The organism is Flavobacterium sp. B167r (assembly GCF_056824315.1).
Map to the genome: position 1 here is coordinate 1,492,426 of NZ_CP124859.1, position 230,686 is coordinate 1,723,111.

General features: G+C 33.7%; 179 protein-coding genes, 1 tRNA gene and 2 riboswitches (2 of these 182 running past the window's edge). Of the genes, 102 read left to right on the forward strand and 78 right to left on the reverse strand.

Translation table 11 applies throughout. The features are described 5' to 3' along the window. The 5 genes from QLQ96_RS06820 to QLQ96_RS06840 form a co-directional block, all read right to left on the reverse strand. A protein-coding gene (locus QLQ96_RS06820; protein ID WP_482495766.1) for a glycoside hydrolase family 97 protein crosses the window boundary here: on the reverse strand, window positions 1–2,042 show its 5' portion. 73 nt of this gene lie to the left of the window's left edge; the window shows 2,042 of its 2,115 coding nt (coding positions 1–2,042); it begins with the start codon at window positions 2,040–2,042; its stop codon lies beyond the left edge, outside the window. 26 nt (window positions 2,043–2,068) lie between these two features. Then, window positions 2,069–4,372: a glycoside hydrolase family 65 protein gene (locus QLQ96_RS06825; protein ID WP_482495768.1), complete on the reverse strand. Its 2,304-nt coding sequence runs from the start codon at window positions 4,370–4,372 to the stop codon at window positions 2,069–2,071. A 180-nt stretch (window positions 4,373–4,552) separates the two neighbouring features. Then, window positions 4,553–5,209: a beta-phosphoglucomutase gene (gene pgmB, locus QLQ96_RS06830; protein WP_482495770.1), complete on the reverse strand. Its 657-nt coding sequence runs from the start codon at window positions 5,207–5,209 to the stop codon at window positions 4,553–4,555. Window positions 5,210–5,228: 19 nt separating this feature from the next. Continuing rightward, window positions 5,229–6,584 carry an MFS transporter gene (locus QLQ96_RS06835; RefSeq protein WP_482495771.1) on the reverse strand — a complete coding sequence of 452 codons (1,356 nt, stop codon included), beginning with the start codon at window positions 6,582–6,584 and terminating at the stop codon, window positions 5,229–5,231. 175 nt (window positions 6,585–6,759) lie between these two features. After that, window positions 6,760–7,791 carry a LacI family DNA-binding transcriptional regulator gene (locus QLQ96_RS06840; RefSeq protein WP_482495773.1) on the reverse strand — a complete coding sequence of 344 codons (1,032 nt, stop codon included), beginning with the start codon at window positions 7,789–7,791 and terminating at the stop codon, window positions 6,760–6,762. A gap of 236 nt (window positions 7,792–8,027) precedes the next feature. Between QLQ96_RS06840 and QLQ96_RS06845 the strand changes: the two genes are divergently transcribed. The 4 genes from QLQ96_RS06845 (at window position 8,028) to QLQ96_RS06860 (ending at window position 16,472) form a co-directional block, all read left to right on the forward strand. Next, the gene (locus tag QLQ96_RS06845; RefSeq protein WP_482495774.1) at window positions 8,028–11,009 is read left to right on the forward strand and encodes a SusC/RagA family TonB-linked outer membrane protein; all 2,982 of its coding nucleotides are present in this window, start codon (window positions 8,028–8,030) and stop codon (window positions 11,007–11,009) included. Window positions 11,010–11,045: 36 nt separating this feature from the next. After that, window positions 11,046–12,671 carry a RagB/SusD family nutrient uptake outer membrane protein gene (locus QLQ96_RS06850; RefSeq protein ID WP_482495776.1) on the forward strand — a complete coding sequence of 542 codons (1,626 nt, stop codon included), beginning with the start codon at window positions 11,046–11,048 and terminating at the stop codon, window positions 12,669–12,671. A gap of 25 nt (window positions 12,672–12,696) precedes the next feature. Continuing rightward, window positions 12,697–13,512: a SusE domain-containing protein gene (locus QLQ96_RS06855; RefSeq protein ID WP_482495778.1), complete on the forward strand. Its 816-nt coding sequence runs from the start codon at window positions 12,697–12,699 to the stop codon at window positions 13,510–13,512. An 83-nt stretch (window positions 13,513–13,595) separates the two neighbouring features. After that, a complete protein-coding gene (locus QLQ96_RS06860; RefSeq protein ID WP_482495780.1) occupies window positions 13,596–16,472 on the forward strand; it encodes an alpha-amylase family glycosyl hydrolase in 2,877 nt (958 codons plus the stop codon). Window positions 16,473–16,608: 136 nt separating this feature from the next. Here QLQ96_RS06860 and QLQ96_RS06865 read toward each other — a convergent pair whose 3' ends face one another. The 3 genes from QLQ96_RS06865 to QLQ96_RS06875 form a co-directional block, all read right to left on the reverse strand. Beyond that, the gene (locus tag QLQ96_RS06865) at window positions 16,609–16,842 is read right to left on the reverse strand and encodes a DUF6814 family protein (RefSeq protein WP_306155707.1); all 234 of its coding nucleotides are present in this window, start codon (window positions 16,840–16,842) and stop codon (window positions 16,609–16,611) included. 13 nt (window positions 16,843–16,855) lie between these two features. Then, the gene (locus tag QLQ96_RS06870) at window positions 16,856–18,349 is read right to left on the reverse strand and encodes an MFS transporter (protein WP_482495782.1); all 1,494 of its coding nucleotides are present in this window, start codon (window positions 18,347–18,349) and stop codon (window positions 16,856–16,858) included. Between the two features lie 391 nt (window positions 18,350–18,740). Next, a tRNA-Phe gene (locus tag QLQ96_RS06875) sits at window positions 18,741–18,813 on the reverse strand. A 99-nt stretch (window positions 18,814–18,912) separates the two neighbouring features. On the opposite strand from QLQ96_RS06875, the gene QLQ96_RS06880 reads away from it, so the two are divergent. The 6 genes from QLQ96_RS06880 (at window position 18,913) to QLQ96_RS06905 (ending at window position 25,869) form a co-directional block, all read left to right on the forward strand. Then, window positions 18,913–19,647, forward strand: a complete 735-nt coding sequence (locus QLQ96_RS06880) for a type III pantothenate kinase (protein ID WP_482495784.1) — start codon at window positions 18,913–18,915, stop codon at window positions 19,645–19,647. Continuing rightward, window positions 19,640–20,869, forward strand: coding sequence for a BamG family beta-barrel-assembly machinery protein (gene bamG, locus QLQ96_RS06885; protein WP_482495786.1), 1,230 nt, complete (start codon window positions 19,640–19,642; stop codon window positions 20,867–20,869). Before QLQ96_RS06880 ends, bamG begins: the two co-directional genes overlap by 8 nt. Before the next feature lie 53 nt (window positions 20,870–20,922). Then, window positions 20,923–21,480, forward strand: coding sequence for an LPS export ABC transporter periplasmic protein LptC (gene lptC, locus QLQ96_RS06890; protein WP_482495788.1), 558 nt, complete (start codon window positions 20,923–20,925; stop codon window positions 21,478–21,480). Between the two features lie 201 nt (window positions 21,481–21,681). Then, window positions 21,682–22,938 carry a hemolysin family protein gene (locus QLQ96_RS06895; RefSeq protein ID WP_482495790.1) on the forward strand — a complete coding sequence of 419 codons (1,257 nt, stop codon included), beginning with the start codon at window positions 21,682–21,684 and terminating at the stop codon, window positions 22,936–22,938. A 107-nt stretch (window positions 22,939–23,045) separates the two neighbouring features. Then, window positions 23,046–25,145, forward strand: coding sequence for a peptidylprolyl isomerase (locus tag QLQ96_RS06900; protein ID WP_482495792.1), 2,100 nt, complete (start codon window positions 23,046–23,048; stop codon window positions 25,143–25,145). 373 nt (window positions 25,146–25,518) lie between these two features. After that, window positions 25,519–25,869, forward strand: a complete 351-nt coding sequence (locus QLQ96_RS06905; protein WP_482495794.1) for a hypothetical protein — start codon at window positions 25,519–25,521, stop codon at window positions 25,867–25,869. Window positions 25,870–25,889: 20 nt separating this feature from the next. Here QLQ96_RS06905 and QLQ96_RS06910 read toward each other — a convergent pair whose 3' ends face one another. Together QLQ96_RS06910 and QLQ96_RS06915 are read right to left on the reverse strand one after the other, a co-directional pair. Further along, entirely contained in the window at window positions 25,890–26,798 is a 909-nt protein-coding gene (locus QLQ96_RS06910) for a GYDIA family GHMP kinase (protein WP_482495796.1), read from the reverse strand. 80 nt (window positions 26,799–26,878) lie between these two features. Further along, a complete protein-coding gene (locus QLQ96_RS06915; protein WP_482495798.1) occupies window positions 26,879–28,192 on the reverse strand; it encodes a hydroxymethylglutaryl-CoA reductase, degradative in 1,314 nt (437 codons plus the stop codon). A 180-nt stretch (window positions 28,193–28,372) separates the two neighbouring features. On the opposite strand from QLQ96_RS06915, the gene QLQ96_RS06920 reads away from it, so the two are divergent. From QLQ96_RS06920 to QLQ96_RS06945, 6 genes are all read left to right on the forward strand, one after another. Further along, window positions 28,373–30,544, forward strand: a complete 2,172-nt coding sequence (locus QLQ96_RS06920; RefSeq protein WP_482495800.1) for a S9 family peptidase — start codon at window positions 28,373–28,375, stop codon at window positions 30,542–30,544. A 35-nt stretch (window positions 30,545–30,579) separates the two neighbouring features. Then, window positions 30,580–32,256 carry a peptide MFS transporter gene (locus QLQ96_RS06925; RefSeq protein ID WP_482495802.1) on the forward strand — a complete coding sequence of 559 codons (1,677 nt, stop codon included), beginning with the start codon at window positions 30,580–30,582 and terminating at the stop codon, window positions 32,254–32,256. Further along, on the forward strand, window positions 32,257–33,741 hold the full coding sequence (locus tag QLQ96_RS06930) for a peptide MFS transporter (protein WP_482495803.1): 1,485 nt from the start codon (window positions 32,257–32,259) through the stop codon (window positions 33,739–33,741). Between the two features lie 46 nt (window positions 33,742–33,787). Continuing rightward, entirely contained in the window at window positions 33,788–34,255 is a 468-nt protein-coding gene (locus tag QLQ96_RS06935) for a thioredoxin family protein (protein ID WP_482495805.1), read from the forward strand. Window positions 34,256–34,467: 212 nt separating this feature from the next. Further along, window positions 34,468–34,917 carry a thioredoxin family protein gene (locus QLQ96_RS06940; protein ID WP_482495807.1) on the forward strand — a complete coding sequence of 150 codons (450 nt, stop codon included), beginning with the start codon at window positions 34,468–34,470 and terminating at the stop codon, window positions 34,915–34,917. Between the two features lie 257 nt (window positions 34,918–35,174). Continuing rightward, complete coding sequence (locus QLQ96_RS06945; RefSeq protein WP_482495808.1) at window positions 35,175–35,624, forward strand: thioredoxin family protein; 450 nt, start codon at window positions 35,175–35,177, stop codon at window positions 35,622–35,624. 4 nt (window positions 35,625–35,628) lie between these two features. On the opposite strand, the gene QLQ96_RS06950 is transcribed toward QLQ96_RS06945, so the two are convergent. From QLQ96_RS06950 to surE, 5 genes are all read right to left on the reverse strand, one after another. Continuing rightward, window positions 35,629–37,653, reverse strand: coding sequence for a ComEC/Rec2 family competence protein (locus QLQ96_RS06950; RefSeq protein WP_482495810.1), 2,025 nt, complete (start codon window positions 37,651–37,653; stop codon window positions 35,629–35,631). 51 nt (window positions 37,654–37,704) lie between these two features. Then, window positions 37,705–38,202: a C40 family peptidase gene (locus tag QLQ96_RS06955; RefSeq protein WP_482495812.1), complete on the reverse strand. Its 498-nt coding sequence runs from the start codon at window positions 38,200–38,202 to the stop codon at window positions 37,705–37,707. A gap of 9 nt (window positions 38,203–38,211) precedes the next feature. Further along, window positions 38,212–39,327, reverse strand: coding sequence for a lipid-A-disaccharide synthase (lpxB, locus tag QLQ96_RS06960; RefSeq protein WP_482495814.1), 1,116 nt, complete (start codon window positions 39,325–39,327; stop codon window positions 38,212–38,214). 66 nt (window positions 39,328–39,393) lie between these two features. Beyond that, entirely contained in the window at window positions 39,394–39,663 is a 270-nt protein-coding gene (locus tag QLQ96_RS06965) for a hypothetical protein (protein ID WP_482495816.1), read from the reverse strand. Then, window positions 39,656–40,435 (reverse strand): 5'/3'-nucleotidase SurE, encoded by a 780-nt coding sequence (gene surE / locus QLQ96_RS06970; RefSeq protein WP_482495818.1) that lies wholly within the window; start codon window positions 40,433–40,435, stop codon window positions 39,656–39,658. The genes QLQ96_RS06965 and surE overlap by 8 nt, the downstream gene beginning before the upstream one ends. A gap of 213 nt (window positions 40,436–40,648) precedes the next feature. Between surE and QLQ96_RS06975 the strand changes: the two genes are divergently transcribed. Continuing rightward, window positions 40,649–42,832 (forward strand): carboxy terminal-processing peptidase, encoded by a 2,184-nt coding sequence (locus tag QLQ96_RS06975; protein ID WP_482495819.1) that lies wholly within the window; start codon window positions 40,649–40,651, stop codon window positions 42,830–42,832. A gap of 92 nt (window positions 42,833–42,924) precedes the next feature. Further along, complete coding sequence (locus tag QLQ96_RS06980; RefSeq protein ID WP_482495821.1) at window positions 42,925–43,716, forward strand: DNA/RNA non-specific endonuclease; 792 nt, start codon at window positions 42,925–42,927, stop codon at window positions 43,714–43,716. On the opposite strand, the gene rpe is transcribed toward QLQ96_RS06980, so the two are convergent. The 9 genes from rpe to QLQ96_RS07025 all read right to left on the reverse strand — a co-directional run bounded on the left by rpe (window position 43,693) and on the right by QLQ96_RS07025 (window position 55,761). After that, entirely contained in the window at window positions 43,693–44,355 is a 663-nt protein-coding gene (gene rpe / locus QLQ96_RS06985) for a ribulose-phosphate 3-epimerase (protein ID WP_482495822.1), read from the reverse strand. The genes QLQ96_RS06980 and rpe overlap by 24 nt on opposite strands. 376 nt (window positions 44,356–44,731) lie before the next feature. Next, entirely contained in the window at window positions 44,732–45,595 is an 864-nt protein-coding gene (locus QLQ96_RS06990) for a sigma-70 family RNA polymerase sigma factor (protein ID WP_007804760.1), read from the reverse strand. A 164-nt stretch (window positions 45,596–45,759) separates the two neighbouring features. Then, window positions 45,760–47,490: a hypothetical protein gene (locus QLQ96_RS06995; protein WP_482495824.1), complete on the reverse strand. Its 1,731-nt coding sequence runs from the start codon at window positions 47,488–47,490 to the stop codon at window positions 45,760–45,762. Continuing rightward, window positions 47,478–48,653, reverse strand: coding sequence for a DUF4249 domain-containing protein (locus tag QLQ96_RS07000; RefSeq protein WP_482495826.1), 1,176 nt, complete (start codon window positions 48,651–48,653; stop codon window positions 47,478–47,480). Before QLQ96_RS07000 ends, QLQ96_RS06995 begins: the two co-directional genes overlap by 13 nt. Before the next feature lie 56 nt (window positions 48,654–48,709). Beyond that, window positions 48,710–49,906, reverse strand: coding sequence for a DUF4249 domain-containing protein (locus QLQ96_RS07005; protein ID WP_482495828.1), 1,197 nt, complete (start codon window positions 49,904–49,906; stop codon window positions 48,710–48,712). A 56-nt stretch (window positions 49,907–49,962) separates the two neighbouring features. Then, window positions 49,963–51,150: a DUF4249 domain-containing protein gene (locus QLQ96_RS07010; RefSeq protein WP_482495830.1), complete on the reverse strand. Its 1,188-nt coding sequence runs from the start codon at window positions 51,148–51,150 to the stop codon at window positions 49,963–49,965. A 7-nt stretch (window positions 51,151–51,157) separates the two neighbouring features. Beyond that, entirely contained in the window at window positions 51,158–53,938 is a 2,781-nt protein-coding gene (locus QLQ96_RS07015) for a TonB-dependent receptor (protein WP_482495832.1), read from the reverse strand. 5 nt (window positions 53,939–53,943) lie between these two features. Next, on the reverse strand, window positions 53,944–54,690 hold the full coding sequence (locus QLQ96_RS07020) for a hypothetical protein (protein WP_482495834.1): 747 nt from the start codon (window positions 54,688–54,690) through the stop codon (window positions 53,944–53,946). A 300-nt stretch (window positions 54,691–54,990) separates the two neighbouring features. Then, the gene (locus QLQ96_RS07025; protein WP_482495836.1) at window positions 54,991–55,761 is read right to left on the reverse strand and encodes a hypothetical protein; all 771 of its coding nucleotides are present in this window, start codon (window positions 55,759–55,761) and stop codon (window positions 54,991–54,993) included. A gap of 350 nt (window positions 55,762–56,111) precedes the next feature. On the opposite strand from QLQ96_RS07025, the gene QLQ96_RS07030 reads away from it, so the two are divergent. Beyond that, entirely contained in the window at window positions 56,112–56,714 is a 603-nt protein-coding gene (locus tag QLQ96_RS07030) for a CDP-alcohol phosphatidyltransferase family protein (RefSeq protein WP_482495838.1), read from the forward strand. Window positions 56,715–56,836: 122 nt separating this feature from the next. On the opposite strand, the gene QLQ96_RS07035 is transcribed toward QLQ96_RS07030, so the two are convergent. The 4 genes from QLQ96_RS07035 to QLQ96_RS07050 form a co-directional block, all read right to left on the reverse strand. Beyond that, complete coding sequence (locus QLQ96_RS07035) at window positions 56,837–58,972, reverse strand: polyribonucleotide nucleotidyltransferase (RefSeq protein ID WP_482495840.1); 2,136 nt, start codon at window positions 58,970–58,972, stop codon at window positions 56,837–56,839. 169 nt (window positions 58,973–59,141) lie between these two features. After that, window positions 59,142–59,408, reverse strand: coding sequence for a 30S ribosomal protein S15 (gene rpsO, locus QLQ96_RS07040; RefSeq protein WP_089057420.1), 267 nt, complete (start codon window positions 59,406–59,408; stop codon window positions 59,142–59,144). A gap of 173 nt (window positions 59,409–59,581) precedes the next feature. Beyond that, a complete protein-coding gene (locus QLQ96_RS07045; protein WP_482495842.1) occupies window positions 59,582–60,277 on the reverse strand; it encodes a toxin-antitoxin system YwqK family antitoxin in 696 nt (231 codons plus the stop codon). Window positions 60,278–60,310: 33 nt separating this feature from the next. Then, entirely contained in the window at window positions 60,311–60,766 is a 456-nt protein-coding gene (locus tag QLQ96_RS07050) for a GAF domain-containing protein (protein WP_482495844.1), read from the reverse strand. 72 nt (window positions 60,767–60,838) lie between these two features. On the opposite strand from QLQ96_RS07050, the gene xrtF reads away from it, so the two are divergent. The 6 genes from xrtF to QLQ96_RS07080 all read left to right on the forward strand — a co-directional run bounded on the left by xrtF (window position 60,839) and on the right by QLQ96_RS07080 (window position 65,580). After that, window positions 60,839–61,375 (forward strand): exosortase family protein XrtF, encoded by a 537-nt coding sequence (gene xrtF, locus QLQ96_RS07055; RefSeq protein WP_482495846.1) that lies wholly within the window; start codon window positions 60,839–60,841, stop codon window positions 61,373–61,375. Further along, window positions 61,365–61,811 carry an exosortase F system-associated membrane protein gene (locus QLQ96_RS07060; protein ID WP_482495848.1) on the forward strand — a complete coding sequence of 149 codons (447 nt, stop codon included), beginning with the start codon at window positions 61,365–61,367 and terminating at the stop codon, window positions 61,809–61,811. The genes xrtF and QLQ96_RS07060 overlap by 11 nt, the downstream gene beginning before the upstream one ends. A gap of 47 nt (window positions 61,812–61,858) precedes the next feature. Continuing rightward, window positions 61,859–62,257, forward strand: a complete 399-nt coding sequence (locus QLQ96_RS07065) for an HYC_CC_PP family protein (RefSeq protein ID WP_482495850.1) — start codon at window positions 61,859–61,861, stop codon at window positions 62,255–62,257. A 119-nt stretch (window positions 62,258–62,376) separates the two neighbouring features. Then, window positions 62,377–64,383: a TonB-dependent receptor plug domain-containing protein gene (locus tag QLQ96_RS07070; RefSeq protein WP_482495852.1), complete on the forward strand. Its 2,007-nt coding sequence runs from the start codon at window positions 62,377–62,379 to the stop codon at window positions 64,381–64,383. A gap of 38 nt (window positions 64,384–64,421) precedes the next feature. Then, the gene (locus QLQ96_RS07075; protein ID WP_482495853.1) at window positions 64,422–64,763 is read left to right on the forward strand and encodes a heavy-metal-associated domain-containing protein; all 342 of its coding nucleotides are present in this window, start codon (window positions 64,422–64,424) and stop codon (window positions 64,761–64,763) included. A gap of 133 nt (window positions 64,764–64,896) precedes the next feature. After that, window positions 64,897–65,580, forward strand: a complete 684-nt coding sequence (locus QLQ96_RS07080; RefSeq protein WP_482495855.1) for a DedA family protein — start codon at window positions 64,897–64,899, stop codon at window positions 65,578–65,580. Window positions 65,581–65,761: 181 nt separating this feature from the next. Here the strand turns inward: QLQ96_RS07080 and rodA are convergent, their stop codons facing one another. The 6 genes from rodA to purH all read right to left on the reverse strand — a co-directional run bounded on the left by rodA (window position 65,762) and on the right by purH (window position 73,036). Beyond that, window positions 65,762–66,997, reverse strand: coding sequence for a rod shape-determining protein RodA (rodA, locus tag QLQ96_RS07085; protein ID WP_482495857.1), 1,236 nt, complete (start codon window positions 66,995–66,997; stop codon window positions 65,762–65,764). A gap of 16 nt (window positions 66,998–67,013) precedes the next feature. Beyond that, window positions 67,014–68,987: a penicillin-binding protein 2 gene (gene mrdA / locus QLQ96_RS07090; protein WP_482495859.1), complete on the reverse strand. Its 1,974-nt coding sequence runs from the start codon at window positions 68,985–68,987 to the stop codon at window positions 67,014–67,016. Continuing rightward, on the reverse strand, window positions 68,984–69,490 hold the full coding sequence (locus tag QLQ96_RS07095) for a rod shape-determining protein MreD (RefSeq protein ID WP_482495861.1): 507 nt from the start codon (window positions 69,488–69,490) through the stop codon (window positions 68,984–68,986). The genes mrdA and QLQ96_RS07095 overlap by 4 nt, the downstream gene beginning before the upstream one ends. Beyond that, window positions 69,483–70,313 (reverse strand): rod shape-determining protein MreC, encoded by an 831-nt coding sequence (gene mreC, locus QLQ96_RS07100; RefSeq protein ID WP_482495862.1) that lies wholly within the window; start codon window positions 70,311–70,313, stop codon window positions 69,483–69,485. The genes QLQ96_RS07095 and mreC overlap by 8 nt, the downstream gene beginning before the upstream one ends. 111 nt (window positions 70,314–70,424) lie before the next feature. Next, a complete protein-coding gene (locus QLQ96_RS07105) occupies window positions 70,425–71,453 on the reverse strand; it encodes a rod shape-determining protein (RefSeq protein ID WP_008466528.1) in 1,029 nt (342 codons plus the stop codon). A gap of 56 nt (window positions 71,454–71,509) precedes the next feature. Next, window positions 71,510–73,036 carry a bifunctional phosphoribosylaminoimidazolecarboxamide formyltransferase/IMP cyclohydrolase gene (gene purH, locus QLQ96_RS07110; protein WP_113677351.1) on the reverse strand — a complete coding sequence of 509 codons (1,527 nt, stop codon included), beginning with the start codon at window positions 73,034–73,036 and terminating at the stop codon, window positions 71,510–71,512. A 165-nt stretch (window positions 73,037–73,201) separates the two neighbouring features. Here purH and QLQ96_RS07115 point away from each other — a divergent pair, with 165 nt between their 5' ends. Together QLQ96_RS07115 and QLQ96_RS07120 are read left to right on the forward strand one after the other, a co-directional pair. Beyond that, on the forward strand, window positions 73,202–74,449 hold the full coding sequence (locus tag QLQ96_RS07115; RefSeq protein ID WP_482495865.1) for an ABC transporter permease: 1,248 nt from the start codon (window positions 73,202–73,204) through the stop codon (window positions 74,447–74,449). An 89-nt stretch (window positions 74,450–74,538) separates the two neighbouring features. Beyond that, window positions 74,539–75,426 carry a cupin-like domain-containing protein gene (locus QLQ96_RS07120; RefSeq protein ID WP_482495866.1) on the forward strand — a complete coding sequence of 296 codons (888 nt, stop codon included), beginning with the start codon at window positions 74,539–74,541 and terminating at the stop codon, window positions 75,424–75,426. A gap of 218 nt (window positions 75,427–75,644) precedes the next feature. On the opposite strand, the gene accD is transcribed toward QLQ96_RS07120, so the two are convergent. The 3 genes from accD to tamL all read right to left on the reverse strand — a co-directional run bounded on the left by accD (window position 75,645) and on the right by tamL (window position 80,269). Further along, the gene (gene accD, locus QLQ96_RS07125; RefSeq protein ID WP_026728501.1) at window positions 75,645–76,499 is read right to left on the reverse strand and encodes an acetyl-CoA carboxylase, carboxyltransferase subunit beta; all 855 of its coding nucleotides are present in this window, start codon (window positions 76,497–76,499) and stop codon (window positions 75,645–75,647) included. A gap of 86 nt (window positions 76,500–76,585) precedes the next feature. Continuing rightward, window positions 76,586–77,653, reverse strand: a complete 1,068-nt coding sequence (fbaA, locus tag QLQ96_RS07130) for a class II fructose-bisphosphate aldolase (protein ID WP_482495868.1) — start codon at window positions 77,651–77,653, stop codon at window positions 76,586–76,588. A gap of 60 nt (window positions 77,654–77,713) precedes the next feature. Then, window positions 77,714–80,269: a translocation and assembly module lipoprotein TamL gene (tamL, locus tag QLQ96_RS07135; RefSeq protein WP_482495870.1), complete on the reverse strand. Its 2,556-nt coding sequence runs from the start codon at window positions 80,267–80,269 to the stop codon at window positions 77,714–77,716. Window positions 80,270–80,306: 37 nt separating this feature from the next. On the opposite strand from tamL, the gene QLQ96_RS07140 reads away from it, so the two are divergent. Continuing rightward, a complete protein-coding gene (locus QLQ96_RS07140; protein WP_482495872.1) occupies window positions 80,307–81,035 on the forward strand; it encodes a TrmH family RNA methyltransferase in 729 nt (242 codons plus the stop codon). Window positions 81,036–81,044: 9 nt separating this feature from the next. On the opposite strand, the gene porT is transcribed toward QLQ96_RS07140, so the two are convergent. The 4 genes from porT to QLQ96_RS07160 all read right to left on the reverse strand — a co-directional run bounded on the left by porT (window position 81,045) and on the right by QLQ96_RS07160 (window position 83,905). Next, complete coding sequence (gene porT / locus QLQ96_RS07145; protein ID WP_482495874.1) at window positions 81,045–81,755, reverse strand: type IX secretion/gliding motility protein PorT/SprT; 711 nt, start codon at window positions 81,753–81,755, stop codon at window positions 81,045–81,047. A gap of 1 nt (window position 81,756) precedes the next feature. Further along, window positions 81,757–82,488: a bifunctional demethylmenaquinone methyltransferase/2-methoxy-6-polyprenyl-1,4-benzoquinol methylase UbiE gene (ubiE, locus tag QLQ96_RS07150; protein ID WP_482495876.1), complete on the reverse strand. Its 732-nt coding sequence runs from the start codon at window positions 82,486–82,488 to the stop codon at window positions 81,757–81,759. A 579-nt stretch (window positions 82,489–83,067) separates the two neighbouring features. Further along, window positions 83,068–83,550 (reverse strand): dihydrofolate reductase, encoded by a 483-nt coding sequence (locus QLQ96_RS07155; protein WP_482495878.1) that lies wholly within the window; start codon window positions 83,548–83,550, stop codon window positions 83,068–83,070. 10 nt (window positions 83,551–83,560) lie between these two features. Next, the gene (locus tag QLQ96_RS07160; RefSeq protein WP_482495879.1) at window positions 83,561–83,905 is read right to left on the reverse strand and encodes a 2TM domain-containing protein; all 345 of its coding nucleotides are present in this window, start codon (window positions 83,903–83,905) and stop codon (window positions 83,561–83,563) included. A gap of 239 nt (window positions 83,906–84,144) precedes the next feature. On the opposite strand from QLQ96_RS07160, the gene QLQ96_RS07165 reads away from it, so the two are divergent. Then, window positions 84,145–84,441 (forward strand): isoamylase early set domain-containing protein, encoded by a 297-nt coding sequence (locus QLQ96_RS07165; protein WP_482495881.1) that lies wholly within the window; start codon window positions 84,145–84,147, stop codon window positions 84,439–84,441. A gap of 37 nt (window positions 84,442–84,478) precedes the next feature. On the opposite strand, the gene QLQ96_RS07170 is transcribed toward QLQ96_RS07165, so the two are convergent. From QLQ96_RS07170 to QLQ96_RS07185, 4 genes are all read right to left on the reverse strand, one after another. Beyond that, the gene (locus QLQ96_RS07170) at window positions 84,479–85,330 is read right to left on the reverse strand and encodes a thymidylate synthase (RefSeq protein ID WP_379700797.1); all 852 of its coding nucleotides are present in this window, start codon (window positions 85,328–85,330) and stop codon (window positions 84,479–84,481) included. Window positions 85,331–85,425: 95 nt separating this feature from the next. Further along, window positions 85,426–86,049 (reverse strand): bifunctional nuclease family protein, encoded by a 624-nt coding sequence (locus tag QLQ96_RS07175; protein WP_482495883.1) that lies wholly within the window; start codon window positions 86,047–86,049, stop codon window positions 85,426–85,428. Window positions 86,050–86,214: 165 nt separating this feature from the next. Then, window positions 86,215–87,183: an electron transfer flavoprotein subunit alpha/FixB family protein gene (locus tag QLQ96_RS07180; RefSeq protein WP_482495885.1), complete on the reverse strand. Its 969-nt coding sequence runs from the start codon at window positions 87,181–87,183 to the stop codon at window positions 86,215–86,217. 141 nt (window positions 87,184–87,324) lie between these two features. Beyond that, window positions 87,325–88,071: an electron transfer flavoprotein subunit beta/FixA family protein gene (locus QLQ96_RS07185; protein ID WP_281634704.1), complete on the reverse strand. Its 747-nt coding sequence runs from the start codon at window positions 88,069–88,071 to the stop codon at window positions 87,325–87,327. Window positions 88,072–88,572: 501 nt separating this feature from the next. On the opposite strand from QLQ96_RS07185, the gene QLQ96_RS07190 reads away from it, so the two are divergent. The 5 genes from QLQ96_RS07190 (at window position 88,573) to QLQ96_RS07210 (ending at window position 96,230) form a co-directional block, all read left to right on the forward strand. Beyond that, entirely contained in the window at window positions 88,573–89,550 is a 978-nt protein-coding gene (locus QLQ96_RS07190; RefSeq protein ID WP_482495887.1) for a pyruvate dehydrogenase complex E1 component subunit beta, read from the forward strand. Window positions 89,551–89,619: 69 nt separating this feature from the next. Then, window positions 89,620–92,121 carry a DUF5686 family protein gene (locus QLQ96_RS07195; protein ID WP_482495889.1) on the forward strand — a complete coding sequence of 834 codons (2,502 nt, stop codon included), beginning with the start codon at window positions 89,620–89,622 and terminating at the stop codon, window positions 92,119–92,121. A gap of 211 nt (window positions 92,122–92,332) precedes the next feature. Next, entirely contained in the window at window positions 92,333–92,932 is a 600-nt protein-coding gene (locus tag QLQ96_RS07200; protein WP_482496922.1) for a DNA-3-methyladenine glycosylase family protein, read from the forward strand. Between the two features lie 111 nt (window positions 92,933–93,043). Then, complete coding sequence (locus QLQ96_RS07205; RefSeq protein ID WP_379700791.1) at window positions 93,044–93,574, forward strand: inorganic diphosphatase; 531 nt, start codon at window positions 93,044–93,046, stop codon at window positions 93,572–93,574. Between the two features lie 112 nt (window positions 93,575–93,686). Next, the gene (locus QLQ96_RS07210) at window positions 93,687–96,230 is read left to right on the forward strand and encodes a sodium-translocating pyrophosphatase (protein WP_482495891.1); all 2,544 of its coding nucleotides are present in this window, start codon (window positions 93,687–93,689) and stop codon (window positions 96,228–96,230) included. A 104-nt stretch (window positions 96,231–96,334) separates the two neighbouring features. On the opposite strand, the gene QLQ96_RS07215 is transcribed toward QLQ96_RS07210, so the two are convergent. Continuing rightward, the gene (locus QLQ96_RS07215; protein ID WP_482495893.1) at window positions 96,335–96,949 is read right to left on the reverse strand and encodes a deoxynucleoside kinase; all 615 of its coding nucleotides are present in this window, start codon (window positions 96,947–96,949) and stop codon (window positions 96,335–96,337) included. Beyond that, the gene (locus tag QLQ96_RS07220) at window positions 96,949–97,764 is read right to left on the reverse strand and encodes a hypothetical protein (protein WP_482495895.1); all 816 of its coding nucleotides are present in this window, start codon (window positions 97,762–97,764) and stop codon (window positions 96,949–96,951) included. The genes QLQ96_RS07215 and QLQ96_RS07220 overlap by 1 nt, the downstream gene beginning before the upstream one ends. Window positions 97,765–97,977: 213 nt before the next feature. Here QLQ96_RS07220 and QLQ96_RS07225 point away from each other — a divergent pair, with 213 nt between their 5' ends. The 4 genes from QLQ96_RS07225 (at window position 97,978) to QLQ96_RS07240 (ending at window position 103,910) form a co-directional block, all read left to right on the forward strand. Beyond that, a complete protein-coding gene (locus tag QLQ96_RS07225) occupies window positions 97,978–98,862 on the forward strand; it encodes a GLPGLI family protein (protein WP_482495897.1) in 885 nt (294 codons plus the stop codon). 36 nt (window positions 98,863–98,898) lie between these two features. Next, on the forward strand, window positions 98,899–101,586 hold the full coding sequence (locus QLQ96_RS07230) for a carboxypeptidase-like regulatory domain-containing protein (protein WP_482495898.1): 2,688 nt from the start codon (window positions 98,899–98,901) through the stop codon (window positions 101,584–101,586). Window positions 101,587–101,678: 92 nt separating this feature from the next. Beyond that, window positions 101,679–102,011 carry a hypothetical protein gene (locus QLQ96_RS07235; protein ID WP_482495899.1) on the forward strand — a complete coding sequence of 111 codons (333 nt, stop codon included), beginning with the start codon at window positions 101,679–101,681 and terminating at the stop codon, window positions 102,009–102,011. Between the two features lie 150 nt (window positions 102,012–102,161). After that, the gene (locus QLQ96_RS07240) at window positions 102,162–103,910 is read left to right on the forward strand and encodes a hypothetical protein (RefSeq protein WP_482495901.1); all 1,749 of its coding nucleotides are present in this window, start codon (window positions 102,162–102,164) and stop codon (window positions 103,908–103,910) included. Window positions 103,911–104,018: 108 nt separating this feature from the next. Here QLQ96_RS07240 and metK read toward each other — a convergent pair whose 3' ends face one another. Then, complete coding sequence (metK, locus tag QLQ96_RS07245) at window positions 104,019–105,269, reverse strand: methionine adenosyltransferase (RefSeq protein WP_482495903.1); 1,251 nt, start codon at window positions 105,267–105,269, stop codon at window positions 104,019–104,021. A 552-nt stretch (window positions 105,270–105,821) separates the two neighbouring features. Here metK and QLQ96_RS07250 point away from each other — a divergent pair. From QLQ96_RS07250 to QLQ96_RS07305, 12 genes are all read left to right on the forward strand, one after another. Continuing rightward, complete coding sequence (locus QLQ96_RS07250) at window positions 105,822–108,668, forward strand: TonB-dependent receptor plug domain-containing protein (RefSeq protein WP_482495905.1); 2,847 nt, start codon at window positions 105,822–105,824, stop codon at window positions 108,666–108,668. A 336-nt stretch (window positions 108,669–109,004) separates the two neighbouring features. Beyond that, complete coding sequence (locus QLQ96_RS07255) at window positions 109,005–109,190, forward strand: hypothetical protein (RefSeq protein ID WP_482495907.1); 186 nt, start codon at window positions 109,005–109,007, stop codon at window positions 109,188–109,190. Window positions 109,191–109,265: 75 nt separating this feature from the next. Beyond that, window positions 109,266–110,570 (forward strand): O-acetylhomoserine aminocarboxypropyltransferase/cysteine synthase family protein, encoded by a 1,305-nt coding sequence (locus QLQ96_RS07260; RefSeq protein ID WP_482495909.1) that lies wholly within the window; start codon window positions 109,266–109,268, stop codon window positions 110,568–110,570. A gap of 206 nt (window positions 110,571–110,776) precedes the next feature. Further along, window positions 110,777–111,865: a homoserine dehydrogenase family protein gene (locus QLQ96_RS07265; protein WP_482495910.1), complete on the forward strand. Its 1,089-nt coding sequence runs from the start codon at window positions 110,777–110,779 to the stop codon at window positions 111,863–111,865. A 642-nt stretch (window positions 111,866–112,507) separates the two neighbouring features. Next, window positions 112,508–112,705 carry a hypothetical protein gene (locus QLQ96_RS07270; RefSeq protein WP_482495912.1) on the forward strand — a complete coding sequence of 66 codons (198 nt, stop codon included), beginning with the start codon at window positions 112,508–112,510 and terminating at the stop codon, window positions 112,703–112,705. A 187-nt stretch (window positions 112,706–112,892) separates the two neighbouring features. Beyond that, window positions 112,893–113,000: riboswitch (SAM riboswitch) on the forward strand. A gap of 78 nt (window positions 113,001–113,078) precedes the next feature. Then, the gene (locus QLQ96_RS07275; RefSeq protein ID WP_482495914.1) at window positions 113,079–114,062 is read left to right on the forward strand and encodes an alpha/beta fold hydrolase; all 984 of its coding nucleotides are present in this window, start codon (window positions 113,079–113,081) and stop codon (window positions 114,060–114,062) included. 1 nt (window position 114,063) lies between these two features. Beyond that, a complete protein-coding gene (gene thrA / locus QLQ96_RS07280; protein WP_482495916.1) occupies window positions 114,064–116,478 on the forward strand; it encodes a bifunctional aspartate kinase/homoserine dehydrogenase I in 2,415 nt (804 codons plus the stop codon). A gap of 67 nt (window positions 116,479–116,545) precedes the next feature. Then, window positions 116,546–116,875, forward strand: coding sequence for a hypothetical protein (locus tag QLQ96_RS07285; protein ID WP_482495918.1), 330 nt, complete (start codon window positions 116,546–116,548; stop codon window positions 116,873–116,875). Between the two features lie 70 nt (window positions 116,876–116,945). After that, window positions 116,946–117,104: a hypothetical protein gene (locus QLQ96_RS07290; protein ID WP_482495920.1), complete on the forward strand. Its 159-nt coding sequence runs from the start codon at window positions 116,946–116,948 to the stop codon at window positions 117,102–117,104. Window positions 117,105–117,119: 15 nt separating this feature from the next. After that, window positions 117,120–117,545, forward strand: coding sequence for an OsmC family protein (locus QLQ96_RS07295; RefSeq protein ID WP_091493828.1), 426 nt, complete (start codon window positions 117,120–117,122; stop codon window positions 117,543–117,545). 119 nt (window positions 117,546–117,664) lie between these two features. Further along, on the forward strand, window positions 117,665–118,837 hold the full coding sequence (locus QLQ96_RS07300; RefSeq protein WP_482495922.1) for a trans-sulfuration enzyme family protein: 1,173 nt from the start codon (window positions 117,665–117,667) through the stop codon (window positions 118,835–118,837). A 238-nt stretch (window positions 118,838–119,075) separates the two neighbouring features. After that, window positions 119,076–119,486 (forward strand): RrF2 family transcriptional regulator, encoded by a 411-nt coding sequence (locus tag QLQ96_RS07305; protein WP_193846572.1) that lies wholly within the window; start codon window positions 119,076–119,078, stop codon window positions 119,484–119,486. A 92-nt stretch (window positions 119,487–119,578) separates the two neighbouring features. Here the strand turns inward: QLQ96_RS07305 and QLQ96_RS07310 are convergent, their stop codons facing one another. Further along, window positions 119,579–120,361, reverse strand: a complete 783-nt coding sequence (locus QLQ96_RS07310; RefSeq protein ID WP_482495925.1) for a sulfite exporter TauE/SafE family protein — start codon at window positions 120,359–120,361, stop codon at window positions 119,579–119,581. Window positions 120,362–120,672: 311 nt separating this feature from the next. Between QLQ96_RS07310 and QLQ96_RS07315 the strand changes: the two genes are divergently transcribed. The 17 genes from QLQ96_RS07315 (at window position 120,673) to QLQ96_RS07395 (ending at window position 140,005) form a co-directional block, all read left to right on the forward strand. Further along, window positions 120,673–121,575: a sulfite exporter TauE/SafE family protein gene (locus tag QLQ96_RS07315; RefSeq protein ID WP_482495927.1), complete on the forward strand. Its 903-nt coding sequence runs from the start codon at window positions 120,673–120,675 to the stop codon at window positions 121,573–121,575. Window positions 121,576–121,601: 26 nt separating this feature from the next. Continuing rightward, a complete protein-coding gene (locus tag QLQ96_RS07320) occupies window positions 121,602–122,312 on the forward strand; it encodes a phosphoadenylyl-sulfate reductase (protein ID WP_482495929.1) in 711 nt (236 codons plus the stop codon). Window positions 122,313–122,415: 103 nt separating this feature from the next. After that, window positions 122,416–123,315 carry a sulfate adenylyltransferase subunit CysD gene (gene cysD / locus QLQ96_RS07325; RefSeq protein ID WP_057117574.1) on the forward strand — a complete coding sequence of 300 codons (900 nt, stop codon included), beginning with the start codon at window positions 122,416–122,418 and terminating at the stop codon, window positions 123,313–123,315. Between the two features lie 165 nt (window positions 123,316–123,480). Further along, window positions 123,481–124,725, forward strand: coding sequence for a sulfate adenylyltransferase subunit 1 (locus tag QLQ96_RS07330; protein WP_482496924.1), 1,245 nt, complete (start codon window positions 123,481–123,483; stop codon window positions 124,723–124,725). A 112-nt stretch (window positions 124,726–124,837) separates the two neighbouring features. Continuing rightward, the gene (locus QLQ96_RS07335) at window positions 124,838–126,928 is read left to right on the forward strand and encodes a nitrite reductase (RefSeq protein WP_482495931.1); all 2,091 of its coding nucleotides are present in this window, start codon (window positions 124,838–124,840) and stop codon (window positions 126,926–126,928) included. Further along, entirely contained in the window at window positions 126,921–127,730 is an 810-nt protein-coding gene (gene cobA, locus QLQ96_RS07340; RefSeq protein WP_482495933.1) for a uroporphyrinogen-III C-methyltransferase, read from the forward strand. Before QLQ96_RS07335 ends, cobA begins: the two co-directional genes overlap by 8 nt. A gap of 172 nt (window positions 127,731–127,902) precedes the next feature. Beyond that, window positions 127,903–128,484: a precorrin-2 dehydrogenase/sirohydrochlorin ferrochelatase family protein gene (locus QLQ96_RS07345; protein WP_482496926.1), complete on the forward strand. Its 582-nt coding sequence runs from the start codon at window positions 127,903–127,905 to the stop codon at window positions 128,482–128,484. Window positions 128,485–128,580: 96 nt separating this feature from the next. After that, window positions 128,581–129,633, forward strand: a complete 1,053-nt coding sequence (locus tag QLQ96_RS07350) for an NAD(P)/FAD-dependent oxidoreductase (protein WP_482495935.1) — start codon at window positions 128,581–128,583, stop codon at window positions 129,631–129,633. A 172-nt stretch (window positions 129,634–129,805) separates the two neighbouring features. Further along, complete coding sequence (locus QLQ96_RS07355) at window positions 129,806–130,033, forward strand: hypothetical protein (RefSeq protein ID WP_482495937.1); 228 nt, start codon at window positions 129,806–129,808, stop codon at window positions 130,031–130,033. Beyond that, a complete protein-coding gene (locus tag QLQ96_RS07360) occupies window positions 130,024–130,317 on the forward strand; it encodes a type II toxin-antitoxin system RelE/ParE family toxin (RefSeq protein WP_482495939.1) in 294 nt (97 codons plus the stop codon). The genes QLQ96_RS07355 and QLQ96_RS07360 overlap by 10 nt, the downstream gene beginning before the upstream one ends. Before the next feature lie 108 nt (window positions 130,318–130,425). Beyond that, window positions 130,426–130,543, forward strand: a riboswitch (SAM riboswitch). Between the two features lie 270 nt (window positions 130,544–130,813). Next, complete coding sequence (locus tag QLQ96_RS07365; protein ID WP_482495941.1) at window positions 130,814–131,818, forward strand: homocysteine S-methyltransferase family protein; 1,005 nt, start codon at window positions 130,814–130,816, stop codon at window positions 131,816–131,818. A 138-nt stretch (window positions 131,819–131,956) separates the two neighbouring features. Next, on the forward strand, window positions 131,957–132,217 hold the full coding sequence (locus QLQ96_RS07370) for a hypothetical protein (RefSeq protein WP_482495943.1): 261 nt from the start codon (window positions 131,957–131,959) through the stop codon (window positions 132,215–132,217). A gap of 338 nt (window positions 132,218–132,555) precedes the next feature. Further along, entirely contained in the window at window positions 132,556–135,282 is a 2,727-nt protein-coding gene (metH, locus tag QLQ96_RS07375; RefSeq protein WP_482496928.1) for a methionine synthase, read from the forward strand. An 81-nt stretch (window positions 135,283–135,363) separates the two neighbouring features. Further along, window positions 135,364–136,320: a methylenetetrahydrofolate reductase [NAD(P)H] gene (gene metF / locus QLQ96_RS07380; RefSeq protein ID WP_482496930.1), complete on the forward strand. Its 957-nt coding sequence runs from the start codon at window positions 135,364–135,366 to the stop codon at window positions 136,318–136,320. A 204-nt stretch (window positions 136,321–136,524) separates the two neighbouring features. After that, window positions 136,525–137,178, forward strand: coding sequence for a class I SAM-dependent methyltransferase (locus QLQ96_RS07385; protein ID WP_482495945.1), 654 nt, complete (start codon window positions 136,525–136,527; stop codon window positions 137,176–137,178). 123 nt (window positions 137,179–137,301) lie between these two features. Further along, entirely contained in the window at window positions 137,302–138,525 is a 1,224-nt protein-coding gene (locus QLQ96_RS07390) for a dicarboxylate/amino acid:cation symporter (RefSeq protein WP_482495947.1), read from the forward strand. A gap of 79 nt (window positions 138,526–138,604) precedes the next feature. After that, on the forward strand, window positions 138,605–140,005 hold the full coding sequence (locus QLQ96_RS07395) for a pyridoxal phosphate-dependent decarboxylase family protein (protein ID WP_482495949.1): 1,401 nt from the start codon (window positions 138,605–138,607) through the stop codon (window positions 140,003–140,005). A gap of 88 nt (window positions 140,006–140,093) precedes the next feature. Here the strand turns inward: QLQ96_RS07395 and QLQ96_RS07400 are convergent, their stop codons facing one another. Together QLQ96_RS07400 and gldA are read right to left on the reverse strand one after the other, a co-directional pair. Then, window positions 140,094–142,214, reverse strand: coding sequence for a TonB-dependent receptor domain-containing protein (locus tag QLQ96_RS07400; RefSeq protein WP_482495951.1), 2,121 nt, complete (start codon window positions 142,212–142,214; stop codon window positions 140,094–140,096). Between the two features lie 383 nt (window positions 142,215–142,597). Further along, window positions 142,598–143,494 carry a gliding motility-associated ABC transporter ATP-binding subunit GldA gene (gene gldA, locus QLQ96_RS07405; RefSeq protein ID WP_482495953.1) on the reverse strand — a complete coding sequence of 299 codons (897 nt, stop codon included), beginning with the start codon at window positions 143,492–143,494 and terminating at the stop codon, window positions 142,598–142,600. 148 nt (window positions 143,495–143,642) lie between these two features. Between gldA and QLQ96_RS07410 the strand changes: the two genes are divergently transcribed. Next, window positions 143,643–144,224 (forward strand): outer membrane beta-barrel protein, encoded by a 582-nt coding sequence (locus QLQ96_RS07410; protein ID WP_482495955.1) that lies wholly within the window; start codon window positions 143,643–143,645, stop codon window positions 144,222–144,224. 284 nt (window positions 144,225–144,508) lie between these two features. Here QLQ96_RS07410 and metE read toward each other — a convergent pair whose 3' ends face one another. Further along, the gene (metE, locus tag QLQ96_RS07415) at window positions 144,509–146,830 is read right to left on the reverse strand and encodes a 5-methyltetrahydropteroyltriglutamate--homocysteine S-methyltransferase (RefSeq protein WP_482495957.1); all 2,322 of its coding nucleotides are present in this window, start codon (window positions 146,828–146,830) and stop codon (window positions 144,509–144,511) included. A gap of 157 nt (window positions 146,831–146,987) precedes the next feature. Between metE and QLQ96_RS07420 the strand changes: the two genes are divergently transcribed. Together QLQ96_RS07420 and QLQ96_RS07425 are read left to right on the forward strand one after the other, a co-directional pair. Next, window positions 146,988–147,449, forward strand: a complete 462-nt coding sequence (locus QLQ96_RS07420) for an Lrp/AsnC family transcriptional regulator (RefSeq protein ID WP_012023598.1) — start codon at window positions 146,988–146,990, stop codon at window positions 147,447–147,449. A gap of 86 nt (window positions 147,450–147,535) precedes the next feature. Continuing rightward, a complete protein-coding gene (locus tag QLQ96_RS07425) occupies window positions 147,536–148,882 on the forward strand; it encodes a deoxyguanosinetriphosphate triphosphohydrolase (RefSeq protein WP_482495959.1) in 1,347 nt (448 codons plus the stop codon). A gap of 58 nt (window positions 148,883–148,940) precedes the next feature. On the opposite strand, the gene QLQ96_RS07430 is transcribed toward QLQ96_RS07425, so the two are convergent. From QLQ96_RS07430 to QLQ96_RS07445, 4 genes are read right to left on the reverse strand one after another with little or no spacing between them, the layout of a single operon-like run. Next, on the reverse strand, window positions 148,941–149,942 hold the full coding sequence (locus QLQ96_RS07430; RefSeq protein ID WP_482495961.1) for a DUF3078 domain-containing protein: 1,002 nt from the start codon (window positions 149,940–149,942) through the stop codon (window positions 148,941–148,943). A gap of 33 nt (window positions 149,943–149,975) precedes the next feature. Further along, the gene (locus QLQ96_RS07435) at window positions 149,976–151,763 is read right to left on the reverse strand and encodes a 1-deoxy-D-xylulose-5-phosphate synthase (protein WP_482495963.1); all 1,788 of its coding nucleotides are present in this window, start codon (window positions 151,761–151,763) and stop codon (window positions 149,976–149,978) included. A 49-nt stretch (window positions 151,764–151,812) separates the two neighbouring features. Beyond that, entirely contained in the window at window positions 151,813–152,454 is a 642-nt protein-coding gene (locus QLQ96_RS07440; RefSeq protein WP_482495965.1) for a hypothetical protein, read from the reverse strand. Beyond that, window positions 152,445–153,743, reverse strand: coding sequence for an energy transducer TonB (locus tag QLQ96_RS07445; protein WP_482495967.1), 1,299 nt, complete (start codon window positions 153,741–153,743; stop codon window positions 152,445–152,447). The genes QLQ96_RS07440 and QLQ96_RS07445 overlap by 10 nt, the downstream gene beginning before the upstream one ends. A gap of 60 nt (window positions 153,744–153,803) precedes the next feature. Here QLQ96_RS07445 and QLQ96_RS07450 point away from each other — a divergent pair, with 60 nt between their 5' ends. The 4 genes from QLQ96_RS07450 to pbpC all read left to right on the forward strand — a co-directional run bounded on the left by QLQ96_RS07450 (window position 153,804) and on the right by pbpC (window position 163,315). Further along, the gene (locus QLQ96_RS07450) at window positions 153,804–154,247 is read left to right on the forward strand and encodes a nucleoside deaminase (RefSeq protein WP_144337533.1); all 444 of its coding nucleotides are present in this window, start codon (window positions 153,804–153,806) and stop codon (window positions 154,245–154,247) included. 11 nt (window positions 154,248–154,258) lie between these two features. Continuing rightward, window positions 154,259–154,891, forward strand: a complete 633-nt coding sequence (locus tag QLQ96_RS07455) for a hypothetical protein (protein ID WP_482495969.1) — start codon at window positions 154,259–154,261, stop codon at window positions 154,889–154,891. Between the two features lie 174 nt (window positions 154,892–155,065). After that, the gene (locus QLQ96_RS07460; RefSeq protein ID WP_482495971.1) at window positions 155,066–160,753 is read left to right on the forward strand and encodes an alpha-2-macroglobulin family protein; all 5,688 of its coding nucleotides are present in this window, start codon (window positions 155,066–155,068) and stop codon (window positions 160,751–160,753) included. A 186-nt stretch (window positions 160,754–160,939) separates the two neighbouring features. Next, window positions 160,940–163,315 carry a penicillin-binding protein 1C gene (gene pbpC, locus QLQ96_RS07465; RefSeq protein ID WP_482495973.1) on the forward strand — a complete coding sequence of 792 codons (2,376 nt, stop codon included), beginning with the start codon at window positions 160,940–160,942 and terminating at the stop codon, window positions 163,313–163,315. Window positions 163,316–163,430: 115 nt separating this feature from the next. On the opposite strand, the gene QLQ96_RS07470 is transcribed toward pbpC, so the two are convergent. Together QLQ96_RS07470 and QLQ96_RS07475 are read right to left on the reverse strand one after the other, a co-directional pair. Then, the gene (locus tag QLQ96_RS07470; RefSeq protein ID WP_482495974.1) at window positions 163,431–164,975 is read right to left on the reverse strand and encodes an Rne/Rng family ribonuclease; all 1,545 of its coding nucleotides are present in this window, start codon (window positions 164,973–164,975) and stop codon (window positions 163,431–163,433) included. A gap of 383 nt (window positions 164,976–165,358) precedes the next feature. Further along, window positions 165,359–165,649 (reverse strand): HU family DNA-binding protein, encoded by a 291-nt coding sequence (locus QLQ96_RS07475; protein WP_007805026.1) that lies wholly within the window; start codon window positions 165,647–165,649, stop codon window positions 165,359–165,361. 140 nt (window positions 165,650–165,789) lie between these two features. Here QLQ96_RS07475 and mutY point away from each other — a divergent pair, with 140 nt between their 5' ends. The 5 genes from mutY to QLQ96_RS07500 all read left to right on the forward strand — a co-directional run bounded on the left by mutY (window position 165,790) and on the right by QLQ96_RS07500 (window position 171,058). After that, window positions 165,790–166,824 carry an A/G-specific adenine glycosylase gene (mutY, locus tag QLQ96_RS07480; RefSeq protein WP_482495977.1) on the forward strand — a complete coding sequence of 345 codons (1,035 nt, stop codon included), beginning with the start codon at window positions 165,790–165,792 and terminating at the stop codon, window positions 166,822–166,824. A 489-nt stretch (window positions 166,825–167,313) separates the two neighbouring features. Then, the gene (locus QLQ96_RS07485; RefSeq protein WP_482496932.1) at window positions 167,314–167,751 is read left to right on the forward strand and encodes a single-stranded DNA-binding protein; all 438 of its coding nucleotides are present in this window, start codon (window positions 167,314–167,316) and stop codon (window positions 167,749–167,751) included. Between the two features lie 26 nt (window positions 167,752–167,777). Beyond that, a complete protein-coding gene (locus QLQ96_RS07490; protein ID WP_379701541.1) occupies window positions 167,778–169,073 on the forward strand; it encodes a gliding motility-associated protein GldE in 1,296 nt (431 codons plus the stop codon). A gap of 1 nt (window position 169,074) precedes the next feature. Next, window positions 169,075–169,635: a gliding motility lipoprotein GldD gene (gene gldD, locus QLQ96_RS07495; protein WP_379701542.1), complete on the forward strand. Its 561-nt coding sequence runs from the start codon at window positions 169,075–169,077 to the stop codon at window positions 169,633–169,635. Between the two features lie 62 nt (window positions 169,636–169,697). Further along, window positions 169,698–171,058 (forward strand): IS3 family transposase gene (locus QLQ96_RS07500; RefSeq protein ID WP_482493167.1). Its coding sequence is split into 2 segments (ribosomal slippage): window positions 169,698–170,160 and window positions 170,160–171,058, totalling 1,362 coding nucleotides; the frame shifts between segments, so codons are not numbered across the junction. Between the two features lie 396 nt (window positions 171,059–171,454). Here the strand turns inward: QLQ96_RS07500 and QLQ96_RS07505 are convergent. Beyond that, on the reverse strand, window positions 171,455–171,832 hold the full coding sequence (locus tag QLQ96_RS07505; protein WP_379701543.1) for a heavy-metal-associated domain-containing protein: 378 nt from the start codon (window positions 171,830–171,832) through the stop codon (window positions 171,455–171,457). Window positions 171,833–171,934: 102 nt separating this feature from the next. On the opposite strand from QLQ96_RS07505, the gene QLQ96_RS07510 reads away from it, so the two are divergent. After that, the gene (locus QLQ96_RS07510) at window positions 171,935–172,801 is read left to right on the forward strand and encodes a DMT family transporter (protein ID WP_482495980.1); all 867 of its coding nucleotides are present in this window, start codon (window positions 171,935–171,937) and stop codon (window positions 172,799–172,801) included. Window positions 172,802–173,077: 276 nt separating this feature from the next. Here the strand turns inward: QLQ96_RS07510 and QLQ96_RS07515 are convergent, their stop codons facing one another. Together QLQ96_RS07515 and QLQ96_RS07520 are read right to left on the reverse strand one after the other, a co-directional pair. Continuing rightward, a complete protein-coding gene (locus QLQ96_RS07515) occupies window positions 173,078–175,126 on the reverse strand; it encodes a M16 family metallopeptidase (protein WP_482495982.1) in 2,049 nt (682 codons plus the stop codon). Between the two features lie 12 nt (window positions 175,127–175,138). Continuing rightward, window positions 175,139–176,461, reverse strand: coding sequence for a M16 family metallopeptidase (locus tag QLQ96_RS07520; RefSeq protein ID WP_482495983.1), 1,323 nt, complete (start codon window positions 176,459–176,461; stop codon window positions 175,139–175,141). Window positions 176,462–176,734: 273 nt separating this feature from the next. Here QLQ96_RS07520 and rplU point away from each other — a divergent pair, with 273 nt between their 5' ends. The 4 genes from rplU to QLQ96_RS07540 all read left to right on the forward strand — a co-directional run bounded on the left by rplU (window position 176,735) and on the right by QLQ96_RS07540 (window position 178,881). Then, complete coding sequence (gene rplU / locus QLQ96_RS07525; protein WP_482495985.1) at window positions 176,735–177,175, forward strand: 50S ribosomal protein L21; 441 nt, start codon at window positions 176,735–176,737, stop codon at window positions 177,173–177,175. A gap of 24 nt (window positions 177,176–177,199) precedes the next feature. Further along, window positions 177,200–177,460 (forward strand): 50S ribosomal protein L27, encoded by a 261-nt coding sequence (rpmA, locus tag QLQ96_RS07530; RefSeq protein WP_012023622.1) that lies wholly within the window; start codon window positions 177,200–177,202, stop codon window positions 177,458–177,460. Window positions 177,461–177,589: 129 nt separating this feature from the next. After that, entirely contained in the window at window positions 177,590–178,042 is a 453-nt protein-coding gene (locus QLQ96_RS07535; RefSeq protein WP_482495987.1) for a hypothetical protein, read from the forward strand. Beyond that, complete coding sequence (locus QLQ96_RS07540) at window positions 178,009–178,881, forward strand: hypothetical protein (protein WP_482495989.1); 873 nt, start codon at window positions 178,009–178,011, stop codon at window positions 178,879–178,881. Before QLQ96_RS07535 ends, QLQ96_RS07540 begins: the two co-directional genes overlap by 34 nt. A gap of 54 nt (window positions 178,882–178,935) precedes the next feature. Here QLQ96_RS07540 and QLQ96_RS07545 read toward each other — a convergent pair whose 3' ends face one another. Further along, the gene (locus QLQ96_RS07545; protein ID WP_482495990.1) at window positions 178,936–181,662 is read right to left on the reverse strand and encodes an AsmA family protein; all 2,727 of its coding nucleotides are present in this window, start codon (window positions 181,660–181,662) and stop codon (window positions 178,936–178,938) included. Window positions 181,663–181,719: 57 nt separating this feature from the next. Next, window positions 181,720–182,301, reverse strand: a complete 582-nt coding sequence (locus QLQ96_RS07550; RefSeq protein ID WP_142450307.1) for a MiaE family protein — start codon at window positions 182,299–182,301, stop codon at window positions 181,720–181,722. 114 nt (window positions 182,302–182,415) lie between these two features. Here QLQ96_RS07550 and QLQ96_RS07555 point away from each other — a divergent pair, with 114 nt between their 5' ends. After that, window positions 182,416–183,657, forward strand: coding sequence for a glycosyltransferase (locus QLQ96_RS07555; RefSeq protein ID WP_482495992.1), 1,242 nt, complete (start codon window positions 182,416–182,418; stop codon window positions 183,655–183,657). Between the two features lie 59 nt (window positions 183,658–183,716). Here the strand turns inward: QLQ96_RS07555 and QLQ96_RS07560 are convergent, their stop codons facing one another. The 9 genes from QLQ96_RS07560 to porU all read right to left on the reverse strand — a co-directional run bounded on the left by QLQ96_RS07560 (window position 183,717) and on the right by porU (window position 196,086). Then, window positions 183,717–184,526: a helix-turn-helix domain-containing protein gene (locus QLQ96_RS07560; RefSeq protein WP_482495994.1), complete on the reverse strand. Its 810-nt coding sequence runs from the start codon at window positions 184,524–184,526 to the stop codon at window positions 183,717–183,719. Between the two features lie 94 nt (window positions 184,527–184,620). After that, entirely contained in the window at window positions 184,621–185,151 is a 531-nt protein-coding gene (locus tag QLQ96_RS07565) for a carboxymuconolactone decarboxylase family protein (RefSeq protein WP_482495996.1), read from the reverse strand. A 540-nt stretch (window positions 185,152–185,691) separates the two neighbouring features. Then, the gene (locus QLQ96_RS07570; RefSeq protein WP_482496934.1) at window positions 185,692–187,395 is read right to left on the reverse strand and encodes a hydrolase/aminopeptidase; all 1,704 of its coding nucleotides are present in this window, start codon (window positions 187,393–187,395) and stop codon (window positions 185,692–185,694) included. 8 nt (window positions 187,396–187,403) lie between these two features. Next, window positions 187,404–187,538: a hypothetical protein gene (locus QLQ96_RS07575; RefSeq protein WP_482495998.1), complete on the reverse strand. Its 135-nt coding sequence runs from the start codon at window positions 187,536–187,538 to the stop codon at window positions 187,404–187,406. A 92-nt stretch (window positions 187,539–187,630) separates the two neighbouring features. Further along, on the reverse strand, window positions 187,631–189,271 hold the full coding sequence (locus tag QLQ96_RS07580) for a dihydrolipoamide acetyltransferase family protein (protein ID WP_482495999.1): 1,641 nt from the start codon (window positions 189,269–189,271) through the stop codon (window positions 187,631–187,633). Between the two features lie 4 nt (window positions 189,272–189,275). Then, window positions 189,276–190,274 carry a pyruvate dehydrogenase (acetyl-transferring) E1 component subunit alpha gene (pdhA, locus tag QLQ96_RS07585; protein ID WP_482496001.1) on the reverse strand — a complete coding sequence of 333 codons (999 nt, stop codon included), beginning with the start codon at window positions 190,272–190,274 and terminating at the stop codon, window positions 189,276–189,278. Between the two features lie 159 nt (window positions 190,275–190,433). Next, complete coding sequence (gene cdd / locus QLQ96_RS07590; protein WP_482496003.1) at window positions 190,434–190,916, reverse strand: cytidine deaminase; 483 nt, start codon at window positions 190,914–190,916, stop codon at window positions 190,434–190,436. A gap of 80 nt (window positions 190,917–190,996) precedes the next feature. Continuing rightward, window positions 190,997–192,202, reverse strand: coding sequence for a type IX secretion system outer membrane channel protein PorV (porV, locus tag QLQ96_RS07595; protein ID WP_482496005.1), 1,206 nt, complete (start codon window positions 192,200–192,202; stop codon window positions 190,997–190,999). Between the two features lie 47 nt (window positions 192,203–192,249). Further along, entirely contained in the window at window positions 192,250–196,086 is a 3,837-nt protein-coding gene (porU, locus tag QLQ96_RS07600) for a type IX secretion system sortase PorU (RefSeq protein ID WP_482496007.1), read from the reverse strand. A gap of 212 nt (window positions 196,087–196,298) precedes the next feature. Here porU and gldJ point away from each other — a divergent pair, with 212 nt between their 5' ends. Both gldJ and QLQ96_RS07610 read left to right on the forward strand, forming a co-directional pair. Then, window positions 196,299–197,984: a gliding motility lipoprotein GldJ gene (gene gldJ / locus QLQ96_RS07605; protein ID WP_482496936.1), complete on the forward strand. Its 1,686-nt coding sequence runs from the start codon at window positions 196,299–196,301 to the stop codon at window positions 197,982–197,984. 121 nt (window positions 197,985–198,105) lie between these two features. After that, window positions 198,106–199,392 carry a UDP-N-acetylmuramoyl-tripeptide--D-alanyl-D-alanine ligase gene (locus tag QLQ96_RS07610; protein WP_482496009.1) on the forward strand — a complete coding sequence of 429 codons (1,287 nt, stop codon included), beginning with the start codon at window positions 198,106–198,108 and terminating at the stop codon, window positions 199,390–199,392. Window positions 199,393–199,426: 34 nt separating this feature from the next. Here the strand turns inward: QLQ96_RS07610 and QLQ96_RS07615 are convergent, their stop codons facing one another. Further along, window positions 199,427–202,306, reverse strand: a complete 2,880-nt coding sequence (locus tag QLQ96_RS07615; RefSeq protein WP_482496011.1) for a helix-turn-helix and ligand-binding sensor domain-containing protein — start codon at window positions 202,304–202,306, stop codon at window positions 199,427–199,429. A 344-nt stretch (window positions 202,307–202,650) separates the two neighbouring features. Between QLQ96_RS07615 and QLQ96_RS07620 the strand changes: the two genes are divergently transcribed. From QLQ96_RS07620 to QLQ96_RS07680, 13 genes are all read left to right on the forward strand, one after another. Further along, window positions 202,651–205,881, forward strand: coding sequence for a SusC/RagA family TonB-linked outer membrane protein (locus tag QLQ96_RS07620; protein WP_482496013.1), 3,231 nt, complete (start codon window positions 202,651–202,653; stop codon window positions 205,879–205,881). 17 nt (window positions 205,882–205,898) lie between these two features. After that, window positions 205,899–207,608: a RagB/SusD family nutrient uptake outer membrane protein gene (locus QLQ96_RS07625; protein WP_482496015.1), complete on the forward strand. Its 1,710-nt coding sequence runs from the start codon at window positions 205,899–205,901 to the stop codon at window positions 207,606–207,608. Window positions 207,609–207,637: 29 nt separating this feature from the next. After that, a complete protein-coding gene (locus tag QLQ96_RS07630; protein WP_482496017.1) occupies window positions 207,638–208,432 on the forward strand; it encodes a hypothetical protein in 795 nt (264 codons plus the stop codon). Window positions 208,433–209,419: 987 nt separating this feature from the next. Next, a complete protein-coding gene (locus QLQ96_RS07635) occupies window positions 209,420–212,530 on the forward strand; it encodes a SusC/RagA family TonB-linked outer membrane protein (RefSeq protein ID WP_482496018.1) in 3,111 nt (1,036 codons plus the stop codon). A gap of 12 nt (window positions 212,531–212,542) precedes the next feature. Beyond that, window positions 212,543–214,051: a RagB/SusD family nutrient uptake outer membrane protein gene (locus QLQ96_RS07640; RefSeq protein ID WP_482496020.1), complete on the forward strand. Its 1,509-nt coding sequence runs from the start codon at window positions 212,543–212,545 to the stop codon at window positions 214,049–214,051. 28 nt (window positions 214,052–214,079) lie between these two features. Continuing rightward, window positions 214,080–214,958: a hypothetical protein gene (locus QLQ96_RS07645; protein ID WP_482496021.1), complete on the forward strand. Its 879-nt coding sequence runs from the start codon at window positions 214,080–214,082 to the stop codon at window positions 214,956–214,958. A gap of 144 nt (window positions 214,959–215,102) precedes the next feature. Then, window positions 215,103–216,557: a glycoside hydrolase family 30 protein gene (locus QLQ96_RS07650; RefSeq protein WP_482496023.1), complete on the forward strand. Its 1,455-nt coding sequence runs from the start codon at window positions 215,103–215,105 to the stop codon at window positions 216,555–216,557. Window positions 216,558–216,642: 85 nt separating this feature from the next. Beyond that, window positions 216,643–218,085, forward strand: a complete 1,443-nt coding sequence (locus tag QLQ96_RS07655; RefSeq protein ID WP_482496024.1) for a glycoside hydrolase family 30 protein — start codon at window positions 216,643–216,645, stop codon at window positions 218,083–218,085. 28 nt (window positions 218,086–218,113) lie between these two features. Continuing rightward, window positions 218,114–219,586 (forward strand): glycoside hydrolase family 30 protein, encoded by a 1,473-nt coding sequence (locus QLQ96_RS07660; protein ID WP_482496026.1) that lies wholly within the window; start codon window positions 218,114–218,116, stop codon window positions 219,584–219,586. Window positions 219,587–219,710: 124 nt separating this feature from the next. Further along, the gene (locus tag QLQ96_RS07665) at window positions 219,711–220,784 is read left to right on the forward strand and encodes a glycoside hydrolase family 16 protein (protein WP_482496028.1); all 1,074 of its coding nucleotides are present in this window, start codon (window positions 219,711–219,713) and stop codon (window positions 220,782–220,784) included. A gap of 72 nt (window positions 220,785–220,856) precedes the next feature. Then, complete coding sequence (locus tag QLQ96_RS07670; protein ID WP_482496029.1) at window positions 220,857–221,696, forward strand: endonuclease/exonuclease/phosphatase family protein; 840 nt, start codon at window positions 220,857–220,859, stop codon at window positions 221,694–221,696. A gap of 1 nt (window position 221,697) precedes the next feature. Continuing rightward, window positions 221,698–223,122 carry a glycoside hydrolase family 30 protein gene (locus QLQ96_RS07675; RefSeq protein WP_482496031.1) on the forward strand — a complete coding sequence of 475 codons (1,425 nt, stop codon included), beginning with the start codon at window positions 221,698–221,700 and terminating at the stop codon, window positions 223,120–223,122. Between the two features lie 11 nt (window positions 223,123–223,133). Next, entirely contained in the window at window positions 223,134–225,362 is a 2,229-nt protein-coding gene (locus QLQ96_RS07680; protein ID WP_482496032.1) for a glycoside hydrolase family 3 N-terminal domain-containing protein, read from the forward strand. A gap of 178 nt (window positions 225,363–225,540) precedes the next feature. On the opposite strand, the gene QLQ96_RS07685 is transcribed toward QLQ96_RS07680, so the two are convergent. Together QLQ96_RS07685 and QLQ96_RS07690 are read right to left on the reverse strand one after the other, a co-directional pair. Further along, window positions 225,541–227,562 (reverse strand): hypothetical protein, encoded by a 2,022-nt coding sequence (locus QLQ96_RS07685; RefSeq protein WP_482496033.1) that lies wholly within the window; start codon window positions 227,560–227,562, stop codon window positions 225,541–225,543. A 149-nt stretch (window positions 227,563–227,711) separates the two neighbouring features. Beyond that, the gene (locus QLQ96_RS07690; RefSeq protein ID WP_482496035.1) at window positions 227,712–227,969 is read right to left on the reverse strand and encodes a hypothetical protein; all 258 of its coding nucleotides are present in this window, start codon (window positions 227,967–227,969) and stop codon (window positions 227,712–227,714) included. Window positions 227,970–228,251: 282 nt separating this feature from the next. On the opposite strand from QLQ96_RS07690, the gene QLQ96_RS07695 reads away from it, so the two are divergent. Together QLQ96_RS07695 and QLQ96_RS07700 are read left to right on the forward strand one after the other, a co-directional pair. Beyond that, complete coding sequence (locus QLQ96_RS07695; protein WP_482496037.1) at window positions 228,252–229,007, forward strand: NUDIX hydrolase; 756 nt, start codon at window positions 228,252–228,254, stop codon at window positions 229,005–229,007. Window positions 229,008–229,030: 23 nt separating this feature from the next. Next, complete coding sequence (locus tag QLQ96_RS07700) at window positions 229,031–229,351, forward strand: MmcQ/YjbR family DNA-binding protein (protein WP_482496039.1); 321 nt, start codon at window positions 229,031–229,033, stop codon at window positions 229,349–229,351. Between the two features lie 5 nt (window positions 229,352–229,356). Here QLQ96_RS07700 and QLQ96_RS07705 read toward each other — a convergent pair whose 3' ends face one another. The 3 genes from QLQ96_RS07705 to QLQ96_RS07715 all read right to left on the reverse strand — a co-directional run. Further along, complete coding sequence (locus QLQ96_RS07705) at window positions 229,357–229,965, reverse strand: alpha-ketoglutarate-dependent dioxygenase AlkB family protein (protein WP_482496041.1); 609 nt, start codon at window positions 229,963–229,965, stop codon at window positions 229,357–229,359. Then, window positions 229,952–230,197 carry an Ada metal-binding domain-containing protein gene (locus QLQ96_RS07710; protein ID WP_482496043.1) on the reverse strand — a complete coding sequence of 82 codons (246 nt, stop codon included), beginning with the start codon at window positions 230,195–230,197 and terminating at the stop codon, window positions 229,952–229,954. The genes QLQ96_RS07705 and QLQ96_RS07710 overlap by 14 nt, the downstream gene beginning before the upstream one ends. A 147-nt stretch (window positions 230,198–230,344) precedes the next feature. Continuing rightward, on the reverse strand, window positions 230,345–230,686 hold the 3' end of the coding sequence (locus tag QLQ96_RS07715; protein WP_482496045.1) for a 2OG-Fe(II) oxygenase. 372 nt of this gene lie beyond the right edge of the window; 342 of the gene's 714 nt are visible here — the last part of the coding sequence; its start codon lies beyond the right edge, outside the window; the stop codon is at window positions 230,345–230,347.

Here is a 230,686-nt window from a genome sequence, read left to right on the forward strand (position 1 = left end):
GTTACAGCAATTTTATTGATTGTATAAGCTTGCGGATTTGTTTTGTAATGCGCATCTTTTGCATCAGCATAAATTGTTGCTGTATATTTTTTACCTTTTTCAAGGAAACTAAAATCGATGTTTGAAGTACGAGAAGTTTCTCCGTTTACGTTTCCAACGAACCAGTTGTTTGTTCCTTTTGCTTTACGGGCAACAGTGATAAAATCTCCAGGCTCAGCCTCGATATATTTACTTTCAGACCAATCTACAGCCACATCTTTAATGAATTGGAATGCATCCGGAAAACGGTTATAGTTTTCTGGAGTATCAGCAGCCATTTGTAATGGACTGTACATAGTAACATATAAAGCCAATTGGTTAGCAATTGTACTGTTTACATGCGATTTGTTCTCAGGATTCATTTTGCTGATATCCATTTCGAAGATTCCAGGCGTGTAATCCATTGGACCACCGATTAATCTTGTGAAAGGTAAAACAGTTACGTGATTTGGTTTAGAACCACCAAAAGCTTGGTATTCTGTTCCTCTTGCCGCTTCGTTTCCAATTAAGTTAGGATACGTTCTCGCAATTCCTGTTGGGCGAACTGCTTCGTGAGCGTTCACCATAATTTTGTAATCAGCCGCTTTTTCGATTGCATATTGGTAGTGATTTACAATCCATTGATCGTAATGATTTTCGCCACGAGGCAAAATATCACCAACGTAACCGCTTTTTACAGCATCGTATCCGTTGTCTTTCATGAATTTGTAAGCTGCATCCATGTGGCGCTCGTAGTTGCGTGTAGAACCAGAAGTTTCGTGGTGCATGATGATTTTTACACCTTTAGATTTTGCATATTCATGAAGACCTTTTACATCAAAATCTGGGTAAGGAGTCAAGAAATCGAATACATAATCTTTAGAATGTCCAAACCAGTCTTCCCAGCCTTCGTTCCATCCTTCAACTAAAACAGCATCGAAACCATTTGCAGCAGCGAAATCAATGTATTTTTTTACGTTAGCATTGTTTGCTCCGTGCGTTCCGTTTGGTTTTGCTTTCGCGAAATCTGTAACACCCAATTGAACTGTTGGATAATCGTTAGTATATGACCAAGAGCTTTTTCCTGTAATCATTTCCCACCAAACACCAACATATTTTACTGGTTTAATCCAAGATGTATCGTCAATTTTTGAAGGATCGTTTAAGTTGTAAGTCATTTTTGAAGCCAAGATTTCTCTAGCGTCATCGCTAACCATAATTGTTCTCCAAGGCGAATGACCCGGCGCCTGAATATAGCCTTTATCGCCTTTTGCATCTGGCGTTAACCAAGATTCGAAAACTAAGTTTTTGTCATCTAAATTCAAGTGCATACAAGAATAATCAATCAAAGCTGCTTCGTGCAAGTTGATGTAGATTCCATCAGCTGTTTTTAGCATCAAAGAAGTTTGAACTCCTGTTGGAGAAAAATTCTTTTGAGAAACGTTTGCCGTATACGCTTTTTGAGATAAACCTCTAATTTCAGATAATTTCGATTTTGTATAATCGTATTCCTGAGTATCATAATCTCCAGGGATCCAGAAAGCAGTGTGATCACCAGTCATTGCAAATTGAGATCTTTCTTCTTTGATTACAAAATAAGTAAGGTTTTTTTGGGTTGGAAATTCATATCTAAATCCAAGTCCGTCTTCGAATAAACGAAAACGAATTACGATTTGTCTGTCAGTTCCTTTTTGGTTTAAAGTAACTGCCAATTCGTTATAATGATTTCTGATTTGATCAACTTCTCCCCAAACTGGTTTCCAAGTTTCATCAAAAGTTGAAGTTTTTGTGTCAACAACAGTAAAGTCATTCAATAAAGATTTTTTGTCATCTTTTAATTCAAGACCTAATTTACTGGTTTTTACAACTTCTTTGTTTTTATATTTTAAATTATAAGTTGGAGTTCCATCGCTTTGAAGCGAAAATTCCATTACGAACTTTCCTTCGGGTGACTTTAATTGTTGCGCTTTTGCAATGGTGCTAACCGCAAACAAAACTAAACTTGCGAAAAATAAGTTTTTCATGTTTTTGAGTTTTAGTGTATTTTGATTTAATTAATTTGCTCTAATTTATTGGCAGTTATCGTTTTTCCGTTTACCACAATCGTTAAATCCTGATCACCATCTACAGTAAAAGTGGTTTCATTTTGACTTACAGATACAGTTAGAATTTGATGTCTGAAATTAATTTTAAACGAATAGGCTTCCCATTCTTTTGGAATTTTTGGAGAGAAATGAAGCTGGTCATTTTTCACACGCATTCCGCCAAAACCTTCCACGATACTCATCCAAGTTCCCGCCATTGATGTGATGTGACAACCTTCTTCCACTTCTTTATTATAATCATCCAAATCCAGACGAGAAGTTCTTAAATAGAAAGTATAAGCCATATCCATTTTATCTAAAAGAGCAGCCTGAATAGAATGTACGCAAGGCGAAAGTGAACTTTCGTGAACGGTAAATGATTCATAAAAATCGAAATTACGTTCTAATTCTTCTCTCGAAAAATGATCTTCAAAGAAATAAAAACACTGTAAAACGTCCGCTTGTTTAATATAAGGTGAACGTAAAACGCGATCCCAAGACCATTTTTGGTTGATTGGACGCTGTGATTTATCTAAATCTTTTACAGGAACTAAATCTTTGTCTAAGAAACCGTCTTGTTGTAAATAAATTCCAAGTTCTTTTGAAGTTGGAAAATACATATTATCGGCAACTTTTTTCCAATCCTGAATTTCATCCGCGGAAAGCGTAACTTTTTCTAAAACGCGTTTGTGATCTGCAGGATATTCTAGCGCCACTTTAGTAATTTGTTCCGAAGCAAAATCGATACACCATTTCGCAATATAATTCGTGTAGAAATTATTGTTAATGTTGTTTTCGTATTCGTTTGGACCTGTAACTCCCAAAATCACGTATTGATTTTTTTCTTTTGAAAAAGAAGCCCTTTGATGCCAAAAACGCGCAATTCCGATTAAAACTTCTAAACCTTTTTCGGGAATATAAGAGTAATCTCCCGTGTAACGGTAATAATTGTAAATCGCAAAAGCAATTGCTCCGTTTCTGTGAATTTCTTCGTGTGTGATTTCCCATTCGTTGTGACATTCTTCACCATTCATGGTTACCATTGGATATAAAGCTGCTCCGTTTTTGAAACCTAAATTATCTTTCGCGTTTTCAATCGCTTTGTCCAATTGATTGAAACGATATGTCAATAAATTTCTTGCAACCTGCTGATCTTTCGTCGCCATGTAAAACGGAATACAATACGCTTCAGTGTCCCAATATGTTGAACCGCCGTATTTTTCTCCGGTAAATCCTTTTGGACCGATATTTAATCGGCTGTCTTTTCCTGAATAGGTTTGGTTCAATTGGAAGATGTTGAAACGAATTCCTTGTTGTGCTTTAACATCTCCATCAATTGTAATATCTGACATTTCCCAGATTTTTGCCCAGGCATTTACTTGATTTTGGAACAAACTTTCATATCCTAAACCAACAGCAGATTTGATTACTTTTTCGGCTGCAGCCAAAGTATTTTCGTGATTTAAAGAAACCGTATATCCTCCAATTTTTTGAATAGATGAGGTTTGTCCTTTCGCGATAATAGTTCCGTACGTATATTGAACTCTCTCTGTAGTCGAGTCGATTGTTGACGGAGAAATATTTGCATTTTCCCCATTTGCCAAAATCGTATTGTGCATGAAAGTCGTAACTTTAAAATGCGTTTTGAAAGTCTGAGCCGTTACAAAAGCTTCGTTTGTTCCTTTTTTAACTTCTAGAGGTTCCCAGAATTTTTCTTCCCAGTTGGCATCTTCATTGGTTACACCGGCATCAATATAAGGTTTGTAAACGATTTTAGCATCTTTGTTTAAAGGCGTAATATCGTATTTGATGATTCCGGTTTCATCCAAATCTAAAGAAAGAAAACGACGAACATTTACTGCGATTTCGGTTCCGTTTTTAAGAATTGCTTCGAAAGAACGATTGTACCAACCTTCTTTCATATTCAATTCTCTGCGGAAATTTCTAACTTCGGTACAATTGTGTAAATCAAGGTTTTCTTCGTTGATTTCAATGTCAATTCCAATCCAGTTTGGAGCATTCAAAACTTTGGCGAAATATTTTGGATAACCGTTTTTCCACCAACCCACTTTTGTTTTGTCCGGATAATAAATTCCGGCGATGTAACTTCCCTGAAAAGTTTCGCCCGAATACGTTTCTTCAAAATTGGCACGTTGTCCCATAGCACCGTTCCCGATGCTGAAAAGACTTTCAGACGATTTTACTCTCTCTGCATCAAATCCTTCTTCTATGATGGACCAATTGTCTGGTTTTATATAATCTTGATTCATTTCTTTTAATTAGATAATGTGGCAATTAGGGCAATTAGATAATTTGATAATTATCTTTTAGATATTATTTTTTTGCTTTTGAATTGCTTGGTGTTTTACATTTTTTTTTAGTGACACAATTTGTTGAGTGATAATTAAATTATTCTCATTTTTTGAAAATTATCTAATTATCAAATTTTCTCATTGACTAATTAAGTCGTTAATAAAGCCTGGTGCGATTTGGGTAAAATCTTTAAAAATATGATCAGCTTCATGTAAAATTGTTTCCTCACCAATTCCAACACTTACCATTTCTGCAATATTTGCTGCCTGAATTCCGGCAACAGAATCTTCAAATACAATTGAATTTTTTGGATCAATGTTTAATAATTGAGCCGCTTTTAAGAAAACTTCAGGATCTGGTTTTGCATTGGTAACGTCGTTTCCGTCAACAATAACATCGAAGTAAGACAGAATTCCTGTTTTTTCTAAAATTGGTCTTGCATTTTTACTGGCAGAGCCCAATGCAATTCCCTGATTTAAATCTTTTAAAAGTTGTAGAATTTTAAAAACTCCTGGAAGAATCTCACTTTCATCCATATCAACCAAATAAGATAAATAATCTTCGTTTTTTTGAATTAGCCATTTGTCTTTGTCTTCCTGAGAAGCCTCAACATTGCCTAATCCAAGTATGATGTCTAAAGAACGAACGCGGCTAACGCCTTTTAAAAGTTCGTTGTCTTCGTGTGTAAAGTTTATATTTAATGACTGAGCGATTTTTTGCCAGGCCAAAAAGTGGTATTTAGCGGTATCAACGATCACGCCGTCCAGGTCGAATATAAATGCTTTCTTGTTCATTATAGGAGGGAATTCTGATTTATGATTTTTGAGTAAAGTCGTCTACATCTTTTACTTTGTAAACTAATGCAGCGGCAATTAAGAAACTTACACCGCTGGTAACCAGAGCGTAAATCGCATCACCATTGTAAAGGTATTTTACAATTGGACCGCCAATTAATGCGTTTACAATTTGCGGAATAACAACAAAGAAGTTGAAAATTCCCATGTAAACACCCATTTTTTTAGGCGTAATAGAACCGGCAAGAATTGCATACGGCATAGCCAAAATACTTGCCCAAGCAACTCCAATTAAAATCATAGGCAATACAACCCAGTCTTCATTTGGCATGAAATAAATCGAGATTAATCCGATTCCTCCAATGACTAAAGAGAGAGAATGTGTTGATTTTCTTCCGATTTTTTTAGCGATATAGGGCAAGAAAAATAAAGCAATGATAGCTGAAACTAAATTGTAAACTCCAAAAAGAATTCCGACCCAGTCACCAGCATCTTGATATTGCTGACTTGAAGTATCGCTAAGCGGTAATTTGTAAATGTGATGTGCGATGGCCGGAGTTGTAAAAACCCACATTCCGAATAATCCAAACCAAGAAAAAAATTGCACCCAGCTAAGCTGACGCATTGTGGTTGGCATTTTTGCAAAATCAGTAAAGATGTCTGTGATTTTTGATTTTTCCTCAGAATCAGAAATCACTTCATTTTGCGGATCTTCAAATTTTGCCAATTCTTCCGGCGTGTATTCTTTGGTTGTGAACAAGGTTACTAAGATAGAACCAATTAAAACTGCCGCGCCAATGATAAATGACAGCGTTAAATTTAAAGGAACACTTCCAGGAACAGTGCTGTTTGGGACGTGAAACCATTTTGTTAAAACATAAGGCAAAGCCGAACCAATTACGGCACCAAAACCAATTAATGAAGTTTGAATACTGAAACCAGCAGTACGCTGATCTGTTCTTAAATTATCACCAACAAGCGCGCGAAACGGCTCCATGGCAATGTTGAAAGAAGCATCCATAATCATTAACATTCCGGCTCCAACCCATAAGGCAGGTAAAATAGAAATGAAAATATTAGCCTGCGGCATTAAAATTAATCCCACCGAAGCTAAAATTGCACCGACTAAAAAGAAAGGTTTTCTTCTTCCGAATTTTCCCCAGGTTTTATCGCTGTAATGACCAATAATAGGCTGTACTATTAATCCCATAAGGGGAGCAATAATCCAGAACCACGAAAGTTCATGTACATCGGCACCAAAAATTTGAAGAATTCTGCTGGCATTTGCATTTTGAAGTGCAAACCCCATTTGTATCCCCAAGAAACCGAAACTCATGTTCCAAATTTCCCAGAAACTTAATTTACGCTTTTCCATTATCGTAATTTGAAAAATTATACGATAAGCGCTTTGCTTATCAAAACTTACTGTTTTTTCGAAGTAAAAGTAAAAGCCTTGATGGGTGTAAAAGTATTAATTATTTTTTTATATCTGCTAATAAAAAAGCCATAAAAATTAATTATGGCTTCAGAAAGGTTTGATTTTAAGAATTTTAGTCAGTAGATTCTCTTTTTATTAAGTGGGTTTCTATGACTTCTGTTGTGTAATTTTCGTTTTCTTCTTCGTCATCGTCGTGTTCAGCTTCTAATCTTTCAATCAGCATTTTGGCTGCTTTATTTCCCATTTTTTCACCGCTTTGACTTACCGTTGTAATGCTTGGAGTGGAATATTTTGAGATAATTCCGTCAGTAAAAGCAATTACAGCTAAATCTTCAGGAACTTTTAGTCCCATTTTTGAAGCCGTTTTGATAATTGTTACTGCAAAAAGTTCATTTACAGCAAAAACGGCGTCGAAAGCTCTCGCATGTAAAAGCTCAGAAATGGTAATTTCGCAGGTATCGACATCTTCAATTTTGATAATTAAATCTTCGTTGAAAGGAATTCCGTTGTCTAAAAGTGCTTTTTCGTAACCGTCAGTTCTCAATTTCCCGACACTTACATAATCTACAGTGGTTACTAAAGCGATTTTTGTTCTTCCGTTATCAATCAAACTCTGAACGGCTTCGTAAGCAGCAGCTTTATCATCAATTATAACTTTATCGCACAAAATATCGTTCGTAACGCGGTCGAACATTACAACCGGCATTCCCTGATTGATGACTTCTGTAATGTGGTGAAAATCACCTTTGTACTGGGTTTCCTTAGAAAGTGACATGATAAATCCGTCGATACTTCCGTTGGCTAGCATCTCCATATTCAAAACCTCTTTATCGAAAGAATCATCAGATAAACAAATGACAACACTATAGCCGTGTTCGTTCGCAAACTGCTCAATTCCGTTGATTACAGTCGAGAAAAAATAATGTACAATTTCCGGAATGATAATACCAATACTTTTGGTTTTTCGGTTTTTTAGACTAAGGGCAATATTGTTGGGTTTATAGTTGTAAAACTTGGCAAAAGCCTGAACTTTTAATCGGGTTTCTTCACCAATTTCAAGACTATTTCTGAGTGATTTTGAGACAGTTGATATTGATACGTCAAGTTCCTTTGCAATCTGTTTTAGGGTTATTTTTCGTTTCATGCTTTTATTTGAAAAAAATCTAATTATTAATAAAGGTATCTAATATTTTTAGAATTGATAATTTTTGACTGAAAAGATTACAAAATATAGAAAGTTTTCAACACTACCACGTTTTCGTAACGCATTATAATTTGCCTATCGTCGAGCATGTTAATAAATTCATAATTTTGAAATTCGAAGTAAAATTAAAAACTCAACTAACGTTCAAAAACTCAAAACTAATTTAAACAAAAAGTATGAAAACAATTTACAAAAAGTTGTTATTTTTATTCCTATTGTTGCCTTTTACAGTGTTGGCTCAGAGCACTTTAAAAGGGACTGTTGTTGACAAAACAACAGGTCAGCCAATACCTGGAGTAAATGTAAATGTACAAGGTGCTCCAAATGGTGCATCAACAGGATTTGATGGAAATTACCAGCTGTCAAATGTTAAAAACGGTAACAAAATTGTTGTTTCTTTTATTGGATATAAAACAGAAACAATTGAGTATACTGGTCAAAAGACACTTAACATTTCTTTAGAAGAAGATACTAATCAACTTAAAGAAGTTGTGGTGCAAGTTGGTTATGGTACTGTGAAGAAAAAAGATGCAACGGGATCTGTTTCTCAAATCGCAGCGAAAGATTTTAATAAAGGTATTAACGTTACTCCAGAAACATTAATCAGCGGGCGTATTGCCGGTGTTAATGTAGTTGGAGGCGGAGCTCCAGGAGCAAAAGCAGATATTAGAATTCGTGGAGGATCTTCTTTAAGCGCTTCTAATGAGCCGTTAATTGTTATTGATGGGCTTCCTATGAGTAATGCAGTTCCAAATGGTTCTACAAGTGTTTTGTCTACAATTGACCCTAGTGATATTGAATCATTTACTGTTTTAAAAGATGCATCTGCGGCGGCAATTTACGGTTCTCGTGCTGCAAATGGTGTAATTGTAATTACTACTAAAAAAGGAACAAAAGGCGGAGTAAAAGTAAACTTTAGTTCTCAAGTTGGTATTAATACTGTTGCAAATACAGTAGACGTTTTAAGTGCAGATCAATATCGCGCTCTTGTAAACGAAAAAGGTACAGCTGAACAGAAAGCTTTATTAGGTACAGCGAACACTAATTGGCAGGACGAAATTTTCCATACTGCTTTAACGACAAATAATAATATTTCTGTAAGCGGATCATTATTTAATAAACTTCCAGTACGTTTATCTGTTGGAAACGTTGATAATCCTGGAATTTTAAGAAACACTTCTTTTGAGAGAACTACTACATCGTTATCGTTGAATCCAGTTTTATTTGATAATCATTTAAAAATTGATATTACAGGAAACTTGGCTTTTGGAAAAAATCAATTTCAAGATGAAGGAGCAGCAATTAGTAGTGCTATTATATTTGATCCAACACAGCCAGTTTATCAAGCAGGTTCTCGATATGGAGGATATTTTGAATGGTTGGAGCCAAATGGAAACGTACCATTGCTACCAGCAAGAAACCCTGTAGCAAGATTAAATCAAGAAGATAGAAGAGCAACTTCTACAAGAAAATGGGGTAACATTAGATTAGATTATAAGTTTCATTTCTTCGAAGATTTGAGAATCGTTGCTGAGGCGGGAATCGACAAATTTGATAGTGATGGTTATAATGCAATAAGCACTGAAAGTATTTTAGGATATCAGCCTACTACATTTGACAAAGGTAACTGGACTAATTTAGGTGGATATACACATTATACAGACAATCGTCAGAACAAAAACTTAAATACTTACTTTAATTATACTAAAGATATTGGTAAGTTTAAAATTGACGCAACAGCTGGTTATAACTATCAGTTATTCCAGAGAGAAGGGTTTAATTCAGGAGATATCAAACAGCCAAACCCACCTGCTGATGTTACTACAGATCCAGATGTTAATTTGCAATCGTATTTCGGACGTGTTAATTTAGGATACGACAGTAGATATTTATTGACTGTAAATTACAGAAGAGACGGAACTTCACGTTTCTCTAAAGAAAATAGATGGGGTAATTTTGCTGGAGGTGCTTTTGCATGGAATTTAGCAGAAGAAGCTTTCTTAAAAGGTAATGAAACTTTATCTAGCTTAAAATTAAGAGTTGGATACGGAACTACTGGACAGCAAGATATTCCACCGGCATACGATTATTTAAGACGTGTAACTTTAGGAACAATTAATACGCAATATGTTTTTAACGGTGTTATCTACAAAACGGCAAGACCTGAAGGATATAATGAAGATATTAAGTGGGAAGATTTAGCTGAGATGAACGTTGGTGTAGATTTTGGATTCCTAAATGAAAGAATAACAGGTTCAGTTAATTATTTTGATAAAAAATCGAGTGATTTATTAGCAAATATCCCTGTTCCAGATGGCGCAAATATTAGAAATCAAGGTTATAGTAATATTGGTAGCGTAAGAACAAAAGGGATGGAATTCAGTCTTCAGTCTGACATTGTTAAAAATGATAAATTAACATGGAATGTTGCAGTTAATGCCACTTATATTGATCAAAAAATCTCTGATTTAGGGAATACTGTTTCAGGATTTCAAGGATATTTAACAGGAGATAATATTGCAGGAGGAACTGGAAATCAGGTGTTAATACATTCTGAAGGATATGCGCCAAATTCATTCTTTGTATTTGAACAATTATATGATGCAAACAAACGACCAATTCAAGGTGCTTATGCAGATAGAAATGGTGATGGAGCTATTACAGATGCAGATCGTTACAAATTTCATAAGCCAACAGCAGATTATACGTTCGGATTATTCTCTACTTTAAATTACAAGCAGTTCGATTTTACAATGAACTGGAGAGCTAGTTTAGGAAACTATATTTTTGATAACGTAAGCTCTGATAAAGGATATTTAGAGGCTGGTTTAAGAAGGCAGTCTGACTTAGCTAACATTAGCACAGATTATTACAACACTGGTTTTACTACTGAAAGTAACTCCAATGGAACGCAGCGTAACTACTCAAATTATTTTGTAAAAGATGCTTCTTTTATCAAGCTAGATAATATTGTGTTAGGGTATACTTTTAATAAAACATTACTTAAAGCAGCTTCTTTGAGATTTACAGCTGGAGTACAAAATGTTTTTGTTCTGACAAAATACAACGGACTAGATCCTGAAAAATTCAACGGAATAGATAATAACGTTTATCCAAGAGCTAGAACATTTCTAGTTGGAGTAAATGCAAATTTCTAATAGTACATTGAAAATTAAATTTTAAAAATAAATAAAATGAAAATATCATTTAAATATATATCTTATTTTCTCCTATTCATTTTAGGATTGAATATGACACTTACTTCATGTACGAGTGACTTAGATGTGAAGCCAACAGATGATGATGAGTTTCTTTCTGATGATTTTTTTAAAGATCCAGAATCTTACAAACAAGTATTGGCAAAATTATATGCTGGTTTGTATGTAGGAGGTAATGATGGTGATGGTGATGCTGCTGTTCCTTCTAAAAGTCCAGATATCGCTGGATTGGGTGGTGATTTCAGTAGTTATTTGCGATTGCTTTTTGTTACTCAGGAGTTTCCTACTGACGAAGCTATTGTTGCTTGGTCTGATGATGGTTTGCCTGCAATAAATGGACAAAAATGGAGTCCTAGTAATCAGTTTTTATACGGGATTTTTTCAAGAGCATTTTATGAAATTAGCGTTGCTAATGAGTTTTTGAGACAAACAACAGATGAAAAGCTAACTGAGCGTAATGTTGATGCGGCTACAAAAGCTGAAATCGTAAGATTTAGAGCAGAAGTTCGTTTCCTTAGAGCATTTTCGTATGTTAACTTAATGGATTTGTTTGGTAATGTGCCAATTACTACAGAGAAAGATCCAGTTGGTTTCTTTTATCCAGAACAAAAAACAAGAGCTGAAGTTTTTGCTTTTGTGGAATCAGAATTAAAAGACATCGATGCGACTTTAGCTCCTTCTGGTGCTAATGAATATGGAAGAGTTGATAAAATTGCAGCTAAATTTTTATTAGCACAAATTTATTTAAATTCTAAAGTGTATGTCGGAACTGAAAGATATAATGAAGTAGCTACAATATGTAACGAAATTGTAGGTTCTACCTATACTTTTGCAGATGTGCCTTATCGTTACCTGTTCTCTGCTAATAATGATAGAAATGGAGCTCAAAAAGAGTTTATCTTCCCAATTATTGGAGACGGTAACGCTATTAGAGCGACAGGAGGAGGTATGAGTTTTATTCTTCATGCTTCTATCGGAGGAAGTATGGTCGCTGCTGATCAAGGTATGAACGGAGGTTGGTCAGGAATTAGAACAAGACCAGAATTTGTTCAATTGTTTCCTGATGCAACAGCAACTTCTGATAAAAGAGGAACATTTTATACCACAGGACAAACTTTAGATATCGCTGATTATGGAGTGTTTACAAATGGGTATGCAGTTACAAAATTCACCAATATAAATTCTGATGGTTCAGCTGCTCAAAGAAATGATATTCCTGATACTGATTTTCCGATGTTTAGATTGTCAGATGTGTACTTGATGTATGCTGAGGCTACTCTAAGAGGGGCTACAGCTGGTAACATCGCAACGGCTTTAGAATATGTGAACAAAATTAGAGTGAGAGCTGGTGCTGGTGTTATTACAACTTCTGATTTAACTCTCGACTTTCTTCTTGACGAGAGAGCAAGAGAATTGTTTTGGGAATGCCACAGAAGAACTGATTTAATTCGTTTTGGAAAATTTACTGGAGGATCTAAAATCTGGCAATGGAAAGGTGGCGTTAAAAACGGAAGCGGTACGGATTCTTACAGAGATTTAATGCCAATTCCAGCAAAAACGATTCAAGCGAACCCAACTTTAAAACAAAATCCAGGATACTAACTAACCCTTATAAAAAGTAAATAAAATGAAAAATATATATAAAATTTTAATCGCATTCATTGGTGTATTAGCAGTGTCATGTAATGCTGATGATGTAGAAGACAGACCAGTAATTACACCAGAATCTGCACCGGTTTTGCTAAGCCCTCAAAATGATTTTAATATTGTCCTTTCAAAAGAAAATGAAAAAGAGATTGCAACAACAGTAATTTGGGATTATGCAAAATACGATGGTACAGCAACTGTTGTAAATTATACTATTGAGATTGCAAAAGCAGGAACAAAATTTGCAGCACCTGTTGCAGTTACGACAACAACAGAACGTTATAGAGCTTTAACTGTTGCAGAATTAAATTCAGCTTTAGTTAACGGAGGTTTTATTGAGAAAGAAGAGAACAGTGTTGATATTCGTATTAAAGCTACTGTAGGTACAGGAGCTGAGGCACAATATTCTAATTTCTATACTTTTAAAGCGACTCCTTATCATACACCATTAGCAACTTCACACTGGTTAGTTGGTGCTGCTACTCCTGGAGGATGGTCTTGGGATGGCGATGCAGAAACTGAATTTCCATTAGTTGTTGGTAAAACAGATGTATACCAAGTAACTATAGTTCTTAAAAACGGAGAAGCATTTAGAGAATTCTTAGAGAATAATTTCACAAGCAATGGTAACTGGGATGCAAGTCATAACTATACTTACTATACAGGATTAGGTTATACTATAGATGACGAGTTGGTAAATGCAGGTGATGGTGATAATAACTTTCAATATACTGGACCAACTGGATCAAGAGTTTTAACAATAGATAATGGAGCGAAAAAAATCACTTTAGATTAATTTTTTGTACATATAAATAGAGAAGGGCTGTCGTAAGACAGCCTTTTTTTAATCAAACTAACTAACCAATAAACCACGAGATTATGAAAAAAACATTCCTTTTTGTTTTCTTATTACTATCGATTACTATTTATGCTCAACAAATAACAGTATCACCAACTGTATTTCAGGTTAATGAGCAGATTACAATTACGGTTTCATTTACATCGAGTACCTGTAATACAATGGGAACCAATCCTGCAAAGGTCTATATGCATGCCGGTATAGGTGACGAAGCAAATCCTTGGCAAGTGGTCAAAGGAAATTGGGGTGTTGATGATGGTCTTGGACTAATGACTAAAAATGCAAATGGAACGTGGAGTATTACACTTACTCCAAGCATTTATTTTGGACTAACTTCAGGACAGCAATCTGCAGCAACAAAAATGGGAATTGTATTTAGAAGTGCAAATGGAAGCCAGACATTGAAATTGGCGCCATCATGTTCCGATTTTTTTCTTAATGTAGGATCTTTCCAAGTTACGCTGACTTCGCCAGCAGAAAATAGTACTTCCATCATTTCTTCTGGTGCAAGTTTTAATATTGCAGCAACAAATACAGGAGGAGTGGGCAGTTATACTTTAAAAGCCAACGGAATAACTATAAATACAAATGCTAGTACTTCAAGTTATTCGTATACGCATACTAATATTACCGAAAATCAAAATTATGAATTGATTGCAACTCAAGGGGCAACTACAATTTCGAAGAAATTCGCTGTGGTTATAAATCCAAACACGATTTCAGAAGTTATGCCTGCAGGTTTGGTTGATGGAATTAATTATAATCCAGCCGATTTTACAAAAGCAACTTTGGTCTTAGACGCACCATTAAAAGATTTCGTTTATGTAGCGGGGAATTTTAATAACTGGCAGCCAACATCGGCTTATGCTATGAAAAAAGATCCGTCTTCGGGGAAATTTTGGTTAGAAATAACGGGTTTGGTTTCGGGTGAAAATAATGCATATCAATATTGGGTTGTTGATGGAACTCCACTTGCAAATTCGCCAGCAATGGTAAAAACAGCAGATCCGTATTCAACTTTAGTTTTATCTCCCTATGATGATTCTTCGATTCCTGCTTCAAAATATCCAAATATGCCTGTTTATCCTGCGGGACAAAATTTTGAGGTTACAGTCTTGAAAACAGGGCAGACTCCTTACAATTGGCAGGTAACTAATTTTGAAAAACCTCAAAAAGAAAAATTAGTAGTTTATGAAGTTTTAGTTCGTGATTTTGATGCAGCAAGAAGCTATCAGAGTTTAATTGATCGAATAGATTATTTTAAAAATCTAAAAATTAATGCAATCGAATTAATGCCAGTAATGGAATTTGAAGGGAATGAAAGTTGGGGTTATAATACTTCCTTTCATATGGCTTTGGATAAGTTTTACGGAACTTCAGATAAATTAAAGGAACTTATTGATTTATGTCATCAAAACGGAATCGCTGTAATTCTAGATGTTGCTTTGAATCACGCTTTTGGAAGAAATCCAATGGTAAGAATGTGGATGAATGATCCTGATGGAGACGGTTTTGGATCACCAACAACGGAAAATCCATATTTTAATACCGTGGCAAAACATAGTTATAATGTAGGTGAAGACTTTAACCATCAATCACTAAAAACACAATATTATGTAAATCGAGTTATTAAACAATGGATCGAAGAATATAAAATTGATGGTTTCCGTTGGGATTTGACCAAAGGATTTACGCAATTATGTACGGCAGGTGATAATTCTTGTACCGATTCGTACCAACAAGATCGTGTAGATATTTTGAAGAAATATGCTGATTTTTCTTGGGCTATAGATCCAACGCATTATACCATTTTTGAACATTTAGGGACTGATGCAGAAGAAAAAGAATGGGCTAATTATAGAATAGCAGAAACGCCGAGTAAAGGTGTAATGATGTGGGGGAAAATGACAAATGAGTACAATCAATTGTCGATGGGATACGCTTCAGATAGCAATATTTTTAGAATGAATAGTGCAAACCGCGGATTTACAGGAAATCGTTTAATGGGTTATGCAGAAAGCCATGATGAAGAACGTTTAATGTATAAAAATATACAGTACGGAGCTTCAAATGGAAGTTACAATGTAAAAACATTAAATACGGCTTTATCTAGAATGTCTGCAATTGGTGCTGTTTCTTTATTGGTTCCTGGGCCTAAAATGATTTGGCATTTTGGTGAACTAGGCTGGGAGAATTCTATTTTTACTTGCAATAATAATTCGGTAAATACTGATTTTGATGCTGTAGGTGGTGACTGTAAATTAGATACAAAACCGCAGCCTCAATGGGTAAATAACTGGTTGGAAAATTCAAATCGGAATAAAATTTATAACGATTGGGCAAAAATGATCACGCTTAAAAAAAACGAACCAGTTTTTTTAGGAACAGCGACAATGGCGAATACAGCTACTTTGTTGGTAAATATTAAAATCACCAATAACAATTTAACTTCTGCTCAACTTAAAGATGTTGTCATTTTGGCAAATTTTGATACAGTTGCACAAAATATGATTCCAGAATTTCAATATACTGGTGCATGGTACAACTTAATGGATAATTCAACAATTAACGTTGCCGATGTAAATGCGCCAATAAATCTAGCTCCGGGAGAGTTTAGAATTTATGGTAATAAACAAGCAAATTTGGCAATTGAAGATTTTGAAAAAGGAAGCCAAGTTAATTTATATCCAAATCCTGTAGCCGATTATTTTACTTTAGGATTTACAACTTCAAAAGTAGAGATCTATTCAATCACAGGACAATTAGTAAAAACATTTAATACAAACGGAAATACAGATTATCAATTTTCAGTAAGTGGTTTAACTTCTGGATTGTATCTCGTAAAGGCGTTTGATGAGCATAATAAAGTACGCGTTGCGAAATTTATTAAAAATTAGGTTTGGTTAGTAATGAAAAGGGCTGTCTAGAAATGGACAGCCTTTTTTGGTTTAAGTAGTTTTGTAATTATAAGATATTTTGTTTTAATGTTTTAATGCCTTTGGGGCGGTTGAAGGCATTCTATAATTGTTTTATTTATTTTTTTCTTTTAGGATCGTTATATTCTCCGATTAAAGAATAATACCCAAATGTCCCTAATCCCATAACGATAAGCGGAGTAAGTATAAAAAGTATAATTGCACCAAATACCAAATCGTCTTGTTGGTCTGAAAGAAGTTTTGGCAAACCAAATTCAAACACGCAAAAATAGGCAGCAGCAGCGGCCAAAGCAATCCATAACGCACCTAAAACCTGTTTAATCGCATTCATTTTTTTGTAAATTTTAAAGGTGAGTAATTTTGTTTTTGTTGTCAATATAAATCATTCCAATAACAAAGCAGATTCCAGCAATAATTATAGGATACCATAGTCCTTCCAAATAAAAATCGGCTTTGCCTGCTGTTTTGGCGTGTGATACAAAGTAAGTAGAAATAGCAGGAAGCAATCCTCCAAAGATTCCATTCCCGACATGATAAGGCAGTGACATCGAAGTGTATCTGATTTTGGTTGGAAACATTTCAACTAAAAATGCCGCAATTGGACCGTAAACCATGGTTACAAATAATACTTGAATAAAAACCAGAAAAATTAAAGTCCATTTATCGTTAGAATTAATTAGAATAGAGACACTTGTTTGCACATCTTTTTTATCCATGTACGTTTTTTTCTCCATTATGGTTGTACCATCAGTATATTTTTTTTGAATCGTGGTAACAAAACTACCGTCAGCTTTATTTTCGGTTGTTTCTCTATAACTTTCAAAAATTTCTGTTTTTAGACTAATATTTGTTGTGTTGTACATTTCCTTATAAATAGATCTGTACGATAAAATAGCCAACAGCATTCCGAACATCATAATGTATTTGCGACCAATTTTGTCGCTCAGCCATCCAAAAACAATAAAAAATGGAGTTCCTATTAAAAGCGCAATTCCTAATAATTCATCTACTTGAGAAGAATCAATATTCATTACTGTTTTCATAAAACTCATTGCATAGAATTGTCCCGTATACCAAACAACACCTTGTCCCATTGTAGCTCCAAATAGCGCCAAAAGAACAAATTTTAAATTGTATCGGTTTCCAAAACTTTCCTTTAATGGGTTGGTGCTTGTAGTTCCTTCTTTTTTAGCTTTCGCGAAAACTGGAGATTCATCCATATTTTTTCTAATCAAATACGAAACACCAACCATAACAACAGAAACCCAAAAAGGTACACGCCATCCCCATAAATCAAAAGCTTCTGCAGAAAGTATGCTTTTTGTTGCCAGAATAACCATCAGAGATATAAATAAACCGACAGTAGCAGTAGTCTGAATCCAAGAAGTCCAATATCCTTTTTCTCCAGCAGGAGCATGTTCTGCAACATATGTAGCAGCTCCGCCGTATTCGCCTCCGAGAGCAAGTCCTTGAAGCAGACGTAAAATCAGAACTAATAAAGGAGCTAGAAAACCAATTGTTTCGTAACTCGGAATACATCCAATTAAGAAAGTAGAACCACCCATTAATAATAAGGTAGCCATAAAAGTATATTTGCGTCCAATAATATCTCCGAGTCTTCCGAAGAACAAAGCTCCAAATGGGCGAACTACAAATCCGGCAGCAAATGTGGCTAAAGTAGATAAAAATGCTGCAGTCGGATTATCGCTTGGAAAGAATTTAGTAGAAATAACGACAGCCAGACTGCCAAAAATGTAAAAATCATACCATTCAATCATGGTGCCCATAGAAGAGGCTGAAATTACTTTCCAAATTCCCTTAGTAGAAGTTTTGCTCATAAAACTGCTTTGTGATCTTGTTAGTGAATAAAATCTAAAAATACATTTTTACGAATATAGAAGATATTTTTTTATTCACTTAATACTTTTTTAACAAAAAGTATTTATTTATTGACCTCTATTTTTGAAGGAAAAAAGACTTAACTGGAAAGATTAAAGAAAAACGTAAAGATTGGCAAGTTTTAATGGATGTCTTTTTGTTTCTCGCAGATTTTACAGATTTAAACAGATTTTTTTTAAATTATTTTATTAAAAAATCTGCTCAAATCTTTTACCAAACTCAAAATCTGCACTATCTGCTAAATCTGCAAGAGAAATAAATTAAAAACCTTTGCGGTTAAACTAGAAAAGTATAAAAACAAAAAACCCGAATATTTCTATTCGGGTTTCGTGGTACCTCCAGGGATCGAACCAGGGACACATGGATTTTCAGTCCATTGCTCTACCATCTGAGCTAAGGTACCGTGCTTGTTGCGGGTGCAAATATATAATGATTTTTGGTTTGTGCAAAACATTTTTTAGAAAAAATCTATTCGTATCTTCGCAAAAGCAAAAAATGAAATATGATTTTAACGGTCGATGTTGGCAATACCAGAATTAAAGCATCTGTATTTGAGGATGATACTTCTCTGGAAAATTTTGTTTTTGATAAAAATGAAATCGAAAAAAAAATTCAAAATATTTTAAAAAAATATCCAAAATGCTCCGATTTGGCTATTGCATCAGTTGGAAATATCGAAAAACAATCCTTTTTAACTTTCGAAAATAGACTAAAAGTTCATTTTTTTACCCACGAAGATGTTTTTCCTTTCCATAATAAATATGCAACACCAAAAACTTTAGGAATAGACAGAATGATTTTAGCAGCTGGAGCGACACTTCAATTTCCAAAACAAAATCGTTTGGTTATTGATGCTGGAACTTGCATTACCTACGATTTCATCGACGAAAACGATAATTATTTAGGAGGAGCCATTTCTCCAGGCCTTCGTTTGCGATATGAATCTCTGCATAATTTTACAGCCAGACTGCCGTTATTAACCTTAGAAGAGCCCGATTCTTATGTAGGAAACTCAACGGCACAAGCCATACATTCTGGTGTTGTCAATGGTTTCGTCTATGAGATTGACGGTTTTATCGATGAATATCGCAAAGAGTTTTCAAATTTTATAATAATTTTAACGGGAGGCGATGCAGATTTTTTGGCTAAACGATTAAAAAATACCATATTTGCCAATTCAAATTTCCTTCTGGAGAGTTTGAGCCAAACATATCAATATAAAATCGACAATGATTAAAAAAGTAATACTAAGCGCTTGTTTGCTTATATCGTTCGTTTCATTCGCGCAACAAGGCACTGCTTCACCTTATTCTTTTTTCGGGATAGGAGATGTGAGATTCAAGGGAACACTTGAAAACAGATCTATGGCAGGAGTTGCAGTAGAACAAGATTCGATTCACTTAAATATAGAAAATCCGGCGAGTTACGCTAGTTTAATTCAGACAACTTTTACAGTTGGAGGAACATTCGCAACGTCTAATTTAAAAACAAGTGCTGCGTCAGAAAAAGCGCAACGCTCTACTTTTGATTATTTAGCAATAGGAATTCCGATGGGTAAATTTGGTGCCTCATTCGGTTTGATTCCTGTGAGTTCGGTAGGATATAAAATTCTTAATGACAATTCGGCTACAGAAGGTCAGACAAGTTCTCAGCTTGACGGAAAAGGGGGTATCAATAAAGTATATTTCGGTTTGTCATATAAAATAATGAAGGATTGGAATATTGGAGTAGATGCACAATATAATTTTGGAAAAATTACCACAACTAGCGTAGAGGCAGTTACTGGAGTTCAAAACGGAACAGCAGAAGTCAATGCTTCTGAACTTTCAGGGACAGCATTTAGTTTTGGTACAATGTATCAGAAAAAGATCTACAAAAAGACTAGTATATTCTCTAGTTTAAGTTACACTTTTGCTAGTAATTTGAATTCAGATAATACGAGAGTTATTTCTGTTCAAGGAGATGCTGATCCTTATGTAGTTCCAGCAGAATCGACAAAATTAAAACTTCCAAACAAATTGAGTATTGGTTTGGGTATTGGTGAAGCGAGAAAATGGCTTGTAGGAGCAAATATGACTTTTCAAGGAGATGGTCAGTTAGCAAATTATTATAACTCGGCACCAAATGTAAGCTACGAGAGCTATTCTAAATATGCTGTTGGAGGTTATTACCTTCCAAATTATGCATCTTTTACTAGTTACATGAGCAGAATTACCTACAGAGCTGGTTTGAAATACGAAAAAATTGGTCTGATTGTTAATAATGAATCAATTAAAGATATCGGAATGTCATTAGGAGCTGGAATTCCAATTCCAGGATCTTTTTCAAATTTAAATTTCGGAATTGAATTTGGTAAACGTGGTACAACAGCTGCAGATTTAGTTCAAGAGAATTATGTTAATTTCAGCGTGAGTTTCTCTTTCAATGATAAATGGTTTGTGAAGAGTAAATACCAATAAAAACAAATATTTTTATCTTTTAGAAGCTCATTACAATTTACTACATTTGGCAAATGAATTTACCAAAAAGATATAGTCTAATAGTTGTCACAGTTATTGCTGTGACAATGTTTTTTGGATGTGAAAGTAATTTTAAAGAAGTTCAGAAAATTAACTTCTCAGAATTTGTTCCTGCAAGTGATGCCGATACTGTAAACATTAAATACACAGATTCTGGGCGTATTACAGGAGTTTTAATAAGTCCGAAAATGCTAGATTATTCAAATCTTGATTTTCCTTTTACAGAATTCCCTAAAGGAATAGATGTTACTTTATATGATAAAAAGCAAAAACGCACCTTTATAAGAGGCAACTATGCGGTTTCATATAAAAATACGGGAATCATTGATTTGATTGGGAAAGTGAAAATTACTTCTGAAGACGGACAAATGTTAGAAACAGAACAGTTGTATTTCGATCAGAAAAACGAGTGGTTTTATACAGAACGAAAGTTCAAATTGACCGATAAAAAAGGAGTTTCCTACGGTCAGGGAATAGATTTTAGCAAAGATTTTAAAGTGATTAATTCGCAGCGAATTACCGGCGAAATTGAATCAGACGAAGAATTATAATATTATGGGTTATTTAAAATATACACAATACGTTTACATCCTTTTTGCAGTTTTCTTTATTTACGATGGTATTGTAAAACTAAATGAAGGCGATGAGAGTTATCCTTTCTATTTCGTTATAGCAGGAATGGCTATTTTTATGTTTTTCTTCAGGAGAAGATTTCTTAATAGGCATAATGACCGAAACAAAAAACAATAAAAATGGAAATTAGTATTATAATAATATGTTTAATACTAGCCGCCTTTTTTTCTGGGATGGAAATAGCTTTTACATCCGCCAATAAAATTTATCTTGAAATAGAAAAGAAACAAGACGATTTCTTGTCTCGAATCTTAACAAAACTAACCGAAAATCCATCCAAATTTATTGCTGCCATGCTTATTGGCAATAATGTAGCTTTGGTGATTTACGGTTTTTTTATGGGCGATCTGATTTTAGGTTGGATGGCTTATTTTGGCTTTGTCTTTTCAGATTGGTGGAATATCCTTATCCAAACACTTCTTGCAACATTTGTAGTCTTGCTGACTTCAGAATTTTTCCCGAAAGTGTTTTTTCAAATTTATGCCAATTCCTTAATTAAAATTCTAGCTCTTCCGGCTTATTTATTTTACCGATTATTTTATTATATCTCGACTTTCTTTATCTGGATTGCAGACTTTGTACTGAGTAATTTTTTTAAAACACAGGGAAATCAAATTCATTTGTTTAGCCGAATTGAACTCGGAAATTATATAACCGAACAAATGAGTACGGTGGAAGAAGATGAAGAGGTAGATTCTGAGATTCAAATTTTTCAAAATGCCTTAGAATTCTCAGCTGTTAAGGCGCGTGATATTATGACGCCTCGTACAGAAATTGTAGATATAGATTTATTTGATACAGTTGATGATCTTAAAGCATTATTTATAGAAACGGGATATTCTAAAATCATCATAAGCCAAAATTCATTAGACGATATAGTGGGTTATGTCCATTCTTTCGATTTATTTAAAAAACCATCTACTATAAAATCGGTTTTAATGACCGTCGAATTTGTTCCAGAAACAATTTTAATTAAAGACGTTTTGAATTTATTGATCAAAAAACGCAAAAATGTTGCAGTAGTTTTGGATGAATACGGAGGAACTTCAGGAATTATTACTATTGAAGATATTGTTGAAGAACTTTTTGGTGAAATTGAAGACGAGCACGATTTGGATGAAGAATTAATCGAAGAAGAAATTGGAGGTGGTAAATATTTGTTTTCAACTCGATTAGATGTTGAATATTTAAATGAGACTTATAAATTAATGATTCCAGAAGAAGATTCTTATGGTACGTTAGGAGGTTTTATTGTCAATCGTACAAAAGAAATCCCACAAAAAGGAGATAAAATTGTAATAGATAGGTTTCATTTTCGCATTGAAGAGGCGTCAAATAAGAAAATAGAACTAGTCAAAATGACAATTAAAGACTGATTTTTTAAATTAATAAAAAAAAATGTGTAAAATAAAACGCTAGTTGTATTGTTATTAACTAGATAATTGTATTTTCGCAAACTGAATATAAAATTAACGATAATAAAATGGCAGTTTTAGCAAAAATTAGACAGCGTTCCGCTTTATTGATAGGAGTTATTGCACTTGCATTATTTGCATTTATAATACAAGATCTATTTACAAGAGGAACATTTGGTCAAAGTTCAAAAGATGTAGGAAGCATCGATGGAAAAGATATTTCATTTGAAGACTTTAGAGTTAAAGTTAGTAATGTTGAAAAAAGTGGACAAGGTATAACTTCCACTGAAGCTGCAAACAGAGTTTGGGATCAAGAAGTTTCAATCGCTTTATTGTCATCACAATTTGATAAATTAGGATTGAGAGTTGGTGAAAAACACATTTTAGAGGTTTTGAAATCTGATCCAAATATTGGTAAAAACCCAATGTTCTTAAACGCAGCAGGAATTTTTGATGTTGTTAAGTTTAAAGATTATTTTAAATCAAACCCAGAAGCAGCACAATACATTGCTCAAAAAGAGAAAGATGCTGAATTGAACGCTAAGTTTCAAATCTATAATACTTTAATTAAATCAGGACTTTACACAACTGCTAGTGAAGGAAAATTAAAGTATGAAATGGAATCTAATAAAGTGAGTTTTGCTTATGCAGCAGCTCCTTATTCTTCTATTAAAGACAGTGAAGTTAAAGTCTCTGATGATGAGATCGTGGCTTACATGAAGAAAAACGAGAAAAAATTCAAAGCTGATGCAACTCGTGAAATCCAATACGTTTTAGTTGAAGATAAAGCTTCTAAAGAAGACGAGGCTGAAATTAAAGCTAAATTAACTGCTTTATTATCAGGAAGTGTTGTTTACAATGCAAAAACAGGTAAAAACGATTCATTGCCAGGATTTAAAAGTGCAACAAACATTGCTGAATTTGTAAATGCAAATTCTGATGTTCCTTACGATTCTACTTATGTTCCTAAAAATGCTTTACCAGCAGTTGATGCTGACAAATTATTCAGCTTACCAGCTGGAGCAATTTACGGACCATACGTTTATGGAAGATACTATGCAATCTCTAAATCTCTAGGATTTAAAGCTGGTGTTAATGCAAAAGCAAGTCATATCTTAATTGGTTATGAAGGATCTCAAACTCCAAATCCAAAAGAGAAAAGAACTAAAGAAGAAGCTAAAGCTAAAGCTGAAGAAATTTTAGCGCAAGTTCAAGCTAATCCAAATGGTTTTGCGATGTTGGCTTTTACAAGTTCTGATGATTCATCTGCACAACAAGGTGGTGATTTAGGGTATTTTGGGCCAAACCAAATGGTAAAAGCTTTCAATGATTTTGTATTCAGCAACGGAATTGGTAAAGTTGGTTTAGTTGAAACTCCTTTCGGATTTCACATTATCAAAATTACTGACAAACAAGACGGAATTCGTTTAGCTACAATCGCTCAAAAAATTGAGCCTTCTGAAGCTACTTCTGATAAAGTATTTACATTAGCAACTAAATTCGAAATGGATGCTGCTGATAAAGATTTCAACGCTGCAGCTAAAGAATTAGGTTTAAAAGTTGCTCAGCCAGTTAATGCAAAAGCGATGGATGAAGAGTTTGGACCAATAGGAAACCAACGTAACATTGTAAGATGGGCATTTGATAAAGAAACAAGTAAAGGAGATGTAAAACGTTTTGAAATTGCAAATATCGGACACGTTATTGCACAATATAAAGGTGAAAACAAATCTGGTCTAGTTTCTGTTGATATGGCAAGACCGTATGTTGAGCCAATCTTGAAAAACAAGAAAAAAGCTGAATTGTTAAAAGCAAAAATGCAAGGTTCAAGTATTGAAGCTATCGCTAAAGCAGCAGGAGTTGCTGTTCAGCAAGCTGTAGACGTAACACTTGATAATCCAGTATTACCAGGCGGAGTTGGGCAAGAACCGCAAGTTGTAGGTAACGCATTTGCTTTAGCGGCAAGCAAAATTTCTGCTCCAATTGAAGGAAATACAGGTGTTTATGTTGTTCAAAACGTTAAAACTGTAAAAGCTCCTGCAATTGCTAATCATGCTGCTTATGTAGAGAAAGTAAAAGCTCAAAGCGCTAATGATGCGGGTAGAGTATTACCAGCTTTGAAAAACAATGCTAAAATTGAAGATAATAGATTACAATTTAATTACTAATTAGAGAGTAATTCCTATAAAAAACCCGAAGCGCTTTTAGTGCTTCGGGTTTTTATTTTTTCTAATATTTAGAGCAATTGTGGTTTGTGTTTTTTTACTGTTAATTTTCTTATAGTATATAGAAATTATCGAAATTTAATTTAAAAAACTTGTGATTTTCAAATTATTACAGTTAATTTGCTCGTTTTTTACTTTAACATATTTTTGGTTTTTGCTTGAAATAGAAAATAAAGAAGAATACGAATCCAAAAACAAATACTTTAAAAAATCAATTATTTAAATGTTTTTTACTTTTAAATTTTTTAGAAAAAAGCAGAGAGTATATACCAAAATAGAAAGTCATATTTATGGTATTATTATCGAGCTTTTAAAAGTGGCCAGTACCGACATCAATGTTGATGAATTGGGTGGAAAGTATTATTTGAGTAACGAAGAACAACATTTTAAAGTTACTATTTTGAGTAATGATTATGTGATTAGGTTGACGAATACACATGATTCTGTTGCCGAAAAATACGATAAGCTTTTTGTAGAAGATGTTTTAAGAGCAGTAAAAGAAGAGAAACACCGCAGAATGGAAGTGGTCTATGATTCTATTACAAACAGTATCGAGAAGATGGCAGAACGCTTACATAATAGGCTTATTGAGTCAAATGAGCAAGAAAGTAAAGCTGTTCGTCGTTTGGAGACAAAGCACGTTAGAAGCAATAAAAAAGCTAACTAATGGTTTGTTGAAATATGATTTTATAAAATCATTTCGTCATAAGTCAAAATAGTCTCGTATCCTTTATTAAAGAAATATTCTTTCGGATTTTCTTTAGAAACTACCATAACAAAATCGCCGCCCCAAGCACCTAGACTTTTAATTACGCCATTAAAATCAGGAAAGATAGCTTCTTTTATGGTTTGCATCTCTAAGATTCTACTTAAATGAATTTCGTGCTTCTGAACTGCCAAGGCAAATTCTTTTAATGTTTTAGCATGAAGAATAGCATTTGTAATTTTGTTGTTTTCTGCAACACTATCTGCTAAACGGTTACTTTTGTGATTGTTGTAGGAGTAAATGGCAGATTTACTGTTTTGTTTTTTATTCAAATAAACAAAATAAATATGCTCTTTAAAGTCAGGATTAAATTCGACTTGTTGTACAAAATTATCTTTGATTCGATATAAAACTGGCGTATCGTTTTGTGCGCAAGCAATATCATAACCGCTTCCGCCAAAACTATTCTTCAATAAGGTAAAAGCATTGGTTTCTGTCCACTGCGCAATATTATTTATAAGAGTCGACGAAGTTCCTAATCCCCAGTTTTTTGGAAAACTCAAATGAGTGCTCACTTTATATCCTTTAGCGCTATCAATAAATTTTGGGTTTAATAGATAAGCGGCATTAAGAATATTAACCAAAGTTGATTTTACAGTGTCAATTTTAGGATCTGAACCTTTTATAACTTCATCAAAAGTAATGGTTTCTTCGAACCACAAATGATTATCATGATCATAACTTTTCCATTCAATTTGTTCGCTTTCTATTTTTTCAATTACCAAATCCTGACCAAATTTTGTAGGCAACGCAAATGCGTCTGCTCCGTCCAAAACGAGATATTCGCCCGCAATAAAAAGTTTTCCGTTACTGTAAAAGGTTGTTGACATACTTGTCTATATTATTATGTAAATTTCTAAATCCCAATATTTGAATTTGGAATTTAAAATATTGGATTTTACGGGATTGGTTATTTTCTTAAATTCTCAATAAATTCTACTACAGCACTGTGAGAAACTGCGGTTTTTTTGAAGTGCGTTTTAATTAAATGTCGCTCTTCATCTGTAGCTTCAAATTGATTGATAATGTTGTTAAGGTGCATTTTCATATGTCCTTCCTGAATTCCGGTTGTAGTTAATGAGCGTAATGCTGCGAAATTTTGTGCTAAACCGGCAACAGCTACAATTTCCATTAATTCTGGGGCAGAAGGTTTTTCTAAAATTTCTAAACACAATTTTACTAATGGATGTAAAGACGTTAAGCCACCAACGGTTCCAACAGCAAGCGGAATTTCAAGCCAAAAAGTAAAAATTCCATTTTCGATTTTGGCGTGAGATAAACTCGCATATTGGCCATTTCTAGCAGCATAAGCGTGAACGCCAGCTTCTACGGCTCTGAAATCATTTCCTGTTGCCAGAATTACGGCATCAACACCATTCATGATGCCTTTATTGTGAGTAACGGCTCTAAAAGGTTCTATTTCTGCGATTTGTACAGCTTGAACAAAACGTTCTGCAAATTCTTGAGGATTGGTAATATGTTTTTCTGCTAACTCTTCAATTGGACATGAAACTTCAGCTCTAACAAGACAGTGAGGGACATAGTTAGAAAGAATGCTCATTATAACTTCTAGGATTTCGCCATTTTTGCATAAGTCAGAGTTTTGAACTTCTTCTTTTAAGGTAGTAGCAAATTGCTCTAAACAAGAATTTATAAAATTGGCACCCATGCTATCTTTTGTTTCAAAAGTGGCATGAAGCTGATAATAATTTTCAAGCAGACTTCTTTTGTCTTTTAGTTTTATGTCCAGAATTCCTCCGCCACGCTGCTGCATGTTTTTGGTAATACTTTGTGTTTCAGAAAAAAACTTAGGTTTTATTTCGTCAAAAAAAGCTTTTAGTTTTTCTGAATCTCCATTATAAGTAAAATGAACTTGGCCAATTTTTTCGGTATCAATAATAGTTGCTTTAAATCCGCCTCTTGTAGACCAATATTTTGCTGCTTTAGAAGCTGCTGCAACAACAGAACTTTCTTCGATTGCCATCGGAATAGTTTTGTATTTTCCGTTGATCAAAAAGTTAGGAGCAACTCCAAGTGGGATGTAAAGGTTTGTAATGGTATTTTCTATAAATTCGTCATGAAGTTGTTGTAGCTTTTCGTCTGAATTCCAGTAATTTCTTATAATATTTTGCGCCTCTTCGGGATTTGAAAAATACTCATTTGCAATCCAGTTTATTTTTTCTTTTTTGGATAATTTAGAAAATCCAGCAACAGCGTTGTTCATTCTCAATATATTAAATAATAATGTTGCGGCAAAGATACTATTTTAAGAGTTTTGTTTGCAATGTATTTTAAAGATCAAAATACGCAATCGTTATTTTTTTTAACATTTAACACTTAAAATGTGTATTATGTTTATTTTTTTTATTAAAATTGGGCTCTTTTTATATTTAAAATAATTCTAATGAATACAAGTAAATTTACTGCAGTACTTTTATTTTTAACTGCGGTCGCTTTTGGACAGCAAAAAATAACTGTCGAAAATGTTTTTAGCGGAACTTTCCGGGCTAAAGGGATGGATGAGCTGCAATCGCTAAAAAATACAAATCAATATACGGTTTTAAATGTTGATATGGCGAGCAGAAGTATGCAGATTGATTTATATGATTTTGCAACGCTGAAAAAAGTATCGAATCTTATTGATACAAAAAACTACAAAGAACTTGCCGACGGAATTGACAGCTATACTTTTGATGCTTCTGAAAAAAAGATCTTAATTGCTTGTAATTCATCTAAAATATTCCGTCACTCTTTTACTGCAGATTATTTCCTTTATGATATTGCAGCAAAATCTCTGACTAAACTCGTTGATTTTCAAATTCAGGAGCCAACATTTTCACCTGACGGAACTAAAATTGCTTATGCGAAAGAAAATAACTTATATATTTATGATGTTGCTTCAAAAAACTCAACAGCAGTTACAACAGACGGAAAGAAAAATGCAGTTATAAACGGTATTACTGACTGGGTTTACGAAGAAGAATTTGCTTTTGTACGTGCATTTGACTGGAGTAAAGACAGCAAAAAACTAGCTTACATTCGTTTTGATGAAAGCCAAGTTCCAGAATTCTCTATGTCAATCTTTCACAAGGATTTATATCCAAAAATCGAAACTTTCAAATATCCTAAAGCTGGAGAAAAAAACTCTGTAGTTTCATTACATATTTATGATGCTGCTGGAAATACTTCTAAAAAAGTAGATTTAGGAAACTACAATGATTTCTACATTGCAAGAATGCAGTGGACAAATGATGCTAACGTGCTTTGTGCTCAAGTTTTAAACCGTCACCAAGATAATTTAGATTTATTGTTTGTTGATGGTAATACAGCTACTGCAAAAGTGGTTTTAAATGAAAAAGATAAAGCTTACGTAGATATTACAGATAATTTGACTTTCTTAAAAGATAACAGTTTTATCTGGACTAGCGAAAAAGACGGTTTTAATCATATTTATGTATATGATAAAAACGGAAAGCTTAAAAATCAGGTTACTAAAGGAAACTGGGAAGTGGTTTCTTACTACGGTTTTGACGAAAAAACAAAAACTATTTTCTACCAATCTACAGAAAATGGTTCTATTAACAGAGATCTTTACAGAATTGGTTTAGATGGAAAAAATAAAGCGCGTTTGTCTTCTAAAGTTGGAACAAGTGCGGCGACTTTTAGTCCAAATTTCCAATACTTTATTACTGCTTTCTCAAGTAACACACAGCCTACGACTTATACGTTAAATGAGGCTAAAACTGGAAAAGAAATTCAGGTTATTGAAAACAATCAAGCTCTTGCTGATAAATTAAAAGGCTATAACCTTCCTTCTAAAGAATACATTGTTTTAAAAACGGCAAAAGGGAACGAACTGAATGCTTGGATTTTAAAGCCAAAAGATTTTGATCCTTCAAAAAAATATCCTGTTTTCATGTTCCAATATTCTGGTCCAGGATCACAGCAAGTAAATAATCAATGGAACAATTCTAATGATTACTGGTTCCTTTCTTTAACACAGCAAGGTTATATCGTAGCTTGTGTTGACGGAAGAGGTACTGGTTACAAAGGGGCTGATTTTAAAAAAGTGACTCAGAAAGAATTAGGAAAATACGAAGTTGAAGATCAGATCGATGCAGCAAAAGTAATTGGTGCTTATCCTTATGTTGATGCTTCAAGAATTGGAATTTTCGGATGGAGCTACGGTGGATTTATGGCTTCTAACTGTATTTTCCAAGGAAATGACGTTTTCAAAATGGCAATTGCAGTTGCTCCAGTTACAAACTGGCGTTTTTATGACAGCGTTTACACAGAAAGATACATGCAGACTCCACAAGAAAATGCAAGCGGATACGATCAAAACTCTCCAATCAACCATGTTGACAAATTGAAAGGGAAGTTCTTATTGATTCATGGTTCTGGAGATGACAACGTTCATGTTCAAAACACAATGCAGATGATGGAAGCTTTAATTCAGGCAAATAAACAATTTGATTCTCAAATTTATCCAGATAAAGACCACGGTATTTATGGCGGAAACACTAGAATTCAGCTTTACAATAAAATGACCAACTTTATCAAAGAAAATTTATAATCTAAATATTTAAACCTAATTAAATAGACAATAATATGGGAGAAACTCAAGTAAAAACTGCGCATCCAAAAGGACTTTGGGTATTGTTTGGAACGGAGATGTGGGAGCGGTTCAATTTTTATGGAATGCGAGCTTTATTGACTTTATTTCTTGTAAATTCATTATTAATGAAAGAAGAGGAAGCATCATTAATTTATGGAGGTTTTCTTGGACTTTGTTATTTAACACCAATGTTAGGAGGTTTTGTTGCCGATCGTTATTTAGGAAACAGAAATTGTATTATTTTAGGAGGTTTGCTTATGGCGATTGGGCAAATGCTTTTGTTTACAAGCGGAAGTGTTTTTGAGTCTAATTTAGATCTGGCGAAAATCATAATGTACTCTGCACTTGGTGTAATTGTTTTTGGTAACGGATTCTTCAAACCAAATATTTCTAGTATGGTTGGAAGTTTGTATCCAAAACAAGAAAAAACAAAATTAGATAGTGCGTTTACTATTTTCTATATGGGTATCAACATCGGAGCTTTCTTAGGTCAGTCAATCTGTCCTTTATTGGGAGATGTTAAAGATGCAGGAGGAATTAGAGATATCCATGCTTTTAGATGGGGATTCATGGCAGCTTCTGTTGCAATGTTGTTAGGAACAATTCTTTTTTACTTCTTAAAAAATAAATATGTAGTTTCTCCAGAAGGGAAAGCATTAGGAGGACTTCCTTCTAAAAATGATGCTTCAGATTTTGAAGAAGGAGAAGCTCAAACAGCAAACTTTTCTACTAAAGCTTTGATAAGTGCAGTAGTTGCATTTGTCGTTTTAGGATTCTTTTTTCATTATGTTGTAGGGCAGAACTTGATTTATACTTTGATTTATTCAAGTGGTTTGGCTTTGGCAGGATTAATTATTTCTGATACTTCTTTGACTAAGATTGAAAGAGATAGAATTATCGTAATTTATATCGTTTCGTTCTTTATTATTTTCTTTTGGGCGGCATTTGAGCAGGCAGGTTCTTCTTTGACTTTCATTGCTGATAACCAAACAGACAGACATTTCTTCGGTTGGGCAATGCCACCGTCAATGGTTCAAATTTTTAATGGAATGTTTGTTGTGTTCTTGGCGGTTCCTTTTAGTGTTCTTTGGGATACTCTAAGGGCTAAAGGAAAAGAGCCGATTTCTCCAGTAAAATTAGCTGCAGGATTAGTAATAATTTCTTTAAGTTTCTTAATGATCGCAACTCAGGTTTCTTACATCGGAACTTCTGGACTTTTATTAGTTAAATGGCTTATTTTATTATATTTCTTAAATACATGTGCAGAGTTGTGTTTATCTCCAATTGGTTTGTCATTGGTTGGTAAATTATCGCCAAAGCGTTTTGCTTCATTATTATACGGAGTATTCTTTTTGTCTAATGCGTCAGGATATGCATTAGGAGGAACTTTAGGTTCTATCTTGCCAGCAACTGGCGATAAATTTGCAAAAGCAAAAGAACTTGGAATCGATTTACAAGCAGTTTTAGATAAAAAAATAACACTTTCAGCAGACCAATTGGCTTTGTTGGATCATCATCAAATTAGTGCGCAAAATCCAATTTTTGCAGGATTTGAAATCCATAATTTATATGAGTTTTTTATGGTTTTTGTTATCTTGACAGGTATTGCTGCAATTTTATTATTTGCTTTAACACCACTATTGAAAAAATTAATGCACGGTGTTAGATAAATGGAAAACAATATTACTTTAGAAGAAATTCAAAATTTTAAAGGCAAGTACCCAAAGCAATTATGGTACTTGTTTTTGGTTGAAATGTGGGAACGTTTTTGTTTCTACGGAATGAGAGGGGTTTTAGCTTTCTTTATGGTAGACCAATTAGGTTTATTAGAAGGAAAAGCAAATTTGCAATATGGAGCGATTCAGGCTTTTGTATATGCGTTTACCTTTATTGGCGGAATCTTTGCCGATAAAATTTTAGGTTTCAAGAAATCGCTTCTTTTTGGAGGAATTGTAATGATTCTGGGGAATTTGCTGATTGCAGCTTCACCGCATGATTTCTTTTACTACGGAATAACACTTTCTATTATCGGGACAGGTTTCTTTAAGCCAAACGTTTCTTCCATGGTTGGAGAACTGTATCACGAAAATGACGGACGTCGTGACGCAGGTTACGGATTGTTTTATGCAGGGATTAATATTGGAGGAATGCTTGGTGGTGCAATTCCTATTTATTTAGGAAAGAACTATTCTTGGAGTCTTTGCTTTCTTTCTGCGGCAATTGTTATGGTAATTGGAGTTATAACTTTTCTGCTAACCAAAAAGCATTTAGCGCCAATTGGTAACTCTCCATTAGAAAATCATGCGCCTAAAAAGCGTAATCTTTATGAAATAGCAGTTTATGTAGGTTCTTTTGTTGTAATTCCATTAGTTTACATAATGGTTATCAATTCTGATTTCACAGAATACTTTATGTATACTATGGGAATAGTAGCAGTAGGGTATTTTGCCTATGAATTGATAATGTTGAAGGATGGAAAACAACAGCGAAAACTTTTAGCAGCATTTGTATTTATTTTTGGATATTTTATGTTTATGGCAATTTCAGAACAATCAGGAGGCTCGTTGTCTTTGTTCGCAAAAGATAATTTATCTAACAAGATGTTGTTTTTTCATATTGATCCAAATGTGGTAAATAATAGTATTAACTCATTGTATGTTGTTATTTTCAGCCCGTTGGTTGGATTGTTATGGATATTAATGGCTAAGCGAAAAATTGAACCTAATACGGTTATTAAGTTTGGTTTGTCATTTGTTTTACTTGCTGCAGGTTTCTTTATTTTTTACAGTGCCAGATTTTTTGTAAATGCAGATGGATTAAGTTCTCTAGATGTTTTTGCTTTAGGATACCTTGTGTATACGCTTGGAGAATTGTGTATCGGTCCGATCGGAATGTCTGTAATCACAAAATTATCGCCTAAAAGATTGTTTGGAATGATGATGGGATTGTGGTTCTTGTCAAGTGCTTTTGGTCAGTTTGCGGCAGGAAAATTGGGAGCAGAAATATCTGATGCCAATACTGGCACTACATTAATGTCTAAACTTATCGCGTATACAGACGGATATTATCAATTAGCATTGTATTCTTTAATTGCTGGAGTTATTTTAATTGTTGCTACTCCACTAATCAGAAGGTTAATGCAAGAAGTTAAATAATCTTATTGTAATCAGTTTTTGCATAAATTTGCATAAAATTCCCATTATGAAAAAAATAGTACTTATTGCTTTGTTTTTAATCGGTGCTGCGAATCTTCAAGCACAAGAATTAAAATGGTATACAGATGTTAGAGAAGCGATTACCGCGAGTAATAAGGAGCAAAAGCCTATGCTGATGTTTTTTACGGGTAGTGATTGGTGTGGTTGGTGTATCCGTTTGCAAAATGAAGTTTTAAAGACTGCTGAGTTTAAAAAATGGGCAGCAGATAATGTAGTTTTAGTTGAATTGGATTATCCTAGAGCTGTTGCGCAGACTCCAGAGATTAAAAGCCAAAATAGCGAATTACAACAAGCTTTTGGAATTCAAGGTTTTCCAACTGTTTTCTTTACAAGTGCGGAAACCAAAGATGGAAGAGTTAATTTTAAAGGTCTCGGTAAAACTGGCTATGTGGCCGGCGGACCATCTGCTTGGTTAAATGTTGCGGAAGGAATAGTGCATCCGAAGAAATTGTAAATTTCGATATATAAATTAATTAAAAGCCTCTTACATTGTAAGAGGCTTTTTTGTTTCGTAGGAAAAACGCTTTATTTTTTTTAGCTGAATTGAGTATTTGGTATTTTATGTTTAGTAAAAAAACACATAATGTATTTTTTATGCCAATAAAAATTGGATAATTAAAATATAATGTTAATTTCGTCTTGCTAATCTAACCAAAACCAATTTATATGACTAAAAAATTACTTATCCTACTATTTTTTTTAGGTTCATTTATGACGCAAGCACAAGTAGCATGGAGAACAAACATGACAGATGCTATTGCTATAAGTAATGACCAGAAAAAACCAATGCTGATTTTATTCACTGCCTCAGGTGTACCAGAAAATCTTCAAAACGAAATCTTTAAAACACCCGATTTTGCTGTTTGGTCACGTGACAATGTGGTCTTAGTAAAATTGGATTTGTCTGATATGAATTCTTCAGATGGTGATCGTGAACAGAATTTGAAATTAAAAAATGCATTTGGGGTTCAAGATCTACCGGAAGTATGCTTTGCATTGGCATCGGTGAGAAAAAACAAAACAACATTTAGTGCTTTAGGAAAAATAGCCTACAAACCTGGTGGAGCAAAAGCTTGGATTGCAGAATCAAATGCAATTTTGCATCCATCAGAATAAACGATTTCATTCGACTTTTATTTTAATTTTTTTTAGTCCCCTTTCTGTTTTGCAGCAAGGGGATTTTTTTGTTCTAAAAATACATCAAGAATTGATGGTTTTTATTAGTGTTTGTTTCACATTTATTAAAAAAAGAACTATTTATTGCTAATTTGATTTTAATGGTTAAAAGTTGGTTTTTAATCTCTTAAAATCTTCATTGAATTCATTTTTTTGTATTATTTTAGTTTTATTAACATAACCATAACCCAAATTATATGCCTAAAAAATTACTTATCCTACTATTTCTTTTAAGTCCATTTTATATGAATTCACAAAATATAATATGGAAAACCGACATTAATGACGCAGTAGCCGCAAGTGTAGAACAGAGAAGACCATTGCTTATTTTATTTACCACCCAAGGGGTAAATTCTCAATTGCAAAATGAAATTTTTTCTACTCGTGATTTTGAAGATTGGTCTCGTAAAAATGTAATTTTGGTCAAGCTTGATATTTCAGACCCTTCTGTTTCTGACGCAGCTAAAGAGCAAAATTTAAGATTAAAAAATGCTTTTGGCATTGACGAGCTTCCGCAAGTATGTTTTTCTCAAGTTACTCAGAGAAAGGACAAAACAAATTTTAACAAACTTGGTCTTATTGGATACAACTCTTCGGGTGTAAAATCATGGATTTCTGAATCGAATTCAATTTTGAATCCAGAATAAAAAACTATAATCTATAATATCCCTTTTCTTTTGTTGAATGAAAAGGGATATTTTTTTTCAAACAGCTATTCTTCCAACACTTCTGAATTGAGTTTGAATTTGATCCATCAGCAATAACAATTTTTGGCTGTATATTTTGCAGTAATCTATCCAGATTTATTTTTGAGGTTTGAGTAAGGATTAAAATATCTGGTTTGACTTTTTCTGGAAAAATTTTAGTACTGTCAATTATTAGAATTTTGGTGTTTTTAAAATAAAGAACATTTTTAATTGTTTTGGTTTTAGCCAATTTAATGGAATTTCCTACGAGATATGAGTTTGTATTTCTGTTATTTTCAATAGTAGTATCTCTGGTAAAAAGCATAATACTTCTCCCAAAACGTTCAGAAATAAGCGTATTATTTCTTTCGTTATAAATAATTAATTCTTCTTCGTTTTCAGTTTTTATTTTAGTAAAAATAAAGGAAAGCTGAATCGTAATAATTGACACCAATACAAATGTCAACATATTAAAACTCGGTTTTTTAATCCAAATGATTGTGCCAATTATAAAGAACGAAAAGGCACATAAATGATATGAATTAAAGCTGATATCTCGAATGACAAATGAATCTACAGAAGCTACAGTATGAATCATGAGGTTTAGTAGATAAATACTTTTCTCAAAAATAAGTGTTATAAATAAAGGCGGACTGGTAAAAATAGCAATAATCATAACCACAATTCCGGCAATCATTATAAAGGATAAAACGGGAAGTATAATGATATTGGTCACAAAAAACAATCCAGGAAATTGATGGAAATAGTAGAGACATAATGGCAATGTGCCAATTTGTGCTGCAAAAGAAACCGTTAAAGCTTCCCAAATGTAAACGGTTAATTTATTCTTTGGTTTGTAAATGTTTTTTAAAATAGGCTGTAGCCAAAGAATGAAAAAAAGTGCGATATAACTTAATTGAAAACCAACATCAAATAAGAAATATGGCTCAAAAAGTAATATCAATAAAATGGAGACTAATAGAGTGTGGTAGACATTGCCATTTCTGCGCAAATGATTCCCAATTGCAAGAAATGAGAACATAACTACAGATCTCAAAACAGAAGGCGATAAACCTGAAATAATAGCAAAACCAGCCAATGAAATTAGAATACATGCTAGTTTAAAAAATGAACCTTTCTTTGTGTTTGGAATTGGTTTGAGAACAAAAGTAATAAACAGCATTATAAAGCCAACGTGAAGTCCTGAAACTGATAAAATATGCGTAGCCCCAGAATATTGGTAATCCTGAATAATATCTTGTGAAATCTCCTGTTGCTGGCCTAAAATTAATGCCAAAGCAACATTCATTTCAGGTTTGCTGAATTTTGATTTTTCAAGATTGGAAATTATCCTAGAATGCAATTTGGCACAGTAATACCAAATGTTCTTTTGAATCTCTTTGTTAACTAAAATCTCTTTTTTCTGGCAATAAATCTGTGCATAGATTTGTTTGTTGGCCAAATAGCTGCTGTAATCAAATTGATTTCGATTTTTACTTGGTTTATTTCGCTGTAGAATCGTTTCAATTTTGAGGCTGTTTCCTATAATAAGATGATTGCTACTACTATCTTTTTGAACATTTACAATTACTTTTCCAAAATAGATTTTCCCTGAAATTGCTTTTATATGTCCAATGTAACGATCGCTATAATCGTTGCTTTTTAATTTCTCTCTTAGGATTAAAGTGATAGATTGTTTTCCTTCAAATGCAGATCTGCAGTGCGTGTAATTGTCTTTTTGAAGGCTTTCTGTGTGACTAATGAGGGTAAAGGCTCCAATGCTGAAGGCTAAAACACAACTCAACATTCCGAATAGAATTGATTTTTTACTTCGTTGTAAACTCCAAATGAAAACTCCACAAAATGCGATAAAACTCAGCGAAAGCGAAAAAATAATTATCGGAATTGAAATATCAAGATTATACGAAGCTATTACGCCAAGTATAAATGAAATTGTAATTTTTACTAACGGAAACTCTAATACTTTCATGGGTTAAAAGTATTAAATATTTGTAAGAAAAATAATAAAAAAAAATATATTTTATGGAAGAACTCTATTTACCTGCTCAAAGGAGTTCTTGTAATAGGCTTCTTTCGTTGAAGAAATAATCACACCTTTTGAAGTAGAAGAATGAACAAACTTGATTTCGTCAGAATTAGCTTCTGTAATTAATCCGACGTGATTTATTTGTTTGCTTTTGTTGGTTTTAAAGAAAATTAAATCTCCTTTTTTAGCATCATTTAATGGAATAACTTTTCCAATTTTTGCCTGATCGTAAGAGCTTCTCGGAAGTTGGATGCTCTCACTTTGAAAAGTGGTATAAACAAGTCCAGAACAATCAAAACCGCTTTTTGTAGTTCCTCCTGCTTTATAGCGAACACCAATATTATCAGTCGCTTTTTCGATTAAAGTGTTAACCAAAGCTCTGTTTTCTTTTTTTGATTCGCTTTTTGTGCTGCTTTTTGAAACCGCTGTCGAAGTCGATTTACATGAAGTAAGCGCAATTGCTAAAAGCAGGAAAATTACAATTCTTTTCAAATCAGTTAATTATTTTTTTAAATCGGCAACAATGAGTTTTGCTGTGTTTTTACTCGCACCAACTCCGCCAAGTTTTTGTTCTAATATATCGTAATTATGTAGCACTTTATTGCGATAGTCTGGCTCTAATAATTTTTGAAGCTCTTCCTTAATTCGTTTTTTATTACAATCAGCCTGAATTAATTCGGTTACAACTTCCTGATCCATAATTAAATTTACAAGAGAAATGTATTTTAAAGTAATAATGCGTTTTGCAATTTGATAAGAAACTTCACTGCCTTTATAGCAAACCACTTCGGGAACTTTAAAAAGGGCTGTTTCAAGAGTTGCAGTTCCAGAAGTGACTAAAGCCGCTGTTGAAGAACGAAGCAAATCGTACGTTTTATTGGAAACGAATGCGATATTTTTGTTTTTTAGAAACTGCTGATAAAATTCATATTCCTGACTTGGAGCACCTGCAATTACAAATTCGTAATCTTGAAAATCATCAACAACACTCAGCATTACGCTCAGCATTTTTGTAATTTCCTGTTTGCGGCTTCCTGGAAGAACGGCAATAATTGGTTTTTCGCCTAAATTATGTTCTTTTCTAAATGAAGCTTCGTCAAAAGTTGGCTGATTTTGAATAGCATCAATCAAAGGATGTCCGACAAAATCTACAGGGAAATGATGTTTGTCTTCGTAAAAGCTTTTCTCGAAAGGCAAAATAACATACATCTTATCGACATCTTGTTTGATTGCCTTAATTCGGCTTTCTTTCCAAGCCCAAATTTGTGGAGAAATATAATAATGAGTTTTATAATTTAATTCTTTTGCCCATTTTGCAATTCGCATATTAAAACCAGGATAATCAATAAAAATAATCACATCTGGCTGAAACTCTAAGATGTCTTTTTTACAGATTTTAATATTGTTTAAAATCGTTTTTAAATTGAAAATCACTTCAATAAAGCCCATAAAAGCCAGATCGCGATAATGTTTTACTAAAGTTCCGCCTGCTTTTTGCATTAAGTCACCGCCCCAAAATCTAATTTCTGCTTCAGGATCTTCGATATATAATGCCTTCATTAAATTTGAACCGTGTAAATCTCCAGAGGCTTCACCTGCAATTATGTAATACTTCATGTTGGTTTTTTTGAAATGTGCTAATGTTATAATTCCGTAAAACGGGATGTTAGCAAAGATAAGATTTTAAACAATTAATGTCGAAATTGCCAATACAATCACGGCTAAAATTACGCCGCGAGCCATAAACTCCTTGTTTCTTTTTAAAAGAATAGTAAATACGGCAAGATCTAAAAGTGTTCCTAAAGTGATTATTTTTCCTAGATAGCCGTGTTCTCTAATAATTTGAAGTCCTGATGAAATGTCAAATGTTGTAAAAAAAGTGATGAACAGATAACTTCCTAAAAGAGCAGTAAAAATTCCGATTAAAAAACCGATTAGTATTTCTTTAGTCATTTAACTTCCAAGTATTAAGTTGTTGAATAGAATGGTGTGCGGTCAAGTCAAATTGTACTGGAACTACAGAAATATATCCGTTTGCCAAAGCCCATTCGTCGGTGTCTTCGCCTTTGTCTTCGTTTACAAATTTTCCGGCAAGCCAGTAATAATCTTTCCCGAAAGGGGTTTGTCTTTTGTCAAATTTCTGCGCGTAGTAGGCTTTCGCTTGACGACAAACTTTAATTCCTTTAATTTCAGATTCTTTTAATTTTGGGAAATTCACATTTAAAACCACTCCAAGAGGCAGTTTATTAGCTAAAGTTTCTAAAGTGATTTTTTTTACAAAAGATTTTATAGGTTCAAAATCGGCATTCCAATCAAAATCTAAAAGAGAAAATCCGATCGCTGGGATGCCCTCAATTCCAGCTTCTACTGCAGCACTCATAGTTCCAGAATAAATAACATTGATAGAAGAATTTGAACCGTGGTTTATTCCTGAAACGCATAAATCGGGTTTGCGTTTTAATATTTCGTTTACTGCCAGTTTTACACAGTCTACAGGAGTTCCAGAGCAACTGTATTCAGCAATGGCATCTCCGTCTTTAGAAATTTTATCTAGAAATAAGGTGTTATTAATTGTTATGGCGTGACCCATTGCACTTTGAGGCTTATCTGGAGCAACAACAATAACGTCTCCGATTGTTTCCATTACGCTGATTAAAGTTCGTATTCCTGGTGCTAAGATGCCATCATCGTTGGTTACTAATATTAAAGGTCTGTCGGTTTTCATTTTATGGATATTATGTGTAATTTTAACGCTTGTAAGATTTTAAAAACAAATAAAGTGACTGTTTATGCACGATAAGTCACAAATATTGCAAAATTTGTCAACTAAGGTAAAGAACTTTTTTGCGAATTAAACATTTTTATATCTTTAACAAAAAATTATCGTGACGTTAGCTTCCGTGGCATAGTTTTTAACGTAACTTAGATAAAAAAATTGATGAATGCTATTATAAAGTTTATGAAAAGAAATTATAAGATACTCATAGCCGTATTGTGCTTATCGCTTACATTATTTGCATTTAAGATGAATGCCGATAGGACAATCGACCCAGATCCGAACAGAGACAAGACACTTTTAGAATTACTAGCATTTGTTATTGAAAAAGGACATTACAGCCCATCAGAAATTAATGACGAGTTTTCTAAAGGTATTTTTAAAGATTATATTGAAGCATTAGACCCTTCAAAAAGATTCTTTTTACAGTCAGATATTGATGAATTTAAGCAGTATGAATTAATGCTTGACAATCAGTTTTTGGATAAAGATATTACGTTTTTTAATCTTACTTATACAAGATTGATGAAACGTATGGAAGAAAGCAAAAAACGTTACAAAACGATTTTAGCTCAGCCATTTAACTATAACGTAGATGAGACGTTTGATGCTGATTACGAGAAAATTCCGTATGCAAAAAACTTAGCGGAGATTAATGAAAGATGGAGAAAACAGATCAAATTATCTACTCTTTCTTCTTTAGTTACAAAACAAAAAATTGAAGAAGAAAAGAAGAAAAAAGATCCAGCTTACAAAGAGAAATCTTTTGAAACATTAGAAAAAGAAACACGCGAAAGCTCTTTAAAATCTCTAGATGATAACTTTAGCGTAATTAAAGATTTAAATAGAGAATACTGGTTTTCTGTGTATTTGAATTCTATTATGACTCGTTTTGATCCGCATACAAGTTATTTTGCACCAGAAGAAAAAGATCGTTTTGATGTAAACATTAGCGGTAAATTGGAAGGAATTGGAGCTCGTTTGACTAAGAAAAATGATTTTACTCAAATTGATGAATTAATTTCTGGAGGTCCAGCTTGGAAAGGAAAACAACTAGAAGCAGGAGATTTAATCTTGAAAGTTGCTCAAGGAAATGAAGAGCCTGTAGATGTTGTTGGAATGCGTTTGGATGACGTTGTGAAAAAAATTAAAGGTCACAAAGGAACTGAAGTAAAACTGACTGTTAAAAAAGTTGACGGTTCTATAAAAGTGATTTCAATCATTCGTGATATTGTAGAAATTGAAGAAACTTACGCTAAATCTAGTATTGTTGAGAAAGATGGTTTAAAATATGGAGTAATTTATCTTCCTAAATTTTATATCGATTTTGAAAATAAAGACGGACGTGACGCAGGAAAAGATATTGCTCGTGAAGTTGAAAGATTGAAAAAAGAAAACATTAACGGTATTGTTTTAGATGTACGCGATGATGGCGGAGGATCTCTTTCTACAGTTGTGGATATTGCTGGTTTATTTATCGAAGAAGGTCCAATTGTTCAGGTAAAATCTGCGGGTAAAAAGAAAGAAGTTTTATATGATAAAGATAAAAAAATCGAATGGGATGGTCCATTAGTTATCATGGTAAACAGTTTTTCGGCTTCGGCATCTGAAATTTTAGCAGCTGCAATTCAGGATTACAAACGTGGTGTAATTATCGGAAGCAAACAAACCTACGGTAAAGGAACTGTACAAAACGTATTAGATTTAAATCAGTTTGTGCGAAATGCAAACTATGGCGATCTTGGAGCATTGAAAATTACAGGACAGAAGTTTTATAGAATAAATGGAGGTTCTACTCAATTAGAAGGAGTTCATAGCGATGTTGTAATGCCAGATCGTTACGCTTACTTAAAAATGGGTGAGAGAGATATTGACAATGCAATGCCTTGGGATAAAATTGATCCAGCCGATTACAGCACTTGGACTTCTAATGAGAATTTTGCTAAAGCGATCAATAATAGTAAAAACAGAATTGCTCAAAATTCTCAATTTAAATTAATTGATGATAATGCAAAATGGATCGATGTTAAAAACAAAGAAAACGTATATAGCTTGAATATTAAAAGTTTTAAAGAAACTCAAGAGCAAGTTGAAAACGAAGGAAAAAAATACAAACCAATTTCAGATTACAAAAACAATTTGATTTTTAAATCACTTCCGTATGAAGAAGATGAAATGAAAGCAGATCCTTCTTTAAAAGAAAAAAGAGATACATGGCACCAAGCTTTATCTAAAGATGTTTATGTAGAAGAAGCTTTGAATGTATTAGATGATTTGCAAACTAAAGGTTTGGTGAAAAATACAGTTAATCCTAAAATGAAAAAGGATAAACTAGTGAAGTCTTAAGTTCGAATAGAATTTAATTTGTTAAAAAACGCTCTATAAATTTTGAATTTATGGAGCGTTTTTTTGTAAGTTTAACTTATAAAAATAGAATTATGAAAGCTTGTCTAGGTTTGATTTTAATGTGTTTTGCATTGTTTTCTTGTAAAAAAGAAAATGCAGAAATCAATGAAAAAGTAAATAACGCTGAAGCAGTTTCTTTTAAAGGAAATTCTTCTAGTGCAGATTCAGATTCTGTATATACGGTTGCTTATTTGCCAACTTCGACGACAAAACAAATTGTAAAACATCAATATTACACTTTATCTTATAATGAGAAGTTCGAGCAGGCAGAATGGGTGGCTTACGAATTGAAAAAGGAATATTTAAAAAATAATGATTTTAAAAGACCTTATTTTGTTGAAGATCCAAATGTCACGACAGGTTCTGCCGATTGGAGAAATTATAAAAATTCGGGTTATGACAAAGGGCATCTTTGTCCTGCAGGGGATATGGAGTTTAGCAAAGATGCTTATAACGACACCTTTTATACTTCAAATATTTCACCTCAGAAAAAAGAATTTAATGCTGGAATTTGGAATAGAATAGAGCAGAAGACTCGTTATTGGGCTGGAAAATACAATGATATTTATGTAGTAACTGGTGGAATTGCGAAAGAGGAAGACAAAAAAATAGGAACAGAAAAAGTTGCTGTTCCTAAGTTTTTTTATAAAATTATTTTAGCGAAAAACGGTAAAGAGCACAAAGCAATTGCTTTTTTGGTTCCAAACGAAAAAAGTGATAAATCGATCTATGATTTTGTTGTTCCAATTGAGACTTTAGAAAAAATGACTGGAATTGATTTCTTTCCGAATCTTAAAAATCTAAAAAGCAGTAAGGATTTTTAGATCTGCAATTGTTTCTGTCGGGTTTTCAGCTTTAAACACAAAGCTTCCAGCAACTAAAACGTCAGCACCAGCTTCTACTAATTGTTTTGCGTTTTTGCTTGTTACACCACCATCAATTTCGATTAGTGTTGAAGCGTTTTTACGCATAATTAAAGCTTTTAGTTTCTTTACTTTATCATAAGTGTTTTCGATGAATGATTGTCCTCCAAATCCAGGATTAACACTCATAATGCAAACTACGTCAATATCATTAATTACATCTTCTAGTAAGTCAACATTGGTATGCGGATTCATAGCTACGCCAGCTTTCATTCCTTCTGCTTTAATTGCTTGAAGTGTTCTGTGTAAGTGGGTGCAAGCTTCGTAATGTACGGTTAATCCATTTGCTCCTAAATCAGCGAAAGTTTTAATATATCGATCAGGATCGATAATCATTAAATGTACATCGATATATTTTTTTGCGTGTTTTGAAATGGCTTCTAAAACGGGCATTCCAAAAGAGATATTTGGAACAAAAACGCCATCCATAATATCGATATGAAACCAATCGGCTTGACTGTTATTGATCATTTCGACATCACGCTGTAAATTACCAAAATCTGCAGCTAATACAGAAGGAGCTATAAATGTATTTTTCATTGTAGTATGTTGTTTTCTTTACAAAGATAATTTTTTTTAACCGCAAAGAGCGCAAAGAAATACGCAAAGGCCGCAAGGTTTTTTATTCTATGTAATGTTTGTTGGTTATAAAGTTCGCAAAGCTTTGTGAACTTTATATTCAAACTAAGCTTTTTTATAATTGTAGCGTATTTTGCGTATTTCTTTGCGCTCTTTGCGGTAGAAAAGCTTTTTAGCTAAATAATAAAAATAAAAAACTCCGGTAATCAGCCGGAGTTTCAATCATCAATCAAAAAACGAACAGTCAATCAAACTGTTGTTTGCGGTACAAGGTTTCATGTTGCATGTTTCAAGTTACAAAAGCAACCTGAAACTTTAAACCTGAAACAAATATTATTTATCCTAAGTATGTTTTAAGGATTTTACTTCTAGAAGTGTGTTTCAATCGACGGATTGCTTTTTCTTTAATCTGACGAACACGCTCACGAGTTAGGTCGAAAGTCTCACCAATTTCTTCAAGAGTCATTGGGTGTTGGTCACCAAGTCCAAAATACAAACGAACAACATCAGCCTCTCTTGGAGTTAGTGTTTCTAAAGAACGTTCAATTTCAGTACGAAGAGATTCGTGAATTAATTCTCTATCTGGATTTGGAGACTCGCCAGAACGTAATACGTCATAAAGGTTAGAATCTTCTCCTTCAACAAGAGGAGCATCCATAGATAGGTGACGTCCAGAGTTTTTCATAGACTCTTTTACGTCGTTTACAGTCATGTCAAGTTCTTTTGCAATTTCCTCAGCAGAAGGCGGACGCTCGTTAGATTGCTCTAATAAAGCATACATTTTGTTGATTTTATTGATAGAACCAATTTTATTTAATGGTAAACGTACAATACGAGATTGTTCAGCTAAAGCTTGAAGAATCGATTGACGAATCCACCATACAGCGTAAGAAATGAATTTAAAACCACGAGTCTCATCAAAACGTTGAGCCGCTTTAATTAAACCTAAGTTTCCTTCATTAATTAAATCCGGAAGAGTTAATCCTTGATTTTGATATTGTTTAGCCACAGATACTACGAAACGTAGGTTGGCTTTTGTTAGTTTTTCTAAAGCTCTTTGATCACCAGCCTTTATTCTTTGTGCTAATTCTACCTCTTCATCAGCGGTAATTAGGTCAACTTTTCCAATTTCTTGTAGATATTTATCTAACGATGCAGTTTCACGATTAGTTACCTGCTTGGTGATTTTAAGTTGTCTCATGTTGTTGTCTCCCTATTTTTAAAGTGTACAAATAGTTATACGTAAAGAGTATCGAAAAAGTTACAATTTAATAAAAATATTTTTAAAATAATTCAAAAAAAACAAAAACCTGCCTTTATAGAGCAGGTTTTCTGTGTGTTATGATTTTTTGTGAAAGACTAAATTTAGTTTACATTAGTATTTTGGACTTCAATATTTTCTGTAATTGATACAGGAATGCCGTTTTTGGTAAATCCCTCCAATCTAATCTCAAAAGTTCCAGATAAATCTGAAGTGTAAAATGAAGTTTCAGAATCGTTGTTTAACTGAACATCAGGATTCCAAAGCAATTGATTTCTAAAATCCGGAATTCTGTCATTGTCAGAACCACTTTCATATTTTACTTTATTGTAAATCTTTTTAGGCTGTGGTCTTAAGACAGTTGGTTTTGCTATAAAAGTTCCTGTTTGAGTGCTTTTAAAGTCTTTATTGAAAGTTGTAAAACTAATTAACCCGTTAAAAGATCTTGGTCCAACAAAATATCGCCCTATTATAAGTTCGATTTTGTAGACATTTTTCATGCTGTATAATGTCAAGTCATTTGCATTTTCTACATATTCGCCATCTACAAGAACAAGTGCAGATTCAGGAAGTTGAGGAAAAACATTAGGGTCGGTTACGTGTAAATAAAGATTGTTGTCTTTTTGCTTCGAATAAATTTCTACTACAACCTCAGTTATAGTCTCTTTTAAGGTTTTAAAGCGAGCATAGTCGTCTAAAATATATTCTTTTGCAACAGGATAATAGAATGCATCAGATGTAGGAGTTTTTTCGATATTGTCTACTTTTTTGTAAAAATATGCGTTTTCAACTTGGTTAGAAACCGATCTTTCTACTAAACTCTCTTTAAATGTATAAGATAGACTTGTGTTTTTTTCGAATGATAATTTAGAATAATCGATTTCTGGGCCATTATTCACTACAAGACTATAGGCACTCGCTTTTTCGTCTATAATCTGTAAAATTATATTTGGTGTGTAAAATGTTTTTCCAATATTGAAAATAAAGTTTCCATACATATCGGTTTTGACAACTTGAAAAGCAAAAGATTTTCCTGGAATAGACAATCCAACAGAAACATTTGCAATTTTATCACTGCCGTTTTTTGCAGAAATTGTTCCAGAAATAATTTCACCTCTAAGTTCTGGTAAAATTATTTTGGGGTCTTGCTTTTGAATATCCAATGCCATTGGGTAAGATGGATTTGAAGCAAAAGCAACCGCTGAAATTTTATCTGTAGCAGGAATATTATCTAGTTTTCTAACTGAAAGAGAATAATTTCCGTTTTTAAAATCAACGTTAGCAGATTGAATTTTTAAATCAACTAATTCTCTGTTAGTAAACGTTTTTTTATTCAGATTAAGAGAAATATTTTCGTTTTTTAAATTTACCGAAGAGTTTGCTTTCGCACTGCTAATTAAAATCTTTTCTGCATTAGTTTTTTCATCCGTTTTATACGGATTAATAATGTTGATGTTCAATTGGAACAATTCAGAAATAGGCTTATTCAGCATCCAATTAGTGTATCCAACTAATTTATAACTTCCCGTTTTTATAGTGGTCGGAATAAAGTAATCTCCTTGTCCAACTCCATTTTCGAGTGCGATTTTAGTTTTAAAAACCGATTTTTGATTGTTGTCAACAATTTCAATATAGGCGATTTTGCTTATATTACTTGGTGTTTTATCAGACGATTTTAGGCAATAAACTTTGTATAATAAAGTTTCACCTGTAACAAATGATGTGGCATTAGAATGAACATATAGAGTTTCATCTAAAGAAATTGTCTGTTGTGCTCTGCTAAATTGTGTATTAATTAATACAAACAATAAAATGATGTGTTTTAGTCTATCCAAAATGGTGGTTTTATGTTAGATGAAAAAGAGGTACAGTCTCCGCATACAGCATCTACCATGATGTATTTTGGACCACTGTCTGATATGTAGGTGTTTAGGTTACGATTTATATTGTAAATCATTGTCTCTCCTTCACAATCGATTCCGCCAAAGCAAAATAGATATGGAATATCTTCGCATGTATTGAAATAAGGAATCGGCTTGTTTGGAAAAAAGTCGTTATAGTTAAAGAATATTCTTTGTTCTGAATAAGATGCGACATCAAAAAATCCAATGACTTTTGTTGACGAATCATTAATGCATCTTATATTTCCAGAAATCAGACCTGGCTGTTTTGGAGATAAAATGCTTTCTGAACTTGCTATATCTCTCAATGTCTTGTGAAAAGTGTAAGCCTCTACATTTTCTATATATTGTTTAACTAATATACTGTACCGGTGACCAATAATGTAATTATTTTCTTCAATAAATCGTATTGGTAAGTTTACGCGATCTTCTGCTTGATCATTAGTATTTACTAAAATAATATTTGTTGACTTATTATTAGAATAGCAAGTTTTTGTACTTGGATCGTTATTAATTAAATTAACAGTTTGTGGACCAGTTGTAATAATTTTTAATGATGACCATCTAGGCGCAACAACTTTATACGACTCTTCATATTCGTATCTATAATAGATTGAAGATCTTGTTGGATCATAACTATTAACATTAATCTGAACACCAGTTTCATTGTCTTTATTTACGGCAAGAGCAGGAACAACACTTTGAATTGGATTTACTGTTGTTAATGTTTGCTGACTTGACTGGTAAATTTTTCCGTCTTTAGTAGTGATTTCTAATGTGTATTTTACATCTGGAAGAGCCTCAAAAGCCTCCTGAGATTTATACACTCCCGAGCTTTCTACAAACAGATATTCATTTCTCTGATCATCTTTAACTATTACTTTAGCACCCGTTTCAACTGCTACATCTTCATCTTCGAATTTTGAAGTTTTAGTAATTTTTATTTCCTGATTTTGAAGTTCGTTTGTTAGTGTTGCTTCAACAACTATTATCTCTTCATAAGTGTTTGTTAAAAGCGGATATGTTTCTGTACAACCGCTAAAGACGATTGTAAGAAGCGTTACAAGGATTGTATTTTTTATTATCTGAAATTTCATGGCTTAAATATATTCATTGGATCTTGTTAATGACTTTTATTAAAAATCATTGTTATTTAATTATCTACCCAAAACGGAGGTTTTATACTCGATGCAATTGTTGTGCAATCTCCACATGGGGCGTCAACCCAATAGGTAAAGCCACCAGTTCCTGTTCCAGAATAATAGGCTATTTTTTCAAGAGATAAATCATCTGCATAATGTCCCCAATGCGAGCATGGATCAGGAACTAAATTTTCATCTGTTGAGTAGCAAAACTCTTGACATTCTACAATATAAGGCGGAGGAAATTTACCTGGAAATAAATCCGCATAATTAAAATAAATTCGTTCTGTCGATACTGAGCATACATCAAAATACCCTGAGATTTTACTGTCGCTATTAACAGCTCTTAAATTTCCCAATAAAAAACCTGGTTGAGTGGGAGAAACAATAGTGCCTCCTGAGGCTGCAGTTTTTTTTAAGGTATTATAATAATTATACGCTGCTTGACTTTCTACATATTGTCTAACCAAAATACTATATCTGTGTGTAATAATATAATCTTGGTCGTTAATAAAACGAATTAAATAATCTACACGATCTTCTTTTAGATTGTTTGTGCTTTGCAGCATTAATTCTACATTTTTTTTAGAACCATAGCAAGTTTTGGTATCTGGTGAATTCGGGACAAAAATTGGAGTATTTGTACTAGAAACCCATTCAATTTTTGTAGGCCTCCACTTTGGCGCAATAACTTTATAGGTTTCCTCATATTCATATCTGTAATAAGTTGATGTGTCGGTAGGATCAAAGCTATTTACACGGATGCCAACCCCATTTACACCATCTTTTTCTTCAATTGCTGCCACTACACTTTGTATAGGAGTTACAGTTGTAAGTGTTTCTGGAGATGATTCAAAAGATCTGCCGTCTTTGGTCTTAATATGTAACTGATATTTAACATTAGGCACTGCTTGAAATTCTATATCCGATACATATTTTTCAGAATCGTCGCTAAAATTATATTGATTGCCAGCATCATCAGTAATAAAAACTTCAGCCCCACTTTCTGAAAGGTAGCCTTCGTCTTCAAACTTAGCAGATTTGGTGAGTTTTATTTCCTGTTTTTTAAGCTCATTGGTTAGGTTGGCTTCAACTATAATTACTTCTTCAAATCTGTTTGTAACTAGCGGATATGCTTCTGTACAGCTATTAAAGAAAGCTGTAAGAAACGATAGCAGAATTATATTTTTTATTAAATGAAATTTCATTGCTTGGTAATTCTTTTTAAGTTGATTTAATCTTTTAAAAACTAGATAACTTTTATTTAATCTACCCAAAAAGGAGGCTTTATGTTAGATGCAATTTTTGTACAGTCTCCACAAGGAGCATCTACAAAAAATGTTTCAAGGTTGTTGATGCCATTTCCTGAATAATAGGTTATTACTCCGCGAGGAAGATCTTGCGTATAAGAACAACAGCGCGTGCAGGGAACAGGGTTAAAAGGGTATTCTGCATAACAAAATTGTGTGCAATCAACAGCATACGGAGGAGGGAATTTACCCGGAAATAAATCCTCATAGTTGAAATAAATCCGTTCCGTAGAAACAGAGCATACATCAAAATATCCTGTTATTTTACTGTCGCCATTAATCGCTCTTAAATTACCCAATAAAAGGCCAGGCTGAGTTGGAGAAGTAATAGTTCCTCCAGAGACAGCTGTTTTGTTTAGCGTGTTGTAATAACTATAAGCACCAAGACTTTCTACATATTGCTTAACCAAAATACTGTATCTGTGTGTAATGATATAATCTTGATCACTAATAAATCGGATCAAATAATCTACACGGTCTTCTTTTAGCTTGTTTGTATTTTGCAACATCAATCCGACACTTTTTTTAGAGCCATAGCAAGTCTTGATATCTGGTGAATTTGGGACAAAAACAGGAGATCCGCTACTTATGTCAAGCTTTGTTGGCAACCATTTTGGTGCAATGACTTTGTATGTTTCCTCATACTCATATCTGTAATAACTAGACGTAGCTGTGGGATCAAAGCTGTTTACACGAATGCCAACACCATTAATACCGTCTTTTTGTTCAATCGCAGCTACGACACTTTGCATAGGCGTGATAGTGGTAAGCGTTTCTGGCGCTGATGCAAATGACCTGCCGTCTTTAGTATTAATGTGTAATTGGTATTTGGTGTTTGGAACTGCCTGAAATTCTATATTCGAAACATACTTGCCAGCATCTTCACTAAAACTATATTTGTTATCAGCATCGTCGGTAATAAAAACCTCCGCTCCAGTTTCAGACTGATAATCTTCATCTTCAAACTTAGCAGATTTGGTCAATTTTATTTCCTGTTTTTTTAACTCATTAGTTAGGTTAGCTTCAACAATTAGCACATCTTCAAATCTATTAGTTATTAACGGATATGCTTCTGTGCAACTATTAAGAACAATAGCAGCCACAAGTACAATAAAAATCTTGTATAGACTGTAATTTTTCATTTTAGTGCTAAAATTTAAAATTATAAGTAATACTTGGTACTGGTATTGAGAAAATAGATGTTTTATATCCTTTTACTTTTCCACTTGGATCTGTTACGAAATAAATAGAATAAGGATTATTTCTTCCTAGAACATTGTAAATTGAAATATTCCAGAAACTATGCGCTAACTTTTTAATTTTATGATTTCCTTCAATGTTGATTCCAATATCTAAACGAATATAATCTGGAATTCTATAAGCATTTCTGTCACTATACAAAGTATATTCTGAATTTCCATATTGGAAAGTACCGATAGGATATGTTATAGGTCTTCCTGTTTGATATAAGAAGTTCGTTGATAAACTGTAACGTTTTGTAAATCTATAATTTAAAATTGCACTTAAATCATGAGGCTTATCAAAGTTAGCAGGGAAATATTCTCCGTTATTTACAATTTCTGAACTAAACTGGCTATCAAGTTTGATAAAGGTGCGAGAATACGTATATCCAACCCAACCGTTTAATCTTCCAGTTGATTTCTTTAGCAATAACTCAACTCCGTATGCTTTTCCTTCGCCTTGTAAAAGTTCAGTTTCCACATTTTGATTAAGTAATAATTGAGCACCAACTTTATAGTCTAGAATATTTTTAGATTTTTTGTAATATCCTTCTAAGCTTACTTCGTATTCTTCGTCTTTTAAAGTTTTAAATAATCCTAATGAAACTTGTTGAGCAGTTTGCGGTTTTACATTCGAATCAGATAATTTCCAAGTATCTGTTGGAGATTGAGTAACATTGCTTGATAATAAATGAATGTACTGGCGAGTTACATCATAACCTGCTTTTACAGAGAAATCTTCTGTAAGGAAATAACGTGCAGCAATACGAGGTTCCAATCCTCCGTAGGTTTGTATAACTTCATTATTTTTATAAGTCGTTGTTCCTGTTACTGTTTCGTCGCTTAATGGTAAACCTGGCGAATAAGTGTTTGCATTTCCAGGGCCTAATGCCATGTAATAAGAGTACCTTAATCCAAGATCAATGAGTAATTTATCATTGAATTTATAACTATCCGACAAATAAACGGCAGATTCTAATGCTTTTTCTTTTTCAACATCTGTAGAAATTAAGGTAGCTTCTGGTTTTGTAGGATGTTGGTATCCAGGTGAAATATTGTATAATTTACTTGCAACACCATAAGACAAAGTATGTTTTGGGTTTAGCTGGTAATTGAATTTTGCTTGTAATTGCGATTCGTTTACTTTGTAACCAAAATCAAATGAATTTATGTCATCAGTATCATAGTCAATATTGAATTTGTATTCACTATTTGTGAAAATGAAAGCCGCTTTACTTTTTTTGTTAAAAGTATGATCCCATTTAATAGAAGCTAATCTGTTGCTGTATTTGAAAATAGAATCAGAATCTAAGCTAAAACGGTCATGGCTGTAATATGCAGTCGCTTCTAAGTTGTTGTTTGCATTAATTGCATTATTATACTTTAAAATTCCATCATAAAATCCAGCTTGACTGTTTTTTAAATCTTCGTTGTCAAGTGCTTTTAAAATCCAGTCCGAATACGTTGCACGACCACCAACAATAATGCTCGATTTGTTTTTTTCTATTGGAACGCTAAGAGTAAGATTTGAAGTAATAGGGCCAATAGCACCTTCTCCAGAGAATTTTTCTTGGTTACCATTTTTTGTTGTGATATCAAAAACAGAAGATAATCTTCCTCCAAAATCTGCAGGAATACTTCCTTTGTAGATATCAGCTTTTTTTGTTGTGTATGGATTGATCGCAGAGAAGAATCCTAAAAAGTGTTGCGGATTATACAATACCGCATTGTCCATAAGGATTAAGTTTTGATCGTCTTTTCCGCCTCGAACGTTAAATCCGGCAGAACCTTCACCAGTAGTTTTAATACCCGGAAAAGTAGTAGCAACTTTAAGAATATCTCTTTCACCAAGAATTAAAGGAACATTTTTGATTCCTTCAATATCAATAGAAACTAAACCAGAAACAGTAGTTTCAGTAGTTTTTTGTCCTTTCTTTTTAATTACAACTTCATCAAGCTGATTTGATTTCTCATTAATATTAATATCAAACTGACCGTCATCATAAACCATTAAAGTTCTAACTACTTCTTTGTGGCTTAAAGATTTAATTTCAATAATATTAATACCTCTCGGAAGCTGCAATGTATAATTTCCATCAAGATCTGTAGAAGTGTTTATATTTTTATTGCGGATTTTAATGTAAATATTTGGCTCTGCCTTGCCAGTTTCTTCGTTTTTGACAGATCCTGAAACCGTAAAAGTTTTTCTAGTAGATTCTTTATTTTCTTTACCAATAAAGACAATTGCAGATTTTTTGTTCACCGTATAGCTGCTCAAAGAATCATATTGCTGATGAAATACAGGATTCTCACTGTCGTTATTATTTTGATTGGTTTCAACTGGCGCATCAGCAAAATAATTTGCTGGCAAAGTATCATGAATGGTGCTGTTTAAAGTAAAAATTACTTTGTTCTTTAGAATGATATAGTTTAAATCTGTTTTGCTTAATACTTTATTAAGTAAATCATCGACTTTTATATCAGTGTAAGTCCCAGAGATTAATCCTTTCTCAGCATTAACCCAAGTCGGATCAAAGTAAAATTTATATGAAGTTGCTTCTTCAATACGTTTAAGCGTATTAGCTAATGTCTCGTCTTTAAGGGTGATAGATAATTTCTCATTCGTATTTTGTGCAAAAGACAATTGAAAAGAGAAAACGATAAGTAAGGAGAGTAAAATTTTTTTCATTTGTCTTATTTGCTTGATATTGACTGAGAGTTAAAAGTGTATTTCATCAAATTTTTCATAAATTGATTTAAGTCGGAATTTTTTAATTCTCTATTCAATAAATAAAACCCATTGATTTGTTTTTTCTGATCTGGAAATAATTTAACAAGGTCGCTTTTACCCTTTATTGCATAAATTTTGCCTTTTAAATCAATAAAAAAGGAGTTGTTTTCTTTGAAAGTAAAATAAAGACTGCTTTCGTAAATTGTTTTTTGCATGTCTTTGTGATGTTTGGTATACAAAATTAACTCCGGAGCAATTTTACTTTCTTCGTAGTAACCTGTAGTAAATTCAGGAATGTCTTCGTTCTTTCTTTCTCTTTTGATAAAATTTTTATCTTGGATAGAAAACGAACTGACTTTGTTCTGAATTAGATTTATACCAATGTTTTCAGAACCTCCATCAGGATTTAAAACCAATATATCTCTATAGATGTCGTATTTAATTTTAACATCATAATAAGTTTGGTTTTCATAGGTGACTCTGCCTAATTCGTATTTATTTATTAAATACAAATGGATGTCATTTCCTAAAGTTCTGAATGAGTTTGTGTGTGGTACCCCATTGTTTATATCCAGATTACTTCTGCCTACAGTAGTATCAAACCAATTGTAAGTGTTGATGTCATTACTAGTTTGACTCTGGATCGGATGAATGTTTAAGAATAATTCAAATAAAATGAGAAAAACGATTTTTTTTTGGTAATTTTTCAAAGGATTTAATGGTTTTATTGGTTGTTTTGGAAGAATCCAAAAGTATAAAAAAAAGGTTACAAATAAAACGCTAATTTGTTAAATTGTGATAAAAAACTTATGGAGGCCTCTAAAAGGTATTGTAGAACTATTAAAATTTAGAATTTTTATTAAAATATTTGAAAAATGATTTTGAGATAATGAATTTTTGATTTTATATCAAAAACATCTATTTTGTAGGAATGGAAAAATAGAATGAAATGTATAGAAATTCAAAAACCCCAATTCAAATAAATGAATTAGGGTTTTCTAAGATTTCTTTCAAAAAAACAAATCGACCTGTGAATTTATCTTTTCTAGATAATAATCTATTTTCCGAATGGTTCGATTAAAGAAAAGATTTTGTTCCTTAATGCCAGACTGGTTTAAAGGAATTGAGTTAGTTATTTGTTGTTTAAAAAACTGAAGAACATTTTGGCAACTCTCATCATTATCAGTGATAAAATATCCAAGAAGTGTATAAGGAACAAACATCGTTAGTTTCTCTTCTGTTTCTATAAGCATATTGTTGTTCAATAATATCAGCTCATTGTAATAAATAGAAAACTTTTCAGTTGGCTCATTACATTTTGTTTTTATAAGATTTATAATTCTTTTTAGATCAGCACAAAGAGCATTTGCGCTTTTTAAATTTAAAAGGCCTGCTTCGTAAAAATATAAGATTTGTTGCAGACTGCTGTTTACGGTAGTATCGTTCCATACTTCATTTACAAAAGTATTCTCGTATGTTTTTTTTAATTTTTGCATGTATTCTGAAAAGGATTCATCTACTACAAAATTTTCGAAAGCAACTTTTTTCTGATTAGAATTTAAAAGATTAAGCCATACAAAAGCTTTGAATTTTGATAAAATTGTGCCATCCATAAAGTAAAACAGCGGAATATCTTTTGCTGAATAAAACAACGTTGCTTTCTTGTTTTTTATTAATGCCTCTATATTTTCAGAAGATGATTTGAAATAGTGAAGCATATCTTTTAAATCTCTAATCTCAATTGTTTTTTCGACAACTACTTTTTCTTTATTTGAAAACAAATTGTCTAACGAAATGTTGAAATGATCTGCCAATCGAACCGTTTCATCAATCGAAAACTTACTTTTTTGAGATATTCTCCGATGCGATGCATCATAACTAATTTCTAATACAGAAGCTATTTCCTCTATTAGGGAAGCTGATTTAACGATTTTGCTCCGAATTGATTTTAATAATAATTCCTGATATTTCATAATTTGCGATAATCGCAAATATAAGAATTTGTTTTATTAGTTATTGCAAATTGAAATGCGATATTTGCAATAGGTTTACCTAGTAATTATTAAAGAAAAATACTGTTTGTTTGGAATATTAATAATAAAAGGTCAGTGCCTTTTTTAAACTTGTAAAAATGAAAAGAGTTCCCTTATTGCTTATTGCTATTCGATTACTGTTGGGCTTTGTAATGATTTTAATCGCTAATAGTAATTTTGTCCATGTTAGAATGATTTTAGTTTCATTAATGATATTTGGATTATTGACCGATATTTTTGACGGTATCATTGCTCGAAAAGTTGGTGTCTCTTCAGAGAAATTGAGACGTATGGATAGTCAGGTTGATTTAGTTTTCTGGATTTGCGTAGGCTGGTGTGCGTGGTTGTTAAATCCTGAGATAATTTTGGAGCATAAATATGCTATTGTTTCAATTTTTGTTATGGAAGGTTTGACCTATGTTTTTAGTATTTTAAAGTTTGGAAAAGAAACCTGTACTCATGCTCTCTTATCTAAATTATGGGGAGTTACTTTATTAACAGCCTTTATTTCGATGATTGGTTTTGGTTATGCAGGAATTCCTTTTTTTCTTGCGGTATTTTTTGGAATAATAGGGCATATCGATGTTTACCTGATAATTTATTTTTTACCGAAATGGACACACGATGTTCCTAGTTCTTATCATGCTTATTTGATTCGAAATGGGAAATCAATTAAGAGACATAAATTGTTTAATGGATAAATGTAATTAATGAATTGCATCTTTAATTTATTATTGCTTTAATTTTTTAAAACGAAAAACCCCAATTCAAATAAATGAATTGGGGTTTTCTATGAATAAACCTTTAGTAAACTAAGATCTGATTACTCTTTTTTCTCCTCACGTGGAGGTCTTGGAATAAGTGCTTTTCTTGACACTTTTTCTTTTTTTGTTTTAGGATCAATGCCTAGGTATTTTACTTCAAATACATCGCCCATGTTTACAACATCGGTTACGTTTTCAGTACGTTCCCAAGCTAATTCAGATACGTGTAATAAAACTTCATTTCCTGGTGCAGAAGTATATTCTACTACAGCTCCAAAATCTAACATTTTAATTACTTTAACTTCGTAAGCTTCTCCCATTTGTGGTTTGAAAGTGATTGACTTAATTTTAGCCAATACCGCTTCAATTCCAGCAGGATCTGTACCTAAGATTTCGATAACACCTTGCTCGTCAACTTCGTTGATAACAATAGTTGTTCCAGTAGCTTTTTGTAATTCTTGAATTACTTTTCCACCAGGTCCAATTAATGCTCCAATAAAGTTTCCAGGAATAGTTCTTGTAATGATTTTTGGTGCGTGTGCTTTTACGTCAGCTCTTGGAGTTGCAATAGTTTCAGTTAATTTTCCTAAAATATGCAAACGTCCGTCACGAGCTTGAGATAAAGCTTGTTCCATAATGTCATAACGTAAACCATCAATTTTGATGTCCATTTGACAAGCAGTGATACCGTCAGCAGTTCCAGTTACTTTAAAGTCCATATCTCCTAAGTGATCTTCATCACCTAAAATATCAGACAATACAGCAAATTTCTCCCCGTCAGTAATCAATCCCATAGCAATACCAGAAACTGGTTTTACCATTTGAACTCCAGCATCCATCAAAGCCATTGTTCCAGCACAAACCGTTGCCATAGAAGAAGAACCGTTAGACTCTAAAACCTCAGAAACAACACGAATTGTATAAGGACAATCTGCAGGAATCATATTTTTTAATGCTCTTTGAGCTAAGTTACCGTGACCAACTTCTCTTCTTGAAGTTCCTCTTAATGGTTTTGCTTCACCAGTTGAGAAAGGAGGGAAGTTATAGTGTAAGTAGAATTTCTCTTCACCTTGTTCAGATGGAGAATCGATTTGGTTAGCTTCTCTAGAAGTTCCTAAAGTTACTGTAGCCAAAGCTTGAGTTTCTCCACGTGTAAATAAAGAAGATCCGTGAACTCTTGGTAAATAATCAGTTTCACACCAAATTGGTCTGATGTCTGTAGTTTTTCTACCATCTAAACGAACTCCTAATTCTAAAACTACATTACGAACAGCTTCTTTGTTTGTTTTGTAGAAATATTTAGAAACTAAATCACCATCAGCAGCTAATTCTTCTTCAGTAAATAAAGCTTTTACTTCTTCTTTTACTTCAGCAAATGCAGCACCTCTTTCGTGTTTAGCTGAACCAACTTTTGCAATAGCATAGATTTTATCGTATGCTGCAGCTTTTACTTTTTTGTAAATTTCTTCGTTTTCTTTCTCACCTTCGTAAGTACGAATTTCTTTTTTACCAAAAGCAGCTTGTAAACGTAATTGTGCTTGAATTTGAACTTTGATAGCCTCGTGAGCGAATTTAATAGCTTCGATCATTTCAGCTTCTGAAATTTCTTTCATCTCACCTTCAACCATCGCTACAGAATCCATAGAAGCTCCAATCATCATGTCGATGTCTGATTTTTCTAATTCTTCTCTGCTTGGATTGATAACCAATTTTCCGTCGATACGTGCAACACGTACTTCAGAAATTAAGTTATAAAACGGAATGTCTGAAACTGCTAATGCTGCAGAAGCTGCTAAACCTGCTAAAGCGTCTGGCATAACATTTTCGTCGTGAGACATTAACTGAATCATAACTTGTGTTTCAGCGTGGTAATCGTCTGGGAAAAGCGGACGCAATACACGGTCAACTAATCTCATTGTCAATACTTCGCTGTCGCTCGGACGTGCTTCTCTTTTAAAGAAACCTCCAGGGAAACGACCTGCTGCTGCGAATTTTTCGCGGTAATCTACCGTTAATGGTAAAAAATCAACCGCTGGGTTTGATGTGCGAGCTGAAACTGCTGTTGCAAGAATCATTGTGTCGCCCATTCTTACTACTACAGAACCATCAGCTTGTTTAGCTAAACGTCCTGTCTCGATTGTGATGCTTCTGCCATCACCTAAATCGATCTTTTCTACAAATAATTGTGGAATCATAAATTTTTTCCTTATTGATTATACAATGGGTTTTAGTTGTGTTGTAGTTGTTGTGTGTGTAGTTGTTGTTATCTAAAACCCAATGAAAAACCAAACTTTTTTTCTTGTAATATTATGCGTGTAATGTAAAAACAAAAAGAGGCACTTTCGCACCTCTTTTCTATATTGATTATTTTCTGATATTCAATACTTTGATAATCTCACGATATCTGTTGATCTCTTTCTTTTTCAAGTAATCCAACAATGATCTTCTTTTACCTACTAATAGTACAAGAGAACGCTCAGTGTTGTAATCGTGACGATTTTTTTTCAAGTGTTCAGTTAAGTGAGAAATTCTATAAGTGAACAATGCAATTTGACCTTCTGCGCTTCCAGTGTTTGTTGCGCCACCGTGTTGTGCGAAAATCTCTTCTTTCTTTTCTTTGCTTAAATACATTCCAATATTATTTAATGATTTTTATGTATGTCATACAACTTTTGTAAGACGGATGCAAAATTAGATTAAAAAAACAGAAAAATCAAAAAAAAATAAAAGAATCTAAAAATAAGGGCTAATAAATTTGTTTTTAATGATTTACACTCCTTATTTTTATCTTATTCCAGTCTGTTTTACTTTAACTTCTGTGCTTTTTTTCCAGATTGCTTTTCGCTTAAAGAAGAATAAGAGAATTTGATATTATTTGCATCAGTGCTTACGCCTGAAATTAAAACTCCATGATCATAATTTTCTACAAATGTGATTTTTCTAATAGCATCGCTTCCTTCCCAAACACCTTGTTTTAATCCGTCTTTTATAGTTCCTTTTTGTGTTACAAATTGATCTTTTTCCTCATAATCTCCATTTCCGTCAACTACGGTCTGACTTTTGTCTTCATCCCAACAGTTAAGAACTAAAGTTTGTGTTTTCTTGGTTTTCGGATCCCAAAGATTCTGTTTTTCACATTTTTTGCTTTGGTTTTCGTACCAATTAATCTCTTTTCCGTTTTTATGATCTTCAGAATAATTGACAACAGTTTGTTTTGCTCCGTTTTTATAATAGTAAATAAACTCACCGTCTTTTTTTAAAACATCGCGATCCAGAGTAGAGCCAGTCATTTTCTTTCTTCCGTTTTTGTAAAAATCTGTTACAACATAGCGTACACTTTTTTGAGAATAATTGGTAATTACTCTTGTATAAGCATGGTTCTCTGGTGTGCATTCACGATTTAAGGAGTCTAAAAAGATTTTTTTAGAAACCATACTAATTTGTGCAGACAGATGAACTGAAATTATCAGAAGTAAAAAGAGAAAGATGTTTCTTTTCATTCAGTGCTATTTTTTATCTTAAAAATAGTTCTTCTAGAATAATTTAGCAACTTCTTGATTTACAAATTCTAAAAATCTTTCGTCAGCTTCTGTAAAAGGATCAATAACATGGCTGTCAATATCAATCTGACCAATGTTTACTCCATTAACAAAAAGAGGTACCACAATTTCAGATTTTACAGTCAAACTGCAGGCAATGTAGTTGTCTTGTGCTTTAACATCTGGCACAACAAAATTAGCATTGCTTTCTGCTACCTGCCCGCAAATTCCTTTTCCAAACGGAATAACCGTATGATCTGTTTCTGCGCCAACGTAAGGCCCTAAATGTAAAGTTTTAGCGTCATGATTAGCAAAATAAAATCCAACCCAGTTGTAATACTCTACGTTTTCATTTAAAAGCTGGCATACTGCCAATAGTTTTTCGTCTCTATTTGTTTCATTACCAGCGATAATTTTGCTTATTTTTGGTTCTAATTCTTGAAATGTCATAATGTAAAAATTTTATACAAAAGTATTTAAAGCTAAATTCAAAAAATACATAAATTTGAAAAAAAAAATCTCTTGAAAAAATATTTAGTCCAGTTTAAACCATTTCTGATTTTCGTAAGCATCTTTTTCTTGACATATATTGTCCTTACTTTGCTTTACAAATTTTATTTGAACAGTTATCAAGCCGAAGATCTTGATGCTGTGACAATGTTGTCTGGAAGAAATTCAGAGCAATTGCTCAAATTATTAAATTATGATATTATAATTCAGAAAAGCTCACAAAATCCGTGGCAAGAGATTATCCTTAATGGTAGATTTATTGCGCGTATAACCGAGGGATGTAACGCTGTGAGCGTGATGATACTCTTTGTGTCGTTTGTTGCTGCTTTTTCGGCAAGTTTTAAAAAGACATTTTTATTTATAATCTTAGGTCTTCTATCTATTTATGTTTTGAATGTCATTAGAATTTCCCTTCTAATAGTGCTTGTATATAATTATCCTCAATATACCCGATTTCTGCATGGGACTTTTTTTCCTTTAATGATCTACGGATATGTTTTTATTTTATGGATTTTCTGGATCAATAGATTTTCAAAATATGCTAAATAAATTAAAAGAGAATAAATTTAAAATTATTACTGCAATTGTTGTGGTGATAGGCTTTGCTTTGATTAGATCATTTGAAAAAAAGCTTTTCTATGATCCCTTTTTGGGATATTTTAATGCCGATTTTCATTCAAGTCCTTATCCTGAAGTGCAAACTTTCAAACTTTTCTTTGGACTTTTTCTGCGTTATTTTTTAAATTCAGCATTATCTCTTTGGCTCATCTACGCCTTGTTTCAGGATCAAGATATTTTTAAATTTACCTTATTTATTTATGCCTTCTTTTTAGTTGCACTTTTAGTGGCATTTTATATTATACTCCATTTTTTTCCAGATGGTGGCTGGCTTCTTTTTTATGTAAGGAGATTTATAATTCAGCCTATTTTGGTGCTTTTATTTATTCCTGGATTTTATTATCAGCTTCAAAAAGCCAAAAAATAACATTTGTTTTAGTTTTTTATCGACAGTTTTTTGAATAGCTTTGCAACATGAATTTGAAAAAGTGCACGGGTCTATTTTTAGCGTTCCTTTTATTGGTTTCCAATATTGGGTTTGCTTTTGATGTGCACTATTGCGGAGGAGAAATCGCTTCAGTTTCTTTAAAAACTACAGCAGAGCCTGTTGTCGAAAAGAAATGCTGCGGTTCTAAAGAGAAAAAAAACTCTTGCTGCAAAGACAAAGTTGTTCATTTCGAAAAAAAATCAGATGATGCAACAATCAAATTCTTCTTTTTTCAATTTGCTTTCCCAGCACCTATACAAGATTACCAACCTCTTGTCTTTTTAGAAATTCCAAATTTTAAAAAGAAAGAAGTTCTTTCGTATTACGCTGATGCGAATGCGCCCCCCTTATTCAAATTATACCACCAGTATATTTTCTATTCCTGATTTTAATGTTAAGATGCACTGCAAGTCTTGATTAAGACTTTGTATTTACATTTTTGTTTGCTTTCGCTTTTCGCGGAAAGCAAGAATGTAACTCTATTTCAACATTAAAATCATTTTTTATGCAAAAAAATATAATGCTTTTTGTAGCGTTTTTGCTTTCTGTATCTGTGTTTTCGCAAGAAGATTTAGAAGAAGTGAAAATCACTAAGAAGCAAAAAGGAATTAAAAAATCCTATACGTTAACAGCCAATACTTCATTAATTACCAGTAAAGAACTGCTTAAAGCTGCATGTTGTAATTTGGCTGAAAGTTTTGAAACTAACCCATCAATTGATGTCAATTTTTCTGATGCCTTAACAGGGACTAAGCAAATCAAAATGCTTGGATTGACTAGTCCGTATTTAATGATTACGGAAGAAAATATTCCTTCTGTTCGTGGTGCTTCTCAAGCTTACGGATTGTCATTTACGCCGGGAACTTGGATCGAAAGTGTTCAGATTACCAAAGGAGCTGGGAGTGTTATAAATGGTTATGAAAGTATTTCGGGTCAAATTAACACAGAACTTTTAAAGCCTTTAAATGATATTCCGTTTTTCTTGAATGCTTATGGTTCAACCGATTCTCGTTTTGAATTAAATACCCATTTCAATAAAAAATTATCAGATAAATGGGCGACAAGTTTATTTGTTCACGGAAATGCGCGTGTAGCCAAAAATGATATGAACAATGATGGTTTTCTAGATAATCCGCTAGGTAAACAAATCAATGTTTTAAACCGTTACCAATATTACAATCCAGAAAGTGGTTTGGTTAGTTTTATCAATTTCAGATATATGAATGATAAAAAGCAAACTGGAGAAGTTGATTTTGATAAAGATCGCGATCGAGGAACAACCAATTATTGGGGTTCTGAAATTAATACAGAACGTTTTGATGTTTCTACTAAAATCGGATATGTATTTAAGGATATGCCGTATCAAAGCATCGGATTTCAAAATGCTTTTAATAGCCATAAACAAGATTCTTATTATGGTTTAAATCAATACGATATCAAACAAAATAGCTTTTATTCTAATTTGATTTTCAATTCTATTATCAGTAATACGATGCACAAGTTTACAACCGGTTTGAATTTTAGTTACGATCAATATCAAGAGTTTGTGAATGTTACTGATGTTAGCAGAATTGATAATTCGGTTGGTGCTTTCTTTGAATATACTTATGATAACACAGATAATTTTAGTTTGATTCTAGGAGGTAGAGTTGACAATCATAATCGATTGGGAGTTTTTGTTACGCCGAGATTGCACATAAGATATAATCCTTGGAAAAATGGAGTCATTCGTTTTTCTGCAGGAAGAGGAAAACGTTCAGCTAATATTTTTGCCGAGAATCAACAGCTTTTTGCTAGTTCTAGAACGTTCTCAATTTTAGATTCTAACGGTAAAGTATATGGTTTAAATCCTGAAATTGCATGGAATTATGGAGTGAGTTTTTCACAGAAATTTAAAATTTTCAATAAAAACGCCGATGCAGGTTTTGACTTTTACAGAACAGATTTCCAAAATCAAGCTGTTGTAGATCTAATGCAGAGTCCACAGCAAGTTTTGTTTTATGATTTGAAAGGAAGTTCTTTTGCAAATAGTCTTCAAGTTGAATTTAACTATGAGTTGATTCATAACTTAAATTTGAGAACAGCTTACAAGTATTATGACATTCAAACCGATTATTTAAGAGGAACATTCCAACGTCCGCTTCAGGCTAAACATCGTTTCTTAGGGAATTTAGAATATGAAACAGAGATGAATAATGACAAGCAATGGAGATTTGATTTTACTTATAATTGGTCAGGGAAACAGCAATTGCCTTATACGGCATCAAATCCAACAGAAGATCAATTTCCTGACTTTTCACCAGCTTATGCGGTTATGAATGCTCAAGTAACCCGTGTTTTTTCATCTGTTTTTGAAGTATATGTGGGAGGAGAGAATATTGGGAATTACAAACAGCAAAAAGCAATTTTAGGAGCAAATGATCCTTTTGGACCTAATTTTGATGCATCAATAGCATATGCTCCAATTTTTGGGCAAATGTATTATGCAGGATTAAGATTTAAAATTAAATAAAAAATAAAGAAATTTCATAACAATAAATATTTAGAAAAATGAATAAGATAGTTTTAATTGCAATGATGGTTTTTTTAGGGTTTTCAGCTCAGGCTCAAACTAAGAAAAACAAAAACTTAAAATATGCTACAGAAGTAAATGGGAATTGCGAGCAATGTAAGAAACGAATTGAAAAAGCTGCTTATGGAGTTCCTGGTGTAAAAACGGCAAGCTGGGATGTGAGTTCGCATCAGCTTTCGGTAATTTTAAACGAAGAGAAATGTTCTCCTTCAGATTTAAATAAAGCGATTGCAAAGGCAGGTCATGATACTAAGGAAGTTAAGGCTACAGATACAGATTATGACAATTTGCACAGCTGTTGTAAGTATGTAAGAGAATAATACTAAGAGAAGCCCAGACAGATAGTCTGGGCTTTTTTTAATAGTTAATTTATGTTTAAAATACCGTATTTTATTGTTGTTAAGGTAAATTATTGTTACTTTCACAAACTTATAGATAACCAATTTCCCTTTTATGAATAATTTTGAATGGACCCAGCTATTAAACCCTGAATTTTATATTACATTAAGTGTTGGAGGTTTTCAGATTGGGTTGTTTATTGTTCTGTTTATAGTTTTTGCTGAGACAGGACTTTTTGCAGGTTTTTTTCTGCCTGGAGATAGTTTACTGTTTTTGGCAGGTATTTACAGTCGTGATCTAATAGAAAATGTTGCCTATATTCCGAATGACTTTTTAAATGTGCTTTTGCTAGCAACATCGGTTGCGATAATGGGAGTTTTAGGTAACATGACCGGTTATTGGTTTGGTGCAAAAAGCGGTTATTATTTATTTAAAAAAGAAGATTCGTTCTGGTTTAAGAAAAAGTATCTGCTTCAATCAAAAGATTTCTTTGAAAAATACGGCGGAAAAGCAATTATTTATGCACGTTTTCTTCCAATTTTTAGAACATTCGCACCAATTGTTGCTGGAATCGTTTCAATGGACAAAAAGAAATTTATGTTTTATAATGTTTTAAGTTCTTTCCTTTGGTCGTTTATATTAATTTTTGCAGGACATTATTTATATGGAGTATTCAATGATAGTTTTGGTATAGATTTGAAACATCATATTGAATACATTATTATAATTATTGTTATCATCTCAACATTTCCAGTATTAGTAAAACTCTTAAAAAAGAGGCCAAACGAAAAAATATAATTAAAAAATAAAATCATAAAAAAATCCGAAGCCTAAAACTTCGGATTTTTTTACGATTTATATAAACCAATAGTATGTTTTAGTTTAAATCAAATGAATTTAAGATTTAATGCTATTGATTTTTTGTAAAGCACTCTATAAAGATTGGAATTTTAAAATTTGAATATCAACTTTTAAAAACCTACCATTCATTTACCTTATTTGCGTCCATTTTAAGGAATATAAATAATAAAATGGTAAATCCCCAAAGTCCGGAACCTCCATATGAAAAGAAGGGTAGAGGAACTCCAATTGTTGGGAAAATTCCAATTACCATCGCAATGTTTACAAAGACGTGTATAAACAGAATTCCGGCAACGCAATATCCGTAAACCCGGCTGAATTTTGTTTTTTGTCTTTCTGCCAAATAAATCACTCTAAGAAGTAAGCTTACAAAAAGTAAAATTACGACCAAAGAACCCGCAAACCCCCATTCTTCACCAACTGTTGTAAAGATGTAATCGGTATGCTGTTCAGGAACAAATCCTCCCTTGGTTTGCGTTCCTTCAAGGAAACCTTTTCCAAGCCATCCGCCAGATCCAATTGCAATTTCAGACTGGTTGGTATTATATCCAATACCTTTCATGTCTACAGTTTTACCTAGCAAAATATTAAAACGGTCTCTGTGGTGTTGTTTAAAAACGTTATCGAATACATAATCAACAGAAAAAACGAACCCAGAAATTAAAAGCAATAAAATACCACTCAAGATTATATTTCTATCAACCACTCTACCTTTGAAATGTATAATCGCTAATACAACAAATGCCATTATAATAACAACGTATGGTTCTAAAACTAAAGTAAGAACGAAAAGCACAATGGTTATAAATGCAGTCCATACATACCAAGAAGGTAAACCTTCTCTATACAAAACAAGGATGAATACACTATAGATTAAAGCGCTTCCTGGGTCTGGTTGTGGTAAAATAAGCATTACAGGTAATAGCATAATGGCCAATGCCTGAATCTGCCTGTTGGTTTCTTTTAAATTGATTTGCGTGTCGCTTAAATATTTAGCTAAAGCTAATGATGTAGCTGCTTTTGCAAATTCTGAAGGTTGTATAGTAAAGCTTCCTATAGCATACCAGCATCTCTGTCCAGCAATTGTTTTTCCAAAAAGAAATAATCCTGCAAGCGATAACAGTGATACTCCGAATATGATACTGGCATATTTTTCGTAAAATTTTCCATCGACAAAAAGAACAACAAATATCAACGGAATTGTACAGCCAATAAAAATTAGCTGTTTTTGATAAGTACCATCTGTTGATAATAAAGAAGACGAATAAATATTAAGCCAACCTAAAGTTACCAGCGCAATGTAGATAAAGACACTTATCCAATCGATATTATTTTTTACACTTTGATTTTTCATTTTGAAATAATCTTTCTTAGTTTTTCTTAGTTGTGTCTACTGCTGTTTTTTTAACTTCAGTTTTTGGCGCTGTCACGGTTGGCACTTTTGGTTTTACAATTTTTGCTTGTAAAACAGAATCTTTCGGAACAGACTCGATTGCACGTGCTGCAGACATGCCTCCTAACTTAGCATATTCAGATTCTAAACTTTTATTTAATACTCTTGTTTCTAAATCAGTTCTTGTGATTTTTTTTCTCAGGTATTTTTCAATCATCAAACTTGCGACTGGTCCAGCTACGGTTGCACCAAAACCTCCATTTTCAATCATAACTGCAATTGCAATTTTAGGATTATCTTTTGGAGCAAAAGCTACAAATATAGAGTGGTCTTTAAGCTGTGTTCTTTTTCCGTCAATCTTGGCAAAGTTTTCTGCAGTACCTGTTTTTCCGCAAATATCAATTCCTTCTACTCTAAGAGCGTAAGCCGTTCCTTTGTTGTAAACGTCAAATAATCCGCTGATGACAGGAGGGAAATACTTCTGGTCAACTGTTGTGACGTGTTTTGTTGTAAACTTTTGATCGATCTTCTCTCCTTCAATCTTTTTGATAATATGAGGAGTGTAGTAATAGCCTTGATTAGCTACTGTTGCCATCATATTGGCCAATTGGATAGGGGTCATTAAAACCTCTCCTTGACCAATCGCGTTAGATACAATTGCCGTACTTCTCCATCCGCCATTAGGATAAATTCTTTTGTATGTTTTAGATGTTGGGATGTTACCTCTTTTTCCAATTGGCAAATCATACCCCATGAATTGGCCTAAACCAAAACTCTTTATGTGATCACTCCAAACATCAACAGCTTTACCTGGATTAGCGTACTTATTAATAGTTAGCATGTAAGCTTGCGCAAAATAAGTGTTACAAGAATTGTAAATCCCGTTATGCAATTGATGCGGTCCAAAACCGTGACATTTCATAAAACGACCTCTACCATAACTAAAACCATGATGACACATAAAGGTAGTCTGCTCATTTATAACGCCTTCTTGTAATGCAACTAAACCAGTAAGGATTTTAAACGGAGAACCTGGAGGATATTCGGCCAAAAGTCCTCTGTCGTATAATGGTTTTGCAATAGAATCGTGATATAAAAGCGTATAGTTCTTGGATCTTTGACGTCCTACTAAAATTCCAGGATCATAAGAAGGGGCAGTAACCAATGCTAAAATCTCGCCCGTTTTAGGTTCAATTGCAACAATTCCACCTCGCTTATTAATCATCAATTCTTCGCCATATTTCTGAAGTTCAGCATCAATTGTTAAGTTGATATCTTCTCCAGCAACAGCAATAGTATCGTATTTTCCTTCTTTATAAGGGCCAATTTCTCTATTATATTTGTCTTTTTGAATGTATTTTACACCTTTTATTCCGCGTAAAATTTCTTCATAGCTTTGTTCTACACCTTGTTTTCCAATTAAATCTCCACTATTATAATATGGATTTCGTGCTATTAAACCCTCATCTGCCTGCGTAATGAAACCAAAAATATTTGCACCATAATCTACTTCGTAATCACGTAGAGATCTTTTCTGGAAATAAAAACCTTCATATTTTCTGATTTTTTCCTGAAAAGCGGCAAACTCATTTTTGTTCAATTGAGATAAGAAAACAGAAGGAAGTCTCGGACTATAAACTTTTGCTTTTTCAATGCGCTTATTATATTCTTCTGGAGTAATATTCAAAAGAGCACAAAACTCAGCAACATTTAAATCTTTTTTTATTTCTCTCGGAATAACCATGATATCGTAAGAGGCCTGATTTGCAACAAGAAGTTTTCCGTTACGATCATATATATAACCTCTTTCTGGGTAGTCGTAAGCCTTTTTTATCGCATTATTTTCAGATTTCAGTTTAAAAGAATCATCAATAATCTGCAGGTAAAAAATCCTAATCACTAGCAAAGACGCTGCAATAATAATTATAGTGGGCAGCAGGACTTTTCTCATCGTTTATTGGGCTTAATAAGATAAATTATTATTATTGAGGTGATTATAGTAAAGATAGAACTAAACAAGGTTCTGAGCAAAATGTCCCAGATGAATTTGAATTGAAAAGCTTCTAAAACAAATAATACTATATGATGCATTAAGACTGAAACTAGTATAAATGAAAATCGTTCTGGTGTTAAAGATTCGTTTAGCTTAATGGTTTGATATTCATAACTAAGACCAAAAGAGAATTTAAAAATATAAGGCCTGTAATATGCTAAAATTACACATGCAGTTGCATGTATACCTCCAGAATTACAAAACATATCCATTGTAAGTCCAAGTAAAAAACTAGAAAGAATTAATCCTGCTTTATTACTATTTACAGGGTATAGAATGATATACAAGATATACGGAAATGGACTTATATATCCTAAGAAATTCATATTGTTGAAAATAACAATCTGAACCGCCAGCAACATAATAAATCGAAAAATATTGACTAACAGAGCGCTATTCATTTTTTTCTTTGTTTTTGTTTTCTAAATTAATAAGTTCTTCTCTGTCTTTGCTTTTGATAATGTAAACGTGACCTAAGTTTGTCATGTCATTAAATAACTTAACTTTTATGACATAAAAACTTGTTTGTGTTTCTTTATAAATTGTTTCAACAGTTCCAATGTTGATTCCTTCGGGGAAAATTACAGATTGTCCTCCTGTGACAATTGTATCTCCTTTTCTAACTGATGCCAATCTCGGAACGTCTCTTAATTGTACAAATCCAGTGCTTTTTCCATCCCATGTCAAAGAACCAAAGTGATTTGATTTTTTTAACTTGGCATTAATTTGAGATTTCATGTTCAAAATACTCACAACTGTAGAATATCGAGGCGATGTGTCGTCTATAATACCCACAATTCCCAAACTGTTTATTACTCCCATATCTGGTTTTACACCTTCGTTTGATCCAGAATTTAAAGTAATAAAGTTTTCGTGCGTGTTGTATGTATTATGAATTACTTTTGATACAATAATGTCAGCAGGTTTTACACCTTTGATTGAATCAGGTAAAGGTAATTTTGTTGTGTCTTCTTTATTGAATAAAAGACTTTTTAATCTTGCGTTCTCAAGTACAAGTTCGTCGTTTTCAGCTCTTAAATTCAAATATTCATTAGCACGATTGATTTTTTCGTAAACACCGCCGCTTAAAAAATTAGCAGAACTGATTACTTTGCTTCTGTGGTAAGAATGAGATTGAATAGTGAGTCCTAACGAAATACCTAAAAGCAGCAAAAACAGCAATCGATTACTGTTTCTTATAAGGAAATTAAATATTTGCTGCATTTCTTGTCTGGTTATTTTGTTTCAGGATATGCTTTAAGGTTTCAAATTTTATTAAGGTCAAATAGTAAGAATCTGACCTTAATAAAAATATATTGTTTATTATTTTGAATCTTATTTAATTAAGATACTTTTAAATTTTGCAATGTTTTTAAGGGCCATTCCCGTACCACGTACAACAGCTCTTAACGGATCTTCAGCGATATAAACTGGTAAATCTGTTTTCTGAGAAATACGTTTGTCAAGACCTCTTAACATTGATCCTCCACCAGCTAAATAGATACCAGTATTGTAGATATCTGCTGCTAATTCTGGAGGAGTCTGAGATAATGTTTCCATTACCGCATCTTCAATACGTTGAATAGATTTGTCTAAAGCTTTTGCAATCTCACGGTAAGAAACATCTACTTGTTTTGGTTTACCAGTAAGCAAATCTCTACCTTGAACTGACATATCTTCTGGCGGTCCGTCTAAATCTTCGATAGCCGCTCCAATTTGAATTTTAATTTTCTCAGCAGTACTTTCTCCTACGAAAAGGTTGTGCTGTGTACGCATGTAATAAACGATGTCATTTGTGAAAACGTCACCTGCAATTTTAACAGATTTGTCACAAACAATTCCGCCTAATGCAATTACAGCAATTTCTGTTGTACCACCTCCGATATCGACAATCATGTTTCCTTTTGGTTGCATAATATCAATACCAATACCAATTGCAGCTGCCATTGGCTCATGAATTAAGTAAACTTCTTTTCCGTTTACTCTCTCACAAGATTCCTTCACCGCTCTCATCTCCACTTCAGTAATACCAGAAGGAATACATACAACCATACGTAAAGCTGGAGTAAACATTCTTTTTTTCAATGCAGGAATACTTTTAATGAACATATTGATCATTTTTTCCGAAGCATCAAAATCAGCAATTACACCATCTTTCAAAGGCCTTATAGTTTTGATGTTTTCATGTGTTTTACCTTGCATCATGTTGGCTTCTTTACCAACAGCAATGATTTTGCCTGATACTCTATCACGTGCAACGATAGATGGACTATCAATGACAACTTTATCATTATGAATGATTAAAGTGTTTGCGGTTCCAAGGTCTATCGCAATATCCTCGGTCATGAAATCAAAAAATCCCATAAGTTTTTTAGGGGTTTAAAATGTTATAAATTATTTATCGAACAAAGTTAAACAAATTAATGTTTAAAATGACGAGTTCCTGTAAATACCATTGCAAGATTATTTTCGTTGCAATAATTTATACTTAATTCGTCTTTAATAGAACCTCCTGGCTGAATTACAGCCGTTATTCCTGCTTTTTTAGCTAATTCTACACAATCCGGAAATGGGAAAAAAGCATCACTCGCCATCGAAGCTCCATTTAAATCAAATCCAAAAGCTTTTGCTTTGTCAACAGCTTGAATTAAAGCGTCAACTCTTGAAGTCTGACCTGTACCTGATGAAATCAATGTTCCGTTTTTAGCAAATACAATAGTGTTTGATTTTGTATTCTTGCAGATTTTTGAAGCAAAGATCAAATCTTCGATCTCTTGAGCAGTAGGTTCTGTAATTGTAACGGTTTTTAAATGCTCTTTATTATCCGTAATATTATTTCTGTCCTGAATTAACAAACCATTAAGACAAGTTCTTACTTGGCGAGATGGTAATTCAACTTCATTTTGAACTAAAATGATTCGGTTTTTCTTTTCTTGTAAAACTGTAACTGCTTCATCATCATATGCTGGAGCGATTACAACCTCGCAGAATAATTTGTTGATTTCCTGTGCAGTCTCTAAATCAATTTTTGTGTTAGAAATTAACACTCCGCCAAAAGCAGAAGTAGGATCACAAGCTAAAGCAGCTAAATAAGCCTCGCTGATTGTTTTTCTTGAAGCCAATCCGCAAGCATTGTTATGTTTTAAAATCGCAAACGTTGGTCCGTCAGTTTTAAACTCAGCAATTAAATTAACTGCCGCATCAACATCAAGCAAATTGTTGTATGATAATTCTTTTCCGTGAATTTTATTGAACATTGCGTCAAAATCTCCAAAGAAAAATCCTTTTTGGTGAGGGTTTTCACCGTATCTTAAAACTTGACCGTTTGCAATGCTTTCTTTGTAAATAGTCTCGTCTGTATTGAAATAATTAAAAATTGCTCCATCGTAGTGAGATGAAACGTGGAATGCTTTAGTAGCAAACAATCTTCTGTTTTCTAAAGTTGTTGCTCCATCTTGCTCTGTAATCAAATCTAAAAGTAAGCTGTACTCGTTAACTGAAGCAACAATTACAGTGTCTTTGAAATTTTTTGCACCAGCACGAATTAATGAAATACCACCGATGTCAATTTTCTCAATAATATCTTGTTCGCTTGCTCCAGAAGCAACTGTTTTTTCAAAAGGATATAAGTCAACAATTACTAAATCAATTTGCGGAATATCAAATTCCTTCATTTGCTGAACATCGCTTTCGTTATCTTGACGATTCAAGATTCCTCCAAAGATTTTTGGGTGTAAAGTTTTTACTCTTCCTCCAAGAATTTCAGGAAAAGAAGTAATATCTTCAACAGGAACTACTGGAATACCAAGGTTTTTGATGAAATCTTCAGTTCCTCCAGTTGAATAAAGTGTTACATTTTGTTCGTGTAATTTTCTAACAATTGGTTCTAATCCATCTTTAGAAAAAACAGAAATTAATGCCGATTGTATTTTTTTTGTTGTGCTCATTGTGTAGTTATGATTTTGAGACTGCAAAAGTAGTTTTTTTATATATTATATTAAAGAAAATTAGTGTAACAAAATGCTAAAAAAATCTACTGATGAGTAAGTTAACTTTTATTAGGTTATTGAATTTAAAATATTGAATTTTACTTTATTGAAAAATACAGAAATATGATCGTTTATCTAAGATTATTAAAAGAAAGTCTAAGCTTTGCAATCAATGCTTTGCGAAATAATAAATTGCGCACTTTATTGTCGCTTTTAGGCGTAACGATCGGTATTTTTTCAATCATCGCCGTTTTGGCAGCTGTTGACTCTTTAGATAAAAAAATCTCTAAAGATCTGAGTAGCTTGGATAAAAATACGATTTATTTAATGAAATTCAGTTTTGGGCCTTCAGAAATTCCGCAATGGAAGAGGGAACAATTTCCAAATGTTAAATATGATGAGTATGTCGCTTTAAAAAACTCCTTAAACAATACCGATCAAGTCGGATACCAGCTTTTTGTAAACAGAGAAAGTTTAAAATACGATTCTAAAACAGTAAGTGATGTAAATATTATTCCAGCGTCAAGCGAAATGGTCGATATTGACGGAGTGAGTTTTGATAAAGGAAGATTTTATAATGAATCTGAATCAAATTCTGGAACAGCAGTTATCGTACTTGGTTACGATATAGCTGATGGACTTTTTGGAACAAGTGATCCCATTGGAAAAAATATTCGTTTATACGGACAACGTTTTACCGTTATTGGTGTAATGGCTAAACAAGGTGCTGGTTTTTTTGGCGATAGCAACGATACTTCGGTTTATATTCCAGCTAATTTTTTAAGAAGAATGTACGGGGATAACGACGCTATGACGCCAGTAATTGTCTTAAAACCCGAAAAAGGGATTGACATGGAAGCTTACAAAGCAGAAGTTGCTCAAAAACTTCGATCAATTCGCGGGATGAAAGCAGGAGAAATGGACAATTTCTTTATTAATGTACTTTCTGGATTTACAGATTTTATCGATGGGATTTTAGGCCAGATGAATGTTGTGGGTTGGATCATCAGCGGATTTTCTCTTCTAGTTGGCGGTTTCGGAATCGCAAATATTATGTTTGTTTCGGTCAAAGAAAGAACCAATCTTATCGGAATTCAAAAATCATTAGGAGCAAAAAATAAATTTATCTTATTCCAATTTTTGTTTGAAGCTGTTATTCTTTCTCTTATTGGCGGAGTCATAGGTCTTCTTATGGTTTGGGGAATTGCTTTTGCTTTAACTAAATTGTTAGATTTTGAATTTGTATTAAGTTTAGGGAATATTATTTTAGGAACAGGTTTGGCAGCTTTTATTGGTTTAGTTTCTGGAATTTTGCCAGCGGTTTCGGCGGCAAATCTAGATCCAGTAGAAGCAATTCGAACCGGAATGTAATATTGTGTTTGTGTTATTTTACTGTAAATTTTGATGACTCGAAATAATTAGATATTTTTGATAGAACAAGAACTCAAACTATTAAACCAATGAGCTTTAACCTAAGATCTGTCGATACTGTTGAGTCTATTTCTAGAGAAGATTTCAAAAAGAATTATTTAGATAAGAGAAGGCCTTTAATCATAAAAGGGCTTACAAATGATTGGCCTGCAAAGCAGAAATGGTCAACGGAATATTTTAAGGAAATTGCGGGTGATATTGAAGTGAAATTGGTTGATAACTCAAAAGCTGATCCCAAAAAAGTAATCAATGCCTCGATTGCAAGCATGAAATTTGGCGAGTACTTAGATCTCATAAAAAGAGAACCAACGCAACTGCGTATTTTTTTCTTCAATCTTTTTAAACACAGACCAGAATTGGTTAATGATGTGAAAGTTCCAAAAGAATTAATGGGAGGCTTTATCGAAAGTATGCCTGCGATGTTTTTTGGAGGTTCTAAAGCGATTACTTTTTTACATTATGATATCGATTTGCCACATCTTTTTCATACTCATTTCGGAGGCAGAAAACATATTATATTATTTGATAATAAATGGAAGAAAAGACTCTACTGTCTTCCAAATACCACTTATGCACTAGAAGATTACGATGTTGCGAATCCTGATTTTGAAAAATTTCCTGCTCTAAAAGGTGTTGAAGGATATGAGGTTTTTTTAGAACACGGAGATACTTTATTTATGCCCACTGGTATGTGGCATTGGATGCGTTACATTGATGGTTCTTTTTCATTGACACTTCGTGCGTGGGATCAATCGGTATCTCGAAAAATAGCCAGTGTTTGGAGTTTATTTATGCATGGTGCCGTAGATAGTGCTATAAAAGTAGTTTTTAGAGAGCGTTACGCAATGTGGCGTGAAAAACGGGTTTTTAAAATAGCTGAAAAAGAATTAAAAAAGGATTTGAGAAAGGCAAGTTAAGAATAGAATTTTCACATGTCTTCCTGCAAGGTTTTGAAAACCTTGTAGGTTTAGCTTAAGGTTCTAATTAAGAAAAGGGTACATATTAAATTAACACCTACAAGGTTTTCAAAACCTTGCAGGAAAGCTTTAACTGTACTTACATAACTTATATGGTTTAAAACAAAAAATCCCAAGAAGCAATTTCTTGGGATTTTCTATTTTAAATAGTTTTAAAACTATCGTATGTCATTGTTTTGAATTAAATCGATGTATAAGTTGATCTTATCTTTCAATTCTTTTCTTGGCGTGATAAAGTCTAAGAAACCGTGCTCTAAAAGAAACTCAGCAGTTTGGAAACCTTCTGGCAAATCTTTTCCTGTAGTGTCACGTACAACACGCGGACCAGCAAAACCAATCAAAGCGCCTGGCTCAGAGATGTTGATGTCTCCTAACATTGCGTATGATGCAGTTGTTCCACCCGTTGTTGGGTCTGTACAAAGAGAGATGTAAGGTAATTTAGCTTCCGCTAATTGAGCCAATTTTACAGAAGTTTTTGCTAATTGCATTAAAGAATAAGCAGCTTCCATCATACGAGCTCCACCAGATTTAGAAATCATTACAAAAGGCAATTTGTTTTTGATAGCATGATCAATACCTCTAGCAATTTTCTCACCAACAACAGCTCCCATAGATCCACCAATAAAAGCGAAATCCATGCAGCAAATTACAAGTTCTCTTCCTTTAGATTTTCCTACTCCCGTACGAACAGCGTCTTTTAGGTGAGTTTTTTCCATTACGTCTTTCAAACGCTCTGCATATTTTTTTGTATCCACAAAATGCAAAGGATCTTTTGATGTCATGTTTTTATCTAACTCAACAAATTCGTTGTTGTCGAATAAAATTTCAAAATAGGTTGCGCTTCCAATTCGAACGTGAAAATCATCTTCAGGGCTTACGAATAGATTTCTCGCTAATTCGTCAGCATCAATAATTTTTCCAGTAGGAGATTTGTACCACAATCCTTTCGGAACGTCCATCTTGTCTTCTGTCGCGGTCGTAATTCCTTTTTCTTGTCTTTTAAACCAAGCCATTTTTTAAAATTTAAGATTTGAGATTTTAGACTTTAGATTTTAGATTCCAGAAAGAAATCTAAAATCTAAAATCAGAGATCTAAAAATTATAGTGTATTCACATTATTTAAGTCAGCAAAAGCTTGTTCAAGTCTTGCATTGAATGTTACTTCGCTTTCACGAACCCATCTTCTTGGGTCATAATATTTTTTGTTTGGAGAATCAGCACCTTCTGGGTTACCGATTTGTGATTTTAAATAGTCAAGATTTTTAACCATATAATCACGGATTCCTTCAGTGTAAGCAAATTGTAAATCTGTATCGATGTTCATTTTTATAACTCCGTAGCTAATTCCTTCTCTGATTTCTTCAAGTGTAGAACCTGAACCTCCGTGGAAAACGAAATCAACTGGATTGTGTCCTGTGTTGAATTTGTTTTGTACGAAATCTTGAGAATTTTTTAAGATTTTTGGAGTTAATTTTACGTTTCCTGGTTTGTAAACACCGTGAACGTTTCCAAAAGCAGCAGCAATTGTAAATTTAGGGCTCACTTTAGATAATTCTTCGTAAGCGTAAGCTACTTCTTCTGGTTGAGTATATAATTTTGAGCTATCAACATCAGAGTTGTCAACACCATCTTCTTCACCACCTGTAATACCAAGCTCGATTTCTAATGTCATACCCATTTTGCTCATTCTAGCTAAATATTCTTTACAGATCTCGATGTTTTCTTCGATTGGCTCCTCAGACAAATCGATCATGTGAGAACTGAATAATGGTTTTCCTGTTTCTGCGAAGTGTTTTTCAGAAGCATCTAATAAACCATCAATCCAAGGTAAAAGTTTTTTTGCGCAGTGGTCAGTGTGTAAGATTACAGTTGCACCGTAAGCTTCTGCCAAAGTGTGAATATGTTTTGCTCCTGCGATTCCTCCCGCGATTGCTGCTTTTTCACCTGCGTTTGATAATCCTTTTCCAGCGTTGAATTGTGCTCCACCGTTAGAAAATTGAATGATAACTGGCGCGTTTAGTTTTGCTGCAGTTTCAAGAACTCCATTAATTGTGCTTGATCCAGTAACGTTTACTGCTGGAAGAGCAAAACCCTTCTCTTTAGCATAATTAAAGATCTCTTGTACTTGATCTCCTGTAGCTACTCCTGGTTTAATGTTATGTGCCATTGTAATTTTTTTTATAGTTGTTTTTAGTTTTTAGGTTGCAAAAATAAGAATTAATTAGCATTAGAACGGATAATTTATACCAAAATTTAAAACCGAGTGCCCAAAATTGTATTCTTTAAACCATCGGTCTCCCTTCTCATGCGCCGGATTATAAGTCTTAAACCCTAAATCTAAACGAATAACAAAAAAACTCAAATCGTATCTTAAACCAAATCCTGTGCCTAAAGCAATTTCTTCTAAATCGTTTAAGTTGTCAAATTTTGCTTTCGGATCTATGACATTATCGAGTACATTCCAGATATTTCCGGCGTCTGCGAAGAGCGCTCCCTTCACATCTCCGAAAATTTTGAAACGAAATTCGGCACTTGCAGCAATTTTCATATTGGCCTCGTTAAAATCGTTTAAAGCATTTGTGCTTCCGGGACCAAGAGAGTATGGCTGCCACGCTCTGTTATCGTTGGAACCTCCGGCATAATAACTTCGTGAAAACGGAATGTAGTTTGAATTTCCAAACGGAACCGCAATCCCGAAGAAGCTTCTAACCGCTAAAACTTTTTCTTTTCCAAAATCCCAGTGTTTAATATAATCAAACTCTGTTTTAACGTATTCTGAATATTCTAGGTTGAAAATCTCATAATTTCCTCTTGAATTTTTTTGAAGATTTCCAATTTCAGAAACGAGAGACAATAAAGTTCCAGCTGATTCTATTTTTGTTCTGAATTGATAGAAATTATTATCTGCTAAATCTTTTTTTGTTGTTTTAGTAAAAGAAAAACTTGTTGCTAGAATAAAATCATTTTCAGTCAAACGAATTCGTCTTTCTTCAATACTTTCAACTTCTTGGTATTGAGGATTAGATGGTGTTAAACCAGTCTGTCCTGTTAAAACATCATTGGTAAATCCTGTTGTTCCTGTAGGTACAATTAAGTTTCCGTTTGTATCAACATTTGAAGCTTGTTGATTGTAATTTTGAGCAATTCCGTTCAAGTCATCATAAGAAGACGTATAAACATTAAAGTAATTGCCTGGATTTAAGTTGCGAACAAACTGTGCGTTTAATAATTCTAATTTTGCTGTGTTATGACGTTTTGGTGTCCAGTTGTATGAGATACCTCCTGTAAAGTTTTCTTTGTCCAAACCAATATTTCGCTGTTTCGAAAAACCAGAAGATATAGAAGTATACGGAATCATACTTTTCGGAATGATTTTCTCGGTTCCAAAAGGCAATAAAATTCTCGGAAAATTCAATTTCATATCCAAACCATATTCCGAAACGTTAAAGAAATTGTTGTTTGGATTGGCCATATCTCTTGACGATCCAATATTTAAACGAGCTGAAATTTCTAAAGTTTCTGCTCTGTTAAATACATTTCGAATCGTTTCAGAAATACTAGCTCCAATTCCAAAATCTTGGATGTTAGAATGCGTTAAATCAAGAGTGGCTCCAAAACTGTATTTTTTTCTCGGAGTCAGATAAACATTAGCAATAAGAGATTGGGCTGTCGAATCTCTTTTGTCTACTTCGTATTGAATAGAAGGATAGTTGAAAATCCTTAAATTATTTAAAGATCGAGAAGAAAGAGTAGTTCTGAAATCAGCAAAAGTGCTTCCTTTCGAAATGAAAATAGCATCGGTGATAGCACGCGGTCTGTATTTTAATCCTTTGTAACTGTATAGGTTGAAATTGTTGTAGCTTACACTATCTGTTGGTGTTTTCTTAGCATTAGCTGCAGAATAATCGGTATAAATATTTACATCGCTAATTTTATATAGTTTAAAAGGCTCTGTACGGCTTGAATCTCTTTCTTGAATATTATTGTTGTTAATAATTAAAGTAACATCGGCTTTTGCTTTTTTGCCAATGGTATCAATGTCAAAAGTTACGTATGTAGGCTGAAAATAATAAGCGCCGTGATTTCTGAAATATGTTGTAATACGGTTTTTTTCTTCTTCGAAATCTGTAGTTTTGTATTGATTTCCAGATTTTAATAAAGAAGGGTCGTTATTAGTTCTATATAACGAGTCTAATGCAGGAGTCATTATTTTGGTTCTAATAGTGTCCAGTTTATAAGCTGGTCCAGTGGTAATGTTGTAATTAATTTCGGCTCTCTTTTTTCCAACCGTATCAATAGTATAATCGGTCTGAACATTAAAATATCCATTATTGAAATAATAGTATTTTAAACGTAATAATGATTTTCTAGATTTTGAAGTGTCAATTATTACTGGAGGTTCGCCAGTGTTTTTTAGAAATTCATGAATTCCTTTATAATAAAAAGATTGCCCAAGACGATCTACTTGTTTTGCGGAAAAGATTTTAGACATGCGCTCATACTTTCCAGGATTGTTTTTAAATTTTGCCTGATAAGTAGAGTCTGGATTTAAATTGGCTAAATTGTATAAATTTAATCGAAGCTTATAACCTAATAATTTACCATTTGGTTTTTGGTACATCTGATTAGAAGCTGTTTCGTCGTTTGTTGCTTTTCCGTTAACAAGAATATTATTTTTAACAAGAAGGTTTTTTCCATCGGGAACTCTTTTTACGGCATTACAAGCGCAAATTAATGTTGCAATTAGAAGAAATGCTGTTATTTTTGTGGAATTATTTTTCAAGTGTTTTTTAATATTTAATTCAAAAGTACATTATTTTATGGTTAGTAAAAACCAAATAAAGCTTATCTCAGGTTTACATCAAAAAAAGCAACGTTTTGCCAATCAATTATTCTTTGCTGAAGGAGTAAAAGTAATTCAAGAATTGCTGCAATCCAATTTTGAATTAGAACATTTATACACCACATTGAATGATTTTGAAACGGTTCATGCTTCAAAACGAACTCTAATTAATGACCAAGAGCTAAAAAAAATAAGTGCTTTGTCGACTCCAAATTCTTGTTTGGCGGTTTTTAAAATTCCAGCCGAAAAGAAGATAATCGATTCGGGTTTAATTTTAGCGTTAGACGACATTAGAGATCCCGGAAATTTAGGAACTATTTTGCGTCTTTGCGATTGGTTTGGTATTAAGCAGATTATCTGTTCTAAAGAAACGGTAGATATTTTTAATCCGAAAGTGATACAAGCCACAATGGGTTCAATTACCAGAGTAAATGTAACCTATGTTGATTTAAAACTTTTTCTTGCTCAAACTAAACTGCCAGTTTTTGGGACTTTTATGGATGGTGAAAATATTTATCAATCCAAATTACCGCAGGAAGGAATCATTATCATGGGTAATGAAGCCAACGGAATTTCAGAAGAAATTGAAAAAATAGTAACCGACCGTCTCACAATTCCTAGATTTGGAGAGCTTCAAAAAACTGAAAGTTTAAATGTAGCTACTGCAACAGCAATTATTCTTAGTGAATTTAAACGAAATAGTTGAGATTTTGTTTTAATGAAAAGTGAAATTTATTAAAATCGCTCTAGATTTCATCGAATCGATATTTCCAGTCCAAGGGCTGTCTGGAGTTTTATCTCTAATAAGTTCATCTGTAATGCCGAACATTCCTCTAACAGAAGGAGAGAAAATAAAGTATTCAGTAAAAATATCAATTCCCAAACCTAACTCGTAAGCAGCTGTCCATTGTTTTACTCTAAATTTCTGCTCAAAGTTATCATCTTGAGATTTAGCATTGCTAGATAAATTTAAAGTTGTAGACATACCGCCGACTAAGTACGGGCGTATATTTCCTGTGCGCATGGCAGAAAATTTTAACAATAAAGGGAAGTGAATGTAAGTACTGTTTACTTCTCTTAGATAATCACTTTCCTTGTCGCTTATGCCAGGAAAAAAAAGATCCCGTTTAGTATAATACAAACCAGGCTCAAAACGCAAGTTAATATATTCCTGAAGCCTTAAGTCGGCTACAACGCCGACATTAAAGCCGGTAGTTTTTTTAACCTGAATATCTTGCTGTACAGGAGTTTTATAATCAAATTTAAAGTCAAAACTGTTGAAACCTAAGTAATAACCGAAATAAACTCGCTGTTTCTGCCAGTTTTCAAGATTAATGATAGGATCTTTGCTAAACATGTTTTTAGCAAATTGCGAATGTCCTTTTGTCGTTAAGACCAATAAAAATAAGATTACAATTTTTTTCATACTATTTTTTAGATGCAGAATAAATTGTTGCGACACCAAAAGTTTGAGGCATTGCCACAACATCTATAAACCCAATTTTTCTCAAAATATTGTTTAAGGCTTCTCCATGAGGAAAGGCAGCAGCAGATTCAGATAAATAACCGTAAGCGTCATTATCTTTAGAAAATAATTTTCCGATTAATGGAAGTATATTTTTGCTGTAAAAATTGTAGCCTTGTTTATAAGGAAATTTAGTTGGAACAGAAGTTTCTAATATAACAAACACTCCATTTGGTTTTAAAACTCGTAAGATTTCTGCAAAACCTTTTTCTAGATTTTCAAAATTCCTTACTCCAAAACCAACAGTAATTGCATCAAAGTAATTGTCTTCAAACGGCATATTTTCAGAATCCCCTAGAACTAGCTCGATAACATTAGAAAGGTTTTTTTCTTGAACTTTCTTTTTCCCAACTTCCAGCATTCCGGCAGAGATATCTAGGCCAATAATTTTTTCAGCGTTAGTCTTCGCCATCAAAATAGCTAAATCACCAGTTCCCGTTGCAATATCCAGAATAACTTTTGGTTTTTTGTCTGATACAATCTTTAATACTTTTTTGCGCCATTTAACATCAATTCCAAATGAAATTACACGGTTCAAATTATCGTAATTCCCAGAAATGGTATCAAACATTTGGGTTACTTGCTCTTTTTTACCTAGGGTAGAGTCTTTATACGGAGTTACTTTTTCAGACATTTTTTTTATTTAGGCAAATATAAACAATCTAGTTTAACTGTAATTGAGTTTTTTAATTTGTAAAATAAATGTTTTTAAAGGATTTATTTTTAAACAAATTAGAGAAATGTTTTAGCATCCCTAAATCTAGGTATTTTGGCAAAATCCCTAAAACACGGTATTGTCTAATAGTGCCATTATGAGCAACTTTGTCAAAGTAAAAATGATTAAAGTTTAATGATTGATAATGTCGCTATAACTCAAACAAATGATTGCTTTTTTTGCGCTGGTAATTTCATTTGTTCAAGAAGGAGTTTTGAAAGTATTGTTCTTTGGGGGGATATACTATAGTTAAGTGCAAAGTACGTTCTTAGGATTAAATTTGTTTTTGGAAATTTTAATTTTCTGCCTTTAATATCTTAGTGGTATTTGTTGTTAAAGGCGTTTTGAGATTTAGGTCTCAAGTAATAAAATGTTATTCAGTTTTACAAATATCACTGATATTTGTTATTTTTTTTAAACAAAATTTTCTCTTGAGCGATTTAGGCTTCAAAATCAATTATTTAAAAACATCCTCCCTAAAAAGAGGATGTTTTTTATTTATTTCCGAATGTAAGTTTCGTAAGTATAATCATAAAGATGTTTTTCGTCTTTATAATTTTCTTCAGACTCTACTAAAGTCCATTCGCTTTTATTGATTTTAGGAAAGAAAGCATCTGCATCAAAAGTGTGATGAACTTTCGTTAATTCAATAATATCTGTAAAAGGAAGAGCAAGATTATAAATTTCGCCTCCTCCTATAATGTAACTGTCATCATCCTCTGGACAAATTGCAATTGCTTTTTCAATACTATCTACAACAATACATCCTTCTGGTTTATAATTTTCTTGACGAGAAATTACAACATGAACGCGATTTGGTAATGGTTTTGGGAAACTTTCAAAAGTTTTTCTTCCCATAATAATATGATGGCCAGTAGTAAGCGATTTAAACCTTTTAAAATCATTTGGCAAATGCCATACTAATTCGTTGTTTTTTCCGAGTGCATTATTTTCGGCTGCGGCCGCTATCATTATAATCATGGTATGCTAACTAAATTTTATTTTCATTTTCTTCATTGATAGAAGATTCAAGCTGTGTGATTCTTTTTTGCTGTAAAGCAACTAAGCGGTCAACTTGTTCTCTTTCCCATTTTTTATTCATAAAACGGTCGGTTATATACACTTTTATAAAATGCAGAATGAAAAGGAAAAGCCAGATTGTAATACCCCAGATACACCAATTTTGAGTTGTGCCTTCTCCAAATCCAAAAAATTTATTGGCAACAAATAAAAATAAACTTCCAAGGAGGAAAAGAACAAAATGAAAATATAAGACCTTTTTTTGTCTTAATCGACGTCTAGCATATTCGTATTGTTCGTGTACTTCTTTTTCCATAAGATCAAAATGAGATTATAAAGTTAAAATTTATTTTCGAAAGACCATATTTTGGATTAGGAATATTTGCTTTTAAATCATATAAGAATTTGAAAAACAAAATTTTAACCACTCTAAATTACAAATAAAGCGAAAATGACATGCTGTTTTTGGCATTATCGCAAATCGGTTCTGGTGGTAGCTAGTGTTTCATCGAATTTAATTAATTTTAGATGTATAAATCTAAAAACGAAATAGTTATGTCTTTGAAAAAACAATTTGTGAAAACGAAACCAGTATGTAAAGTTACGTTTTCAATAGATGCTAAGGATGCAGATTCTGCTGCTGTTGTTGGAGATTTCAATAATTGGAACGCTGAAAAAGGGACTTTGAGTAAATTGAAAAATGGAACTTTTAAAGCAACTTATGACTTGGTTAAAGATGCTATATACGAATTTAAGTATCTGGTTGATGGAAATTATGTGAATGATCCAGAAGCCGATTCTTATAAATGGAATGATTTTGCTGGAAGTGAAAATAGTGTTTTAATTGTATAAAAAAATCCGCTTTAATTTTAAAGCGGATTTTTTGTTTTTATACAGCGACACTTCCTTTTATAGCAGGATGCGGATCATAGTCAACAAGAGTAAAATCACCATAATCAAAATCAAAAATGTTTTTAATCTCTGGATTTAAAATCATTTTTGGTAATGGTTTTGGTTCTCTCGAAAGTTGCAATTCTAATTGCTCAAAATGATTGTTATAGATATGTGCGTCACCAAAAGTGTGAATAAATTCACCTGGCTCTAAATCACAAACTTGTGCAATCATCATGGTAAGCAATGCATAAGAAGCAATATTAAAAGGAACTCCCAAAAAGATATCGGCACTTCGCTGATACAATTGGCAAGATAATTTTCCTTTTGTTTCGCCTTTTTCAGGATCTGGGCTTGCTACATAAAACTGAAAGAATGCATGGCATGGAGGCAATGCCGCTTTGTTATTGGCAACATTTTCTTCAAAAGACTTTTTAGTATCTGGCAAAACCGAAGGGTTCCAAGCCGAAACTAACATTCTTCTGCTATTCGGATTTGTTTTTAATTCTTTAATTAATTCAGAAATCTGGTCAATTTCTTCGCTATTCCAATTGCGCCATTGGTGTCCGTAAACGGGGCCTAAATCGCCATTAGAATCTGCCCATTCATCCCAGATTTTAACTCCATTTTCTTGAAGATATTTTACGTTTGTATCACCTTTTAAAAACCAAAGCAATTCGTAAATGATAGATTTTAAATGAAGTTTTTTAGTTGTAACCATTGGGAAACCTTCACTTAAATCAAAACGCATTTGGTAACCAAAAACACTTTTTGTTCCAGTTCCAGTTCGGTCTCCTTTTTGATTGCCGTTTTCTAAAACGTGTTTTACTAAATCTAAGTATTGTTTCATTGTTTTTTTTGCTTTAAGCTTTAGGCAATACGCTTTAAGCTTTGTTTTTGAGGTCTAGGCTTACGGCCTAAAGCTTATTGCCTATAGCGATATTTTTATCTTCTAGAGATTTCGTCTCTAATTTTTGCGGCTTTTTCGTAATCTTCTTGAGAAACAGCTTGGTCTAAAAGTTCGTTTAGTTCTTGCAAAGAATGTTTTGCATAAACTTCTCCAGATTGGTTGCTTTCTTCTTCGTGTCCGAAAGTTTCAGGGTTTGAAAGAACATCATCAATTTCCTGAGCTCCAGAATCTGTTTCAGTAGTATTCGATTTTAAATAAATACCAGCTTTATCTAAAATGTTTTTATAAGTAAAAATAGGAGCGTTGAATCTCAATGCCAAAGCAATTGCATCAGAAGTTCTTGCGTCGATAATTTCTTCAATTTTATCTCTTTCGCAGATTAAGCTTGAATAAAAAACGCCATCAACTAATTTATGAATGATAACTTGCTTAACAACGATATCAAATCTTTCAGCAAAATTTTTGAATAAATCGTGAGTTAAAGGACGTGGCGGTTTTATTTCTTTTTCTAAAGCAATAGCGATCGATTGGGCTTCAAAGGCGCCAATAACAATAGGTAATTTTCTTTCGCCATCGACTTCATTCAAAATTAAGGCATAAGCGCCATTTTGAGTTTGACTGTATGAAATTCCTTTGATGGATAATTTTACTAGACTCATATATGTTTGTAAAAAAGGCACTTAGCGCCTTATTTTAATACTGTTTTTGTTTGGAAAATAAAGCTGCAATTTTAATCAAAAAATATGGAACAAAAAAGCCGCCTATAAACAAAGATACAACATCTTGTTTTTAGGCGGCAATATTTTTAAAGAGAATTCTTTGTATTAAGAATGCTGAGCTTTGAAAGCTTTTAGTTTCTCTGTTAATTGTGGTATAATTTCAAAAGCATCTCCCACAACACCATAGTCAGCCACTTTAAAGAAAGGAGCTTCTGGATCGTTATTGATTACTACTTTTACTTTAGAAGAGTTGATACCCGCAATGTGCTGGATAGCTCCAGAAATACCAATTGCAATATATAAGTTTGTTGCTACTGGTTTTCCTGTTTGTCCAACGTGCTCGCTGTGAGGTCTCCATCCTAAATCTGAAACTGGTTTAGAACAAGCAGTTGCAGCGCCTAAAACTTCAGCTAGATTTTCAACTAATCCCCAGTTTTCTGGACCTTTCAATCCGCGTCCGCCAGAAACTACGATATCCGCGTCAGCGATAGAAACTTTTCCAGAAACTTTTTCTACAGATTCTACTTTTACTCCGAAGTCATTGTCTCCAACAGTTGGGTTGAAATCTTCGGCAGCAGCAGCTCCCGCGCTTTCAAAAAGACCGTAAGAGTTTTTAGCTAAACCAAGAACTTTTACATCTGTATCGATTTGAGTAATGTTGAAAGCTTTGTTTGAGAAAGCATTTCTTTTTACTTGAAATGGAGAAGTGCTAACTGGCAATCCAACTACATTTGAAGCAAAACCGGCTTCTAAACCTACTGCAACAAGTGGAGAAAGGTAGATGCTGTCTGTTGTAGAAGAAAGTAAAACTACTTTTGTTCCTTCTTTTTGAGCGGCTTGTTTGATAACATCAGCGTAAGCTTTTGCATTAAAACCGGCTAATTTGTCGTTGCTTACTTTTAGAACTTTATCAACTCCGTATTTGCCTAATTCGCTAACATCACTGATGTTTACAGTCAAAGCTGTAACCGTAGTTCCTAATGATTCTGCCACTTTCTTAGCGTAAGAAGCTAATTCGAAAGCAACTTTTTTAAATTTTCCTTCTGCAGATTCTGCATATATTAATATTGACATAATAACTTTAGATTTTAGATTTTAGATTTCAGATTTTTGAAGCTGAAATCTAAAATGATTATTGATTTTAGATTTGAAGTGAATCAAATGTTGATTTAGATTTAGTTGCGGTCTGCAATCTAAAATCTAAACTCTACAATCTTAAATCACTTTAGCCTCGTTGTGTAATAGATTGATTAACTCATCTAAATTATCTGCAGAAACTAATTTCACTGCCGATTTTGGAGCTGGTTTTTCAAATTTCACCGCTTTTGTATTTACAGCAGCATCAACTGGCTCAAGAATAGTAAGAGCTTTAGTTCTTGCTGTCATAATTCCTCTCATGTTCGGGATACGTAAATCTTTTTCTTCAACAAGACCTTTTTGACCTCCAATGATTAAAGGAAGAGTAGTGCTAACAGTTTCTTTTCCACCATCGATTTCACGAACCGCTTTTACGTTGTTTCCGTCAACCGTTAACGCTGTACAAGAGTTTAAGAAGTTAGAACCTAAAATTCCAGCAATCATTCCAGGAACCATTCCTCCGTTATAATCCAAAGATTCTTTACCAGCAATTACTAAATCGTAACCACCATTTTTAATTACTTCTGCTAATTGTTTAGCAACAAAAAATCCGTCAGTAGGATTTGCATTAACACGAATTGCTTCGTTTGCACCAATAGCCAAAGCTTTACGCAATGTTGGTTCAGTATCAGGACCTCCAACGTTTACAACCGTTACATTTGCTCCTTGTTGTTCTTGGAACCAGATAGCGCGTGTAAGACCAAATTCGTCGTTAGGGTTAATTACATATTGTACACCGTTAGTGTCAAATTCAGAGTCACCGTTGGTAAAGTTAATTTTTGAAGTAGTATCAGGCACATGGCTGATGCAAACTAGTATTTTCATAAGTATATATTTTGAATTTATAATATGCTTCTACAAATTTAGAATTTAATTTGGAATAATTATACTATGCATGCATAATATTTTTTAAAACTATTACGATTTCGAAGATTCTGTAGTTTGAAATGAATTTCATCGGAATCTAAAAAATAAAAAACAGCTATTTAATCTGATTATTAGGAATTTTGTAATAATCGATTTCTCGTAGCTAAATTGTTTTTGTATGATAAATACTAATTTTTTAATTTTTGCGTTTTAGTGAATGAATTTTGGAGAAACAAGAATTAAACAAATAGATAAAACTTTGTCTGAAAAAATATTTTAGCAGGATTAAGTGTGAAATACACGTTATTATATCGATTTCGTAAATATCACAATAAAGATTAAAAAGTTAAAATGGCAGAACAGATTAAAGTTCGTACGATTTTAAATTCAATTTATGCTTTTAAGTTATTTAAAATATTTATTTTTGCTCTTCAGAAAATTCAACATACAATATAAAATATGAGAACAATACAATTTAGAGAGGCCATTTGCGAAGCGATGAGTGAAGAAATGCGTCGCGATGAATCCATATATTTAATGGGAGAAGAGGTTGCAGAATACAACGGAGCTTACAAAGCTTCTAAAGGAATGCTTGCTGAGTTTGGTGAAAAAAGAGTAATCGATACTCCAATTGCTGAGCTTGGATTTTCAGGAATTGCAGTAGGTTCTGCAATGAACGGAAACCGCCCGATTGTAGAATATATGACATTCAACTTCTGTTTAGTTGGTATTGATCAAATTATTAATAACGCTGCTAAAATGCGTCAAATGACAGGAGGACAATTTAATGTGCCTATCGTTTTCCGCGGACCAACAGCTTCTGCTGGTCAATTAGGAGCTACTCACTCACAAGCTTTAGAAAACTGGTTTGCTAACACTCCAGGTCTTAAAGTTATCGTTCCTTCAACTCCTTACGATGCAAAAGGACTTTTAAAATCTGCAATTCGCGATAATGACCCTGTAATCTTCATGGAGTCTGAGCAAATGTACGGTGATAAAGGTGAAGTGCCAGATGGAGAATACACAATTCCAATTGGTGTTGCTGATATCAAACGAGAAGGAACAGATGTAACTATCGTTTCTTTCGGAAAAATTATCAAAGAAGCTTTTATCGCTGCTGATGAATTAGCAAAAGAAGGAATCTCTTGTGAGATTATCGATTTAAGAACAGTACGTCCATTGGATAAAGATGCTATTCTTGCTTCTGTTAAAAAAACAAACCGTTTAGTAATTCTTGAAGAAGCTTGGCCAGTTGCAAGTATTTCTTCTGAGATTACATATATCGTTCAAGAGCAAGCATTTGATTTTCTTGATGCGCCAATTCAACGTATTACAACTGCAGATACTCCTGCACCTTATTCTCCAGTATTGCTTAAAGACTGGTTGCCAAATGCAGGTGATGTAGTAAAAGCAGTTAAAAAAGTATTATACAAATAATACAAATACATAATACTCATAAAACTTCATCAGACAACATGGATTGGTGAAGTTTTTTTTTACTTTATAATGAACAAATTAACTCTACTTCTCTTATATATTGTATTTGCTTTTGCAAATGTTGCTACTGCACAAACTAAGGTGAGTGGAATTGTTTTGGACAAATCCAATCAGCCGATACCTTTTGCAAATGTGGTATTTAAAGGGTCAAATATCGGAATCGTTTCTAATGAAGACGGCCGTTTTTATTTAGAATCACCAAATACTTATACGGCACTAATTGTTACTTCAGCAGGATTTTCAGATAAAGAAGTTCCTTTAGAAAAATTAGTCAATTACAATTTCAAAATTGTTTTAGGCGAAGCTGAAGCTCTAAATGAAGTGGTGATTTTTACAGGTAAAACTTCTAAAAAGAACAATCCCGCATTGGATATTTTGAGAAAAATCTGGGAAAGAAAACGTAAAAACGGACTTTACCTGTTTAATCAATATCAAATGCAGAAGTATGAAAAAGTTGAATTTGACATGAATACTATTGACAGTGCATTCATGAAAAATAAACTTTTTAAAGGAATGGAGTTTATCTTTAATCATGTTGATACTTCGGATGTTACAGGAAAAACATATTTGCCAATTTTTATTAACGAATCGGTTTATGATGTTTACGGTGACAACAAATTAAAGAAAGTAAAAGAAAATATAACAGGAAATAAAATGTCTGGTTTTAATGGAAATCAGCAGATTTTATCTTTTGTAAAAGACCTTTATTCTGATTATAATATTTACGATAATCACCTTAAATTTTTTGATAAAAGTTTTACAAGCCCGCTTTCAAGAACAGGAATTGATGTTTACAATTATGTGTTGAAAGACAGCGCATTTGTAGATAAAAAATGGTGTTATAATATCGTTTTTTACCCAAGACGTAAAAATGAATTAACCTTTAAAGGAGATTTTTGGGTTAACGATACGACTTTCGCAATCAAAAAAATTAATATGGGCGTAACTAAAAGTGCCAATATTAACTGGGTAAAAGATATTTATATCGAACAAGAATTTGATGTAGAAAATGATTCTGTTTTCCTTTTGACGCGTGATTACATGATGTCTGATTTTGCTTTAAATAAAAAAGAAAAATCAAAAGGGGTTTATGGTAAGAGAACAACTTTATACCGCAATCATAAATTCAATATTCAGAAACCAGAGAAGTTTTATAAAGAAGAAGTCAATTTTATTGATAATGCCGTTTATGATCGACCGCCTGAATTCTGGGAAGAAAATCGTTTTGAAAAACTAAATAAAGACGAACAAGGTATTTATAAAATGCTCGATACACTGCAGACGGTCAAAAGATTTAAGCAGTTGTATAATTTGGTCTCAATTTTAGGAAGTGGTTATGTTGAATTTAAAAACTTTGATTACGGGCCAATTTTTTCAACTTTTGGATATAATGAAGTTGAAGGTTTAAGGCTAAGAGTAGGAGGAAGAACCTATTTTGGGCCGAATGATCCTTGGCGTATTCAAGCCTACACCGCTTACGGATTTGATGATAATAAATTCAAATATGGAGTTTCTGGAAAATGGATGGTGGACAAGAAAAACCGTGTCATTATCTCTGGAGGAAATAGGCGAGACATTGAGCAAATTGGAGCAAGTTTAACCACTACGAATGATGTTCTTGGAAGAAGTTTTGCCTCTTCTGCTTTGTTTACAACAGGTAGTAATGGAAAATTGACCAATATTAATCTGAGTAATGTTTCTGTTGAAATGGAAGCTAAAAAGAATTTTATTGTTTCTGCAGGACTTTCGTATCGAACATTAGAATCGGCTTCGAAGACATTTAGTTTAGATTATTATACAACTTTACCAACTGCTGCAAATCCTGCGGGCGTTGTTGAAAGTACGGTAAAACAATCTGAAGCAAATATCCAATTTGAATATATGCCTAACCGTAAAACTATTGGTTATGGTGTTGAAAGAGATTTAGTTGATAGTCCTTTTAGTCATTTCTTTGTAAATTTCAGTTATGGTTTAAAAGGTGTTTTGGACAGTGATTTTGCTTACGAAAAAATTCAAGTTTTCTACAGACAGCCCATTATTATTGGACCTTTAGGAAGAACAAATATTACACTTGAAACAGGAAAAACGTTTGGTACGATTCCGTTAGGATTAATGAGCGTAATTCCGGGTAATCAGACTTATTTTACTATTGAGAATACATTTAGTAATTTGAATTTCTACGAATTTGTTACAGATCAATATACTACTTTGCAGTGGAATCATGATTTTGGAGGAAGATTGTTTGCAAGAGTTCCATTTATGAGAAAATTGAATTGGAGAGAATTTATTGGAGTTAGAGCAGTCCACGGAACTATATCTGATGCCAATCGCGCTATCAATGCTTCTGGACTGCCTTATAACGCTCCTGAAAAAGTATACTATGAATATCATGCAGGAATTGGTAATATCTTCAAAGTTTTCAGAATAGATTTCTCTTGGAGAGGAAATTATTTAGATATGCCAGATGCTCATAAATTTGCAATAAAAGGATCTTTCGGATTCTATTTTTAAAAGTTGCAAAGGCTCAAAGTTACAAAGTCGCAAAGGTTTTAAATCTTTGCGACTTTTTTTTTGATATTTTATTTCACGCAGATTTTAATTTCGATTTAAATAAAAAAACCGCTTGAATCTGCAAAATCTTCGTGAAACAAAACTTTGCGGCTTCATGTCTTTGCGAGATTATTTTTTATTTACTTTTGAGATTGGACTTAAAAGCATCATCATGCAAGAAGCTATAGATTTTCTTTCATCTAAAAATCCAATATTTCTTGAAATTATAGAAAAGTATGGATTGCCTCCAATTCCAAGACGACCGCCTGGTTTTGAAACTTTAGTTTTGCTTATACTCGAACAGCAAGTTTCTATTGATTCGGCGAAAGCCACATTTTTAAAAATAAAAGCTTATAAAACATGTAATCCTGAAAACATGTCTATTTTGTCTGATGAACAGTTTAGAAATTTGGGAGTAAGCCGTCAGAAAACAAAATACATCAAAATTTTAGCGGAAGCGGTAATAAACAAAGAATTAGATATTGAAAGTTTAGCTTCAAAATCGGCAAAACAAGTTCGCGAAGAACTGATTAAATTAAAAGGAATCGGAAATTGGACGATCGATATTTATTTAATGTTCTGTCTGGAAGAGCCCGATTTGATTCCGCTTGGGGATATTGCTGTAGTCAATACCATCAAAGAATTGCTCAATATTCACGATAAACAAGAGATGGAAATCCATGCTGAACAATGGAGTCCATATCGTTCTTATGCCACTTATTTGCTCTGGCATTATTACTTAAAGAAAAGAAATAGAAAAATTACCTATTAAATGCTTGTTTTTTAAACTCTAATGCGAATAATTTAACCTTGTTTTTTATTGTAAAACTAGATTCTTTAGTTATTTTTGCAACCGAAATTATAGAAACAATAAAAAACGAAAATGACCGCAGACAAATTAACGACTTTCGATGTGTTAATCGAAATACCAAGAGGAAGCAGAAATAAATACGAGTACGATTTTGAAATTAAAAGAATGCGTTTTGATAGAATGTTATTCTCTTCAATGATGTACCCAGCAGATTACGGATTTATTCCAGAAACTTTAGCTTTAGATGGTGATCCTCTTGACGTATTAGTTTTGGTAAACGAGCCAACTTTCCCTGGATGTGTTATGGAAGTTAAGCCAATCGGTGTATTCCACATGGCAGATGATAAAGGACCAGATGAGAAAATTATCTGTGTACCAGTTTCAGATCCAATCTGGAATTCATTAAATGATCTTTCTGATATGAACCCTCACTTAGTAAAAGAAATTGAACACTTCTTCCAAGTTTACAAAGATCTTGAAAACAAGAAAGTAGATGTTGAAGGATGGGGAGACGTTAAAGAAGCTTACGACATTATCGCTGAGTGTACAAAACGTTTTGATGACATTGAAAATAAACCAGCAGGATTATTTAGCATTAAATAATTTTAGCCTTCATAATTTATAAAAAAAGCAATACTCCGTTAAGAGTATTGCTTTTTTGTTTAAATTCGTTTTAGTTAGATTGTTGACTATTAACCAAAACCATTAAAATATTATGAATGCATTTATGATTTACCTGCCGATTATTATGGCAGTTTTAGGATTACTTTTCATGGGAATAAAAAGGACTTGGGTTTTAAAACAAGATGCTGGAGACGGTAAGATGAAAGAGATTTCAGATTACATCTACGAAGGAGCCTTAGCCTTTCTAAAAGCCGAATATAAACTATTAACCATCTTCGTAATTATTGCCAGTTTAGCTTTGGCGGGAATTACATTTATTCCAGGAGTAAAAACACATTTATTAATCGTAATAGCATTTATTTTTGGTGCATTCTTTTCTGCTTTAGCAGGAAATATGGGAATGAAAATAGCAACTAAAACTAACGTTAGAACCACTCAAGCTGCACGTACAAGTTTACCGCAGGCTTTAAAAGTTTCTTTTGGAGGTGGAACAGTAATGGGACTTGGCGTCGCAGGTTTAGCTGTCTTAGGTTTAACCTCTTTTTTTATCATTTTCTTTAATCTTTTTTCTGATGGAGTTTGGAAAGACACAGACACGATGACTGTTGTTTTAGAAACTCTTGCAGGATTTTCATTAGGAGCAGAATCAATTGCTTTATTTGCTCGTGTTGGAGGTGGAATTTACACTAAAGCTGCCGATGTTGGTGCTGACTTAGTTGGAAAAGTAGAAGCTGGAATTCCAGAAGATGATCCTCGTAATCCGGCAACAATTGCCGATAATGTTGGAGATAACGTAGGAGACGTTGCCGGAATGGGAGCCGATTTGTTTGGTTCTTATGTAGCAACAGTTTTGGCTGCAATGGTTCTTGGAAATTATGTGATTAAAGATATGGGCGGAAGTATCAATGATGCTTTTGGCGGAATTGGTCCAATTTTACTTCCGATGGCAATTGCCGGTTTCGGAATCTTATTTTCTATTATTGGAACAACTTTAGTAAAAATAACAGATGACAATGCTAAAGAAGCTCAAGTTCAGAAAGCATTAAATATAGGAAACTGGGTTTCTATTGTTTTAACTGCTGTAGCTTGTTTCTTTTTAGTACAACATATGTTGCCAGAAACAATGCAGATGAGCTTTTTTGGTGAAGGTTCTAAAGCCATTTCATCAATGCGTGTTTTCTATGCAACATTGGTCGGATTAATTGTGGGTGGAGCAATTTCATCAGTAACAGAATATTATACAGGATTAGGGACAAAACCAGTTTTGGCAATTGTTCAAAAATCGTCTACGGGAGCGGGAACAAACGTAATTGCAGGTTTGGCAACAGGAATGATTTCTACTTTCCCGACCGTTTTATTATTTGCAATTGCAATCTGGGTTTCTTATGCTTTGGCAGGATTCTACGGTGTTGCTTTGGCAGCTTCTGCAATGATGGCAACAACAGCCATGCAATTAGCAATCGATGCTTTTGGACCAATTTCTGATAACGCGGGCGGAATTGCAGAAATGAGTGAATTGCCGAAAGAAGTTCGTACTAGAACTGATATTTTAGATTCAGTAGGAAATACAACAGCAGCAACAGGAAAAGGATTTGCAATTGCTTCTGCAGCTTTGACTTCGTTAGCTTTATTTGCAGCTTATGTAACCTTTACAGGAATTGACGGAATTAATATTTTTAAAGCGCCAGTTTTAGCAATGTTGTTTGTCGGCGGAATGATTCCAGTAGTTTTCTCTGCTTTAGCAATGAATTCTGTTGGAAAAGCAGCAATGGATATGGTGTACGAAGTTCGTCGCCAGTTCAAAGAAATTCCTGGAATTATGGAAGGAACTGGAAAACCAGAATATGGAAAATGTGTTGAAATTTCTACAAAAGCCGCTTTACGCGAAATGATGCTTCCAGGAATTTTAACGATTGGGTTTCCTATTTTGATAGTTCTTTTAGGAAAATTAGTTTATTCAGACAACAATCAGTTAATTGCTGAAATGCTAGGAGGATATATGGCTGGAGTTACGGTTTCTGGAGTTCTTTGGGCAGTGTTCCAAAATAATGCAGGAGGTGCTTGGGATAATGCTAAAAAATCTTTTGAAGCTGGAGTTATGATCAACGGAGAAATGACATACAAAGGTTCAGATGCGCATAAAGCTGCTGTAACAGGAGATACGGTTGGAGATCCATTTAAAGACACTTCTGGGCCTTCAATGAACATCTTAATTAAATTAACTTGCTTAATTGGATTAGTGGTTGCCCCAATTTTAGGAGAAGGACACGCTCCATCAGATATTGCAGGAAAAGCATCTTGCTGTGCTAAAACAGAAATGCATGCGGGAATGTCTAAATGTGGAGATATGTCTGGAATGACAAAAGAAGAATGTATTAAAATGTGTAAAGAAAAAGGCTGTTCTGAAGAAGAAACTGCTAAATGCCTGGCTCATTTTGATGCAACTGGAAAGTACCAAAAAACAGATTGTTTTGATACTTCTAAATATGAAAAAAAATCGGTAAAGGTTGAAGTTAAAAATATAAACGGCAAAACTACAGGAACTGTTACTAAAACAGAAAATGGTAAAACAACAACAGAAGTTTTTGAAGGAACCGAAGAAGAAGTTTTAGCGAAAGTTGAAGCAGCTAAATAACAGCTTTGTAAAAGTTTAAACTTTGATAAAGCTCTTAAAAGAAAAGCCTCTAAAAATTATTTTAGAGGCTTTTTTATTTCGTGTAAATTCGTGAAATCGGTGTCTTAAAACAATCCGTTTAGTTCGGCATCAATTTTATTAATGATGTTTCCTAAATCTTCAGGATTGTCAACAAAATTGATGTTGTCAACGTCAATGATTAATAATTTTCCTTTAGTATAAGTCTGAATCCAAGCTTCGTATCTTTCGTTCAAACGGCTTAAATATTCGATCGAAATGGAGTTTTCATACTCGCGTCCGCGTTTGTGAATTTGTCCTACTAAATTCGGAATTGAACTTCTCAAATAAATCAACAAATCTGGAGCTTTAACTAAAGACTCCATCAATTCAAACAAAGACGTGTAATTTTCAAAATCACGGCTTGTCATTAAACCCATTGCATACAAGTTGGGAGCAAAAATATGTGCATCTTCATAAATCGTTCTATCCTGAATGATTTTCTTTCCGCTTTCGCGAATTTGTTGCACTTGACGAAAACGGCTATTAAGGAAATAAATCTGAAGATTAAATGACCAGCGTTCCATTTGATGGTAAAAATCATCCAAGTAGGGATTATCAACTACATCTTCATAATGAGGTTCCCATTTGAAGTGTTTCGCTAATAATTTGGTCAGAGTGGTTTTTCCTGCGCCTATATTTCCTGCTATTGCTATGTGCATTACGGTGTTACGATTTTATAATTTGTGATATCTGTAACTGTAAAAATAGATAAAATTTGGTCTTTGTAATAGAAATTATCAAAGGTTTTTTGTAAAATTTTAATCTCAGAAATTACATCGGAATTAGATTTATTAATCCCTTTAAAATGTAATAAATTATCCTTACTAAAAAGATATTGCGAAGAATTGACTATCGCAATTTTATCAAAATCGGCTACTTTTCCTAATGAAGTTATCTTTCCAAAAATGTCGCAAGAGTACCAATTGTTTTTTTTATCAATCCAATAGAAAGCATTAAAATCGGTTTGATAATATTGAATCTGTTCAGTCAACGGAATTGAAACTGTTTTATATTCATTTCTTAAATAATCAAAAAGTCCAATTTGTTGATTTAACGCATTGTAAATCCATAACTGATTTTGTGTTGACATACCGATTGCGCTTACCACAATTGGAGTTGCATTTTGTGAAAAGTTAATTTCAGTCATTTTATTCAATTGATTATCCAATAAAACAACGCTATTGAAATCTTCATAAAACAAAACAATTTTTAACGGATTCTGAAGGTCAACTTTCGTGATTTTTCCTAAAGAAACATTCTTATATTCGAAAATTTCCTTCCCTTTAATTTTACTAAAAACGTTATTTGTAATTTGATAGGAATATCCAAAAGAATCATATCCTAAAAATTCGTCGGAAGTATTTTTATACTGTGAGATTAAAGTCGGGTTTATGCTCAAATCCTGAGCTGAAAGTGCATGAAAAGTGCAGAAAAGAAATAGGAAGAATAAATTTTTTTGCACGGTTCTATACATTGGAAATTGTTTTACAAGAGCACCAAATTACGAAAAACTCTTCTTAAAATTTCAATTTTAGTCCTTAAACCTTTTCTAAACCTAATAGTCTAAAAAATAGGCGGTTTTGTCTATGCCATAATACAATTAATATATTTAGTTTTTCGAATTTTAAAATAAATAATACATTTGAGTGTAAGTTTTATCGGATTTACCCACTTTAAAAAAAATAAAATGAAAAAGATATTTTTATATATGACTCTGATGCTTGTTTCTATGCAAATTCAAGCGCAAAAAGATTTTCAAGGAATGGCTGTTTATGAGTCAAAAACCCAAGCGCCAAAGTTTGAAGGAATGCGAGGAAACAGAGACATTACGCCAGAAATGCAGAAAAGTATGGAAGAGCGTATGAAAAAAATGCTTGAAAAGACATTCATTTTAAATTTCGATAAATCGGCATCTATTTATAAAGAAGAAGAAAAATTAGAAGCGCCAGGCCAACAGCAAGGAGGTTTCCGTATGATGTTTGGTTCTCTAACTGGAGGAGGCGGAACTTTTTATAAAGATGTAAAAACAAAAACCTATACCATCGATAAAGAATTTATGGGTAAAGAATTTCTTGTTGTCGATTCTCTTCCAAAATTAAACTGGAAATTAGAACAAGAAACTAAACAAATTGGCGGTTACAATTGTTATAAAGCAACAGCAGTAAAAGAGGCAAGCAAAACCGATTTTAGAAATTTTAGACCTAAAAAAGAGGACAAAAAGGAGGAAGAAAAAAAGACTTCGGGAGATACCAAAACCAATTTTGCTGACAATTTTGAAATGCCAAAAGAAATTACAGTAACAGCTTGGTACACACCAGAAATCCCTATTAATCAGGGTCCAGAAAATTATTGGAGCCTTCCAGGTTTAATTTTAGAAATTAACGATGGGACTACGACTATTTTATGTTCGAAAATTGTTTTGAATGCAAAAGATAAAGTAGAAATAAAACCTTCTAAAAAAGGAAAAGTAATTTCTCAGAAAGAATATGACGAAACGGTAATTAAAAAAATGGAAGAATTTAGAGAGATGAATCGCGGTCGTGCGGGCGGACCTCCTCCGATGGGAAGATAATTCGAAGCCTTTATATTTACTCTAAGTATTCTTTTAATGAACAAATTATATTTTTTCGTCGCCTTTTTAATCACTTCTTTTTCTTTTGCGCAAAGTATTCGTTTTGATGGTTTTATTCAGGACGAACAGAAAAATCCGTTGGAAATGGCTAATATCATGGCTATAAATAATGGCACAAAAGCAATGGATTCGTATGGAATTACCAATGACAAAGGAAAGTTTCAGCTCACTTTAAAACCCAATACCGCTTATACGATTAAAGTTAGTTATTTGGGAATGAAATCTAAAGAAATTTCAGTAGCTACAAAGTCTGAAAACATGGCTCAAAATATTGTTTTAGATGGCAGCGGAATCGAATTGGAAGGGGTAGAAATTGTTCGCGAAATGCCTGTTTCTATAAAAGGAGATACCATTGTTTATAATGCCGATTCTTTTAAATCTGGAACTGAGAGAAAATTGGAAGATGTCTTGAAAAAACTTCCTGGAGTTGAGGTAAATGCAGACGGAGAAATTGAAGTGGAAGGAAAAAAAGTCAGTAAATTAATGGTTGAAGGAAAAGATTTTTTTGACGGAGACACTAAATTAGGCGTTAAAAATATTCCCGCCGATGCTATTGATAAAATTCAGGTTTTACGAAATTACAATGAAGTAAGTGCACTAAAAGGTCTTGAAAACGATCAGGATAATGTAGCAATGAATATCAAATTAAAAGACGGAAAAAAGAACTTTTGGTTTGGCGATGTTACAGCAGGAATTGGCGTTGCAGAACTAGATAGCCGTTATATTATTAATCCGAAATTATTCTATTATAGTCCAAAATACAGTATTAATTTAATTACCAATTTTAATAATATTGGAGAATTGCCACTTACCGCGCAAGATTATTTTAAGTTCACGGGCGGATTTAAAAATATGATGAAAAAAGGAGGAAGCAATTTTAATGTTTCTTCCAATGATTTAGGAATTTCATTATTGCGAAATAATCGTGCAAAAGAAATCGAAACCAAATTTGGAGCAACAAACTTTGCCTATTCTGTCAATAAAGCCTGGAATATTAGCGGTTTCGGAATTCTTTCGACATCAAAAACAGACTTAGAAACAAAATCTCAAACTACGATTTTAGATTCTGGCGATCAGCAGAAACGTGAAGAAGAGACGCATCAAAAGAATAATTTAGGACTTTTTAAACTGAGTTCGACTTACAAACCAAATGATAAATTTCAGTTTGATTATGATATTTTGACCAAATTATCAAAGCAGAATGAAGATACAGATTTGCTTCGTGAATCGGTTGTAAATAATATTTCAGCAACAGAAACGATTTTAACTCAAAAGAAACAAGATCCAACTTCTATCAATCAAAATTTGAATTTGTATTATACGCAAAGCAGTAAAAATATTTTTGCCTTCGAAATGCAGCATTTATATCAAGACGAAAATCCGTTTTACAATGCCAATTTAAGAACACAGCCTTTTGATTTGTCTGGATATATTTCTGGCCAGAATAGAAATGATTTGAACCAAGATCGTTTTGTAAAAACCAATAAACTAGACGCCAAATTGGATTACTATTATATGGTAACGCCAAAAAGCAATATCAATATTACATTCGGAAATACATATTCGTATCAAAATTTTAATTCGCACATTTTCCAAATGTTAGATAACGGCAATAAAAACGATTTGAATGATGCCGAAAATAATAATGACGTAGATTATAGTTTTAATGATGCTTTTCTAGGTTTTCATTATAAAATTCTAACAGGAAAATTCACTTTTACGCCGGGAGTAAGTTTGCACACTTATCAAATGACAAACGGACAGTTGGGAACCGATTATTCTCAAAATTTCGTAAAAGTGCTTCCAGATTTCTTTGCTTTATATCAAATTAAAAAAGCGGAAACCTTGACTTATAATTTCTCTCTAACAAACGATTTTACCGATATTAATCAGTTGGCTTCAGGTTATGTTTTGTCAGATTATAGCAGTTTATTCCGCGGAAATCGATTCTTAGAAAATGCCACTTCACAAGTGCATTCGCTTCGTTACTTTAAATATAATATGTTCAATTTTGAGAACATTTTTGCCAACGCAACTTACACGAGAAAAGTAGACGCCATTAAAACAAAAGCCAATTTCGACGGAATTAACCAATCTTCTGTTCCTTATAATTCCAATTTAGCCGATGAAACTTTTAGCGGAATGGGAAATTACGGGCGTTCGTTTTTAAAGAATTACAAAGCTTCTGCAAATGCTAGTTTTAATTGGTCGAAATTTAATAATATTCAAAACGATCAATTGGCTACAACAGAAAGTTTTGTTCAGAGTTATACGATAAGGGCTTCGACAAATTATAAAAACCTTCCAAATATTGAGTTTGGATATAATTTGCTGGTTAACAAATACAGCGGATCAACTTTTTATACTGATAAGCCATTCGCAAGATTAGATTATTATTTTTTGGATAGTTTTTCTTTTGTTTCGGAATATGAATTCTATCATTATTATAACGGAGATAAAACGGTTGACAATGAATATGATTTCTTAAGCGCGAGTTTGGTTTATCAAAAAAAGAACAGCAAATGGGAATATAAAGTTTCGGCAACTAACCTGTTGAACACTAAATATCTTAACGATGATAGCTTTTCGCAATTCTCAACGCGAGTTTCTCAATACACAGTTCAACCGCGCTACATCATATTTTCAATGAAATACAATTTGTAGTATTTTTGGTGCCAATATTGTGGTTTTTGTGATTTGTTTAATGAAGAATCAAATATCTTTGCGCTATATTATTAATGACTAAAAACGTAATCATGCGCAATTTTATATGGAGTTTTTCACTTCTATTTGCCGGAATGTTTGTTTCTTTCTCTCAAACAAATGGCATTGAAAAAGGAACCTATTTATCTACAAATAAAGGAGAAAAGATTAAATTAAATTTATTAGATGATAATAAATATGAATTGGTTTTTTATTCTGGAGGTTACGAAATTAAAGGCGATTCGCTAGTTTTCATCAAAAGCAAAAAGACAGAAAATAAATTTGACCTTTCTTTTGTTAAAGATAAAAATGCAAAAAAAGTTAAGATTAAATTTTTGAATCCTTCCTATTATTCTTTTTATATCGGAACTCAAAAAGGTTCATAATCGGTTCAATATCAGAAAATTGCAGATATTAAAACGAAAGTTGATCCTGAATGGAAAACGAACGATTTAGATTTCGAAATAGATAAAGCGGATTTCCTTTATTTAGTTTACGAAGAGTATGGTGGGAAAAGCAATGTTAGCAAATATGCCTTGCCAAAAGATGTTTCAGAAGTAATAATTAATTATGATTTGACAGTTATAAGTGATTTAAATCTTATTGGATCTTTCGATAAAAGAACAAAAGAGTTGAAAATTTCTGATCAATATGGAAAAGATCCTTTAGTATTTGTAAACGAAAAAGAGGAGAAGCCGGCTAAAGTTTCTACGGTTGTTCCGATAGAAAATCAATCCATAACAAATTGGACTTATCCAGGAAAAGAGAATACTTTGATCAATGATGATTTTGGTTCTGGAGTTGTAGTAGATAGTGCAGTGGCAGTAGTTGATGATATTTCGCCAGCGTATACGAGATATGACTTTAAATTAAAAGTCGAAAATAATCTTAAAAAAGCAATAGAAGCTACAAAAGCGGCTAGTAATAAGTTCTTGGTAGTTATTGTTGACAGCAAAAATAAAACAGCAAAAGAAAGTTTTGATACTTTTATAAAAGAGCAGGAAACGCAGACAGGATATAATATGTATGATGCGTACAATGCTCAATACGACACTTACAATTATTATTTGGCTGGAGAAGATGATAAAAAATGGCTTAAAAATAATAAAATCAGTAGCGATCCTAGTGTAATTATTTTAAACGGGGAAGGAAACCAATTGGCTGTGGCAAAATCAGATTTGGCTACGCAACAATATCAGTTTGGGTATTATGGAGATTTTTATAGAAAACTTCAGAGAGCAAATGCATTCCTTTCGATAGATAATGTTTTAAAGAACAAAAAAGCTTCAGATGCAGATTTAATTACCGCTTTTAATAAAGCAGCTTTATTAGAAACATCTTATGATTATGATTCAGCAACGGATCCTAATTCGACTGAATTTGTAATTGCAAAAACATCTTTGGACCAAAAAGTAGTGGCTCAAGCTTGGAAAAAATTGATTGAAGCGCATCAAAAAGATAAAGCTGTAAATATGTATTTGGCAGAAACGATTATTAAAGAAATCAAAAACCAAGGGTTTACAAAACAGCTTTTTAATACAGACCGAATTTTAAACGATACAGATTTCTTAGCAATCGATTATTTGCTAAAACATTCAGAGGATATTGAAAGTAAGCGAGCTGATTTTAATAGTAAACAAGGAGAACTTCATATTGTTGGAAATGTAGTTTCTGAAATTTCAGATGCCTTACAGCAAAATCTGTATCTTTCTCAAGATGGAGCTTCTGGAGAAATTAATAAAGAAAAAGTCAATTCACTTTACAAAAGAATCATTGAATCCGGAAAAGGCAATTTTGATGTTTATAGAAATTATTTTTACTACTTAGCTCAAATTAAAGAAAATGATGGGTCCAATATAACTTTCTTAAAAGAGTTTAATATTTATTTTGACAAGACTTTAGCAGGAGGAAGCCCAATTGAGAGATTAGATGCTATTTTTTCAGGATTAGATTCTAGTTCAAGCTATTCTTATGATGGATGGAATTCGTTTAAAGACTATCATTCAAATCTTTGCAATAATGCAGCTTGGACGGTAGTAGAGAATCCTCAAAATATAAATTTTATTAAAGATGCCATCAAATGGTCTGAATATAGTTTAGTAGTAACCAAAAACAATCCTTATTATTTAGATACTTTGGCTCAATTATATTATAAAGATGGGCAAAAGCAAAAAGCAATTGAAACGCAGACTTTAGCAGTAAAATTTATCACTAGCGATGTTGATGAAGAAACAGGAAGCCAAATGAAAGAAGTTTTAGCTAAAATGCAAAACGGAACATATTAATAAAGAATTATAAGTATAAAATAAAAGCCGATTTCTAATTTAGAAATCGGCTTTTTATGTTTAACTAACTGAGATTCTAGTAATCTAAGTCAGTCTATAAATCTAAATTTACAATCCGAATGCAGCTTTTACTTGGTCAACAAAATCAAGTTTTTCCCATGTAAACAACTCAACAGTAACTGTTTTTTCGTTTCCGCCTGGAGCAGAGAAAGTTTTAGTTACAGTTTCTGGCTGACGTCCCATGTGTCCGTAAGCAGCAGTTTCGCTGTAGATTGGGTTTCTTAATTTCAAACGCTGCTCGATAAAGTAAGGACGCATATCAAAGATAGCTTCTACTTTTTTAGCGATTTCACCGTTAGTTAAGTTTACTTTAGAAGTTCCGTAAGTTTCAATGAAAATTCCCATTGGTTGAGCAACTCCAATTGCGTAAGAAACTTGAACTAAGATTTCGTCAGCAACACCAGCAGCAACTAAGTTTTTAGCGATATGACGAGTTGCATAAGCAGCACTTCTATCTACTTTACTTGGATCTTTTCCAGAGAATGCACCACCACCGTGAGCACCTTTTCCACCATAAGTATCAACAATGATTTTTCTTCCTGTTAAACCAGTATCTCCGTGAGGTCCTCCAATAACGAATTTTCCTGTTGGGTTAATGTGGTAGTTGATTTTATCGTTGAATAAATGAGCGTGCTCTGGGTTTTTAGCGATAATTCTTGGAATCAAGATTTCAACAACATCTTTTTTGATTTTAGCTAGCATTGAAGCTTCTTCATCAAAATCATCGTGTTGAGTTGAGATAACAATTGCATCAATACGAGTTGGTTTGTTATCGTCGCTGTATTCTAAAGTTACTTGAGATTTAGCATCTGGACGTAAATACGTGATTTCTTTGTTTTCACGTCTTAAAATAGCTAACTCTTGTAATAATTTATGAGATAAATCAAGAGCCAACGGCATGTAGTTTGCAGTTTCGTTTGTAGCGTAACCAAACATCATTCCTTGGTCTCCAGCACCTTGCTCTTCTGGCTTAGCTCTGTCAACACCTTGATTAATATCTGCAGATTGCTCATGAATAGCTGAAAGAATTCCGCAAGAATTTGCTTCAAACATATATTCACTTTTAGTATATCCAATTTTACGGATTACTTCACGAGCGATTTGCTGAACATCAAGGTAAGTATTCGATTTTACTTCACCTGCTAAAATCACCTGACCAGTTGTAACTAACGTTTCGCAAGCTACTTTTGAATCAGCGTCAAATGCCAAAAAGTTGTCAATTAATGCATCCGAAATTTGATCTGCAACTTTGTCTGGATGCCCTTCACTAACAGATTCTGACGTAAATAAATAAGCCATAATAATGTAATAATAATATATTAGTTTTTAAAAATTCAGCAGGGAAAGTAATTGCTAAAAAGGGCTAAAGGAGAGTTCCTGCTTTAGCATTTTTTACTGCCGAAATTAATCTTTCAGCATTCATAACAAAACCATTTCATTATGAAGAGGTTGCAATCAGTTCAAATTTTTCCTCTGTTTCGGGTGCAAAGGTATGAAACCATTTTGATTTGCAAATTAAAGTTCAACTTTTTTTATTATTTATAGTAGAAATTTAACAATAACATACTATTTTGATAGGGTAATGGAAAATATTTTGTTTTTTGTTTGGCTGATTCAAAAATAGTTCGCAATTTTGCCCCGTTAAAACAAAAGAAATAAATGAAATTTACAGTTTGCAATATGATGTCTTGTAAGATGCCGGAGTTCTCCGCAGAGACGCTATTGTAATTATTTTTTCAATAAAAATATAAATAGAACCTCTGCCAAACCGCAGAGGTTTTTTTTATGCTAAAATTGAAATCTCTAAGATTTTTTTAAACCAAAAAACTAATTAATCAGTAAAAAAAAGAAATGAAGAAAAATGTACTAATCGTTTTAGGTCTTGTGACTTTTTCAGGACTTTATGCTCAGGACAATAAAAAAGAGCAGGATAGTTTAAAAAACAACGAATTGTCTGAAGTTACTATTATTGGATCAAGAAGCAAAAACAGAGTAAAAACAGATGTGCCAGTTCCGGTTGATGTTTTTAACGTATCAGAAATAACAAAAGGAGCGCCGCAAACAAGTGTAACTCAAATTTTAAATTATGTTGCGCCGTCGTTTACCAGTAACCCAACATCTACGGCAGATGCAACAGACCACGTTGATCCCGCGCAATTAAGAGGATTAGGGCCAGATCAGGTTTTAATTTTAGTAAACGGAAAAAGAAGGCATAACAGTGCTTTGGTAAACATAAACGGATCGCCAGGAAGAGGATCTGTGGGAACCGATTTAAATGCAATTCCATCTTTTGCTATCGAAAGAATTGAAGTTTTAAGAGACGGAGCGGCCGCGCAATACGGTTCTGATGCAATTGCCGGAGTAATTAATATCGTATTGAAAAAGAATGCTAATTATTTGACTGGAGGAATTCAGTACGGAGCGAATCTGTCTTCAGGATCAAACAATTTTGAAGGCGGAGCAGACGGACAAACCGCTCAGATTGATTTAAATTACGGAACTTCATTAGGTAAGCCAGGAAGTTTCTTGAATGTGACAGGAACTGCCGTGACAAGACAAGCAACTAGTAGAGCGGGAATTAGAAGCAACGGTATTTTTAATGCTTACAATGCGGTTGAAAACAGAGCGGCGCAAGATGGTGTAGAAATTAACTCTTTGTTTAGCAATATTAATACAACTGCAAATTCAGCTCAGATTTTGTCTTCTTTGAAACAATATGCGCCGCAAGTGGGGTATTTTACAACGGCACAGCAAAGTGCTATTGCATCAGCATCTACAATTGGACAGATGCAGACGGCTTTAAATTTTGATGTAACGAATAATGAATTAGCATACAGAGGTCAGCAGAGAAGCGATTATAATATGAGTGTTGGACAGTCAGAATTGGCTTCTGGGCAAGTGTATTTTAATGCTAAATATCCTTTAAGCGAAATCACTTCTTTATATTCTTTTGGTGGAGTTTCTTATAGAAGCGGTAAATCGTATGCGTTCAACAGATTGCCAAATGGTTCTAATACTTTCACGCAAGTGTATGAAAACGGATTTTTACCAGAAATTGAATCAAAAATACTAGATGCTTCAGGAGCAGTTGGAGTAAACACGCAATTATTTGGTTTTGATACTGATTTGAGCACCAACTTAGGGACAAACTCCTTTAATTATGATGTAAATAATACTATCAATGCGACTTTAGGAACGAATTCTCCTTTTAGTTTTGATGCAGGAAAAGTGTCGTTTTTACAAAGTACGACCAATTTAGATTTTAGCAGAAAATATGATGTTCTTTCAGGATTAAACGTGGCTTTTGGAGGTGAATTTAGATATGAAAACTACCAAATTAAAGCAGGAGAAGAAGCTTCTTACGGATTGTATGATGTAAACGGAAATTTAGTTCCGGGAATTCTTCCAAGCAATTCGCCATTAATCGTAACAGACTTTTATGGAAACAAACGTGGAGCAGGAGCGCAAGGATTTTCTGGGTTTCAGCCTTCAGATGCAAAAGAAAAAGATAGAAAAAGTGGAGCGGCTTATATAGATTTAGAATTGAATGCTACAGAAAAATGGTTGGTAAATGGAGCAGCTCGTTATGAAAACTATTCAGATTTTGGAAATACAGTGACTTTCAAATTGGCTTCTCTTTTAAAATTAACAGACAACATTAATTGGAGAATTTCTGGGCAAACAGGTTTTAGAGCGCCTTCTTTACAGCAAAGATATTTTGAAGCAAGTTCAACTCAGTTTATAAACGGTGCTCCATATCAAGTTGGATATTTTACAAATGATTCGCAGGCAGCAAAAAGTATTGGAATTGAGAGTTTAAAACCAGAAAAATCAAAAAGCATCAGTACAGGATTTACATTCAAAATTCCTGAAGCTAACATAACCATTGCAACTGATGCTTATTTTACAAGAATCAACGACAGAATTGTATTGTCTGGGCAATATTCTAGACCAACAGATGCACAAATTGGCGCTGCAACTTCGCCAGAACAAGCAGAAGCATTGACTTTGTTTCAACAAGCATTTGACTTGAAAGGTGTAGAAAGAGCTTCGTTCTGGACAAACGGTATCGATTCTGAAACCAAAGGAATTGATTTGGTGATTTCTCAGAAATATGATGTCATTCAAGATTTCGTAATCAGAAATGATTTTGCATTTAGTTTTAACGAAACCAAAAGGGTTGGCGATTTGCATGTGCCAAAATCTATTGTTGATGCAGGAGGTGATCCTTATATTTATTCATTCTTCCCAGAATCAAGCCGAGTATATTTAGAAGAAGCAATTCCGAAATTGAAAGCTAATTTGATGACGACTTTCAGTATTAAAAAACTGGACATTTATTTAAGAAACAGTTATTTCGGAAAAGTAACAGATCCAGGAGCAACAGATGTTAATCTAGACGGATTTTCTTCTGTATACGAACATCCAGAATACAGCGCAAAATTGGTGACCGATTTGTCTTTAGGATATCAGATCAATGAGCATTTTAGAGCAACAATTGGAGTTAATAATATAGGAGATGTTTATCCAGACAGAAATAATCCTTCAACTCCGGCATTTACAAACACAACTCCAACTTTGTCTCCAGCGCCAAGTACAGATTTGACAAATGCGAATCAGTTTGCGTATTCAAGAGCGGTTTCTCAATTTGGATTGAACGGAAGATTTGGATTTGCTCGTTTGAGCTTTAAATTCTAATTAAAATAATTTCTTTCAAGTCTTTATTTAAAAGGCTTGAAAGAGATTTCAAAAAAATAAAACACAAAAAATTTGATTTTAATTTGGTGGTTTAAAAATATTTACTACTTTTACTCTATAGAAATAGTCGAGTTTAAAAAATAAGATTAATTAATACAAAAATGAAAGCAATAGCAAAAAGAAATATGATGTGTTGTAAGATGATGCAAATGTGCATCCCAACTTGCTGTTGCCAAAAGTGAAAGAGAAAATCTTTGTTATAGTTAAACTATAAGCCCTTTTGGTCGCCATCCGAAAGGGCTTTTTTATTTCCAAATCATTTAAAATTAAAAAATCATGAAAACATTAAATTCAATCGCAATAGAATATTTATTAAGAAACAATTCTCAAAATAACGACAATACATCTGAAGAAGTAAAAAGAGAAATTTCAAGAATAAACGCAGAACAGAATAAAAGTCAAAAATCATTACTGTTTCAAATGTATGAACTAGAGGAAGAAGCAGATGAATTTTTCGCTTAATCTAAATTCAATAGCAATTTCTAAAAGCAAACTACAATATATACGTATTAACAATATTAAAAAAACTAAGAAATCATGAGTACACAAAAATTTGCAACAAACGCATTACACGCAGGCCACGACGTTACTAAAAATTCAGGAACAAGAGCTGTGCCAATTTATCAGACATCATCATATGTATTTAACAGCGCAGATCATGCAGCCAATTTGTTTGGTCTTGCCGAAGCTGGATTTATTTACACAAGATTAAATAACCCAACAAACGATATTTTAGAACAACGTTTGGCAGCATTAGAAGGCGGAATTGGAGCTGTTGTTACGGCTTCTGGAGCATCGGCAATTTCTACAACATTATTAACTTTATTAAAAGCAGGAGATCACATCGTAGCTTCAAACAGTTTGTATGGAGGAACTTATAATCTTCTTAAAGTTACGTTGCCAAGATTAGGAATCACAACAACTTTTGTTGATCCTTCAAAACCTGAAAATTTTACTAAAGCAGCTAAAGAAAATACACGAGCTTTCTTTGTAGAATCTCTTGGAAATCCAAAATTAGATGTGCTCGATTTAAAAGCAATTTCGGCAGAAGCCAAAGCCTTCAAAGTGCCATTTATAGTAGATAATACAGTTGCGACACCTTATTTATTAAACCCAATTAAATATGGTGCCGATATTGTTATTCATTCCTTAACTAAATATATCGCAGGAAACGGAACTTCATTAGGAGGCGTTATCATTGATGCTGGAAACTTTGACTGGGCAAACGGAAAATTTCCTGAATTTACCGAGCCATCTGCAGGATACCACGGATTAGTATATCATGAAGCCTTAGGAAATGCAGCTTTTATAGCAAAAGCTCGTATTGAAGGTCTACGTGATTTTGGTGCTGCTTTGAGTCCATTTAATGCTTTTCAGATTATTCAAGGGCTAGAAACGCTTCCAATTCGAATTAAGAAACATAGTGAAAATGCTTTGGCTCTGGCCGAATGGTTAGAAAAACAAGAAGAGGTGGTTTGGGTAAATTATCCAGGCTTAAAATCTAGTAAATACAACGCTTTAGCGAAAGAATATTTGCCAGAAGGACAAAGTGGCGTTATCACTTTTGGATTAAAAGGAGGTTTTGACGCTGCGAAAAAAGTAGTAGACGATACCAAATTATTCTCTCTGTTAGCCAATATTGGTGATACAAAATCACTAATTATTCACCCAGCGAGTACTACGCACCAGCAATTAACAGATGAAGAGCAAGTAGAAACAGGAGTTTCTAAAGACTTAATTCGTTTGTCTGTAGGAATTGAAGATATTGAAGATTTGATTGCAGATCTGCAAACTGTTTTTGAGAGCGTTTCGCTTTCTCAATACAGCATCAATAAAAATTAGGTTTTTTTGTTTTTTGTTTGAAAAATTGCCTTTAGCGAGTGGTTTTGCTAAAGGTAATTTTTTATGAAAAGCATCATTATAAAAAATTGAACCATATAAGTTATATAAGTTCATTTAAATAAAGACGAATTTCTTTGCATATAAATTGTAACGCAAGGAATTAAATGAACTTATATAACTTATATGGTTAAAAAAAAACAGAAATTATGTCAAAGCTTAAAATAAACATTATCCTTTTCGGAATTGGAAATATCGGAAGTACTTTGATTAATCAAATTGTTGAAAGTCAGGAGTTTTTTCTTGAAAGTAAAAATGTTGATTTTCATTTTCCGATAATAACCAATTCGACGGTTGCTTTTTTTGAAAAAGAAGGCGTTGGCTATGCTTGGGAAACCAATTTTAGACAATTGGCAGTTCCTTTTAAAGTAGAAGATATTGTTGAATTTGCACAAGAAAATGAATTCGAAAACTTGATTGCCGTAGATGCAACAGCCAGCGATGAATTGGTGAAGCATTACAACACGTTAGTCAAAAACGGATTTAATATTGTGGCGGTAAATAAAAAAGCTAATACGCTTCCAATCAATTTATACAAAGAACTTCGAGCCGATCTTAAAAAGTACGACAAAGAGTTTTTGTATGAAACCTCAGTAGAAACAGGAATTCCGGTTTTGCAGACCTTAAGAGATTTGTATTATTCGGGCGAAAAGATCACGAAGATTCGAGGTGTTTTCTCTGATAATCTGAGTTATGTCTTTAATCGATTTTCATCGGAAGACATTTCGTTTTCATCTGTTTTAAAAGATGCAAGCCTTTTAGGCTTAATGAAATCGAATTTTAAAGAAGATCTTTCAGGAAACGATACAGCGAGAAAGCTTTTGATATTGGCTAGAGAAATAGGAAAAGATTTTGAGCTTTCAGACATTAAAATCAAATCTTTTATAACCGAAGAACATTTAGAAAGAAACGGAGTATTAAATAAAGAGGCTGTAGATAAAGCTTTTAAAATCACCAAAATTACTCAAGCCGAAAATCATGTGCTAAGATATGTTGGCGAGTTTGATGTAGAAAAAGGCACTTTAGAAGTTAAATTGATTTCGGAACCAGTAGATTCTCCAATCGGCCAATTAAAAGGATCTGACACCATTTTTGAAATTTTTACAAAATCTTATGCAAATGTTCCGCTTGTAATTCAGAGTGCTCCAGCATGTAAGCAGGCAATTTCGAGAGGAATTATAACCGATATTCTAAAAGTTGCCGAAAGAATTAGAAATAAAGAGACTGTTTTGTCTTAATTCTCTCAAAAATAGAAAAATATAACTGATGTTCTTTGATAAACTGATTTGTTAAGGAAGTTTAGAAAGCAAAAAGCACTGATTTCTTGATTGTTTTAGTCATATTTATCTTTCAATTTGTTTTGTAAGATGTTTTTTGTCGTTAAAAAACACAATTTTAACGATTTTTGTAATTAAATTCTTGAATTTTATTTGTGTAATAAGAAAAATATTTGCATATTTGTTATACCCAAAAACTACTAGAAATAAATGAACTTAAAAGTCAACAAAATGTTTTGTGCCATTTCGGTTAAGACCGAGGCGGGGGTGTCTATTGCTTAAAAAATTGTAAGAATACAATAATAATATAGTAAAAGCCTCCTAAGAAATATTAGGAGGCTTTTTAATTTAACAGAAATGCAGAATTTTAAAATACAATATAAATCACAGATGAATAAATCCTTACAGATAAACAAGATGTTTACTGTCGCGCTTATTTGCGCGTACGTCTGTTGATACTAAAAGCATAAATGAGTTTGAAAAACTTAAACCCTTTTGGTATCTAAAAATCCAAAAGGGTTTTTTTATTCCAGAAAATGATTTAACAAAAAGATAAAAGAGAAATAAAGATTATAAAACACAACTTAACTAAAACTTAATATCATGAGCAAATTGAACTACTTCGCAGAAAAAATTTCTAAATTGAAAAACAGAAGGACAAAAAATAGTAATCCGCCGCCAACAAATGAATTGGCTCACCCAAGCTTTGGAATTACAGAAGATAAAGGTAGTGCCAAAAAAGCACCAAACTCTTTATTGTTTTTGATGTATTCAAAAGAAAATGAAACGCTTTTTATCTAAAGAAAAGTATCATATATTAGGGTAAAACCTGCTTAATTTTACTGTGCATTTTTGTTCGGTAATTTTTTGCGTATAATAGTTTTTCTAGATTTAGTCTCAGAAATTTAACAAACACTTTTAGATAAAATTTGTTTGTTAGAGAAAATAGTAGTTAATTTGCACTCGTTAAGTTCAAACAAATATTGAAATGTTATAAAGAAAGGACGAGGGATTAGACCCGATGAAGCCTTAGCAACCCTTCGGTAAAACGAAGAAGGTGCTACATTCTACCATGCCAAACATGGAAAGATAACAACAAGATTTTTTCTAGTTAAACCTAGTTTTTTCTTTCTAATATTTCCATATACAAATCAATAATACAACAGATTTGAAATTGGAAAATATACCAAATCCCATTATAATTCAAGATTTTATCACAGAAAGTGGTGCATCTTATCATTCTATACCGTTAAATTTTACGCTTGCAGGACAGCCGTTGCACAGCGCGCCTATTGTTTTGGTTAATCATGCCTTAACAGGGAACTCACAGGTAACTGGCGAAAATGGCTGGTGGAATGACTTAATTGGCGAAGGTAAAACCATCGATACTGCTGTTTATACCGTTTTAGCCTTTGATATTCCTGGAAACGGAAGCGATTCTTTCTTAATCAATAATTATTTAGATTTTACTACCAGAGACATTGCAAGAATATTTATTGAAGGTGTAAAGGCTTTAAATATCGAAAGGCTTTTTGCCATTATCGGAGGTTCTGTCGGAGGTGGAATTGCTTGGGAAATTTTAGCTTTAGCGCCAAACATCACAGAAAATCTTATTCCGATTGCGAGCGATTGGAAATCTACCGACTGGCTTATTGCAAATTGCTTTTTGCAAGAGCAAATTTTAAACAATTCTTCAAAACCAATCGAAGATGCAAGAATTCATGCGATGCTTTGTTATCGTTCGCCAGAATCATTCAAACAAAAATTCCAGCGTACCATCAATCAAGATCTTTTGATTTTTAATATTGAAAGCTGGTTGGAGCATCACGGAAAAAAATTGCAGAAAAGATTTCAATTATCTTCTTATAAATTAATGAATCAGTTGCTTAAAACAATTGATATCACTAGGAATAGTGAAAGTTTTGAAGAATTAATGTCTAAAACAGAAGCATCAATTCATATTGTCGGAATCAATTCGGATTTGTTTTTTACAGCAAAAGAAAACGTAGAAACCTACGAAGAATTGAAGAAGTTCAAAGACAATGTTTTCTATAGCGAAATTGATTCGGTTCACGGACATGACGCTTTTTTAATCGAGTACAAACAATTAGATCATTTACTTGCCGACATTTTTAAGGCAGAAACAATAAAGAAATAAAATGAAAGTATTAAAATTTGGAGGTAAATCGTTAGCAAACGGAGAAGGACTTAATAAAGTTGTTTCTATCATTTCAGATAAAGTAAATCAAGGTGAAAAAATTGCCGTTGTGGTTTCTGCGCGCGGAAATGCGACAGACGAATTGGAATTTATCTTAAGCATCGCTGTTAAAAATGGCAGTTATAAAGAATTATTAGAGAATTTTAAAAAATATCAGATATCAGATTACCCGAAAGTTGATTTGTCAGAAGAATTTAACGTCTTAGATAAACTTTTTGAAGGTGTAAGCTTAATTGGAGATTACAGCAAAAAAATCAAAGATCAGATTTTATCGAAAGGAGAATTGCTTTCGGCTAAATTATTAACGGCTATTTTATTGGAAAAAGGAATTCCAGCAAACTTCGTTGATACGAGAGAGTTATTGAAAACCGATTCTAAATTTGGCGATGCACAGCCTTTGGAGCAGCTTTCAAAGAAAAATGTAGTCAATTATTTTAAAGAACATAACGGAGAAACGGTTAATATAGTTACAGGTTTCATTGGATCTAACAACAACAACGACACAACTACTTTAGGTAGAAATGGCAGTAACTATACCGCTTCGTTAATCGCAAATTATTTAAATGCTGAAGAATTGCAAAACTTCACGCACGTAGACGGAATTTACACTGCAAATCCTGATTTGGTTGCAGATGCTAAGAAAATCGAATATTTATCGTTTAATGAAGCAAATGAGCTGGCAAATTTCGGCGCAACGATTCTTCATGCCAAAACGATTATTCCTTTGTTGGAAAAGAATATTCCGTTACGAATTTTAAATACTTTCAATCACGAAAACCGTGGAACTTTAATCACTTCAGATTCTTCTAAAGAAGGAATTAAAACGCTTTCAGTTTTAGAAAACGTATCATTAGTAAATCTTGAAGGACGAGGATTACTTGGAAAATCAGGAGTTGATGCCCGAATTTTTAAAGTAATGGGCGATCATAATATCAGTGTGAGTATCATTTCGCAAGGTTCTTCAGAAAGAGGAATCGGACTTGTGGTTGCAACTGAAAAAGCGACGCTTGCAATGGTCGAATTAGAAAAAGAATTCGAAAATGACTTTTATTCTAAAGATGTTAATCAGATTACGGTAACAGATAATGTATCGGTAATTTCGATTATTGGTCAGGATTTGAGCACTTTCCATAAACCTTACACCGCCTTAATCAAAAATAAAATTGTTCCGATTTTGTTCAACAATACGGTTACGGGTAAAAACGTGAGTTTGGTTGTGAAGAAAGAAGAATTGAACAAAGCTTTAAATGTAATTCATGGCGAAATTTTCGGTGTTTCTAAAAAGATCAACATTGCAATTTTCGGCCACGGATTAGTTGGAGGAACTTTGATCAATCAGATTTTAGAGTCGGCTTCAGCGATTGAAAAACGTAAAGATGTTAAGCTAAATGTTTTCGCTATAGCGAATTCAAAAAAGCTCCTTTTGAATAAATATGGCGTTACTAACAGTTGGAAAAATGATATTCAAACAAAAGGCGAGGCTTACACAATAAAAGATATTATTGCTTATGCAAATGAACATCATTTAGAAAACTTAATCGCAATTGATAATACGGCAAGTGCGACTTTCGTCGAAAACTATATTCCGCTTATAGAGAACAGTTTTGACTTGATTTCTTCTAATAAAGTAGCGAATACATTGAGCTATGGTTTCTATAAAGAACTAAGAAGCGCTTTAGAAGAAAATCAAAAGAATTATTTATATGAAACCAATGTTGGTGCAGGTTTGCCGTTAATTGATACGATCAAATTACTGCATCTTTCAGGAGAAAATATCACTAAAATTAAAGGAGTTTTCTCAGGAACATTAAGTTATTTATTCAATAATTTCTCTGCGAAAGATGCGCCTTTCAGCGAAATCTTGCAAGAAGCAATTGATAACGGATATACAGAACCAGATCCGCGTGAGGATTTAGGTGGAAATGATGTTGGAAGAAAATTATTAATTTTAGCTAGAGAATTGGATTTGCAAAATGAATTTGAAGAAATCTCAATTCAGAATTTAATTCCAGAACACTTGCGTGAAGGAAGTGCGGCAGATTTCTTAACGAAATTGAAAGAATTCGATTCAATTTATGCGAAAATAAAAGCAGAACAACAGCCAAATCACGTTTTAAGATATATTGGTGAATTGTCTGGAGATTTGCAGAATGACAAGGGAAATTTAGAAGTAAAATTAGTTTCAGTTCCATCAGACACAGCGCTTGGCGGATTAAAAGGCTCTGATTCTTTCTTTGAAATTTACACAGAATCTTATGGAGATCGTCCGATTGTTATTCAAGGTGCCGGTGCGGGTTCTGCGGTAACAGCGAGAGGAGTTTTTGGAGATATTTTAAGATTGTCTGATAAAGGATAAACCTTATTGCAACAAATAAGAAGAAAGAAAAATCTTAACTTTGTGTTTTAATAATTAAATATAAAGTATGAAAAAGATTTTCATTTTGCTATTGTTTTCAAACATTTTGACTGCTCAAATTTCCAATGTTGTTAGAAATAAAGACAGTTACACACAGGAAGTTTTTCCTTATAAAGGTGTTAGAGCAATTCAGATAGATGAAGTAAGTTCTGTTGGAAATGAGGATAATGTATTTATTTTTCGAAAATTGAAAAAGAATGCAATTCCCGACAAAATGTATTTTCAAAGATTTACAAAAGTTAATGATAAATGGATTGTAAAATCTATTTTAGAAGTAAATCATAAATGGAATTATTTCGGCGTGGGGAAGCAGAAAAGCTTTTTGGGATTGCAATAAAGATAAAAGCGTTGATGGTCTTTTTATTTACGGACTTTATGATGCAGATTTTAAACAACAGTCGGTTCATTTGATTTTTTCGCAAAAAGACCAATTTTATACGATAGAATCTAATGTTTCAGATGATTTCAAAAAAGATAAATTTTCTGATAATTTTAAATCTTTAGATGAAGAATCTAAAAAACAGATTTTAGAATATTGGAATAAATTAGATAAAAAAGACAAATAACTAGGAATAAATACCATGAAAGTAACTTTAAACAGAGTAAACGACGCATTTCATTTTAAAGTAAAAAATGAACGCGGACACATAGTTGACGTTGACAGCAGAGCCGAATTTGGTGGAAGCGATTTAGGTGCTAGTCCAATGGAATTAGTATTAATGGGAGTTGCAGGATGCAGCGCTATCGATATGATTTCAATTTTGAAAAAACAGCGTCAGGAAATCACTTCTTTTAATGCTGAGGTTGAAGGTACGCGCGTACAAATCGAAGAAGCTAAACCTTTTAAAGAAATCGATGTGGTTTTCTATTTAGAAGGAGAAATTAATCCAGAAAAAGCAAAAAAAGCAGCGCAACTTTCTTTTGAAAAATACTGCTCAGTTGCCAAAACGGTTGAACCAACAGCAACAATTAGTTATAAAGTGGTTTTAAATAACGAAGCTTTATAATAATAAGAAAATTAGTCAATTAGGGAATTAGATAATTTCTCTAAACCGTTTGAATTTTAAATTTGGTTATAACTTGAAACGTTAAACTTGAAACTTCAAACAAAACAAAAAACAACACAATGAATACAGAAGAATTTGGCTTTGAAACACAAGCCATTAGAACACATTTAGAAAAAACACAATTTCAGGAACATTCAACACCTTTGTACTTATCTTCAAGTTTTGTATTTGAAGATGCGGAGGATATGAGAGCTTCATTTACAGAAGAAAAAGTCCGCAATATTTATTCTCGTTTCAGCAATCCAAATACAACCGAATTTGTTGACAAAGTTTGTGCAATGGAAGGTGCAGAAGCTGGTTATGCTTTTGCAACCGGAATGGCTGCAATCTATTCTACTTTTGCTGCATTACTAGAATCGGGAGATCATATTGTTTCGGCAGGAAGTGTTTTCGGATCAACTCATGCACTTTTCATGACGTATTTCCCAAAATGGAAAATTGAAACTTCTTATTTTGATATCAACAAGCCGGAAACAATTGAAAGTTTTATTCAACCAAATACTAAAATTCTTTATGCTGAAACGCCAACAAATCCTGGTGTAGATGTAATTGATTTAGAATTGTTGGGGCAAATTGCAAAAAAACACAATCTGATTTTAATAATCGATAACTGTTTTGCGACTCCATATATTCAGCAACCAATTAAATACGGAGCTCATATCGTGGTTCATTCAGCAACAAAATTAATGGACGGACAAGGTCGTGTTTTAGGCGGAGTTGCAGTTGGAGAAGCAGAATTAATTCGTAAAATATATTTATTTTCAAGAAATACGGGGCCTGCAATGTCACCATTTAATGCCTGGGTTTTGTCAAAAAGTTTAGAGACTTTGGCTGTTCGTGTAGATAAACATTGTGAGAATGCTTTAAAAGTGGCAGAATTTTTAGAAAGCCATCCGAATGTAAACAGTGTAAAATATCCGTTCTTGAAATCTCATCCAAAATATGAAATTGCTAAAAAACAAATGCGTTTAGGCGGTAACATTATTGCGATCGAAATCAAAGGCGGTCTTGAAGCAGGAAGGAAATTTTTGGATAAAATTAAACTTTGTTCTCTTTCGGCAAATATTGGCGATGTAAAAACGATTGTTACGCATCCAGCTTCTACAACGCACAGCAAATTATCTGAAGAAGATCAATTGGCAGTTGGAATCACGCAAGGTTTGGTTCGTGTTTCTGTTGGTTTAGAAACGGTAGAAGATGTAATCGCTGATTTAAAACAAGCACTTTCTTAAATAAATTGTAGATTTAAGATTAAAAAAATCTTATTTATAGACGATTTTTGACAGTTTTGGCTGTTTGAAATCGTCTTTTTTATTTGGCAGAAACACTTCATTTTTTAAATAAGATAGATTAAGTAGAATATTAACAATATTCTAATTTAAAAAGCATATTTTTGTTTCCTAATAAAATTAGATTATTGATTTACAATTAAATCTAAAATCAGCAATCTAAAATCTAAAATTATAATTAGTGCTTTCAAAGAAAACAAAATACGGAATTAAAGCTTTAACCTATTTAGCCAGAAGAGAAAATAACGATCCTGTACAAATAGCAGAAATTGCAAAAAGTGAACATATTTCGATAAAATTTTTAGAAAGTATTTTATTGCTTTTAAGAAATTCTGGTTTTCTTGGAGCAAAGAAAGGAAAAGGTGGCGGTTACTATCTGATAAAAGATCCGAAAGACATTAGTATGGCGAAAGTCTATCGAATTCTGGAAGGGCCAATCGCATTATTGCCTTGTGCAAGTCATAATTTCTACGAAAGATGTGATGATTGCGATGATGAAACTACCTGTGCTGCAAGACGTTTAATGACCGAAGTGAGAGATAATACACTTAAAATATTAGAAAGTAATTCTTTAGCAGATATAGCTTTTTAATTTTTAAACCATATAAGTAATATAAGGACATTTAATCAAGCTATACACAAAGCCTAAACTGAACTTATATTACTTATATGGTGAAAAAAGTTTTAAAATATCAATTTATAACCTGCTAAGAAAAGCATTACTGCAATTGCATTTCTAAGAAATTGATCTGGTACTTTACCGCTTAGCATACTTCCCATGTAGATTCCCGGAAGTGATCCCATTAATAACTGACCAAGTAATCCAATATCTAAATTCCCCATAGAAGCATGGCCAATTCCTGCAACAAGAGTTAATGGAACAGCGTGTGCAATTTCAGTTCCAACCAAACGAGGAGTCGGTAAAAGTGGATAAAGAAAAAATAAAGTTACAGTTCCCAATGCTCCGGCACCAATAGAAGTCAACGTTACCGTTGCTCCTAATAGAACGCCAATTGCAATAGTTAGCATATTTTGAGTTGTGCTTTCATTGTGAAATTTATCACCAGCATGTTTTTGAGAAAAATTTAAAAGTTTCTTTTTAAATATAATCGCTATTGAAGTAAACAATAAAGCCCAGCCTAAACTGAGTTTAATGACTTTATTGATAGTTTCGATATCTGTTTTGATGCTATTTAAAATCCATAGTGTTAGTAATGCTGCAGGAACACTTCCTAAAGTTAACCAGCCGGTAATTTTCCAGTTGATATTTCCTTTTTTGTTGTGTACAAATACTCCTCCGGCTTTGGTGAATGCTGCGTAAAGTAAATCGGTTCCTACTGCTTTTGTTGGGGGAATTCCGAAATATAATAAAATTGGAGTCATAAGAGAACCTCCTCCAACACCTGTTAACCCAACAATAAATCCAACTACTAAACCTGCTATTACAAGACCAATCTGAAAATCCATGAAAAAATATTTGCCGCTAAAATAATAACAATTTTATAATTATCCTATGGATTTGGTAGAGATTAAATGCGTATTTTTGTGAATCACAAAATTTGAGACTGTTGTTAAAATAATAGTAAGCAACATTTAATTTGTTAAAATAATCACTAATTCTTTTTTAAATGTCTTTTATCTTGGTTTATAAGATGATAGCTGATGCAAAAAAGTAAATATATTGTTTTGATATTTCGAAATATATAGTACTTTTGCAAAGTAATCTACTAAGCCGATAGGGTAATGGATTTTTGAGAATAAAAAACAATTCTTAAAATATGGAAAATGAGCTTAAATTAAACAATGCGATAGTAAAGTCTGATTCTTTATTAAAAGAAAGATTGTGGGTCGCAATACCAGTTGTTTTGTTGTTAGGTTTGGCAGTTACATTAATTTATAATCATCACGCCGAATTTACATGGGATGGTTTTGTTCAGGGATTTGATGAAAACCTTTTGGTGTTTTTCTTAATTGGTGTTTTTGCACAATTAGTAGACGGCGCTTTAGGAATGGGATATGGAGCAACTTCTACGTCATTTTTATTAGCTTATGGAGTTTCGCCAGTTTTGAGTAGTACGGCAGTTCACGTTTCAGAGATGTTTACAACTGGGGCATCGGCGCTTTCGCACCACCGCTTTGGTAACATTAATAAAAAATTGGTAAAGCATCTATTGATTCCTGGAGTTTTAGGGTCAATTACAGGAGCTTATTTATTATCTGATGTGATTGATGGAGACATTATTAAACCATTTATTGCGGTTTACATGATTATTCTTGCGGCTGTAATCATCAGAAAGGCTCTTAGAAAAAGTGTTGTAAAAAAGAAAACTAAAAAACTAGGCGTTTTAGCAGTGTTTGGAGGTTTTATGGATTCTGTTGGAGGAGGAGGCTGGGGCCCGATCGTAACTTCAACATTATTAGGAAGAGGAAGAAATCCGAAATATACAATAGGATCTGTGAATGCGGCTGAGTTTGCGATTTCGTTTGCAAGCGGAATTACGTTCATGCTTTTTGGCGGAATTCATGGTTGGCAGATCATTATCGGATTGATCTTAGGAGGAGTTATTTCAGCGCCAATTGCGGCTTATTTGGTAAATAAAATCAAAAGAAAACCAATGATGGTTGCGGTTGGAGTTCTAATTATATTATTGAGTTTAAAAACATTATCTAAATTATTGTAAAAGATAATTTTAGAAAGGAAAAGATTATGAGTGCGAGCATTGTACAAGAATTATTAGAAAAAACAAAGGATCTTTCGCTTGACGAAACCTTAGTTTTTTTAGCAAAAGAATTTCCGGGAAAAGTAATTTTTTCTACGTCTTTCGGGCAGGAGGATCAGGTAATTACTGATTTTATTGCAAAAAGTAACACCGATATTACCGTTTTTACTTTAGATACCGGAAGATTATTTCAGGAAACTTACGATGTTTTTCATAAAACATTAAAAAAATACAAAAGACCAATCGAAGTCTTTTTTCCAGAAGCAACTGCGGTTGAAAATTTATTAAAAGAAAAAGGTCCGAATAGTTTTTATGATTCGGTTGAAAATAGAAAAGAATGTTGTTTCATTCGAAAAGTGGTTCCGTTAAGAAAAGCTTTGGCAGGAAATTCAGTTTGGATTACGGGTTTAAGAGCAGAACAATCAGAAAACAGACAAGATTTACATTTGTTTGAATACGATGGAGGTTTCGAAATCATCAAATTCAATCCGTTACTAAAATGGACTTTAGAAGAAGTTGAAACCTATCTTTCTGAAAACAATGTTCCTCAAAATGCTTTACACAAACAAGGTTTCGTAAGTATTGGATGTGCGCCTTGTACGAGAGCAATTTTTCCAGGTGAAGATATCAGAGCCGGAAGATGGTGGTGGGAATCTAGTCATAAAGAATGTGGTTTGCATAGCGCGAAAAAAGAATAAAGAGAATAGAATAAAGAGTGGAGATTTTAGATAAAGGGGAAAAACTTGAAACTTTAAACCTGAAACAAAATTTTTACAAACAAAAATATCAAACAAAAACACAATGAGTTCAGTATTAAAAACAAACGCTTTAGAGAGTGAAGCGATATACATTTTCAGAGAAGTAATTTCACAGTTTGACAAACCGGTTTTACTTTTCTCAGGAGGAAAAGATTCTATTACATTGGTGCGTTTAGCGCAAAAAGCATTTTTCCCTGCTAAAATTCCGTTTCCTCTTTTGCACGTAGATACGGGACACAATTTCCCTGAAACAATTGCTTTCAGAGATAAATTGGTAGAAGAACTAGGTTTAGAATTGATCGTTCGTAATGTACAGGATGCTATTGATGAAGGAAAAGTAGTTGAAGAAACTGGAAAATATTCAAGCCGTAACAGCTTGCAGACTACAACACTTTTGGATGCAATTGAAGAATTCAAATTTGATGCTTGTATTGGTGGTGCGCGTCGTGATGAAGAAAAAGCAAGAGCGAAAGAACGTATTTTCTCTGTTCGTGATGATTTCGGACAATGGGACGAAAAAAATCAGAGACCTGAATTGTTTGATATCTTAAATGGAAAAATTGAAAATGGTCAAAACGTTCGTGTTTTCCCAATTTCAAACTGGACAGAATTAGATGTTTGGAGTTATATCGAAAAAGAACAAATCGAGATTCCATCAATCTATTTCTCACATAAAAGAAAAGTTTTTTTGAGAGACGGTTTAATCTGGTCGCATTCTCCTTTTGTGTACCAAGAAGAAGACGAACAAATCGAAGAAAGAATTGTTCGCTTCAGAACCGTTGGAGATATGAGTTGTACAGCCGCTGTTGAGTCTTATGCAGCAACAATCGAAGAAGTAGTTGGAGAAATTAGATCATCAACTATTTCTGAAAGAGGTGCCAGAATCGATGACAAACGTTCCGAAGCTGCAATGGAGAAAAGAAAACAACAAGGATACTTTTAATAATTATGAGTTATGAATTGTGAATTATGAATGCAATTCGGAACCTTTAAAAGTAAAAATCAAGAAAACAAAAACATACAGATTTAAATTTTAGTGAAAGCATTTCAGCAACTTGAAACCTGAAACTTGAAACAAAAAATTAAACCTGAAACAAAATATTACAGAATGGACGTTTTAAAAATAGCAACAGCAGGAAGTGTAGATGACGGAAAAAGTACTTTGATCGGGAGATTATTGTACGATACAAAATCATTGACTACAGATAAAATTGAAGCAATCGAAAAAAGCAGTAAACAAAAAGGATATGATTATTTGGATTTCTCTTTGGCAACTGACGGATTAGTAGCAGAAAGAGAGCAAGGAATCACGATTGACGTTGCACATATTTATTTTTCGACAGCAAAGAAAAGTTACATTATTGCCGATACTCCAGGGCACGTAGAATATACGAGAAACATGGTTACGGGAGCTTCGACTTCTCAGGTTTCTATCATTTTGATTGATGCTAGAAAAGGAGTTATTGAGCAAACGTATCGTCACTTTTTCATCAATAATTTATTGAGAGTAAAAGAAGTAATCGTTGCCATCAATAAAATGGATTTAGTTGATTATTCAGAAGAAGTTTTCAATAAAATTAAAGCCGATTTTCAGGCATTAAATGCAAAAAGTACTTTCAAAGAACAAAACGTAAGTTACATTCCGTTAAGTGCAATCAACGGTGGAAACGTAGTTGATAAGTCTGAAAACATGACTTGGTACGACGGACAAACAGTTTTGGAACATTTAGAAGGATTACATTCTCATGATGTTTACGAAGCAGGAAAAGCACGTTTCCCAGTTCAGACCGTTATTCGTCCAAAAACAGAAGAATACCACGATTTCAGAGGTTACGCTGGAAAATTATACGGAAACTCAATTAAAGTTGGAGATGCTGTAACGGTTCTTCCTTCTTTAACAGAATCAAAAGTTACTAAAATCCATTTCTTCGATAAAACATTTGATGAAGCTTCAGCAGGTTCTTCAGTGACAATCGAATTAGAAAACGATATCAATGTTACGAGAGGTGATATGATTGTAAAATCAGACGAACTTCCAAGAATTGAAAAAGACATTACAACGACAGTTTGCTGGATGGACAGCAAGAAATTGGTTCCAGGAACTAAATATTTAGTACAGCACAATACGAACAGAGTTTTAGCAAAAGTAGAAAGCATTAAAAACACTATTGCAACTGATTATTCAGGAACAACTCCAGCTTCGCAATTAGCGATTAATGAAATTGGAGAAGTAAGTATCAAATTAAGCAAGCCTTTATATTTCGACGCTTACAACGAAAACAAATCAAATGGAGCTTTTATCCTAATTGATACAGCAACGAACACAACAGCAGGAGTAGGGTTTATTAGGTAAAAACCTGCCGTAAGCTTTAAGCAATAGGCTTTAAGCTTTTTGCAAAATGTATAACAAGCTACGCGAGAAAGCCTAAAGCCTATTGCTTATAGCCTAAAGCATTAAAAAACAAATGGAAAGTTTTAGAACAGAAATAGAAAATCCGATAGTTCAAAAAGAGATTATCGAATTAGAAAAAAAGATTCACTTATTCCGTGGAGGAAAAATTGATGATGAGCGTTTTCGTAGCCTTCGTTTAGCGCGTGGTATCTACGGTCAGCGTCAGGAAGGCGTTCAGATGATTCGTATCAAATTGCCTTATGGTAAAGTTACCAGCGAGCAATTGAGAAGAATTACTGAAGTTTCGGATAAATATTCTACAGGACGTTTGCACATTACAACACGTCAGGATATTCAAATTCACTATGTGAGTTTAGATAGAACGCCTGAACTTTGGTCAGAATTGGCAAAAGACGATATTACTTTGCGTGAGGCTTGTGGAAATACTGTTAGAAATATTACAGGAAGCGAATTAGCTGGTGTAGATGTAAACGAACCATTCGACGTTTCGCCTTACGCACACGGACTTTTTCAATACTTATTGAGAAATCCAATCTGTCAGGAAATGGGACGTAAATTCAAAATTTCGTTCTCTTCTTCAGACGAAGATACTGCTTTAAGTTATTTACACGATTTAGGATTTATTCCGAAAATAAAAGACGGACAAAAAGGATTTAAAATTATGTTCGGCGGAGGTTTAGGATCTCAGCCAGCGCATGCCGAATTGCTTTCTGAGTTTGTTCCGGTTAACGAAATCATTCCGACAGCAGAAGGAATTATCAGAATTTTTGACCGTTACGGTGAACGTGCAAAAAGAATGAAAGCGCGTATGAAATTCTTAATCAAAGAAATGGGGAAAGATGTTTTCCTTGATTTAGTTGAAAAAGAGAAAAAAGCAATTGCTTTTGAAACATACGAAATCGACACAACAGCTTTTGATGGTCCAATTCCAGAACCAGTTTTAGAAGTGCCACAAGTTACAATTGAAGATACAAAAGCTTTTGAAGCTTGGAAAAAATCGAATGTAATTGCACAAAAACAAGCAGGATATTATGCTATCGGAATCAAAGTTTTATTAGGAGATTTTTATACTGATAAAGCGAGATTATTAGCCGATTTAATTAAAAATTACGCAACAAATGAATTACGTTTTTCATTGCGTCAAAATATTGTAATACGTCACATAAAAGAGGAAAATCTTCCTTTCTTTTATCAAGAATTAGCCAAATTGGACTTTGTTCATTTAGGATATAATTCTACCGTAGATATTACGGCATGTCCAGGAACCGATACTTGTAATTTGGGGATTGCAAGCAGTACTGGTATTGCCGAAGAACTAGAAAGAGTTATAAGCGCAGAATATCCTCAGTATTTAAACAACCGCGAGATTGAAATTAAAATTTCGGGCTGTATGAATGCTTGCGGACAACATAATATGTCTGCGATTGGTTTCCAAGGAATGTCTATTAACTCAGGAAAATTAGTAGCTCCGGCTTTACAAGTTTTATTGGGTGGAGGAAGATTAGGAAACGGAGAAGGACGTTTTGCTGATAAAGTAATCAAAATTCCAAGCCGTAGAGGACCAGAAGCTTTGCGCACAATCTTAAATGATTTTGACGCTAATGCGAATGGAGAAAAATTCCTAAACTATTATGATGCAAAAGGAGAGAAATATTTCTACGAAATCTTAAAACCATTATCTGATGTAACGAATCTAACAGAAGCTGATTTTGTGGATTGGGGTAACGCAGATAACTACGTAAAAGCAGTTGGAGTTGGAGAATGTGCTGGTGTTGTGATTGATTTGGTTGCTACTTTATTATTAGAAGCAAAAGACAAATTGACTTTCGCACAAGAATCTTTTGACGAAGGAAAAGTAGCAGATGCTATTTATCACGCTTACGCTGGATTTGTAAACGGAGCAAAAGCATTGTTATTGGCAGAAAACCAAAAAACAAACCACCACGCAGGAATCGTTGATTTGTTTGACACTGTTTTTATCGATACCAATAAAATTGATTTGAATTCAACTTTTAAAGACTTGGTTTATCAAATCAATAAAAATGAACCATCTGAAGCTTTCGCTAAAGATTACATCGCGCAAGCCATTGTTTTCTTTGATAAAATCGAAACATTCAGAGCACAAGAATTAGCAAATGCTTAATATAAAACCAAAAATAACTTTAGTCGGTGCAGGTCCGGGCGATCCCGAATTATTGACGCTAAAAGCTGTAAAAGCACTGGCTGAAGCTAATGTGGTTTTATACGACGCCTTGGCCAACGAAGAAATTCTGGATTACACGCCAAAAAATGCCATCAAGATTTTTGTTGGAAAAAGAGTTGGTAATCACGCTTATACGCAGGATCAAATTAATCAATTGATTGTTGATAATGCATTAACGTACGGAAATGTAGTGCGTTTAAAAGGCGGAGATCCTTTTATTTTTGGAAGAGGAAGTGAAGAAATAGAATTTGCTGAAAGTTTCGGAATTGAAACGATTGTTGTTCCAGGAATTTCATCTGTAGTGGCAGTTCCAGCAAGTCAGGGAATTTCGATTACAAAAAGAGGAGTTTCAGAAAGCTTTTGGGCGATTACCGGCACAACATCAGATAGAAAATTATCTTCAGATGTAGCTTTGGCAGCGCAATCTTCTGCAACAGTTGTAATCCTGATGGGAATGCACAAACTGCCTCAGATTATCGATTTGTTTCAAAAAGAAAACAAAGGAAATCTGCCAGTTGCCATCATCCAAAACGGAACAACAGCTGAAGAAAAAGTTGGCGTAGGAACAGTCGATTCGATTTTAGAAATTGTAAAAGAAAAAGAATTAGGTTCTCCAGCCATTATCGTTTTAGGTGAAGTGGTTCGCGAAAGCCATGAATTAAAGGGATTTTACGAAGAATTTTGTCAAAAAAAGGAGTTGGATAAAATGTTTCGTCAAAACCAATTCGTTGCTAAAAAATAAACGGTTTGATGATAAAGTTCCGAAGGAACGATTCATATTGTAGCGTCGGGTTTCAACCCGATGTACGCAAAGAATTCGCAAGATAAAATTCATCATATATGAAAAACATAGCCCAAGGTTTCAACCTTGGGAAACGTGAGATTCATTAAATTTGATGAAACAAAAGATTAAAATGGAACAAAACGAATTATATCCAATATTTCTGAAGCTTCACAATTTAAATGTATTGATTGTAGGCGGAGGAAATGTAGGTCTGGAAAAGCTTTCTTTCTTGTTGAAATCAAGTCCGAATGCAAATGTTGAGGTAGTAGCAAAAGAATTTCATTTAGAAATAAAAATTCTGGCAGAGAAACATCCTTCGATCAAATTGACAAAATCGAAGTTCAAGAAGAAAATGCTTAAAAAGCGCCACATGGTAATTGCTTGTACAGACAATCTTGAAGTCAATAAAAGAGTGTACGATTTGGCCAGAAAACGCTATTTGATTTGCAATATCGCCGATACGCCAGATTTATGCGATTATTATTTGGGCGGAATCGTAACGAAGGGAAATGTAAAAATTGCCATTTCAACCAACGGAAAATCGCCAACAACAGCCAAAAGGCTTCGGGAGTTTTTTGAAGAAGTAATTCCAGAAGATATCAATCAAATGGTTGAGAATTTGAATGAATACCGAAAGACGCTAAAAGGCAATTTTGAAGAAAAGGTTAAAAGAATGAATGAGATCACTTCTTCATTAAAAAATAAAGAGTAAAAAGTTTCGGGAAGAAATAAATGATAAAAATCATTGAAAGTACAAGGATTTATTCGTTTCTTTGCGTTATTAAGAATGATTATAAACAACAACATAATGATTAAAACAGATATACTTATAATTGGAGCAGGACCAACAGGTTTATTTGCCGTATTCGAGGCAGGATTATTGAAATTAAAATGTCATATCTTAGATGCTTTACCGCAAGCAGGAGGACAGCTTTCAGAATTATATCCTAAGAAGCCAATTTATGATATTCCTGGATTCCCAGAAGTTTTAGCTGGAGATCTAATCGACGGTTTGCAAGAGCAAATTAAGCAGTTTGAGCCAGGTTTTACTTTAGGAGAGCGTGCAGAAACAATCGAAAAACAAGAAGACGGAACTTTCATTGTAACGTCTAATAAAGGAACTAAATTCCACGCGCCAGTTATCGCAATCGCTGGAGGTTTAGGAAGTTTCGAGCCTCGTAAACCACTTATCGAAGATATCGAGTTTTATGAAGATAAAGGAGTAAAATACTTTATCAAAAATCCGGAGAAATTCAGAGATAAAAGAGTTGTTATTGCAGGAGGAGGAGATTCAGCATTAGACTGGTCAATTTTCTTGGCAAACGTAGCTTCAGAAGTAACTTTAATTCACCGTAGAAACGAATTTAGAGGAGCTTTAGATTCTGTAGAAAAAGTACAGGAATTAAAAACAGCTGGAAAAATCAAATTAGTAACTCCAGCAGAAGTTATCGGAATCAACGGTGCTGAGCATGTTGAGTCTTTAGATATCGAAGAAAACGGAGCGCACCGTAAAATCGAGTGTGACTATTTCATCCCTCTTTTCGGATTAACACCAAAATTAGGACCAATCGCAGACTGGGGATTAGAAATCGAGAAAAATGCCATTAAAGTAAACAATGCATTAGATTACCAGACAAACATTCCTGGAATCTTCGCTATTGGAGACGTAAATACATACCCTGGAAAATTAAAATTAATTCTTTGTGGTTTCCACGAAGCAACTTTAATGTGTCAGGCTGCTTACCAAATCATCAACCCAGGTAAAAAATACGTATTGAAATATACAACAGTATCTGGAGTAGACGGTTTCGACGGAACTCGTAAAGAAGCGCCAAAAGCGGTTGTGAAAGCGATAGTTTAATCGAAGGTTCTGAGGTTCTAAGGGACTAAGGCGCTAAGGTTTTTAAATATTGTAAAGCCCAAACTTTTAAAGTTTGGGCTTTTTTTAGTTTAGTCCCTTAGTCCCGAAGCTTCGGGATAGCATCTCAGAACCTAAAAAAAACGTATCTTTGTATTTGTAAATTTTGATTATCATGAATTTAGAAGCTAGAAAATATCAGTTCATTCAAGAGTTAGTTAAGGTAGAAGATGAGCGCATTTTAGAAAAACTCGAATTGGTTTTAAAAGCAAATCAAAACGATTGGTATGATGATTTGTCAAAATCTGAAAAAGAAGAAATCCAAATTGGATTAAATCAGGCTGAAAAAGGCGAATTTGTAAACCACGAAGATGTTATGAAAAGATTTTCGAAATGGCATTAAAATTTGTTTGGACAGCACAAGCTGTAAAAGGTTTTAATAAAGTTGTAGATTATCTTGAAGAAAAATGGACAAAGAAAGAGATCTTAAACTTGGAGAATAAAATTCAACAGGTAATAAATCAAATCAGCCTTAATCCAGAACAATTTCCAAAGTCCAATAAAAGCGAATCTCTGCACAAAGCAATTGTAGATAAAAATAATTACTTAGTTTATAGACTAAGAAAGGAATTTGACACCATTGAAATTATCAATTTTAGAGGTACGAAACAAAAACCGAAACACTAAGAATTTCAAACTTAGAACCTCAGAACCTTAGTCTCTTAGAAACTTTAAAAAACACTTGCAATTGTTCAGCTTATGTCTTTACTTTGCACTGTTCTTAAAATTTATTGTTCGTTATCACGAAAGGCGGAGGGATAGACCCGATGAAACCTTAGCAACCCTTTACTATAAAGAAGGTGCTAAATTCTACTTTTTACTGTAAAAACGCAGTATTTAAGATAGATAACACAAATACATTCTCGTATTTCTCAAAACTTTTCAAAACAACTTACAAATAATTTACTGAAAGCAATTTCGGTAAGGAGCGAATCATTGGCGCATTTTTGCAGTCAATAGTTCCCGCTTTCGCCTACATCTCTTCTCCCGATAGTTATCGGGATGCGAGGATACCGGCTCAATCGGGGCTAATGAGCCAGCAATAGTGCACTTTTGGAATTAATAGGAATAAAAACTTAGCATCTTAGAACCTTAGTGTCTTAGAATCTAAAAGAAAAAATATATGTCAATTACAATTCAAGAAGCAATAAAAAAAAATATCCTTGTTCTAGACGGAGCAATGGGAACAATGTTACAGCGTTACAATTTTTCAGAAGAAGATTTTCGTAGTGAGCGTTTCAAAGATTTTCCGCATCCGTTAAAAGGGAACAACGATTTATTATCTCTGACACAGCCACATGCCATTCGTGCAGTGCACGCTGCCTATTTTGATGCGGGTGCAGATATCGTAGAAACCAATACATTCTCTGGAACTACAATCGGTATGGCCGATTATTTCATGGAAGATTTGGTTTACGAATTGAACTACGAATCGGCTAAACTGGCAAGAGAAGTTGCGGATGAATTCACAGCTAAAAATCCAAATAAACCACGTTTTGTAGCCGGTTCAATAGGACCTACAAACCGTACGGCAAGCATGTCGCCAGACGTAAACGATCCGGGCTACAGAGCCGTAACTTTCGACGATTTACGAATTGCTTACAAACAACAAGTCGAAGCTTTAATGGACGGCGGTTGCGATTTACTTTTAGTAGAAACGATTTTCGATACTTTAAATGCAAAAGCAGCACTTTTCGCAATTGAAGAAGTAAAAGACGAACGTAATTTGGATATTCCAATTATGGTTTCAGGAACGATTACCGATGCTTCAGGAAGAACACTTTCTGGACAAACTGTTGAAGCGTTTTTGATTTCAGTTTCACATATTCCGTTATTGAGTGTTGGTTTCAATTGTGCTTTAGGAGCCGATTTGTTGAAGCCGTATTTAAAAACATTATCACAACATACACAGTTTAACATTTCGGCGCATCCAAATGCTGGACTGCCAAATGCTTTCGGACAATACGATGAAACGCCAGAGCAAACTCAGGCGTTAATCAAAGAATATTTAGAAGATAATTTAATCAACATAATTGGAGGTTGTTGTGGTACAACTCCAGATCATATTAGATTGATTGCTGAAATTGCGAAGGATTATAAGCCACGTGTTGCGCCGGTTTTAGTGTAACGTTTCCTACAAGGTTTTCCAAACCTTGTAGGTATAATTATGGCATACGATAATGCAAACCTACAAGGTTTTAAAAACCTTGCAGGTTGAAATAAGAAAAATTCCATAGGAAGAATTCAGAGATATATAATATTAAAAATGGATACAAAACACCTTGTCTATTCAGAAGATGGAGAAGTTTTTAAAGCTTTTTTAGATTCAAATTTGTATGATACCGCAAGTCCTTATTTGTATTGCGTTTCTGAATTAAAAAGTATAAAAAGTAAGATTGATAATAATGAAAAATTCAAAATAGAAAGTAATGGTGAAATGTACCTTATTACAACAAATGGAGAATTTAAGATATGGATTGAAAAGGTATTTCATGGAGGTTTCGAAGAACATGTTTTTGATGATTAAAAAAAGTGTTATGGCAAGAGCGTGATCTCTGCTGGCGCGAGCTTCAAGTTCGTGCCCGAAAAGGATTAAAAAATAAGTTGGAGCGTGAACGAGCGTGACGCTCGCGCAAGCAGAAGGAATTCGTTAAAAATAGAAATGAATTTGAACTCGGAAAACATAAAACGTCTTATGAAACCGAGTCTGCGTGAGGGATAGAAGTGAAAAGCCCGCAGACCAATGTAGTGATAACGGAATTGGTCGAGGACTTGTAACGGATAGCCCGACCCGGAGGGACACGCCCAAAATAATAAACGTAAATACCTACAAGGTTTTAAAAACCTTGCAGGAAAGAAATAAAAATAAAAAACTTAGAACCTAAGCACCTCAGAAGCTTAGCAACTTTAAAGAAAATGACTGAAAAAAGAAGAGACCTTGTATTAGCAGGATTAGAACCTTTGATTATTACGCCAGAAAGCGTTTTTGTAAACGTTGGAGAGCGTACGAATGTAACGGGTTCGCGAAAATTTCTGCGTTTAATCAAGGAAGAGAAATACGACGAGGCACTTGATATTGCAAGACAGCAGGTAGAAGGAGGAGCACAAATCATCGATATTAATATGGATGAGGGAATGTTGGATGGTGTAACTGCCATGACCAAATTCTTAAACTTAATTGCTGCAGAACCAGATATTTCGAGAGTGCCTATTATGATCGACAGTTCGAAATGGGAAATCATCGAAGCAGGTCTGAAAGTAGTACAAGGAAAAAGTGTTGTAAACTCGATTTCGTTAAAAGAAGGAGAAGAAGCTTTTATTCACCACGCTAAGCTAATTAAGCGTTACGGTGCGGCTGCTATTGTTATGGCTTTTGACGAAGTAGGTCAGGCCGATAATTATGATCGTCGTGTGGAAATTTGTGCGCGTTCGTATGATATTTTGGTAAACAAAGTAGGTTTTCCTCCACAGGATATTATTTTCGATTTGAATATTTTTCCGGTTGCAACAGGAATGGAAGAACACCGCCTGAATGCATTGGACTTTTTTAGAGGAACAAAATGGGTTCGCGAGAACTTGCCACACGCACATATTAGCGGTGGTGTAAGTAACGTTTCGTTTTCTTTTAGAGGAAACGACCACGTTCGTGAAGCGATGCACTCTGTTTTCTTATATCATGCAATTAAAAACGGAATGACGATGGGAATCGTAAATCCGGAGATGTTGACAATATATGATGATATTGAAAAAGATTTATTAGAACACGTTGAAGACGTAATTCTTGACAGACGCGACGATGCTACAGAACGACTTTTAGATTTTGCAGAAAATGTAAAAGGGGAAGTGAAAAGCGACGAAAAAGCGGTTCAGGAATGGCGTTTTGGAACTGTTCAAGAACGTATTACGCATTCATTGGTAAAAGGAATTGATGCTTTTATTGAAGAAGATGTTGAAGAAGCACGTTTGGCGGCAACAAAACCAATTGAAGTTATCGAAATCAATTTGATGACAGGAATGAACGTTGTTGGAGATTTATTCGGAAGCGGAAAAATGTTCTTGCCTCAGGTTGTGAAATCGGCTCGTGTAATGAAAAAAGCGGTTGCTTATTTATTGCCATTTATTGAAGCGAGCAAACAAGCGGGAGACAAATCTGGAAACGGAAAAATCTTGATGGCGACTGTAAAAGGCGACGTTCACGATATTGGAAAAAATATCGTTTCGGTAGTTTTGGCTTGTAACAATTACGAGATTGTAGATTTGGGTGTAATGGTTCCTCCGGAGAAAATCATTGCAGCGGCAATCGAACATGAAGTAGATATTATCGGATTAAGCGGACTGATCACTCCTTCGCTTGACGAAATGGTTTATTTGGCCAAAGAACTAGACAAACAAGGAATTAAAATCCCGATTATGATTGGTGGGGCAACGACTTCGCGCGCGCATACAGCCGTGAAAATTGCGCCTCAATACAGAGAAACTGTAATTCACGTAAACGACGCTTCGAGAGCCGTTACTGTTGCAGGAAATCTGTTAGATCATAACCGTAAAATATATGCAAGCGATATTCGTGCAGAATATGATGCTTTTAGAGAAACATTCTTAAATCGTTCGAGAGATAAAAATTTCCTGACGATTGAGGAGGCTCGTAAAAACAAAATGCAATTGGATTGGTCTGAATATACTCCGACTAAGCCTAAAAAGATAGGCGCTCAAATTGTCGAGGTTGAATTGGATGTTTTGGTTCCGTATATCGATTGGACGCCATTTTTTCAAACTTGGGAATTGTACGGAAAATATCCAGCGATTTTGACTGATGAGGTTGTGGGCGAACAAGCAACTTCTGTTTTCGCAGATGCTCAGGCGATGTTGAAAGTTATTCTGGAAGAGAAAAAACTAAAAGCAAAAGGTATTTTCGGAATTTTTCCTTGTAACCAAGTTGATGATGATGATATCGAATTACGCGATGAAAACGGAAAAGTGTTAGAGAAATTCTTAACGCTTCGTGTGCAGTCACAAAAAACGAAAGGCGCGCCAAACATCGCTTTAGCGGATTTTATTCTTCCAAAAGAAAGCGGAATCGAAGATTACATGGGAGCTTTCTGTGTAACAACAGGTTTTGGTGTAGATGAATGGGCTGCAGAATACGAAAAGAATTTAGACGATTATAACTCGATTATGGTTAAAGCGCTTGCAGATCGTTTTGCTGAGGCTTTCGCCGAATATCTTCACGAGAGAGTTCGTAAAGATTTCTGGGGTTACGACTCAGAAGAAGCGTTAACAAACGAAGAATTAATTAAAGAAAATTATAAAGGAATCCGTCCAGCACCAGGATATCCGGCTTGTCCAGATCACTTGGAAAAACCAACAATCTGGAAGCTTTTGAATGTAGCAGAAGAAATTGGAGTGACTTTGACAGAAAGTATGGCAATGTGGCCAGCTTCTTCGGTTTCAGGATATTATTTTGGAAACCCAAAAAGCCGATATTTCGGACTAGGAAAAATAAAAGAAGATCAGGTGACAGATTACGCAAAACGCCGAAATGTACCGCTTGATTACGCAATGAAATGGTTAAATCCTAATATAGCAGATTAAAATATTAGTCATAAAGTCAAAAGTCAAAAGTCCGAAAGGAGAGACTTTATGACTTTAGACTTTCAAACTTTAAGACTTATAATGAAAGTAACAGAACATATAGAAAACGCCAAAGGAAAAACATTATTCTCATTTGAAATTATTCCACCTCAAAAGGGGAAAAGCATTCAGGAATTATACGATAATATTGATCCGTTGATGGAGTTTAATCCGCCGTTTATTGATGTGACGACTTCTCGTGAGGAGTATATTTACATCGATCGCGGTAACGGACTTTTGGATAAAAAATTGACTCGTATGCGTCCTGGAACGCTTGGAATTTGCGCTTCTATAAAACACAAATACAATGTCGATACGGTACCGCATTTGCTTTGCGGCGGATTCACACAAGAAGAAACAGAATACATGTTGGTAGATTGTCAATATTTGGGAATCAACAATGTAATGGCGCTTCGTGGAGATGCAATGAAAGACGAACAATCTTTTGTTCCAAAAGCTGGTGGAAATCATTATGCAATTGATTTAGTTCGTCAAATCAACGACTTGAATTGCGGAAAATATCTGCATGAAGTAATGGATATCGACAACAAAGCTAATTTCTGTATTGGAGTTGCAGGTTATCCGGAGAAACATTTAGAATCTCCTTCGTTACAATCTGATTTAAAAAGATTAAAAGAAAAAGTAGATGCTGGTGCTGATTATGTGGTTACACAAATGTTTTTTGATAACTCAAAATATTTTGCTTTCGTAGAAAAAGCAAGAGAAATGGGAATTACAATTCCGATTATTCCTGGAATTAAACCAATTGCGGTTCAAAGACATTTACAAGTTTTGCCACAAATTTTCAGAATCGATTTACCGGAAGATTTAATTGATGCGGTTGATAAATGCAAAAACAACTCTGAAATCAAACAAGTCGGAATCGAGTGGGCTATTCAGCAATCTTTAGAATTAAAAGCAGCTGGAGTTCCGTTTTTACACTATTATTCAATGGGTAAATCTGAGAATATTCGTCAGATTGCTAGTCAGGTTTTTTAATAAATATTAAGCCTAATTTGTCATTCCGAGGAACGAGGAATCACACTCGTATATCTACAAAGATTGAAGATGCTTTGTGGAGTTTCTAGTGTGATTTCTCCTCCGTCGAAATGACAAAAAAAATGGAATTTGGAATTTGGATTTTCAAAATTTGGAATTTGAATTAAGATATTGTTTAATTTAGAAGTTTAAAATTTTCGTATTATGAAAAATGAAGAATTACAAGCCATCGCTTCTCAGTTAAAACATCCATCGGGAGAAAAAGGAATCGAAATGGGAAATATGATGAACGAAACGAACATCTATATGACCAAACATTCCATTCAAAATCTAAATATTTCGGCAGCAAATAAAATTCTGGAATTGGGTCACGGAAACGCAGGCCACGTAGAGTTTCTTTTCGAACAAGCAGAAAACCTAAAATATTACGGACTTGAAATGTCTGAATTGATGTTTCAGGAAGCGCGCCAGATTAATAGAAATTTTGTTTCTCAAAAACAGGCCTTTTTTTCACTTTATGACGGAAATAAAATTCCGTTTGAAGATGAATCTTTTGATAAAATATTCACAGTAAACACTATTTATTTTTGGCAGAAGCCAGAAGAATTGCTTTCAGAAATCTATAGAGTTTTAAAACCAAATGGAAATTTCTGTTTGACATTTGCTGAAGAAGATTTCATGAAAACGTTACCCTTTACTCAATTTGAATTTGAGCTTTACAGCACAGAAAAAGCACAGAAATTAATTGAGAAAACAGCTTTTCAAATTGTTTACACCGAAACTCAGACTGAAAAAGTAAAAAGCAAAACTGGAGAACTTGTTGACAGGGCTTTTACTACGATAGTTCTGGAGAAATAACTATTATATTGCCACAGATTAACACAGATTAAAAATTCTTTGAAATCATTTTTAATCTGTGGCAAAAAATAATTCATTAATTTTCTTTGTTTTTTTGTTTCTCATTGTTATTCCTTAAAATTTATGGAGTTAAAAAAAATCAATTTTTTACAAAGCTACAGCAGTATTTTACTGCTTCTTGGAGGTATTATTATCGGAAGTGTTTTTGGGTTGGTTTTCGGAGAAAAAGTTTTGGTTATAAAACCGCTTGGGGATATTTTCTTGAATTTACTTTTTACCGCAATTATTCCGTTGATTTTCTTTACGATTGGTTCATCGATTGCTAATTTGGAGCGGTCAGAAAAATTAGGAAAACTATTTGTTGTCATGATTTTGGTTTTTCTCACCACAATTCTAATTTCTGGAATCGTAATGATTTTAGCAGTTTATCTTTTTCCGATTCACCAAGATATTGCGATTGCAAAAGTTGCATTTGAAAAGATAGAATCAGGATCTGTTGGCGATCAGATTGCGAAATTGGTTACTACGAATGATTTCTTCGAATTATTGTCAAGAAAAAGCATGCTGGCTCTGATAATATTTTCATTTTTAATTGGTTTTGCAACGCTACAATCTGGAGAAAAAGGAAATACTTTTAAGGGTTTCCTAGATTCTGGAAATGAAGTCATGAAGCAATTGCTGAACATCATTATGAAATTTGCACCAATAGGTTTAGGAGCTTATTTTGCTTATCAGGTTGGTATTTTTGGCCCACAATTGTTTGGGGTTTATGCAAAACCGATGGCAGTTTACTATGCAGCCTGTATTTTCTATTTCTTCACGTTTTTCAGTTTATATGCGATTGTAGCTGGCGGAAAAAGGGCTTTTAAAGTTTTTTGGAGCAATAATATTACGCCTTCATTAACCGCAATAGGAACTTGCAGTAGTATTGCAACTATTCCAGCCAATTTGGATGCCGCACAAAAAATGGGAATTCCTGCACATGTTCGAAATCTGGTTATTCCGCTTGGAGCTCCATTACATAAAGACGGTTCGAGTATGTCTTCCATCTTAAAAATAACTTTTCTTTTTGCGATGTTTGGAAAAGATTTCACCGAACCTTCAACCATTCTTTTAGCATTAGGAATTACAGTAATCGTTTCAATTGTTGAAGGCGGAATTCCGAATGGCGGTTATATTGGAGAAGTTCTGGCGATTACGGTTTACGGTTTCCCCATGGAGCAAGCTTTGCCGGTTGCCATGATTTTAGGAACTTTGGTTGATCCAATTGCGACTTTGTTAAATGCCAATGGTGATGTAATTTCGTCAATGCTAGTTTCTAAATTTTCGGAGAAAACCAAGTGGTAAAATACTCTTTTTAAACACAATTTTTATAAATCTAATGATATCCGCGCAATCTGCGCAACATAACTAATACAACAAACTTATGAATTCAATATTACAAAAAGATCTTAATGATTTCGATAATATTTTAGAAAAAACAAAACAACAAGGAATTGATTTTCTGAATGATATCGGAAATATTCCAACTTCAAATACATATAGTATTGATCCAAAAACGGCTTTAAACGAATTTGGATTAGGTTCTATTGATGCTTTAAAAGAGTTTAATGAAAGATTAGCGCCTTTAATGGTTTCTTCATCAGGGCCAAGATATTGGGGATTTGTAACAGGCGGTTCAACTCCAGCTTCGATTGTAGGCGATTGGCTGGCGGCCGTTTACGATCAAAACACGCAGGCTGTAAAAGCGCAAGGTGGAGCATCGGCATTAATAGAATTTGAAACAATCCATTTGTTGTTGCAATTGTTAGATCTTCCGGATGCATTTTTAGGCGGATTCGTTACAGGCGCTACGATGTCAAACTTTACTTCTCTTGGTGTCGCCAGACAATGGTTTGGGAAGCAATTTGGAAAAGATTTTGCTAAAAACGGAATTTCAGAAACTGTTAATATTCTGACTGCAACACCGCATTCTTCTTCTGTAAAATGTTTATCACTTTTAGGAATTGGAAGCCAGAATTATACCACGGTAAAAACAATTGATGGTAATCGCGAAGCTATTGATATTGTCGATTTGGAAGAAAACATCAAGAAGTTAAACGGAAAACCTTTTATCTTAATTTCAAGTGCAGGAACTGTAAATACTGCCGATTTTGATGATTTTGAAGCCATTGCAGCATTGAAAGAAAAATACAATTTCTGGTGGCATATTGATGGAGCTTTTGGCGGATTTGCAGCGGTTTCAGATAAATACAATCATTTGGTAAAAGGCTGGGAAGGGGCGGACAGTATTACAATTGATTGTCATAAATGGATGAATGTGCCTTACGAAAGCGCTTTCTTTTTAATTAAAAAAGAGCATGGTAATCTTCAGATTGAGACATTTCAGAATTCTAATGCGCCATATTTAGGGAATGCCTTGGAGAATTTTAATTATTTGAATGTACTTCCTGAAAATTCACGTCGTTTACGTGCGCTACCTGCTTGGTTTTCGCTTAAAGCGTATGGAAAAGAAGGTTTTAGAGACATCATCGAGAGCAGTACAGCATTGGCTTTGCATTTTGGAAATGCTTTAATAGAAAATGATTTTGAGCTGTTGGCTCCAATCCGTTTAAATAATGTTTGCTTTACGCTGAAAGGAGAGCACAATCAGGAAAAAGTAAGTCAGTTTTTGTCTGCTTTGAATGATACAGGAAAAGTATTTATGACACCAACAGTTTATCAAAACAAAAAAGGAATTAGAGCTTCTTTTGTGAATTGGAGAACTACAGAAGATGATGTAAAACTTGTAATTGAGGAAATGCGAGAAATCCTTTCTAATATATAAGTTTATAAATGTAGAAGAGCCTGTTTGAAGGAACAGGCTCTTGACTAACACAAAAAAAAACAAAAACAAGGTATTTAAAGAACGAATTTTATATGCGGTATGTAAATGCAATTGTCGCGATACGATTGTCCAGATCATATCTTTTATCAATAGTAGTTTGCGCAATGGCAGATTTAATGTAGAAATTATTGGTATTGAAAATATCAGTAAAGTTGAACTTGAGGCTTCCTTTTTTAGCTAAAACTTGTTTAGAAATTCCGATGCTGAAATCGAAGAAACCATCTCTATGGTAAATTCCAAGATTAGATTTGGACTGATATTGTGCGTTCCCTTCTGCTTTTAAGGTTTCGGTTATGGTAAAAGAATTTTGAACACTTACATTAACTGTCATAATAGGAGCAATTGTAGTGCTGTTTAAAATGTCTCCCATAAATTTATTTTCAAAAACATTGAATAAAGTATTTACAGACCACCATTTATTTAACTCAGAAGTGTTGGTGATATTGATTCCGTAATTGTATGATTTGTCAACGTTTATTTGAGTTGTTACTGTTGTATTCGTGTCTGGATTATAGTTGTACACTTCCGTGAAAACGTCTTTTGTGCTATTGAAATAAAGAGAAGCCATAAAATTACTTTTCCAAGCGTAACCAATTTCCATCGCGTGCGTAATCTCTGGAATCAAGTTTGGATTTCCCTGCGAATAATTGAATGAATCGTCGTAAAAACGAAACGGATTCAAATCAAACTGGCTTGGTCTGTTGATTCTTTTGCTGTAAGAGGCATGCGCAGAATGATTGCTCGTGAATTCATATTTTAAAGAAAGACTCGGAAACCATTTCAAATAATCATCTTTATGCTTTTCATTTAAAGTTTTCTGATCAATGTTTATGGCAGTGTATTCGCTTCTTAAACCAGCCTGAATATTTAATTTTTCTAACTGATATTTGTAATTCGCGTAAGCCGCATAAATCTGTTCGTTGTATTCAAAATGATTGGTCGAATTAAAATCGATAAGCCATTCGTTGTTTTCGTAATATTCATAAACAGATGGATTATCATTGTTTTTAATACTGGCTTTAAAACCCCATTCAATAGATTGTTTTTCCTTAAACGGATTTACAAAATCGATTTTTCCTGTAAATACTTTTAATTGAGACGGAATATAGCCGCGACGGTCGTTTACAACAGTTGCATTTGCGGTATTATCGGCACTCTGAAACTGATTAGATCTAAACTTCGACGTTTCGTATTCAAAATCAAAAGCCATATTTTTTCCTTCATCATTAAATTTATGCGTACCAGAAAAAGCATATGTATAGTCATTCCATTTTTCTTTACTATCATTATAAGTCAAAGCATCAAAAATGGGTTGATTTGAAGTATTAAAAACCGTATTTGTTCCGTCCGCCATATTTTGGTAGCGTCCGATTTTAGCATCAACATAAACCTCTAAATTAGTTTTAGGCGAAACTTCATATTGCGTTCCAATTTTGAAATTATTAGAAGTCAGAGGTTCATCTGTAATGGAAGTTTGGTGATTTGTAGAAGCAATTTCCTGATGCGTAAGATCAGTATATTGAGTTTGGTTGAACTTTTTGTGCTCTTCTTCGCCACGGAAAGTATAGCTGTAATTTCCGAAAACGCCCCATTTATCTTTATTATAATTTAAATTGAAGCCAGAATTCGTTCTATTTTTTCGGCCTCTTCCGTAACTCGCAAAAGCAGTTCCTTTTAAACCTTCAGAATTTGGTTTTTTAAGAATGATATTGATAATTCCGGCTTTTCCGGCTGCATCATATTTAGAAGAAGGATTTGTAATTACTTCAATTTGTTTAATGTTTGATGAAGTTGTTGCTTTCAAATAATTAGCCAATTCTTTCTGAGAAAGCTGCGTCAATTTACCATTTATCATTACCGCAACACCTTGTTGTCCGCGAATTGACAGATCGCCATCTTGCGAAACCACAACGCCAGGAGCGCGCGATAAAACGTCAAGAGCGGTTCCGCCTTCAGAAACGATGCTGTTTTCTACATTAAAAACAAGACGATCTGATTTTTGAGTGTAAAGGACTTTCTTTTTGCTAATCACAATTTCATCTAAAGCATTTATAGTGGTTTCAACAATACTGTCTGTTTCTTTTTCTATTTGAGAATATCCATCATATACCGAAAAAGCGAGCATAAGAGAGGTTATAATTTTTTTCATGTTGTTTTAATTTGGCAAATTCTAAATCGAGATTTAGAATATAATAATCTTTGTAATTTTTAAAATCAGAATTTATTGCAATACAATTTGTTCTAATTTGTCTGAAAACTTTTTTCGAAAAATTATTACTTGATTTAAAACAACAGAAATAGGTTTTTTAAGTATAAGGAGGATACGTAACATATCGTGGCATTTAAAATTTTATTTGCCAAATATAATACTATTTATAACAAGTCTAAATAAAAATAATAAATATTTTTTTAAAGAAAACCTTATTCTGTTGATTTGCAGAGAAAAGAAGAACAAATAAAAATAAAAAAGCGGTTTGTTTTATTTAAAACAAACCGCTTTTCAAACTGAAAACTGTGACTCTAACTGAAGTCTTATTTAGTAATTTCTCTAAAAACAGCTTCTAGATTTTTATTCTTCTGATTCAATTGTAATGTTTTTAATCCATTTTCGTTGGCGAAGTCAAAAATAGCTGGGCGCATATCTTTATCTGTAACAAAAGTAAGTTCCCATGTCATGTCATGAGTATTTACGTACGAAGAAATATTTTCTATTTTCGCCAAAAGTTGTTCTTCCACTTTGTAATCGAACTCAACTTCAATAACTTGCTCTTTATCGGCAGTAACCAAATGGTCTAATTTATTGTCTGCAACGATTTGTCCTTTGTCAATAATTATGACACGATCGCAAATTGCTTCGACTTCCTGCATGATGTGCGTCGATAAAAAAACAGTTTTATTTTTTCCTGCATTTTTAATCACATTACGAATTTCCATTAACTGGTTAGGATCCAGTCCAGTAGTTGGTTCATCCAAAATTAACACTTCTGGATCATGAAGCAGAGCATTTGCCAATCCAACGCGTTGACGGTATCCTTTAGAAAGCTGGCTGATCTTTTTATGGCTTTCAGGTGTCAGTCCTGTCAGCTGAATTACTTCTTCAATTCTTGATTTTGGCACGCTATAAACGTCGGCATTAAATGCCAAATACTCACGGACATACAAATCCAAATACAGCGGATTGTGTTCTGGTAAATATCCGATAGAGCGCTGAACAGCTTTAGCCTCCGTCATGACATCGTGGCTGTTTACAAGGGCTGTACCTTCATCTGCCAATAAATACGTGGTCAAAATCTTCATTAAAGTAGATTTTCCAGCTCCGTTTGGACCTAAAAAACCAACAATTTCTCCTTTTTCAATCGAAAAAGAAATTGAATTTAATGCTTTTTGTGTTCCGTAACTTTTTGATATGTTGTTTACTACTATCGACATGTATTTTTTATTTGCTACAAAAGTAACTAGAAATAATGTCGATTGCTACATTTTAGTTTCTTAAGTATTTCTTAAAAAAAATATAAAACCCTTAATTCACGGCACTGTTATTGTTAAAGGAAACATAAATTTTAAATTAAAAGCCAAAATGAAAAAAATGTTAGTGGTAGCTGCTTTAGCTATCTGCAGTTTTGCAAACGCACAAAAAGGAACAATTTTAGTAGGTGGAAACATCGGATACTCTTCTGAAAAATCAGAATTCAGATTTAGTGAAGATAAAGAAAGCACATTTACTTTTTCTCCTAAAGTAGGTTACCAATTTCACGAAAACTGGACAGTTGGAGGTGAACTTTCTTTAAGCACATCTGATGTTGATAATTCAGATGTAAAACGTAAAGACAACAAATTTAGAACTGGAGGTTTTGTACGTTATACAAGACCATTAAGCCAAACTTTCTCTGTTTTTGCAGATATGGGAGTTGGTTTCCAAACAGAGAAGAACAAAATTTACACGAATGCAAATAATTACGTAAAGTATAAAGGAGACGGTGCTTATGTAGATGTAACTCCAGCACTTTTCATCAACATGCAAAAAGGTTTTGGTCTTAACTTCAGCATTGGTGGTTTAGGATACGAAACATTAAGCTTTGATGATAATGGAGAAGATTACAGCCATTTCTACTTTAATTTCGGTAAAACAATCAATATCGGAATTTCTAAAAACTTCTAATCTAGTTTTTATATTCAATTTCAGAAAGCGCTCCAATTGGAGCGCTTTTTTTATTAACTAAAGTTCTGATGAAAACTAAACTTGTAAATTAGCCCCGATAGGAGCGGTATCCTTTTCTGGCTTCTTTAGCCAGGAAAAGATATAGCGGATAGCGGGACTAGATTTGTTTTGAAAACCAATGTTGTTTGCTCCTAAAAATAAAACCAACAAAACGAAGCCGAACCGAATCATAACTAATATTCGGCCTCATTTGCTGGCATAAAAAACAAAAACTATTTAAGGTGTTAATTCACAGCGTTTTCTATAGTTGTTCGCATTTCTTGGGCTGCGGCAACCATTTCGATTAGCGCTTTTTTGGTTTCATCCCAATGACGCGTTTTTAAACCACAATCTGGATTTACCCATAATTGATCTACCGGAATTACATTGGAAGCTTTTTCTAACAAGCGAACCATTTCGGCACTCGAAGGCACTCGAGGCGAGTGAATATCGTAAACTCCAGGGCCGATTTCGTTTGGATATTTGAAGTTGGCAAAAGCATCTAAAAGTTCCATTTGCGAACGCGAACATTCGATTGTAATAACGTCGGCATCCATATCGGCAATGTTTTGAATGATATCGTTGAATTCGCTGTAACACATGTGCGTGTGAATTTGAGTGTCATCGTTAACTCCGCTGGCAGAAATTCGGAACGCTTTTACAGCCCACTCCAAATATTTTGCCCATTCTTCTTTTCTTAACGGAAGACCTTCGCGAATGGCAGGTTCATCAATCTGAATGATTTTAATTCCTGCTTTTTCTAAATCGATAACTTCGTCACGAATTGCCAAAGCGATTTGTGTACAAGTTTCAGAACGAGGCTGATCGTTACGCACAAATGACCATTGTAAAATCGTTACAGGACCTGTCAACATTCCTTTTACCCATTTTGGAGTTAAAGATTGTGCATATTGAGACCATTTTACTGTCATTGGATTTGGTCGAGAAACGTCTCCGTAAATAACTGGCGGTTTCACGCAACGGCTTCCGTAACTCTGAACCCAACCGTTTTTAGTGAAGGTAAATCCAGCTAATTGTTCTCCGAAATATTCCACCATATCGTTGCGTTCAAACTCTCCATGAACTAAAACGTCGATTCCAGTTTCTTCTTGAAAACGAATGGTTGCTTCTGTTTCTTTTTCGATTAAATCATTGTATTCTTGAGCCGTTAATTCTCCTTTTTTGAATTTTGCTCTCCAGCTTCTCACTTCGGTTGTTTGAGGGAAAGATCCAATTGTTGTGGTTGGGAATAATGGCAATTTTAAAGCTTCAATTTGGCTTTTTCGTCTAACGGCAAAAGCACTTTTTTGTTGATCATCTGAAGTTGTGATTCCTGCAACGCGAGCTTTTACTTCGTTATTATGAATTAATTTTGAAGTTTTACGATTTTCATTTGCCAGAACATTTTCTTTGTATTCAGCTGAGTTTTCAATATTCACTCCGTTAAAAGCAAATTGTTTTAAAAGCACAATTTCGTTGATTTTCTGTTTAGCAAAAGCCAGCCATTGTTTGATTTCTGGAGTCAGCGTCTCATCGTTTGTTTCCAAATCTAAATCGCATGGACTGTGAATTAAAGAGCAAGAAGGCGCAATTAAAATTCGGCTTTCGCCTAAAGCATCAGTTGCTTTTTTGATGATTTCTAAAGATTTTTTAAAGTCATTTTTCCAGATGTTTCTTCCGTCAACAACTCCAAGAGAAAGATTTACGTTTGAAGCCAGTTTTCCAGATTCTAAAATATCATCCAATTGAAGCGGACAACGAACTAAATCTAAATGGAAAGTATCAACTGGCAAAGCCAGCGCCGTTTCTAAATTTTCGCCAAAACAATCGAAGTAATTCGCTAAAACAATTTTAAGTTTTGGGAAACGTTTGTTGATTTCATTGTACACTTTCGTGAAAGCGCTTCTGTCTTTATCAGTTAAATTTAAAGCCAAGAAAGGTTCGTCAAACTGAATGTATTCGGTATTTTCGTCTTGTAATTTTTCAAGAATTTCGAAATAAACAGGAAGTAAAGCGTCAATAAGATCAATTCTATTAAAGCCTTCTTCTTTTTCTTTTCCTAATAATAAATACGAAACAGGACCAATTAAAACAGGTTTTGTCTTGATTCCGATAGCATTTGCTTCCTTAAATTCATTGATTATTTTTTCAGAAAACAATTCAAACTTTTGGTTTTTTGTGAATTCAGGAACAATATAATGGTAATTGGTATCGAACCATTTTGTCATTTCCATTGCAACAACATCTTGCCCGTCTTTTTGAGATCCTCTTGCCATTGCAAAATACAAATCCAGAGACGAATTGCTTTTTGCCAATTCATGGTAACGTTCCGGAATTGCGCCAAGAGTCAAAGTCAAATCTAAAACTTGATCATAAAAAGAAAAATCATTAGAAGGAATTAAATCAACTCCTGCTTCGGCTTGTAATTTCCAGTTTTTAAGACGGATTTCTTTTCCAGCATCTGTAAGTTCATCTGCAGAAATTTTTCCAGCCCAATAAAGTTCGCTGGCTTTTTTCAGTTCTCTGTTGCTGCCAATTCTTGGGTAACCTAAGTTGTTTGTTTTCATTTTTGATTCAGTGTTTTTTACTGAACAAATTTACATTCTTAGTTTTTATAACTTATATTTGAGGTTTATTTTAGTAAAATGTATTTTTAAAAATGTTTTTATAAGATTTTATTACTGTAATAATCTTTTAAATGAACTTTTAGCCGTAAAAAAAACTATGGAAAACTTAGATAAAACGGATCTATTGATCTTAAAATACCTCCAGGAAGATTGCAATATCAATACAAAAGACCTTGCAAGTAAATTATTTCTAACGGTAACTCCCGTTTATGAGCGAATAAAAAGGTTAGAGAGAGATGGTTACATTACGAAATATGTCGCACTTTTAGATAAGAAGAAAATGAATCGCGGCATGACGGTTTTTTGCAATGTGCGTTTAAAAGAACACGCCAAAAATGTCGGAAGCAATTTTGTGAAAGATATTGTCGCGCTTCCAGAAATTATAGAATGCTATAATATTGCTGGAGATTACGATTTCATGCTTAAAATATTGGTGCAAGATATGGCTAGTTATCAGGATTTTGTAATGAATAAGCTTTCAACAATCGAAAATATCGGAAATACGAACAGTATTTTTGTGATGGGAGAAATCAAACACAGCACCGCTTTAGAATTTTAAAGCAGAAGAAAATTTTAAAATAAAACGTATTTTTGAAGTCTCGATGAGCAATATAAAATCATCAATCTAATATCTAAAATTGAAAAATGAACTGGGAACAACTTTTATCATTAAAACGTCAGGGCGATACAAGCAAAAGATTACGTGTAGAACAAGATGATACGCGTTTAGGATTTGAAGTTGATTATGATCGAATTATATTTTCTGCGGCTTTTAGAAGTTTACAAGATAAGACACAAGTTATTCCGCTTTCTAAAACAGATTTCGTACACACGCGTTTAACGCATAGTTTAGAAGTTTCTGTTGTCGGACGTTCGCTTGGACGTTTGGTTGGGAAAAAGATTATTGAAAAATATCCTTACCTGAAAGAAATTCACGGTTATCATATGAATGATTTCGGTGCTATTGTGGCTGCGGCTTCATTGGCACACGATATTGGGAATCCGCCATTTGGCCATTCTGGAGAAAAAGCAATTGGCGAATATTTTTCTATCGGAAATGGTCAGAAATATAGAAACCAGCTCACAGATAAACAATGGCAAGATTTAATTGATTTTGAAGGAAATGCCAACGGATTTTCGGTGCTAACAGCGAGCCGCCCAGGAATTGAAGGCGGACTACGTATTTCGTATGCTACTTTGGGCGCTTTTATGAAATATCCGAAAGAAAGTCTTCCGAAAAGGCCAACTAATAATATCGCTGATAAAAAATATGGTTTCTTTCAAACGGATAAATTATTCTTTGAAGAAGTAGCCAAAGACATGGGAATGATTGCCAATAAATCTGGAGACGATATTGGTTTTGAAAGACATCCTTTGGCTTATTTAGTTGAAGCGGCTGATGATATTTGCTACACAATTATTGACTTTGAAGATGGGATCAATTTAGGTTTGGTGTCTGAAGATTTCGCTTTAGAATATTTAATTAATCTGGTAAAAGATAATATTGGAGTTTCAAAATACAAATCGTTAACTACAAAAGAAGATCGTATTAGTTATTTGAGAGCCTTGGCAATCGGAACTTTAATTAATGACGCAGTAAATGTTTTTGTTGAAAATGAAGAAGCAATTCTTGCTGGAAACTTTCCGTATGCTTTGACAGACAAAAGCAAATACAAGGCACAGATGGATGATATTATCAAATTAAGCGTTGAGAAAATTTACCAAAGCAGAGAAGTGATTGAAAAAGAAATCGTTGGCTATCAGATCATTCAAACGTTATTAGACAAATTCATAACAGCATATAATAATAAATTTGAAGGAATTGCCTCAAATTACGATAAACTGATTTTAAAAATGCTGCCAGAAAAACATCATTTAGACAAAACCAATTTATATGAGCGTTTATTGCATATCTGCCATTATGTTTCGCTCTTAACAGATGGAAATGCGCTTGAGTTGTATGAAATGATTCAGGGACAAAAAAAGCGTTAAATAAAAAAAGCTTCTTTCAGAATATTCTAAAAGAAGCTTTTTTTATAATTGTATTTTTTTATTTGAAAGAATAAACTAAACCAACACCAAGAACTTGTCTTAATTGCATTCTTGGTCCTTCTGTAATTTGAGTTTTTGTTCCTGTAGTTGGATCTAGAACATCTTTTTTGTTTTTAATGTCATCATCATAAATTAAGTGAACACCGATATTGGCTTTTACATAAGCGTTTACTACCAAGTCTAAACGGGTGTCATAATCAATATCCACATTTCCGAATCGGTTTAAATAATCGGTATATAAACTTAGCCTGTTTTCATAAAAAACATTTTTATAGATTTCGCTTTTGTTGTAGGCAGTCAAAAGTATACCAAATTCGGCTTTGACCTTTTGACCTTCTTCAATTAAAATTTGCTGTGTTGGATCTAAAGGATCTGTTGCATAAACGGCTTTTTTAACACCAAAAGAACCTTGGTTTGCCAAATCTTGATCTAATACCAATGTGGTTTTTAACGTAATTGGTGAGAAGTAAAACGTTCTGTTTTTTTCTTTATTTGAATTCTCTGCTCCGGCTCCTAAAAACACATATGCTGGTGCAAATGGTCTAGAAATAGGAACGTCGCGATTAGGGTAATTATAACCGTTGGTAAACTGAGTATTGAAATTGAACTTAGCAGAATAGTACCAATTTGAAGCCGTGTCTTTCCTAAAACCATAAGTCGAGTTGAATTGAATCGCATCATCAGTTTTTCTAGTTTCAGTCTCTTCTTGCTTGTTCAGACCATACTTCACAATAAGTTCATTAAACCATTTATTATTTCCTTTTAAATAAGTTCTAGAAAATTCTCCTTTAAATAAACCAGAAATAGAACTCGTTCCCCCAGCGCTCCAGTTTACAAAAGCAATTTGTGAAAGGTCAAAACCAAGTTGGTTTTTCTCTGTCCAGTTTGAAGGAGGTTTAGGTGCTTGATTTGGGCTTAGAGTTGTTTGTATAATCTGGGCAAAGTTATTAGAAGTACACAGAAGCAATAGCAGCAAAAGGGTAGAACGCAATAATTTCATTTTGGTAATTTTTGTTTTGGTGTCGCAAAATAATTATTTTGAACCGTTAGAAAAAAGATTTATTAAACTTTTAACGTCAATATTACACAATTGTTGCAGTTGATTTACTGTTCCGTGTTCAATAAATTCGTCTGGAACACCTAAAATTTCAATAGAATTTTTAAAATTATTCGATGCTGCAAACTCTAAAACTGCACTTCCGAAACCACCATTTTTAACCCCATCTTCGATTGTAATAATACGATCAAAAGTTAAAAAAACAGTGGTTAATGTGTTGATGTCTAGCGGTTTGATAAAACTAAAATTATAGTGGGCAATTTCATTAGAATGGATTGATTCTTTGAGTGCTTCTATAACATTATTTCCAATTGTTCCGGCCGACAGTACAGCAAGTTTCGTACCAGCTTTTAAGCATTTTGCTTTGCCTAAATTTATTTTTTCGTAATGTCCGAAATTTTCTACTTCCCAATTTGGGAGGACTCCGCGACCTCTTGGATATCGAATTGCGATTGGATGATCTATTCCTAATTGAACGGTGTACAAAATATTTTGAAGTTCAATTTCGTTTAGCGGAGCATAGATAATCATATTCGGAATCGAACGTAAATATGCAATGTCAAAAACACCGTGATGCGTTGCGCCATCTTCGCCAACTAAACCCGCTCTGTCAAGACAAAAAATAACAGGAAGATTTTGTAGCGCCACATCATGAATCACCTGATCGTATGCGCGCTGTAAAAAAGTCGAATAAATATTGCAATAGACAATCATTCCTTGAGTTGCCATTCCTGCAGCCAATGTTACGGCATGCTGTTCTGCAATTCCAACATCAAAGGCACGATCAGGCAATTCGTCCATCATAAATTTTAACGAACTTCCTGATGGCATTGCGGGAGTAATTCCGATTATTTTTTCATTCTTTTTGGCTAAATCTAAAATGGTTAAACCAAAAACATCTTGATATTTTGGAGGAAGATTTTCTTCCGATTTTAAATGAATTTCGCCAGTCGAAGCATCAAATTTTCCAGGCGCATGATATTTCACCTGATTCTCTTCAGCTTGCTGTAATCCTTTTCCTTTCGTAGTTACAATATGAAGAAATTTGGGACCTTTAATCTTTTTTAAACGATTTAATTCTTTGATTAATTTGGGAAGATCATGACCATCAATTGGACCTGAATAATCAAAATTTAAAGACTTAATGATGTTATTCTGGCGTGGATTTTTTCCGTTTTTAACCGAAGTAAGATATTTTTTTAAAGCGCCAACACTTGGGTCAATTCCGATGGCGTTATCATTTAGAATAACCAAAATATTAGCATCAGTAACTCCAGCGTGGTTCAGGCCTTCAAATGCCATTCCGCTTGCGATTGAGGCATCGCCGATTACAGCAATATGTTCTTTATCAAAATCACCTTTTAATTTAGAAGCAATCGCCATTCCTAAAGCGGCAGAAATAGAAGTAGAAGAATGCCCAACGCCAAAAGTATCGTAAATGCTTTCGCTTCTTTTAGGAAAACCAGAAATACCGTCGATTTGTCTGTTAGTATGAAAAGTTTCTCTTCTTTCAGTCAGTATTTTATGCCCGTAAGCTTGATGTCCAACATCCCAAACCAATAAATCATCAGGAGTATTAAAAACATAATGGAGGGCAATTGTAAGTTCTACAACGCCTAAACTGGCTCCCAAATGGCCTTCTTTTACAGAAACTATATCAATAATAAACTGTCGAAGTTCTTGGGCAACTTGAGTAAGCTGTTCTTCTTTTAAAAGACGTAAATCAGCAGGATTATATATGTTGGAAAGTAAATCGCTTTTCATTGTAAGGTAAAAAACAAATTTACGGTTTTAAATTTAATTTTTTCTCAGACTATTTTTTTAAAGAAATAGGCACAGAATATTGCATTCTGGTTTTTTTTCCGTTCGATTCGCCCGGTTGCCATTTAGGGCATAAATTTAGAATTCTAATAATTTCCTGTTCTAAAGGTTCTTCAACTGCTGGAGAACATTCAAGAAATGAAACAGAACCATTTTTTTCTACCGCAAATGCAAGTGTGAAATTGAGTTTCCAATAATTTACGCTTTCAGGTTTTTTATATTCTTTCATAAAAAAACTATGAAATTGATCTATACCGCCTGGGAATTCGGCGTTTGTATTTGAAAGAGGTTTTAAAGTTGGTAATTGCTCATCTTTTTTGACTTTATCTGATTTTAAAGATTTTTCCTCATTAACTACTTTAGTTGCTATTGGGGTTGTTTGCTTCAATTCAGTTTGCTCTGCTTTTGATAAATCTGGCGGTGCTTGATCTAATTTTTTCGGACTTATTGCATTTGTATCTAAAGCAACAGATTTTTCTGCGGAAGTATCCGTAACAACTTTATTATTAACTTCCTGTGGTTTGTTTTCTTTGTTTTGACAACTGAAAAAAGTTATTCCCACAACGAAATACAGCACTGCTAAAAACAGTTTGCAACACTTTTTGTGAGCAGTTATTTGATGTTTTATTTCCATTTTTCGAGTGCTATAGGGAAGCTGATTTTTTCTCTTGTTCTCTTTCCATTTTGTTCACCAGGAATCCATTTAGGGCACAGATTTAAAACGCGTGTTATTTCTGATTCTAATTGAGGATCAATATCTTTTGGAAATTGAAATGCTGTTAACGAACCATCTCTTTCTACTACGAATGACACATTTATAGGATTGCTTAAATGCTCAATTGTTTCATGCATTTTAAATTCTTCTGCAAAAAACTTATAAAAAGCATTTATTCCATTTGGATAATCTGCTTTTGTTTCGATTGCCCCTCCCATGTAAATAATAGAATCATCTTCTGCTACAGAATCTTGAACAACTTTTTTTTCACATAAAGGCTGATTTTCATTATCTGCCAGTTTCTCATTTTTTTTGACGAGATTAATTGCAACTATTTTTGAAAGCTTTCTGTTTTTTCTTTCAACGTTTAGACTGTCTTTTTGTACAACAATATTCATCCTGATTGTATCAAGAACAGGTCTTCCGTTAATTATTCTTGGCATCCATTTCGTTTTCGATTTTTTTAAAACCCGAATTATTTCTTCTCCAGTTTCATGACCAATATTGTCAAAAACTTTAAATTGTTCTAAAGTTCCTTCTTTATTTACAACAAAAGAAACCTCAATTTCTCCTGTAATTCGTCTGGCTTTTTTAGGAATTTTAAATTCATTTTGAATGAATGTACTAAATCTGTCGAACCCGCCAGGATATTCTGGGGATATTTCAAAGTATTGAATAGCAGGAGTACCAGTGAGTGTTCCATAATAAGATTCATAAGGACCAAATCCTTCAGAAACAGCCATTATAGGCTCAACATTTGCAAATAAAGGAGGAGCGGGAGGTACTTTTTCAAATAAACTGTCTTTATTTTGCAGCTTGTAAGAAACATTTGCAGAATCTTCTGTTACCACTTCTATTTTATCAATTATCACCTTATTCCCTTCATTATCTGCGCAGCTGAATAAAGTGGTTCCCATGGCAATAAATAATGCCAGTAAAAACATCTTATGATAATGAGTTTGCGAATATAAAATACGATCAGGAATTTGAATGGTAATAGTATCCAATTGTGACTTTTTGAATCTGCCACAAATTTTTTCGTTTTTATTTTGAATGAAATACTGCTGAATTTCTTCTGGAAGCATAGAAGTAAAATCAATAACCGTTTTAGAACAGCTCATACAAAACCTTCCCATATCATTTGGAGTCATTTTATCCCAGTTTTCATGGCATGGTTCAGGTATTGTGATTTTATGTTTTCTTTCCATATTCAAATTTCAAAATTTAAATGTAGTAAAAATAATGAGTAAAGTTTTACTTTTGCAATTATGGAAAATCCTTTTACAGACGAATATTTTATGAAGAAAGCTTTGCAGGAAGCAGAAGAAGCCTACTTAAAAGGCGAAATTCCTGTTGGAGCTATTGTAGTTGTAGCCGATAAAGTTATTGCTAGAAGCCATAATTTGACCGAATTGCTAAATGATGTCACGGCTCATGCCGAAATGCAATCTATAACCGCAGCGGCCAATTTTCTTGGCGGAAAATATTTAAAAGATTGTACACTTTATGTAACGCTTGAACCTTGCCAAATGTGTGCAGGTGCTTTGTATTGGAGTCAGATTTCTAAAATCGTTTTTGGAGCACGCGACGAACAGCGCGGATTTATAAATATGGGAACAAAATTGCATCCTAAAACAACTGTTGTTTCTGGTGTAATGGCAAATGAAGCAGCCGATTTAATGAAACGTTTTTTTCTAGAAAGACGTAAATAATTCGAAATAACATGACAGATTTCTCTACAATAAAAAAACTATTCCATATCACAGAATCAAATGGTTTTACTAAGGATGAAATTCAAGTTGGAAAAGATATCTTCGGACAGCTTCCACAAGTTTTTGTAGATTATTATGCGGAATTGGGTAAAATTCAAAACTTAAATCATACTCAAGATTTATTGATTGTTCCAGAACGTTTTCAATATTACAAACACGATGATTATTTGATATTTTATTCTGAAAATCAAAAGGTTTGTGTTTGGGGAATTCATAAAGAAGATTTGTCAAAAAACAATCCGCCTGTTTATATGAGTTATGACGAAAAAGAATGGAATCTTGAAACAGAAACTTTGACGGATTTCTTTACTGCGATGGCGTATTTGCAAGCAGGTTTTGCATTAGATTTTACTTGTGATACATTTTATGAAATCGAACCACACGAATTAGATTTCATAACTCAGAATTTTTCAAATAAAGGCGTTTCTTTCAAGCAATGGGTTGAAGGAATAAAATTTTACGGAAATCATTCGGACGATGTAATTGTTATCATAAACGATAATCAAATGCATTATTCCTCAAATACAGAAAAACACTTTCTTGAAATGGATAAAGTTTTATCAAAACTAGGTTCTGAGCTTTGAGAATGATAATAAAACTTCAACAAAAGTTAAATAATCATATTAGAGAATTTTCTTCTTAAAGGATTCGGAAAATATTTTACTTTTATAATAATTTAATTGCGATTTTGCAGTTATGCCCTTAATAGTAATTCCTATTAAATTATTAGTTTATTAACCGATTAACTCTAGATAAAAGTGAAATCAAAAGGACTATTTCTCGCATTTTTTGTTTTTTTTATTTTTCAATCCTGCGGACGCAAATCAGCTGCAGATTTCAACTCCGATTTTTCATTATTTAAAGATTACATTACCAGTTTTACAGGCGGTATTGTTTCTGCAGATTCTGATATTCGTGTGGTTTTGGCATTCGATAAAAAAGATTGGAAACCCAATCAGGAATTAGATGACGATTTATTTGATATTTCGCCAAGTGTTCACGGAAAAGTCATAGCGCTTTCTACGAATACTTTAGCTTTTATTCCGGAGAAAAAACTCAAAATGGGAACAGAATATCAAGTTACTTTAAACTTAGATAAACTGACTGCCATTCCGAAAGAGAAAGAAAAGGAACTTTCTAAATTCAATTTTACAGTTAAAACCGTTAAACAGGATTTCACCATTAATACTGGCGATATTCAATCGTACAGTAAAGAATATCAATATTTAAACTGCACACTTAAAACGGCAGATAATATTGATTTGGAAACCGCTATTAAGTTGGTTCAAGCCAAACATAACGGAAACGATCTTAAGATTAAGTTTGATAAAAATGTATCTTCAGGAAAAGAATTTCATTTTATAATTGATAGTATTCAGCGTCAGTCAGAAGCTTCAAATTTAGAAATTATCTATGACGGAAATGATTCAGATATTGATCAAAAAGGGCAAATTGATTTCCCGATTACAAGCATCAACGAATTTAAAGTTATAAAAGTTGAAGTTCCAGATGGAAACAATCAGCAGGTTTTAATTAATTTTTCTGAGCCATTAGAAAAAGGACAGGATTTTGCCGGATTGGTTTCTATTCAAAATACTAATAATCTGAAATTTTCAACTCAAGGAAACTTACTAAAAGTATATTTTAGCAATCAAAACGCGCCTAAGAAAGAAGAGCCAATAGCTGTAGCTGTAGCAGAACCTGAAGCAGTTGCTGTAGATTCGGCAGCTGTTGTGGTTGATTCAGCCGCAGTTGCTGTAGATTCCACCGCAGCCGTTGTTGAAGAAGTCGTTGAATATGTGCCAGATGAAGAGCCAGAGCAAGTTGTTACGGGCGAATTATTATTGGAAGTCTTTCAAGGAATCGAAAGTCAATATGGCAAAAAATTGGAGAACAATTACAGCGAGAAAATCTCTTTCGATCAGATTAAACCTAATATTCGTTTTATTAAAAACGGGACGATTCTGCCAAGTTCAAATAATTTAAAATTGAATTTTGAAGCGGTGAATCTTAGTGCGGTAGATGTAAAGGTTTATAAAATTTACAAAAATAATATTCTGCAATTTCTTCAATACAATGAATTAAATGGTGGACAAAATCTCAAAAAAGTAGCACAGCCAATTGCCAAAACAACACTAAATTTAAGAGAAAGCACACTCGTAAATCTGGCAAAATGGAATACTTATGCTTTAGATTTATCGAAAATTATCAAACCAGAACCAGGTGCGATTTACAGAGTTGAGTTTGTTTACAAAAAGAAATATTCGTTATACAAATGTGAAACTTCAGAAGGAAATGATGATGAAACTGAGGAAGAAGAAGTTGATGAAAACGACGTAAACTACAGCGGAAATTCGTATGATGATTACTATTATTACGACGATTATGATTGGAGAGAAAGCCAAGATCCTTGTACAGGTTCTTATTTCTACAATGCTCGAATTGCAACCAATATTTTAGCTTCAGATTTAGGAGTTATTGCCAAACGAGGAGAAAATAAATCGTACTTGTTTGCTGTAAATAATATCGTTACAACGGAACCAGTTTCGAATGCGAGAGTAGACTTGTATAATTTCCAACAGCAACAAATTGCGACAGAAGCTACAAGCAGTGAAGGAATTGCATCTTTTCAATTGGATAAATTCGCTTATTTTGCGATTGTTACTTTAGGAGATCAATCGACTTATGTGAAGTTGGATGATGGACTTTCTTTATCGGTAAGTAATTTCGATGTTGCGGGAGAGACTTTACAAAAAGGCTTAAAAGGATTTATTTACGGAGAAAGAGGTGTTTGGCGTCCGGGAGATAATTTGTATTTGTCATTTATTTTGAATGATGCGGCTAATAAATTGCCAAAATCACATCCGATCAAATTCAGATTAAACGATCCGAATGGAAAAACAGTTTATCAAACGGTTCAAAAAACAAATGAACTGAACCATTATGCTTTTACAGTTCCAACAAATCAAGACGCGCCAACAGGAAACTGGGAAGCAATGGTAAGCGTTGGAGGGGCAAAATTCTATAAGAGTATTAAGATTGAAACGATTAAACCAAATCGTTTGAAAATCAAAAATACGTTTAGCAGAAAAACACTTTCAGCATCGTATCCAAATACAGATAATTTGGAAGTGACTTGGTTGCACGGGGCAATTGCTAAGAATTTGAATGTAGAAATGCAGGCTAAATTTTCTCAGCAAGCCACAACTTTCAAAGGATACGAAAAATATACTTTTGATGATTTAGCACGTCAATTTAGCACAGAAGAAATCAATGTTTTCTCAGGAAAATTAAACGAAAACGGAAAAGCTTCCGTAAACATTCAGCCAAGATTACAAGGTCAGGCACCGGGAATGCTTCGCGCTTCATTCATTACAAAAGTATATGAAGAAGGAGGAGATTTTAGTACAGATGTGATGTCAACCACTTATTCTCCATACAAAACGTATGTTGGAGTTAAAACGCCTGAACTGAATAAATACAGTATGCTTGAAACGAGAACAAACAATCGTTTTGAAGTGGTGACTGTTGATGAAAACGGAAGACCAAAATCGGTTCGTAATCTCGAAGTGCGAGTTTACAAAGTAGATTGGAGATGGTGGTGGGATTCTTCGAGCGATAATTTATCAAATTATAACTCTTCGAATGCAACGACTTCATACAAAACTTTTGTCATCAATACCGATTCAAGCGGAAAAGGAAGTTTTCAATTTGCCTTGACAGATGAAGAATGGGGACGTTACTTAATTCGTGTTGCCGATCAGGAAGATGGTCACGCGACATCTTTAACCGTAAATATCGACTGGCCAATCTGGTCTGGAAAAACGCGTAACAGAGATGCTTCAACAGCAAATATGTTGGTGTTTTCTACCGATAAGAAAAACTATGCAGTGGGAGAAAAAGCACAAATTTCTTTCCCGTCAAGCGAAGGTGGGCGCGCTTTAATTTCTGTAGAAAACGGATCAAGAGTAGTGCAGACTATTTGGGCAGAAACTAAAAAAGGAGAAACAAAAGTTGAAGTTCCAATTACGGGAGAAATGGCACCAAACGTATATTTCAATATTACGTTGTTGCAACCTCACGCTTCGACCAAAAATGATTCGCCAATTCGTATGTACGGAATTGTTCCAATTGAAGTGGTAGATAAAAACACCATTTTGACACCGACTCTTAATATGCCTGATGTTTTAAGACCAGAACAGCCGTTTACAGTAAAAGTGGGCGAAAAATCAGGTAAAGAAATTACCTATACAATCGCAGTTGTAGATGAAGGACTTTTGGATTTAACTCGTTTTAAAACACCAAACGCATGGGATAGTTTCTACGTTCGCGAAGCTTTAGGCGTAAAAACTTGGGACATTTATGATGATGTAATTGGCGCTTATGGCGGAAAAATAAACCAAATTTTCAGTATTGGTGGGGATCAGGATTTAGGCGGAGGGAAAGCTAAAAAAGCGAACCGTTTTAAGCCTGTTGTACTGTATTACGGACCATTTAAATTAGGAAAAGGAGAAACAAAATCGCATCAATTAAAATTGCCTAAATACATTGGTTCAGTTCGAACAATGGTTGTGGCAGGCGATGCGAATACAAGCGCTTATGGAAGTGTTGAAAAAGCAACTCAGGTTAAGAGTCCATTGATGGTTTTAGCTTCGTTGCCAAGAAAGATTTCGCCATCAGAAAAAGTAACGCTTCCGGTAACCGTTTTTGCTACTGAAAACAAAATTAAAAATGTTTCGATCCAAGTAAAAACAAGCAACGGATTGAAAGTAATGGGAAGTGCGGTTCAAAGATTGAATTTTGCACAGCCGGATGAAAAAATGGCATATTTCAATTTAGTTGTAGGATCTGCGACTGGAATTGCAAAAGTTCAGGTAATCGCAACATCTGGAAGCGAGAAATCGGTTTGCGATGTTGAAATCGATATGACAAACCCAAATCCAGTTACAAGTACTTTTACAGATGTTGTTTTAACGCCAAATAGTTCAAAAACAATTTCATGGAAAACCTTTGGAATTGCTGGAAGTAACAAAGCTAGATTGGAAGTTTCATCAATGCCATCAATGAATTTGAATGGAAGATTGCAATTCTTGATTCAGTATCCTCATGGATGTGTTGAACAAACAACTTCATCAGTTTTCCCGCAATTGTATTTAGGCGATGTAGCTGATATTGATGCGAAACGCAAAGATCTGATTCAGAAAAATATTGCTGCTGGAATTGCAAGATTGGGTAATTTACAATTATCAAACGGTGGTCTGCCTTATTGGCAAGGAAATGCAATTGCAGACGATTGGGGAACTTCTTACGCTGGACATTTCTTAATCGAAGCAGAGAAAAAAGGATATGTATTGCCGATTAATTTCAAATCAAAATGGTTGAATTATCAGCAGAAAGAAGCGAAGCAATGGCGTTTTGAACCTAAATACGGAAATGATTTAGCTCAGGCATATCGTTTGTATACTTTAGCTTTAGCTGGAAATGCCGATTTATCAGCAATGAACAGATTAAAAGAAACAAAAGGTATTTCTAACGAAAGTATGCTTCGTTTAGCAGCGGCTTATGTTTTAGCGGGTCAGAAATCGGCTGGACAAAGTTTGTTTTTGAAAACGACTATCGACGGAAGTTCAGATGGTTACAGCTATTACTATTATGGTTCAAGCGAAAGAAATAGAGCAATGGCTTTAGAAACGATGCTTTTATTAGATCAAAGACAAAAGGCATTTGTAACTGCTACAAAATTAGCCAAAGAAATGTCGGCAAATCAATGGATGAGTACGCAAACAACAGCTTATTGTTTATATGCAATGTCGAAATTTGCAGTAAGCAATGGTCCGAAAGGAATTAATATCCAGTTCAGTAAAAACGGAAAAGGAGAAACCATAAATACAGGTAAATCGGTTGCAGATCGTAGTTTGTCTGTTACTTCTGGAACAAATAGTATCACGCTGAAAAACAACAAAGCAAATACAGTTTATGTTCGTGTATTGAATACAGGAATTCTACCAATCGGACAAGAAAATGCGGTTCAAAGCGATGTTACAGCTTCTATTGTTTTCAAAAATAGAAAAGGAAGTGTAATTAATGTTTCAAGAATTAATCAGGGAACTGAATTTGTTGCTGAGGTTACAATTAAAAACCAAAGAGGAGAAAGCATTCAAAATGTTGCATTATCTCAGATTTTGCCTTCAGGATTTGAAATTGTAAATACCCGTTTTACCGATTACGGAGATGCAGTAAATAACCTTGCAGATTATATTGATATCCGAGACGACAGAACGAATTTCTATTTTGGAATGAAAGCGAGAGAAACCAAAGTTTTCCGTATTCTGTTAAACGCATCGTATTTAGGGAATTACTACCTGCCAGGATTGCAATGCGAAGCAATGTACGATAATACATTTTTAGCCAGAACAAAAGGCTTCTGGGTTGAGGTTGTGAAGTAAAATTATTAGCAACAGATTAAAAGGATTTTTTTAAATCTGTGACAAAAAAATATGATTAAAATGTCTCTCGCAGATTTTGCAGATCAAGCAGATAAAATAAATCTGTAAAATCTGCGCAATCTGCGAGAGAAAACTTTGCGAACTTTGCGTAAATCTTTGCGCCTTTGCGGTTAAAAAAAACAAGCATTGAAAAATAAATTAAAAGCATTTCTCCAGCGCATTATAAACTGGATTAAAAAAAACAAAATAAAATCAGCAATTGCATTTCTGCTCTTGCTGATTTACTATTTTTCGATACCTCGAACATTATTCAAAGAACCGTATTCGACCATAATAGAAAGCAAAGAAGGAGAGTTGCTCGGCGCTAAAATTGCCAGAGACGGACAATGGCGTTTTCCTGCGCAAGACAGTGTTCCTGATAAATTCAAAAAATGCATCGTTTATTTTGAAGACGAATATTTCTACAAACATCCAGGTTTCAATCCGGGTGCGATGATTAATGCTTTTAAACAAAATAGAAAAGCGGGAAAAGTTGTCAGAGGAGGAAGTACATTAACTCAACAAGTTATCCGATTATCCCGAAAAGGAAAAAACAGAACTTATTTCGAAAAAATAATAGAAATTATTCTCGCCACAAGACTAGAAATAGGTTATTCCAAAAATGAAATTCTCGAAATGTATGCGGCTCATGCTCCATTTGGAGGAAATGTAGTGGGATTAGAAATGGCTTCATGGAGATATTTTGGAGTTCAGTCCAATCAATTGTCATGGGCAGAAAATGCAGTTTTAGCTGTTTTACCGAATGCGCCGAGTTTGATTTATCCAGGGAAAAACCAAATAAAATTATTGAATAAACGTAATCGACTTTTATTGAAATTGCATCAAGAAGGCATAATCGATAAACAGACGTACGAACTTTCGATAGAAGAACCATTACCTCAAAAACCGTATGATTTGCCACAAATTGCTCCGCATTTGCTTCAAAGAGTCGCTAAAAACGAAGAAGGAACAAGAGTAAAAACCACAATTGATTATGCACTTCAAAATAGAGTCAATCAAATTGCTAGATATTATTATAATCAATACAAACAAAACGAAGTGCATAATCTGGCGATTTTGGTAATCGATGTTCAGAGCAGAAATGTAATGAGTTATGTTGGAAATTCTCTAGCCGATGCAGATTATCAAAAAGATGTAGATATTATCGATGCGCCCAGAAGTACAGGAAGTATTTTAAAGCCTCTTTTATACGGTGCAATGTTAGACGATGGGGAATTGCTTCCAAATACTTTAATTGCTGATATTCCAACGCAAATTTCGGGTTACACACCGCAGAATTTTAATTTAACTTTTGACGGAGCAGTTCCTGCACATCGCGCATTGTCACGTTCGTTAAATATTCCGGCAGTTTTGATGTTGCAGGATTTTGGTGTAAATAAGTTTTATGAAGAACTGCAGAAATTCAAATTAAGAAATATTAATAAAACGCCTGATCATTACGGGCTGTCATTAATTTTAGGAGGTGCAGAAAGTAATTTGTGGGATTTGTGTAGAACCTATGCAAATCTTTCGTCGACGGTGAATTATTATACAAAAAATAAAAGTCAATATAGAACTAACGAATTTACAGAACTGAATTATAAAAACGATTTTAAGCCTGATTTTGGGTCAGAAACCAATCAGAAAAATATTTTAGGTGCAGGTTCAATTTGGCTGACTTACAATGCAATGGAAGAAGTCAACAGACCCGAAGGAGATGAGGCTTGGAAATTTTATGACAGTTCGCTTAAAATTGCTTGGAAAACGGGAACGAGTTTCGGGAATAGAGATGCGTGGGCCATTGGAACAAATTCAAGATATGTAGTTGGAGTTTGGGTCGGAAATGCAACAGGAGAGGGAAGGCCAACTTTGACGGGTGTTACCAGTGCCGCACCAATTTTATTTGATATTTTTAATTTACTGCCAAGGCAAAGATGGTTTGATACACCATACAATGATTTGGCGGAAGTTGAGGTTTGTCGTTTAAGCGGTTATTTAGCAAAAGATAACTGTCCGAAAATCAAACAATGGGTTCCAAAAAAAGGAAAATCTACAAAGGTTTGTCCGTATCATAAAACTATTCACTTAGATAAAACAGAACAGTTTCAGGTCAATAGCAGCTGTGAAAGTATCGATAATATTGTGACTAAAAACTGGTTTGTATTACCTCCGGTTATGGCTTGGTACTATAAAAGTCAGCACATAGAATATTTGCCTTTGCCACCATTTAAAGAAGGTTGCGAAGGAACGCAGACCACAACAATGGATTTTATTTATCCGAAAGCAAACAGTAAAATCTATTTAACGAAGGATTTCAACAGTAACGTACAGCCTGTAATTTTGAAAGTAGCTTATTCAGAAAGAGATCAGGAATTATTCTGGTATATTGATGATTTGTACAAGGCAACAACTAAAACTTTTCATGAATTGCCGATTACGCCAACAACTGGTACACATTATATCACAGTTGTTGATGCATCAGGAAATGAAATCAGAAGAAAAATTGAGATTATAAGAGAATAAATTTTTCCGCCACGAATTCACGAATTATTATAAAAAAAATTCGTGAATTCGTGGCGGAAAAACTAAAAAAAAGACACAAAAAAACCGCCAATCTTTCAAAAGGCGGTTTTTGTTTTTATTCTGAAATAACATTTCCTTTTTTATCATAGAAATGGTATTCTAAGTACGTGTAAGCGTCACGAGGTATGATTTTCACCCATTTCTTATGTTCAAAAAACCATTTTGAACGTAATGATGGAAAACCTTTGCTGAGGTATGCAGCCACAAACGGATGTACATTAAGCACAACTTTACTGTGGGTTTTTAAAATTCTGTCCAGATCAGATGCGATTTTGTCAATGATTAAAATTGGCGCTTCAATTTCGCCATTTTCATTGTTTGGATCTTCTTCTCTAGTTTTAATATTGACTTCTGGTCTTACGCGCTGTCTTGTAATTTGGACCAAACCAAATTTACTTGGCGGTAATATTTTATGTTTTGCTTTATCGTCGCTCATTTCTTCTCGCAAGAAGTCGAACAAAACTTTCCTATTTTCGGGATTAGACATATCGATAAAATCAACTACGATTATTCCGCCCATATCTCGCAAACGTAGTTGTCTTGCGATTTCTGCTGCGGCAATCATATTCACTTCCATGGCTGTATCTTCTTGGTTGGTCGCCTTATTAGAACGATTTCCGCTGTTTACGTCTATAACGTGAAGAGCTTCGGTGTGTTCTATAATTAGATAAGCACCTTTACTCATGGAAACAGTTCGGCCAAAAGAAGTTTTGATTTGTCTCTCTATATTGTATTTCTCGAAAATTGGGGTGTCATTTGATTGATAAAACTTAACAATCGATTGTTTTGAAGGTGCAATTTCTTGCAGATATTCCTTCGTTTGATGGTACAACTCTTCATCATCTATTTGAATACCACTGAAGGTATCATTAAATACATCTCTTAATATTGAAGAAGCTCTATTAAGCTCTCCTAATACTTTTGATGGATGATGAGCAGTTGGTAATTTTTTACACATTGCAGACCATCTGCTAAGCAGGTTCTGCAAATCTTTTTCTAATTCGGCTACGTTTTTGCCTTCTGCTACTGTGCGAACAATAACACCAAATCCTTTAGGTTTGATCGATAGAACAAGTTTTTTCAGACGATCCTTTTCTTTTTTGTCTTCTATTTTTTGAGAAATAGAAACACGATCAGAGAAAGGAACTAGAACGATAAATCTTCCGGCAAGAGAAAGCTCAGCACTTATTCTTGGACCCTTGGTCGATATAGGTTCTTTAACTACTTGAACTAAAACAGATTGATTGGCACTTAAAATATCAGTAATGATGCCATCTTTGTCAATCTCTTTTTCAAACTGAAAGGTTTTTAGGGAGAAATCTTTTAATTTACCTGCGCTTACAAGTTTTATGAATTTCAGTTGGGAAGCTAAGTTTGGACCTAAATCGTGATAATGTAAAAAGGCATCTTTTTCGAAGCCAACATTTACAAAAGCAGCATTAAGTCCAGCAACTGGTTTTCTGATTTTAGCAATAAAAATATCACCAACCTGAAAGTTGCTTTTCTCTTCTTCCTTGTGTAATTCAATTAGTTTTCCATCTTTTAATAAGGCAAAATCTACGGCTTCAGAACTAGATCTAATGATTAATTCTTTATTCACACTGTAAATTTTTATCCGAACTTTTAGTTTCAGGTTTTAGGTTTCAAGTTTCAGCTTTTACAACTCATAACTCATAACTTAATAACTCATAACTGAATTGTAAGGATGGATTAAACAATATTTTTAACAGGTATTAACCCGGCGGAGTTAGTTGCCAGTTTTCAGTGTCAGTAAGCAGTTTTAGGCTGCGGACTGTAAACTGTGACTGAGACTATCAAACTCCAATTTCAATGAACTTTTAAAAAGAAAAAAGTAGTTTAAAACTACTTTTTCTTTTTGTGGCGGTTAGCTCTCGCTCTTTTTTTACGTTTGTGAGTCGCTACCTTATGTCTCTTTCTTTTTTTACCACTTGGCATATTGTGTCAGATTTATGTTAATTAATATTATTTTGCTTCGTTGTTAGTTTTAACTCCTTCTACAAATACTTTTGCAGGCTTAAACGCAGGAATGTTGTGTGCTGGAATTTTAATAGTAGTGTTCTTTGAAATGTTTCTTCCAGTCTTTTCAGCTCTAGTTTTTACGATAAAACTACCAAAACCTCTTAGGTAAACATTGTCTCCAGTCTCTAAAGAAGTCTTAACTTCTTCCATAAAGGTTTCTACTGTTGCTTGAACGTCTCCTTTTTCAAGACCTAGCTTCTCTGAAATCTTCGCTACGATGTCTGCTTTCGTCATTTTCTTTCCTATTTTATTTTATAAATGGTGTACTATTTTTTTGAGTTTGCAAATATAGGAATTAAAAAAATAATTAATCAAGCTAATTCGTTAAATTTTAATTACATAAACATTTACTTTTGCAATCTAAGTATTTTGCAATGGATTTTCATAACATATTGATAAAATGGTATTTACAGCACAAGCGTGATTTACCGTGGCGAAAAACGGTCGATCCGTACCAAATTTGGCTCTCAGAAATCATGCTTCAGCAAACGCGAGTTGCTCAAGGAATGCCTTATTTTTTTTCATTTACTCAGGAATTTCCTACTGTAAAACATTTAGCAGAAGCTTCAGAAGAGAAAGTTTTGAAACTTTGGCAAGGTTTGGGGTATTATTCTCGTGCTCGTAATCTTCATAAAACAGCTCAATATATAAGTAATGACTTAAATGGCATTTTTCCTGATTCTTATAAAGAACTTTTAAAACTTAAAGGTGTTGGTGAATATACAGCCGCCGCAATAGCTTCTTTCTCTTATAATGAATCGGTTCCTGTTGTAGACGGAAATGTTTTTCGAGTATTGGCACGTTATTTTGATATTGAATCGGATATTGCGCTTCCTGCAACTAAAAAAGAGTTTACAGCCTTGGCTCAGGAGTTAATGCCTAAAGATAGCCCAGCAATTTTTAATCAGGCCATAATGGAGTTCGGCGCACTGCAATGCGTTCCTAAAAGTCCTGACTGTACTATTTGTGTTTTTAATGATAGTTGCGCCGCCTTGCAAAAAGGAAAAGTAAATCTGCTTCCTGTAAAATCAAAAAAGGTAAAAGTGACTAATAGATACTTTAATTATTTGATTTTGGAAGATATTTCAGGAAACACTTTAATTCAGAAAAGAACCGAAAAAGGAATTTGGCATAATTTATACGAATTCCCTTTATTAGAAACACAATCTATTGTTGATTTTGATGTGGTTTCTAAAATGGTTAAGAATGAAATATTTTCAGGATATACTATTATAAGTATAGAAAATTATAGCGAATCAACTGTTATACATAAGCTTTCACATCAGCATTTGCACATTCAATTTTGGAAAATTAAAATAAAAGAAGAAATAGAAAACGGGGTAGATGCTCAGAAATTGAAAACTTTTCCTTTTCCCATAGCAATCTATAATTTTATAGAAAAGCAATAATTTCATTTGAAAAAATTGCCATTTCTTGTTTCGTATGCATAAAAAAGCATCTTTAAGAAGGCGAAAAACAAAATTCCTCCTATAGCCATCTCGCATGCGGAATGTGCTGCTTTGCGATGTGTGTCTCGTTTTATTCCATAAATCAAAAAGCCTATTATGGGAATTAAAAAAGAAACTATTTTTAAAATAAGATTTAAATCTCTGCCAGATTGTTGATCGTCAAGATTGTACTTCATTATGAAAAGCTAATTAAAATATTTTTTTACAAATGTAAGTTAAATATTACTTATTTGTTAAAAGGATTCAACTATCTTTTAAAAAAAATGTAAATATTTTACTAGAGAATTTATAAAAAGTTAATTATTGGTAATTTATACTAAAAAAATACATAGTCTATAATAAATTGAAAAACTAGATGTATAAATTATAGAAAAGCAAGAAATAAATTGCTAAAAAAATGTATCTTTGGGAGAAATACCACCAAAAACTATGAACGGAACATTAAATAAAGTGATGCTTATTGGCCATTTAGGCGATGATGTAAAGATGCATTATTTTGATGGAGGAAACTGCATCGGACGTTTTCAGCTGGCTACCAATGAGGTATATATCAATAAAACGACCAATGAAAAGATTACTTCAACAGAATGGCATAATTTGGTTGTGCGTAATAAAGCCGCAGAGATTTGCGAAAAATATCTTTCTAAAGGAGATAAAATTTATGTTGAAGGAAGAATAAAATCTCGTCAGTGGCAAACAGAAGACGGGACAACAAAATATACTACAGAAATTCAGGTTACTGAGTTTACTTTCCTAACAACCAAAAAAGAAACTGCGTACACTAAACAAAATCAGGATGCAGAGTCGCCAAAAAGCACTAACTTTGATGCTCCTGAAGGGCTTCCGATTAATGATCTGCCCTTCTAAGCGATGTTTAACTAATTTTACACGGTTTGGACCCAGAGCCCAGTTTACTTTTTTCTACAAATCTTGACGCTAATTTAATTATTGGTTTCGTCGGAATTTTTATTTTATTATTTCTTTCAGCAATCGTTTCTGGCGCTGAAGTTGCTCTTTTTTCTTTATCGCAACAAGACATCGATGACACTTTAAACGATAATCTTGCAAAAGGTAAAATTATTTCAAATTTATTAGACAAGCCTAAAAAGCTTTTGGCAACTTTATTGGTTGCAAATAACTTTTTTAATATTGGTGTAGTAATTCTTTTTGGTTATATCGGACAAAATATTTTTGCTAATGTAAGTTCGCCAGCCTTTAAATTTACTTTAGAGGTAATCTTAGTTACTTTTTTAATTTTATTATTTGGCGAAGTTCTGCCTAAGGTTTACGCAAGCAGAAACAGTATTCGTTTTGCTAAAGGTGTGGCTTACCCGTTAGCATTTTTAGATAAAGTACTTTCTCCTGTTAGTTTGCCAATGCGTGCCGTTACTATATATTTGCAGAATAAATTAGGCAAACAAAAAAATAATTTCTCAATCAATCAGCTTTCTCAGGCTTTAGAATTAACAGATTCTGAAGGAACTTCGACAGAAGAACAGAAAATACTTGAAGGAATTGTTTCTTTCGGAAATACCGACACAAAGCAGGTTATGAGTCCGAGAATTGATATTTTTGCATTGGAAATATCAGAAACATTCGCAGCTATTTATCCTAAAATAATTGAAACAGGATTTTCTAGAATTCCAATTTATCGCGATAATATTGATCAAATTGAAGGAGTGCTTTTCGTGAAAGATTTGCTTCCGCATATTGATAAAGAAGAATTTGATTGGACTTCTTTAATTCGTGAAGCTTTCTTTGTTCCTGAAAATAAAAAATTAGATAATCTTTTAAAGGATTTTCAGAGTCTAAAAAGCCACTTAGCCATTGTGGTTGATGAATATGGAGGAACATCTGGATTGGTTTCGTTAGAAGATGTTATCGAAGAAATAGTTGGAGATATTAGTGATGAGTTTGATGATGAAAATCTAAATTTTTCACAGATTGATGACAATAATTTTCTTTTTGAAGGAAAAATAAATTTAAAGGATTTCTACAGAATTGTAGATGTTGATGAAGATGTTTTTGAAGCTCATAAAGGAGAAGCGGAAACATTAGCGGGTTTTATTTTAGAAATTTTAGGTAATTTTCCGAAAAAAGATCAAAAAGTGCCTTTTGAAAACTGTATTTTCACCGTAGAAACAGTTGATAAAAAGCGTGTAAAACAAATAAAAGTAACAATAAATTAAAATGTTAAATAGAATACTTTCAATAACGGCAATTTTGCTTGCTCTAACGGTTATAAGCTGTAAAAATGATGTTTTGCCTAAACCGGCGAGTTACCTGCGATTGGATTATCCGGAAGCAAAATATGTGAATTTTGAAAACAATTGTCCATTTGCTTTTCAGATGAATGAAGAGGCAATTATCAAAGGAGAAAAAGAATGCGGATTTGCAATTACTTACCCAAAGATGAAAGCAACCATTTATTTGACCTACAAGCCTGTAAATGGCAATATCGATAAATTACTGCGTGATGCTCAAAAACTGACTTACGAGCACGTAATTAAAGCCGATGATATTTTAGAACAGCCGTATTTAAATCCAGAGAAAAAGGTTTTCGGAATGTTTTATCAAGTTGATGGAAACGCAGCGACAAATTCTCAGTTTTATGTTACAGACAGTACAAAACACTTTTTAATAGGTTCTGTATATTTCTACGCAAAACCAAACTTTGACTCCATTATGCCTGCTGCGAGTTACGTAAAAAATGATATGCAGCGTTTAATGGAAACATTAAAATGGAAATAAAATGAAAAGGATTCAATTTTGAACTGCCCCCAAAAAGTTAGATACTATTTGGGGGCATTTTTATGGAAAGAAAAGTCAAATACAGTTATGAATTTAAGCTTCTTTGTGTCAATGAAGTTTTAAAAAAGAATTATTCAATTAATTCAGTTGCAAAAGAGAAAAATTTAAGAATATCAAATCTCTGCAAATGGATTAGTTTTTACAAAAAGGTTGGTAAAGAAGGGCTTTTACCTAGAAAGAATCAACACTATTCTGTTGATTTCAAACAAAATGTATTGCAGGGAATTATAGATAAGTCACTATCTTTGGAAGAAGCTTGTGTTGAGTTTAATATTCCCAGTAGTTCCGTTATCATTCAATGGCAGAAGAATTATCAAAAACTAGGAGTTTTAGGCTTACAGAATAAACCTAAAGGAAGACCTAAGCCTATGACTTTCAAAAGAGCCAAAAAGAAATCCGCTAAACCTCTCACTAGAGAAGAAGAACTTTTACTTGAGATAGAATCATTAAGATGTGAAAATGCTCTTTTAAAAAAGTTCAATGCCTTAGTTCAAGCCGACGAAATCAAGAATTTAAAGCGCAAGCCATAATAGAATTAAGGCATGATTATGACCTGGGCATCATGCTGGGCCATATGAATATGGCACGAAGCAGTTATTATTACTATGAAAAAAAATATCATATAATTGATAAATATAGAGATATAAAATTACTCATTCAGCAGATTTACCATCAGCATAAAGGCAGGTTTGGCTACAGGCGCATTACTTTAGAAATAAAAAATAAAGGCGTTTTAATTAATCATAAAACTGTACTCAGATTAATGAAGCTTTTAGGCTTAAAAAGCTTAATAAGAGTTAAAAAATATAAATCATATAAAGGAGAGCATGGGAAAATAGCTCCAAATATATTAAAGCGTAATTTTAAGGCAGAAAAGCCTAATCAAAAATGGGCTACAGATGTCACAGAATTTAATGTATCCGGAAAAAAGTTATATCTCTCTCCAATAATTGATTTATTTAATGGAGAAATTATCAGTTATGATTTATCTGAAAGGCCAGTTTTTAATCAAATTGCATCCATGCTTGAAAAATCTTTTGAAAGAATACCCGATAAGACTAATTTAATATTGCATTCAGATCAGGGATGGCAGTACCAAATGAAACAATATCAGCACTTATTAAAACAAAAGGGAATTAAGCAAAGTATGTCTAGAAGAGGTAATTGTCTTGACAACGCAATAATTGAAAACTTCTTCGGAATATTGAAATCAGAACTTTTTTACCTTAAAAAATTCAATTCCGTTACTCAATTAAAACAGGAAATAATCGAATATATAGAATATTACAATAATGACAGAATAAAACTTAATCTAAAAGGAATGAGCCCGATACAATATCGAGCTCATTATTATCAAATTTAATTATAAATTCGTCTAAACTTTTGGGTGCAGTCTATTTAGAATCCTTTTTTCATTTTTAATATAGGGTCTCATTCCGTAGGAATGTTTCGTTGGTAGTAGTAGAAAAAAACCAACCAGATATTACGTTCCGTAGGAACGTTTGATATGCAGAATTGTCAAAAAAAATGTCAAAACCAGACGTTCCTACGGAACGTAAAAACCCATGATAATATAATTTTCTACCAACGAAATGTTCCTACGGAACAATGTGAAATTTACAAACATTGTTTATAAAACTTAAATTTATCATTATGCTGGTGAGAGCATTTCGCTCTTCCAGTCATTTGCTTCTTAACAAATATAAATTAAAAAAGGCGTTCAATTTGAACGCCTTTGCTAACTGTTGAATTTCGAATTCTAAGACTTAAAATTCGAAACTTTATATGTTTTTCCATCTCCAGTTTCTTGAACTACTTTCGTTAAAGATTCTGAATTTTGGATTGTTTTGTCAAAACTCACTGTTGCAGTTTTCTTGTCAAAATCAACAGTTGCTTTGTCAACACCGTCAAGATTTGCTAATTCTTCTTCGATTGTTTTTGCACACCCCATTGCGCAAGTCATTCCTTCAATTTGGAAACTTGCCGTTTGTAAATTTTCAGCAGCAATTGGTTTGTGTTCTTTTGGAGCAGTTTTTTCTGCATTTACAACTTCAAGACTTTTGTCTTCTGCTTTTTTACAACCAACAAATACTAATCCAGCGATTGTTGCGGCGATTAAGATTTTTGAAATTTTCATTATATATAAATTTAAAAATTGCGAATTACTTTCCTGCAAAATTAATAAAAAGAGCGCGCTCAGTTCGTAAAATAATTACAAATTTGCAGTAAATAACAATTTATGGATACAAAACAGTTAAAGTGGATATACTTGGGGATTCTTTCTCTTATTTGGGGAAGTTCTTTTATTTTAATAAAAAAGGGATTGATTGGACTAACGGCAATACAAGTTGGTTCTTTCCGAATTATTTTTGCTGCACTTTTTCTGTTGATTTTTGGTTTTAATAGTCTAAAGAAAATTTCAAAACGCCAGTGGAAATATATTGCCATAACTTCTCTTTTCGGAACTTTTATGCCAGCTTATCTTTTTGCGATTGCAGAAACTCAGGTAAATAGCTCTATTGTAGCAATTTTGAATTCGCTCACGCCTCTAAATACTTTGGTTCTAGGAATTATAGCTTTCGGAATTCAGTTTCAAAAACGACAAGTTTTAGGCGTTTTTGTTGGGCTTTTAGGTTGCTTGATTTTAGTTTTGAGCGGAGATTCTTCGAGCGGAACTCAAAATTATCTGTATGTTCTATTGGTCGTAATAGCGACGCTTAGTTATGCAATCAACGTAAATCTAATTAAGAAATATTTACACGATTTGAATTCGGTTAGTATCACTACAGGAAATTTTGCTATCTTGTTTTTGCCTGCTTTAATTATTTTGAGCATGACGGATATTGCCGATAAAGTGCATTTTGCAGAAACACAGCATTCTATATTTTTCGTAATGATTTTAGGTGTTTTAGGGACTGGAATTGCTAACATTCTTTTCTTTAAACTAATACAAATGTCGTCACCTGTATTCGCAACATCAGTAACCTATTTAATTCCGATCGTTGCCTTTTTTTGGGGATTATTAGATAACGAATTCTTAACGCCAATTCAATCTGTTGGAGCATTCATTATTTTGATCGGAGTTTATTTGTCGGCCAAGAAATGATTTTTTGAGTTATGAATTATGAGTGAAAAGTTATTTGTGAAAAGTTATTTGTGAAAAGTTATTTGTGAAATGTAAAATGGATTGAAGTTTTATCTGTCACTCTGAGCGGAGTCGAAGAGCGCAAAGGGCTTCGATGGAGTTTATCCTGAGAAACGAAGGGCTCAGCCTGACAAAAGTGATGTATAAAAAAAGCTTTGTCAAAGTTTCAAACTTTGACAAAGCCTATGAGTAGAAGAAACTTAGAATCTTAGTATCTCAGAATCTTAGTCTCTTAGATTAAAGAAAATCCTTCTCAGAAACTCCTTCATTTATTTTAATGTCAGACATTTTGATATCCAATTCGAAACCTACATTTTGAACTAAATTAAAAGGAACTTTAACGCCTTTTACTTCTTTATAATCGTTGAAATTAGTGATTTGCTCAACAGACTTCCCGCCTTGTTCACGAACTTTAGATTCAGCTATTTTCAAGCCAGATTTAACATCATAATAATACTTTGTTTTGCCGTCTTTAATTACGTAGGCATCATTTCCATTAATTGGTTCGATTCCTTCTACTTTTAAATCGGTTCTTTTTACAAGCTGTAATTCTTCAAAAGGAGCGGCGTTTGCTTTCATATCTGCTAAATCTTCGCCTTCAAGGTTTTTTCTTTGCCCTTGCTGTTCAACGTATGCGCCTTTTTCATTCACGACTTGTTTCATTAAATTCATTGTTCCCATTGAAAGCGAAACCATCATTTTTCCTTTCGAATCTAATTTAGAAGTAAAAGTTAATGGAGTAGGAGCTTGAGGAACAGTTGTTGAGCCATTCATGTATAATGTTTTTACTGCAGTAACAGCTTTTTCTCCGCCAATAGCTTTAATGTAGTTTTCAAAAACTGTTTTTGCGCTAACATCTTTAGGAGCCTCTTTTTTTGTAGCAGGTTTTTCAACTGGATTTCCGTATTTATCGAAATAATGAATTGGAATTTGTAATTTCTCTAAACCAGGAATTACATCAGTTCCTTTTCCGATAATTACGATACGCATATTGTCTAATAAAAAATACTTATTGGCAACACGGTAAATATCGTCTGCGGTAACATTATTGATGGTCTGAATGTATTTTTCGTAGAAATCAGCAGGAAGTTTTTCTGTTTCAATGTTCAAAGCGTAACGCGCTACAGCTTGCGGTTTTTCAACCTGCATAACAAATCTTCCAATATAGCCAGCTTTTACGTTTCTTAAAACTTCTGGATCAACTCTTTCTGTTCTAATTCTTTTGATTTCTTTTACAAATTGAACAACAGCGCTGTCTGTTACCGTATTTCTAACTGCAGATGAAGCTTTAAATTTAGTAACATATTTTCCGCTTCCAATGCTAGAATTTGCGCCATACGTCCAAGCGTGCTGTTCACGTAAATTCATGTTTAAATAACTATTGAAATCACCTCCAAGAATTTGATTCGCAATAACAGCAGGAAAAAAATCTGGATCGCTCATTCTTAAATTCACAGTATTTACCAATGAAATTTCAGATTGAACCGCATTTGGAACGTCAACAAAATCTATTTGTAAGTTAGAAACGTTTTCTGGACTTGGATAAGTGTTTTTTGGTGCGCTTTGTTTTTTCCATCCGCCAAATAATTTCTCAACAGCCGCTTTTACTTCTTTAAACTTAATGTCGCCAATAACTACTAAGTAAGCATTTTCTGGAACAAAATAAGTGCTGTAGTTGTTCTGAACATCTGTAAGTGTTACATTTTTTACAGTTTCTTCAGAAAGAAATTCTCCGTTAGGATGATTTTTTCCAAAAGCCAAAACATCGACTACTCGATTTGAAATAGCTGGAACGCTTTTTTCGTCTGCTTTAAGGCCTTCCAAAAGTTTTGCTTTTTCTTTATCAAATTCAGTTTGAGTAAAATTTGGCTGTAAAGTACCTTCTGCTAAAAGTTCTAAAACGCGTCCAGAATATTTTGATAATGAACTTGCATAAGCGCCTTGAGAAGTAAAATTGATATTAGCTCCGTAAAAATCAATTTCTTCATTGAATGCTTCTTTGGTTGTTTTTTTAGTTCCGTTTCCAATTAAACTGCTCGTCAATTCGTCAACTCCCTTTTTGTTGCCTTCAGTAAAAGGAGCATTGTCTAGCGTAAGTGTAAAACTAACTCTAGGTAATTTGTGGTTTTCAACAATTAAAACCTTCATTCCGTTTGCTAAAACAAAGGTCTGCGGTTTTTTGATGTTGACTACTGGGGCATTTCCTGGTTTGGGTTGTGGACGATCTTGTGCTTGCATAATTCCAGTTAGGAAAAAAAGGATTAAAAAAGGATATATTTTTTTCATGATTCGATATTCTTAGTTTTGAGATTTGGCAGTTGGAATATAATCTAAAGTCAAACGCTGATTCGGATTTAAATATTTCTTAGCAACTTCTCTTATTTCTTCTCTTGTAATAGAATGGTAAATGTCGATTTCTGTATTAATTAAATTCACGTCGTCATAAAGTAAATAATAAGAAGCAAGGTTTTCTGCAATTCCTTCTACGCTCGAATTCGCATTTACATAATTATTATCGAATTTGTTTTGTAATTTTTCATAGTCTTTTTCAGAAATTAGATCAGTTTGAATTTTTACAATTTCCTCATCCATTTCTTTTAAAATATCAGCTGTCGTGTATGGAGCCATTGGAAGACCGTAAAGAATGTACATTCCGTAATCTTCTTGGCTAAATCCTACAGCGCCAATTTGTAACGCCATTTTTTTGTCGTCAACAATTTTTTTATAAAGTTTAGAACTTTTTCCGTCACTTAAATAAGACGAAATCAAGTCTAAAACCCTTGCATCTCTAGTTTTCATTGAAGGCGTTCTGTATGAAGCCACAATCATCGGAATCTGAATGTTCGGATCTTCATAAGTTGCTTTAATCGGTTGAGTGATTGGATCTTCTGTATAAGTTTGTTTTTTAAGTTCTTCGCCTTTCGGAATTGGTCCAAAATATTTCTGAATCCATTCTTTTGTTTTTGTTTTTTCAAAATCTCCAGCCACCACCAAAACAGCGTTATTTGGAGTGTAGAATTTTTTATTGAAAGCTTGAAATTCTTCTAATGTTGCTGCATCCAAATCTTTCATAGAACCAATTGTAGTCCATCTATATGGATGTTTTTTAAACATATTCTTTTTAACCTCTGGAAGAATATTTCCGTATGGCTGATTGTCGTAACGCATTCTTTTTTCTTCTTTTACGACTTCATTTTGAGTGTCAACACCAATTTTATTAATAATAGGATGCATTAGTCTTTCAGACTCCATCCATAAACCGAGTTCTAAACTGTTAGAAGGAAAAACTTCATAATAATAAGTTCTGTCATCAGACGTGTTGGCATTGTTTACGCCTCCATTTGCAGTAACAATTTTCATCCATTCCCCACGTTTTATATTTTGAGTTCCTTCAAATAATAGATGTTCAAAGAAGTGTGCAAAGCCGGTTCTATCAGGACGTTCGTCTTTAGATCCAACATGATACATTACCGAAGTGATAACAACTGGAGCAGAAGGGTCATTGTGTAAAATGACATGAAGCCCATTCTCTAGATCGTATTCTTCGAAAGCTACTTTTTGGGCATGAGCCACTCCGCCAAGCATTAATGCAGCACTTAACATCATTATTGATTTTTTCATAAAGATTAATAATTTTAATATATCAACAAGAGTAGGTAGACAAGAGTTGATTTTGATTACATCAAAAGTAGTTTTTTTTATGCATGTTTTACAGATTTGTTTTTAAATAAACACTATTTTAACACTATTTTACTTTAAATTATTTTTGTTTTTGGTCTGAAACTGCTTGAAAAACAGGGTTTTTCTAAGTAAAAATATTTTTGCTTTTAAGGATTGCACAGTAAATTATTAATTGTATATTTGCAACCTTAAAAATCAATAAATCAATTTGGTATGTATGCAATCGTAGAGATAGCAGGGCAACAATTTAAAGTAAGCAAAGACTTAAAGGTTTATGTTCACCGTTTAGCTAACGAAGAAGGTTCAAAAGTTTCTTTTGACAAAGTTCTTTTATTAGATGATAACGGAAATGTAACTTTAGGCGCCCCAGCTATAGAAGGTGCTTCAGTAGAAGCTAAAGTGTTACAACACTTAAAAGGTGATAAAGTTATCGTTTTCAAAAAGAAAAGAAGAAAAGGATACAAAAAAAGAAATGGTCACAGACAATATCTTACACAAATTGTAATTGAAGGTATTACTGCAGCAGGTGGAACTAAAAAAGCAGCTTCTAAAAAAGCGGTAGTAGCAGAAGATGCAGCTACTGAAGAAGTGGAAGCTCCAAAAGTGAAAAAAGCAGCAGCTCCAAAAGCAAAAAAAGAAGCTACTAAAGAATAATAACAATATTTAAACTCATACGTCATGGCTCACAAGAAAGGTGTCGGTAGTTCGAAGAATGGTAGAGAATCAGAATCAAAACGTTTAGGCGTTAAGATTTATGGTGGACAAGCTGCTATTGCTGGGAACATCATCGTTAGACAAAGAGGTTCAAAACATAATCCAGGTGAAAACGTTTACATTAGTAAAGATCACACTCTTCACGCAAGAGTTGCTGGAGTTGTTAAGTTCCAAAAGAAAAGAGATAACAAATCTTATGTATCTATTATTCCATTCGAGGCATAATAATCATAGATTACTTATTATAAAAAACCCGTTCAGAAATGATCGGGTTTTTTGTTTTATATATTTTTATAAAGACTTTAAAACTTATATTTACTTTTAGATTTTGTTTTATTTCTTAAATATTAAAAGTTGAAAAAAATAATACTACTTATACTGCTGTCTTGTTTCAGTATGTATGCAAAAACTGCTTCAGATAGTATCAATGCTCAGTTGAATTCATTAAATAATGAACAGAAAAATGTTTTGTATGAATTGGCGGTTCTTAAAAAGAATGGCTTTGAAACAGAACAATTCTGGTTGAAACATAAAAATGAATTTCAGGAATTTGATAATAAAGTAAGGGATCAATTAGCGTCTGAAGTTTTTGCTAATTCTCAAATAGTTTATACTCCGCCAAAAGATTCGGCAATTCAATTTTGGATACAAGCCCAATCGCTGGCAAATTGGATGTTCTATCTTTCTGCATTTATTGCTATTTGTGCCATTATCGCTTTGTTTAAGAGGTATTGGAATTTGCTCATTGACTTTGTAATTAAACACTTGGCCCATTGTTTAGGTTTTTATTTTCACCCGTTTTACTGACTTATGAATTGCTGATAGCTGGGATTTTCTGTGTTTATTGTGGAGTTTCTATCGAAGAATTTGTGCTTCGCACAGTTGTTATTCATGTTGGATTGTGTTTATTGTGGAGTCAGACTACAGCTATCTTTACTAAAGAATATTTTATTAAGAAGTACATTTTTAAAGTAGGAAATAATTTTTGGGATGAAAGTCCATGGGAAGCGGTAAAAACGATTTCATTGCCTGGATTATGTCTTACACTTGTGCTTGTATATGTATTATGCAAAGTTCCTGAAGATGTATTTTATAATTACGAAATTGTATTGACGGGAATTGCAACAATTTATGCTTTACCTTTTTGGCGCACTTTAGAAAAATATTTATATCCTATTTTGTTTCCTTTTAAAAATGATAAAAGAGATCGAGAAATAAAATCTTTAGCAGGATGTGCTGTTATTGCGCTTGCTGCGGTTGTTATACTTATTCTTCAAGACAATTCTCTTTTTTATAATGTAATAGCAGCTTTAATAAGTTTACTGACAATATCATTTTTAATATTGTCTTTAAAAATGAATTACAGATATGATTTTAGAAATTATTACTATCTGCAATTTGTAACTGTACTTTTTTTAAGCTTAACTTTCTTGTGCGGCTTGAGTTATCATTTAAATGAAATTGTCTGGTTTTCGCTGATAGGAACAAGTGTTTATATCGTAATAAAATATTTTGAGATCTTTTCGTTTTTCTCCGATTGGAAAAGAAGTAAAGCTTGGGCTTGGAAACTATTAGGAGCGGCGGCTTTATTATGGTTGTTGGCTAAAGGAATTTTATATGTTTCTAAAATCTTGTATGGAGCGTAAAATAAAAAGAAAACCGAGGCATAAGCTTCGGTTTTCTTTTTATATAATTGGAATTTAATTATCCTTAGTTTCTTCAAGATCTTCGGTTTTCTTGCCGACTTTTACTTTTGGATTATCCTGTGTTCCGGTAACTGTCAGTGGAATTCCGAAAATACCAAAAGGAGGTAGTCCTAAGCGCATTTTTAAGTTCAATCTGCCGTCTAAGCTTGTTGTTCCTTCAATTCTAGGTCTGAATCCTGCAAACTTAAATTTAAAGCGTTCTACGGTTATGATATTGTTCTTAACCGTTGTTTTGATATCAACTTTGGAAACATCTGGATTCTTCATTGATTCAGAGCCTGTTTGTTTGCTTACGGCATTAAACATTTTCAAACCTCGTACTTTTACATCTTTCACAGAAAGTATTCCGCCGCCTGTAAGAGATGGATAAACAGGATTCATATTGCCGTTTAATCTGCCTCGAAGTTGATAATCAAGGGAAACAATTCCTTGTGCTTTTTCTGCGGCGCTTGCCATTTTTCTGAAGACCTCAATTTCATTGTATGCTCTTTTAATATCAAAATTTGATGCTTTAATTTTGTAATCAAAATTAGCATTTTGAGTATTAACAGCTTCATAAGTTCCGTTCATGAGAACACGGCAGCCAATTAAATTAAAGCCGGTTTGCTGCATTGTGAGTTTGTTGTTGTCTATCTTTAGATTCCCTCCAGCATTCTCAAGTGTCAATTTGTCAAAATAAACCTTTTGAGCATTCGCCTTAAGTTCCAAATCAAAATTATTAGGAATCATAACAACTCCAGTCTGATTAGTTTTACTCTTTGATTCAGAATTTTTTGGAGTATGATTGAACATAAATTCGTCTACATTAATATATCTCGAAGAGACAGTAAACGAACCTTTTAAAATTCCTTTTCTTCTTGTAGCATAGTTAATTGCATTTTGAAGATAGCCATTCATTTTAAAATCAGACTTTCCGTAAGATGCTAGGAAATTATTAAATAAGATTTTGTCTTGATTAATATTGAAAAGGCCGTCTCTTATAATGAACTTTTGAGGCAAAAATTCTGAAGTGATCCCAATGTTTCTAATCTCAAGAGTTCCTTTATTGTTTAATTTATTATAATTTCCGTTCAAGGCATCGCTTTGTTTTCCTTTTAAGGCCAAATCTGCTTTTATAAAACCATCTAACAGCAGTCCTTTATGAGAGAAAACTTTATATATTTTTTTTACATCAAGCTCGCCTTTTGCCGTAACATCATAATTTAAATCAGCAAAATTATGCAACAGTGCCTGAATAAAAACGGGCTTTCCTTCAAATGTAAATTGAGCTGGTTTAAGGTTAAGTTTTAGATCTTGAAAAGTTCCTTTTTTATCCTCGATTGTAGTTTTAAATTCAATATTGGTTATCGGATTAGGATAGTAGCTTGTTTTTACAAATCCATTTCTCAAATCGATTGTACCGTTTGCAATTGGGAAAAGTTTATTTTTTCTGTCAAATTTTCCTTTAGCCTTGACATCCCCAGTCAACATTCCTTTTAGAGTTAAACCTGGAACTCCTAATCCTTTGTTGAGTTTTGCAAGATCAATTTTGGCTTTAAATTCAGCATCTACATTAGGGGTATCTATTCCTTCCAAATAAAATTTTGATTTGAAATAATCGTCACCTACATTTAAAGATAAATTTGCAGCATTTACAATTAGTAAATTTGGCTTTAAAGAAGGAAGCTTGCTTTTAATTTCAATATTTAAGTCTGAAACCGGAAAATCGCTGTTATCATAATTTATAAAACCATCTTCTATTTTTAAATCGAAATTTAAATCTGGCGCAATGTTTTGTGATGCAATATACTTTCCTTTTAATGTTAAAAGCAGATTTGTATCTCCTTTTAATTCTGTTTTAGAAAGCCAAGTAACGTATTTTGGAGGGAAAGCAGTAAAAACATCATACAGTTCACTATCATCAGATTTAATGATAAAATCCATATTATAGCCGTCTTTCAAAAAATCAAATTTTCCTTTAAAATCAACAGACAGCTGATTGATTTTTAAATTGTTCTGCTGAAAAAAGAATGATAAAGAGTTCATGTTGACCTGAGTTATAAGATCAGCATCAACTTTTTTATTCATTAAGTAAGGTTCATTATCGTAAATAATATTCAGCTTCTCGATTTTCGCTTTTGAATGGAGGTCAAATACCGCTTTATTTATATCGCCTTTTCCTAGATAATCAAAGCCAAAAGCATCAAAATGTACTTTTGTCGATTGATCATCATAAATGATTTTACTATTTAAGATCTCTATTCGATCAAGTTTTAAAGCTGTTTCAGTGCTGTCTTTAGGCTTAGAATCCTCTGGTGTAGACTTGTAAACGTTGTAATTTGCTTCTCCGTTAGGGTTTACTTTTACATTGATAAAAGAGTCTAACAAATAGATTTCGTCAATTTTTGCTGACTTACTAAAAATTAAACTAAAAATATCAATACCAAAAGAAACCTCTTTTGCTGTGATAAATTTTTCATTTTTATAAGGTGCAGAACCATTTAATTGTAAGTCATTCAGAGTTAAGGTCAGCGATGGAAAGTGATGAAAAAATGAAACAGAAACATCCGAATAATTAAGTTCTGCAGTTAAGCTTTCGTTTGCTGTTTTTTTAATTTTTTCTTTAATCTGATCTGCAAAAAGAATAGGAGTTAAAAAAAGTAATGCTAAAATTATGGCAAGTGTAATTCCCGTGTATTTAGCAATTTTTAATAGAAAAGGTTTTGATGTAATTTTAGACATATAGGCTTAGATGCTGTATTTTAATTGATTGTGGGGTTGCAATAAAAAAAGTATAAGTTATCCGTGAACGGTTTCATTTTTGCCATAATTGGTAATGATAGAACCTTCATATTCGATCCATTCTTTCCATCGTTTGTCAATATCGATGTTGTCCTGATATTTTCTGGCAAATCCTAAAAATGTCGTGTAATGTCCTGCTTCAGAAATCATTAAATCGCGATAAAATTTGGCTAATTCTTCGTCTTTAATATTTTCCGAAAGAACTTTAAAACGCTCACAACTTCTGGCTTCGATCATTGCTGAGAACAATAAACGATCGCATAGCGCATCTCTTCGGCTTCCGTCTTTTTTCATGAATTTAAAAAGCTCATTTACATAGTGATCCTTTCTTTCGCGACCCAAAGTAAGTCCGCGTTTTTTAATCACATCATGAACCATTTGCAAATGCTCTAATTCTTCTCTAGCAATAACGAGCATTTCAGTTACTAATTCCTCTAATTCAGAGTTATAAGTAACAATGCTGATGGCATTTGAAGCGGCTTTCTGTTCGCACCAAGCATGATCCGTTAAAATTTCTTCGATGTTTGATTCGACTATGTTTACCCAGCGTGGGTCTGTGGCTAATTTTAATCCTAACATGACAGCGGTAATTTATTTTGCTGCAAAATTAGTCTTTTTTTACAACCAAAAGTCAGTAAATATGGTGCAAAAATGTGCAAAAAAGTATTATTTTGTAAAATGAAATCAAATAAAATGAAACAACTGAAAAAACTTCTGGTAATTGGATCTGTCTGGCCTGAGCCAAAGTCTTCTGCTGCAGGCGGAAGGATGATGCAATTGATTTCGATTTTTAAAGAAAACGGATTCGAAATTACTTTTGCCAGCGCCGCACAAGACAGTGATTTTATGATTAATTTATCTGAGTTTGGAGTAATCAAAAAAAGCATTGAACTTAATTCGTCAAGTTTTGATGATTTTGTGTTGGAATTAAATCCAGATGTAGTTTTATTTGATCGTTTTATGATTGAAGAACAATTTGGATGGCGAGTTGTTGAAAAATGTCCGAAAGCAATTCGAATTTTAGATACCGAAGATTTGCATTGTCTGAGAACTGCAAGGCAAAAAGCGTTTAAAGAAAATCGAACTTTTGAAATTCAAGATTTATTATCTGAAGAAGTCGCAAAACGAGAAATAGCAAGTATTTTAAGATGTGATTTGTCTTTAATTATTTCTGAATTTGAAATGAATGTTCTAAAAAATGTTTTTAAAATTAATGAAGATTTACTTTTTTACCTTCCGTTTTTGGTTGATGAAATCAAAGAAGAAGAACTTTTAAAATTGCCTTCTTTTAACGAAAGAAAAAACTTTGTTTTCATTGGTAATTTTCTTCATGAACCAAATTGGAATACCGTTCAATATTTAAAAGAAGCAATTTGGCCTTCTATAAAAAAAGATTTTCCAGAAGCTGTTTTGGAAGTTTATGGAGCTTATCCTTCGCAAAAAGTTTTGCAATTGCATCAGCCAAAAAACGGTTTTTTTATTATGGGAAGAGCTGCGGATGCCAATGAAGTAGTGAAAAATGCAAGAATAGTTTTGGCGCCAATTCGTTTTGGAGCTGGTTTAAAAGGCAAATTATTAGAAGCCATGCAATGCGGAACGCCAAGTGTAACCACAACAATTGGGTCTGAAGCAATGCATCAAGATTTGTTGTGGAATGGTTTTATTGAAGACAATCCAGCTGAATTTGCTAAAAAAGCAATCACACTTTATCAGGATGAAAATCTGTGGAAAAAATCTCAAAAAAATGGAATTGAAATCATCAATAAATGCTATCAAAAAAGTGATTATGCAGAGAAACTTATTTCATTGACAAATTCACTTTTAGCAGATTCAAAAAGCCATCGTCTCCACAACTTTATGGGTAATTTATTACAGCATCACGCGTTTAAAAGCACGATGTACATGTCAAAATGGATTGAAGAGAAAAATAAGTAAGCAGTCCCAGTTTACATTAATCGGCGACTGAGACTGCGACTGAAAACTGCGACTGAAAATTAAGCTTGCATTTTCCCAAAACCTACAGTTTCGCGATAAATTTGAGGCGAAACATCAGCATTGGTTTTAAAGAAACGGCTGAAATAATGTTCGTCATCATAGCCTAATTCGTAGGCGATTTCTTTGACCGTTTTGTTGAAATAATTCTTAGATAATTTAGCTAATGCTTTTGGAGAAATATTCAATAAATCTGCATAATTTCCAGCTGAATGTTTGGTTTTGAAATTCAGCTCAATAGCATCTTTTAAGTTTTGAAGAATAATTGGTTCTTTTGAATCTGGAACCGATTTCATTTCTTCTAATTGTTCCGTTTTTAATCTTGAAGCTGTAATTAAAAAGATTTTCAAATACGAAATAAGCAATTCATATTGCGCCAATTCAGCATTTTGAATCTCAGATTTCATTTGGTCAATGACCATATTAAAAGTTATTACGGCTTGTTCTGTAACTTTCACATAAGGAGGCTGATAAATATTATTGAACAAAACACCGTTGCAAGAAACCTCTTTTTGATGCATGTGAATGCAATAAAAATCAGGGTGAAAATGAATCGCAATTCCTTCAATTGGCTCATTTACACAAAGCATAAAAGGCTGATAAGGCGAAAAGGCGAGAAGTGAGTTTTCTTCAAAATAATGTTCAGCAAAATCGGCTTTTACTTTGCCTTTTCCTTTGGTTATCCAAATCAACGAATAATAATTATTTCGCTGTAAATGATCAAAATGGCTGTTATCATCAAAAGCAAGAATTTTGAAAGCTAAATTCCCATTTTGCGGATTTATTAAAGTGAAAACATTTTGAGAACTCATACTGTTTTGTTTTTGGAAATATAAAGATAGCTCTCAAATAAATTAGGAGCTATCTTTATACATTGTTTTTTGTTATTGCGAAAGTGCTGTTTAATTATACTGCAGGAAAATCAATTTCAGTATTCGCTAAATTGTTGAAGTAGTTTGTTAATACGTTCAAAGCTGTATGTGCGACCGTTTCGGCAATCTCTGCATCAGAAACTCCAGCGTTTTTGGCTTTATTTACATCTTCATCATTTACTAAACCATTTTTGCTGATCAAAGTTTTAGCCAATTGCAAAATAGCTTCTGTTTTAGTGTCTGTAGAATTTCCTGTTCTTGCTGCGTGTAAAACTGCTGGATCTGCTTTTACTAATTTCTCTCCAATGAAAGTGTGAGCTGCTAAGCAGTAATCGCAAGAATTGCTTTCTGAAACTGCCAAAGCGATTAATTCTCCTGTTTTAGCACTTAATTTTCCGTGACTCAAAGCGCCGCTTAAGTTCAAATATCCTTCCAAAACTGCTGGAGAATTTCCCATTGTTCTCATCATGTTCGGAACAACGCCTAATTTTGCTTGCACAGCGTTGAATAAATCTTTAGTTTTTCCTGTTACTTCTTCTGGGTTTAATGCTGTTAATCGTGTCATTTTATTTGATATTTAATTGTTATTATTTGTTGTTGTCTTTTGACATTACAAAGGTGCGACGATTACAGATCTTAGAACATGGAGGATTGACGCTATGTGATGGACAATTTTCCCTGATTGTTTTTTGAAGTAAAATGATATGATTTTTCAGGAGCTAATCCAGCTTTCCGCTTCAAGTCCTCACTCAAAAGCCTGATTTTTCTAAGCCATAAAACGAGCTTCCGTTGGTCGCTGTTTTCTGGCAAGAAAAATCAGCCTTTTGAGCTCCGGGCTTTCCACTTCAATCTGGGCTAATACAGGTTTCATAAGAATGTTTACGTTTGTTTTGTCATTTCGACCGAAGGGAGAAATCACACTCGTAATCACAAAGTGTGGTGACTTTCTTTGCGGAGTTCCTAGTGCGATTTCTCCCTTCGGTCGAAATGACAAATAGTACGCATAAAAAAATCCCCGATTACGAATGTAAACGAGGATTTTTTAAGTTTTCGGTCTCGGTATTCAGTCTCACTTTGCACTGAAAACCGCGACTGTGATTGAATACTATTTCAAAATACCTTCAACAGCAAGAATAGTTGTAGCATGATAGCCAGATTTTGCTTTTTCAAAAACCTGTTTTGCCCAAACTTTGCCTTCAGGAGTTTTTGCCATTTCTTTGTAAAGCATCATTACAGATCCAGTTCTGCTAATTCCGATTAAAAATTGTTCGATTGCAGGATTTGCTACTTTATATTGGTGACGAATTGCCTGAACAAACCATTGACGTTTGATAATGAAATTTCCGCCTTTTGTAAAGTTGAATTCTTTGTCAATAGCTTCCATTTCTGCAACTGTAATATCAGCTGGAAGATGGTCTATGAAATGTTGTTTTTCTGCAGTTGTAGTGATTTTTTTGCTTAAACCTGCAACACCAGTTTCTCTCCAACTTTTTTGGATGGCATCAATTGCATCAAAATCAGCAGAATTTACAGGAAGGATATTTGACGGAATTCCTGGTTTATAAATCCAATCGTCTAATTTGATTTTATCTGCTAAAGTTTTGTCTCCTTTAATTAAATTCTCCTTTAAATATTTCACAAAATCTTCTGTTGTGATTGATTGAAAAGCATGAGAATCAAAATAGTTTTTAATAAACGGATCGAATTTTTCTCTTCCAACAGCATTTTCGATAACTCTTAAAAACGCATATCCTTTTACATAAGGAATTTGGCTAATTCCGTCATCAGGATTTCTTCCAGTTAAACTCACTTTCAATCTTGTGTCAGGACTTGTATCGCCATATTCAGCAACGTTATCAGTCAATTCTTTGTTCGTGATAACATTTTGCATTTCAAACTCTTTCTTCCCGAAGATTGCTTCTCCAATTCTATGTTCCACGTAAGTGGTGAAACCTTCATTTAACCAAATATCATCCCAAGTTGCGTTGGTAACTAAGTTTCCGCTCCAGCTGTGTCCTAATTCGTGTGCCAATAAACTTGCCAACGAGCGATCTCCTGCAATTACACCCGGAGTTAAGAAAGTTAAGTTTGGATTTTCCATTCCTCCGTAAGGAAAACTTGGAGGCAAAACCAAAACGTCGTAACGTCCCCAACGGTATGGACCGTAAAGTTTTTCAGCAGCAACAACCATTTTTCCAAGTTCAGCAAATTCCCAAGCCGATTTTTTTAGTATTGATGGCTCTGCGTAAACTCCAGTTCTATTATCGATTGCTTGAAATTCAATATCTCCAACGGCAATCGCCATTAAATAAGACGGAATTGCTTTGTCTTGTTTAAAAGTATAAACTCCAGTATCGTTTTTCTTTTGCGGATTTACAGCGCTCATCACAGCTAATAAATCTTTAGGAACTGTAACTTTTGCATTGTAAGTAAAACGAATTCCAGGCGAATCCTGACACGGAATCCAGGTACGTGACCAAACGCTTTCTCCTTGAGAAAATAAGAATGGGTGTTTTTTATCTGCTGTTTGTTCTGGTTTTAACCATTGTAATGCTACAGCATCTTTAGTTGTACTGTAGTAAATATTTACTTTGGTTGTATTCGGTTCAATAGTTATATGAAGCGGCTTTCCGTGGAATTCAGTGTCTTTTCCAAGTTCGAATTTGGTTTCTTTTTCTTCATCACCTAAAGTTACTTTCGTAATATTTAAAGTATTTTCGTCAAAAATAATTTCGTTTCCTTTGCTGATATTATCAATAGTCCAAGATGCTTTTCCTGAAATAGTCTGAGTGTCAAAATCAACTTTGATGTCTAGGTCTAAATGTTTTCAACGGCAAGTTCTGGTTTCGAATAACTGTGTTCGTCAACAACAGCCGCATGTTTCTCGGTTTGATCTTTTTTCTGACAAGCAATGGCTGTCAAGAATAAAGTGGCAAGGATTAGTTTTTTCATATTATGAAGTATTGAATTTTTAGGATGAAAATTAAACAAAAAATCCCGTTTTGAATGAACAAAACGGGATTTAATTATAAAATTAACAAAGATTAAGCTAGCATAGTCACTGGGCTTTCGATGTATTGTTTTAATGTTTGTAAGAACTGAGCTCCAGTTGCTCCGTCAATAGTTCTGTGGTCACAAGCTAATGATAACATCATTGTGTTTCCAACTACGATTTGACCGTTTTTAACTACTGGTTTCTCAACAATTGCACCTACAGAAAGGATTGCAGAGTTTGGTTGGTTGATAATTGAATTGAATTCAGTAATACCAAACATTCCTAGGTTAGAAACTGTAAATGTACTTCCTTCCATTTCTTGTGGTCCAAGTTTTTTGTTTTTAGCTCTTCCAGCAAGATCTCTAACGCTTCCGCCAATTTGAGATAAACTCATAGCGTCAGTAAATTTCAATACAGGAACTACTAATCCGTCTTCAACAGCTACAGCAACACCAATATTTACATGGTGGTTGATGATGATAGCATCTTCTTTCCACTGAGAGTTGATTTTTGGATGTTTTTTCAATGCTAAAGCACAAGCTTTGATTACCATATCGTTGAAAGATACTTTTGTATCTGGAACGCTATTGATAGCAGCTCTTGCTTGCATAGCTTCATCCATACTAACTTCGATTACTAAGTTGTAATGAGGAGCAGTGAATAAAGATTCAGCAAGACGTTTAGCAATGATTTTACGCATTTGAGAGTTTTTGATCTCTTCTGTGTAAACTTCTCCAGCAGGAACAAATACTTTTGGCGCAGCAGGAGCAGAAGCTTCTTGTTTTGCAGCAGGAGCAGAAGCAGCAGTTTGTGCTTGAGCAGATGGAGTAAAGTTTTCGATATCGCTTTTTACGATACGTCCGTTTTCTCCAGAACCTTTAACCTGAGATAATTGGATTCCTTTATCAGAAGCAATTTTCTTAGCTAATGGTGAAGCTAAAACTCTTCCGTTTGAATTATCAGCTACAGTTTCTGTTGCTTTTTCAGCAGCAGGTGCAGCTTTTGTTTCTTCAGCAGCAGGAGCGCTTGCAGGTGCAGCACCTCCAGCAGTATAGTTTTCAGCAATTCCAGAAATATCAGTTCCTGCAGGTCCGATGATAGCTAATAAGCTGTCAACTGGAGCAGTGTTTCCTTCTTGAATTCCAATGTATAATAATGTACCAGCATTGAAAGACTCAAACTCCATAGTCGCTTTGTCTGTTTCAATTTCTGCCAATATATCACCTTCGGCAACAGCATCTCCAACTTTTTTCAACCAAGTTGCTACTGTACCTTCAGTCATAGTGTCGCTCAAACGAGGCATAGTTACAACGATAACACCTTTAGGTAATTCAGTTGCGGCTTTTGCAGGAGCAGGAGCTTCAGTTTTTGCTTCTGCAGCAGGAGCATCCGCTTTTGGAGCTTCGGCAGCAGGAGCATCACCACCAGCTAAAAGAGCAGAAATATCTTCTCCTTCGTTACCAATGATCGCTAATAATGAATCAACTGGAGCAGTTTCTCCAGCCTGAATTCCGATATGTAAAAGAGTTCCTTCGTTAAAAGATTCGAACTCCATTGTTGCTTTGTCTGTTTCAATTTCAGCTAAGATATCTCCTTCGCTAATTTTATCGCCTACTTTTTTTAACCAAGTCGCTACCGTTCCTTCCGTCATAGTATCGCTCAAACGAGGCATTGTTACTTTAATCGCCATGATGTTATAGTTTATGAGGTGTAAATGGATAGTCTTCTTGTGCGTATACTACGTCGTATAATTGCTGTAAGTCTGGATATGGAGATTCTTCAGCGAATTTTTGACATTCTTCAACTAAGTCTTTAACTCTTTGGTCAATTACTTCGATTTCTGCCTCTGTAGCATATTTTTGATCCAAGATTACATCAAGAACTTGAGTAATAGGGTCGATTTTTTTGTACTCTTCAACCTCTTCTTTAGAACGGTACAATTGTGCATCAGACATTGAGTGTCCTCTGTAACGGTACGTTTTCATTTCAAGGAAAGTTGGTCCGTCTCCGCGACGCGCTCTTTCGATAGCTTCGTGCATTGCTTCGGCAACTTTTACAGGATTCATTCCGTCAACTGGTCCGCAAGGCATTTCGTAACCTAAACCTAATTTCCAGATGTCAGTGTGGTTTGCAGTTCTTTCAACAGAAGTTCCCATTGCATAACCGTTGTTCTCAACGATAAATACAACTGGAAGTTTCCATAACATAGCCATATTAAAAGCTTCGTGAAGAGAACCTTGTCTAGCAGCACCATCACCAAAGTAAGTCATAGTAACACCGCCAGTATTAAAATATTTATCTGCGAAAGCAATACCAGCTCCCACAGGAATTTGAGCACCTACAATTCCATGTCCTCCGTAGAATCCATGTTCTTTAGAGAAAATGTGCATAGAACCTCCCATACCTTTAGAAGTTCCTGTTGCTTTTCCTAAAAGCTCTGCCATTACCTTTCTAGGATCAACTCCCATACCGATTGGTTGAACGTGGTTTCTGTAAGCAGTAATCATTTTATCTTTGGTCAAATCCATAGCGTGCAGAGCACCAGCTAATACAGCTTCCTGACCATTATATAAGTGTAGAAAACCTCTAACTTTTTGTTGGATGTATAACGCTGCAAGTTTGTCTTCAAACTTTCTCCAAAGTAGCATGTCTTCATACCACTTTAAATATACCTCTTTTGTAACTTCTTTCATCTGAATTCTTTCTTTTGCTAAAGTTGTTTGTGTTATCGATTATTGTGCCTGTAACGCAAAATAGTTTCCTCCCACAAATTTGCGCCCGAAAGGTCGGGATGCAAAAATAAGACATTACATTTAAGAACTAAAATTTAAACGCTACTTTTTGGCTTTTTTTTACAAGAACTTTTTATCAAACATCAATGGAAGCAAATTTTTCAATGAAGACGATTTATAAACTTCACCAATTTCTCCCATAAAATAGATTTCTATCGGTGTCTCTTGTTTTATCTCGTACTCTGCTATTGATTGACGGCAAGATCCGCAAGGAGGAATAGGAGCGGCGGTTTGATTGTTGTCTGAAGCTGCTGTAATTGCCATTTTTAAGATTTTTGCCTCTGGATATGTACTTCCAGCATAAAAAATAGCAGTTCTTTCAGCGCAAAGTCCTGATGGATATGCTGCATTTTCTTGATTGGAACCTAAAATAACTTTTCCGTTATCTAAAAGTAAAGCGGCTCCAACTTTAAATTTTGAATAGGGTGCGTAGGCTTTTTTTCTAACCTCAATAGCTTGATTCATTAAATCTTGAATGTCGGCTGGAAGTTCATTTAGATTGTCAAATATTGTAAATGAAGTTGTTATATTGATTTCTTTCATCTGTTTTTAAGGGAAAAAAAATCCAAATTCCTAAAATGCTGGAATTTGGATTGAATTGTTTTTATTGTAATATTTTCTCTTTAATAATTGTCGTATTTGTCTCCAAAGTTAAACGTTAAAGAGAAACGAAGTGTATTTTCTAAAGGATTTTTTATTTTAGATGCAGAGAATAAGTATGAAACGTCAATTTTCATGATGTTGTATTTAAATCCTGCTCCTAAAGAGAAAAATTGTTTAGCACCTTTTTCTGGGCTTTCATGATAGTACCCTAAACGCATTGCAAAAGCATCTTGGTACATATATTCAGCTGCAACACTATAGGTTACTTCTTTCATTTCTTCTTTAAATCCGCCTGGCGCATCGCCAAAAGATTTGAAGATTCCTTGAAACCAGCCAATATCGTTATAATTTCTATAACCAATGTCTGTTGCTTCTTGTTGCGATATGTCTTCAGGATCGTCAAAATCACCGTCGCCATTTACATCTACAGGTGTTCCGACTCCTGGAGGAGTTGGAACTAAAAGTTTAGTAAGCTCAGCACTTAAAGTAAGTTTATTGTAATCGTCGAAAATAAAATCAAATCCTCCTCCTAATCTTAAATTTGCAGGCATGAAGTTTGTGCTTACATCGTCGTTATCGTAACTGATTTTTGGTCCCATGTTTTGAAAGTTAACACCAGCTCTCCATCTACCATTGAAATCTTGATAAGCAATTTCTTCTGATTGATAAAAAGCAGCCACATCAACTGCAAAAGATTTGGCAGAAGTAGCATCAACTTCTTCTGAAGCAACTTTTAAGTTTGAGCTAATAAAACGTGCCGCAACTGCCATGGAGAATTGGTCGCTTAGTTTAAGTGAATATGACCCGTCTAAAGCAAACTCGTTTGGATTTACTTCTCGCACTGCTTCATTTGGATCTCCAGTATATCTTAATTCGATTCCTCCAAAACCAAAATAACGAAAGCTTCCCGCAAAGGCGCTTCGCTCGTTGATTTTGTTGTAATACGTAAGCTGGCCTAATGAAATATCATTGGCAAGATCTGTTAAATAAGGAGTGTAACTGATAGAAAGACCTTGAGCGTCTTCTGAAAACGCATACTTAGCAGGGTTCCATTGTTGAGAGAAAACGTCTGAAGAAGTAGCGACACCTTGGTCTGCTAAACCTGCTGCTCTAGCATCGGCAGCGACTAATAAAAAAGGTACTCCAGTAACAATAGGTCTTGATTCCTGAGCCTTTGAATTGTAAATGCTAAAAATACAAATTAATAGAAGTGATAGTTTTTTCATTTATGGGACTAATGTTTTGGTGGTGCAAATATATAATATTATAGGAATTATAAGATAACAAGCTTTTCGTATTTTTCTGCTTTTTTATTTGTTAAATTAGATTTTACAGTCAGTTTGTAAATATACACTCCTTTTCCGATTCTGTCGCCAAAATCGTCTCTTCCGTCCCATGTTATTTCTCTGGATAAAAATCCTTCTGTTGTAACAGTTTGATTTTTTGTCCAGACTACCTTTCCTGTAATGGTCATTACCTGCACTTGTACGTCTAATGGTTCGTAAGGGCGGTTGTGCGAAAACCAGAATTGTGTATAAGTCGAAAATGGATTTGGATAATTAAGAACGTGTGATAATGTCAGCGAATCGTCTCCTACAACTGTAAATTGGATTTCGCTTGTAACGGGATTGTTGTAAACATCCCATGCTGTAAAACTTATAGTATGTATTCCTGGAGCTAAATTTCGGAAAGGAAAACGTAAATTTCCGTTAGTGTAATCGTCTAATTTTGTTTGGTAATAATCATTCAAAATATAAGGATTACTCACATCTCCGTCTAAAATAGCGATAATATCATGTCCGATTCCGCTTGCTGTATTAATTCCGTTCTCATCTTCTAAAAATGCCAAAAGAAATGGCGATTCATTTGTAATTCCACCAGACACAAAAGTTTCATCGTTCATATATAACTTCACTTTTGGACTTATATTGTCCTGAGGTGCATTTTCGTTAATTCCCCCGATTTTAATGATGTTGTTATAGCCTGTTTGGTTTTCTAACGCCTCATTTTTCTTTGAATAAAAGCTAATTCTGCCATTGTCGACAGGAATTCTAATATCTCTAGGAACTACAAAGCTAAATTCGAATTGTCCATTTGTAACAGATGCATTTCCTCTAAAAATAGTTTCTCCGAGACTTTTAAATTGCATTGGAGGGCTAAAACCATCATTGTTTAAAGTTGTATTTGTAATTAATTTATCGAAAATAGCGGTAGCTAATTCTCCATTGTAATTGCTTAAAAGCGTGTTGTTTTCGTCTGTGATTTCTCCTGAAATTTTAATTTTCGATAACGATTTTAAGTCAGGAATTGCTTGCGAAATCACAATATCGTTTACTTTCGTTAAATTAATTCGTGGTTTCGGAATAGCAAGCATTAAAGCGGGATCTCCTAAATAAAATACAACATTGCTGGCAGAGCTCGGATTTTCGTTTTTTGAAATTCTTAGCGACTCTGCAATAGTATTGTATTGATTAGAGCCATATGAAAGAAGGTTTTTGCTAAGCGTTTTATTGAATTCTTCGGCATTTGTCTGGCCGATTTCGCGAATTGTGGTCAACATTGAAATAGCGCCACCTTTTGGATTCCAGAAAACATATTCTCCAGCAGTTGGTCTTGTAGGGTCATCAAAACGAGAAAATTCACAGGTAATGGTAATAAATAAAGGATATTTGTATTGATTGGTTAGATTTTGTCCGTCTGATTTCTCCCAAATTCTTTCGCTCGCCAGTCCATCTTCACCACCGTGTCCTAAATAATTAAATATTAGAGCGCCTTTTTCAAACGCATTAAAAAAATCGGTTCTTGCTTTAGGATATCGCGATCCTCCGGCAGAAGCTTCTTGTGTGTAAGCGTCTAAAAATATTTTATCGATATTGAAAAAAGGTTTTTCTGTGGCGATTTGGTCTGCAAGTGCATTTTGGTTTGCTTGTAAAGTCTGATCGCCAGCTTTGTCAGAATCGTCACTAATTAAAACAACATTGTTTCTCCAATTTCCATACGATTTTGCGTCATGGTATTCTAATACTTTGTTGACCATTTCTTGTGCTTGCGCATTGTCTGAAACTAACATTCTTCCCAGGGCTATATCAATTCCAGCAAGAGAAGGAATGACAACTCCTTCGTTAGAATCCATCAATCCGTAAAAATCATCAGAAGCAAATGAAGATTCGCCAACAGTATTGCTTATTAAAGATTGATATATAGGTACAATATTGGTATTGTTCGAAATTCGGTCTTTATAATCAAACGAAGCGTCTCCAAACAGATTTAAATAACGTACTCTTTTGTCTGAAGAGGAAGCATTATCGTAAATGTATTTCACGCAGTTTCTAATAGCAGCAATGTCTTGTTTGCCAGAAGAAAATTCTTGATAGATATTTTCTAAAGAAATAACTTTTACATTTAAATTAGAGTTTGTTCTGTGAAAACTCGCCAATCTTTCAGCTTGAGAAGCTAATGATTTTGGAGTTATGATGATATAATCAATATCTTGAAAAGAACTTTGATTGTTTCTGAAAATTGTTCCTTTTAAATTCTGATTGGCAATTTTTGACTGATTTTCTTTTAAAGGGGTATAATAATCAGAAGGATCAATTGCAATATATTTTCTAATTTCTCCCAAATTGGCTTTAAAGCTAAAAGAAGCTTGATTTGTATTTTCTATTTTGGATACATTATATAGGTCTGTAATGTCCCAAATCTGAGTTATTTTTGATGCATTGCTGATAGTGTAATTAACTATTCCTGCTGTAGAACCAGCTTCATTGTATTGAAAATGAAATTGTTTGTCTGTTCCTGAAAGTTTTCGTTTTGCAGTTAAATTGATGTAATCTAAGTAGCCTTTTGACCCAGGAACACCATTATTATTATAGGTAAGTTTTATTTTGATGTTATCTGTTCCGGTAAATTGAGCATTTGAAGGCAATTTTCCTGTAGTATATTTAGTGTCAGAATTTGCAATTAAAGGAGGGAAGCTTATTGAGCCAGCATTTTGTCCATTTGCTGCTATTGAAAAAGAAGTAGAAGTTAAGGATGCTGATGCAGCGCTGACTTCTATTTTTACAGGAACACTAGTGTCAAGGTTTGGAAAGCTAAATGAAAATTCCTGCTCTTGATTAATGTCAAATGATTCGCCCAGCCATTGACGGCCAAGATGTACAATATTAGTTTGGTCAATTTCATGATACTGATAGTCATCAAACGTGTTTAGCTCCAAAGAACTGTTTCCTGCTGGCTGATTTAAATTTTGAATTCTCTTTCCGTCTCCTCCAGAAGATGTGATATAATAATAGGACTTAGTATCGTATAAATTTAAATTGGTTTGGCTTTCTGAATTCCAATTATCTGTTCCTTCAGCATAAAAAAGAATGTAGTCTTCATTATTGAAAACACCGTCATTTTCGCCTGCAATTTGTATCGCATTTTCTGTTAAATCGTTAGGATAATAGGCGCTATTGGCAAGAGGGAGCATTCTTCCGCCATTTCCGTAGATTTTTATTTTTCTTGGATCAATTTTAGAAGCGTCAAATCCTAAACTTTGTAAAAAAGACCTGTCAATTCTATAAACACCTGATTTCTGAATGTAAAAGCGATACCAGTCTCCAGAAGCTAAAACAGAATTTGAAATTGCGGCTGTTTTTTGAAACGAAGAAGTAGCCGCAGTTCGTGCGTTTGCGTTGCTGATAAAGTAAGAAAAAGATTTTATGCGTTTATAGCTATTTCCTTCCTTAATTATAGGAGATAAATTGAGAAAAGAATACCTAATATCTCTTGCATTGGAGATTATTATAGATTCATTTGGTTTTTCAGAGATGTTTTCAATTGTTAAATCTCCTAAATCTGCTCTTGAAATTGTTTCGTAAATGACGTTGCTAATTTGTACAGAACTGCCGTTCGAAACGTTCGATTGATTTAGATTTTGAAGAAACGTTATGCTTTTTTTTGTAATGTCGAAGCGAAAACTGCTTCCTGTGAAGTATGGAATTGTGATTTTATTTTCGCCATAATTTATCTCTTTTTTGTTTTGCCAATCTATTGTTATAGCCCCATTTGTCTGAGAAAACAAGAGAATTGGAAATAGAAAAAGAGAGATAAGTATTACTTGTTTCATGAGTTTAAAAAGCGAAATTAAATTAAAAAATAATTAGTAAGTAAAAATATAGTATTTCATGTTACAGTAAATAATAAAAAGTATATTTTTGCGTTCGTAACTAAAGGTTATTTTCTGAAAAAAACAGCTAAATAAAATTATTAGAACAGATGTTGCCAATTAAATGTTAATTATTATATTGCAGCACCTAAATTTATCACCTAAGAATGAGTATGAAAGTAAACAAAATTGTAGTCTTGCAGTTAATGATGTCAATGGTATTGATGTTGGGCACGGCTAGTTGTAGCAAAAAATCGAGTTCGAGCCATGGTTCTAGAGCTACCGGCTGGGATGTAGATAGTCAGAATGGAACTTCTGCCAGAAATGCAGGTAAAAAACAACAGGCTGGTCCTGGTTTGGTTTTTGTTGAAGGAGGTACGTTTACTATGGGTAAAGTACAGGATGATGTTATGCATGATTGGAATAACACGCCAACCCAACAACACGTTCAATCATTCTATATGGATGAAACCGAAGTTACGAACGGTATGTACTTAGAATACCTTGAGTGGTTAAAGAAAGTTTTCCCACCAACAGAAGAAAATTACAAAAACATTTACGAAGGAGCATCTCCTGATACATTAGTGTGGAGAAATCGTTTAGGATACAACGAAACGATGACTAATAACTATTTGAGACACCCATCTTATGCTAACTATCCTGTAGTTGGTGTGAACTGGATTCAAGCTGTTGAATTTAGTAAATGGAGAACAGACCGTGTAAACGAGGCTGTTTTAGAAAAAAATGGTTATCTTAAAAAAGGCGCTAAAACGAATGATGTAAGTGCTGAAAGTTTATTTAATACTGAAGCTTACGTTGCATCTCCATCTACAACTTATGGTGGAAATGAAGAGTTAGTGTTAAAGAAAAATCCTAACGGAAGAAGACCAAAAGCTGGTAAAGATGGTGTAGTTCCTGAAGAGAAAAATGTATATGCTCAGCGTTCATCTGGTGTTATTTTACCAGAGTACAGACTTCCTACTGAAGCAGAATGGGAGTACGCAGCTGCTGCAGATGTTGGACAAAGAGAATATAACATCTACAAAGGACAAAAGAAATATCCTTGGTCTGGAGATTATACACGTTCTAACAAACGTAAAAACAAAGGTGATCAATTGGCTAACTTTAAACAAGGAAACGGTGATTACGGTGGAATTGCAGGTTGGTCAGATGATGGAGCTGATATTACAAATGAAGTAAAAAGTTATGCACCAAACGATTTCGGTCTTTATGATATGGCAGGAAACGTTGCAGAATGGGTAGCTGACGTTTACAGACCTATTATTGACAATGAAGCAAATGATTTCAACTACTACAGAGGAAACCAATATGCTAAAAACAAAATTGGTAAAGACGGTAAACTAGAAATTGTTTCTACTGCTACCATTAAGTATGATACTTTAAGTAACGGTAAAGTTGTTGCAAGAAACCTCCCTGGAGAAATTGCTCAGGTTCCGGTTGATGAACAAGAAACGTATTTAAGACAAAACTTCAGTACAAGCGACAATATCAACTACAGAGATGGTGATAAACAATCTTCTAGATATTTCGATTTTGGTGAATCAGAGTCTGGATCTAAAGCAGAACAGTCAATGTACAACTCTCCTAAACACAACGTTACAACTGACAGTTTAGGGAAAATGATCAGAAAATATGACAACTCTAGTAAGCGTACTACTTTAATCGATGATAAAGTAAGAGTTTATAAAGGAGGATCTTGGAGAGATAGAGCTTATTGGTTAGATCCAGCTCAAAGAAGATACTTCCCACAAGATATGGCAACTGACTACATTGGTTTCAGATGCGCAATGTCTAGAGTAGGTTCTAAAGCTGAAAAAAGAAAATCTCCTAGAAACTAAGATTTAGGAATTAAAAATACAGAAAATTCCAAATTCCAAAAGCTGAATATTCAGTCTGGAATTTGGAATTTTTTTATTGTTTTTTTTCTACTTTTATGACATATTAAAAAAAAAATTATAAATGAATATTCAAGACATTCATAACTTATTTTTACAGTGTAGCTCCCTGTCAATTGATACAAGAAAAATCGAAAAGAATTCGATGTTTTTTGCAATTAAAGGAGAGAATTTTGACGCTAATACATTTGCTAAACAGGCCTTAGATCTAGGAGCTTTGTTTGTTGTTATTGACAACGAATCTTATTTTATTGATGACAGAACTATTTTAGTAGAGAACAGTCTGCAGACGCTTCAAGAATTAGCAAAATTTCACAGAACTTATTTAGGTCTTCCAATAGTTGCTTTAACTGGCAGTAACGGAAAAACTACTACAAAAGAATTGATCAATGTTGTGTTGTCAAAAAAGTTTAAAACAAAAGCAACTATCGGCAATTTAAATAATCATATTGGCGTTCCATTGACGTTGCTTTCTTTTACAAAGGAAACAGAAATTGGAATTGTTGAAATGGGAGCCAATCATCAAAAAGAAATCGAATTTTTGTGTCAAATTGCACAACCTGATTTTGGATATATAACCAATTTTGGAAAAGCGCATTTAGAAGGTTTTGGCGGAGTTGAAGGTGTAATTGCTGGTAAAAGTGAAATGTATCAATACCTTTCAGCAAACCAGAAAACTGTTTTTGTAAATCTAGAAGATCCAATTCAGATTGAGAAATCAAAAGGGATTAAATCATTTACTTTTGGTGTTAAAAAGGAAAATGCAGATTTAAATATTCTGGATATTGCAGCAAATCCTTTTGTAGCTATTGATTACAATGATTTCTCAATTGAATCTCATTTAATCGGACTTTACAATGCCAATAATATTAATGCAGCTGCATCAATCGGAAAATATTTTGATGTAAAAGAAAGTGATATAAAGAGCGCTATTGAGAATTATATTCCTGCAAACAATAGATCTCAGATGATGCAAAAAGGTTCAAATGAGATTATTTTAGATGCTTACAATGCTAACCCAAGCAGTATGGCTGTTGCGATTGCTAACTTTCTTCAATTAGACAAGGAAAATAAAATTATGATTCTTGGAGATATGTTTGAATTAGGAGAGGAAAGTCTTTATGAACATAAAGTTATAATTGATTCTTTAGCAGATCAAAAACGGGCTTTATGTTTTTTAATTGGAAAAGCTTTTTTTGCTAATAAGATTTCGAATGAAAAAATTCAGTTTTTTGAAACATTCGATGCTTTTGCAGAGTTTTTAAAGACCTTTAAATTTGATTCTAATATGATATTAATAAAAGGTTCCAGAGGTATGGCTTTAGAGCGAACTTTAGATTATATTTTATAAAAGAAAGCCATTCAAATACTGAATGGCTTTTCTTTTAAATACTCATTAAAAATCCAATGAGATTTTCTTTTTTATTTAGTCCTAATTTCTTTCTTAGACGATAACGGGCTAATTCAACTCCGCCTGTTGAAATATTCATAATTTCGGCTATTTCTTTGGTAGACATATTCATTAATAAATAGGTCGATAAATCTAATTCTCGAGGAGAAATAGTTGGGTACTGTCCTTTAAGACGCTTTAAGAACTCAAAATGGACATTTTTGATGTGTTTTTCTAAGTCTTTCCAGCTCTTATCTGTATTTACTTCTTTTACGATACTTTTATGCAGTTTGCTAAATTCAGATTTAGTGGTTTCATCCAATATTCCCGTGTCAATATCTTTCAGTTTGTGAATGATACCGTTTAAAACTTTATTCTTTTTTACAACTTGTAAAGAGTTGTTAACTAATTCTTTGTCTTTTGCTAAGATTTTAATTTGAAGCTTGTCATTTTTCAATTTTTCAATTTCTTTTTCCAAATCGTGCTGTTCATGCCTAATTTTAGACTCCTTTTCTAGATATAATCGTCGTTGTTCTATGGTTTCATAATATCTATTTTTTCTAATTTTCAGTTTAACTCTAACGGAGATTATATAGGCACCTAGTAAAATGAGTACGAGATAAAATAAATAAGCCAAAAAGTGTCGATACCATGGAGGAGATACTGTAAATTCAACTTCTGTTATATTTGATTCTATTCCGTAGCTGTTTCTGGCTTTTAATTTCATTACATAATTGCCCTCTCTCAAATTGGTATATTCTTTTATTGCTGTTGACGACCAGCCGCGCCAATTTTCTTCAAAAGGCTCTAATTTATAAGAATACATTACATTTTCCTGATTCTCGTATGTTGGAGATGCAAAAGTAAATTTGACACGATTGTATTTGTAAGGAATGCTATATGAGTCTAGTTTACTGGCTAAATTACCCGTTAAAATAGTATCTCCAGGATTCGTAAAGCTTTCAATAAAAGCTTTCGGTTTTGTCATAAACGTGTTTGGTGTTGTCGAGTTATAATGCGCAAGACGATCTGTCAATCCGATGAAAATGTTTTGAGGATCTATGGTATTCACAGAAATATAATTGTTTACCAAGTTCCCGGTTAAGTTAGAGAAAATGGCTTGTTTCTTTGTAAAAGTTCCATTTTTATTCTTAACTAATACGCCGAGAGATTCATTAAATGCATACCAAAGATTCCCAGCAGAATCTTCAATTAAGGTATTAATAGTAGGAATTCCGTTGAATAAGGTTGTCATTTTTTTATCTTCAAAAAATGCTTCTTGTTCCACAGAATATCTGTAAAAATGATTTTTTACTTGAAAATAAACTTTATCATTAATGTTTTGTATGCTATTTATTCCTTTGTACTTCTCAGATATGTTGACATGTTTTTTTATAAAATCAAATCGTTGTAAATCTTCTGAGAGTTTCACTTGGTATAAAAAAGGATTTTTCTTTAGCCATAAATAGTTAGCATCTATTTCTACAGAAAAATTATTAGTGGTTTCATCAAACCCTTTTACTTGATGTAAGTAATCGTATCCCGTTGCAGATCGTTTGAAGACCGAAAATCCGTTATAACTTTCGCCTATTATATAGTTTTCGTGATCTGGTATTTTTTTGAATCCAAAATAACCTTTATTGTCTAGTATTTTAGACACTCTGTTGTTTTCAATAATTAATGCACCACTATTGCTGGCGCATATTAGCACATTATTTAGAACCTGAATATTCCAAACCTGAGAAATTGTCCCTTCAACTCTAGTAAACGGACTATCTCTGAAAGAACTTCCCCAAGGATGATAAAAGAGTCCTTGGTTTGTGGCCACGTAAAGATTTCCATTGTACATTGTAGAGGCATATACAGTGCCTATATTATAGCTGTAGTCAAAATAAGAAAAAGGAGAGTTTTCATTTATAAAGGTGATACCGTTATCTAATCCAAGCCAAATATTGTTTTTATTGTCTACAAATGAAGCTAATATTGTGTTGTTCTGAATTCCTTTTTGTCGATTTAAGTGCTGAATTATTTTTCCATTTAAATCACAGATAATCGCCCCATCTAATACAGAATTAAGTATTATAAATTTGTTTTTAATGATTGTTCCGCCTAGGGAAGTGTTTTTCTTGATAAATTCGTTGGCTTCTGTTGTCCACGGTTTAATAATGCCATTTTCTGAAACGTAAAGCCCCTTTTCTAAAGTTGCATATAATAGTCGGTTGTTCGGCAGTGGAAAAATAGACCATATTTCTTTATCATTAAAAACAGTAGTTCCTTTTATTGCTGTAAGTTTTCTGCTTTTATATTCAAGCACTCCTAGTGTTTTGTCCTGAAAATACAAGCGGTTATTGACTAAGAATGAAAATTGAAATTTGTGCGGAGCGGTAAGCGTAGTAACTTTTTCATTTTTTAGAAAAAACACTTTGCTGAAAGACTGAAAAATAACTTCTCCGTTAAAAATATGAATTCTCCAGATCAGATTGATGTTTTCTTTGTCTATTGGGCTTAAAAGATTATAGAGCGAATGATATTTTAATATTCCCTTCTCATTATTTTTAAAGTATCCAAATTCATTATTCCCTCCAACAAAGATCCTTCCTAAAGCATCAATTTTTAAACTTCTGATTTCAGATTTGTTTGGTAAGGAATATTTATGCCAGTTTGAACCATCAAATTGGATCAAACCGCTATTGTTTGCAAAATAAATATTTCCGTTTTTATCCTGATCAATACTCCAGTTTTGAGTTCCACCCCTATACTCTGATCTTTTATAATTTTTTATATCTGGAATACCAATTTCTTTTACTTGAGAAAAACCTTTTGTTTGTAAGAAAAATAATAAAATTAATGCAAAAGACCTTACTATGGATTTCATAAAATTTTAAATATATTTTTAATAGAAATGAGTTATTTTGATTTTAAATTGTTGATTTATCAATTGGAATAAATCGTCTTTTTTGATTTTTTTTTAAATTATAACGTAATAGTTGCTGTTATGCTTATGTAAGATACGTTTTTTTTAATTAACATTTTTATAACAAAATTTTATCAAAGGTAAATTGTTGTAAATAAATGAATTAAAAAATTAATGTTGTGTTTTTGTAGTGTGTTAATATTAAGTTTGAAGTGTTTTTGTAAAGAATTTTAATATGAATTTTTTCAGATTTAACATTATCATTGCATTAAATTACTAATTAATTAACCAAAATTTTTAGAAAAATGAAATTGACAAAATTATTTATTTTTTGTGTTTCGTCTTTACTATTTTCAGTTGTCGCATTGGCTCAGGATGTGACAATAAATGGAATCATTAATGACGAAAGTGGATTGCCCGTCCCAGGTGCGACGGTTTTAGTAAAGGGAACAACTAAAGCTACTGCTTCTGATTTTGATGGAAAATTTCAGATAAGCGCTCCCTCTAACGGAACATTGATAATCAGTTTCGTTGGTTTTGAAACTGTAAACGAGGCAATAGGCGGAAAAACAAAGCTTACTATTGTTCTGAAATCAGTATCTCAAAGTTTAAATGAAGTTGTAGTAATCGGTTACGGTACACAAAAGAAAGCTTTGATAACAGGTGCTTCAACAAACTTAAAAGGAGAAACGCTAAAAGAATTGAATACCGGATCTGCAATGGAAGCTCTGCAAGGTATTGCGCCAGGTATTAGTATTACAAGAAATAGTGGTTCACCGGGAGCAGGTACTAAAGTTGTCATTCGTGGTATCGGAACAATTGGAAATTCTAATCCGTTGTATATCGTAGATGGGGTTGCTGTGGGAGATATTGATTATTTGAGCCCTTCAGATATAGAATCTATAGACGTTCTTAAAGATGCTGCCTCTGCTGCGATCTATGGTTCTAGAGCAGCAAATGGAGTTGTTTTAGTAACTACTGTTAAAGGACGTAAAGGAAGACCAGCTAGAATTTCTTATGATAGTTATTTTGGAATTCAAAACATTTACAAAAATCTGGATCCTTTAAATGCACAAGAATATATGTACATCCAAGATGAAGGACGAGTTAACGATGGACTTGCGCCAAACGATTGGAAAACGATGTTAACAAGTAACGACTGGTTAGAGAGAAATTATCCTGGAGCAGGAACTCAACTTGGAAATGAGATATGGGATAAACTGCAAAAAGGATGGACAGGAACTAACTGGATAAATGAAATGTCTAAAAAAGACGCTCCAATAGTAAATCATTCTATTAATATCACAGGAGGATCTGAAGATATTACATATTCATTCGGAGTTTCATATTTCGATCAAGACGGTATTTTAGGCGGTAATATCGTAGATGCTGGATTTAAAAGATTAACTACAAGAATGAATACGCAAATGGTTTTGAAAAAGAATGAGAGCCATAACATCATTACGGTAGGAGAAAATTTAACGTATACGAATATTCAAAAAAGAGATGTTTCAAATGGAAATATTTACGGGAATGATTTGCATAATGCATTGACACAAAATCCATTACAACCTGCTTATTGGCAAACAGCGATTGACAGAAATATTAATGAATATGGATTTACACCAACATTAGACGGTTTAAATACAAACCAAACAAATCCTTTGGCGGTAATGTATTACAGAAGTAATTACAATTATCCAAAAGATCATAAAATTATTGGTAACGTATTTTTAGAGGTTGAGCCCATTTCTAACTTAAGATTTAAAACGGTTTATGGAATTGATTCATGGTTTGGTTACAATAGAACGATGAACCCGATGTACCATTTAGGAGTTCTTTACAATGATGCAGTTGATGGCGCAACGCAATCTCAGTATTTTGGTGCAAACTCAACTTGGACGAATACTCTTGCGTATCAAAAACAAATCGGAAATCATAATATTAACGCTGTAATTGGTACAGAGTTATGGCAAAGAATTGTTGAAAATAATATTTACGGTTCAAGAAATGGTTTGTCATTTCCTAATGATCCAAAATATGCTTATTTAGACAATACGAAAAGCCCAAGTTCTATAGCAGATATTAATACCACAGGTTTTGATAAAGCTGCTGGTGGAGGCGCAATTATGTCTTATTTTGCACGTGCGCAGTATGATTATAAAGAAAAATACCTTCTTTCTGCTGTTATACGTCGTGACGGATCTTCTAATTTTGCTAAAGATTATCAGTACGGTAACTTCCCGTCTGTGGCTGCTGGATGGGTTGTTAGCAAGGAGGATTTCATGGCAGGTACTTCAAAATACCTTAATTTCTTGAAGTTAAGAGCTAGCTGGGGACAAAATGGTAACCAATATACAGATTATGCTTTCTATTATACATCTAGTATCAAATATGCTTTCCCTGGTTACTTTTTTGGAGATACTAAACCGGTTTCTGGCCAGACTGCATATCCTGCATCAGTACCTAATCCATCAGTTAGCTGGGAAACATCTGAACAGTTAGATTTAGGATTAGACGTAAGTTTTTTCAATTCAAGATTAGGAGTAACATTTGACTGGTATAAGAAAACAACTAGAGACTGGCTGGTTAAAGCACAGTTACCAGGAACTGCAGGTGCTGATGATCCTTACAAAAATGGAGGGGATATCGAAAATAAAGGTTTTGAACTTTCTTTATCTTGGAAAGACAAAGTAGGAGATTTTAAATATGGTGTAACGGTAAGTGGTGCTTTCAACAAAAATTTAGTTACTAGGATTGACAATGGAAATGGTATAATTAATGGTTTGCCTCACGTTCTATCACAAGGAACATCAGAAATTTCTAGAGCGCAAGTAGGTTATCCAATTGGGTCTTTCTACGGTTTTAAAACAGCTGGAATTTTACAGAACCAACAAGAAGCAGATGCTTATGTAGGGCCTACAGGTCAGCCGTATTTTAGTGACCAACGTCCGGGAGATGTTCGCTTTGTGGATCAAAACAAGGATGGTGTTATTGATGAAAAAGACAAAGTAATTCTTGGAGACCCTAACGCAAATTTCCAATTAGGAATTCAGTTAAACTTCGAGTACAAAAACATTTATCTGAACTCAACACTGGCAGGTAAGTACGGAATGCAGGTGATGCAATCTTACAGATCATTTGCTGATAGTCCAAAACAAAACTATACTTCAGATGTATTTGATCGTTGGCACGGAGAGGGAACTTCAAACAGAATGCCTCGCTTAAGTTCTGTGTCAAATAGAAATACAAATTATATTTCTGACATCTACATGCACAATGCTGATTATTTAAGAATTAACAATTTAACGGTTGGTTATAATTTTAATGAATTATTGAAAGACATCAAATTTATGTCGAATCTTAAATTCTACGTTGCTGTAAATAACTTGTACACATTTACAAAGTATGATGGTATGGATCCAGAAGTGCGTTGGGGAGGAGATAATACAAACTATTCATGGGCTTCAGGAGTAGATTTAGGTTTATATCCACAATCTAGAACAGTAATGTTTGGATTAAGTGCAGATTTCTAATAATTAAAACATTGAAAATGAAAAAATTAAGATATATAGTAGCAATTTCAGCAATTTTTGCAGTGTATGGCTGTAATGATGAACTGGATACGGAGAACCTTTCAGAAAAGAGTTTAACTAGTTTTTATAAATCTCCTACTGATATAAACGAAGCAATGGCAGGTATTTACAATGCTATCTATACAGCGAATGTTCATAGTGAAGAACAAGTAGCTGCAAACCTGATGGATAATATGATGTTTGGTGGTGGAGGTCCAGATGATAAATCTGCAAAATGGGTAGATAATTTCGAAGATCCTGCTGAAGATACCTATCGCGATATGTGGAGACAATCATATAATGGGATTTCGAGAGCAAATGCCATTATTGAAAAAGTTCCAGATGCAGATTTTTCTAAGTATTTTGATACGCCACAACTAGCAGAAGAGTTTAAAAAACAAGCAATTGGAGAAGCTTTGTTTATGAGAGCTTTCTTCTATTTCAGATTAGCAAAATTCTTTGGAGGAGTGCCATTGGTTATAAAATATGATGGTGACAGATTAGTTGCGAGATCGACTTATAGTGAGACATTCGCACAAATCGCATCTGATTTAAAACTAGCTATTGAAACTATGCCTTCTACACCATTTACAAGTATTCCAACTGCAAGATATGGTCATGCTAATAAATGGGTTGCAGAAGCATATATGGGACGTGTGTTTTTGTTTTATACGGGTTACATGAGTAACATCGAAAAGCAAGCAACGACAGATTTGCCTCTTGTTGAAGGCGGTGCTTTAACGGCAACACAAGTTGGGGCTTATTTAGATGATTGTATCAATAACAGTGGTTATAAGCTTGCGTCTGATTTTAGAAATCTTTGGCCATATTCTTACGTAAATAAAAGTGCAAAAAGTGACACTGTACTGCCTTGGGCTGCAGCGGAAGGTTTATCATGGGTAGGTCAAGATGGTGCTACACCAACATTTGGAACAGGAAACTTTGAAACAATGTTTATGCAAAGATATTCTTTTGGTAACTGGGATTGGACAAATGGTCAGAGTTACACGAATAGACTTGCTCTATTTAATTCATTGCGTGGTAATTCTTTAGCACCTTTTGGAGAAGGCTGGGGATGGTGTACCGTAAACCCAAAATTATTTTCAGGATGGGATGATGCAGATCCAAGAAAGAGAGGGTCTATACTTGAAGTAGGTAAAGCTGAACAAGGGACAGGTAGTTATGCACCAGATAAAGGAGATCATGAAACAGGATATTTTAATAAAAAATATGTTTCATTACAGCACGATGATGGCAAAGGATCAAATGTAGGAATGTTTGTTCAGATGTATGATTGGAAAATTACAGATATGCAGTTGATGCATGCCCAAGATTTTATTTTCATGCGTTTTGCGGATGTGTTATTAATGCATTCTGAAATTACTAAAACGCCAGAAGGTATGAATGCAGTAAGACTAAGAGCAAATCTAGGACCAGTGGCATATTCTCTTGATAATATCAAAACAGAGCGTTTGCATGAATTAGCTTTCGAAGGATTGCATTGGTTTGATCTAGTTCGCTGGGGTGATGTTGATACTGCTTTTAATGATGTAATTCAAGTTAGAAACTCTGGTGTTGATGCCAGTTATAGTGTAAAATATAGAACAGAAACTAAAGGCTTAGTTCCGGTTCCAGAAACCGAAATCAGACTATTAAATGGAGTTTATAATCAAAATCCAGGTTGGTAATATTTAATAACTACTAATAATAAGAAAAGATGAAAATTCATAATATAAAATATTTACTAATTGCAGTCTTTATGCTGGTCTTTTCGGCATGTGACCCAATTGTAGACGAACAGCATTTAAGTAATTCAATAACTGTTGAGAATGTCGAGCTTAAAGCAACAAATACTACGGCTGGTGGTAATGAAATCAAACTTGAAATGCTTAGTCCGGGCGTTAGTGGTTATTGGGATTATATAATAAGCAAGGCATTAACAGATACTCATACTATTACAATGCCAGTGACTGGGACTTTTAATTTTGCATATAAAGGAACTTTAGGAGCAGAATTTTTTGAAAAAACAGTTCCTGTTACAATTAGTGTATTAGATCATCCTGTACCGCCAGAATGGGGATTTTTATTAGGCTCAAATGCTAAAGATGGTAAAACATGGGTTTTTGACGGCGCTGCAGGTTCAGGTGAATTATTTTGGTTTATGTCTCCTCCAGATGATCCTAATTCGGCGATGAGTGCATGGTGGAATGCAGGGGGAGAATGTTGTCCTCCACTAGATGTTGAAGGTAAGATGCACTTCGATTTGGATGGTGCACCAAATTACAATCATTATCAAACGGCATCTGCAGCTGCAGAAAAGGGAAGCTTTGTATTGGATGTTACTAACAAAAAGTTATTCATTAAAAATTCAAAAATTTTAGGTTATGAAGCTGGAAACGCTGAAAATGAGTATACTATTGTTACCCTTACACAAGATAAACTAGTATTATATGTACCAAGAAGTTTAAAAGACCCTAAAACAGGTTGGACATTCATTTTTAAACCTGAATAAAATATTTTGTGTTAGTTGTTTCGAAAAAGGAAGACTAAAAAATTCCTTTTTCGAATTTCAAACATTTTATGCTTCACTTTAAGGAAGCATATTTAAGATTTAAACTATGGTTAGTTTAAGTTAAGTTTATTGCCTGGTGGGCCCATAATTTCGATTATGGGCCTTTTTTTATTTTAAAAACTTGACCAAATTCAAATTAAGAGATTATAACTAACGAGGATGCATTCTTTAATTCGATTTCTAGATCAAATTCCAGTAATATTCTCTTTTGTTTTCATTTAAAGCAGTTTAAAGGATTTGAAACGTAAGCTAGGGTGGTTTTTAATGCTTTTAAAGGCTTATTTATTGTTTCTTCAATTCCTCTCCTTCTTTATAATTATATAAAGGCTCTTGTAAGGCTTTAAAGAATGCCAAATTTGAAATTAAGATTTCGATCAGAAAACTAGCCTTATTCCTCATTTTACATTAAAAATGGCGTTTTCTAGATTTTTGAAGGTGATCTTTCCGATTTTTTTCAACTCAAAATAACATATAAAGAAGGTAATTTCTTATATAATATTTAAAAATAAGCTTTTTCCTATAATAAAAATATTATTGATAATGTAAAAAAAGCAGGGTAAAAAAACGATATTCTTTAATTTTTCAGCATAAGTAAAAATAAAGATTTCAACCCTCTAATTGTTTATCTAATAGCTATTTACAACGTAATTGTAACGACTATCACGTTGTAGTTTTAATAATTTTGATGAATTATACTCCTGAAAATATACTGTAGTGTTATTTTTTAAAATTAACTTTTATTTAGTACTATTTTTTATTTTTTTAAATATTTGAAAATTAAATAATTATGTTTTTTTTGATGTGTTTTTATAATATTATTTTTCTCTTTTTGATGTGTTTTTGTAATGATTATGAAGTGTGAAAAGTGAAAATTTAGTTTTAGTATTGCATTAAATTACTAATTAATTAACCAAAATTTTTAGAAAAATGAAATTAACAAAATTACTTGTTTTTTGTATTTCATCTTTATTATTCTCGGTTATAGCTGTGGCTCAGGATGTCACAGTAAATGGAATAATCAATGATGAAAATGGTTTGCCTGTTCCAGGTGCGACAATCTTATTGAAAGGTACTACTAAATCTACTGCCTCAGACTTCGACGGAAAGTTTCAGATGCAAGTGCCTTCAAACGGATCATTAACAATTACGTTTATTGGTTACGCTACAGTAACAGAAGCAATAAATGGAAGAACAAAAATTACTATTCAATTAAAACCAGAATCACAATCTTTAAATGAGGTTGTAGTTGTTGGATATGGTACTCAAAAGAAATCTGTTGTAACTGGAGCCATTTCTAGTGTAAAGGCAGCTGATCTTGAAAAAGTGCCAAACGGACGAGTTGAACAGTCTTTACAAGGTAGAGTAGCAGGGGTTTCTGTTGCAGCTACTTCTGGAAGCCCTGGCGCAGCGTCTAAAGTTCGTGTAAGAGGTATTACTACCTTTAGAGAAGGTGGAAATGATCCTTTATGGGTAGTTGACGGAATTGCTGTAGATGCTGGTGCAGTTGGTTTCATCAATCAATCTGATATTGAATCTATCGAGGTATTAAAAGATGCTGCTTCAGCTGCAATTTATGGTACTCGTGCAGCAACTGGGGTTATTCTAGTTACCACTAAAAAAGGAAAGTCTGGAAAAATTTCTGTAAACTATAATGGTTTTGCAGGTATTTCTGCTCCAGCGAAAAGATTAGATATGTTGAATGCTACTCAGTACGCAACTATTATGAATGAAAAATCTTTGAATGACGGTGGTGGTATTAAATATGCAAATCCAGCTTCTTTCGGAAAAGGTACAGATTGGCAAGATGCAATCTTTAATGATTCGGCTTTCAGATACACGCATGAATTAAGTATTAGTGGAGGTAGTGAAAAATCTACTTTCTATGCTTCTTTCGGAATTCAAGATCAGGAAGGTATTGTTGCTACAGATATCTCTAATTATACAAAGAAAAACTTTAGATTAAATTCTACTCACAAAATTTCTGATTTCTTTACTTTCGGACAGACTTTTGGATACACACACCAAAAAACTAAAGGTATTGGTAATGTAAACAGTGAGTTCGGAGGTCCGTTAAGTTCTGCTGTTAACTTAGATCCGCTTACCCCGCTAGTGGTTACAGATCCAGCCGTAGCAAACTCAGGTTATTACACAAACCCAAATGTTGTTAGAGATGCAAATGGAAATCCTTACGGAATTTCTTCTTTAGTGCAACAAGAGATGACAAACCCTCTAGCGTATACTCAAACTAGATTAGGAGGATTTGACTGGTCAGACGATTTTGTTGGTAATGCTTATTTAGAGGCTAACATCACGAGTCATTTAAAATTTAGAACAACACTTGGCGGTAAGTTGGCTTACTGGGGGAATGAAATGTTTACTCCGGTTAACTTCTTAAACCCAAACATGAAAGCTGACAGAAATAACTACAATCAAAACAACGAAAAAGCTCTTTCTTGGACTCTAGAAAACACTTTGTCTTATGCGAACAAATTTGGAGATCATAATGTAAGTGTTTTAGCTGGACAAGGTGCTTATGTAGAAAATATTGGTAGCACTATCGGAACAACAATGTTTGGTCTTCCAATTACAAGTTACAAAGATGCTTCTTGGAATTTTGATATTCCTCAAGCTGATAGAACAACAAGAACAAGCGATAAAGTAGAACACAAATTGGCTTCATTGTTTTTACGTGCTAACTACGATTACATGGAGAAATATCTTTTTACAGGAATCGTTCGTCGTGACGGATCAACTCGTTTTGGTGAAAACAATAAATTTGGAGTTTTCCCTTCATTCTCATTAGGATGGGTAGTTTCTAAAGAAGGTTTCTGGAAAGAAAACAATGTGGTAAACACTTTAAAATTCCGTGGAGGTTATGGAGTTGTAGGTAATGATAATATCGAAGACTTTAAATATAGAGCTACGGTTGTAGGAGGTTACAATTATACTATTGGAAATGGTGGAAGTATTACAACAGGATACGGAAACTCTACTTTGCCAAATGCAAACTTAGGATGGGAAGAAACATCTCAAACTACTGTAGGTCTTGATGCAAAATTATTCAATGATTTTTCTCTTACACTTGATTATTTCAAAAAATCAACAAAAGGAATCTTAAGAAACATTGTAATTCCTGGATATGTTGGAGCAACTGATGCGCCTTCTGCTAACATTGCAGATATGGACAATAGCGGTTTGGAGGTTGAATTAGGTTACAAGAAAAGACTTGGGGATTTTAATTTAGGAGTTAATGCAAACTTTGCTTACTTGAAAAATGAAATCACTTATGTAGGATCATCTACTAATTTCATTGTTGGAGATGCAACTTTCCAATCTATGGGACCCGTAACTAGAACACAAGTTGGACATTCATTTAACGAGTTCTACGGATTTAAAACAGCCGGAATTTTCCAAAATGAAGCTGAAGTTGCAGCTTACAAAAATGCAAACGGAGGTTTAATTCAGCCAAATGCTAGACCAGGAGATTTCCGTTGGGTAGATTCTAATGGTGATGGAGCTATTACTGAGGATGATAAACAATTCTTAGGAACAAATATTCCGAAATATACTTTTGGTTTCACAGTAAACTTAGACTACAAAAACTTCGATTTTATGGCATTTACTCAAGGAGCTGCAGGAAGCAAAATTTTCCAAGGTTTAAGAAGATTAGATGTACTTAATGCAAACTACCAAACTAAAGCTTTAGAGCGTTGGGTTGGCGAGGGAACTTCAAACGATTACCCAAGATTGACAAATAATGACCCAAATAAAAACTACACTAACATGTCAGATTTTTACTTGGAAGATGGAAATTACTTCCGTTTAAAAGTGGTAACTCTTGGATACACAATGCCAGCTAGTTTATCATCTAAAATCGGAGCAGATAAACTACGTTTTTACGTAACTGGAGAAAACTTAATCACTTTTACAAAATATACTGGATTTGATCCAGAAATTGGAGGCCAAGTTTTTGGTATAGACAAAGGAGTTTATCCGCAAGCAAGATCTATTTTGTTTGGAGCTAACGTTCAATTTTAAAAATAAATAATCATGAAAACGATAAAATTTAAATATATATATGTGGCTGTAGCATTGGCTGTTCTAGGCTCTTGCTCTGAAGATTTTGTGACCACTAACCCTGAAGGAAAATTTGACACAAGTACATATTTTTCTAATGAACAGCAATGTTATGCTGCTTTAGTAGGAGTTTATGATCCATTGAGAAAAAATACAGGTGGTTTTGAAAACTTAGTGGCACTGCTAAATGCCGGTTCAGATGATTTTTATGCTGGAGGAGGTAGTTCTACAGATGGAACCGGAATTCAAAATTTCTCTACACACTCACTTTCTTCAATTACTATTCCGGCAAGTTACTGGAACGATCACTACCAAGGTATTTCTAGAGCAAATTTGTTGTTATCTAAGTTGCCAGCAGCTACAATGAATGATGTAGCTAGAAGGAGATTTGCAGCAGAAGCTAAAACATTACGTGCATTTTACTATTTTAATTTAGTAAGAATGTTTAAAAATATTGCTTTAGTTTTAGAGCCGTTAACTACAGAAACGATCTATAATCCTGAGCAAGTTGCACCAGAGGTAATTTATGCACAAATCGAAAAAGATATAACAGAAGCAATTGCTGATTTACCTAATACAGTTGATGCAAAAACAGAAGCTGGAAGATTTAACAAAGGAGCTGCTCAGGCACTTTTAGGGAAAGTACTTTTGTTTGAAGGTAAAAAAACTCAGGCGGCGACAGTTTTGGCGGAAGTAAATGGTACTCCAGGAGCAGTAAATCAATATGGCAATAAACTATTGGATGATTTTAGCGACTTATGGGTAACATCAAACAAATTCAACGAAGAATCATTAATCGAAGTATCTCACAGTAGCGCTGGTAACTCTGATTGGAGTTTCTGGGGACAAGGTAAAGATGAAGGAAACTCTTTAAACATCATGGTTGGACCTAGAGGATATTCTAGACCAAAAGGCTCTGATGCACCAGATCTTCCAGCAGGATGGGCTTTCAACGTTGCAACTCAAAAATTATATGATGCAATGCAAGGTGATCCCCGTTTAGAAGCTACAATTCTTGACTTAAAAGCATTAAAAGCAGCAGGTAAAGCAGATTATATCCCAGCTTACCAAGACACTGGATTTTTCTTAAACAAATATCTTCCAAGACAGTCAGATGTTAGTACAGGTGGTGGTAACTCAGAGTTGAACTACAAGCAAAACTCTTATGTGATCAGACTTGCAGATACTTACTTAATGGAAGCAGAAGCTTTAGGTTCTGGGCCAAGAGCACAAGCTTTACTTGATGCAGTTAGAGGAAGAGTTGGATTGGGTTCTGTTCCCGTAACATTAGAAGCGATCAAACATGAAAGAAGAATGGAATTAGCTGGTGAAGGACATAGATTCTTTGATTTAGTAAGATGGGGAGATGCAGCAGCAGCATTATCTGATAGAGGTTTTGATGCTGGAACAGATGAGATTTTGCCAATTCCGTACACAGAGCTTAACGGTACTAAATTGAAACAAAATCCGAATTACCAATAGTATTACTAATTAACCAAAACAAAAAGAAATGAACCTAAATATATATTTTAGAAAAAGTGTATACCTAATGCTGGCTTTAGCATTAGGAACACTAAGCAGCTGTAGCGAAGAAGTTAATGAAAATCCTCTTGTAGCTACAAATCTTGATGCCTCGTTTACTATCGCCCCAGTTGCAGGAGCTATGAATACTTATCTTCTAACAGCAACGCAACCAAAAGGAGTTATTCTTTCACAATGGGATACTGGTGATGGTGCAAGTCCAGGAAAAATGAATCAAGTGATTTCTCTACCTGATGCAGGAACATATACAGTTACTCATACAGCCGTTGGAGCTGGAGCAGCAATGGCAACTTCTTCTCAGCAGATCGTAGTAGCGCAAACAGATCCTGCAAAAGGAAACTTAGTGCAAGGTGGAAAGTTTGCAACTGCTGCAGATCAAGCTAAATGGATTAGTGCACAATTAAGCCCAACAGGTGCAGCGTTTTGGTCTTTCGCTAATAATAGCGCGACGATTCATCTACCAGGTGGAGGAGCTCAAGAAGGTATCTATCAAGCAATCGAAGTTGTAAAAGACAGAGAATATACAATCGACATGACAATTTCTTGCCCTAGCGGTTTAGACGAGACTTGGTTTGAAGTGTATGCTGGTAAATCAGCACCAGTTCTAGGTACTGAGTATAAAGAAAACAGAGTTATGGGAATAAGTACTTGGGATGGCTGCGGAACATCTAAATTTTCAGGAAAATTATCTGGAGTTGGATGTGTAAAAAACGATGTAACGAAAACAGTTTCCAATGTTGTTAAATTCCCTGAAAGCGGAACAATATATCTTGTAATTAGATCTGGAAGTAATAAAGCGGGTAATGAACCTATTACTATCACAAAAGTTGAATTCAGAGGAAAATAAAAAGTTAAGTTAAGTTTAAGTTTGGTTGTAAATAGCCCATAATCATTATGAGTATGGGCTATTTTTTAAATCCTTCAAAAGGGTAGAACTCATTTTTTTGATTTCTTCTAAACTTCAATTTAAAAACATAATAATTAGAAGCGAATGAAAAAAAATAGCCTAAAAATTATATGCCTTTTGTTTTCTGCTGCAGCTTTTGCACAACAGCCAAAAACAAAAAAAGAGTTTACAACCGACGGTAAAAAAATAACCGTTTATACCACAGCGGAAAACTCTAAATTGCGATTAACTACTACAGATAATTTGACTTTTTCTGCCGCAAAACAACCTCTAGAAACCGAAACTTCTATTTTTGTACAGCCAGCTAAAAAGTTTCAAACTTTTATGGGAATTGGAGGTGCTATTACAGATGCTAGCGCCGAAATATTTGCTAAACTTTCAAAAGAAAAACAAGCAGAATTTTTAAATGCTTACTACGATCAGCAAAAAGGTATCGGCTATTCTTTGCTAAGAACAACAATTCAAAGTTCTGATTTTAGCAGTGGAAGCTATTCTTACATCGAAGAAGGAGATAAAGATCTGAAGACTTTTTCTATTGATCATGATAGACAATATCGAATTCCATTAATCAAACAAGCCATTCAAAAAGCTGGCGGAAAATTGACAACTTATGTTGCGCCTTGGTCACCAAATGCTTTTATGAAAAGTAACAAGAATGTATTAAAAGGAGGAACTTTACTTCCTGAATACTACCAGACTTGGGCTAATTTTTACGTGAAATTTATTAAAGCATACGAAAAAGAAGGTATTCCGATTTGGGGAACTTCTACTCAAAATGAACCAATGGCGGTTCAGACTTGGGAATCTTGTATTTATACAGCTGAAGCAGAAAGAGATTTCATCAAAAATTATCTTGGTCCAACTTTGAAAAAAGAAAATCTTGGCGATAAAAAAATCATCGTTTGGGATCATAACCGCGATTTGATGAATTACCGCGCCAACGTAATTTACTCAGATCCTGAAGCATCAAAATATGTTTGGGGAATGGGATTTCACTGGTACGAAACTTGGTCAGGCGGTGCGCCGATGTTTGATAATGTTGGGAAAGTAAATGAAGCTTATCCAGATAAAAAACTCATGTTTACTGAAGGTTGCATCGAAAAATTTGATGCATCGAAATATCAATTTTGGGGTAATGCAGAACGTTACGGAATTAATATGATTAATGATTTTAACAACGGAACAGTGGCTTGGACAGATTGGAATATTCTTTTAGACCAAAATGGAGGCCCTAATCATGTTGGAAATTTCTGTTTCGCGCCAATTCATGCAGATACAACAACAGGAGAATTAATTTACACTCCATCTTATTATTACATTGGACACTTTTCAAAGTTCATTCGTTTAAATGCTGTTCGTGTAAGTACAGCTGCAAGCAAAAGCGCTTTATTAAGCACATCTTTTTTAAATGCTGACGGAACAATGGCAACTATTGTCATGAACCAATCAGCTAATGATCTTACATACAATTTAATTATTGGTGATAAAAAGGCAGAAGTCAAAATTCCGCCGCATGCTATACAAACACTTGTTTATTAATATTTTGTAGAAGTAATAAAGAAGGCTAATTTGAATTAGTTATTAGCCTTCTATTTACTTTACCTTAAACTGTTTATAGAACAATATGAAAGCGACAACTCAAATATTGCTATTAACCTTTGCCTTTATTCAATTAAGCTGTTTTAATTCAAAAATAATAGCTCAAAAAAATAATAAAATAAAGGTTTTTACTACTGCTGAAAACACAAACTGGAAATTATCATTATCAAATGATTTCATTTCAAGCAACAAACAAAAAACACCAACGGTATCAATTGCTGTAAATACTAAAAAAACAGACCAAACTTTCCTCGGAATCGGAGGGGCAATTACAGATGCAAGCGCAGAAGTTTTCGCAAAATTATCGCCAAAAAAACAGCAGGAATTCTTAACTGCTTATTACGATAAAAATAAAGGTATTGGTTATTCTTTGGCTAGAACAAACATTCACAGCTGTGATTTCAGCAGTGACAGCTATACTTATGTTTCTGAAGGAGACAAAGAATTAAAGACTTTTAATATAAACCACGATCGCAAATATAGAATTCCTTTAATTAAAAAAGCAATTGAAACAGCCGGCGGAAAACTAACTTTATTTGTGAGTCCTTGGAGTCCCCCAGCTTTCATGAAAGATAATAATGATATTTTGCACGGCGGCGTTTTATTGCCTGAATTTGCTTCAGCTTGGGCATTGTATTATACGAAGTTCATAAGGGAATACGAAAAAGAAGGAATTCCGATCTGGGGATTGACAGTTCAGAACGAACCAATGGCGAGACAGAGCTGGGAATCTTGCATTTATACTCCAGAAGCAGAAAGAGATTTTCTTAAAAATCATCTCGGCCCAACTTTAGAAAAAGAAGGTTTAGGCTCGAAAAACGTTATTATTTGGGATCATAATCGAGGAGATATGTTGACCAAAAGAGCCAATCTTGTTTTCTCAGATCCAGAAGTTTCTAAATATGCTTGGGGAATTGGATTTCACTGGTATGAAACTTGGAATGGAGGTTCACCTCAATTTGAATCTGTAGCACAAGTTCACGAAGCTTTTCCAAATAAAAATCTTCTTTTTACTGAAGGCTGTATCGAAAAATTTGATGCTTCTAAATATCAGTTTTGGGGAAATGCAGAACGTTATGGAATCAATATGATTAATGATTTTAATAACGGAACAGTAGGTTGGACAGACTGGAATATTCTTCTAGATCAGAACGGAGGTCCAAATCATGTTGGAAATTTCTGTTTCGCACCGATTCATGCTGATACAACAAAAGATGAATTAATCTATACGCCAATGTATTATTATATTGGACATTTCTCAAAATTCATTAGACCAAATGCAAAAAGAGTGCTTGAAACCATAAGCGACAAATCGTTGTTAAGCACTTCTTTTAAAAACTCTGATGGACAATTGATTACGGTAGTGATGAATCAATCTGAAAAAGAGATTGTTTATTCTCTAGAAAATCAAACGAAAACACACACAATTACAATTCCGGCACACGCTATACAGACAATTGTATACTAATTGTCAACTAACTAAATAACCACGAAAAATGAAGTTTAATTTTAAAAATACCATAAAAGCATTTTGCTTCTTGGCAGCTGTATTGGCTCAAGTAAAATGCTCTTCTTCAAGTGATCCAGTAGAAAACCCTCCAGTAGATCCTCCAGTTGTAAACCCTCCGGTAGTGGTTACAAACGATGTTGATTTCTGGCTAACAAAAGGCAACCAAAGCGTTTTATTGGCAAAACAATCAGGAATATTGGGTTTTGGCACAACAGCAAATGCTTATGCTAATATTGAAGTAAATGCTGCTCAAAAATATCAAACTATTGATGGTTTCGGATACACTTTAACAGGAGGAAGCGTTGATGTGATAAATCAATTAAATCCAACAAAAAGAACGGCTCTTTTGCAGGAATTATTTGGTTCTGGCGAAAATTCAATAGGAGTAAGTTATATCAGAATCAGTATTGGAGCTTCAGATTTAAGTGCAACGCCTTTTACGTATGATGATCTTGCAGCTGGAGAAACAGATTTGAATTTGGATAAATTTAGTTTAGAAAAAGATAAAAATCTAATCGCCATGCTAAAAGAAATTCTGGCAATTAACCCAAAGATTTTAATTCTAGCAACACCTTGGTCTGCACCAATTTGGATGAAAGATGTGGCTAGTTTTAAAGGAGGAAAACTGAAAACAGAATATTATGATGTTTACGCTAAATATTTTGTAAAGTACATTCAGCAAATGAAAGAAGAAGAAATTACAATCGATGCCGTAACACCTCAAAACGAACCTTTGCATGACGGAAATAATCCAAGTATGTATATGTCTTCTGCAGATCAGGGAGCTTTCATTAAAAAAAGTTTAGGGCCAGCATTTAAAGCAGCAAATCTAAACGTAAAAATTATCGCTTACGATCACAATTGCGATAATCCAAATTATCCCAAAGCAATTTTGGCAGATGCAGATGCATTTCCATTTGTAGACGGGTCGGCTTTCCATTTATATGCCGGAGATATTAGCGCTTTAACTAATGTTTTTAATTCTTATCCGACTAAAAACGTATATTTTACAGAACAATGGACTTCTTCTGAAGGTAGTTTTGATGGCGATTTAAAATGGCATCTTCGAAATATAATTATCGGATCGATGAGAAATTACAGTAGAAATGCTTTAGAATGGAATGTAGCCAATAACCAAAATTTCGGCCCACATACAGATGGCGGTTGTACGATGTGCAAAGGTGCTATTACGATAACTTCTGGAGATACTTTTCAGCGTAATGTTGCGTATTATATTATAGCTCATGCTTCAAAATTTGTTCCGATGGGATCAACTAGAATTGAAAGTAATTCTGGAGGCAATTTGCAAAATGTTGCTTTCATTACGCCGACAGGCTCTAAAGTATTGATTGTTGAAAATGATGGTTCTGCAACAGAAACTTTCAATATTAAATTCAATGGAAAATGGGTTACAACTTCGTTAGAAGCGGGATCAGTTGGTACTTATACTTGGAAATAATATTTCAATTTTAAAACTCATTTTTAACCTGAAATTTTTTGTTATTAACAAAAACAAAAAGTAGAAGAAATAATATTTATCTTGATATTCAATTTATTAACTAAACCATTTAAATAATAAAAAGATGAAAATGATTAATCTCGCAAATAGAGCAGGAGTTCTTACTTTAATCCTATTGTTCGTATTTCAGTCTTGTAGCAGTAACAACGATTCGACTGAAACTCCTCCGGTGGTAACTCCTGATAAAATTTCTGTACAAGTTGATGTAGTGGGTAAAACTGCCGAAATGCCAAATGGAGACGGAAGCGGAAAAATTAATTTAAAAATAGATGCTGCTGGTGCGAAGTCTTATAAAATTGTGGTAAACAACGAAACAAAAGAGTTTACAACCAGCAATTTTGCCTATGAATTTACCAAGCCAGGAACGCAAGCCTATACCATTGAGGTTACAGTATTTAATGGAATAAAATATACTAATGCCTCTACAACAGTAAATATTTTCGTAGCCAGAAAATTAATCTGGTCAGATGAATTTAATACAGATGGCGCTCCCGATTCTAATAAATGGGGTTACGATTTAGGAACTGGAAACGGTTTCGGAAATAACGAATTGCAATATTATACAAACCGTACAGAAAATGTAAAAATCGAAGGTGGCCTTTTGAAAATCACAGCAATCAGAGAAGATTATCAAGGAAGTAAATATACTTCAAGTAGAATGCTAACAAAAGGTAAATTTTCATTTAAATATGGAAGAGCAGAGGTTCGTGCAAAATTGCCAGTTGGCGGCGGTACTTGGCCAGCTTTCTGGTTGCTTGGAGATAATATCGATACTGCAGGTTGGCCATTATGTGGAGAAATCGACATTTTAGAATCAGTTGGAAACAATCCAAATGTAATTCATTCATCATTGCATTCTCCTGGACGTTCGGGAAATACGCCAGATACGAAAACAACAACTGCTGCAAATTCGACAACGGAGTTTCATATTTATGCTGCCGAATGGGATGCCGAAAACATCAAATTCTTTGTAGATGATAATTTGTTTTACACTTACAAAAACTCAAGTACAACTCCATTTAATGATAAATTCTTTGTGATTATAAACTTTGCAATGGGAGGAAATTTTGGAGGAGCAGTCGATCCAAATTTTCAAAAATCAACTTATGAAATCGATTATGTAAGAGTGTATAATTAACATAAGTTTTAAATAGATTTTTTTCTTTAAAGTCTTGCAAACACTAGCTTTACCAGATTAAAATTTTTTAACATGAAAAAGATAAACAAACTTGTTTTTGCAGTAATGCTGCTTTTAACCGTGAACTCATTTTATGGTCAGAATTTAAAAATAATGACTTATAATATCCGTTTGGATGTTGCTTCAGATGGAGAAAATGCATGGCCAAACCGAAAAGATTATTTTACATCTCAAATCGGTTTTTACAGTCCAGATATTTTCGGAGTTCAGGAAGCAACGCCAAATCAAGTGCTAAATATTGCGGCGGCTTTGCCAAATTACAACAAATTCGGAGTAGGAAGAGAAGAAGGAGGTTTAGGTGAAGCTTGCACGATTTATTACAAAAAAGACCGTTTTAAAGTGGAGCAATCAAATACTTTCTGGTTGTCTGAAACTCCAAACGTGGTTTCAAGAGGTTGGGATGCGGCTTGCAACAGAGTTTGCACATACGGACTTTTTAAAGATCTAAAAACTAAAAAAACATTTTGGGTTTTCAATTTGCATTTAGATCACATGGGCGAAGAGGCGAGAGTAAAAGGCGTACAGCTAGCTCTTTCTAAAATAGCAGCACTGAATACCAAAAATTATCCTGCTTTTTTAATGGGTGATTTCAATTCTGAACCAAACACAACGCAAATTGGCGAAATCAAAAAAGTGATGGACGATACGAAAGATGTTTCAATAGAAAAACCTTTTGGACCTTCAGGAACTTTCAACGATTTCAAACACAATGAACCTGTAACATTATTATTAGACTACATTTTTATTTCAAAAAATAGCGGTCTAAAAGTTCAAAAACACGCAGTGTTAAGTGATTCTAAAGATCTAAAATATCCGTCGGATCATTTGCCTGTCTTAATAGAAATAGATTAAAATGAAAAACATCAACAAAAAACTTCAAATCCTAGTTTTACTGCCATTAATTGCAATGCAGTTTAACTGTGGATCTTCAACAAATGCTGTAAAAAATACTGGAAAAGTTTCGTCTTGGATTACCACAACAGATGAAACGTCAAAACTTAAAAAACAAACTGATTTGGCTTTTGCTTCAGAAACAAATTCAAATCAAACCATTGAAATAAATCCAGCAGATAAATTTCAAACCGTAGAAGGTTTCGGATTTTCATTAACAGGAGGAAGTGCTCAGGCTATTAAAAAATTAGATAAGCCAAAAAGAGAAGCTTTACTTCAGGAATTATTTTCAAGAAAAGAAAATGCAATTGGTTTAAGTTATTTAAGAATAAGTATTGGAGCATCAGATTTGAATGAGAAAGTTTTTTCGTATGATGATATGCCAGAAGGACAAACCGATTTGAAACTGGAACACTTTAATCTTGGACCAGATTTAGACGATGTAATTCCGGTTTTAAAAGAAATTTTAGCTATAAATCCTAAAATAAAAATTATGGGTTCTCCGTGGTCTCCACCAGTTTGGATGAAAGACAACGGAAGCTCAAAAGGCGGAAGCTTACAGCCAAAATACTATCAAGTATACGCAGAATATTTCGTAAAATACATTCAAGCAATGAAATCTCACGGAATTATTATTGACGCGATTACGCCTCAAAACGAACCTTTGCACCCAGGAAACAATCCAAGTTTATTGATGTTGGCAGAACAGCAAGCAGATTTTGTTGGGAATAATTTAGGTCCCGCTTTCGCGAAAGCAGGAATCAAAACCAAAATCATTGTTTATGATCACAACTGTAACAAACCAGAATATCCTTTGACGATTTTAAGAGATCCAAAAGCAAATCCGTTTGTAGCAGGATCGGCTTTTCACTTGTACGAAGGTGACATTAGCGCTTTATCAACTGTTCATAATGAGTTTCCAAATAAAGATTTGTATTTTACAGAACAATACACAGGATCTGGAAGTAATTTTGAAAGCGACTTAAAATGGAGTGTAAAAAATGTAGTAATTGGTTCAATGAGAAATTGGAGTAAAAATGCACTTTCTTGGGGATTGGCAAACGATGAATTCTACAAACCTTTTACACCAGGCGGATGTTCAACTTGTAAAGGGGCTTTAATGATTGATCAAAATCAAAACATCAAAAGAGAAGTAGGATATTATATTATCGGACATGCTTCTAAATTTGTTCCAGAAGGTTCGGTAAGAATAGGTAGTAATATTGCAGGAAACTTATATAATGTAGCTTTTAAAACTCCATCAGGACAAACTGTTTTAATTGTAGAAAATGACGGAGCTTTGGCAGAAACATTTAATATTAAATACAACCAACAACAAACCACAACCACACTAAACGCTGGAGCGGTCGCTACTTACGTTTGGTAAAAACTTAAACTATGAAAAAAGTAACCACAATTACGCTGTTTATGCTGTCGCTTATGGCGTCGGCACAGCAGCAGTCAATAGATCAGAAAGTCAATGAGCTGTTGAAAAAAATGACAATTGAAGAAAAAGTCGGCCAGTTGAATCAGTACACTGGCGACAATCAGGCAACTGGACCAATTACGATTAATCCGAACAAACAAGCAGAAATCAAACAAGGTTTAATTGGTTCGATGCTAAATGTCATCGGAACAAAATATACCAGACAATATCAAGAATTGGCGATGCAGTCAAGACTTAAAATTCCGTTGTTGTTTGGACAAGATGTTATTCACGGTTATAAAACGACTTTTCCTCTTCCTTTAGCGGAAGCGGCATCTTGGGATTTAGCAGCAATCGAATTAGGCGCAAGAGTTGCAGCGACAGAAGCAGCAGCAAGCGGAATTCATTGGACATTTGCTCCCATGGTAGATATTGGTCGTGATCCGCGTTGGGGACGTGTAATGGAAGGTGCTGGAGAAGATACTTACTTGGGGTCTAAAATTGCTTACGCGAGAGTAAAAGGTTTTCAAGGAAACAAATTGGGTGAATTAAACTCGGTTATGGCCTGCGTAAAACACTTTGCAGCTTATGGAGCAGGAGTTGGAGGAAGAGATTACAACTCTGTAGACATGAGCGAAAGAATGCTTTTGGAGACCTATTTGCCTCCGTTTAAAGCAGCTTTAGACGCTGGTGCAGCAACCTTCATGAATTCATTTAATGATATTAACGGAATTCCAGCAACTGGAAATGCACATTTGCAAAGAGATATCTTAAAAGGAAAATGGAACTTTCAAGGTTTCGTAGTTTCAGATTGGGGGTCAATTGGCGAAATGGTGGCACACGGTTACTCAAAAGATCTAAAAGAAGCGGCCTATTCAGCCATTACCGCAGGAAGCGATATGGATATGGAAAGTAACGCGTATCGTAAACATTTAGCAGAATTAGTAAAAGAAGGCAGAGTTTCTATTGATTTGGTTGATGATGCGGTAAGACGTATTCTTCGCAAGAAATTCGAATTAGGATTATTTGATGATCCTTACAAATATTCGGATGGAAAACGTGAAGAAAAAGCGTTAAACAATCCAGAGCACAGAAAAGCAGCTCGCGAAATGGCGGAGAAAAGTATCGTTTTATTAAAGAACGAAAACCAAACTTTACCAATTTCTAAAAGTGTAAAAACAATTGCTTTCATCGGACCAATGGTAAAAGAGTACAAAGCCAATATGGGATTTTGGGCTGTTGAACTTCCAGAGGTAAAATACGATCAATGGGTAGTTTCGCAATGGGACGGTTTGCAAAATAAAGTAGGCAAAAACACTAAATTATTGTACGCAAAAGGATGCGATGTGACTGGCGACAATAAAGACGGTTTTGCAGAAGCAGTTGAAACAGCAAAACAAGCAGACGTTGTAATTTTGAGTATTGGTGAAAGACATGATATGAGCGGTGAAGCAAAAAGCCGAAGCGACATTCACTTGCCAGGTGTTCAAGAAGATTTGGTAAAAGCGGTAATGGCGACAGGAAAACCAGTTGTAGTTTTAATTAATGCTGGAAGACCTTTAGTTTTCAACTATACTGCAGATAATGTTCCTGCAATTCTATACACTTGGTGGTTAGGTACTGAAGCAGGAAATGCAATTGCAAATGTATTGTTTGGAGATTACAATCCGTCTGGGAAATTACCTATGACTTTCCCAAGAGAAGTAGGACAGGTGCCAATTTATTACAATCATTTCAGCACAGGAAGACCTGCAAAAGATGAAAATGCAACAAATTATGTTTCAGCTTATATCGACTTAAAAAACTCTCCAAAGTTTCCTTTTGGATATGGTTTAAGTTATACAACGTTTGATTATTCTGGTTTAAAATTATCTTCAACTAAAATAAAAAGCAACGAAACAATCAAAGTTTCTTTCCAATTGAAAAATACTGGAAAAGTAGCCGGAGAAGAAGTAGCTCAGTTGTATTTGAAAGATAAATTCGGATCTGTTGTAAGACCAGTTTTAGAATTAAGAGATTTCCAAAAAGTGAAATTAAACGCAGGAGAATCTAAAACAATCGAATTTACAATTGACAAAGAGAAACTTTCTTTCTATAATAATAAATTAGAATGGGGAACTGAACCAGGAGATTTCGAAGTAATGATCGGAACTTCATCAGCAGATATTAAATTAAAATCTGATTTTGAATTAGCAAATTAATCCATTGAGGAAATGGAATGAAATTTAATTTAACACATAGTCTATTTGTATTTAAATTAGTGAAACGCCTTTTTTTAAGTCTTTAGACTATATTTCTATGTGTTAAAATTAATTAAACGCAATACATTAAATAAAAAAAGCGAGGCTTCAAAAACCTCGCTTTTTCTATATTCAAAATTTATTTTAAACGTTTCTTGAAACTGTATTTCAGCATATTTAATATTCCCTGTTCTATAACATCAATTCCAATTCCGTAATTACTGTCGGCAATTGTGTGATGTGCATTTCTGAATTCTTCAAAATCCTCTTTCGGAATTTCAAGATTTACCAATGGTTTAAAGTCAATATAAATCGATGCACCATTTTTACTTACTTTTTTACGACTCGAATAATCAAAATATGGATTATTGATGTTACTTTCCTGAGTGGTAAATTTTTCTTCAGTATCTATTTTTTGATCAGTTGTTAGATGAATTTCATATTTCTCATTATCAAAATTGTGCCAGAAAGAAATGTCGGTATGCATAAAATCACGAGCACCATTTTTAACCAGATTGGCATCAAAATACATTAAGAAACGATTCTTTTGCTGATCTGTAAAATACGGATTTTCGATTGTCGAACTGTATTGAATTGTAAATTCATTCAACTTTTTATCGTCGCTGACAATTTCAATAACAGCATCTTTAAAAATAGTTCTAATATCTGTTCCGTTTCTGTCATTCGTATAATTCAAAGCGTAAAATAAGAAATTATTCCAGCTGTCGATGATTTCTCTTTTATTAGTGTTTTTAAAATATTTACGCATATAATTGGCGCGATTTCCTTTGTAAGTACTCACCAATTTTAATTGGCCAATATTATTTTGAGCACTGAAATCTACTTTTTCACTAATGCCATAATAATCAAATTTATGAGGCTCCTTAATTTGTAACCCTTGATTTGGTTTTACTTCAAGATAATGCAGAAAGTATATAAAACCGCGGTTCTCAATTAATCCGAATTCATCTCTAGAAGTCGCATCAACAAAGTAAGTTCCGTCTTTGTAATTGATTTTTACAATAACGTGATTAAAAGTCAATAGCGACGGAAGGTAATATTTAATGTAATGATCCGAATTGAAATTAACCAAAATTACAGAAGAATCAACATTAATATAATCTAAAACCACTTTCAGCAAAACCGATTTTGCCTTGCAATCTCCCTGTTTGTTTTCATAAGTTACCGATGGTTCTTGCGGTTTGTGGCCGTTCATTTCATCAGCATTATAAATGTAGTAAACGTGATTCTGCACATAATCAATGGCAAACTGTAATTTTTCGTCTTGATCTGCAATCGCATCCAATTTTTCTACCAATTTTGGAGCAAATTCAGTTAAAGAAGCTTTACTGTAAATTTCTTCGTAAAGAGGAGAAATGTAATTTGATAAATCAATCCAGTTACGATCTGTTGCAAAATCAATAAAAGGAGCAATTTCTCTATTTGAATCAAAAGAATTAATGTAGTTTTCATTTTCAATTACATATTGTTCCCCTTTTTTCAGATATTTAATTTCTGGTTCTAAAACCTTTCCTTCTTCATCTCTAAAAAATGTCTTTTTGTATGCAATTGCTTCTCTTCTGTCATTGATAAAAGAGAACTTGTATTTCCCGTAAGCCCAGTAAGTGCTTGGAGTTACATATACATACTTAAGAAATTCTTTTCGCATAAAATCACGATCCGTAAAAACCTTTGTACGCGAATCTTCTGTAATTAAAATATCATAAAGACGTAAATCTTTAATCGTAATATTTACTTTTTTATTACTGCTTAGAATGCCGCCTTCGCTCTGATTTTCGCTATCTAAAACTTTAATTTTGGTATCAGGAATTTTATCAATCAAAACACCATCTCTTAAAACACTGATTCTGTGTATGACGTAAGTTTCATTTTCTTCTACAACAACATCTTTTGCCGAAGCACTTTCAAGATTTGAAGGCTCATTAAGCGTATAGGCAACGCAAGCATATTCACTGTTTTCAGTATCGCTTGTGTAATAAATTTTATCTAAGAAATAGCAGAAATCGCGACCTTCTTCAACTTGTTTGTTTGAGAAATCGGATTCTTGTATATAGTCAATAAGTTGATCGTCATTAATTGTTGGCGCCCAGCTCTCTGGTTTTTGAATTTTGTAACTTTCTGATTCAATGATGTTTTCCATGTACTTTTTCTATAGGGGTATATTCTTACTTTTAAAGTAGCTAAAATAATTAATAAATGACCATTTTCTCTCATTTTAGTGTAAAATTTATAATAAAAAACCTCACCGAAGTGAGGCCTGCATTATAAATTATAAAAATGTGTAGGTATTTATTTTAAAACGATATTTATAAAATCCATTGCGCCAATTCCTTTATAAGATGCATACAACGCTTTTTCATAAGCTTCTCGCTTTGCTTTCTTATCTTTTGCATCAGTTTCGACGATCATTTCGTTGAAAATTCTCTCCTGTTCTTCGCTATATTTTAGAGATTCTTCCAGAAGATAGGTTTTAGAAACAAAACCAAATGAAGACCAGATTCTGGTTCTAATTTTTTTATTGATGTCTTTTAAAGGATTGGTAATCATAACTTCTGTGTTTAAATTTCTACGCTCACTTGAAGAAAAATGGGAACAGCTTGTATTATTTTTCTTTGTTTTTGATTGAATTATAACAGTTAAAATCATTAATGTGTTATAATGACGCAATGTACTTATTTTTTTCAAATTTGATTTTAAATTTTCGTTAAAATTGTAATTTCAACACTTCTAGTTTAATGAAAATCAGTCTTTGTTTTTAGAAAATATTTCAGTTCTATAAAAATGAAGTAAATTGCAGAGTTATTAAAGAAAGAATTTATATAAAATCTGATGTTAAAAGACATTTTAGATAATAACGAAAATTATCAGCCAGGACTTTCTATAGACTGTGTCATTTTTGGTTTTCACGATAATCAGTTAAAAGTTTTATTGATTAAAGTGGAACGTGCCAATAAATGGTCTTTACCCGGCGGTTTCATTCCGTTAGATCAGGATATTGATACGGCTGCAATCACGGTCTTGAATGGCAGAACAGGTGTTGATGGAGTATTTTTAAGGCAATTTGCAACCTTCGGAAAAGTAAATCGTAACCACCAGCATTTTGATAAAAAAACGCTCGAATATCTGCAAATTGATGAAGAAAAAGGAAAATGGCTTACCCGTCGTTTTGTTACGATTGGATATTATGCCTTGGTGGATTTTTCTAAAATTCTCCCAAATCCAACAGGAAGAAACGAGGTTGTAGAATGGATTGATCATAAAGAAGTTCCTGAACTTATTTTAGATCATAAAGAAATTCTAGACAAAGCATTGGACACTTTACGCACCGAATTGAATTTAATGCCAGTTGGTTACAATTTGTTGCCAGAGAAATTTACGATTCCAGAACTGCAAAAATTGTATGAAACGATTTTGGATAAAAAGCTCGACCGAAGAAATTTTTTGCGCAAAATTACCAATATCGGAATCCTAACGAAGCTTGATGAAAAGAAAAGTAACGTCGCACACAAAGCCCCAAACTTATATTCTTTTGATAAAGAAAAATACGATGAGGTACTCAAAAACGGACTGAATCAAGGCTGGTAAAAGTAAACTTTAATCTTTATATTATGGTTTCAATAGAAGACTTTAGAAAATTAGCAATGTCATTTCCAGATGCGACTGAAGAGCCTCATTTTGAGAAAACTTCCTTTAGAATCAAAAAGAAAATTTTTGCCACTTTTGACGAAAAAAATAATCATGCCGTTTTAAAATTAAACGAAATCGATCAGTCAGTTTTTTGTGCGTCAAGCGAAAAGATTTTCTATGAAGTTCCAAATAAATGGGGAAAACAAGGCTGGACAATTGTTGAACTTTCAAGAGTAAGACCAGAAATGTTTGAAGACGCTTTAATCCGTTCGTATGAAAATGTTGCGACAAAAAAGAAGTAACTTTTTTATCTCACAATAGTTCTGAAAGTCAAATTTACTCTTGGTTTTTGAGTAGTTTTTGTTGGAGGCAATCGATGGAGCCAATGTGTTTGCGTTTCATCTTTCATAACCAATAAACTTCCGTGTTCCAGAATTAGAGAAACTGTTTCTTTCGATTCTTTATGTTTGAAAGCAAACTTACGTTCGGCACCAAAACTTACCGATCCAATTGCTCCGTTTTTCTTTAAATCTTTTTCAGCATCGCTGTGCCACGCCATTCCTTCTTCGCCAGTGTGATATAAATTAAGCAAGCAAGAATTGAATGCTTCTCCTGTTTTTTCTTCAATAATTTTCTTTAATTCTAAAAGTTCAGGAGTCCAAGGCAACGCTTTTTTTGTTGTATTTGAGTACGTATATTCAAATTCCTGATCGCCGTACCAAGCAACTTTTCGTTTGGTTAAAATCAATTTTCCGAAGATAATCGCTTCATCATTTTTCCATTCGATTGTATTTAATAAAACATCACGATAGAAATCGGCTTCTTGCCGTGAGAAGCATTTTCCGTAATAATTCACCGTTCCCTCTTTCGGAAGCAGATTTGTTGTTTCGTCTATTTGAGGATTAAATAAGTCCATTTTTCCATATTTTATATTCGGGTTTCATACAATGCCCGCAAGGTCTGAAACCATTTTCTTTAGCTTCATTTTCAGATAAAAAGAAAACCCGATTTTCTCTTTTCATTCTTTTTCCCGAAGAACATTTCAGCGTTCCGTAGATTTTTAATTTTTGGTTGCCACCGAAACAAATTTCGCCTTTTTTAATTTTACGAAGCAATTCAGAATCGGTTATTTTTTGATGATTAATCATAAAGATTTACGTTTTGTTGTTTTTCGCCACGAATTCACGAATTATTCTTTTGCATACTTTATCTGGTATTATTCGAATTAATTCGAAATAAATGATCGCATAGATTTTAAAATAATAATTCGTGAATTTGTGGCGGAAAAAAAATATTTACGAAAGAGCGTCGTGAAAAATAATTCCCAAAGTATGTCGTTCGCCAGAAAGAATCTCGCTTACACCGTGTTTCATATTCACGCGATAATAACCTTTCGAACCTTTTACAGGTCTGAAATTGGTCGTAAAAACCAGAATATCTCCTTTCTTAGGTTTCAAAACGATAGCTTTGGATTGCGCTCTTGGCGTTTGCTGTGTCAAAACGAATTCTCCTCCAGTAAAATCTTCATCGGGTTCGTTTAAAAAAAGTACAATTTGAATAGGAAAATAAACATCTCCATACAAATCCTGATGTAAAGTATTGAATCCGCTTTTGCCATATTTTAGAATTAAAACGGT

Excerpts from the sequence above, each read along its gene's own strand:
- QLQ96_RS06825 (WP_482495768.1), bottom strand. The coding sequence starts at position 4,372 with ATGAATCAAGATTATATAAAACCAGACAATTGGTCCATCATAGAAGAA.
- pgmB (WP_482495770.1), bottom strand. The coding sequence starts at position 5,209 with ATGAACAAGAAAGCATTTATATTCGACCTGGACGGCGTGATCGTTGAT.
- QLQ96_RS06835 (WP_482495771.1), bottom strand. The coding sequence starts at position 6,584 with ATGGAAAAGCGTAAATTAAGTTTCTGGGAAATTTGGAACATGAGTTTC.
- QLQ96_RS06840 (WP_482495773.1), bottom strand. The coding sequence starts at position 7,791 with ATGAAACGAAAAATAACCCTAAAACAGATTGCAAAGGAACTTGACGTA.
- QLQ96_RS06845 (WP_482495774.1), top strand. The coding sequence starts at position 8,028 with ATGAAAACAATTTACAAAAAGTTGTTATTTTTATTCCTATTGTTGCCT.
- QLQ96_RS06850 (WP_482495776.1), top strand. The coding sequence starts at position 11,046 with ATGAAAATATCATTTAAATATATATCTTATTTTCTCCTATTCATTTTA.
- QLQ96_RS06855 (WP_482495778.1), top strand. The coding sequence starts at position 12,697 with ATGAAAAATATATATAAAATTTTAATCGCATTCATTGGTGTATTAGCA.
- QLQ96_RS06860 (WP_482495780.1), top strand. The coding sequence starts at position 13,596 with ATGAAAAAAACATTCCTTTTTGTTTTCTTATTACTATCGATTACTATT.
- QLQ96_RS06865 (WP_306155707.1), bottom strand. The coding sequence starts at position 16,842 with ATGAATGCGATTAAACAGGTTTTAGGTGCGTTATGGATTGCTTTGGCC.
- QLQ96_RS06870 (WP_482495782.1), bottom strand. The coding sequence starts at position 18,349 with ATGAGCAAAACTTCTACTAAGGGAATTTGGAAAGTAATTTCAGCCTCT.
- QLQ96_RS06880 (WP_482495784.1), top strand. The coding sequence starts at position 18,913 with ATGATTTTAACGGTCGATGTTGGCAATACCAGAATTAAAGCATCTGTA.
- bamG (WP_482495786.1), top strand. The coding sequence starts at position 19,640 with ATGATTAAAAAAGTAATACTAAGCGCTTGTTTGCTTATATCGTTCGTT.
- lptC (WP_482495788.1), top strand. The coding sequence starts at position 20,923 with ATGAATTTACCAAAAAGATATAGTCTAATAGTTGTCACAGTTATTGCT.
- QLQ96_RS06895 (WP_482495790.1), top strand. The coding sequence starts at position 21,682 with ATGGAAATTAGTATTATAATAATATGTTTAATACTAGCCGCCTTTTTT.
- QLQ96_RS06900 (WP_482495792.1), top strand. The coding sequence starts at position 23,046 with ATGGCAGTTTTAGCAAAAATTAGACAGCGTTCCGCTTTATTGATAGGA.
- QLQ96_RS06910 (WP_482495796.1), bottom strand. The coding sequence starts at position 26,798 with ATGTCAACAACCTTTTACAGTAACGGAAAACTTTTTATTGCGGGCGAA.
- QLQ96_RS06915 (WP_482495798.1), bottom strand. The coding sequence starts at position 28,192 with ATGAACAACGCTGTTGCTGGATTTTCTAAATTATCCAAAAAAGAAAAA.
- QLQ96_RS06920 (WP_482495800.1), top strand. The coding sequence starts at position 28,373 with ATGAATACAAGTAAATTTACTGCAGTACTTTTATTTTTAACTGCGGTC.
- QLQ96_RS06925 (WP_482495802.1), top strand. The coding sequence starts at position 30,580 with ATGGGAGAAACTCAAGTAAAAACTGCGCATCCAAAAGGACTTTGGGTA.
- QLQ96_RS06930 (WP_482495803.1), top strand. The coding sequence starts at position 32,257 with ATGGAAAACAATATTACTTTAGAAGAAATTCAAAATTTTAAAGGCAAG.
- QLQ96_RS06935 (WP_482495805.1), top strand. The coding sequence starts at position 33,788 with ATGAAAAAAATAGTACTTATTGCTTTGTTTTTAATCGGTGCTGCGAAT.
- QLQ96_RS06940 (WP_482495807.1), top strand. The coding sequence starts at position 34,468 with ATGACTAAAAAATTACTTATCCTACTATTTTTTTTAGGTTCATTTATG.
- QLQ96_RS06945 (WP_482495808.1), top strand. The coding sequence starts at position 35,175 with ATGCCTAAAAAATTACTTATCCTACTATTTCTTTTAAGTCCATTTTAT.
- QLQ96_RS06950 (WP_482495810.1), bottom strand. The coding sequence starts at position 37,653 with ATGAAAGTATTAGAGTTTCCGTTAGTAAAAATTACAATTTCATTTATA.
- lpxB (WP_482495814.1), bottom strand. The coding sequence starts at position 39,327 with ATGAAGTATTACATAATTGCAGGTGAAGCCTCTGGAGATTTACACGGT.
- QLQ96_RS06965 (WP_482495816.1), bottom strand. The coding sequence starts at position 39,663 with ATGACTAAAGAAATACTAATCGGTTTTTTAATCGGAATTTTTACTGCT.
- surE (WP_482495818.1), bottom strand. The coding sequence starts at position 40,435 with ATGAAAACCGACAGACCTTTAATATTAGTAACCAACGATGATGGCATC.
- QLQ96_RS06975 (WP_482495819.1), top strand. The coding sequence starts at position 40,649 with ATGAATGCTATTATAAAGTTTATGAAAAGAAATTATAAGATACTCATA.
- QLQ96_RS06980 (WP_482495821.1), top strand. The coding sequence starts at position 42,925 with ATGAAAGCTTGTCTAGGTTTGATTTTAATGTGTTTTGCATTGTTTTCT.
- rpe (WP_482495822.1), bottom strand. The coding sequence starts at position 44,355 with ATGAAAAATACATTTATAGCTCCTTCTGTATTAGCTGCAGATTTTGGT.
- QLQ96_RS06990 (WP_007804760.1), bottom strand. The coding sequence starts at position 45,595 with ATGAGACAACTTAAAATCACCAAGCAGGTAACTAATCGTGAAACTGCA.
- QLQ96_RS07000 (WP_482495826.1), bottom strand. The coding sequence starts at position 48,653 with ATGAAATTTCAGATAATAAAAAATACAATCCTTGTAACGCTTCTTACA.
- QLQ96_RS07005 (WP_482495828.1), bottom strand. The coding sequence starts at position 49,906 with ATGAAATTTCATTTAATAAAAAATATAATTCTGCTATCGTTTCTTACA.
- QLQ96_RS07010 (WP_482495830.1), bottom strand. The coding sequence starts at position 51,150 with ATGAAAAATTACAGTCTATACAAGATTTTTATTGTACTTGTGGCTGCT.
- QLQ96_RS07015 (WP_482495832.1), bottom strand. The coding sequence starts at position 53,938 with ATGAAAAAAATTTTACTCTCCTTACTTATCGTTTTCTCTTTTCAATTG.
- QLQ96_RS07030 (WP_482495838.1), top strand. The coding sequence starts at position 56,112 with ATGAAAAGAGTTCCCTTATTGCTTATTGCTATTCGATTACTGTTGGGC.
- QLQ96_RS07035 (WP_482495840.1), bottom strand. The coding sequence starts at position 58,972 with ATGATTCCACAATTATTTGTAGAAAAGATCGATTTAGGTGATGGCAGA.
- rpsO (WP_089057420.1), bottom strand. The coding sequence starts at position 59,408 with ATGTATTTAAGCAAAGAAAAGAAAGAAGAGATTTTCGCACAACACGGT.
- QLQ96_RS07045 (WP_482495842.1), bottom strand. The coding sequence starts at position 60,277 with ATGAAAAGAAACATCTTTCTCTTTTTACTTCTGATAATTTCAGTTCAT.
- QLQ96_RS07050 (WP_482495844.1), bottom strand. The coding sequence starts at position 60,766 with ATGACATTTCAAGAATTAGAACCAAAAATAAGCAAAATTATCGCTGGT.
- QLQ96_RS07060 (WP_482495848.1), top strand. The coding sequence starts at position 61,365 with ATGCTAAATAAATTAAAAGAGAATAAATTTAAAATTATTACTGCAATT.
- QLQ96_RS07065 (WP_482495850.1), top strand. The coding sequence starts at position 61,859 with ATGAATTTGAAAAAGTGCACGGGTCTATTTTTAGCGTTCCTTTTATTG.
- QLQ96_RS07070 (WP_482495852.1), top strand. The coding sequence starts at position 62,377 with ATGCAAAAAAATATAATGCTTTTTGTAGCGTTTTTGCTTTCTGTATCT.
- QLQ96_RS07075 (WP_482495853.1), top strand. The coding sequence starts at position 64,422 with ATGAATAAGATAGTTTTAATTGCAATGATGGTTTTTTTAGGGTTTTCA.
- QLQ96_RS07080 (WP_482495855.1), top strand. The coding sequence starts at position 64,897 with ATGAATAATTTTGAATGGACCCAGCTATTAAACCCTGAATTTTATATT.
- rodA (WP_482495857.1), bottom strand. The coding sequence starts at position 66,997 with ATGAAAAATCAAAGTGTAAAAAATAATATCGATTGGATAAGTGTCTTT.
- mrdA (WP_482495859.1), bottom strand. The coding sequence starts at position 68,987 with ATGAGAAAAGTCCTGCTGCCCACTATAATTATTATTGCAGCGTCTTTG.
- QLQ96_RS07095 (WP_482495861.1), bottom strand. The coding sequence starts at position 69,490 with ATGAATAGCGCTCTGTTAGTCAATATTTTTCGATTTATTATGTTGCTG.
- mreC (WP_482495862.1), bottom strand. The coding sequence starts at position 70,313 with ATGCAGCAAATATTTAATTTCCTTATAAGAAACAGTAATCGATTGCTG.
- QLQ96_RS07105 (WP_008466528.1), bottom strand. The coding sequence starts at position 71,453 with ATGGGATTTTTTGATTTCATGACCGAGGATATTGCGATAGACCTTGGA.
- purH (WP_113677351.1), bottom strand. The coding sequence starts at position 73,036 with ATGAGCACAACAAAAAAAATACAATCGGCATTAATTTCTGTTTTTTCT.
- QLQ96_RS07115 (WP_482495865.1), top strand. The coding sequence starts at position 73,202 with ATGATCGTTTATCTAAGATTATTAAAAGAAAGTCTAAGCTTTGCAATC.
- QLQ96_RS07120 (WP_482495866.1), top strand. The coding sequence starts at position 74,539 with ATGAGCTTTAACCTAAGATCTGTCGATACTGTTGAGTCTATTTCTAGA.
- accD (WP_026728501.1), bottom strand. The coding sequence starts at position 76,499 with ATGGCTTGGTTTAAAAGACAAGAAAAAGGAATTACGACCGCGACAGAA.
- fbaA (WP_482495868.1), bottom strand. The coding sequence starts at position 77,653 with ATGGCACATAACATTAAACCAGGAGTAGCTACAGGAGATCAAGTACAA.
- QLQ96_RS07140 (WP_482495872.1), top strand. The coding sequence starts at position 80,307 with ATGGTTAGTAAAAACCAAATAAAGCTTATCTCAGGTTTACATCAAAAA.
- porT (WP_482495874.1), bottom strand. The coding sequence starts at position 81,755 with ATGAAAAAAATTGTAATCTTATTTTTATTGGTCTTAACGACAAAAGGA.
- ubiE (WP_482495876.1), bottom strand. The coding sequence starts at position 82,488 with ATGTCTGAAAAAGTAACTCCGTATAAAGACTCTACCCTAGGTAAAAAA.
- QLQ96_RS07155 (WP_482495878.1), bottom strand. The coding sequence starts at position 83,550 with ATGATTATAATGATAGCGGCCGCAGCCGAAAATAATGCACTCGGAAAA.
- QLQ96_RS07160 (WP_482495879.1), bottom strand. The coding sequence starts at position 83,905 with ATGGAAAAAGAAGTACACGAACAATACGAATATGCTAGACGTCGATTA.
- QLQ96_RS07165 (WP_482495881.1), top strand. The coding sequence starts at position 84,145 with ATGTCTTTGAAAAAACAATTTGTGAAAACGAAACCAGTATGTAAAGTT.
- QLQ96_RS07170 (WP_379700797.1), bottom strand. The coding sequence starts at position 85,330 with ATGAAACAATACTTAGATTTAGTAAAACACGTTTTAGAAAACGGCAAT.
- QLQ96_RS07175 (WP_482495883.1), bottom strand. The coding sequence starts at position 86,049 with ATGAGTCTAGTAAAATTATCCATCAAAGGAATTTCATACAGTCAAACT.
- QLQ96_RS07180 (WP_482495885.1), bottom strand. The coding sequence starts at position 87,183 with ATGTCAATATTAATATATGCAGAATCTGCAGAAGGAAAATTTAAAAAA.
- QLQ96_RS07185 (WP_281634704.1), bottom strand. The coding sequence starts at position 88,071 with ATGAAAATACTAGTTTGCATCAGCCATGTGCCTGATACTACTTCAAAA.
- QLQ96_RS07190 (WP_482495887.1), top strand. The coding sequence starts at position 88,573 with ATGAGAACAATACAATTTAGAGAGGCCATTTGCGAAGCGATGAGTGAA.
- QLQ96_RS07195 (WP_482495889.1), top strand. The coding sequence starts at position 89,620 with ATGAACAAATTAACTCTACTTCTCTTATATATTGTATTTGCTTTTGCA.
- QLQ96_RS07200 (WP_482496922.1), top strand. The coding sequence starts at position 92,333 with ATGCAAGAAGCTATAGATTTTCTTTCATCTAAAAATCCAATATTTCTT.
- QLQ96_RS07205 (WP_379700791.1), top strand. The coding sequence starts at position 93,044 with ATGACCGCAGACAAATTAACGACTTTCGATGTGTTAATCGAAATACCA.
- QLQ96_RS07210 (WP_482495891.1), top strand. The coding sequence starts at position 93,687 with ATGAATGCATTTATGATTTACCTGCCGATTATTATGGCAGTTTTAGGA.
- QLQ96_RS07215 (WP_482495893.1), bottom strand. The coding sequence starts at position 96,949 with ATGCACATAGCAATAGCAGGAAATATAGGCGCAGGAAAAACCACTCTG.
- QLQ96_RS07220 (WP_482495895.1), bottom strand. The coding sequence starts at position 97,764 with ATGTATAGAACCGTGCAAAAAAATTTATTCTTCCTATTTCTTTTCTGC.
- QLQ96_RS07225 (WP_482495897.1), top strand. The coding sequence starts at position 97,978 with ATGAAAAAGATATTTTTATATATGACTCTGATGCTTGTTTCTATGCAA.
- QLQ96_RS07230 (WP_482495898.1), top strand. The coding sequence starts at position 98,899 with ATGAACAAATTATATTTTTTCGTCGCCTTTTTAATCACTTCTTTTTCT.
- QLQ96_RS07235 (WP_482495899.1), top strand. The coding sequence starts at position 101,679 with ATGCGCAATTTTATATGGAGTTTTTCACTTCTATTTGCCGGAATGTTT.
- metK (WP_482495903.1), bottom strand. The coding sequence starts at position 105,269 with ATGGCTTATTTATTTACGTCAGAATCTGTTAGTGAAGGGCATCCAGAC.
- QLQ96_RS07250 (WP_482495905.1), top strand. The coding sequence starts at position 105,822 with ATGAAGAAAAATGTACTAATCGTTTTAGGTCTTGTGACTTTTTCAGGA.
- QLQ96_RS07255 (WP_482495907.1), top strand. The coding sequence starts at position 109,005 with ATGAAAACATTAAATTCAATCGCAATAGAATATTTATTAAGAAACAAT.
- QLQ96_RS07260 (WP_482495909.1), top strand. The coding sequence starts at position 109,266 with ATGAGTACACAAAAATTTGCAACAAACGCATTACACGCAGGCCACGAC.
- QLQ96_RS07265 (WP_482495910.1), top strand. The coding sequence starts at position 110,777 with ATGTCAAAGCTTAAAATAAACATTATCCTTTTCGGAATTGGAAATATC.
- QLQ96_RS07270 (WP_482495912.1), top strand. The coding sequence starts at position 112,508 with ATGAGCAAATTGAACTACTTCGCAGAAAAAATTTCTAAATTGAAAAAC.
- thrA (WP_482495916.1), top strand. The coding sequence starts at position 114,064 with ATGAAAGTATTAAAATTTGGAGGTAAATCGTTAGCAAACGGAGAAGGA.
- QLQ96_RS07285 (WP_482495918.1), top strand. The coding sequence starts at position 116,546 with ATGAAAAAGATTTTCATTTTGCTATTGTTTTCAAACATTTTGACTGCT.
- QLQ96_RS07295 (WP_091493828.1), top strand. The coding sequence starts at position 117,120 with ATGAAAGTAACTTTAAACAGAGTAAACGACGCATTTCATTTTAAAGTA.
- QLQ96_RS07300 (WP_482495922.1), top strand. The coding sequence starts at position 117,665 with ATGAATACAGAAGAATTTGGCTTTGAAACACAAGCCATTAGAACACAT.
- QLQ96_RS07310 (WP_482495925.1), bottom strand. The coding sequence starts at position 120,361 with ATGGATTTTCAGATTGGTCTTGTAATAGCAGGTTTAGTAGTTGGATTT.
- QLQ96_RS07315 (WP_482495927.1), top strand. The coding sequence starts at position 120,673 with ATGGAAAATGAGCTTAAATTAAACAATGCGATAGTAAAGTCTGATTCT.
- QLQ96_RS07320 (WP_482495929.1), top strand. The coding sequence starts at position 121,602 with ATGAGTGCGAGCATTGTACAAGAATTATTAGAAAAAACAAAGGATCTT.
- cysD (WP_057117574.1), top strand. The coding sequence starts at position 122,416 with ATGAGTTCAGTATTAAAAACAAACGCTTTAGAGAGTGAAGCGATATAC.
- QLQ96_RS07330 (WP_482496924.1), top strand. The coding sequence starts at position 123,481 with ATGGACGTTTTAAAAATAGCAACAGCAGGAAGTGTAGATGACGGAAAA.
- QLQ96_RS07335 (WP_482495931.1), top strand. The coding sequence starts at position 124,838 with ATGGAAAGTTTTAGAACAGAAATAGAAAATCCGATAGTTCAAAAAGAG.
- cobA (WP_482495933.1), top strand. The coding sequence starts at position 126,921 with ATGCTTAATATAAAACCAAAAATAACTTTAGTCGGTGCAGGTCCGGGC.
- QLQ96_RS07345 (WP_482496926.1), top strand. The coding sequence starts at position 127,903 with ATGGAACAAAACGAATTATATCCAATATTTCTGAAGCTTCACAATTTA.
- QLQ96_RS07350 (WP_482495935.1), top strand. The coding sequence starts at position 128,581 with ATGATTAAAACAGATATACTTATAATTGGAGCAGGACCAACAGGTTTA.
- QLQ96_RS07355 (WP_482495937.1), top strand. The coding sequence starts at position 129,806 with ATGAATTTAGAAGCTAGAAAATATCAGTTCATTCAAGAGTTAGTTAAG.
- QLQ96_RS07360 (WP_482495939.1), top strand. The coding sequence starts at position 130,024 with ATGGCATTAAAATTTGTTTGGACAGCACAAGCTGTAAAAGGTTTTAAT.
- QLQ96_RS07365 (WP_482495941.1), top strand. The coding sequence starts at position 130,814 with ATGTCAATTACAATTCAAGAAGCAATAAAAAAAAATATCCTTGTTCTA.
- QLQ96_RS07370 (WP_482495943.1), top strand. The coding sequence starts at position 131,957 with ATGGATACAAAACACCTTGTCTATTCAGAAGATGGAGAAGTTTTTAAA.
- metF (WP_482496930.1), top strand. The coding sequence starts at position 135,364 with ATGAAAGTAACAGAACATATAGAAAACGCCAAAGGAAAAACATTATTC.
- QLQ96_RS07385 (WP_482495945.1), top strand. The coding sequence starts at position 136,525 with ATGAAAAATGAAGAATTACAAGCCATCGCTTCTCAGTTAAAACATCCA.
- QLQ96_RS07390 (WP_482495947.1), top strand. The coding sequence starts at position 137,302 with ATGGAGTTAAAAAAAATCAATTTTTTACAAAGCTACAGCAGTATTTTA.
- QLQ96_RS07395 (WP_482495949.1), top strand. The coding sequence starts at position 138,605 with ATGAATTCAATATTACAAAAAGATCTTAATGATTTCGATAATATTTTA.
- QLQ96_RS07400 (WP_482495951.1), bottom strand. The coding sequence starts at position 142,214 with ATGAAAAAAATTATAACCTCTCTTATGCTCGCTTTTTCGGTATATGAT.
- gldA (WP_482495953.1), bottom strand. The coding sequence starts at position 143,494 with ATGTCGATAGTAGTAAACAACATATCAAAAAGTTACGGAACACAAAAA.
- QLQ96_RS07410 (WP_482495955.1), top strand. The coding sequence starts at position 143,643 with ATGAAAAAAATGTTAGTGGTAGCTGCTTTAGCTATCTGCAGTTTTGCA.
- metE (WP_482495957.1), bottom strand. The coding sequence starts at position 146,830 with ATGAAAACAAACAACTTAGGTTACCCAAGAATTGGCAGCAACAGAGAA.
- QLQ96_RS07420 (WP_012023598.1), top strand. The coding sequence starts at position 146,988 with ATGGAAAACTTAGATAAAACGGATCTATTGATCTTAAAATACCTCCAG.
- QLQ96_RS07425 (WP_482495959.1), top strand. The coding sequence starts at position 147,536 with ATGAACTGGGAACAACTTTTATCATTAAAACGTCAGGGCGATACAAGC.
- QLQ96_RS07430 (WP_482495961.1), bottom strand. The coding sequence starts at position 149,942 with ATGAAATTATTGCGTTCTACCCTTTTGCTGCTATTGCTTCTGTGTACT.
- QLQ96_RS07435 (WP_482495963.1), bottom strand. The coding sequence starts at position 151,763 with ATGAAAAGCGATTTACTTTCCAACATATATAATCCTGCTGATTTACGT.
- QLQ96_RS07440 (WP_482495965.1), bottom strand. The coding sequence starts at position 152,454 with ATGGAAATAAAACATCAAATAACTGCTCACAAAAAGTGTTGCAAACTG.
- QLQ96_RS07445 (WP_482495967.1), bottom strand. The coding sequence starts at position 153,743 with ATGGAAAGAAAACATAAAATCACAATACCTGAACCATGCCATGAAAAC.
- QLQ96_RS07450 (WP_144337533.1), top strand. The coding sequence starts at position 153,804 with ATGGAAAATCCTTTTACAGACGAATATTTTATGAAGAAAGCTTTGCAG.
- QLQ96_RS07455 (WP_482495969.1), top strand. The coding sequence starts at position 154,259 with ATGACAGATTTCTCTACAATAAAAAAACTATTCCATATCACAGAATCA.
- QLQ96_RS07475 (WP_007805026.1), bottom strand. The coding sequence starts at position 165,649 with ATGACGAAAGCAGACATCGTAGCGAAGATTTCAGAGAAGCTAGGTCTT.
- mutY (WP_482495977.1), top strand. The coding sequence starts at position 165,790 with ATGGATTTTCATAACATATTGATAAAATGGTATTTACAGCACAAGCGT.
- QLQ96_RS07485 (WP_482496932.1), top strand. The coding sequence starts at position 167,314 with ATGAACGGAACATTAAATAAAGTGATGCTTATTGGCCATTTAGGCGAT.
- gldD (WP_379701542.1), top strand. The coding sequence starts at position 169,075 with ATGTTAAATAGAATACTTTCAATAACGGCAATTTTGCTTGCTCTAACG.
- QLQ96_RS07505 (WP_379701543.1), bottom strand. The coding sequence starts at position 171,832 with ATGAAAATTTCAAAAATCTTAATCGCCGCAACAATCGCTGGATTAGTA.
- QLQ96_RS07510 (WP_482495980.1), top strand. The coding sequence starts at position 171,935 with ATGGATACAAAACAGTTAAAGTGGATATACTTGGGGATTCTTTCTCTT.
- QLQ96_RS07515 (WP_482495982.1), bottom strand. The coding sequence starts at position 175,126 with ATGAAAAAAATATATCCTTTTTTAATCCTTTTTTTCCTAACTGGAATT.
- QLQ96_RS07520 (WP_482495983.1), bottom strand. The coding sequence starts at position 176,461 with ATGAAAAAATCAATAATGATGTTAAGTGCTGCATTAATGCTTGGCGGA.
- rplU (WP_482495985.1), top strand. The coding sequence starts at position 176,735 with ATGTATGCAATCGTAGAGATAGCAGGGCAACAATTTAAAGTAAGCAAA.
- rpmA (WP_012023622.1), top strand. The coding sequence starts at position 177,200 with ATGGCTCACAAGAAAGGTGTCGGTAGTTCGAAGAATGGTAGAGAATCA.
- QLQ96_RS07545 (WP_482495990.1), bottom strand. The coding sequence starts at position 181,662 with ATGTCTAAAATTACATCAAAACCTTTTCTATTAAAAATTGCTAAATAC.
- QLQ96_RS07550 (WP_142450307.1), bottom strand. The coding sequence starts at position 182,301 with ATGTTAGGATTAAAATTAGCCACAGACCCACGCTGGGTAAACATAGTC.
- QLQ96_RS07555 (WP_482495992.1), top strand. The coding sequence starts at position 182,416 with ATGAAACAACTGAAAAAACTTCTGGTAATTGGATCTGTCTGGCCTGAG.
- QLQ96_RS07560 (WP_482495994.1), bottom strand. The coding sequence starts at position 184,526 with ATGAGTTCTCAAAATGTTTTCACTTTAATAAATCCGCAAAATGGGAAT.
- QLQ96_RS07565 (WP_482495996.1), bottom strand. The coding sequence starts at position 185,151 with ATGACACGATTAACAGCATTAAACCCAGAAGAAGTAACAGGAAAAACT.
- QLQ96_RS07575 (WP_482495998.1), bottom strand. The coding sequence starts at position 187,538 with ATGAAAAAACTAATCCTTGCCACTTTATTCTTGACAGCCATTGCTTGT.
- QLQ96_RS07580 (WP_482495999.1), bottom strand. The coding sequence starts at position 189,271 with ATGGCGATTAAAGTAACAATGCCTCGTTTGAGCGATACTATGACGGAA.
- pdhA (WP_482496001.1), bottom strand. The coding sequence starts at position 190,274 with ATGAAAGAAGTTACAAAAGAGGTATATTTAAAGTGGTATGAAGACATG.
- cdd (WP_482496003.1), bottom strand. The coding sequence starts at position 190,916 with ATGAAAGAAATCAATATAACAACTTCATTTACAATATTTGACAATCTA.
- porV (WP_482496005.1), bottom strand. The coding sequence starts at position 192,202 with ATGAAAAAACTATCACTTCTATTAATTTGTATTTTTAGCATTTACAAT.
- porU (WP_482496007.1), bottom strand. The coding sequence starts at position 196,086 with ATGAAACAAGTAATACTTATCTCTCTTTTTCTATTTCCAATTCTCTTG.
- gldJ (WP_482496936.1), top strand. The coding sequence starts at position 196,299 with ATGAAAGTAAACAAAATTGTAGTCTTGCAGTTAATGATGTCAATGGTA.
- QLQ96_RS07610 (WP_482496009.1), top strand. The coding sequence starts at position 198,106 with ATGAATATTCAAGACATTCATAACTTATTTTTACAGTGTAGCTCCCTG.
- QLQ96_RS07615 (WP_482496011.1), bottom strand. The coding sequence starts at position 202,306 with ATGAAATCCATAGTAAGGTCTTTTGCATTAATTTTATTATTTTTCTTA.
- QLQ96_RS07620 (WP_482496013.1), top strand. The coding sequence starts at position 202,651 with ATGAAATTGACAAAATTATTTATTTTTTGTGTTTCGTCTTTACTATTT.
- QLQ96_RS07625 (WP_482496015.1), top strand. The coding sequence starts at position 205,899 with ATGAAAAAATTAAGATATATAGTAGCAATTTCAGCAATTTTTGCAGTG.
- QLQ96_RS07630 (WP_482496017.1), top strand. The coding sequence starts at position 207,638 with ATGAAAATTCATAATATAAAATATTTACTAATTGCAGTCTTTATGCTG.
- QLQ96_RS07635 (WP_482496018.1), top strand. The coding sequence starts at position 209,420 with ATGAAATTAACAAAATTACTTGTTTTTTGTATTTCATCTTTATTATTC.
- QLQ96_RS07640 (WP_482496020.1), top strand. The coding sequence starts at position 212,543 with ATGAAAACGATAAAATTTAAATATATATATGTGGCTGTAGCATTGGCT.
- QLQ96_RS07645 (WP_482496021.1), top strand. The coding sequence starts at position 214,080 with ATGAACCTAAATATATATTTTAGAAAAAGTGTATACCTAATGCTGGCT.
- QLQ96_RS07650 (WP_482496023.1), top strand. The coding sequence starts at position 215,103 with ATGAAAAAAAATAGCCTAAAAATTATATGCCTTTTGTTTTCTGCTGCA.
- QLQ96_RS07655 (WP_482496024.1), top strand. The coding sequence starts at position 216,643 with ATGAAAGCGACAACTCAAATATTGCTATTAACCTTTGCCTTTATTCAA.
- QLQ96_RS07660 (WP_482496026.1), top strand. The coding sequence starts at position 218,114 with ATGAAGTTTAATTTTAAAAATACCATAAAAGCATTTTGCTTCTTGGCA.
- QLQ96_RS07665 (WP_482496028.1), top strand. The coding sequence starts at position 219,711 with ATGAAAATGATTAATCTCGCAAATAGAGCAGGAGTTCTTACTTTAATC.
- QLQ96_RS07670 (WP_482496029.1), top strand. The coding sequence starts at position 220,857 with ATGAAAAAGATAAACAAACTTGTTTTTGCAGTAATGCTGCTTTTAACC.
- QLQ96_RS07675 (WP_482496031.1), top strand. The coding sequence starts at position 221,698 with ATGAAAAACATCAACAAAAAACTTCAAATCCTAGTTTTACTGCCATTA.
- QLQ96_RS07680 (WP_482496032.1), top strand. The coding sequence starts at position 223,134 with ATGAAAAAAGTAACCACAATTACGCTGTTTATGCTGTCGCTTATGGCG.
- QLQ96_RS07685 (WP_482496033.1), bottom strand. The coding sequence starts at position 227,562 with ATGGAAAACATCATTGAATCAGAAAGTTACAAAATTCAAAAACCAGAG.
- QLQ96_RS07690 (WP_482496035.1), bottom strand. The coding sequence starts at position 227,969 with ATGATTACCAATCCTTTAAAAGACATCAATAAAAAAATTAGAACCAGA.
- QLQ96_RS07695 (WP_482496037.1), top strand. The coding sequence starts at position 228,252 with ATGTTAAAAGACATTTTAGATAATAACGAAAATTATCAGCCAGGACTT.
- QLQ96_RS07700 (WP_482496039.1), top strand. The coding sequence starts at position 229,031 with ATGGTTTCAATAGAAGACTTTAGAAAATTAGCAATGTCATTTCCAGAT.
- QLQ96_RS07705 (WP_482496041.1), bottom strand. The coding sequence starts at position 229,965 with ATGGACTTATTTAATCCTCAAATAGACGAAACAACAAATCTGCTTCCG.
- QLQ96_RS07710 (WP_482496043.1), bottom strand. The coding sequence starts at position 230,197 with ATGATTAATCATCAAAAAATAACCGATTCTGAATTGCTTCGTAAAATT.